Source organism: Collimonas sp. PA-H2 (genome assembly GCF_002564105.1).
Classification (GTDB): Bacteria; Pseudomonadota; Gammaproteobacteria; order Burkholderiales; family Burkholderiaceae_D; genus Collimonas.
In genome coordinates this window covers 5,331,422-5,560,265 of the sequence record NZ_PDBX01000001.1, presented here as the reverse complement: position 1 = coordinate 5,560,265, position 228,844 = coordinate 5,331,422, and the positions used below count along the sequence as shown (strand labels likewise).

The 228,844-nt window shown below is 59.6% G+C and carries 207 protein-coding genes, 1 tRNA gene and 3 pseudogenes (2 of these 211 cut by a window edge); 146 read left to right on the top strand and 65 right to left on the bottom strand.

Features of this window, described 5'->3' with window-relative positions; translation table 11 throughout:
* From BCF11_RS25545 to BCF11_RS28100, 5 genes are all read right to left on the bottom strand, one after another.
* Positions 1–987 carry the 5' portion of a GGDEF domain-containing protein gene (locus BCF11_RS25545; protein WP_098497246.1) on the bottom strand. It extends 579 nt beyond the left edge of the window, so the window shows 987 of its 1,566 coding nt (coding positions 1–987); it begins with the start codon at positions 985–987; its stop codon lies beyond the left edge, outside the window.
* Positions 988–1,016: 29 nt separating this feature from the next.
* On the bottom strand, positions 1,017–2,039 hold the full coding sequence (locus BCF11_RS25540; protein WP_098497245.1) for a GlxA family transcriptional regulator: 1,023 nt from the start codon (positions 2,037–2,039) through the stop codon (positions 1,017–1,019).
* Between the two features lie 319 nt (positions 2,040–2,358).
* Positions 2,359–2,652, bottom strand: coding sequence for a transposase (locus BCF11_RS25535; protein ID WP_158229284.1), 294 nt, complete (start codon positions 2,650–2,652; stop codon positions 2,359–2,361).
* Between the two features lie 20 nt (positions 2,653–2,672).
* The gene (locus BCF11_RS25530; RefSeq protein WP_098497243.1) at positions 2,673–3,521 is read right to left on the bottom strand and encodes a hypothetical protein; all 849 of its coding nucleotides are present in this window, start codon (positions 3,519–3,521) and stop codon (positions 2,673–2,675) included.
* 99 nt (positions 3,522–3,620) lie between these two features.
* Positions 3,621–4,256, bottom strand: a complete 636-nt coding sequence (locus tag BCF11_RS28100; protein WP_158229283.1) for a hypothetical protein — start codon at positions 4,254–4,256, stop codon at positions 3,621–3,623.
* A gap of 768 nt (positions 4,257–5,024) precedes the next feature.
* Here BCF11_RS28100 and BCF11_RS25515 point away from each other — a divergent pair.
* The 17 genes from BCF11_RS25515 (at position 5,025) to BCF11_RS25435 (ending at position 24,824) form a co-directional block, all read left to right on the top strand.
* Entirely contained in the window at positions 5,025–5,909 is an 885-nt protein-coding gene (locus BCF11_RS25515; RefSeq protein ID WP_098497240.1) for a DMT family transporter, read from the top strand.
* A 177-nt stretch (positions 5,910–6,086) separates the two neighbouring features.
* A complete protein-coding gene (leuC, locus tag BCF11_RS25510) occupies positions 6,087–7,487 on the top strand; it encodes a 3-isopropylmalate dehydratase large subunit (protein WP_098497239.1) in 1,401 nt (466 codons plus the stop codon).
* Between the two features lie 17 nt (positions 7,488–7,504).
* Complete coding sequence (locus BCF11_RS25505; protein ID WP_335340341.1) at positions 7,505–7,630, top strand: entericidin A/B family lipoprotein; 126 nt, start codon at positions 7,505–7,507, stop codon at positions 7,628–7,630.
* Between the two features lie 56 nt (positions 7,631–7,686).
* Complete coding sequence (gene leuD, locus BCF11_RS25500; RefSeq protein WP_098497238.1) at positions 7,687–8,334, top strand: 3-isopropylmalate dehydratase small subunit; 648 nt, start codon at positions 7,687–7,689, stop codon at positions 8,332–8,334.
* Between the two features lie 128 nt (positions 8,335–8,462).
* Positions 8,463–9,533 (top strand): 3-isopropylmalate dehydrogenase, encoded by a 1,071-nt coding sequence (gene leuB, locus BCF11_RS25495; protein WP_098497237.1) that lies wholly within the window; start codon positions 8,463–8,465, stop codon positions 9,531–9,533.
* Positions 9,534–9,604: 71 nt separating this feature from the next.
* Positions 9,605–10,738, top strand: coding sequence for an aspartate-semialdehyde dehydrogenase (gene asd, locus BCF11_RS25490; RefSeq protein WP_098497692.1), 1,134 nt, complete (start codon positions 9,605–9,607; stop codon positions 10,736–10,738).
* Between the two features lie 251 nt (positions 10,739–10,989).
* Entirely contained in the window at positions 10,990–13,965 is a 2,976-nt protein-coding gene (locus tag BCF11_RS25485; RefSeq protein ID WP_098497236.1) for a FimV/HubP family polar landmark protein, read from the top strand.
* A 119-nt stretch (positions 13,966–14,084) separates the two neighbouring features.
* Positions 14,085–14,894 carry a tRNA pseudouridine(38-40) synthase TruA gene (truA, locus tag BCF11_RS25480; RefSeq protein ID WP_098497235.1) on the top strand — a complete coding sequence of 270 codons (810 nt, stop codon included), beginning with the start codon at positions 14,085–14,087 and terminating at the stop codon, positions 14,892–14,894.
* Between the two features lie 80 nt (positions 14,895–14,974).
* Positions 14,975–15,649, top strand: coding sequence for a phosphoribosylanthranilate isomerase (locus BCF11_RS25475; RefSeq protein ID WP_098497234.1), 675 nt, complete (start codon positions 14,975–14,977; stop codon positions 15,647–15,649).
* Between the two features lie 69 nt (positions 15,650–15,718).
* A complete protein-coding gene (gene trpB, locus BCF11_RS25470; RefSeq protein WP_098497233.1) occupies positions 15,719–16,984 on the top strand; it encodes a tryptophan synthase subunit beta in 1,266 nt (421 codons plus the stop codon).
* A gap of 95 nt (positions 16,985–17,079) precedes the next feature.
* Positions 17,080–17,877 carry a tryptophan synthase subunit alpha gene (gene trpA / locus BCF11_RS25465; protein ID WP_098497232.1) on the top strand — a complete coding sequence of 266 codons (798 nt, stop codon included), beginning with the start codon at positions 17,080–17,082 and terminating at the stop codon, positions 17,875–17,877.
* Positions 17,878–17,992: 115 nt separating this feature from the next.
* A complete protein-coding gene (gene accD / locus BCF11_RS25460; RefSeq protein WP_092415597.1) occupies positions 17,993–18,865 on the top strand; it encodes an acetyl-CoA carboxylase, carboxyltransferase subunit beta in 873 nt (290 codons plus the stop codon).
* Positions 18,866–18,932: 67 nt separating this feature from the next.
* A complete protein-coding gene (folC, locus tag BCF11_RS25455; RefSeq protein ID WP_098497231.1) occupies positions 18,933–20,243 on the top strand; it encodes a bifunctional tetrahydrofolate synthase/dihydrofolate synthase in 1,311 nt (436 codons plus the stop codon).
* A gap of 55 nt (positions 20,244–20,298) precedes the next feature.
* Positions 20,299–21,255, top strand: coding sequence for an SPOR domain-containing protein (locus BCF11_RS25450; protein WP_098497230.1), 957 nt, complete (start codon positions 20,299–20,301; stop codon positions 21,253–21,255).
* Positions 21,256–21,336: 81 nt separating this feature from the next.
* Positions 21,337–21,825 (top strand): CvpA family protein, encoded by a 489-nt coding sequence (locus tag BCF11_RS25445; protein ID WP_098497229.1) that lies wholly within the window; start codon positions 21,337–21,339, stop codon positions 21,823–21,825.
* A gap of 88 nt (positions 21,826–21,913) precedes the next feature.
* The gene (gene purF / locus BCF11_RS25440) at positions 21,914–23,431 is read left to right on the top strand and encodes an amidophosphoribosyltransferase (protein ID WP_098497228.1); all 1,518 of its coding nucleotides are present in this window, start codon (positions 21,914–21,916) and stop codon (positions 23,429–23,431) included.
* A gap of 157 nt (positions 23,432–23,588) precedes the next feature.
* A complete protein-coding gene (locus BCF11_RS25435; protein WP_098497227.1) occupies positions 23,589–24,824 on the top strand; it encodes a cystathionine gamma-synthase family protein in 1,236 nt (411 codons plus the stop codon).
* Positions 24,825–24,885: 61 nt separating this feature from the next.
* Here BCF11_RS25435 and BCF11_RS25430 read toward each other — a convergent pair whose 3' ends face one another.
* Together BCF11_RS25430 and BCF11_RS25425 are read right to left on the bottom strand one after the other, a co-directional pair.
* A complete protein-coding gene (locus tag BCF11_RS25430; RefSeq protein ID WP_098497226.1) occupies positions 24,886–25,467 on the bottom strand; it encodes a TIGR00730 family Rossman fold protein in 582 nt (193 codons plus the stop codon).
* 35 nt (positions 25,468–25,502) lie between these two features.
* Positions 25,503–26,168: a TetR/AcrR family transcriptional regulator gene (locus BCF11_RS25425; RefSeq protein WP_098497225.1), complete on the bottom strand. Its 666-nt coding sequence runs from the start codon at positions 26,166–26,168 to the stop codon at positions 25,503–25,505.
* A gap of 272 nt (positions 26,169–26,440) precedes the next feature.
* Between BCF11_RS25425 and BCF11_RS25420 the strand changes: the two genes are divergently transcribed.
* The 26 genes and pseudogenes from BCF11_RS25420 (at position 26,441) to BCF11_RS25290 (ending at position 51,717) form a co-directional block, all read left to right on the top strand.
* Positions 26,441–26,632, top strand: coding sequence for a DUF1289 domain-containing protein (locus tag BCF11_RS25420; RefSeq protein WP_098497224.1), 192 nt, complete (start codon positions 26,441–26,443; stop codon positions 26,630–26,632).
* A gap of 425 nt (positions 26,633–27,057) precedes the next feature.
* Complete coding sequence (locus BCF11_RS25415) at positions 27,058–27,879, top strand: beta-ketoacyl synthase chain length factor (RefSeq protein ID WP_098497223.1); 822 nt, start codon at positions 27,058–27,060, stop codon at positions 27,877–27,879.
* Positions 27,872–28,651, top strand: a complete 780-nt coding sequence (locus BCF11_RS25410; protein WP_098497222.1) for a 1-acyl-sn-glycerol-3-phosphate acyltransferase — start codon at positions 27,872–27,874, stop codon at positions 28,649–28,651. Before BCF11_RS25415 ends, BCF11_RS25410 begins: the two co-directional genes overlap by 8 nt.
* Positions 28,638–28,898 carry a phosphopantetheine-binding protein gene (locus BCF11_RS25405; RefSeq protein ID WP_098497221.1) on the top strand — a complete coding sequence of 87 codons (261 nt, stop codon included), beginning with the start codon at positions 28,638–28,640 and terminating at the stop codon, positions 28,896–28,898. The genes BCF11_RS25410 and BCF11_RS25405 overlap by 14 nt, the downstream gene beginning before the upstream one ends.
* Positions 28,899–28,923: 25 nt before the next feature.
* The gene (locus tag BCF11_RS25400; RefSeq protein ID WP_098497691.1) at positions 28,924–29,178 is read left to right on the top strand and encodes an acyl carrier protein; all 255 of its coding nucleotides are present in this window, start codon (positions 28,924–28,926) and stop codon (positions 29,176–29,178) included.
* Positions 29,179–29,353: 175 nt separating this feature from the next.
* Positions 29,354–29,959 (top strand): hypothetical protein, encoded by a 606-nt coding sequence (locus BCF11_RS25395; RefSeq protein ID WP_233212627.1) that lies wholly within the window; start codon positions 29,354–29,356, stop codon positions 29,957–29,959.
* The gene (locus tag BCF11_RS25390; RefSeq protein ID WP_098497220.1) at positions 29,952–31,718 is read left to right on the top strand and encodes an AMP-binding protein; all 1,767 of its coding nucleotides are present in this window, start codon (positions 29,952–29,954) and stop codon (positions 31,716–31,718) included. The genes BCF11_RS25395 and BCF11_RS25390 overlap by 8 nt, the downstream gene beginning before the upstream one ends.
* Complete coding sequence (locus BCF11_RS25385; RefSeq protein WP_098497219.1) at positions 31,705–32,511, top strand: glycosyltransferase family 2 protein; 807 nt, start codon at positions 31,705–31,707, stop codon at positions 32,509–32,511. The genes BCF11_RS25390 and BCF11_RS25385 overlap by 14 nt, the downstream gene beginning before the upstream one ends.
* Positions 32,508–33,476, top strand: a complete 969-nt coding sequence (locus BCF11_RS25380) for an acyltransferase (RefSeq protein WP_098497218.1) — start codon at positions 32,508–32,510, stop codon at positions 33,474–33,476. Before BCF11_RS25385 ends, BCF11_RS25380 begins: the two co-directional genes overlap by 4 nt.
* Positions 33,463–35,043: a histidine ammonia-lyase gene (gene hutH, locus BCF11_RS25375; protein ID WP_098497217.1), complete on the top strand. Its 1,581-nt coding sequence runs from the start codon at positions 33,463–33,465 to the stop codon at positions 35,041–35,043. Before BCF11_RS25380 ends, hutH begins: the two co-directional genes overlap by 14 nt.
* A 4-nt stretch (positions 35,044–35,047) precedes the next feature.
* On the top strand, positions 35,048–35,488 hold the full coding sequence (locus BCF11_RS25370; protein WP_098497216.1) for a thioesterase family protein: 441 nt from the start codon (positions 35,048–35,050) through the stop codon (positions 35,486–35,488).
* 44 nt (positions 35,489–35,532) lie between these two features.
* The gene (locus BCF11_RS25365) at positions 35,533–36,123 is read left to right on the top strand and encodes an outer membrane lipoprotein carrier protein LolA (RefSeq protein ID WP_199111046.1); all 591 of its coding nucleotides are present in this window, start codon (positions 35,533–35,535) and stop codon (positions 36,121–36,123) included.
* 52 nt (positions 36,124–36,175) lie between these two features.
* On the top strand, positions 36,176–38,536 hold the full coding sequence (locus BCF11_RS25360) for an MMPL family transporter (RefSeq protein WP_098497214.1): 2,361 nt from the start codon (positions 36,176–36,178) through the stop codon (positions 38,534–38,536).
* Between the two features lie 2 nt (positions 38,537–38,538).
* A complete protein-coding gene (locus BCF11_RS25355; protein ID WP_098497213.1) occupies positions 38,539–39,771 on the top strand; it encodes an NAD(P)/FAD-dependent oxidoreductase in 1,233 nt (410 codons plus the stop codon).
* Positions 39,762–40,397 carry a DUF3261 domain-containing protein gene (locus BCF11_RS25350; protein WP_098497212.1) on the top strand — a complete coding sequence of 212 codons (636 nt, stop codon included), beginning with the start codon at positions 39,762–39,764 and terminating at the stop codon, positions 40,395–40,397. The genes BCF11_RS25355 and BCF11_RS25350 overlap by 10 nt, the downstream gene beginning before the upstream one ends.
* Positions 40,398–40,399: 2 nt before the next feature.
* Complete coding sequence (locus tag BCF11_RS25345) at positions 40,400–41,587, top strand: beta-ketoacyl-ACP synthase (protein WP_098497211.1); 1,188 nt, start codon at positions 40,400–40,402, stop codon at positions 41,585–41,587.
* The gene (locus tag BCF11_RS25340; RefSeq protein ID WP_098497210.1) at positions 41,584–42,063 is read left to right on the top strand and encodes a hotdog family protein; all 480 of its coding nucleotides are present in this window, start codon (positions 41,584–41,586) and stop codon (positions 42,061–42,063) included. Before BCF11_RS25345 ends, BCF11_RS25340 begins: the two co-directional genes overlap by 4 nt.
* Positions 42,060–42,839: a 3-oxoacyl-ACP reductase FabG gene (fabG, locus tag BCF11_RS25335; RefSeq protein ID WP_098497209.1), complete on the top strand. Its 780-nt coding sequence runs from the start codon at positions 42,060–42,062 to the stop codon at positions 42,837–42,839. Before BCF11_RS25340 ends, fabG begins: the two co-directional genes overlap by 4 nt.
* Positions 42,836–44,089 carry a beta-ketoacyl-ACP synthase gene (locus BCF11_RS25330; RefSeq protein WP_199111044.1) on the top strand — a complete coding sequence of 418 codons (1,254 nt, stop codon included), beginning with the start codon at positions 42,836–42,838 and terminating at the stop codon, positions 44,087–44,089. The genes fabG and BCF11_RS25330 overlap by 4 nt, the downstream gene beginning before the upstream one ends.
* 8 nt (positions 44,090–44,097) lie before the next feature.
* Positions 44,098–44,799: a 4'-phosphopantetheinyl transferase superfamily protein gene (locus BCF11_RS25325; protein ID WP_158229282.1), complete on the top strand. Its 702-nt coding sequence runs from the start codon at positions 44,098–44,100 to the stop codon at positions 44,797–44,799.
* 222 nt (positions 44,800–45,021) lie between these two features.
* Positions 45,022–47,483, top strand: a pseudogene (locus BCF11_RS25320) (type VI secretion system Vgr family protein).
* A gap of 313 nt (positions 47,484–47,796) precedes the next feature.
* Complete coding sequence (locus tag BCF11_RS25310; protein ID WP_098497205.1) at positions 47,797–49,668, top strand: hypothetical protein; 1,872 nt, start codon at positions 47,797–47,799, stop codon at positions 49,666–49,668.
* Positions 49,665–50,375, top strand: a complete 711-nt coding sequence (locus BCF11_RS25305) for a hypothetical protein (RefSeq protein WP_098497204.1) — start codon at positions 49,665–49,667, stop codon at positions 50,373–50,375. Before BCF11_RS25310 ends, BCF11_RS25305 begins: the two co-directional genes overlap by 4 nt.
* Positions 50,376–50,465: 90 nt before the next feature.
* Positions 50,466–50,666, top strand: coding sequence for a hypothetical protein (locus BCF11_RS25300; RefSeq protein ID WP_098497203.1), 201 nt, complete (start codon positions 50,466–50,468; stop codon positions 50,664–50,666).
* Positions 50,633–51,010, top strand: coding sequence for a hypothetical protein (locus tag BCF11_RS25295; protein WP_143751472.1), 378 nt, complete (start codon positions 50,633–50,635; stop codon positions 51,008–51,010). Before BCF11_RS25300 ends, BCF11_RS25295 begins: the two co-directional genes overlap by 34 nt.
* A gap of 260 nt (positions 51,011–51,270) precedes the next feature.
* Complete coding sequence (locus tag BCF11_RS25290; protein WP_098497201.1) at positions 51,271–51,717, top strand: hypothetical protein; 447 nt, start codon at positions 51,271–51,273, stop codon at positions 51,715–51,717.
* Between the two features lie 108 nt (positions 51,718–51,825).
* Here the strand turns inward: BCF11_RS25290 and BCF11_RS25285 are convergent, their stop codons facing one another.
* The gene (locus BCF11_RS25285) at positions 51,826–52,350 is read right to left on the bottom strand and encodes a polyhydroxyalkanoate granule-associated phasin (protein ID WP_098497200.1); all 525 of its coding nucleotides are present in this window, start codon (positions 52,348–52,350) and stop codon (positions 51,826–51,828) included.
* Positions 52,351–52,601: 251 nt separating this feature from the next.
* Here BCF11_RS25285 and surE point away from each other — a divergent pair, with 251 nt between their 5' ends.
* From surE to rlmD, 5 genes are all read left to right on the top strand, one after another.
* Entirely contained in the window at positions 52,602–53,339 is a 738-nt protein-coding gene (gene surE / locus BCF11_RS25280) for a 5'/3'-nucleotidase SurE (RefSeq protein WP_098497199.1), read from the top strand.
* On the top strand, positions 53,336–54,229 hold the full coding sequence (locus tag BCF11_RS25275; RefSeq protein WP_098497198.1) for a protein-L-isoaspartate(D-aspartate) O-methyltransferase: 894 nt from the start codon (positions 53,336–53,338) through the stop codon (positions 54,227–54,229). The genes surE and BCF11_RS25275 overlap by 4 nt, the downstream gene beginning before the upstream one ends.
* A gap of 95 nt (positions 54,230–54,324) precedes the next feature.
* The gene (locus BCF11_RS25270) at positions 54,325–55,293 is read left to right on the top strand and encodes a peptidoglycan DD-metalloendopeptidase family protein (RefSeq protein ID WP_098497197.1); all 969 of its coding nucleotides are present in this window, start codon (positions 54,325–54,327) and stop codon (positions 55,291–55,293) included.
* 11 nt (positions 55,294–55,304) lie between these two features.
* Positions 55,305–56,336 (top strand): RNA polymerase sigma factor RpoS, encoded by a 1,032-nt coding sequence (rpoS, locus tag BCF11_RS25265; protein ID WP_098497196.1) that lies wholly within the window; start codon positions 55,305–55,307, stop codon positions 56,334–56,336.
* Positions 56,337–56,455: 119 nt separating this feature from the next.
* Positions 56,456–57,805, top strand: a complete 1,350-nt coding sequence (gene rlmD / locus BCF11_RS25260) for a 23S rRNA (uracil(1939)-C(5))-methyltransferase RlmD (protein WP_098497195.1) — start codon at positions 56,456–56,458, stop codon at positions 57,803–57,805.
* Between the two features lie 298 nt (positions 57,806–58,103).
* Here the strand turns inward: rlmD and BCF11_RS25255 are convergent, their stop codons facing one another.
* On the bottom strand, positions 58,104–58,799 hold the full coding sequence (locus BCF11_RS25255; RefSeq protein ID WP_098497194.1) for a Bax inhibitor-1/YccA family protein: 696 nt from the start codon (positions 58,797–58,799) through the stop codon (positions 58,104–58,106).
* 293 nt (positions 58,800–59,092) lie between these two features.
* On the opposite strand from BCF11_RS25255, the gene ndk reads away from it, so the two are divergent.
* From ndk to BCF11_RS25160, 19 genes are all read left to right on the top strand, one after another.
* The gene (gene ndk, locus BCF11_RS25250; RefSeq protein ID WP_098497193.1) at positions 59,093–59,503 is read left to right on the top strand and encodes a nucleoside-diphosphate kinase; all 411 of its coding nucleotides are present in this window, start codon (positions 59,093–59,095) and stop codon (positions 59,501–59,503) included.
* Between the two features lie 93 nt (positions 59,504–59,596).
* A complete protein-coding gene (gene rlmN / locus BCF11_RS25245; protein ID WP_098497192.1) occupies positions 59,597–60,772 on the top strand; it encodes a 23S rRNA (adenine(2503)-C(2))-methyltransferase RlmN in 1,176 nt (391 codons plus the stop codon).
* Complete coding sequence (gene pilW, locus BCF11_RS25240; protein ID WP_098497191.1) at positions 60,769–61,611, top strand: type IV pilus biogenesis/stability protein PilW; 843 nt, start codon at positions 60,769–60,771, stop codon at positions 61,609–61,611. The genes rlmN and pilW overlap by 4 nt, the downstream gene beginning before the upstream one ends.
* Entirely contained in the window at positions 61,604–62,605 is a 1,002-nt protein-coding gene (locus tag BCF11_RS25235) for a helix-turn-helix domain-containing protein (RefSeq protein ID WP_098497190.1), read from the top strand. The genes pilW and BCF11_RS25235 overlap by 8 nt, the downstream gene beginning before the upstream one ends.
* A gap of 19 nt (positions 62,606–62,624) precedes the next feature.
* A complete protein-coding gene (ispG, locus tag BCF11_RS25230) occupies positions 62,625–63,881 on the top strand; it encodes a flavodoxin-dependent (E)-4-hydroxy-3-methylbut-2-enyl-diphosphate synthase (protein WP_098497189.1) in 1,257 nt (418 codons plus the stop codon).
* Positions 63,882–63,956: 75 nt separating this feature from the next.
* Positions 63,957–65,354 (top strand): histidine--tRNA ligase, encoded by a 1,398-nt coding sequence (gene hisS, locus BCF11_RS25225; RefSeq protein ID WP_098497188.1) that lies wholly within the window; start codon positions 63,957–63,959, stop codon positions 65,352–65,354.
* 20 nt (positions 65,355–65,374) lie between these two features.
* Positions 65,375–66,025, top strand: a complete 651-nt coding sequence (locus BCF11_RS25220) for a tetratricopeptide repeat protein (RefSeq protein ID WP_098497187.1) — start codon at positions 65,375–65,377, stop codon at positions 66,023–66,025.
* Between the two features lie 19 nt (positions 66,026–66,044).
* Complete coding sequence (gene bamB, locus BCF11_RS25215) at positions 66,045–67,187, top strand: outer membrane protein assembly factor BamB (protein WP_098497186.1); 1,143 nt, start codon at positions 66,045–66,047, stop codon at positions 67,185–67,187.
* A gap of 7 nt (positions 67,188–67,194) precedes the next feature.
* Positions 67,195–68,541 (top strand): ribosome biogenesis GTPase Der, encoded by a 1,347-nt coding sequence (der, locus tag BCF11_RS25210; protein ID WP_061940299.1) that lies wholly within the window; start codon positions 67,195–67,197, stop codon positions 68,539–68,541.
* Between the two features lie 145 nt (positions 68,542–68,686).
* Entirely contained in the window at positions 68,687–68,923 is a 237-nt protein-coding gene (hfq, locus tag BCF11_RS25205; protein WP_019141241.1) for an RNA chaperone Hfq, read from the top strand.
* A 51-nt stretch (positions 68,924–68,974) separates the two neighbouring features.
* On the top strand, positions 68,975–70,105 hold the full coding sequence (hflX, locus tag BCF11_RS25200; RefSeq protein ID WP_098497185.1) for a GTPase HflX: 1,131 nt from the start codon (positions 68,975–68,977) through the stop codon (positions 70,103–70,105).
* Positions 70,106–70,238: 133 nt separating this feature from the next.
* Complete coding sequence (gene hflK, locus BCF11_RS25195) at positions 70,239–71,543, top strand: FtsH protease activity modulator HflK (protein WP_098497184.1); 1,305 nt, start codon at positions 70,239–70,241, stop codon at positions 71,541–71,543.
* Positions 71,543–72,439 carry a protease modulator HflC gene (gene hflC / locus BCF11_RS25190; protein WP_098497183.1) on the top strand — a complete coding sequence of 299 codons (897 nt, stop codon included), beginning with the start codon at positions 71,543–71,545 and terminating at the stop codon, positions 72,437–72,439. Before hflK ends, hflC begins: the two co-directional genes overlap by 1 nt.
* A gap of 207 nt (positions 72,440–72,646) precedes the next feature.
* On the top strand, positions 72,647–73,795 hold the full coding sequence (locus tag BCF11_RS25185) for an ATP phosphoribosyltransferase regulatory subunit (protein ID WP_098497182.1): 1,149 nt from the start codon (positions 72,647–72,649) through the stop codon (positions 73,793–73,795).
* A gap of 3 nt (positions 73,796–73,798) precedes the next feature.
* Complete coding sequence (locus tag BCF11_RS25180; protein WP_098497181.1) at positions 73,799–75,112, top strand: adenylosuccinate synthase; 1,314 nt, start codon at positions 73,799–73,801, stop codon at positions 75,110–75,112.
* 7 nt (positions 75,113–75,119) lie between these two features.
* Positions 75,120–75,656 (top strand): phosphoribosyltransferase, encoded by a 537-nt coding sequence (locus BCF11_RS25175; RefSeq protein WP_098497180.1) that lies wholly within the window; start codon positions 75,120–75,122, stop codon positions 75,654–75,656.
* 283 nt (positions 75,657–75,939) lie between these two features.
* Positions 75,940–77,229, top strand: a complete 1,290-nt coding sequence (locus BCF11_RS25170) for an MFS transporter (RefSeq protein WP_098497179.1) — start codon at positions 75,940–75,942, stop codon at positions 77,227–77,229.
* A 204-nt stretch (positions 77,230–77,433) separates the two neighbouring features.
* Complete coding sequence (gene iolG / locus BCF11_RS25165; protein WP_098497178.1) at positions 77,434–78,426, top strand: inositol 2-dehydrogenase; 993 nt, start codon at positions 77,434–77,436, stop codon at positions 78,424–78,426.
* Complete coding sequence (locus BCF11_RS25160) at positions 78,423–79,460, top strand: Gfo/Idh/MocA family oxidoreductase (RefSeq protein WP_098497177.1); 1,038 nt, start codon at positions 78,423–78,425, stop codon at positions 79,458–79,460. Before iolG ends, BCF11_RS25160 begins: the two co-directional genes overlap by 4 nt.
* Before the next feature lie 89 nt (positions 79,461–79,549).
* Here BCF11_RS25160 and BCF11_RS25155 read toward each other — a convergent pair whose 3' ends face one another.
* Positions 79,550–79,888 (bottom strand): hypothetical protein, encoded by a 339-nt coding sequence (locus BCF11_RS25155; RefSeq protein ID WP_098497176.1) that lies wholly within the window; start codon positions 79,886–79,888, stop codon positions 79,550–79,552.
* Positions 79,889–79,959: 71 nt separating this feature from the next.
* Positions 79,960–80,826 (bottom strand): MurR/RpiR family transcriptional regulator, encoded by an 867-nt coding sequence (locus BCF11_RS25150; protein ID WP_098497175.1) that lies wholly within the window; start codon positions 80,824–80,826, stop codon positions 79,960–79,962.
* Between the two features lie 207 nt (positions 80,827–81,033).
* Here BCF11_RS25150 and BCF11_RS25145 point away from each other — a divergent pair, with 207 nt between their 5' ends.
* The 9 genes from BCF11_RS25145 to BCF11_RS25105 all read left to right on the top strand — a co-directional run bounded on the left by BCF11_RS25145 (position 81,034) and on the right by BCF11_RS25105 (position 91,799).
* A complete protein-coding gene (locus BCF11_RS25145) occupies positions 81,034–82,077 on the top strand; it encodes a sugar ABC transporter substrate-binding protein (protein WP_098497174.1) in 1,044 nt (347 codons plus the stop codon).
* Positions 82,078–82,287: 210 nt separating this feature from the next.
* Positions 82,288–83,418, top strand: coding sequence for an ABC transporter permease (locus BCF11_RS25140; RefSeq protein WP_098497689.1), 1,131 nt, complete (start codon positions 82,288–82,290; stop codon positions 83,416–83,418).
* A gap of 2 nt (positions 83,419–83,420) precedes the next feature.
* Complete coding sequence (locus tag BCF11_RS25135) at positions 83,421–84,203, top strand: ATP-binding cassette domain-containing protein (RefSeq protein WP_098497173.1); 783 nt, start codon at positions 83,421–83,423, stop codon at positions 84,201–84,203.
* Positions 84,204–84,214: 11 nt separating this feature from the next.
* Entirely contained in the window at positions 84,215–86,182 is a 1,968-nt protein-coding gene (gene iolC, locus BCF11_RS25130; RefSeq protein ID WP_098497172.1) for a 5-dehydro-2-deoxygluconokinase, read from the top strand.
* Positions 86,179–88,050 (top strand): 3D-(3,5/4)-trihydroxycyclohexane-1,2-dione acylhydrolase (decyclizing), encoded by a 1,872-nt coding sequence (gene iolD, locus BCF11_RS25125; protein WP_098497171.1) that lies wholly within the window; start codon positions 86,179–86,181, stop codon positions 88,048–88,050. Before iolC ends, iolD begins: the two co-directional genes overlap by 4 nt.
* A 33-nt stretch (positions 88,051–88,083) precedes the next feature.
* Positions 88,084–89,010: a myo-inosose-2 dehydratase gene (gene iolE / locus BCF11_RS25120; protein WP_098497170.1), complete on the top strand. Its 927-nt coding sequence runs from the start codon at positions 88,084–88,086 to the stop codon at positions 89,008–89,010.
* On the top strand, positions 89,007–89,801 hold the full coding sequence (gene iolB / locus BCF11_RS25115) for a 5-deoxy-glucuronate isomerase (RefSeq protein WP_098497169.1): 795 nt from the start codon (positions 89,007–89,009) through the stop codon (positions 89,799–89,801). The genes iolE and iolB overlap by 4 nt, the downstream gene beginning before the upstream one ends.
* A gap of 168 nt (positions 89,802–89,969) precedes the next feature.
* Positions 89,970–90,054, top strand: a tRNA-Leu gene (locus BCF11_RS25110).
* A gap of 176 nt (positions 90,055–90,230) precedes the next feature.
* Positions 90,231–91,799 (top strand): BCCT family transporter, encoded by a 1,569-nt coding sequence (locus BCF11_RS25105; protein ID WP_098497168.1) that lies wholly within the window; start codon positions 90,231–90,233, stop codon positions 91,797–91,799.
* Here BCF11_RS25105 and BCF11_RS25100 read toward each other — a convergent pair.
* Complete coding sequence (locus BCF11_RS25100) at positions 91,769–92,317, bottom strand: GNAT family N-acetyltransferase (RefSeq protein ID WP_098497167.1); 549 nt, start codon at positions 92,315–92,317, stop codon at positions 91,769–91,771. The genes BCF11_RS25105 and BCF11_RS25100 overlap by 31 nt on opposite strands.
* A 24-nt stretch (positions 92,318–92,341) precedes the next feature.
* Positions 92,342–96,382: a Pls/PosA family non-ribosomal peptide synthetase gene (locus BCF11_RS25095; protein ID WP_098497166.1), complete on the bottom strand. Its 4,041-nt coding sequence runs from the start codon at positions 96,380–96,382 to the stop codon at positions 92,342–92,344.
* 343 nt (positions 96,383–96,725) lie between these two features.
* On the opposite strand from BCF11_RS25095, the gene BCF11_RS25090 reads away from it, so the two are divergent.
* Positions 96,726–99,509 (top strand): EAL domain-containing protein, encoded by a 2,784-nt coding sequence (locus BCF11_RS25090; protein WP_158229281.1) that lies wholly within the window; start codon positions 96,726–96,728, stop codon positions 99,507–99,509.
* A 17-nt stretch (positions 99,510–99,526) separates the two neighbouring features.
* Here BCF11_RS25090 and BCF11_RS25085 read toward each other — a convergent pair whose 3' ends face one another.
* From BCF11_RS25085 to BCF11_RS25070, 4 genes are all read right to left on the bottom strand, one after another.
* A complete protein-coding gene (locus BCF11_RS25085; protein ID WP_098497164.1) occupies positions 99,527–100,747 on the bottom strand; it encodes a winged helix-turn-helix domain-containing protein in 1,221 nt (406 codons plus the stop codon).
* A gap of 13 nt (positions 100,748–100,760) precedes the next feature.
* Positions 100,761–101,648, bottom strand: coding sequence for a Dyp-type peroxidase (locus BCF11_RS25080; RefSeq protein ID WP_098497163.1), 888 nt, complete (start codon positions 101,646–101,648; stop codon positions 100,761–100,763).
* A gap of 91 nt (positions 101,649–101,739) precedes the next feature.
* A complete protein-coding gene (locus BCF11_RS25075) occupies positions 101,740–103,038 on the bottom strand; it encodes a type II toxin-antitoxin system HipA family toxin (RefSeq protein ID WP_098497162.1) in 1,299 nt (432 codons plus the stop codon).
* Complete coding sequence (locus tag BCF11_RS25070; protein ID WP_143751470.1) at positions 103,035–103,322, bottom strand: XRE family transcriptional regulator; 288 nt, start codon at positions 103,320–103,322, stop codon at positions 103,035–103,037. The genes BCF11_RS25075 and BCF11_RS25070 overlap by 4 nt, the downstream gene beginning before the upstream one ends.
* A gap of 322 nt (positions 103,323–103,644) precedes the next feature.
* Here BCF11_RS25070 and tauA point away from each other — a divergent pair, with 322 nt between their 5' ends.
* The 3 genes from tauA to tauC are packed head-to-tail and all read left to right on the top strand — an operon-like array spanning position 103,645 to position 106,346.
* Positions 103,645–104,649, top strand: coding sequence for a taurine ABC transporter substrate-binding protein (gene tauA / locus BCF11_RS25065; protein ID WP_098497160.1), 1,005 nt, complete (start codon positions 103,645–103,647; stop codon positions 104,647–104,649).
* A gap of 9 nt (positions 104,650–104,658) precedes the next feature.
* Positions 104,659–105,450: a taurine ABC transporter ATP-binding protein gene (locus BCF11_RS25060; RefSeq protein ID WP_098497159.1), complete on the top strand. Its 792-nt coding sequence runs from the start codon at positions 104,659–104,661 to the stop codon at positions 105,448–105,450.
* Positions 105,447–106,346 (top strand): taurine ABC transporter permease TauC, encoded by a 900-nt coding sequence (gene tauC / locus BCF11_RS25055; protein ID WP_199111042.1) that lies wholly within the window; start codon positions 105,447–105,449, stop codon positions 106,344–106,346. The genes BCF11_RS25060 and tauC overlap by 4 nt, the downstream gene beginning before the upstream one ends.
* A gap of 39 nt (positions 106,347–106,385) precedes the next feature.
* On the opposite strand, the gene BCF11_RS25050 is transcribed toward tauC, so the two are convergent.
* Positions 106,386–107,120 carry an SDR family oxidoreductase gene (locus tag BCF11_RS25050; RefSeq protein WP_098497158.1) on the bottom strand — a complete coding sequence of 245 codons (735 nt, stop codon included), beginning with the start codon at positions 107,118–107,120 and terminating at the stop codon, positions 106,386–106,388.
* Between the two features lie 195 nt (positions 107,121–107,315).
* Here BCF11_RS25050 and BCF11_RS25045 point away from each other — a divergent pair, with 195 nt between their 5' ends.
* The gene (locus BCF11_RS25045) at positions 107,316–108,260 is read left to right on the top strand and encodes an AraC family transcriptional regulator (protein ID WP_098497157.1); all 945 of its coding nucleotides are present in this window, start codon (positions 107,316–107,318) and stop codon (positions 108,258–108,260) included.
* Positions 108,261–108,279: 19 nt separating this feature from the next.
* Here the strand turns inward: BCF11_RS25045 and BCF11_RS25040 are convergent, their stop codons facing one another.
* The 8 genes from BCF11_RS25040 to BCF11_RS25005 form a co-directional block, all read right to left on the bottom strand.
* On the bottom strand, positions 108,280–109,473 hold the full coding sequence (locus tag BCF11_RS25040) for a low temperature requirement protein A (protein ID WP_098497156.1): 1,194 nt from the start codon (positions 109,471–109,473) through the stop codon (positions 108,280–108,282).
* 45 nt (positions 109,474–109,518) lie between these two features.
* On the bottom strand, positions 109,519–110,244 hold the full coding sequence (locus BCF11_RS25035) for an acyl-homoserine-lactone synthase (RefSeq protein ID WP_098497155.1): 726 nt from the start codon (positions 110,242–110,244) through the stop codon (positions 109,519–109,521).
* A 214-nt stretch (positions 110,245–110,458) separates the two neighbouring features.
* The gene (locus BCF11_RS25030; protein WP_255407836.1) at positions 110,459–111,145 is read right to left on the bottom strand and encodes an autoinducer binding domain-containing protein; all 687 of its coding nucleotides are present in this window, start codon (positions 111,143–111,145) and stop codon (positions 110,459–110,461) included.
* A 376-nt stretch (positions 111,146–111,521) separates the two neighbouring features.
* Complete coding sequence (gene dbpA, locus BCF11_RS25025) at positions 111,522–112,901, bottom strand: ATP-dependent RNA helicase DbpA (RefSeq protein WP_098497153.1); 1,380 nt, start codon at positions 112,899–112,901, stop codon at positions 111,522–111,524.
* Positions 112,902–112,983: 82 nt separating this feature from the next.
* Positions 112,984–113,370, bottom strand: a complete 387-nt coding sequence (locus tag BCF11_RS25020; protein ID WP_098497152.1) for a VOC family protein — start codon at positions 113,368–113,370, stop codon at positions 112,984–112,986.
* Between the two features lie 67 nt (positions 113,371–113,437).
* The gene (locus tag BCF11_RS25015; RefSeq protein ID WP_098497151.1) at positions 113,438–113,968 is read right to left on the bottom strand and encodes a chromate transporter; all 531 of its coding nucleotides are present in this window, start codon (positions 113,966–113,968) and stop codon (positions 113,438–113,440) included.
* Positions 113,965–114,537 (bottom strand): chromate transporter, encoded by a 573-nt coding sequence (locus BCF11_RS25010; protein WP_098497150.1) that lies wholly within the window; start codon positions 114,535–114,537, stop codon positions 113,965–113,967. Before BCF11_RS25010 ends, BCF11_RS25015 begins: the two co-directional genes overlap by 4 nt.
* 18 nt (positions 114,538–114,555) lie before the next feature.
* Positions 114,556–115,335 carry a methyltransferase domain-containing protein gene (locus tag BCF11_RS25005; RefSeq protein WP_098497149.1) on the bottom strand — a complete coding sequence of 260 codons (780 nt, stop codon included), beginning with the start codon at positions 115,333–115,335 and terminating at the stop codon, positions 114,556–114,558.
* Between the two features lie 182 nt (positions 115,336–115,517).
* On the opposite strand from BCF11_RS25005, the gene BCF11_RS25000 reads away from it, so the two are divergent.
* Positions 115,518–116,408: a transcriptional regulator GcvA gene (locus BCF11_RS25000; protein ID WP_098497148.1), complete on the top strand. Its 891-nt coding sequence runs from the start codon at positions 115,518–115,520 to the stop codon at positions 116,406–116,408.
* A 96-nt stretch (positions 116,409–116,504) separates the two neighbouring features.
* The gene (locus tag BCF11_RS24995; protein WP_098497147.1) at positions 116,505–117,785 is read left to right on the top strand and encodes a lipase family protein; all 1,281 of its coding nucleotides are present in this window, start codon (positions 116,505–116,507) and stop codon (positions 117,783–117,785) included.
* Between the two features lie 58 nt (positions 117,786–117,843).
* Here the strand turns inward: BCF11_RS24995 and BCF11_RS24990 are convergent, their stop codons facing one another.
* The 3 genes from BCF11_RS24990 to BCF11_RS24980 are packed head-to-tail and all read right to left on the bottom strand — an operon-like array spanning position 117,844 to position 120,282.
* Complete coding sequence (locus tag BCF11_RS24990) at positions 117,844–118,512, bottom strand: hypothetical protein (RefSeq protein WP_199111040.1); 669 nt, start codon at positions 118,510–118,512, stop codon at positions 117,844–117,846.
* Entirely contained in the window at positions 118,509–119,468 is a 960-nt protein-coding gene (locus BCF11_RS24985; RefSeq protein ID WP_098497145.1) for an MlaD family protein, read from the bottom strand. The genes BCF11_RS24990 and BCF11_RS24985 overlap by 4 nt, the downstream gene beginning before the upstream one ends.
* Positions 119,469–119,478: 10 nt before the next feature.
* Positions 119,479–120,282, bottom strand: coding sequence for an ABC transporter permease (locus tag BCF11_RS24980; protein WP_098497144.1), 804 nt, complete (start codon positions 120,280–120,282; stop codon positions 119,479–119,481).
* A 150-nt stretch (positions 120,283–120,432) separates the two neighbouring features.
* On the opposite strand from BCF11_RS24980, the gene BCF11_RS24975 reads away from it, so the two are divergent.
* From BCF11_RS24975 to BCF11_RS24950, 6 genes are all read left to right on the top strand, one after another.
* Positions 120,433–120,834, top strand: coding sequence for a hypothetical protein (locus tag BCF11_RS24975; RefSeq protein ID WP_098497143.1), 402 nt, complete (start codon positions 120,433–120,435; stop codon positions 120,832–120,834).
* A complete protein-coding gene (locus tag BCF11_RS24970; RefSeq protein WP_098497142.1) occupies positions 120,827–121,279 on the top strand; it encodes a DUF2846 domain-containing protein in 453 nt (150 codons plus the stop codon). The genes BCF11_RS24975 and BCF11_RS24970 overlap by 8 nt, the downstream gene beginning before the upstream one ends.
* A 219-nt stretch (positions 121,280–121,498) precedes the next feature.
* On the top strand, positions 121,499–126,973 hold the full coding sequence (locus BCF11_RS24965) for a DUF11 domain-containing protein (RefSeq protein WP_158229280.1): 5,475 nt from the start codon (positions 121,499–121,501) through the stop codon (positions 126,971–126,973).
* On the top strand, positions 126,963–130,454 hold the full coding sequence (locus BCF11_RS24960) for a hypothetical protein (protein WP_098497140.1): 3,492 nt from the start codon (positions 126,963–126,965) through the stop codon (positions 130,452–130,454). Before BCF11_RS24965 ends, BCF11_RS24960 begins: the two co-directional genes overlap by 11 nt.
* Positions 130,455–130,527: 73 nt before the next feature.
* Positions 130,528–131,544 carry an OmpA family protein gene (locus BCF11_RS24955; protein ID WP_098497139.1) on the top strand — a complete coding sequence of 339 codons (1,017 nt, stop codon included), beginning with the start codon at positions 130,528–130,530 and terminating at the stop codon, positions 131,542–131,544.
* A 196-nt stretch (positions 131,545–131,740) separates the two neighbouring features.
* Entirely contained in the window at positions 131,741–132,217 is a 477-nt protein-coding gene (locus BCF11_RS24950; protein WP_158229279.1) for a DUF4019 domain-containing protein, read from the top strand.
* Between the two features lie 34 nt (positions 132,218–132,251).
* Here the strand turns inward: BCF11_RS24950 and BCF11_RS24945 are convergent, their stop codons facing one another.
* Complete coding sequence (locus BCF11_RS24945; protein ID WP_098497137.1) at positions 132,252–132,935, bottom strand: HAD family hydrolase; 684 nt, start codon at positions 132,933–132,935, stop codon at positions 132,252–132,254.
* Positions 132,936–133,206: 271 nt separating this feature from the next.
* Between BCF11_RS24945 and BCF11_RS24940 the strand changes: the two genes are divergently transcribed.
* Positions 133,207–133,755 (top strand): DUF1003 domain-containing protein, encoded by a 549-nt coding sequence (locus tag BCF11_RS24940; RefSeq protein WP_158229278.1) that lies wholly within the window; start codon positions 133,207–133,209, stop codon positions 133,753–133,755.
* 49 nt (positions 133,756–133,804) lie between these two features.
* On the opposite strand, the gene BCF11_RS24935 is transcribed toward BCF11_RS24940, so the two are convergent.
* The 4 genes from BCF11_RS24935 to BCF11_RS27835 form a co-directional block, all read right to left on the bottom strand.
* Complete coding sequence (locus BCF11_RS24935; RefSeq protein WP_098497135.1) at positions 133,805–134,089, bottom strand: hypothetical protein; 285 nt, start codon at positions 134,087–134,089, stop codon at positions 133,805–133,807.
* A gap of 287 nt (positions 134,090–134,376) precedes the next feature.
* The gene (locus tag BCF11_RS24930; protein ID WP_098497134.1) at positions 134,377–135,543 is read right to left on the bottom strand and encodes a tetratricopeptide repeat protein; all 1,167 of its coding nucleotides are present in this window, start codon (positions 135,541–135,543) and stop codon (positions 134,377–134,379) included.
* Positions 135,544–135,618: 75 nt separating this feature from the next.
* Positions 135,619–136,062 (bottom strand): CBS domain-containing protein, encoded by a 444-nt coding sequence (locus BCF11_RS24925; RefSeq protein ID WP_098497133.1) that lies wholly within the window; start codon positions 136,060–136,062, stop codon positions 135,619–135,621.
* Positions 136,063–136,094: 32 nt separating this feature from the next.
* Positions 136,095–136,367, bottom strand: coding sequence for a hypothetical protein (locus BCF11_RS27835; protein ID WP_143751467.1), 273 nt, complete (start codon positions 136,365–136,367; stop codon positions 136,095–136,097).
* Positions 136,368–136,475: 108 nt separating this feature from the next.
* Here BCF11_RS27835 and BCF11_RS24920 point away from each other — a divergent pair, with 108 nt between their 5' ends.
* Genes BCF11_RS24920 through BCF11_RS24910 form a run of 3 tightly spaced genes read left to right on the top strand, consistent with a single transcriptional unit; the run spans position 136,476 to position 138,262 of the window.
* A complete protein-coding gene (locus BCF11_RS24920) occupies positions 136,476–137,480 on the top strand; it encodes a sensor histidine kinase KdpD (protein WP_098497132.1) in 1,005 nt (334 codons plus the stop codon).
* Positions 137,477–137,842, top strand: coding sequence for a response regulator (locus BCF11_RS24915; protein WP_098497131.1), 366 nt, complete (start codon positions 137,477–137,479; stop codon positions 137,840–137,842). Before BCF11_RS24920 ends, BCF11_RS24915 begins: the two co-directional genes overlap by 4 nt.
* A gap of 18 nt (positions 137,843–137,860) precedes the next feature.
* Positions 137,861–138,262, top strand: a complete 402-nt coding sequence (locus BCF11_RS24910) for an Hpt domain-containing protein (protein ID WP_143751466.1) — start codon at positions 137,861–137,863, stop codon at positions 138,260–138,262.
* 21 nt (positions 138,263–138,283) lie between these two features.
* Here the strand turns inward: BCF11_RS24910 and BCF11_RS24905 are convergent, their stop codons facing one another.
* Positions 138,284–138,904, bottom strand: coding sequence for a phosphatase PAP2 family protein (locus BCF11_RS24905; protein ID WP_098497687.1), 621 nt, complete (start codon positions 138,902–138,904; stop codon positions 138,284–138,286).
* 108 nt (positions 138,905–139,012) lie between these two features.
* Positions 139,013–139,633, bottom strand: a complete 621-nt coding sequence (locus BCF11_RS24900; protein ID WP_098497129.1) for a response regulator — start codon at positions 139,631–139,633, stop codon at positions 139,013–139,015.
* 444 nt (positions 139,634–140,077) lie between these two features.
* Between BCF11_RS24900 and BCF11_RS24895 the strand changes: the two genes are divergently transcribed.
* The 8 genes from BCF11_RS24895 (at position 140,078) to BCF11_RS24860 (ending at position 149,945) form a co-directional block, all read left to right on the top strand.
* Positions 140,078–141,220 (top strand): polysaccharide biosynthesis/export family protein, encoded by a 1,143-nt coding sequence (locus BCF11_RS24895; protein ID WP_233212624.1) that lies wholly within the window; start codon positions 140,078–140,080, stop codon positions 141,218–141,220.
* Positions 141,217–141,699, top strand: a complete 483-nt coding sequence (locus BCF11_RS24890) for a low molecular weight protein-tyrosine-phosphatase (protein ID WP_098497128.1) — start codon at positions 141,217–141,219, stop codon at positions 141,697–141,699. The genes BCF11_RS24895 and BCF11_RS24890 overlap by 4 nt, the downstream gene beginning before the upstream one ends.
* 16 nt (positions 141,700–141,715) lie before the next feature.
* Positions 141,716–143,962 carry a polysaccharide biosynthesis tyrosine autokinase gene (locus BCF11_RS24885; RefSeq protein WP_098497127.1) on the top strand — a complete coding sequence of 749 codons (2,247 nt, stop codon included), beginning with the start codon at positions 141,716–141,718 and terminating at the stop codon, positions 143,960–143,962.
* Positions 143,963–144,051: 89 nt separating this feature from the next.
* Positions 144,052–145,254, top strand: coding sequence for a hypothetical protein (locus BCF11_RS24880; protein WP_098497126.1), 1,203 nt, complete (start codon positions 144,052–144,054; stop codon positions 145,252–145,254).
* Complete coding sequence (locus tag BCF11_RS24875) at positions 145,251–146,474, top strand: polysaccharide pyruvyl transferase family protein (RefSeq protein WP_098497125.1); 1,224 nt, start codon at positions 145,251–145,253, stop codon at positions 146,472–146,474. Before BCF11_RS24880 ends, BCF11_RS24875 begins: the two co-directional genes overlap by 4 nt.
* On the top strand, positions 146,458–147,510 hold the full coding sequence (locus BCF11_RS24870; RefSeq protein WP_143751464.1) for a hypothetical protein: 1,053 nt from the start codon (positions 146,458–146,460) through the stop codon (positions 147,508–147,510). Before BCF11_RS24875 ends, BCF11_RS24870 begins: the two co-directional genes overlap by 17 nt.
* Positions 147,511–148,599, top strand: coding sequence for a glycosyltransferase (locus tag BCF11_RS24865; RefSeq protein WP_098497123.1), 1,089 nt, complete (start codon positions 147,511–147,513; stop codon positions 148,597–148,599).
* Positions 148,600–148,673: 74 nt separating this feature from the next.
* Complete coding sequence (locus BCF11_RS24860; RefSeq protein WP_098497122.1) at positions 148,674–149,945, top strand: hypothetical protein; 1,272 nt, start codon at positions 148,674–148,676, stop codon at positions 149,943–149,945.
* Between the two features lie 15 nt (positions 149,946–149,960).
* Here BCF11_RS24860 and BCF11_RS24855 read toward each other — a convergent pair whose 3' ends face one another.
* On the bottom strand, positions 149,961–151,379 hold the full coding sequence (locus tag BCF11_RS24855; RefSeq protein WP_098497121.1) for an undecaprenyl-phosphate glucose phosphotransferase: 1,419 nt from the start codon (positions 151,377–151,379) through the stop codon (positions 149,961–149,963).
* Between the two features lie 410 nt (positions 151,380–151,789).
* Entirely contained in the window at positions 151,790–152,893 is a 1,104-nt protein-coding gene (psrA, locus tag BCF11_RS24850; protein WP_098497120.1) for an iron-containing alcohol dehydrogenase PsrA, read from the bottom strand.
* 223 nt (positions 152,894–153,116) lie between these two features.
* Between psrA and BCF11_RS24845 the strand changes: the two genes are divergently transcribed.
* The 4 genes from BCF11_RS24845 to BCF11_RS24830 all read left to right on the top strand — a co-directional run bounded on the left by BCF11_RS24845 (position 153,117) and on the right by BCF11_RS24830 (position 159,658).
* Entirely contained in the window at positions 153,117–157,979 is a 4,863-nt protein-coding gene (locus BCF11_RS24845) for an NAD-glutamate dehydrogenase (protein ID WP_098497119.1), read from the top strand.
* A 92-nt stretch (positions 157,980–158,071) separates the two neighbouring features.
* A complete protein-coding gene (locus BCF11_RS24840; RefSeq protein ID WP_098497118.1) occupies positions 158,072–158,848 on the top strand; it encodes a crotonase/enoyl-CoA hydratase family protein in 777 nt (258 codons plus the stop codon).
* Positions 158,849–158,997: 149 nt separating this feature from the next.
* Positions 158,998–159,246 carry a DUF4160 domain-containing protein gene (locus BCF11_RS28730; RefSeq protein WP_098497117.1) on the top strand — a complete coding sequence of 83 codons (249 nt, stop codon included), beginning with the start codon at positions 158,998–159,000 and terminating at the stop codon, positions 159,244–159,246.
* Complete coding sequence (locus BCF11_RS24830; RefSeq protein WP_098497116.1) at positions 159,233–159,658, top strand: DUF2442 domain-containing protein; 426 nt, start codon at positions 159,233–159,235, stop codon at positions 159,656–159,658. Before BCF11_RS28730 ends, BCF11_RS24830 begins: the two co-directional genes overlap by 14 nt.
* Positions 159,659–159,666: 8 nt before the next feature.
* Here BCF11_RS24830 and BCF11_RS24825 read toward each other — a convergent pair whose 3' ends face one another.
* Entirely contained in the window at positions 159,667–160,596 is a 930-nt protein-coding gene (locus BCF11_RS24825) for a LysR family transcriptional regulator (RefSeq protein WP_098497115.1), read from the bottom strand.
* Between the two features lie 154 nt (positions 160,597–160,750).
* Between BCF11_RS24825 and BCF11_RS24820 the strand changes: the two genes are divergently transcribed.
* From BCF11_RS24820 to oxlT, 4 genes are all read left to right on the top strand, one after another.
* Positions 160,751–161,086 carry a hypothetical protein gene (locus BCF11_RS24820; RefSeq protein WP_098497114.1) on the top strand — a complete coding sequence of 112 codons (336 nt, stop codon included), beginning with the start codon at positions 160,751–160,753 and terminating at the stop codon, positions 161,084–161,086.
* A 161-nt stretch (positions 161,087–161,247) separates the two neighbouring features.
* Positions 161,248–162,015: a fumarylacetoacetate hydrolase family protein gene (locus BCF11_RS24815; RefSeq protein WP_098497113.1), complete on the top strand. Its 768-nt coding sequence runs from the start codon at positions 161,248–161,250 to the stop codon at positions 162,013–162,015.
* 54 nt (positions 162,016–162,069) lie between these two features.
* Positions 162,070–163,080 (top strand): 2-dehydropantoate 2-reductase, encoded by a 1,011-nt coding sequence (locus BCF11_RS24810; protein WP_098497112.1) that lies wholly within the window; start codon positions 162,070–162,072, stop codon positions 163,078–163,080.
* Positions 163,081–163,255: 175 nt separating this feature from the next.
* Positions 163,256–164,575, top strand: coding sequence for an oxalate/formate MFS antiporter (gene oxlT, locus BCF11_RS24805; RefSeq protein ID WP_098497111.1), 1,320 nt, complete (start codon positions 163,256–163,258; stop codon positions 164,573–164,575).
* A gap of 258 nt (positions 164,576–164,833) precedes the next feature.
* Here the strand turns inward: oxlT and BCF11_RS28095 are convergent, their stop codons facing one another.
* From BCF11_RS28095 to BCF11_RS24790, 4 genes are all read right to left on the bottom strand, one after another.
* Positions 164,834–165,007, bottom strand: coding sequence for a hypothetical protein (locus BCF11_RS28095; protein WP_158229277.1), 174 nt, complete (start codon positions 165,005–165,007; stop codon positions 164,834–164,836).
* A gap of 267 nt (positions 165,008–165,274) precedes the next feature.
* Positions 165,275–165,862: a C39 family peptidase gene (locus BCF11_RS24800; protein WP_233212623.1), complete on the bottom strand. Its 588-nt coding sequence runs from the start codon at positions 165,860–165,862 to the stop codon at positions 165,275–165,277.
* A 25-nt stretch (positions 165,863–165,887) separates the two neighbouring features.
* The gene (locus tag BCF11_RS24795) at positions 165,888–166,628 is read right to left on the bottom strand and encodes a hypothetical protein (protein ID WP_098497109.1); all 741 of its coding nucleotides are present in this window, start codon (positions 166,626–166,628) and stop codon (positions 165,888–165,890) included.
* Positions 166,629–166,813: 185 nt separating this feature from the next.
* Positions 166,814–167,422, bottom strand: coding sequence for a Crp/Fnr family transcriptional regulator (locus BCF11_RS24790; RefSeq protein WP_098497108.1), 609 nt, complete (start codon positions 167,420–167,422; stop codon positions 166,814–166,816).
* Between the two features lie 145 nt (positions 167,423–167,567).
* Between BCF11_RS24790 and BCF11_RS24785 the strand changes: the two genes are divergently transcribed.
* The 5 genes from BCF11_RS24785 to BCF11_RS24765 all read left to right on the top strand — a co-directional run bounded on the left by BCF11_RS24785 (position 167,568) and on the right by BCF11_RS24765 (position 173,226).
* Positions 167,568–169,331, top strand: coding sequence for a thiamine pyrophosphate-binding protein (locus tag BCF11_RS24785; RefSeq protein WP_369827826.1), 1,764 nt, complete (start codon positions 167,568–167,570; stop codon positions 169,329–169,331).
* A 54-nt stretch (positions 169,332–169,385) separates the two neighbouring features.
* Entirely contained in the window at positions 169,386–170,636 is a 1,251-nt protein-coding gene (gene frc, locus BCF11_RS24780; RefSeq protein WP_098497106.1) for a formyl-CoA transferase, read from the top strand.
* 105 nt (positions 170,637–170,741) lie between these two features.
* The gene (locus tag BCF11_RS24775) at positions 170,742–171,194 is read left to right on the top strand and encodes a PAS domain S-box protein (RefSeq protein ID WP_098497105.1); all 453 of its coding nucleotides are present in this window, start codon (positions 170,742–170,744) and stop codon (positions 171,192–171,194) included.
* A gap of 67 nt (positions 171,195–171,261) precedes the next feature.
* A complete protein-coding gene (frc, locus tag BCF11_RS24770; RefSeq protein ID WP_098497104.1) occupies positions 171,262–172,509 on the top strand; it encodes a formyl-CoA transferase in 1,248 nt (415 codons plus the stop codon).
* Positions 172,510–172,767: 258 nt separating this feature from the next.
* Positions 172,768–173,226, top strand: a complete 459-nt coding sequence (locus tag BCF11_RS24765) for a hypothetical protein (RefSeq protein WP_199111039.1) — start codon at positions 172,768–172,770, stop codon at positions 173,224–173,226.
* Between the two features lie 96 nt (positions 173,227–173,322).
* Here BCF11_RS24765 and BCF11_RS24760 read toward each other — a convergent pair whose 3' ends face one another.
* Positions 173,323–173,898 carry a TetR/AcrR family transcriptional regulator gene (locus BCF11_RS24760; RefSeq protein WP_098497102.1) on the bottom strand — a complete coding sequence of 192 codons (576 nt, stop codon included), beginning with the start codon at positions 173,896–173,898 and terminating at the stop codon, positions 173,323–173,325.
* Between the two features lie 373 nt (positions 173,899–174,271).
* Between BCF11_RS24760 and BCF11_RS24755 the strand changes: the two genes are divergently transcribed.
* Entirely contained in the window at positions 174,272–175,396 is a 1,125-nt protein-coding gene (locus BCF11_RS24755; RefSeq protein ID WP_098497101.1) for an iron-containing redox enzyme family protein, read from the top strand.
* A gap of 103 nt (positions 175,397–175,499) precedes the next feature.
* Here BCF11_RS24755 and BCF11_RS24750 read toward each other — a convergent pair whose 3' ends face one another.
* On the bottom strand, positions 175,500–176,630 hold the full coding sequence (locus BCF11_RS24750; protein WP_098497100.1) for a hypothetical protein: 1,131 nt from the start codon (positions 176,628–176,630) through the stop codon (positions 175,500–175,502).
* A gap of 581 nt (positions 176,631–177,211) precedes the next feature.
* On the opposite strand from BCF11_RS24750, the gene gcvH reads away from it, so the two are divergent.
* From gcvH to gcvT, 3 genes are all read left to right on the top strand, one after another.
* The gene (gene gcvH, locus BCF11_RS24745) at positions 177,212–177,592 is read left to right on the top strand and encodes a glycine cleavage system protein GcvH (RefSeq protein WP_098497099.1); all 381 of its coding nucleotides are present in this window, start codon (positions 177,212–177,214) and stop codon (positions 177,590–177,592) included.
* A 43-nt stretch (positions 177,593–177,635) separates the two neighbouring features.
* The gene (gcvP, locus tag BCF11_RS24740) at positions 177,636–180,500 is read left to right on the top strand and encodes an aminomethyl-transferring glycine dehydrogenase (protein ID WP_098497098.1); all 2,865 of its coding nucleotides are present in this window, start codon (positions 177,636–177,638) and stop codon (positions 180,498–180,500) included.
* Positions 180,501–180,636: 136 nt separating this feature from the next.
* Positions 180,637–181,767, top strand: a complete 1,131-nt coding sequence (gene gcvT / locus BCF11_RS24735) for a glycine cleavage system aminomethyltransferase GcvT (protein WP_098497097.1) — start codon at positions 180,637–180,639, stop codon at positions 181,765–181,767.
* Positions 181,768–181,797: 30 nt separating this feature from the next.
* Here gcvT and BCF11_RS24730 read toward each other — a convergent pair whose 3' ends face one another.
* From BCF11_RS24730 to BCF11_RS24710, 5 genes are all read right to left on the bottom strand, one after another.
* Entirely contained in the window at positions 181,798–183,432 is a 1,635-nt protein-coding gene (locus BCF11_RS24730) for a rhodanese-related sulfurtransferase (protein ID WP_098497096.1), read from the bottom strand.
* Positions 183,429–184,037, bottom strand: a complete 609-nt coding sequence (locus BCF11_RS24725) for a cysteine dioxygenase (RefSeq protein ID WP_098497095.1) — start codon at positions 184,035–184,037, stop codon at positions 183,429–183,431. Before BCF11_RS24725 ends, BCF11_RS24730 begins: the two co-directional genes overlap by 4 nt.
* A gap of 59 nt (positions 184,038–184,096) precedes the next feature.
* Entirely contained in the window at positions 184,097–185,026 is a 930-nt protein-coding gene (locus BCF11_RS24720; RefSeq protein ID WP_158229276.1) for a tetratricopeptide repeat protein, read from the bottom strand.
* 300 nt (positions 185,027–185,326) lie between these two features.
* A complete protein-coding gene (locus BCF11_RS24715; protein WP_098497093.1) occupies positions 185,327–186,223 on the bottom strand; it encodes a TauD/TfdA family dioxygenase in 897 nt (298 codons plus the stop codon).
* A gap of 151 nt (positions 186,224–186,374) precedes the next feature.
* The gene (locus BCF11_RS24710; RefSeq protein ID WP_098497092.1) at positions 186,375–187,148 is read right to left on the bottom strand and encodes a VOC family protein; all 774 of its coding nucleotides are present in this window, start codon (positions 187,146–187,148) and stop codon (positions 186,375–186,377) included.
* Between the two features lie 165 nt (positions 187,149–187,313).
* Here BCF11_RS24710 and BCF11_RS24705 point away from each other — a divergent pair, with 165 nt between their 5' ends.
* From BCF11_RS24705 to BCF11_RS24695, 3 genes are read left to right on the top strand one after another with little or no spacing between them, the layout of a single operon-like run.
* A complete protein-coding gene (locus BCF11_RS24705) occupies positions 187,314–187,763 on the top strand; it encodes a MarR family winged helix-turn-helix transcriptional regulator (protein ID WP_098497091.1) in 450 nt (149 codons plus the stop codon).
* Between the two features lie 38 nt (positions 187,764–187,801).
* Positions 187,802–188,365 (top strand): isochorismatase family protein, encoded by a 564-nt coding sequence (locus BCF11_RS24700; RefSeq protein WP_098497090.1) that lies wholly within the window; start codon positions 187,802–187,804, stop codon positions 188,363–188,365.
* A 40-nt stretch (positions 188,366–188,405) separates the two neighbouring features.
* Positions 188,406–189,716 carry an MFS transporter gene (locus BCF11_RS24695; RefSeq protein ID WP_098497685.1) on the top strand — a complete coding sequence of 437 codons (1,311 nt, stop codon included), beginning with the start codon at positions 188,406–188,408 and terminating at the stop codon, positions 189,714–189,716.
* Positions 189,717–189,753: 37 nt separating this feature from the next.
* Here BCF11_RS24695 and BCF11_RS24690 read toward each other — a convergent pair whose 3' ends face one another.
* Both BCF11_RS24690 and BCF11_RS24685 read right to left on the bottom strand, forming a co-directional pair.
* Positions 189,754–190,086, bottom strand: coding sequence for a TfoX/Sxy family protein (locus BCF11_RS24690; RefSeq protein ID WP_098497089.1), 333 nt, complete (start codon positions 190,084–190,086; stop codon positions 189,754–189,756).
* A 178-nt stretch (positions 190,087–190,264) separates the two neighbouring features.
* Positions 190,265–190,663, bottom strand: a complete 399-nt coding sequence (locus BCF11_RS24685) for a carboxymuconolactone decarboxylase family protein (protein WP_369827870.1) — start codon at positions 190,661–190,663, stop codon at positions 190,265–190,267.
* A 232-nt stretch (positions 190,664–190,895) separates the two neighbouring features.
* On the opposite strand from BCF11_RS24685, the gene BCF11_RS24680 reads away from it, so the two are divergent.
* From BCF11_RS24680 to BCF11_RS24670, 3 genes are all read left to right on the top strand, one after another.
* Positions 190,896–192,329, top strand: coding sequence for a PLP-dependent aminotransferase family protein (locus BCF11_RS24680; RefSeq protein ID WP_098497087.1), 1,434 nt, complete (start codon positions 190,896–190,898; stop codon positions 192,327–192,329).
* A 117-nt stretch (positions 192,330–192,446) separates the two neighbouring features.
* Entirely contained in the window at positions 192,447–194,129 is a 1,683-nt protein-coding gene (locus tag BCF11_RS24675) for a peptidase S10 (RefSeq protein WP_098497086.1), read from the top strand.
* Between the two features lie 41 nt (positions 194,130–194,170).
* A complete protein-coding gene (locus BCF11_RS24670) occupies positions 194,171–194,518 on the top strand; it encodes an EF-hand domain-containing protein (RefSeq protein ID WP_143751462.1) in 348 nt (115 codons plus the stop codon).
* A gap of 7 nt (positions 194,519–194,525) precedes the next feature.
* On the opposite strand, the gene BCF11_RS24665 is transcribed toward BCF11_RS24670, so the two are convergent.
* Positions 194,526–195,413, bottom strand: a complete 888-nt coding sequence (locus tag BCF11_RS24665) for a sterol desaturase family protein (protein WP_233212622.1) — start codon at positions 195,411–195,413, stop codon at positions 194,526–194,528.
* Between the two features lie 99 nt (positions 195,414–195,512).
* On the opposite strand from BCF11_RS24665, the gene BCF11_RS24660 reads away from it, so the two are divergent.
* Together BCF11_RS24660 and BCF11_RS24655 are read left to right on the top strand one after the other, a co-directional pair.
* Entirely contained in the window at positions 195,513–196,547 is a 1,035-nt protein-coding gene (locus BCF11_RS24660) for an AraC family transcriptional regulator (protein ID WP_098497083.1), read from the top strand.
* Between the two features lie 215 nt (positions 196,548–196,762).
* Complete coding sequence (locus BCF11_RS24655) at positions 196,763–199,231, top strand: phosphocholine-specific phospholipase C (RefSeq protein WP_098497684.1); 2,469 nt, start codon at positions 196,763–196,765, stop codon at positions 199,229–199,231.
* A 28-nt stretch (positions 199,232–199,259) separates the two neighbouring features.
* Here BCF11_RS24655 and BCF11_RS24650 read toward each other — a convergent pair whose 3' ends face one another.
* Positions 199,260–199,667, bottom strand: coding sequence for a VOC family protein (locus BCF11_RS24650; protein WP_098497082.1), 408 nt, complete (start codon positions 199,665–199,667; stop codon positions 199,260–199,262).
* Positions 199,668–199,818: 151 nt separating this feature from the next.
* Here BCF11_RS24650 and BCF11_RS24645 point away from each other — a divergent pair, with 151 nt between their 5' ends.
* The 7 genes from BCF11_RS24645 (at position 199,819) to BCF11_RS24615 (ending at position 204,403) form a co-directional block, all read left to right on the top strand.
* Positions 199,819–200,412 (top strand): TetR/AcrR family transcriptional regulator, encoded by a 594-nt coding sequence (locus BCF11_RS24645; RefSeq protein WP_098497081.1) that lies wholly within the window; start codon positions 199,819–199,821, stop codon positions 200,410–200,412.
* Positions 200,413–200,572: 160 nt separating this feature from the next.
* A complete protein-coding gene (locus tag BCF11_RS24640; protein ID WP_098497080.1) occupies positions 200,573–200,953 on the top strand; it encodes a DUF427 domain-containing protein in 381 nt (126 codons plus the stop codon).
* 215 nt (positions 200,954–201,168) lie between these two features.
* Positions 201,169–202,377, top strand: a complete 1,209-nt coding sequence (locus BCF11_RS24635) for an MFS transporter (RefSeq protein ID WP_098497079.1) — start codon at positions 201,169–201,171, stop codon at positions 202,375–202,377.
* A gap of 128 nt (positions 202,378–202,505) precedes the next feature.
* Positions 202,506–202,955 carry a nuclear transport factor 2 family protein gene (locus BCF11_RS24630; RefSeq protein WP_098497078.1) on the top strand — a complete coding sequence of 150 codons (450 nt, stop codon included), beginning with the start codon at positions 202,506–202,508 and terminating at the stop codon, positions 202,953–202,955.
* The gene (locus tag BCF11_RS24625) at positions 202,882–203,670 is read left to right on the top strand and encodes a GNAT family N-acetyltransferase (RefSeq protein WP_158229275.1); all 789 of its coding nucleotides are present in this window, start codon (positions 202,882–202,884) and stop codon (positions 203,668–203,670) included. The genes BCF11_RS24630 and BCF11_RS24625 overlap by 74 nt, the downstream gene beginning before the upstream one ends.
* Positions 203,671–203,766: 96 nt before the next feature.
* Positions 203,767–203,979 (top strand): DUF6434 domain-containing protein, encoded by a 213-nt coding sequence (locus tag BCF11_RS24620; protein ID WP_098497076.1) that lies wholly within the window; start codon positions 203,767–203,769, stop codon positions 203,977–203,979.
* Between the two features lie 91 nt (positions 203,980–204,070).
* The gene (locus tag BCF11_RS24615; protein ID WP_098497075.1) at positions 204,071–204,403 is read left to right on the top strand and encodes a DUF5076 domain-containing protein; all 333 of its coding nucleotides are present in this window, start codon (positions 204,071–204,073) and stop codon (positions 204,401–204,403) included.
* Positions 204,404–204,957: 554 nt separating this feature from the next.
* On the opposite strand, the gene BCF11_RS24610 is transcribed toward BCF11_RS24615, so the two are convergent.
* From BCF11_RS24610 to BCF11_RS24595, 4 genes are read right to left on the bottom strand one after another with little or no spacing between them, the layout of a single operon-like run.
* Positions 204,958–205,377, bottom strand: a complete 420-nt coding sequence (locus BCF11_RS24610) for a DUF1801 domain-containing protein (protein WP_098497074.1) — start codon at positions 205,375–205,377, stop codon at positions 204,958–204,960.
* A 56-nt stretch (positions 205,378–205,433) separates the two neighbouring features.
* Positions 205,434–205,988 (bottom strand): cytochrome b, encoded by a 555-nt coding sequence (locus BCF11_RS24605; RefSeq protein ID WP_158229274.1) that lies wholly within the window; start codon positions 205,986–205,988, stop codon positions 205,434–205,436.
* Positions 205,985–206,392, bottom strand: a complete 408-nt coding sequence (locus BCF11_RS24600; protein ID WP_098497072.1) for an SRPBCC domain-containing protein — start codon at positions 206,390–206,392, stop codon at positions 205,985–205,987. Before BCF11_RS24600 ends, BCF11_RS24605 begins: the two co-directional genes overlap by 4 nt.
* Entirely contained in the window at positions 206,389–206,712 is a 324-nt protein-coding gene (locus BCF11_RS24595; RefSeq protein ID WP_098497071.1) for a helix-turn-helix transcriptional regulator, read from the bottom strand. Before BCF11_RS24595 ends, BCF11_RS24600 begins: the two co-directional genes overlap by 4 nt.
* A 227-nt stretch (positions 206,713–206,939) precedes the next feature.
* Here BCF11_RS24595 and BCF11_RS24590 point away from each other — a divergent pair, with 227 nt between their 5' ends.
* Positions 206,940–207,209: an acylphosphatase gene (locus BCF11_RS24590; RefSeq protein ID WP_098497070.1), complete on the top strand. Its 270-nt coding sequence runs from the start codon at positions 206,940–206,942 to the stop codon at positions 207,207–207,209.
* 45 nt (positions 207,210–207,254) lie between these two features.
* Here BCF11_RS24590 and BCF11_RS24585 read toward each other — a convergent pair whose 3' ends face one another.
* Positions 207,255–208,136 carry a DNA-binding protein gene (locus BCF11_RS24585; RefSeq protein WP_098497069.1) on the bottom strand — a complete coding sequence of 294 codons (882 nt, stop codon included), beginning with the start codon at positions 208,134–208,136 and terminating at the stop codon, positions 207,255–207,257.
* A 223-nt stretch (positions 208,137–208,359) separates the two neighbouring features.
* Between BCF11_RS24585 and BCF11_RS24580 the strand changes: the two genes are divergently transcribed.
* Positions 208,360–209,514 (top strand): tyrosine-type recombinase/integrase, encoded by a 1,155-nt coding sequence (locus BCF11_RS24580; RefSeq protein WP_098497068.1) that lies wholly within the window; start codon positions 208,360–208,362, stop codon positions 209,512–209,514.
* Positions 209,515–209,732: 218 nt separating this feature from the next.
* Positions 209,733–210,986 carry an alpha-1,2-mannosidase gene (locus BCF11_RS24575; RefSeq protein ID WP_098497067.1) on the top strand — a complete coding sequence of 418 codons (1,254 nt, stop codon included), beginning with the start codon at positions 209,733–209,735 and terminating at the stop codon, positions 210,984–210,986.
* A gap of 115 nt (positions 210,987–211,101) precedes the next feature.
* Here BCF11_RS24575 and BCF11_RS24570 read toward each other — a convergent pair whose 3' ends face one another.
* The 4 genes and pseudogenes from BCF11_RS24570 to BCF11_RS24555 form a co-directional block, all read right to left on the bottom strand.
* The gene (locus BCF11_RS24570) at positions 211,102–211,482 is read right to left on the bottom strand and encodes a tautomerase family protein (protein ID WP_098497066.1); all 381 of its coding nucleotides are present in this window, start codon (positions 211,480–211,482) and stop codon (positions 211,102–211,104) included.
* A gap of 65 nt (positions 211,483–211,547) precedes the next feature.
* Complete coding sequence (locus tag BCF11_RS24565) at positions 211,548–213,368, bottom strand: phospholipase D-like domain-containing protein (RefSeq protein ID WP_098497065.1); 1,821 nt, start codon at positions 213,366–213,368, stop codon at positions 211,548–211,550.
* Positions 213,369–213,675: 307 nt separating this feature from the next.
* Positions 213,676–213,870 (bottom strand): hypothetical protein, encoded by a 195-nt coding sequence (locus BCF11_RS24560; protein WP_098497064.1) that lies wholly within the window; start codon positions 213,868–213,870, stop codon positions 213,676–213,678.
* A 220-nt stretch (positions 213,871–214,090) separates the two neighbouring features.
* Positions 214,091–215,021 (bottom strand): annotated as a pseudogene (locus BCF11_RS24555) (alpha/beta fold hydrolase).
* A 739-nt stretch (positions 215,022–215,760) separates the two neighbouring features.
* On the opposite strand from BCF11_RS24555, the gene BCF11_RS24550 reads away from it, so the two are divergent.
* Genes BCF11_RS24550 through BCF11_RS24540 form a run of 3 tightly spaced genes read left to right on the top strand, consistent with a single transcriptional unit; the run spans position 215,761 to position 218,606 of the window.
* Positions 215,761–216,735: a TRAP transporter substrate-binding protein gene (locus tag BCF11_RS24550; protein ID WP_098497063.1), complete on the top strand. Its 975-nt coding sequence runs from the start codon at positions 215,761–215,763 to the stop codon at positions 216,733–216,735.
* Between the two features lie 39 nt (positions 216,736–216,774).
* Positions 216,775–217,335, top strand: a complete 561-nt coding sequence (locus BCF11_RS24545) for a TRAP transporter small permease (protein WP_098497062.1) — start codon at positions 216,775–216,777, stop codon at positions 217,333–217,335.
* Complete coding sequence (locus BCF11_RS24540; protein WP_098497061.1) at positions 217,326–218,606, top strand: TRAP transporter large permease; 1,281 nt, start codon at positions 217,326–217,328, stop codon at positions 218,604–218,606. The genes BCF11_RS24545 and BCF11_RS24540 overlap by 10 nt, the downstream gene beginning before the upstream one ends.
* Positions 218,607–218,639: 33 nt before the next feature.
* Here the strand turns inward: BCF11_RS24540 and BCF11_RS24535 are convergent, their stop codons facing one another.
* Complete coding sequence (locus BCF11_RS24535) at positions 218,640–219,530, bottom strand: LysR family transcriptional regulator (RefSeq protein ID WP_098497060.1); 891 nt, start codon at positions 219,528–219,530, stop codon at positions 218,640–218,642.
* Between the two features lie 123 nt (positions 219,531–219,653).
* On the opposite strand from BCF11_RS24535, the gene BCF11_RS24530 reads away from it, so the two are divergent.
* From BCF11_RS24530 to BCF11_RS24515, 4 genes are all read left to right on the top strand, one after another.
* Positions 219,654–220,676, top strand: coding sequence for an aldo/keto reductase (locus BCF11_RS24530; protein ID WP_098497059.1), 1,023 nt, complete (start codon positions 219,654–219,656; stop codon positions 220,674–220,676).
* 4 nt (positions 220,677–220,680) lie between these two features.
* Positions 220,681–221,103 carry an SRPBCC family protein gene (locus tag BCF11_RS24525; protein ID WP_098497058.1) on the top strand — a complete coding sequence of 141 codons (423 nt, stop codon included), beginning with the start codon at positions 220,681–220,683 and terminating at the stop codon, positions 221,101–221,103.
* 185 nt (positions 221,104–221,288) lie between these two features.
* A complete protein-coding gene (locus tag BCF11_RS24520; RefSeq protein WP_098497057.1) occupies positions 221,289–222,734 on the top strand; it encodes an aldehyde dehydrogenase family protein in 1,446 nt (481 codons plus the stop codon).
* The gene (locus tag BCF11_RS24515; protein ID WP_098497056.1) at positions 222,718–223,662 is read left to right on the top strand and encodes an AraC family transcriptional regulator; all 945 of its coding nucleotides are present in this window, start codon (positions 222,718–222,720) and stop codon (positions 223,660–223,662) included. The genes BCF11_RS24520 and BCF11_RS24515 overlap by 17 nt, the downstream gene beginning before the upstream one ends.
* A gap of 41 nt (positions 223,663–223,703) precedes the next feature.
* On the opposite strand, the gene BCF11_RS24510 is transcribed toward BCF11_RS24515, so the two are convergent.
* Positions 223,704–225,188 (bottom strand): PLP-dependent aminotransferase family protein, encoded by a 1,485-nt coding sequence (locus tag BCF11_RS24510; RefSeq protein WP_098497055.1) that lies wholly within the window; start codon positions 225,186–225,188, stop codon positions 223,704–223,706.
* Between the two features lie 138 nt (positions 225,189–225,326).
* Here BCF11_RS24510 and BCF11_RS24505 point away from each other — a divergent pair.
* The 3 genes and pseudogenes from BCF11_RS24505 to BCF11_RS24495 form a co-directional block, all read left to right on the top strand.
* Positions 225,327–226,046 (top strand): annotated as a pseudogene (locus BCF11_RS24505) (GNAT family N-acetyltransferase); the annotation flags it as partial.
* A gap of 123 nt (positions 226,047–226,169) precedes the next feature.
* Positions 226,170–227,897 (top strand): gamma-glutamyltransferase, encoded by a 1,728-nt coding sequence (gene ggt, locus BCF11_RS24500; protein ID WP_098497053.1) that lies wholly within the window; start codon positions 226,170–226,172, stop codon positions 227,895–227,897.
* 89 nt (positions 227,898–227,986) lie between these two features.
* A protein-coding gene (locus BCF11_RS24495; protein WP_098497052.1) for an aminotransferase class I/II-fold pyridoxal phosphate-dependent enzyme crosses the window boundary here: on the top strand, positions 227,987–228,844 show its 5' portion. It continues 369 nt past the right edge of the window; the window shows 858 of its 1,227 coding nt (coding positions 1–858); it begins with the start codon at positions 227,987–227,989; its stop codon lies beyond the right edge, outside the window.

Genomic DNA, 228,844 nt, shown 5'->3' with positions numbered 1-228,844 from the left:
CGCCAGGCGCAGCTGGATCTGATGGATCAGGCGCCAGCCGAGCAGTCCCAGCGCCAGTGTCAGCAGCGCTGCGCCCAGCACATGCAGGTAGGTGTCGGCGCGCCAGTCAGCCAATACTTCGTCCTTGGAGCGGGCGACAGTGATAAACAGTGGGTAGCGATCCAGATGGCGGTAGGCGATCAGCCGCTCCACGCCATCCTGGCCCGAGCGCATGATGGCGGTGCCACCCGCATTCTTGGAAGCGTAGTCGCGGTAGATCGGATAGTTGGCCAGGTTCTTGCCGATCGCGTTGTCCTGCATGGGACTCCTGACCAGCATCGTGCCGTCATTCAGACTGAGGAAGATCGAACCGGCGCGGCCGATATCGAAGCTGTCGTAAAAATTCTTGAAATAGCTGATGTTGATGGTGGCCAGGGCGACGCCGGCAAAACTGCCGTCGGCGTGGTTGACGCGGCGCGAGACGGTCACTATCCACGCGCCCGTGGAACGGCTGCGCACTGGCGGCCCGATATAGGGGCCGCGCTCGAGATCGTCGTGATGATGGCGGAAATACTGGCGGTCGGAATTGTTGACGACCGGGATCGGACCGCTGCGGGCGTTGACCAGCCAGAGTCCGGTTTCATCGTAGATCGAGAGGTCGTTCAGCTGCGGCAGTTCGGCAATATGCTGGATCAGGAGTTTATGCAGGCGCTCCAGCGATGCACTGCTGCTGCCGTCCAGTTCAAGGCGTTCAACCACGCCCACCAGTACGGTATCGGCCTGCTTGATCGTGTCGTCAGCCTGTTCCGACAGCGCGCGCGCCAGGTTGCGCGTGGCAATTTCCGTTTCCTGCAATTCGACGATGCGCTCATGCCAGCTGCGCCATGCCTCCACCGTCAGCAGCGACACGCATACCAGCACCACGAACAGTGTCGCCAGGAAGGTGATAGGTAAAGGCTTGAGATTGAAGCGCACTTGGCGGGCCGCTATCGCGATGGTAGTGTTCATCGGTGCTCCAGGCAATAGTGCCTACGGTCTCAGTTTGGCCTTATGCCCTTGCGGTATTCCGTGGGAGATGTCCACATATGCTTGCGGAACAATTTGGCGACGTGCTCGCCGCTGAACAGGCCGCAGCGCCTGGCTATCTTGTCCACCGGCAGGTCGGTCTCGGTCAATTGCTGGCGCACTGCTTCTAGCCGCAGGTTGAGCAGGAAATCATGCGGCGTCTGTCCGGTTTCGCGCTTGAACTGGCGCACAAAATTGCGTTCGCTCATGGATACGAAGTTGGCGGCGTCGACCACGCTGATGGATTCCGCCAGATGTTCCACAAACCATAACGAGGCGCGCTGGATCTTGCTGGTCTTGACCGGGAAACTGGCAGGCGACGCCTGGTTGGCAGGCGGCGTGTCGCGGCGGCGCTGGCAGACTACCAGGCTTTGCGCGACCCGCCGCGCAACTGCGGGACCCAGATCGTTTTCCAGCAAGCGTAATGCCAGGTCTGTGGCCATGCCTACATCGCAAGACGTAAAGATGCCGTCGTCTTCACTGATCTGCGCTTCGCGCTCGATTTTAATCAGCGGGAATTCGCGCGCCAGCTTGTCCAGCAGGGCCCAATGGGTGGTGGCGCGGCGGTTGTTGAGGAAACCGGCGGCGCCGATCACGAAGACGCCGGTGCAGATCGCGGCGATGCGACGCACGTTGCCGCGCATTTGCTGCAGCCAGGTAATCAGGACGGGATCCCGGTAGGCGTCGAAATTGCCTGTGCCGCTGGCAATCAGCAGGGTGTCGAAATGATGTTTGTCGAAGGACGCCAGTGCCGAAGTCATGATCTGCACCGAGGCGGATGACATGATCATGCCGCCCGCAATCGACAGGACGGACACGGCATAGCGTGTGGTGCCGGGAAAGACCGTGGAAATCAGCTTGTCGCCGACGCCGAAAACATCCGCCGCGCCCACCACGTCAGCCAGCACAACGCCTTCAAAAACGATGATACCTATATGCCTGGTTGAGCTGCCGCCGTCTATCACTTCAAGTGTCTTTGCGCACTCGATATCCATGAGACTCTCCCTGCCGCCAATTTACCGTTTTGCATTGCCGGAACGCAATTTTTTATTGGTAAATTACTATTCCCCATTCTGCTACAAAACTGGATATTGTCCAGTAAATGATTGTTAAATTTAGTTGATTCCGTGGCGCGTTAACACATGATTTTCTATGGCAACAAAATAAATCCGCCGAAATTTTCCGCGTGCACCATTGTTAATTTCTTTCGAGTATTTATTTGACATTTGAAGCCGTTGTGTTCACATTTTAGTAAAAATAATATTACGATTTATATCGTTTATCCAAAGCTATCTATTTCTTGCCAAGCGGCATTCAACTGGGAGAGCTGTAATGCTCGTGTTTACTTCGCTTGTCTTCCAGTACATCTTGCAAGCGAGCGTTTTCCAGTGTCAGTTCAGCCACAATCTGTTTCAGCTTGGCGTTCTCTTCCTGCAGGCATTTCAAGTCTTGCGGATAGTCAGGCAGGCCCCCGTATTGCCGCTTCCAGTTAAGGAAGGTGCGTTCCGTGATTCCTGCTTGCTTGATCACATCAGCCAACGGCATGCCCAGTTCCTCCTGCTTCAGGGCCGCAGCGATCTGGTCGCTGGAGAATGGCGAACGCTTCATGGCATTGCCTCGCATTCTTTTTAGCGGTCTTTTAAGGCAGACAAATCCGGCATTTTGCTATCCAGGCCAAGACGGGCTCGAATCAACGGGTCTTTATATTGATCGCCGATGTTCATCAGGTTTTGGCTGACGGCATTGTTTTCTGCGGAAGGCGCGGCCGGGGCAGCAGGTGCGGCGGCTCTTTCCATGCCTGGGCAGGAACGTCCGGTCGATTCAACCGCTTTGCGATTGGCTTCGCTTTGGCAGAGCAGGGCAAGCGCCACATCGTTCAGGCCCATGGCGCGGAATTCCCTGGAATCAAGGCGCCGTACGCATGCCTGGTCGACCATGGTGGTGCCGCCGGTGGCGCCGAAACCTGTGAACGACAAGCCGAACGATGCCGAACCCATGCAGGTGTCGGACAAGGTGGTCGTCAGCGATGGCGCAACAATATTCGGCACGGTCTTGATGGAATAAGTGCCGCCGTAGTCGACCGTGGTCTTGGTGTTGTTAGCGCTGCTGCCTGGCTCGCCTGCGGCGCTGCTGGTTCCTGCTCCTGCTGATGTTCCAGTGCCGGATGCTCCTGAACCAGATGTTCCCGTTCCCGATGTGGTCGGCAGGGAAACGGATACGCTCACGCTTGAGTTGCCGCCGGTGCCTGAGCCGCCGGTTGCGCTGCCGCCATTGGTGGCAGATGCGCCATATGTTCCCGAAATCGTATTGGACGCGGTGCCGCCTGCTGCCGCGCCGCCTGCTGCCGAGCCGCCGACGCCGCCCGCGCCGCCGACCGCGGTTGCGGTGGATGTGGATGTGGTGGTAGGTGTCGTCTGCGCTAGCGCCGGCACTGTGAAGGTCGAGGCTACCAGTATGCCTATAAGTATGCGTTTCATGGCTTCTCCATCGTAATGGTTGGTTTTACAAACGAGAGGGAAAAATTTCTTTTCCCTCTCGCAACTCATAGCTAACCGAGCCGTTCCCTGCCGTTGTTATTATTGATTGCCGGCTTTTGCCGATGAGAATGCATTGCCGCCAAAGCCGCCGTTGCCAGCAGTGGCATTGCCAGATTGAGCGCCGCCAGCGAACACAAAGTTTCCTGCCGAGCCGCCGGTATTGGTAGCACCATTAATCGATGCATCTGCGTTACCGGTCCATGTGCCGCTTATGCCTCCACTGGAACTGGCATTGCCGTTATAGGCTTGTGTGCTGCCGGTGGCGCTGGATGCGCCGCCAGCACCGCCTGTGGTGCTGCCAAGCTTGCCGGCATCGCCGCTACTGCCGCCATTGGCAGTGCCGCTGCTGGTTCCGCCGGCTGTAGTTGCGCCGCCGGTTGCCGTGCTGCCGCCGGCGCCGGTCCAGTTGCCGCCGGTATTGGCCATGCCGCCGGTAATGGTTTGGCTTGCATTGCCGCCCGTTGCTGTGCCGCCAGTGGCCGAGCCGCCGGTTGCGCCGCCTGAACTTGCCGAGCCGCCGGCGCCGCCTACGCCACCGACCGACACTGCAGTTGCGACGCTAGTGATGGTGGCGGTGGTGGTGGTGGTGCTTGTGCTTGAGCCGGAAGATTGATGAGCGAATGCAGAGACGGCGAACAGTGAAACTATGGATGCGGCAAGAATTTGCTTTTTCATTTCTGTTTCTCCTTGGAGTGGGGCATCATTCACCAGATTGTCTTGCCCATGCGCCCCTGGCCATCGGCAAGTGTTGCCACAAATAAAGATCGTCTCGTCAGCGTGTTGCGCATAAGAAGTGCGCCGGATGAAAGCGAACTTCTTATGCGGCAACAAGCTTTGCGAATGTCTCGCCGAGCTAAACGAAAATGTCTCTTTTCAGCAGGACAAAGCGTGATCGAAGGGCGTTGTTTTGGACGCGATCAGCGCAGGGCTCGTCGAGCGAGTGCATTTACGTTGATCTGATAATAGGATTGCAAAACCTAGTGTTTACGACAAAACCCTGTCAGCTTCGGACAGATAAGTTGGCCGGTTTGGCTAGTGTTTTTCCATGCTGCATCTTGGGAGCGCTAACAAAAAAAATATAAAAATGCCATTTCATTCTTGGTGCCTGAAATGGCGTCGCTGCGAATAATGACGCACGGGAAAACTGTCGAGAGCATGTGATGTCCGTTTTTGACAAGGCGTAAAACAACGTGTGCAGATTCCGCACTGTTTCGCTGAAACTGCATGTGGAGGGCTGCTTTCCGCTGTGATGCGTGGGCGGGATTTTCTGCGGAGCGGGGTGCGCATCGATATGTTGCGCGGATATTTTTTTTGACGCCGGCATAGGCGTCGATAACGTGATTTTTTTACGCGGTCGCGATTATCGGATATATTGCCGCATGTTAATTTGTGTCCCGCTGCCGGGTGCTGCCGGGACACTTAATCCAAATCGAAAAGCCAGCCATGAATATTGCGGAACTGTTTTCTCTCGCGGCCATCTGGGGCGCATCGTTTCTTTTCATGCGCATCGGTACGCCGGAATTCGGTCCGGTGCCCTTGATCGCCTTGCGCGTCGGCATCGCCGCGCTGGTGCTGCTGCCAGTATTGCGTTCGGCCGTCGCGCGCGGTCATTTGCGCAGCAAGTTATGGCCGATGCTGGTGGTCGGCGTCACCAATTCAGCCTTTCCGTTCTCGCTGTTTGCCTACTCGACCTTGTATGTGAACGCCGGTTTCGATGCTGTCTTGAACGCCACCGTGCCGTTGTGGACTGGCCTGATCGCGTTCGTCTGGCTGAAAGCGCCGATGAGCCGGCCGCAGGTGATCGGCATGCTGGTCGGCATGGCGGGTGTGATTGTGCTGGTGTGGGACAAGATCGGCGAGGGACAGCCCGGAGTCTGGCTGGCGACCGGCGCGGTGCTGCTGGCCACGCTGTCCTATGGTTTTGCGATCAACTATTCGAAAACCCGCCTGGCCGGCGTGCCGCCTTTTGTCGTGGCCTGCGGCAGCCAGCTGGCGGCGACCCTGGTGCTGCTGCCGCTGGCATTGCTGTATTGGCCGGCGGCGCCGGTATCCAGCCTCGCCTGGTATTCAGTGCTGGCGCTGGGCGTGCTGTGCACCGGCGTGGCCTATGCGATCTTCTATCGCCTGCTGGACCGCGTCGGCTCCGCCTATGCGGCTTCCGTGACCTTCCTGATTCCGATCTTCGGCGTGATCTGGGGCGCCATTTTCCTGAAGGAGCAGGTGACGCCCGGCATGGTCCTCGGCTGCCTGATCATCTTGCTGGGAACCGCGCTGGCGACCGGCAAGCTCGATCTGTCCGCCTATCTGCGCGGCAAAGCGGCTAAATAAGAGCTAAACAATTTCCAGCTTTGGCGTTCCCGGGGCCAGGCAATACGTGAATATATGCAACATGCCAGGGCAGGGAATGTCATTTTCACGACGTTCTAGAGTATTGGCGGGCTGCTTCTATGGCATAATCAAGAGCTAAATTCACTGTTTTGCGCGGTCTCGAAGCCGCCCTGGATCATGCTTAAAACGCTCTATGACAAACTCTGGGATGCCCATGTCGTCCATACCGAACAGGACGGCACGGCGATTCTGTATATCGATCGACATCTTTTGCACGAGGTCACCAGCCCTCAGGCCTTCGAAGGACTGAAGCTGGCCGGGCGCAAGCCATGGCGCCTGCCGGCCAACCTGATGGTGGCCGACCATAACGTGCCGACTACCGGCCGCGCCAATGGCATTGCCGATCCGATATCGCGCCTGCAGGTTGAAACGCTGGATGCCAATGCCAAGAGCTATGGCCTGACCTATTTCGGTATGAATGACCACCGCCAGGGCATCGTCCACGTGATCGGGCCGGAGCAGGGCGCAACCCTGCCGGGCATGACCGTGGTCTGCGGCGATTCGCATACCTCCACCCACGGCGCCTTCGGCTGCCTGGCGCACGGCATCGGCACCTCGGAAGTCGAGCACGTGCTGGCCACGCAAACCTTGCTGACCAAGAAATCCAAATCGATGCTGGTGCAGGTCGACGGCGCGATTCCCAACGGCGTCACCGCCAAGGATATCGTGCTGGCCGTGATCGGCCGCATCGGCACCGCCGGCGGCACCGGCTACGCGATTGAATTCGCCGGCACGGCGATTCGCGCCTTGTCGATGGAAGGCCGCATGACGGTGTGCAATATGGCGATTGAAGCCGGCGCCCGCGCCGGCATGATTGCCGTCGACGACACCACGCTGAGCTACGTCAAGGGCCGGCCGTTTTCGCCGGCCGGACCGCACTGGGAGCGCGCCGTGACTTACTGGCGCACCTTGCATTCCGATCCAGGCTCCAAATTTGACATGGTGGTGACCCTCAACGCAGCCGAGATCAAGCCGCAAGTGACCTGGGGCACCTCGCCCGAAATGGTGGTGGCAGTGGACGGCCGCATCCCCGATCCGGACAAGGAAAAAGACGCCACCAAGCGCGACGGCATGGAAAAAGCGCTGGCCTACATGGCGCTGAAGCCGAACACCGCGATTGAAGATATCCGCATCGACAAGGTCTTCATCGGCTCCTGCACCAACTCGCGGATTGAAGATCTGCGCGCCGCGGCGGCAGTGGTGCGCGGCAAGTTCCGCGCTTCCAACGTCAAGCTGGCGATGGTGGTGCCGGGCTCCGGCCTGGTCAAGGAACAGGCCGAGCGCGAAGGCCTGGACAAGATTTTCAAGGATGCCGGCTTCGAATGGCGCGAGCCGGGCTGCTCGATGTGCCTGGCAATGAACGCCGACCGGCTGGAGCCGGGCGAGCGCTGTGCTTCCACCTCGAACCGCAACTTCGAAGGCCGCCAGGGCGCCGGCGGCCGCACCCATCTGGTCAGCCCGGCAATGGCCGCGGCGGCTGGGATCGCCGGCCATTTCGTGGATATTCGCTCGCTATAAGATTGAAGGATGGAACAATGATGAAGAAAATAATCACCCTGTGCGTGTTGCTGACTAGTGTTTATGCGCTGACTGCTTGCAATACCTTTCACGGCTTTGGCAAAGATGTAGAACACGTCGGCGAAAAGATTCAAGGCAAGTGATCACCCCGCGCTAGCGGAACGGCGTCAAGAAAAGGCGCATCAAGATTGGATATGTGATGAATAAATTTACTGTACTGGATGGCTTGGTGGCGCCGCTGGACCGCGCTAACGTCGATACCGACGCGATTATCCCCAAGCAGTTCCTGAAGTCGATCCAGCGCACCGGTTTCGGCCCCAACCTGTTCGATGAATGGCGTTACCTAGATCATGGCGAGCCGGGCATGGATAATGGACGGCGGCCGCTGAATCCGGATTTCGTCCTCAACCAGCAGCGTTACCAGGGCGCATCGATTTTGCTGACGCGCAAGAATTTCGGCTGCGGTTCCTCGCGCGAGCACGCGCCGTGGGCGCTGGACCAGTACGGCTTCCGCGCTGTCATCGCGCCAAGCTTCGCCGATATCTTCTTCAATAACTGCTTCAAGAACGGTTTGCTGCCGATCATGCTGCCTGAGGCGCAGATCGACCGCCTGTTCGATGAGGTCAAGGCTTTCCCTGGTTACAAGCTGGTGATCGACCTGGAAAAGCAACTGGTCAGCACGGCCAACGGCAATCTGGCTTTCCCGTTTGAAGTCGGCGAGTTCCGCAAATATTGCTTGCTGAACGGCCTTGACGATATCGGCCTGACCTTGCGCCAGGCTGACAAGATCCGCGAATTTGAAGAGCGTCATTTGTTTGCTCAGCCTTGGCTGAGCAATACAATCTAGCTTATTGGGGACAGAGCTGCACGGGAAGTGTTTAAGAGTCGCCGCCGTGCGACGAATTACACTATCCGTGCGACTTTGTCCTCAACTGATCAGACAGAATATTTTTGAATTATTCAATCCAGGAAAAAATGAAAATAGCAATTTTGCCAGGTGATGGCATCGGTCCTGAAATCGTCGAGCAAGCGGTCAATGTGTTGAACGTGCTGGGCGAAAAATTTGAACTGGAAAGCGCGCCGGTCGGCGGCGCCGGCTATGCCGCGCACGGCCATCCGCTGCCGGAAGGCACCCTGAAACTGGCAAAGGAAGCTGATGCCATCCTGTTCGGCGCGGTGGGCGATTGGCAGTACGATACCCTGGAGCGTTCGCTGCGCCCGGAGCAGGCGATCCTCGGCCTGCGCAAGCACCTCGGCCTGTTCGCCAACCTGCGTCCGGCGATCCTGTATCCGGAACTGGCCAACGCCTCGACGCTGAAGCCAGAAGTGGTGTCCGGACTGGATATCCTGATCATCCGTGAGCTCACCGGCGACATCTATTTCGGCCAGCCGCGCGGCGTCCGTACCGCGCCGGACGGCGCTTTCAAGGGCGAGCGCGAAGGTTTCGACACCATGCGCTACGCTGAATCGGAAATCCGCCGCATCGCGCACGTTGCCTTCCAGGCGGCGCAAAAGCGCGGCAAGCGCCTGACCAGCGTCGACAAGGCTAACGTGCTGGAGACTTTCCAGTTCTGGAAAGACATCGTCACTGATGTGCATAAGGAATATCCTGACGTCGCGCTGGACCACATGTATGTCGACAACGCCGCGATGCAACTGGTGCGCGCGCCGAAGAAATTCGACGTCATCGTCACTGGCAACATGTTCGGCGATATCCTGTCGGACCAGGCCGCCATGCTGACCGGTTCGATCGGCATGCTGCCGTCGGCTTCGCTGGACGCCAACAACAAGGGCCTGTACGAGCCGTCGCACGGTTCGGCGCCGGACATCGCCGGCAAGGGCATCGCCAATCCGCTGGCGACGATCCTGTCGGCGGCGATGATGCTGCGCTTCTCGCTGAACAAGGCGGAGCAGGCCGATCGCATCGACAACGCGGTCAAGAAGGTGCTGGCGCAAGGCTTGCGCACCGCCGACATTTATGAAGCGGGCACCACCAAGGTCGGCACCAGCGAAATGGGTGCGGCAGTAGTCAAAGCGCTCGGTTAAAAGAAAAGAATTTGGCAGGTGGGTCTGCCGTGGAGTGCGGGGATTTTCCCCGATTTTGTTAGGGAATCATGATGAAACTGGTTGGTTTGGTCGGTTGGCGTGGCATGGTGGGTTCGGTCTTGTTGCAGCGTATGCAGGAAGAGGGCGATTTCGCCCATATCGAACCGGTATTTTTCTCAACTTCAAATGCCGGCGGCAAAGCTCCGGCACTGGCGAAAAACGAAACAACGTTGAAAGACGCCACCGATATTGAAGCCCTGAAAAAATGCGACATCATTATTACCTGCCAGGGCGGCGACTACACCAGCGAGATTTTCCCTAAGCTGCGTGCGGCCGGCTGGAACGGCTACTGGATCGATGCAGCATCGACCCTGCGCATGAAGGACGACGCGATCATCGTGCTGGATCCGGTCAACCTGAATGTCATCAAGGACAGCCTGCAGCGCGGCGTCAAGAACTACATCGGCGGCAATTGCACCGTATCCTGCATGATGATGGGCCTGGGCGGCCTGTTCGAGCATGACATGATCGAGTGGATGACTTCCATGACCTACCAGGCGGCTTCCGGCGGCGGCGCTCAGCACATGCGCGAGTTGCTGACCCAGTTCGGTTCGATCAACGCCGAAGTCAAGGCCTTGCTGGACGATCCGAAATCGGCGATTCTGGAAATCGACCGCAAGGTGCTCGGCAAGCAGCATTCCATGCCGGCCGATGAAACCAAGCAGTTTGGCGTGCCGCTGGGCGGTAATCTGATCCCCTGGATCGACAAGGACCTGGGTGAGGGCCTGTCGAAAGAAGAATGGAAAGCCGGCGCCGAAACCAACAAGATCCTCGGCCGCGGCGAAGGCTTCAGCAACGGCGGCAAAGTAATCCCGGTGGATGGGCTGTGCATCCGCATCGGCGCCATGCGCTGCCATTCGCAGGCATTGACCATCAAGCTGAAAAAAGATGTGCCGCTGGATGAAATCAATGACATCATCGCCAGTAATAACCAGTGGGTGAAGGTGGTGCCTAATGACAAAGAGTCATCAATGCACGACCTTACGCCCGCAGCGGTCACCGGCAGCCTGACAATTCCTGTCGGTCGTCTGCGTAAATTGCAGATGGGTGGCGATTATTTGTCAGCATTTACCGTCGGTGACCAGCTGCTGTGGGGCGCGGCAGAACCGTTGCGCCGCATGCTGCGCATAGTTCTGGATAACTGAGCCGCTGACTTGTCGCACTAGTTGTGATATTGTTGCCGACTTGCAATAAAGCCCGCTAAGACTTTTCCTGAGAATGGCTTAGCGGGTTTGATGTATCTAGCGGTATTGATTGGCATTTATTATTATTTGGCAGTGTTTATCGCATATTGATACGCATGCATGTCAATCTGCATATTGATTTTTAAAAAAACTGGGTACAGTATTTGCTTTCAGCAAGATTTGTTTCCTTATACGCCAACGGATAGTCCTTCATGCCACACAACATGCACCCGAATTCTTCGAATAAATTTATTTCCACCGGTTTAAAGACCCTCACTGCAGCCGTGGTTTCGACCCTGCTGATGGTGTCTAACGTTGAGGCTGCCGGGCTGGGTAAATTAACCGTGCTGTCCTCGCTGGGGCAACCGTTACGTGCAGAAATTGAGCTTACCTCGGTAAGCCAGGATGAGGCGGGCGGCCTGGTGGCCAAGCTGGCCAGTCCGGAAACCTACCAGAAGGCCAATATCGATTTCAATCCGGCCTTGCTGTCTTTGCAATTTGCTATCGACCAGCGCGGCGACCGCCGTTTCGTGCGGGTGACTTCAAGCCAGCCGATCAATGAGCCCTTCGTCGACATGCTGATGGAACTGGGCGGCACCAAGTCGCACCTGGTGCGCGAATACACCTTGCTGCTGGATCCGGCCGGCCAGCGCCAGGCTCAGCCCGCCCAGATGGCGGCCCCGGCGCGTAACGCCGCTGCTGCCGCACCGGTTGCCCGCGTGGCGCCAAGCCAGGCAGCACCGTCGTCGCAGATTAGCGGCGGCTCCACCATTTCCGATGCCACACGCGCCGCGGCAGCCAGAGCTGTCGCCGGTGGCGGCAATAGCAATAGTCCTGCAGCCGGCAAGGCGGCAGGTTCGGGCAGCCCGGCCAAGGCGGCCCAGGCAGCACCGGCGGCGGAATCCTCGGGCGGCGATTATCACGTCAAGAAGGGCGATACACTGGCCCGCATCGCCAGCGAAAACCTGCCTGCCGGCGTTTCGCTCGACCAGATGCTGGTGGCTTTGTACCGCAGCAATGAAGGTGCGTTTGTCGGCAAGAACATGAATCGTCTGCGTTCCGGCCAGATCCTGTCGATTCCTGATGCCGCCAGCGCTGGCAGCGTCAGCAAGTCGGAAGCACGCAACGTGATAGTGGCGCAGTCGAAAGACTTCAAGAGCTATCGCAATACGCTGGCTGGACTGGTTGAGTCGGCCGCTCCGGCGGCAACCGCGGAACCGCGTCAAAGCAGCGGCGGCAAGATCACATCCAAGGTGGAAGAACAAGCCACGCCTGCCAGCGAATCCAAAGACAAGCTGAAACTGTCGCGCGGCGCGGCTGCGGCCGGCGCTGCTGATGCCAAGGCGGCAGCAACTGCGGCGACGGAAGAAAAGATCGCCCGTGAAAAAGCGGCTGCTGAAGCCCAGGCGCGCGTCAAGGAACTGGAAAAGAATGTCAGCGATCTGCAAAAGACGCTGGAACTGAAGAACAAGAACTTGGCTGACCTGCAGAATCAGGCCGCCAGCGTGAAGCCTGCCGCACCTGCGGCGGCGCCTGCTCCGGCTCCTGTCGTGGCGGCAGCCCCGGCCCCAGCCCCTGTTGCAGCAGTTCCGGCAGCTCCGGCGCCAGCGGCCGCAGCTCCAGCCAAGGCTGATTCAGCGGATGCACCGGCAGCAGCAGCCGGTGCGGCTATCGTCGCCACCGGAGCAGCAGCCCCTGTGGCTTCCGCAACGGCGGCCGCTGATGCCAGCGCCGCGGCTCCGGCTGCAGCCCCGGTAGCGGCTGCGCCTAAGCCTGTGGCCAAGCCGGCAGCGCCTGCGCCAGAGCCGGGCATGTTTGCCAGCCTGACCGAAAATCCTTATTTGTTGCCGGTTGGCGGCGTGCTGGTGGCGTTGCTGGCCGGCCTCGGCCTGTTCCGCTACCGCCGCAACCGGGCGCGCCAGCAAGCGTTCCTGGACAGCAGCGGCGCACCAATGACGAATTCGGGCCTGAAGGGCAATTCCCTGTTCGGTTCGACTGGCGGTCAGAGCGTCGACACCAAGAACAGCATTTTCAATTCGAATTTCGTGCCATCGGTCAGCCATCTCGACACCAATGTCGATCCGGTCGCCGAGGCTGACGTCTACATCGCTTACGGACGCGATGCCCAAGCCGAAGAAATCCTGAAAGAAGCCCTGCGTAACCAGCCAGCCCGCAATGCAATCCGCGTCAAGCTGCTGGAAATCTATGCCAACCGCAAGGATCCGCGCTCGTTTGAAATCCTGGCCAGCGAGTTGTACAGCCTGACCCGCGGCGAGGGCGAGGACTGGCAGCAGGCGGCTGCACTGGGCCTGAATGTCGATCCGGCCAATCCGCTGTACGGCGGCGGCAAGCTGCAAGACCAGGTGATTGCCAAGGCCGATGCGATTACCGCACCGACCCAGCCTATGGATGGTCTCGATTTCAACTCGCTGACAGCACCGACCGAGCCGCAGGCTGCGCCGGCGCCGATTCCTGAGCTGGTGCATGCCGCCCCTGCGGCAGAACTGCTGGCGCCATTGAGCCAGAATGATCTGGGCAAGCAAGGCAACGCTGCTCCCAAGGCAGAGATCAGCGACATGGATTTCGATCTGGAAGAGCTCGGCAGCGCCGCGTCCGCCAATCAGAACACCGTGCTGTTGTCGCCTGTGCACGAAGCCGGCAAGTCGATGCTCGACTCGCTCGATTTCGAACTGGACCATAAGGCAGCTGCTGCGGCGCCTGCTGCAGTTAAAGCGGTAGAGAAGGCTGCGCCGGCAGTGGCAGCGTTCGGCGCGCTGGATTTTCCGGCCGGCGGCCAGCCATCCAACTACGAGCCTGCCCACGCTCACATCGACCTGCCATTTGAGACCAAGCCGGAAGTCAAAGCGCCGGTGACGCCTTCGTATGCGCAACACGCAGAGCCGATGGTGGCGCCGCTGGAATTCAATCTGTCCGGCATGAACCTGGACCTGGACAGCGTAGTCCATGCGCATGCTCCGGCAGCTGCCAGCGCTCCTGTGGCAGCCGTCGCTGAAGTGGCGTCGGCGGTAGCCAGCGCCAATCCTGAAATGGCGACCAAGCTCGACCTGGCTGTCGCTTACAAGGAAATCGGCGACAAGGAAGGCGCGCGCGAGTTGCTGGAAGAAGTATTGAAGGGCGGCAGTGCAGAGCAGGTAGATGCAGCGAAGCTGTTGATCGCTAAACTGTAATCAGTGCCTTGCCTCCCGACTGAGGAGGCAACTCACTGTTAAAATCACCTTGGCATTTTGCCAAAGGACGGGCGCGGCGTTATGCTAGCGCCCGTTTGCTTTTATAAAACAGGAATTGGATGAAACGTATCGTTCTCGGCGTGCAGTACGACGGCACGCCTTGGCAAGGATGGCAGACCCAGCCCAGCGGCAAGACCGTGCAGGACCGGCTCGAGCTCGCCTTGCAAAAATTCACCCAGGGCCCGGTCGCCACTACCTGCGCCGGCCGTACTGACTCGGGCGTGCATGCGCTGGAGCAGGTGGTGCATTTCGATACCCACCTGTCGCGCGAGATATTTTCCTGGGTGCGCGGCCTGAATGCCTTTTTGCCGCCGTCCATCGCCGTGCGCTGGGCGCATGAACTGCCTATCGTCGCTGGCGGCGAGGAGCAAGACAATTTCCATGCGCGTTTCAGCGCCAGCGCCAGGACTTATCATTATCTCTTGTATAACAATCCGGTGCGCTCGCCGCTGCTGGAGGGCAAGGCAGGGTGGGTATTCCGGCCGCTGGAGCTCGAGCTGATGCGTCAGGCGGCGGCGCACCTGATCGGCACTCACGACTTTTCCGCATTCCGCGCCATCGAATGCCAGGCCAAGTCGCCGGTGCGCAGCATGGACCAGATCGGCATAGAGCGGCGCGGCGATCTGATCGTCTTCACCTTACGCGCCAACGCCTTCCTGCATCACATGGTGCGCAATATCGTCGGGTCCCTGATCTACACCGGCCATGGCGGCAAACCACCGCACTGGATCGCCGAACTGCTGCAGCAGCGCGATCGCAGCCGGGCGGCGCCGACCTTCATGCCGGATGGCTTGTACCTTGCGCAAGTGGCTTACGACCAGAAGTGGCAGCTACCGCAGCAGCCGGCGGGGTTGTTGCCCTGGCTGTAAAAGCGCTTGTAGCTGTCAATTTGTCATGCCGGCAGGATGATATAGTGTGTTTGTTGATGTTTCGTTGAATAGACCAGCCCATGAGCCACCGTACCAGAATCAAGATCTGCGGCCTGACCCGCGAACAGGACGTGCGCGCGGCCGTGGAAGCGGGCGCCGATGCGCTCGGTTTCGTGTTCTATCCCAAGAGCCCGCGCTACGTCACGCCCAGCCAAGCCGCGGCCCTGATCGCCACGGTACCGCCGTTCATCACCACCGTCGGCTTGTTTGTCAATGCCGAGGCGGCGCAGCTGCGGGACATCGTGGCCGAGGCGCCGGTATCGCTGCTGCAATTCCATGGCGATGAAACGGTAGAGCACAGCGCGGCGCTGGCGGCGGCAGTCAACCGGCCATTTATCCGCGCCATGCGCATTGGAAATACAACCTTGGCCGCAGATTTGATAGAATATGCCCAGGCCTACGAAGCCGGCAGCCGTCTGTTTAGAGGATTGCTGCTGGATACCCTGGTAGAAGCTTACGGTGGCAGTGGAAAGGTATTTGATTGGTCTCTCATCCCAAAAGAGCTCGCGCCTCAGGTCGTTTTAAGTGGTGGCTTGAGCGTGCACAATGCGACTGACGCGGTAAGGCGCGTACGTCCCTTTGCGGTCGACATCAGCAGTGGCGTCGAACAAGAAAAGGGCATCAAGGACGCCTCCAAGATTCGCGCATTCATTGCCGCGATACGGCAGGCGGATGCAGATCCGAGCGAGATATAGCTGCAGCGGCAAAGATAGCTGCAGCATTGCCTGGATCGGCAAACCGGCACACCTTTATAGAGACAGATCATGAAAGAGTTCACCCCACTCGAGCAATACGCCGAGCGCCAGCCGCTCGCCGCCAGCACCTTGCGCCAGAGCGCGCAATACAATTTGCCGGATGCCAAAGGCCACTTCGGCATGTACGGCGGCAGCTTCGTCTCGGAAACCTTGACCCTGGCCCTGAGCGAATTGCAGCAGGCTTACGCCAAATACCAGAACGAGCCGCAATTCCTGGCCGAATTCCACAGCGAGCTGAAACACTTCGTCGGCCGCCCCAGTCCGATTTACCACGCCAAGCGCTGGTCCGAGCAGATGGGCGGCGCGCAGATCTATTTCAAGCGCGAGGATTTGAATCACACCGGCGCCCACAAGATCAATAACGTGATCGGCCAGGCCTTGCTGGCCCGGCGCATGGGCAAGCCGCGCGTGATCGCGGAAACCGGCGCCGGCCAGCACGGCGTCGCCACCGCCACCATCTGCGCCCGCTTCGGCCTTGAATGCGTGGTCTATATGGGCAGCGAAGACGTCAAGCGGCAGATGCAGAACGTCTACCGCATGAATCTGCTGGGCGCCAAGGTGGTGCCGGTGGAATCCGGCTCCAAGACCCTGAAAGACGCGCTCAACGAAGCCATGCGCGACTGGGTCACCAATGTCGAAGACACTTTCTACATCATCGGCACGGTGGCAGGCCCGCATCCTTATCCGATGATGGTGCGCGATTTCCAGTCGGTGATCGGCAACGAGTGCCTGACGCAGATGCCGGAAATGGCCGGGCGCCAGCCTGACCATGTGGTCGCCTGCGTTGGCGGCGGTTCGAATGCGATGGGGATTTTCTATCCGTATATCGATCACCACGATGTCGCGCTGGTCGGGGTGGAAGCCGCGGGCGAGGGACTGGCCAGCGGCAAGCACTCCGCTTCGCTGACGCTGGGTTCGCCGGGCGTGCTGCACGGCAACCGCACCTATCTGCTGCAAGATGAAAACGGCCAGATCATCGAGACCCATTCGGTTTCCGCCGGGCTGGATTATCCGGGCGTGGGTCCCGAGCATGCCTGGCTCAAGGATTCCGGCCGCGCAACTTACGAAACCGTGACCGACGACGAAGCGCTGGCGGCCTTCCATACCTGCTGCCGTATCGAAGGGATCATCCCGGCGCTAGAATCCAGCCATGCGCTGGCGTATGCGGCGCGGCTGGCGGCGACCTTGCCGAAGGATAAGATCATCCTGGCCAATTTGTCCGGCCGCGGCGACAAGGACATGCACACTGTTGCCGAACGCTTGAAACTGGCCTGATCCGTGACCAGGTCCGGGCCGGCAGCGCCGCGGCCCGGCACAAGCGCGCAAGCTCCCCACAACGCAATCCATTTCGATAAATTTCGATAAATCCTATGTCCCGAATCCAGACTACCTTGGCCGCACTCGCGGCCGCCAATAAAAAAGGCTTGATCCCATTCATCACCGCCGGCGATCCGGCGCCGGAACTGACCGTGCCGCTGATGCACGCGCTGGTCAGGGGCGGCGCCGACATCCTGGAACTGGGTGTGCCGTTTTCCGATCCAATGGCGGAAGGGCCAGTGATTCAGCGCGCTTGCGAGCGAGCGCTCAAGTTTGGCGTCAGCCTGCATGACGTCTTGGGCTACGTACGCGAGTTCCGCCAGACCAACAGCAGCACGCCGGTAGTATTGATGGGCTATGCCAATCCGCTGGAGCGGATGGGCGTCGATGCTTTCATTGCCGCTGCGAAAGAAGCTGGCGTCGACGGCAGTATCGTGGTCGACTATCCGCCGGAAGAGTGCGAAGAATTCGCTGAGAAAATGCAGGCCAACGGCATGGATCCGATTTTCCTGCTGGCGCCGACCTCGACCGAAGAGCGGATTAAGCAGGTTGCCAAGGTCGGCGGCGGATTCACGTATTATGTGTCATTGAAGGGTGTAACCGGCGCCGCCAATATCGACACGGCAGAGGTGGCGGCGCGCGTAGCAGCCATCCGCAAGCATGTCAAACTGCCAATCGGCGTCGGTTTCGGCATCCGCGACGCCGCCACTGCCAAGGCCGTGGCGCAGGTATCGGACGCCATTGTCATCGGCAGCCGTATCATCCAGGAACTGGAGAATACGCCGCCTGCACAGGCTGTCGCAGCAGTGGAAAGTTTCTTGTCAGGAATCAGAAAAGCGCTGGATGAGTGATTTTTGACATCTTTTGGTGCATTAATGACATGTAATCTATCTTTGATTAGCTATTTCGCTGATGCAGGGATAAAGGTAAAATTCGGCAAGAAAAAAATCTGAAGGAGGTCGCTCCATGAGCTGGCTAGAAAAATTACTACCCCCGCGCATTCAGCGCAGTGACTCGGCTACCCGCAAGTCCATCCCTGAAGGCCTGTGGGTCAAGTGCCCATCCTGCGAAGCGGTGCTGTATCGCACCGACCTGGAATCGAACATCCATGTCTGCCCGAAGTGCGATCACCACATGCGGATACGCGCGCGTGAACGCCTGGACGCGCTGCTGGATGCAGGCGGCCGCTATGAAATCGGCCAGGAAACGCTGCCGATCGACACGCTCAAATTCAAAGACAGCAAAAAATACCCTGACCGCCTCAAGGCAGCGATGGACGCCACCGGCGAAACCGATGCCCTGATCGTGCTCGGCGGTTCGATCATGACCCTGCCGGTAGTGGTGGCAGCGTTTGAATTCGAATTCATGGGCGGCTCCATGGGCTCGGTTGTCGGCGAACGTTTTGTGCGCGGCGCCCAGGTTGCGCTGGAGCAGAAAGTACCGTTCATCTGCATTACCGCCACCGGCGGCGCGCGCATGCAGGAAGGCTTGCTGTCGCTGATGCAGATGGCCAAGACCACTTCCATGCTGACCAAGCTGTCGGAAAAGAAGCTGCCGTTCATCAGCGTCCTGACCGACCCGACCATGGGCGGCGTCTCCGCTTCGTTCGCCTTCATGGGCGATGTCGTGATCGCCGAGCCGAAAGCGCTGATCGGTTTTGCCGGTCCGCGCGTGATCGAGAACACCGTGCGTGAAAAGCTGCCTGAGGGCTTCCAGCGCGCCGAATTCCTGGTCACCAAGGGCGCCGTCGACATGATTGTCGACCGCCGCAAAATGCGTGAAGAAATCGCCCGCTTGTTGGCGTTGTTGCAAGATCAGCCGGCCGAATCCATCGCCTGATGTAAAGCCTGTTCCAAGGCCTGAACTGTCGCCGGTTCAGGCCTTTTGTTTTTAGCTGGATGTCAAAATGTCAAATATTTCCGCCAAGCCTGTGACGCTTGCCGACTGGCTCGCGCTGCTGGAGTCGCGCCATTTCAAAACCGTAGACATGGGCCTGGACCGGGTAGTGCAGGTGAAGGAAAGACTGCAGCTGCAATTTGCCTGCCCGGTGATCATGGTGGCCGGCACCAACGGCAAGGGCTCGACCTGCGCCATGCTGGAATCGATACTGCTGCGCGCCGGCTACAAGGTCGGTCTGTACATCAAGCCGCATTTCCTCGACTTCAACGAGCGCGCCCGCATCGGCGGCGAATCGGCCTCGGACGCCGCCCTGATCGCCAGCTTTGAAGCGGTGGAAGCGCAGCGCGGCGAGATTTCCCTGACTTACTTTGAATTCACCACCCTGGCCATCATGCACCTGCTGGCAGAGGCCAAACTTGATGTGGTGATCCTGGAAGTCGGCCTCGGCGGCCGTCTCGACGCCGTCAATATTGTCGATGCCGACGTTTCCATCGTCACCAGCGTGGATATCGACCACACCGAATACCTGGGCGATACGCGCGAGAAAATCGGCTTTGAAAAGGCCGGCATTTTCCGTCCGGGCAAAGCTGCCATCTGCAGCGATCCGGTGCCGCCGCAATCTCTGATCGACCACGCCAACGCGATCGGCGCCGATCTCTGGCTGCTGGGGCGCGATTTCAACTATACCGGCGACAAGCAACAGTGGAACTACGGCGGCCGCGGCCAGCGCCGCAATGCGCTGGGCTATCCCAGCCTGCGCGGCGCCAATCAGCTGCTGAACGCTTCGGCGGCGCTGGCGGCTTTAGAGGCGCTGCGGCAGCAATTGCCGGTCAGCGCACAGGAGGTGCGCAGCGGCTTCGTCATGATGGATCTGCCGGGCCGTTTCCAGGTGTTGCCTGGCCAGCCGCTGGTGATCCTGGATGTGGCGCATAACCCGCACGCGGCTGCAACGCTGGCGCAAAATCTCGACAATATGGGCTTTCACCCTTACACCTATGCGGTGTTCGGCGCCATGCTGGACAAGGATATCGAAGGCATCGTCGGGCAACTGAAGACCCGCATCGACCATTGGTGCCTGACCGCCTTGCCGCTGCCGCGCGCCGCCAGCGGCGAGCAATTGCAAGAACGTTTGCTGGAAGCGGGTGTCCATCCCGAGGCCGGACCGGATGCGCAATCCAGCATCAGCAGTTTCGATTCTCCCGCGGAAGCCTATGCAAATGCCTTAGGCAGGGCAGGTGAGAATGATAGAATTGTGGTTTTCGGATCGTTCCTGACTGTAGCTGGCGTAATGGCGGCGAGAAAGTCCGGATTTCACTGACGATTTATCGGCGGCCATGGTTTCTGGCCGCTGACTAGCTAGCAAAATATATCGCATGGGTTTGTTCTCTTTTCTTCGCAAAAACAAGCAGCAAACCGACCCCGACCAGGGTGTTTATCGTTCCAAGGCCGATACTGGAGTCGGTCCCGATGCCGAACAGGCGGAATTGCCCCTACGCGCGCGCAAAGCCAGGACTGGTAAGGCGGCCAATCAGCAGAACGAAGCGGTGGATCCGGTCCTGCCGGAAAAGAAGCGCGCCCGTCGCCGTCTGGTGGGTGCAATAGCATTGGTGCTGGCGGTCGTAATCGTACTGCCGATGATCCTCGATTCCGAACCGAAGCCGCTGGTGGATGATATTGCGATCCAGATTCCTTCGCGCGACACGCAAGCGGCTAGCGCTTCTGCCAGTGCGGCAGCCTCCGTCAATAGCAGCGGTCTCGATAAGCAGGAAGAAATAGTCGATCCTGCCAGCAGTACTCCCCCTGTGGTGGCCGTCAAACCGCCGGCAGCTGCAACTCCGGCTGCAACGGCGCCGGCAACTGCCGCCGTCAAGCCTGCGGCGCCCGACAGTCTTGCCGTTGTGACACCGCCAATGCCGGCGCCGAAGCCAGTAGCGCCTGCGGCCACAGCTAAACCTGAAGCGAAGCCGAAGCCGGAAGCCAAGCCGAAAGTGGAAGCGAAGCCGAAGCCGGAGCCGGCGGCCGACAAGAATGATGATTCCGCGCGTGCGCTGGCGATCCTGGATGGCCGCAGCGACGCCGCGCCGGCGCCCGAGAAAAAGCCGGGCAAGTTCGTGCTGCAGGTCGCCGCGCTGGCGTCGCAGGACAAGGTCAATGAACTGCAGGGCAAGCTGAAAGACGCCGGCATCCATTCTTATACGCAAAAAGTCCCGACCGCGGCCGGCGAGCGCATCCGCATCCGGGTCGGTCCGTTCAGCAGCAAGGAAGAGGCAGAGAAGGCACGCGCCAAGCTGGCCAAGCTGGGTCTTAACGGCAGTTTGATTCCGGGCTAAATAGATATAGCTTGATACAGGCAGCTTGATTTCCGCGTCATTTGCGCCATATAGACTACTGATCAGAAACCCTCGAGCCGCGTGACAATTTTCGATTATCTGGTGTTGTTCGTGCTGATCTGCTCGGTGGTGATCAGCACCTTGCGCGGTCTGGTGAAGGAAATCCTGTCCCTGGCAAGCTGGGTGATCGCCTTGATTGTTGCCAACGCGTACGGCCAAAATCTGGCAGAATTGCTCCCCGACGCGATTCCAGGGAATGTAACGCGGTTAATCGTAGCTTTCCTGGCGCTGTTTATTGGCGTAAGGTTATTAATGATGTTGTTGAGCATGGCGCTCGACGCCTTGATCAAGGCCAGTGGCCTGGGGCTGGTGGATCATGGGCTGGGTGTGGTGTTCGGACTGGCGCGCGGCCTGGTGATCGTGCTGGCGGCGGTCCTGGTGTGTGGTGCTACGGCAATTCCGCAACAGCCTTTCTGGCGCGATGCGATGCTGAGCCCACTGGCGGAAACCGCCGCGCGAACTGCCATCCCCTATTTGCCGGGGGAGTTTGCGAGCCATTTGAAGTTTTGAATTTGCTGTACTGGACTTGCCTGCGCCCATGGCTTGCGCGCAAGTGCCATTGAGCCGTATCGGATTGTTTATTGTTTAGGAGTCCACCATGTGTGGCATAGTCGGCATCGCTTCCCACAACCCCGCCAATCAACTCATTTATGACGCCTTGTTGCTTTTGCAACATCGCGGCCAGGATGCAGCGGGCATTGCAACCAACCATGGCAACGGATTTTTCATGCACAAGGCCAACGGCCTGGTGCGCGACGTCTTCCGTACCCGCAACATGCGTTCGCTGCCGGGCAATTTCGGCATCGGCCAGGTGCGCTACCCGACCGCAGGCACCGCCAGCGCAGAAGAAGCGCAACCGTTCTACGTCAATGCCCCGTTCGGCATCATCCTGGCGCATAACGGCAACCTGACCAACGCCGAGCAGCTGAAGATCGAGATGTTCAAGAACGATCGCAGGCACATCAATACCGATTCCGATACCGAAGTGCTGCTGAACGTCCTGGCGCATGAAATCCAGCAAGCCACGATTGGCTATTCGCTCGATCCGGGCGTGCTGTTCAAGGCGGTCGCCAATGTCCACAAGCGGGTGCGCGGTTCCTACGCCGTGGTGGCGCAGATCGCCGGCCACGGTTTGCTGGCTTTCCGCGATCCTTACGGCATCCGTCCGCTGTGCATCGGCGCCAACGAAACCGACAAGGGTACTGAATACGTCATCGCCAGCGAGTCGGTCGCATTGGAAGGCCTGGGCTTCCGCTTCCTGCGCGACGTCATGCCGGGCGAAGCGATTTTCATTGATATCGATGGCCAGATGTATAACCAGCAATGCGCTGACAATCCGACCCTGAATCCATGCGCGTTCGAGTTCGTCTACCTGGCCCGTCCGGATTCGATCATCGACGGCGCTTCGGTGTACGCCACCCGCCTGAAAATGGGCGAGTACCTGGCCGACAAGATCAAGCGCGAATTCTCCAGCGGCGACATCGACGTGGTCATGCCGATTCCCGACTCGTCGCGTCCGGCCGCCATCCAGTTGGCGCTCAAGCTGAACATCGAATACCGCGAAGGCTTCATCAAGAACCGCTACATCGGCCGCACCTTCCTGATGCCGGGGCAGGCGATCCGCAAGAAGTCGGTACGCCAGAAATTGAACGCCATCGGCTCCGAATTCAAGGGCAAGACCGTGCTGCTGGTCGACGATTCGATCGTGCGCGGCACCACCAGCCGTGAAATCGTGCAGATGGCGCGCGACTCCGGCGCCAAGCGCGTGATCTTCGCTTCGGCGGCGCCGCCGGTCAAGTTCCCGAACGTCTACGGCATCGACATGCCGACCCGCGGCGAGCTGATCGCCTACGGCCGCAGCGATGAAGAAGTGTGCCGCGAGATCACCGCCGACGCGCTGGTGTACCAGGATATCGACGCCCTCAAGCGTTCGATTTCCGATGTCAATCCATTGCTGAGGAATTTCGAGGCATCCTGCTTTGACGGCAACTACATCACCGGCGATATTTCGCGCGACTACCTCGACCGCATCGAGTTTGCCCGCAACAATCCGAAGCCGGAAAGCGAAGATGCGGTGCGTTCGCAGCTGAATTTGAGCTTGGCGCAAGTCGACTGATCTTGTTTTCTGAACGTATGCAATATTCAGCTTAAAAACCTGATCTGTAAAAAGTACGAAAGGCACGAATATACCCGTTAATGATTTCCCTCATTCGGCTGGTTTTCGTGCCTTTCGCGTTTTTCGCGGACAAAGGCATGACAGGTAAAAATCCAATATGACGCAAAAATACGGCTTCACCACCACCATCCTGCACAGCGACCGTCAGAAGACCATTGAGCATGGCGCCCCGCACAAGCCGATCCACACCTCGGTCACCTGGGGCTATAGCGATGCGCGCCAGCTGGCCGAGGTATTCCAGGGCAAGCAGTCGGGCTATCGCTACGGCCGCCAGGGCAATCCTACGGTTGCAGCGCTGGAAGACAAGGTCACTAAAATGGAAGGCGGCCTTGCCACCATCTGTTTCGCTTCCGGCATGGCGGCCATCGGCGCGCTGATCCAGGCCTTGTTGCGCGAGGGCGATCACGTGGTGTCGTCGGTGTTCTTGTTCGGAAATACCGCCAGCATGTGGCAAACTTTCGGCGGCCAGGGCGGCAAGGTGAGTATGGTCGACGCCACCGATGTGGCGCAGGTGGAAGCGGCGCTGACGCCGGCGACCCGCATGGTGTTCGTCGAAACCATCGCCAATCCGCGCACCCAGGTTGCGGACCTCAAGCGCATCGGCGAGCTGTGCCGCGCGCGCGGGATCCTGTTCGTGGTCGACAACACCATGACTTCGCCTTATCTGTTCCAGCCGAAAGCGGTCGGCGCCGGCCTGGTGGTCAACTCGCTGACCAAGTCGATCGGCGGCCATGGCAATGCCCTGGGCGGCGCGCTGACCGATACTGGTTTGTTTGACTGGACTCGTTTCCCTAATATCTACGATGCCTATAAGCGCAATCCGGAAGCGCAGTGGGCCTTGGCGCAGATCCGCGCCAAGAGCCTGCGCGATTTCGGCGCGTCGCTCGGCCCCGAGGCGGCGCATCACATTGCTGTCGGCGCAGAGACCATCGCCTTGCGCATGGAGCGCAGCAGCGCCAGCGCGCTGGCCGTGGCTAAAATGCTGGAAGCCGACCCGCGCGTCGCCGCCGTGCATTACCCCGGCCTGGAGTCGCACCCGCAGCATGCCTTGGCGGCTAAGCTGTTCCGCAGCAACAGCTATCTGTTCAGCTTTGAATTGAAGCCGGAAATCGATTGCTTCGACTATCTGAACCGTTTGAAGCTGGCGATTTCCGGCACCCACCTGGGCGACAACCGGACGCTGGTGATTGCCGTGGCGCACACCATTTTCTACGAGATGGGAGCAGAGCGGCGCGCTGCCATGGGCATCAGCGAATCGCTGATCCGGGTCTCGATCGGGATCGAAGACACGGCCGACCTGGTGGCGGATTTCAAGCAGGCGCTGCAGGCCTGAGCCGGCTGCGGTTGGGAAGATTAGAGCGGGGCGGTTGCCAGGCAGCCGCCCCGTTTGCATTTCAGATGGTGGTGCGGTCCAGCCACTTCGGCACGTGCAGCGGCACGAACGACCTGAAGCGTTGCAGCAGCGCTTCAGGTTGCGCTTCCGCCATCAGCAGCCCAGCCTGTTCGCCCTTGAGGAAGCGCTGCGACACCATGTGCTGGATGAATTGCAGCAGACCGTCATAAAAGCCATCGACGTTCAGCAGGCCGATCGGCTTCTGGTGAAAGCCCAGCTGCGCCCAGGTAAATACCTCGAATAATTCTTCCAGCGTGCCGATCCCGCCAGGCATGGCGATAAAGCCGTCCGACAGCTCCGCCATCATCGCCTTGCGCTCATGCATGTCCTTGACGATATGCAGTTGCGTCAAGCCCTTGTGGCCCAGTTCCTTGTTCAGCAGCGCCTCGGGAATGACGCCGGTGGCCTTGCCGCCCAAGCGCATCACTTCGTCGGCAATGACGCCCATCAGACCGACATTGCCGCCGCCGTAGACCAGCGCGATTTCCTGCTTGACCATGGTTTGCGCCAGGCTGCGCGCCGCCTGCGCGTAGACCGGCGTGGCGCCGGGAGAAGAGCCGCAATAGATGCAGAGAGATTTCATGGTGGTATTCAGGCCGGTATTTGTTGAGCCGCCGATCAGGCGTTGCTTTGCAGGTATTTGGTTTTCAATTCTTCGAAATGGGTCAGCGTTTCGCCGCGCAGATAGGGTTGCATCAGCGCCAGCACCTGATAGCAGCCGCTGGCCAGCGCATGGTCCACCACCGGCTGTTCAGTGTACTGGCGCGGATTCAGGACATACTGGTAAGACAGCCAGTAACTGGCCACCACCACCATGTTGGACGACAGCGCATCGATCTCGGCTGGGCTGGCATCCAGCGCCTGGTCTTCGTGCAAGCCCTGGCACAGTTCGCGGACGACGGCGATCTTGTGGCCGAAGATTTCCTTGAAGTGCAGCTCCAGGGTGCGGTTGCGCGACAGCAGATCGTTCAGGTCGCGGTAAAAGAAGCGGTAGCGCCAGATCAGCTGGAACATATGATGCAGATAGTGCCAGACGTCATGCATGGTGGGGCGCTGCCCCTGCGTCATGGCCAGCATGCGGCTGATTTCTTCCTCGAAGGTGACGAAAATCGAATTGACGATATCGTCCTTGTTGCGGAAATGGTAATACAGATTGCCCGGCGAGATTTTCATCTCGTCGGCGATGATGGTGGTGGTGATGTTGGGTTCGCCGAACTCATTGAAGAGCCGCAACGACAGATCCATGATTTTTTCGCGGGTGCGACGTGGCGCCTTTTGCTCCATGACTTGTTTTCTTTCTGATGTTCTGTCCGCAATGCCGTTTTACCAGATTGATAAATTGGCTCAGCAAAGATTGTATATTGCTTCGTGCCTATCGTCGTAGATGCATTGCTGAAATGATAGTAATAGCATTTATTTTATCCGCTCCGAACTTCCTGCCGCGGCTGCCATCGAACCTGAAATAGGGGTCGCGCGGACAGGCGCTGTTATAAAATGAGGGGCAGGGCGGCGCTTGATGGCAAGCGTTCCCGCGTTTTATTTTTATAAAGGTCAGCATGTCAGATTCTCCCCCGCAACGTCCCGACACCCCTTGTGTAGCGGTCTGTTCGACCACCTTCGACGATGTCTGTCGCGGTTGTGGCCGCACCGTGAATGAGGTGGCGCACTGGGTTTTCATGACCGAGGAAGAAAAAAACAAGGTCTGGCAGCGGATTACCGCCGAGGGTTATCCGCGCCGCCAGGGCTGATGCGCTAACCAGGGCGCTTACGGCTACCCTGCGGCTTGAATGCATCTTTTGTCGCCGCCCGTCTTGTGCCAGGCCCGGTGTTTGTGTTGTTTGTCATGCCACAGAAAATCATAGTGTTGTTTTTGGTCGTCACAATGATGACTATTTATCCGTCTTGCTCAGTTTTGTTCAATTTCTTGCGTATTGTGACGCTCAAGTTAAGCGTATAACCAACTGTAACTTACTGTATATTTTGCCGCAAAAACAGGCAGAGTCATGAATAATTGCAAACAATGGTTAAAGTTTGTGATATTGGGCAATTAGTAATATTTCTCTGTGGCATATAGATTATAATGCCGCGCAAAATAGATAAATTGCCGTCGGTTCGGCTCCCTGGGCTGCCGGCAAAAAATAAAATCGATTCAATGGTTGTCGGGGAGTGGTAGATGGAACTCGGGGGAGTTAGATTTTCAATCGCGTCGCATGCTGCATGGGCGCCGGGGCTAGACACGGCCGCTGCCTGGGCGGCATGGGCTGAGCAGCCGTATGTCATTGCAGGCGAGCGCGAAGCCGCGGTCGCGGCGATGCCTGCCATGCTGCGCCGGCGCGCTGGCTTCACCGGCAGAATGGCGCTGGAAACCGCTTATCGCTGCCTCGATGGCCGGGTTGGTGTGCCGACCGTGTTTTGTTCGCGCCATGGCGAGTGCATACGTTCGGTCGAGCTGCTTGCCGATCTCGCGGATGGCCAGCCTTTGTCTCCCGCTTCTTTCAGCCTGTCCGTCCACAACGCCGCTGCCGGCCTGTTTTCGATCGCGCGCCAGGACCAGGCCAGCCATGCTGCCCTGGCAGCCGGGCATGCAGGCGTCGAACACGCGGTGATCGAAGCCTGCGGCTTGCTGGCGGACGGCGCTTCCGAGGTGCTGCTGGTGATCTACGACGGTGTGTTGCCAGCGTTGTTTCACGAATTTCAAGATTGCCAAGAGCAGCCCTTTGCCTGGGCCTGGCTGGTGCAGGCGGTGACCACGGAATCCAGCGATGTGATCGCGCTGTCCTGGGGGAACCGGGACGAGGATGATGCAAACGCCATGCAACAAGAGTCAAGCAAAGAGTCAAACACGGCCGGGTCAGGCAGCGAAGATGCTGAGGGCGCGCGCCAACCAGCCGGCCTGGAGTTGCTGGCATTTTATCTGCGCCGGCAAGCCGAACTGCTGCGTACTGTGGATAAGCAACGCTGGCGCTGGCAGCGGCTGCGGGGACAGCATGCTTAAGCGCCTCAACCGCTATTGGCGGGTGCTGGCCACCGGCGCCAGTTTCGTGGTGTTCGCCATCGGCGGCCTGATCTTGCGCGCTTTGGTGTTTCCACTGCTGAATCTGATCATCTGGGAACACCAGTTGCGCCGGCTGATCGCGCGCCGGGTGATTCGCTGGGTGTTCCGCGGCTTTGTCGGCCTCATGCGCTGGCTCGGCGTGCTGAATTACGATATCAGCGGCCTGGAACGCCTGGAGCGGCAAGGTTTGCTGATCCTGGCCAATCATCCGACCTTGATCGATACGGTATTCCTGATGGCCTTCGTCAAGCGCGCCGACTGCATCGTCAAGGGACGGCTGTGGGACAACCCGTTCACGCGCGGACCGGTGAACGCCGCCGGCTACATCAGCAACGACGACGGCAATGGCCTGGTGGAAAGCTGCATCACTTCCTTGCGGCGCGGCAGCAACCTGATCATCTTTCCGGAAGGCACGCGCACTGCCGGCGACGGCCAGATCAATCTGAAGCGCGGCGCTGCCAACATCGCGGTGCGCAGCCTGTCGAACGTGACGCCGGTGGTGATCCGGTGCTTGCCGCCGACCTTGGGCAAGGGCGCCAAATGGTGGCAGGTGCCTCCGGTCGCCGCGCATTTCAGCATTGAAGTAAAAGACGATATCGACGTTCACGAGTTTCTTGCCAGATCCGGCAGCGAAGTATTGGCTGCCAGGCATTTGACCGCGTATTTGCAGGATTATTTTAGGAAAGAAAGCCAAGTCCATGCAGCAGCTTGAAGAAGAAGTAAAGCAGGTCATCATCGATGTCCTGCAGTTGGAAGATATCACTCCGGCCGACATCGTTAACGATGCGCCGTTGTTCGTCGACGGCCTCGGCCTCGACTCGATCGATGCGCTGGAACTCGGCGTGGCGATCCAAAAGCGATACGGCATCTCGTTGTCGGCGGATTCGACCGAGACCCGTAATCATTTTGCTTCAGTGCGCACGCTGGCCACGATGATCGCCAGCAATAGAAAGAAATGACGGTGTGACGATGTTGACCAATTCGATGAGCAAGGAAGAGATCTACCTGTGGCTGGTGAATGTGCTGCATGAAATGTTCGAGATCGACAAGGACAAGGTAACGCCGCAAGCCAATCTGTATACCGATCTGGATATCGATAGCATCGATGCCGTGGATCTGGTGGTCAAGCTCAAGCAGCTGACCGGCAAGCGCTTGCAGCCGGATGTGTTCAAGGCGGTGCGCACGGTGCAAGACGTGGTCGATGCATTGGCTGCCTTGCTGGCAGAGGATGCCGGCTAAGGCGCCAGTGGACTCTAACAGCCAAATCAAGAGCGCCTGCCACGTATCCGACGCGCATGGCAGCGTTGCACATGCTCGCAATAGTCCTGCTATTGCTCCGCTGTGCGCCTTGCCCTGCGCGCCGGATACGCGTCCTTCACTCTCGATTCGGCTGTTACAGCCCACTAGGAATATCGTGCAGAATTTCTGGCGCCTTGTGCCGACCGCCGTCAGCGTGCTGGTCACCTTGCTCTATCCGCTCGCGATCTGGCTGGGACACGGCCATGTCGAGCCGCGCCTGCTGGCCCTGCTGCTGGTGCTGGCGGCGGCAACACGCTTGCCGACGCTGAAGATCAACCGCGCCAGCCGTTGGTGGCTGGCCGGCGCCTTGCTGCTGGCAGCGGTGGCGATCTGGAACAATGCCTTGCTGCCCTTGAAGCTGTATCCGGTGCTGGTCAATCTTGGCATGCTGGCCTTGTTCAGCTATAGCCTGTACGTGCCGCCATCGATCATCGAACGCATGGCGCGCCTGAGCGATCCCGCTTTACCTGCTTATGCGGTTGCCTATACGCGCCGCGTGACCCAGGTATGGTGCGGCTTTTTTGTCCTCAATGGCGGACTGGCGCTGGCCACCGCGCTGTGGGCTTCGGCCGCACTCTGGTCTTTGTACAACGGCGTAGTGGCCTACGTGCTGATGGGCTGCCTGTTCGCCGGCGAATACCTGGTGCGCATGCTGGTCAAGCGCCGCCATTCCCGGCTTGAAGCGCAAGCCAGCCTGCGGCAGGACGGCCAGCATGTCTGATCCGCGCAATCTGCTGACACTGCTGAGCGCGCCCTCTGGCTGCGCTGATGAACGGCCGTTCGCCTGGCGCGACGGCCGCGCGCTGAGCTGGGATTATTTTCTGGCGCAGGCTGCCGCCTGGCGCGATATGCTGGCGCGCCAGCCTGGCAGCCGCTTCGCCCTGTACTCCAGCGACAGCGCGCATTTTGCGAGCATCCTGTTTGGCGCCTGGCAGGCCGGCAAGACGGTTTATCTGCCGGGCGACGTGCTGCCCGCCACCTGCGCCAATCTGGACGCGCTGGTGGACGGTTACCTCGGCGAATTCCCGCCGCAATATGCGCCATTGACAATCGCCGCCACAAGCGAGCAGCCCATAAAGCATGGCTTCAAGGCGCTGCAGCCGGATTTTCCAGGATTGATGATCTTCACCTCCGGCAGTACCGGCGAACCGCAAGCGGTGCCGAAATTCCTGTCGCAGCTGGCTACGGAAGTGGCTACCCTCGAACAACTGTTCGGCGAACGCATCGGCGACGCCGGCATCTTCGCCACCGTCTCGCACCAGCATATCTACGGCTTGCTGTTCAAGGTGCTATGGCCCGTGAGTCAGCGGCGCGCGATACATGCGCAGCAGATCAATTACCTGGAAGAGCTGCAGGCGGCTGGCCGTTCGTTTGTCCTGATTTCCAGCCCGGCCCATCTGAAACGGCTGCCGGCCGAGCTGGCTTCCACGCAGAACGCTTCATCACTGGCTGCCATGCGCGCCATCTTTTCCTCCGGCGGCCCGCTGCCGCCGGAAGTGGCGGCCGAAGCAGGGCGCTTGCTGGGATCGGTCCCGATTGAAGTGTATGGCAGTTCGGAAACCGGCGGCGTCGCCTGGCGCCAGCGCAGCAGCGACGATGACAGCTGGCAGGTGATGCCGGCGATTGCATGGCGCGTAGCGGCCGGCCAGGAACTGCTGGAAATCCGTTCGCCGCATCTGCCGGATATGGAATGGTATGCAATGGCCGACCAAGTGCAAGCGCTCGACCAGCGGCGCTTCCGTCTGCAGGGAAGAGTGGACCGGATTGTCAAAGTCGAAGAGAAGCGTATTTCCCTGGATGCCCTGGAACGCCAGCTCAAGGCGCAGGCCGCGGTGGCCGATGCCAAAGTCCTGCTGCTGGATCAATCGGCATCCCAGCCGCGCCAGCGGATTGCCGCTTTCGTGGTGCTGTCCGCGCTTGGCAGCCAGATTCTGGCGGCGCAAGGCAAGCTGGCCTTGAACCGTCAGCTGCGCGACGGCATGGCGCACGCGGTCGAGCCGGTGGCGCTGCCGCGCAGCTGGCGTTATCTGGAAGCCTTGCCGTTCAATTCGCAGGGCAAGACCACCCGCGCCGATTTGCTGGCGCTGCTGGAATCGCCGGAAGCGCCTGTGGCAATCAAGCGGCCCATCTTGCCGGCTACACGCCTGCTGGAGCAGGAGCCGCTCAGGGTATTGCTGGAGCTGGCAGTGCCGGCCGATCTCTTGTACTTCGACGGCCATTTCGCCGAGGCGCCGATCCTGCCTGGCGTGGTGCAGGTCGACTGGGCTGTCAGCTACGGCCGCGAATATTTTGCACTGGCGCCGCAATTCCTGGGCATGCAGGCGCTGAAGTTCCAGCGCGTGATTACGCCTGGCATGGTGGTGCAGCTGGAGCTGCAGCACGACCTGCAAAAAAGCAGCTTGTCATTCCGCATGTTCTCTGCCGCCGGCCAGCATGCCGGCGGCCGTATCGCTTTTGGAGGCGCCCATGTCTCGGGCTGAATATCTTGCTGAACCCGGTATCGGGGCCGATCCGGGGCAATTCACGCCTTGCGCCGTGATCCCGGTGTACAACCACGAACATGCTATCGGCGCGGTAGTGGCCGCGGTGCTGGCCCACGACTTGCCGTGCGTGCTGGTGGACGATGCCAGTTCGGCTTCATGCGCCGCGGTGCTCGATGCGCTGGCCGGCGCCGATCCGCAGCGCATCACCTTGCTGCGCCATGCCGTCAACCGCGGCAAGGGCGGGGCGGTATTGACCGGCGTCCAGCATGCCGCCGCTGCCGGCTTCAGCCATGCGCTGCAAATCGATGCCGACGGCCAGCATTGCACCGACGACATCCCGCGTTTCCTGCAGCATGCCGCCGCCGCGCCAAACAGCCTGATCGCCGGTTGTCCGCAATACGACGACAGCGTGCCCACCCTACGCTTGTATGCCCGCTATCTGACCCATGTATGGGTCTGGATCAACACCTTGTCGCTGGATATCAAGGATTCGATGTGCGGCTTCCGTGTCTATCCCTTGCCGTCCCTGATCCGCCTGGCGCAGCGCAGGCAACTGGGTGAACGCATGAATTTCGATATCGAAGTGCTGGTGCGCTTGTACTGGGACGGCGTCGCCATCGTCAATCTGCCGACCCGGGTTGCCTATCCGCTGGACGGCGTCTCGCATTTCCGCGCCGGCCTCGACAATCTCCTGATCTCGCGCCTGCATGCGACGCTGTTCTTCGGCATGCTGTGGCGCGCACCGCGTTTGCTGGCGCGCCGCCTGTTGCCCAGGCGAGGTGCGGCATGAGCACGCAGCAAGCGCAGCAGCATTGGGCGCAGATCAATGAAGCCAGCTTTGTCGGCGGCATGCGGCTGCTGTTCTGGGTTTACCGCATTGCCGGCCGCTGGCCTTTCCGCATCGCCTTGTATCCGGTGCTGGGCTGGTATTTGCTGAGCAAGCCGGCGGCTCGGCGTGCCTCCATGACTTATTTACAGCGCTTGTGCACCTTCGATCCGGCGGTCGGCCGGATCAACCGGATCCGGCCAGGCCTGCGCGGCGTGTTCCAGCATTTCGCTTCCTTTGCTGAAAACATCCTCGACAAGATGCTGCTCTGGGGCGGCCTGTTCAAGACTGCCGAGGTCGTTTCATTCGGCCGCGAACAGATGCTGGAGAACATACAGGCGCAGCGCGGTGGTCTGCTGATCTGCGCACACCTGGGCAACCTGGAATTGTGCCGGGTGCTGTCCCGGCAGCGGCAGGCGCTGCGGATCACCGTGCTGGTGCACACCAAGCACGCGCAAGCCTTCAACCGCTTGCTGGCCAAACTCGATCCGGACAGCCAGCTTAACTTGATGCAGGTCAGCGAGATGACGCCGGCTACCGCCATGATCCTGGCGGAAAAGGTCGGGCGCGGCGAATTCGTCGCCATTGCCGGCGACCGCATTCCGGTATCAGCTGCGCCGCGGGTGGCGCGCGCCTCCTTCCTCGGTAAAACCGCAGCCTTTCCGGTCGGCCCCTATGTGCTCGCCAGCTTGCTGCAATGCCCGGTCTATCTGCTGTTTTCGATGACCAAAAACGGCCACTCCGAATGCCATTTCGAACTGTTCCGGGAAACCATCCGGCTGCCGCGCAAGGAGCGCGACCTGATCCTCAATGAACTGGCGGCCGCCTACGCGGCAAGGCTGGAGCACTTTTGCCTGAGAGCTCCGCTGCAATGGTTCAATTTCTACGACTTCTGGCAATTATCTGGATATAAAGATGCATCTCGCTGAACTGAAAGATCTCCCTCTGCCGGCCGCTGCAGACGGACGCCGCGCCATCTGTTTCGACCAGGGACGCCTGACGATTGAAGATATCGTAGCCATCGCCGCAGGCGAGGCGCGGGTGACTCTGTCCGAGGCGCCGGCGTTCCGTGCCGCGATTACCCGCGGCGCCGATTTCCTGGACCGCTTGCTGCGCGAGGACGGCACCATCTACGGCGTCACCACCGGTTATGGCGACTCCTGCACCGTCAACGTGCCGGCCGAACTGATCCCCGAGCTGCCGCATCACCTGTACACCTATCACGGCTGCGGCCTGGGCGAGCTGTTCAACCCGCCGCAGACGCGCGCCATCATGGCCGCGCGGCTGGCATCGCTCAGCAAAGGTTATTCCGGCGTCAGCGTTGGTTTGCTGGAGCAGATCACGCATCTGCTGCAAGAAGACTTGCTGCCGCTGATCCCGTCCGAAGGCTCGGTCGGCGCCAGCGGCGACCTGACGCCCTTGTCCTACCTGGCCGCCGTGCTGTGCGGCGAGCGCGAAGTCTGGCGCGATGGCGCCAAGGTGCCTGCCGCCGAAGCCCTGGCCACGGCCGGCATCACGCCGCTGCGCCTGCGGCCGAAAGAAGGGCTGGCGATCATGAACGGCACCGCGGTGATGACAGCCCTGGCTTGCCTGGCCTATGACCGCGCCGCATACCTGGTGCGCATCGCCACCCGCATCACCGCCATGGCCAGCTTTGCCCTCGACGGCAACGCCCATCACTTTGACGAAACCCTGTTTGCCGTCAAGCCGCATGCCGGCCAGCAGCAGGTGGCGGCCTGGCTGCGCCAGGATCTGCCGACCAGCGATGCCCCGCGCAATCAGAAGCGTCTGCAGGACCGCTATTCGATCCGCTGCGCACCGCATGTGATCGGCGTGCTGGCGGACGCTTTGCCGTGGATGCGCGAATCGATTGAAAACGAACTCAACAGCGCCAACGACAATCCCATCATCGATGGCGAAAACGAACGCGTGCTGCACGGCGGCCATTTCTACGGCGGCCACATCGCCTTCGCCATGGACAGCATGAAGAATGCGGTGGCCAATGTCGCCGACCTGCTGGACCGGCAGATGGCCTTGCTGGTCGACAGCCGCTACAACCACGGCTTGCCGGCTAACCTGTCCGGCGCGGAAGGGTCGCGCGCCAGCATCAACCACGGTTTGAAAGCCTTGCAGATCAGCGCTTCCGCCTGGACTGCGGAAGCGCTCAAGCAAACCATGCCGGCTTCGGTGTTTTCCCGTTCCACCGAATGCCATAACCAGGACAAGGTCAGCATGGGCACCATCGCCGCCCGCGATTGCCTGCGCGTGCTGCAATTGACCGAGCAGGTGGTGGCGGCCTTGCTGATCAGCGTGCGCCAGGGCGTCTGGCTGCGCAGCCGCCAGGAGGGCGCGGCCCAGCCGCAACAGAAGTTGCAGCAGATGATGGAGTTGCTGGCTGTGGATATCGACGTCATCCGCGAAGACCGCATGCTGGAACCCGATCTGCGCCGCTTGCTGGAACGCCTGCGCCTGCAGCACTGGCAGCTGTACGAGTAAGAACATGACGATACGCAACGACAAACCGCGCAGCCGCTGGTCGGCCGAAGTGGAATTGCAGGTGCAGTTCTACGATCTCGATCCGATGGAAATCGTCTGGCACGGCAACTACGTCAAGTATCTGGAGGTGGCCCGTTGCGCGCTGCTCGATACGATCGCTTACAACTATCCGCAAATGCTGGCGTCCGGCTACAGCTGGCCTATCATCGACCTGCATCTGCGCTATGTCCACCCGGCGACCTTCGGCCAGCGCATCAAGGTCAGCGCCGCCATCATCGAATGGGAAAACCGTTTGCGGATCGAGTACCTGATCAGCGACAGCGCCAGCGGCCAGCGCCTCAGCCGCGGCACCACTACCCAGGTGGCGGTGGATATGGCGACGCGTGAAATGTGCTTTGCCTCGCCGCCGGTGTTATTTCAAAAATTAGGAATCGAACCAGCATGAACGTAAACAGCGCAAACAACGTAAACAGCGCACGCAACATTCTCATGGCCGTCCTGTTGGCGGCTTCGGCGTGCTCTGCATATGCCGCCGCTCCGGTCGACAAAATCCAGGCGATGCTGGCGCGGCCGCCGGTCCTGTGCGGCCGTTTCGATCAAAGCAAGCAGCTGGTCGGTATCAAGAAGCCGCTGCTGTCCAACGGCCGTTTCTGCGTGGTGAACGGCAAGGGCGTGTTGTGGCGTACCTTGCAGCCGTTTCCTAATACGCTGCGACTGAAGCGCGACGAAATCGTGCAGATGCAGGGCGACCGCGTCGCCATGCGCATGGACGCCAAGCAGGAACCTGTGGTGAAGATGATCAACGGCGTGCTGTTTTCCTTGCTGGCCGGCGACTTGAGCCAGCTGGAAACCCTGTTTGAGCTGGATGGCAGCGTCACCGGCAATAGCTGGAACGTGGCCTTGAAAGCACGCCAGCCGGCGCTGGCTAAGGCGATCGGCACGCTGGTGCTGACCGGCGGCGCTTATGTGAAGACGGTCACCATCAACGAAGCCAGCGGCGACCGCACTGAAATCAGCTTTTCCGGCCTGCAAAGCGGCAGTAGCGCCATGACAGCGGAAGAAGGGGCGGCGCTTGAGTAATCCCGGCACAGGGGCGAAGCCGGCATACAGCTGGTCCAGACGCTTGGCGTTGATGTGGGCGCTGGCGGTGGCTTTGCTGCTGGCGCATAACGCCTATCTGTGGCTGGGCAAGGGCGTGGTGCCGGATACCGATATCATGGCGCTGTTGCCGGTGCAGCAGCGCGATCCGGTCTTGCAGCAAGCTTTCACGCATATGGTCGACGCTGCCCAGCAGCGCGTCATCGTGCTGGTCGGCGCCGACGACTGGGTACATGCCCGTACAGCTGCCGATGCCTATAATGCAGTGCTGGCCAAGCATTCAGCTTTGCTGCAAACCGGCATGCAACTATCGGAGCAAAGCCAGCAGGACTGGCTGGCGCCGTCGCAGCAGATGCGGCTCAGCCTGCTGACGCCGGCGCAGCAGGCCGCGCTGCGCCAGCAGCCCGCCAAGTATTGGGCCGACACCGCATTGCAGCAGTTGTACAGCCCGTTTTCCGGCCCCAAGCTGGGTGCCTGGCAAGACGATCCCTTTGGATTGTTCAGCGGCTGGGTGCAGGCGCGCGCGCAGGAAACCCCGGTGCGTCCGCGCGATGGCTACCTGTTCGTGGAAGATAAGGGCCGTCCCTATATTGTGCTGTTGATGACCTTGCGGCAGCCTGCGTTTTCGATGGCCACCCAGCGCGCCGTCTTGCCCTTGCTGGAGCAGGCCGGCGTCGCCGCGCGCCAGGCGGTGCCGTCAGTGGAACTGGTCAGCGCCGGCGTGGTGCTGCATGCGGGCGCCGGCAGCGCCCAGGCCAGCCGTGAAATGTCGACTATCGGCATCGGCTCGCTGCTGGGAATTGTCTTGCTGATGTGGCTGACTTTCCGCTCGCTGCGGCCGATAGTCCTGATCATGCTGTCGATCGCGGGCGGCTGCCTGGCCGCGTTCTCGCTGTGCTGGCTGATCTTCGGGCAAGTGCACTTGCTGACGCTGGTGTTCGGCGCCAGCCTGATCGGCGTGGCGCAGGACTATGGCATCTACTTTTTATGCAGCAGAACGGCGGCCGATTGCAAGCTCGATTCCTGGCAGCTGCTGCGGCGTCTGATGCCGGGTCTGCTGCTGACGCTGGCGGCTGCCGTGATCGGCTATGTCGGCCTGGCGCTGACGCCGTTTCCCGGCTTGCGGCAGATGGCGCTGTTTTCCGTGATCGGCCTGCTGTTCGCCTGGCTCACCGTGGTTTTCTGGTTTCCGGCGCTGGTGAGCGCCTCGACGCTGAACGGTTCCAGTTTCGCCGCCTGGTTCGGCCAGACCCGCCGCCATTGGCCCTTGCTGCAGTGGAACCGGGCGACCTTGCTGGCGGCTCTGTTATTCGCTGCATTTGCATTCAGCGGCATTGCGCGCCTGAAAGTGAACGACGATATACGCTCATTGCAGACCCCGCCCAAGGCGCTGCTGGCGGACCAGATCAAGCTTGGCAAGCTGCTCGATGCGCCCACCCCGGTACAGTTCTACCTGGTGCGCGGCGCCAGTGCGGAGCAGGTATTGCAGCGCGAGGAAGTCCTCAAGCAGAAACTCGAACCGCTGGTCGCCAGCCACATCATCAGTGGTTATCAGGCCATGTCTAACTGGACGCCTTCGATGCAGGCGCAGCAAGCCAACCGCAGCCTGGTGACGCAAGCGCTGCTGGCGCCGGACGGTCCCTTGAAGGCGCTGGCGGCACAGCTGGGCGAGGACGACAGCTGGATCAAGCAGATGCGCGAACGCGCGCTGAGCGGCGCCGCCAGCGCCAACGGCGGTCAGGCGCTGACTCCTGAAGCGTTCCTGAAAACAGCGGCCAGCGAGCCCTCGCGCCATCTCTGGCTGGGCCAGGTGGACAGCCAGCAGGGCAGCGTATACGCCAGCATCGTCGCTTTGCGCGGGCTTAACAACTACGCCAATCTGCCAGTGCTGAAGCAGGCTGGCGAGCAGCTCGACGGCGTACAGTGGGTCGACAAGGTCAGTGAAATATCCTCGGTGCTGGGGCACTATCGGCAATACATGGGCTGGGTCCTGCTCGGCGCCTACGCCGCGATCTTCCTGCTGCTGTTTTCGCGCTACCGCTTGGCCGCCTGGCGCGTGCTGGCGCCGCCGGCCGTGGCCAGCATTGCCATCCTGGCCTTGCTAGGTGTGATCGGCCAGCCCTTGCAGCTGTTCCATGTGCTGGCGCTTATGCTGATTCTCGGCCTGGGCGTCGACTACGGCATTTTTCTGCAGGAACAAAGCATGCAGCGCGATCGCTTCGCCTGGCTGACGGTGGGCCTGTCGGCTGCCAGCGCCTTGCTCTCGTTCGGCCTGCTGGCGCTGTCGGGAACGCCGCCGCTGCATGCTTTCGGATTTACGATGTTGATCGGAATTGCGGTTGTCTGGATGACCGCACCGTGTTTTAGCCAAGATTCACCAAGGGAAGAAAAATAATAATGCATACAAGAGTTGAGCAATGTGATGTTCTGGTCATCGGCGCCGGTCCGGCCGGAGCGGTGGCGGCAGCCTTGCTGTTGAAGCAAGGGCGCCAGGTCCTGGTGCTGGAGCGCGAACAATTCCCGCGTTTCAGCATCGGCGAAAGCCTGCTGCCGCAAAGCATGGAATACCTGGAACAAGCCGGCATGCTGAAGGCAGTGGTGGAGGCCGGTTTCCAGTACAAGAACGGCGCCGCCTTTGTGCGCGGCGAACGCTATACCGATTTCGATTTCCGCGACAAGCATTCAGCCGGCTGGGGCACCACCTTCCAGGTGCAGCGCGCTCATTTCGACCAGGTATTGGCGAATGAAGCCGAACGCCAGGGCGCCGAAGTGCGTTACCAGCACACGGTCACGGCATTCGATCAAGAAGGAGCGAAGCCGCGCGTCACCGTACGTCACGTCGACGGCAGCGAATACATCGTGGAAGCCGGCTTTGTGCTGGACGCCAGCGGTTTTGGCCGTGTTCTGCCGAAACTGCTGCAACTGGAAACGCCGTCCAATTTTCCAGTGCGCGGCGCGATTTTCACGCATATCGAGGATGGCGTCGCCGCCGGCGGATTCGACCGCAACAAGATCCGCATCACGGTCCATCCGGAGCATTGCAACGTCTGGTACTGGCTGATTCCATTTGCCGGCGGCCGCTGTTCTATCGGCGTGGTGGCGGAAACCAAGTTCCTGGAGCAGTTCAAGGGCAGTGAAACCGAGCGCCTGCAGGAACTGGTGATGCAGGACCCGGCCTCGCGCGAGTTGCTGAAAAATGCTCGCTGGGATACGCCGGCGCGCCAGATCGTCGGCTATTCAGCCAATGTCAAGTCCCTGTGGGGCAAAGGCTATGCCTTGCTGGGCAATGCCGGCGAGTTCCTCGATCCGGTGTTTTCTTCCGGCGTGACGATCGCCGTCAAGTCGGCCAGCCTGGCCGCCGCTGCCTTGCAGCGCCAGTCTGCCGGCGAAGCCGTCGATTGGGAGAAGGAATATGCAATACCATTGAAAAAGGGCGTGGACGCTTTCCGCACTTTTGTCGAATCCTGGTATGCCGGCGGCTTCCAGAAAGTGATCTTTTATGAAGGTCAGCAGCCGGAGGTGCGCCGCATGATCGCCGCCATCCTGGCCGGCTATGCCTGGGACGAGAGCAATCCGTATGTCAAGGAGAGCAAGCGTCGCCTCAATACACTGGAGGAAATATGCAGCTAGGCTGCTTTCAGCTTGCCGGCTGGCGCTGGCTCGGCTTGCCGCTGAGCGCGCTGCTGCTGGCTGCCTGTACGACGCAGCCGGCCAGCCAGGCGCCGGCCCGGCTTGGACTGAAGCTGGCGCCGGCGACGCTGGGCGCCAATATCAGCCTGCAGCAGCATCTGACGGTGGAGCGCAATGGCCGTACCGACCAGCTGGATGCCGCGCTGGAGATCGACCAGCAGCAATTCAATATGGTCGGACTGGCTTTCGGCCAGCGCGTCCTGACCTTGCATTATGATGGCGAAACCTTGCAATCCTGGCGTCATCCGATGCTGCCGTCCCAGGTACGGGCGGAGGACGTGCTGGAAGACAGCCAACTGACCTTGTGGCCGCTGGCGGCAATCCGTGCGGCGCTGCCGGCCGGCTGGGACATCCAGCAGCAAGGTTTGACGCGCACCCTGTCGCTGCAGGGTGAGCCGGTGATGGTCATCAACTATAGTTCGGACAGCAAGACGGCGCCCTGGAGCGGCAAGATGGAATTGAACAATCTGCGTTATCACTATCGCCTGACGATCGATTCGGTCAGCGACGCGGCCGACGATGCACCGGCCAGTCCGGCAACTAACGCAGCTCCCGCGGCGCCATAGACATGGTTTATCTCAATCAACTCGGCATGATCTGCGCGCTCGGCGATACCCACGCCGGGATCAGCGGCCGCCTGTTCGCCGGCGATAGCGGCGTCGCCATGACGCGCCGCCATTCGCCGCAGCGGGAGCTGGCGCTGGGTTGTGTGGACGCGATTTTGCCAGGTATCTTGCCTGATATCGAGAGCCTGCCTCTGCATCACCGCAGCCGCAATAACCAGCTGGCGTTGGCCGCGCTGGCGCAGATACGGCCGCAGGTCGACGCCGCCATCCAGCGCTTCGGCGCGCACCGGGTGGCGATCGTGCTCGGCACCAGCACTTCCGGCATCGCCCAGACCGAGGCGGCTTTCCACTATCGCCGGGCAAACGGCGGCTTTCCTGTGGATTTCAGCTATGCGCAGCAGGAAATGGCGTCGCCGGCGGCCATGCTGGCCGCCGAACTGGGCGTCAGCGGCCCGGCATATGTGCATTCCAGCGCCTGTGCATCGAGCAGCAAGGCAATGGCGAGCGCAGCCCGCCTGCTGAACATGGGCATCTGCGACGCCGTGCTGAGCGGCGGCGTCGATTCGCTGTGCGCGTTCACCGTGGCCGGCTTTGCCGCGCTGGAATCGGTCAGCGTCGCCCGCTGCAATCCCTTCAGCGCTAATCGTAACGGCATCAATATCGGCGAGGGCGCCGCACTGTTCTTGATGACCAAGGCAGAGGCGACGGTCAGCCTGCGCGGCTGGGGCGAGTCTTCCGACGGCTATCATATTTCGGCACCCGATCCGTCCGGCAACGGCGCCAGGAGCGCCATCGAACAGGCGCTGGCGCGCGCCGGCCTGGCGCCGGCGCAATGCGACTACATCAACTTGCATGGCACGGCGACGGTGCAGAACGACGCCATGGAAGGCCGCGTGATCGCCGCCTTGTTCGGCGACCGGGTAGCGCTCAGTTCGACCAAGCCATTCACCGGCCATGCCTTGGGCGCCGCCGGCGCGGTGGAGGCGGGCTTGTGCTGGCTGGCGATGCAAGACAGTAATCCGCAGGGCTGCCTGCCGCCGCATTTATGGGACGGCATGGCCGATGCGCAACTACCGCAGCTCAATCTGCAGCCGCTGGGGGCCAGGCTAGGCCGGCCCATGCGCTGGGCACTGAGCAACTCCTTTGCCTTTGGCGGCGCCAATGCCAGCCTGCTGTTGGGACGTGAATGATGGATCAACTGACGGCGTTTGAAAACCTGGATATCCGCACCTTGCTGCCGCATTCCGGCACCATGGTGTTGCTGGATCGCCTGCTGCACGCCGGCGCCGAAGAGCTGCTGGCTGAGGTGACAATCCGCGCCGACAGCCTGTTTTGCCGGCAGCACGGCGTGCCGGCCTGGGTCGGCGTCGAGTATATGGCGCAGGCGATCGCTGCCTATGCCGGCTATACAGCCCAGCAGCGCGGCGAGGAAGTCAAGATCGGCTTCCTGCTGGGCACCCGGCGCTACGAAGCCGCCTGCGCCGAGTTTGCCATAGGCAGCGTATTGCAGGTGCAGGTGCACAGGCTGCTGCAGGCGGACAATGGCATCGGCTCGTTCGAATGCCATATCCGCGCCAGTACCAGTACGCAGCAACTGGCGAGCGCCACGATTACCGTATTCCAGCCGGTCGATGCGGCTGTTTTTCTAGAAGGAAGTACTGAATGACGTCGGATTTGAAAATTGCCGCAGGTCCGGCTGTGGCCCCGCTTGCCGGCTTGAATAAAACCGTGCTGGTGACCGGTTCAAGCCGCGGCATCGGCAAGGCCATCGCCTTGCGGCTGGCGCGCGACGGCTACGATATCGTCCTGCACTGCCATCAGCAGCGCGCCGCCGCCGATGCGGTGGCGCAGACGGTGCGCGAGCTGGGCGTGCAGGCGCGCGTATTGCAGTTCGACATAGGCGAGCGCCAGGCCACGGCGGATATCCTGCTGGCCGACATTGAGCAGCACGGTTGTTATTACGGCGTGGTGTGCAATGCCGGTGTCGCGCGCGACAATGCGTTCCCGGCGATGCCGGGCGAGGACTGGGACCTGGTGCTGAAGACCAACCTGGACGGTTTCTACAACGTGCTCAACCCGCTGGTGATGCCGCTGGTGCAGCGCCGCGCGGCTGGCCGCGTCGTGACGCTGGCTTCGGTGTCCGGACTGATCGGCAACCGTGGCCAGGTTAACTACAGCGCCGCCAAAGCCGGCATTATCGGCGCCACCAAGGCGCTGGCGATCGAGCTGGCCAAGCGCAACATCACGGTCAACTGCGTGGCGCCGGGGCTGATAGAAACCGACATGATCGATGACGTGCCGCTGGACGAAGCGCTCAAGATGATTCCTGCGCGCCGGGTCGGCAAGCCGGAGGAAGTGGCGGCGACCGTGGCTTTCCTGCTGCATCCGGATGCAGCCTATATCACGCGCCAGGTGATCTCGGTGAATGGGGGCATGGCATGAATGACATTATGCATGCTTCAACAGCGCGTCGGGTGGTGGTGACCGGCATGGCCGGCATCAGCCCGATCGGCAACGACTGGAATGCCATCCGCGCCCATCTAGGCAGCTATCGCAACGCCGTCGTGCGCATGCATGAGTGGGCCGACTACGACGGCTTGAACACCCAGCTGGGTGCGCCTGCCGCCGAGTTTTCCCTGTCGGAACGCTATAACCGCAAGACTACCCGCAGCATGGGCCGGGTGGCGCTGATGGCTACCCGCGCCAGCGAGCTGGCCTTGATCGATGCCGGCCTGATCGACGATCCGCTACTGAAAAGCGGCGCTTGCGGGGTCGCCTACGGTTCTTCCGCCGGCACCCCGGCGGCGATCGGCGATTTCGGCCGCATGATGGAAGAGCGCAGCACCCGCGGCATCAACGCCACTACCTATATCAAGATGATGGCGCATACGGCGCCGGTCAATATCGGCGTGTTTTTCGGCATCACCGGCCGCGTTATCACCACTTCCAGCGCCTGCACCTCCGGCAGCCAGGGCATAGGCTATGCCTACGAAGCGATACGCGGCGGCCGCCAGCAAGTGATGGTGGCCGGCGGCGCCGAGGAATTGTGCGCCACCGAAGCCGCGGTGTTCGATACCTTGTTTGCCACCAGCATCCGCAACGATACGCCGGCCATGACGCCGAGCCCGTTCGACCGCAGCCGCGATGGCCTGGTGATCGGCGAGGGCGCGGGGACGCTGATCCTGGAAGACTTCGAACATGCGCGCGCCAGAGGCGCCAGGATGTATGCCGAAATCGTCGGCTTCGGCACCAATAGCGACGGCTGCCACGTCACCCATCCGAACGCCGACACCATGCAGATTGCGATGACGCTGGCGCTGGCGGATGCCGGCTTGCCGGCCTCGGCCATCGGCTACATCAACGCCCATGGCACCGGCACCGAGCAGGGCGACATCGCCGAATCGCACGCCACCGCCGCCGTGTTCGCGGGCAACACCGCCATCAGTTCGCTGAAGAGCTACACCGGCCACACGCTGGGCGCCTGCGGCGCGCTGGAAGCCTGGGTCAGCATCGAGATGATGCGCAGCGGCTGGTTCGCGCCGACCATCAACCTGCAGCAGCTCGACCCGCTATGCGCCGAGCTGGACTACATTGTCGACCAGGGCCGCGAGCTGCAATGCGAGTATGTGATGTCGAACAATTTTGCGTTTGGCGGCATCAACACTTCGCTGATTTTCAAACGCCTGGATTGAGGTCGGCCGTGCGATCCGCCGTCATCTGGCTGCTCGATGCGAATGCATTGGCCGATGCCGACTGCGACCGCTTTCTGGCCTGCCTGAGCGAGCCCGAACTGCTGCGCTACCGGCGCTTTTTGCGGCCGCTGCGCCAGCGCGAATTCCTGCTGGGGCGGATCCTGCTGCGCTTTGCGGTCGCACAGCTGGCCGGCATCGCATTCGAGGCGGTCGAGCTCATCGAACGCCAGGGCAGGGCGCCGCAGCTGCGCTTGCCGGTCGCTTGCCCGGTGATGCCACAGTTCAGTCTGTCGCACAGCCGCGGCTGGGTCGCCTGTGCGACCAGCGCCGATACGCCTGTCGGCATCGATATAGAAGCGCTGGATAGCGGGCGCGACGTCGAGGCGCTTGCCCGCAGCGCTTTTTCCTCTGCGGAGAGCAACTGGTTATCCGGGCGTCCTGATGCCGAAAGGGTAGAGACGTTTTATGCCCTGTGGAGCGCTAAGGAAGCGCTGTATAAGCTGATGTCAAATCAGGGCGCAGATGTCGTATCGCCTGAGCTTGTGGTTGGCGGCCTGCGCTTGCAGTCAGGACCTGGCTGGCATGCGCGGAACTGGTCGCAGCAAGGTTTCGCGATTTCCCTTTGCAGTCGCGAGGAACTGACCTCGGTCGAGCAGGTTCATCTGCACGGCGCTACGCCTTGCGCATGGCGTCAGCAATTGATCGCTTAAAGATCAGCAAATCACATAGAAGACCTGTTCCGAGCTGTTGCTTCGCCAGTAAAATGATGACAGTATTATTGCTTAAATGATATTGTTGTCATTGGTGCCAGGGGTAGGTGCTATTGCATTGTGTCTAGCGATGAAACATAGCAATCCCTAGTTCGCAGAAGTTTGTTAAAATCACATTGTTTATTTCCCTTGTGAAATATTGTGCTGCCATAGGAATACCGCATGAGCAATAATGTCATCCAGACTTTGCAAAGCCTTATCAACGGCCGCCAGAACAAGCGCATCCTTCGGTTGTCCTTCCCCCACGACGACGGCCCGCACGCGCAACTGCTGGTGAACAAGCTCAACGCCGTCGAAAGCCTGTCGCGCGATTTTGAGTACACCGTGGAATTATTGTCCGATGACGCTGAACTGGCCCTGAAGGATCTGCAAGGCAAGCTGTTCTGCGTAGAATTAGTTAGAGCGGACGGCAGCCTGCGCCATTTCACAGGATATTGCTTCGAGTTTCGCCTCTCGCGCACCGACGGCAATATCACCTTCTACCAGGCCAAGCTAGGCCCTTGGACCCAGTACCTGCGTCTGCGCAAGGATAACTACATCTTCCACGGCAAGACCCTGCGCGAACAGATCGACAGCATCTGCGCCGACTACGGCACATTACCCGACTGGGACTATCGCGTCAGCGGTACCGATCCTGTCATGACGGACGCCATCCAGTTCGACGAAAGCGACCATAACTATGTCCATCGCCGGCTGGAAGCCGCCGGCTTGCTGTACTACTACGAGCACACGGACAAGGGCCACAAGCTGGTCATCACCGATGACTCCACCCAGGCCGCAGCGATCGACGGCGGCGAAGAGATCCGCTTCCAGCGCCATGGCGGCGCCTTCGAAGAAGATGGTATTGGCGAGTTCTCCCCGGTGCGCCAGATCGTCCCCGGTTCGGTGTCGCTGTCCGGTTTCAACTTCAAGAGCCCGGTGCCGATCAATGCCGGCGTGCCGACCCTGAACAAGCAGGGCAATGTGCTCGATGTCGAATCCTATGAATATGCCGGCGCTTACGGCGTCAAAGGTGCTCAGGATGCAGATAAACTGTCGCGCCTGCACATGGAAGAGATCGAAGCCGCGGGTAAACACTTTGAAGCGGCGGGTAATAACCGCTATGTGCTGCCTGGTCGCTGGTACCGCCTGACCGGCCATTTCTCTTCCAGCCCGTTTGCCAGCCATGAAGAAGCCGGCAAGAATGAATTCCTGATCATCTCGGTCCACCACATCGCCAGCAACAACTATCTGCAGCAGGCAGATCAAAAGGCCGAGTACCGCAACGAGCTGACCTGCCTGCGCAAGACGATCCCCTGGCGTCCGGGTCGTAATTTCCATAGCGTCAACACCAAGATCCTGTCGCCGCAAACCGTCACGGTAGTCGGTCCTTCCGGTCAGGGCAGCGTCCATACGACGAATACGGCCGCATCCGTGTCCAGTTCCACTGGGACCGCATCGGCAACAACGATGAACGCAGCTCCGCCTGGGTGCGGGTTGCGAGTGCCTGGGCTGGCGGCGAACTGGGCGCTAAATCTATCCCGCGCGTCGGCTCAGAATGCCTGGTGCAATGGCTCGATGGCAATCCCGACCGCCCCATCGTCACCGGCAGCGTCTACAACCAGCGCAACATGCCGCCCTGGAAGCTGGCGACCCAGCAGTCGCTGATGGGTTTTAGAAGCCGTGAGCTGACGCCCAACGGCGGTAATCAGCCAGGAGGGAGAAGCAACCACCTGGTGCTGGACGACACCAACGGCAAAATCCAGGCCCAGCTGAAAAGCGATCACCAGCATAGCCAGCTGAGTCTGGGCAGCATCAGCCGCATCGAAGACAATGCGGGGCGCAAGGATGCGCGGGGCGACGGCTGGGAACTGAGGACAGACGGTCATGGCGTGGCGCGTGCGGCCAAGGGGATGTTGATCACTACCGAGGCCAGAAACAACGCTGCTGCGCACATCAAGGACATGGGCGAGACAGTCAGAAGGCTGACCGCTGCGCGCGACCAGCACGAGTCGCTGGCCGATGCGGCGCAGCAGGCTGGGGCGCAGGAGAAACAGGGACAGCAGGCCGATGTCGCGCAAACCTTGAAAGCGCAGAACGATGCGATCAAGGGGCAGGGCGGAGGTGCAGAGGGTAGTTTCCCGGAGCTGTCACAACCGCACCTTGTTCTGGCCAGTCCTGCCGGTATCGAAACCACCACCAGCGGCAGCACCCATATCGCAAGCGACCAGCACACGGCCATTACGACCGGCAAGAGCTTGTCCATTGCCAGCGGCGATAGCTGGTTCGCCAGCATCAGGAATACCTTCCGTTTGTTTGTGCAAAAGACGGGCATCAAGATGGTGGCGGCCGCCGGCGACATCGACGTCCAGGCGCTTACAGACAGCATCAATATTCTGGCGAAGCTCAACATCACTCAGACCGCTGACCGCATCACCATTACCGCCAAGGAGGAACTGGTGATCAATGGCGGCGGCAGTTACACCAAGTTCAATGCAGGCGGAATCGAGAAGGGCACTAACGGCGCTTATGTGGCGCATGCGGCTTCGCATAGTCTGCCGGGGCCGAAGAACTTGGATCGCAAGGTATTGCTCCCAACCCAAGGCGGGCACGACCCCGACGGATCGTTTATCTTTTCCGCCTAACTAGACCATTCTGACCAACGATGATCATCACCTACCCCATTCAGCTACCTTACAGCCTTGGCAAAGAGCAGTGCGTTGTGCCTGACCCGGTTTACAACAACAGTGAAATTCTAAGCGGTTCCTTCCCAATGGGGAAGAACCGGTTCTGGCATGGTGGAGTGCAATCCATCCTGCTGACAGAAACGCGCCGATACGCGCCATCGCTGATGGAGAGCTGGTTGCCTATCGCTATGATGAAGCAGATGCCAAAGACGAATATTTTGACAAAGTTCCTTATTCACGCAGTTTCGTATTGCTCAAACATGAGACTGAATTGGGGCAAACGACGTTAGGTACAAGTAAACTAATTTTCTATTCTTTGTATATGCACTTGCAGGCGTGGAATGACGTTAAAGATAAAAAGGACGTTGATGCCGTAAATTTCTTAAAGAAATTTGTCGCCAAGCATGCATTGACTGATAAAGATGGGAAGCCTGTACTTGATCAGAAAAAGCATCCCAAGATGGTGGGGGATCACGTCGAAATTTTGGCTCCTGTCACCAGTGGTGCGTGTGTCCTCGGGACGGGTTATGAACGGGTGCAACGTGGTGACATTCTTGGGTACTGTGGCAGTATTCCAGACAACATGGCGACCCCCTCTCGCGGTGTTCATTTCGAAATTCTCTTCGAAGATGTCCAGTTTCTAAATAACTCTGAGAAATTGGTTTGGGGGGAATGCCAGTTGGCAGAATCTTTACTAGTACAAGACGAATTGTTGAGCAAACAAATTGTAAAGGTCGATCCTAAGAAGCCGCTCACCTTGGATAAGGAACAGGGCACTAATGGCTATAAAAAGATTCACATTGAAAAGCAGAAATTATGGGTAAGTGATGATCAGATTGCGACCGAAGAAATAGAAATTCCTGACCCCAAGCACAAAGGAAAAAAAATTGCACATACGCAGCACCAAGCACTTAATAAAGAGCTTCACGCCTATGTCAAAGATCCCGTAAAGAATGTAAGCACTCTAGCTAAGGATAAGCCAGTCATACCGTGGATGGATCCATGGCTAGCGTCCGGTGAATTTCAAGAAGAAATCAATGAAGGGAAAACCTGGGTCCAGGTTTTCGCTCCCGATACGAATAAATTGTATTGGGCAGAAAAAAACACGATCAAATTTAGTAGTGATGCAGATTGGCCGGATTTCCAGAAAATTGAAGAGCATGGACAGTTCAGCGACGATGGTTTTATTGATGATGATGGCCTGCAAAAACTTTTAGATGGTTATGACAAGGATCGTGCAGAAAAAAACAAAGGAAAATTGGCGCAGGATGAGGATAAATTGCGTCATTTGGTCACGAAGCATCCTACCGAATGGAGCAAGCTAGATATTGCTAAACGTTTTGGGCGCGTTACCAACGAAGCTTTCGGCCCATCAAAATTGACACCAGAACAGTTTGCTAAATTAACTAAGCACATCGAGCGCTTGGCATTTTGGGAGGACATACCAGGCTTGCCAAATGCAAAGAGCGTTTGGCATGTACATCCAGTAAGATTTGTTGAGCAATTGGCAAAGTGTATGTGGCTGTCAAAAAATGAGTTGGCTCAAATTTATCCTGCGAAAGCATCGTCTAAGGACGAGACCATAAGTCACGGTACAACGGACGAAGTTAGAGAAAAATATCGCTTGGATATTAACAAATGCTGTTTTAGATACGCAGTTAATAACCGAATACGCTGTGCTCATTTTTTTGGCCAAGGTGCCGTTGAAAGCGGTAGCTTAAATTCTATGCTAGAACTGGCGTCAGGCACACACTACGAAGGTAGCCGTATGCTTGGAAATACTCAACCAGGTGATGGGCCAAAATTTAAAGGGCGCGGATTCAAGCAATTGACTGGTCGATATAATTACGGGGAATATTGGGCGTTCAAAGGATGGCTGAAAAAGGGAGTGGATTTTGACACCGGTTGGGAAAATGATGCCCACAAGCGCTTTCCTCCAGTGGCAGATCCTGATCGCATCCTAGCAACAAGCTTTACTTGTATAGACGCTGGTTGCTGGTACATCACACTTCTTAGAAAGGGTACGTTGGCGGCTATGGATAAGGATGACGTCAAAGCAGTGACGCACGCTATCAACGGCGGCGAGAATGGCTTGCCAGAGCGTATAAATTTCACTACTCGTATCAAAAAGGTTTTGCTATGAAGATGTTCAAATTTGTGTGTGGAGCTTCTTTCTTGACTTTGCAGATGTTGCCGTCTTGTTTCGCAAGCGATGCGAGTTCAACTGTTAAATATACGGTGACTAATTTTAAGAAAACAGAGAAGAAAAATGCGGTGGCGACGATTTTGATAGAAAAGGTTAACGTCGATTGGCTGAAGGACGATGCGAATTCACAAAAAAAGAATATAAATAAGAACCTAGAAGCTGCTGCGAAAAAATTCGAGACCGATGCCAGGAAGTGTGGATCTTGGGCCCAGGGGCATCCTTGGGGGTATGAGCTAAAGTTCGAAAAAATATACGAGACAAAAGACTACCTTAGCGTTGTCTTTGCTCGCTCCACGGTATGTGCTGGTAGTCCGGATATAGAAAAAGAGGTCAAAAATTTTTCAAAAAACACAGGACAAGAAGTGTCGTCAGTGAAATTAGTGAGTGATTTGGCTCCGTCTATCAAAGATGGTGTATCTGTGGGTGTAACGGGGTTGATCAAGCTAAATGATGAAGCCTCCGATAGGTTGATCGAAGACAGCCAAGAAGTAATGAAGAATAATTTTGATAAAAAATGCTCATTTTTCCTGAAAACCACATCCTATCGGGTCTGGGCAAAAGATGGAGATTTAGTGTTTTTTCCAGAATTTGTCCAACCCGATTCTTATTGCCAAAAGGAATATTTCGTTACATTTGATAAGTGAAGGTAGCCAATTGGCTGAAACTATTTTCGTATCAAAAATACGAATGGACGAAAAATACTGAATGAAGATTTATTCCAAAAGAATTAAAAAATGGAAAAGCTGATTATTGTCTTATTATTTTTAATGCTTGCTTCTCAAGCTATTTTTGCGGCGGAGAACGAGCTGGTCGCAGAGCCAATAAAGGTCATTCCCCACGAGGTAATTTCTTTGCTTAAGTTAGAAAAAGAGAGAAATGCAATCGCTAAAGCCAGTGTGAAATGGTCGTTGAATGGCCAAGAGCATTTTTTATAACGACACAGTATGGTAAGGACGATGGATGTAAATTTTTTGACGTTGATTTAACAAATCAGTCGGTTAAGGACATTGAGTCATACGGGATGTGTAAAGTTCGTGGGCAAATTAAATTTGCCGATCTTAATCAGGATGGTTACAAGGATTTTGCCATTCCATTGAAAATTTACGCCGAAGTGCCAGCCAGCATGTGGATGAATGTATATGTTGGCGCCATTTTTAATAAAGATAAGAGGCGATACTGTACAAGTCTTAGTGCCGGCGAGACTATGCAAGCTCTACTAGAAAATAATATTCAGCCCAAAAAAGGCGAGATTTATGACTTGAGATGTTCGGAAGAATAAACAGTGATGGCAAAAAATGTGAGTCGGCCTTTTATGGGCTTCCCCTGAAATTTCGTCTTCCACGAGCGACGTAAAATTGACTTAACTCTGGTCAAGCTCTGCTGGAGAATAATATCCAGCAAAAAAAAAGTAATTTATGATTTGATGTGTCGTAAAGAATTAAATCATGATGAAATTTTAAGGCATACGCATGAGAGCTTAATTGCTCTAAGCAGTAATTCCGTAACTTCACCCAAAAGAAAAGCAGCGGTAGAACTTTCATGCGAACAGCATTTTTAAAACTTCTTCGCACGATAGCGTTGATACTCGGATCGCTTGGAGTTTATGCTTTGATTCACAAGGGGCGCGGTGATAACTGGACTTTGCTGTTGCTAGTCGTACTTATGATATTGAGTATTTGCTTGCTTTTCAATTTCAGGGATCTTGTAAAAATCATTTTTTCGATTGATACCCTGGAAGGCGAGCACAAAATACTGATGCATACGTGTGCGGTCATCCTTGCGGTTATTTTCTATTTTGCCGTAATGCCGTCAGATGACGCGCCCGCCAGGATTTCCCCGTGGATTGCTGCAATTTTGGGGCTATCGATGGTCTATCTTTTCAATTTTCTTTGGTGGCTAATCTTGGAACTGCCTTTCTCTAATTCCGAAGACGACCGTAAGCGTCAACGAGATAAGCTGCGCCGCCAGTCGCATAAGAGAAAATGAAATGGGATTTCTAGCGGTGGGTTTGTTGACGCTAGGGGAGGCGAGCAACAGTACGGATGCGAAGCGGAAAGCGGCAATGTTCCCGAGCAGCTTCGCAATCAAATCCGTTTAGAGCTTCTTCAACCGCTTCGCATTCGCAGTAGCCCGCGCATGAATCGGCTGTAATCCCGTCTGCGCAATATCCGCCAACGAAGTATTGAACTGCGACACCGCCTCAGCCGAGTTGAGCATGGTGTCATGCGCCAGCTTGCTTTGCCGATGTCCCGACTGGTGCAGGCTGCTGCTGCTTGCGACCGACATCAGGTTGGCGGCGCCGCTCAGCATTTGCTGGATGGCCAGGCGGGCGGCTTCCTGGTGCATGCTCATGAAGCGGATCGCCATGGCGTGCGCGGATTCTGTGATGGCTTCGATTTTTTCCTGGCTCATCAGGTTGAATTCATTGCGGTCGTGCTGGCTGGGCGCCGGTCCAGCCATGGCCATGCGGGCGGTGCGGTGGCCGATCACCTGGGCCGAGGCGCTCATCATTTCTCCGGTTTGAAGCATCAGGTCGGTCCATGCGTTGATGGAGGCGGCGGGGTTGCTGAGAATGTCAGGGCTGCTGGCGATAGGATTGCGGACGCGGTACGATTTCATTGTGACTCCTTGGTGGTCTGACGACGGCAGGCGGCGGTGTGCTCATCCGAGTAGTCTTGATAGCGCTAACAATACCTGCTTTTATTCCCGAGTTGGGGCTTTTTTGTGGCGCTGCAACATAATTTTGCAATTGCCCTGTTTTCGTGCTGTAAAAGCAACTAATCCGTGACTGAAAGTGTCTCATAAAGGTAGTTCGTTAAATTTCCCAAATCTTCATAAATCAGTAACATTGCTTCAGGTAAAATCCCAGTATGAAAATTTTGATCAGTAACGACGATGGTTACTTGGCGCCGGGCATCATCGCCTTGGCGAACGCGCTGGCGCCGATTGCGGAAATCGTGGTGGTAGCCCCGGACAGCAATCGTTCCGGCTCGTCCAATTCCTTGACCCTGGATCGTCCTTTGTCTGTCCAGCGCGCCGAAAACGGTTTCTATTTCATTAACGGCACGCCATCCGACTGCGTGCACGTGGCCTTGACCGGCTTGCTGAATTTCCGTCCCGACCTGATCGTTTCCGGCATCAACCAGGGCCAGAACATGGGTGACGATACACTGTATTCGGGTACCGTGGCGGCCGCCACCGAGGGTTTCCTCTTCGGTATTCCGGCGATCGCTTTTTCGCAGTTGCACAAAGGCTGGGACGAGCTTGAGGCGGCGGCCATGGTGGCGCGCGATATCGTCGAGCGGCGCTTTGACAATCTGCCGCAGTCTTATCTGCTGAATGTCAATATTCCCAACCTGCCTTACGATCAGCTCAAGCCGGCCCTGGCGACGCGGCTCGGCAAGCGGCATGAGTCGGAAGCGGTGATCAAGGCGCAGGATCCGCATGGCCGCGACATTTACTGGATAGGACCGCCGGGCGGCGCGCGCGATGCCGGCGAGGGCACCGACTTCCACGCTACCGCCAACGGCCATGTCTCGATCACGCCTTTGCAGATAGATTTGACGCATGCGACCCAGTTGGCCGCGCTGAGGAAAGACCTGTCATGACCGACAAGGCGAAGCGTTTTCCGTTGCAGCTGTCATCGGTAGTCGACAAGAAGCCCAGCGCTGACCGCAGCAACCGCAGCGTTGCGACGCCGCAGACTGCAACCAAGAACGCCGCCTGGGAAAACTCCCGCAACACGCCGCGTAACGGCGCCGTACCGTCAGCGCAGCCGCCGAAACCTGCGCCTGCTGCCAGCAAGCCGATGGCGCGTCTGGGCGAGAGCGCCAGCCATGTCGAGCGCTCGAATTCGATGATGTCCGATGGCGTGCGCAAAGCCATGGTGGCGCGCGTCGCCAAACAGGGCGTGACGGATGCCAGGGTGCTGGCGGCAATGGAAAGCGTACCGCGCCATATGTTCATGGAACCCGGCTTGTCGAGCCAGGCGTATATCGACGCCTCCCTGCCGATTGGCCATCATCAGACCATTTCGCAGCCGTATATCGTGGCGCGGATGATCGAGATCATGCGCGATAACCAGCAGGGCGGCGTCCTCAACCGAGTGCTGGAAATCGGCACCGGCTGCGGCTACCAGGCGGCGGTGCTGTCGCTGGTGGCGAAGGAAGTGTATTCGATCGAGCGCATCAAGCCTTTGCATGAACTGGCGCGCAGCAACTTGCGTCCGCTGCGGATCGCCAACATCCGTTTGCATTACGGAGATGGTATGCTTGGGCTGCCGCAGGTGGCGCCTTTCGACGGTATCATCCTGGCTGCGGCGGGACTCGAAGTGCCGCAGGCGCTATTGGATCAAATGACGATCGGCGGCCGCCTGGTGGCTCCGGTCGGTTCCCGTCATCAGGTACTGCAGCTCATCCAGCGAACCAGTAAATTTGATTGGACCAGCACCACACTGGAGGACTGTCATTTTGTGCCTCTGCGCGCCGGCACGGTTTGAGGATAGCTTGTGCCGTAGCCGGCGAAACATATTGACGAATAAATCGACGAACAATCAGCGACTGAGTCGCACATACTAATATTAATGTAATGAGAATGAAGAAAACTCGCTTTATCGCTTTGGGAGTAATGATCGCTACGCTGGCAGCGTGTACCACTCCGCGTACCCCCGCTCCGGTAGTCGAGCGCCGCACAGGCGGCAGCGTCGCCACCACCGGCACGGCCGCAACCGATGCGCCGCGCGCGGTTGAAGGGCGCGGCTCTTACACCGTCAAGCAAGGCGATACCTTGTACCGGATCGCGCTGGAGTTCGGCCAGAGCTATCGTGACATCGTAGCCTGGAACAAGCTGGAAAACGCCAATGACATCAAGGTCGGCCAGGTATTGCGCGTGCAGCCGGATGGCAGTTCGGGCGGCGCCCAGGCTGCTAGCGTAGGGACCGGCTCCGGGGTCGAAGTGCGCTCGCTGGGGTCGGCGCCATCGGCGGCCGCAAGCAACGGCAGCGCTACTAACAAGAACGGACCGCGTGGCGACAAGCGGCCGTATTCGGAGGCGGCGCTGGCAGAATTGCAAAAACCGGACGCGGCGTCTTCCAGCGATGCGCCGAAGGCGGTGGCGCCGGCAGTTGTGGCGTCTGCTGCCGCCGTCGCGGCCAGCACGCCGGCCGCTTCTGTGCCAGCGGCGGCCTCTGGCGATGAAGACAAGGTGGACTGGATGTGGCCGGCCGAAGGCAAGCAGATAGGCGCCTTCGACCAGGGCAAGAAAGGCATCGATATTGCCGGAAAATCAGGGCAATCTGTGGTGGCGGCAGCCGGCGGTAAGGTGATGTACGCGGGTAGCGGTATCCGCGGCTACGGTAATTTGGTTATCATCAAACATACTAGCAACTTGTTGTCCGCTTACGCGCATAATAAGACCATTCTGGTCAAGGAAGGCCAGACCGTAAGCAAGGGCCAGAAAATTGCCGAAATGGGGAATTCGGACAGCGACGTGGTCAAGTTGCACTTCGAAGTTCGTCAGCAAGGCAAACCTGTGGATCCATCGAAATTCCTACCGAACCGCTAAATGAGCGCTAAATGAGCAAACGCCCGGCAGATCATCAAGACGAAGAGCATGAGGTCTCATCGGAGCGGCTGGCCGATGATGGGCGCGATGACGACGATGTTGATGCTATCGCCGGCGAGCAGGATGCCGACGACGAGGTAGTGGTCGACGGCGTGGTGGTGGTGGTCGACGGCGTCGAGGAGCTGAAGAAGGTCCTGGCGGCGGAACTGTCGACCGACACCACCCAGCACTACCTGAACCAGATCGGCACCCGGCCGCTGCTGACGGTAACCGAGGAAGTGCATTTCGCCACCCTCGCCAAGCAGGGCAATTTCGACGCCCGGCAAAAAATGATCGAGCACAACCTGCGGCTGGTGGTGTCGATCGCCAAGCACTATATCAACCGCGGCGTCGCCTTGCTCGACCTGATCGAAGAAGGCAATCTCGGCCTGATGCGGGCGATCGACAAGTTCGAGCCGGAACGCGGTTTCCGTTTCTCTACCTACGCCACCTGGTGGATACGCCAAAGCATCGAGCGCGCCATCATGAACCAGGCGCGCACCGTGCGTTTGCCGGTGCACATGGTGCGCGAGCTGAATCAGATCCTGCGCGCCAAATATCACCTGGAAGCCCAGCACCACGACGGTAAGGACGCCAGCGCCGAAGATATCGCCCATCTGGTGGACCGGCCGGTGGAGGATGTGCAAGACGTGCTGGCGCTGTCCGAACATGCAGCTTCGCTGGATGCGCCGCTGGACCAGGATCCGCTGGCCAGCCTGATGGACTTGCTGCCCAGCGCCACCGAAGAAAATCCCGATTCCCGCGCTGAGCAGCAGGAAACCTCGATCCTGGTGCGGGTCTGGCTGGAAAAACTGACCGACAAGCAGCGCAATGTGATCATGCGCAGGTTCGGTCTCGATAATGACGATCCGTCCACCCTGGAAGAGCTGGCTGCCGAAATCGGCGTCACGCGCGAGCGGGTGCGGCAAATCCAGCAGGAGGCCTTGCTCAAGCTGAAGCGCTTGCTAGGCGCCAAGGGTGTTGGCAAGGATTCATTCCTCTAGGGCCTGGTCTGCCGGCATTGCGCTAAGCTGACCTCAGCCGGCCCGCATGGCGCTATAATCATGGGCTGACTTCACTCCATTTCGACGCTGTCGTATCCGACGGCAAGTTACTGCTTCCTATGCAACAAGACATTATCGATATCAAATCCCTCGACATGGATGCGCGCGGGATCGGCCATTTGCAAAATGAAGATGGTACCCAGGGCAAGGTGATCTTTGTCGAAGGCGCCTTGCCAGGCGAGCGCGTCAGCTTCTTGTCGTATCGCAAGAAGGCCAAATGGGAAGCTGCCAGCATGACCGCCTTGCATAAGGAATCGGTGCTGCGGGTCAAGCCGCATTGCGCCGTGTTCGGCATTTGCGGCGGCTGCGCCATGCAGCATCTGGAGCCGTCGGCGCAGGTGGCGATCAAGCAGCGCGTGCTGGAGGATAATCTGTGGCATATCGGCAAGGTCAAGGCGGAATCCATGCTGCGGCCGATTTACGGGCCGACCTGGGGCTACCGCTACCGCGCCCGCATATCGGTGCGCAATGTGCCTAAAAAGGGCGGGGTGCTGGTCGGCTTCCATGAGCGCAAGTCATCTTTCATCACGGACATGAAGCAGTGCGACATATTGCCGGCGAATGTATCGGCGATGCTGGTCCCTTTGCGCCATCTGATCGCTTCGCTCAGCCTGATCGACCATATTCCGCAGATCGAACTGGCGGTCGGCGAAGGCCCGCAAGGCAAGGTGACGGCGCTGGTGTTGCGCATCATGGCGGCCTTGAGCGGCGATGACGAGATCAAGCTGAAGGCCTTTGCGGATGAATACCAGGTCAACTGGTGGCTGCAGACCGCAGGGCCAGACAGCGCCTATCCGTTTTATCCGGCGCAAGGCGACTTGTATTACACCTTGCCAGAATTCGGCGTGCGGATGCCGTTCAAGCCTACCGATTTCACCCAGGTCAACCACCAGATCAACCGGGTGCTGGTGGCGCGCGCCTTGCGCCTGCTGGACCTGCAACCGCAGGACCGCGTGGCCGACCTGTTTTGCGGCCTGGGGAATTTCACCTTGCCGCTGGCGACTCAGGTGCGCGAAGTAGTCGGCATCGAAGGCAGCCAGGCCCTGATCAACCGCGCCGGCGAAAATGCCGCGGTCAATCAACTGGCGGAGAAGACAACGTTTTACTGCCGCAACCTGTTTGAAGCGACCGCGCAGGATTTCATCGCCCTGGGCAAGTTTGAGCGCATGCTGATCGACCCGCCGCGCGATGGCGCCGCGGCTGTATGCGAAGCGATCGTCGGGCTGGCGGCCATCGACAAGAGTTTCATGCCGCAGCGGATTGTCTATGTCTCTTGCAATCCGTCGACGCTGGCGCGCGATGCCGGCTTGCTGACCGCCGGCGGCTATCGCCTGAGTCAGGCCGGGGTGGTGAACATGTTCCCGCACACCGCTCACGTGGAATCGATTGCAGTGTTTGATCTCGCTTAGTTCGCTTGCTTGATCCGCTGGCTTGATACAGTTGGATAGCCCATGAAAAAACCGGCCCTGAAGCCTAATGCCGTTCAGTTAAGACTGAACGGCATTTTTATTTGCGGAACTCGTAGGGTGGGCACTCCGTGCCCACGCGCACGGGCCGGGGCGCATAGCCGGGGCACGAATGTCGGGGACACGAATATCCATGATACTGGGTGGGCACGGAGTGCCCACCCTACGCCATGTCGTTCTGCCCTAACTGAACAGCATTAGGCTCTGAAGCCGGTTTTTTGTATCTGAAACGAGATTTTGCTTAGTTTCGGTTGCCGCCGAAGATACCCAGCAAGGACAGCAGGTTGACAAAGATGTTGTAGACATCCAGATACAGGCTCAATGTTGCGGAAATGTAATTTGTTTCGCCGCCATTGATGATGCGCTGCACGTCATACAGGATGTAGGCCGAGAAAATGGCAATCGCGATCACTGATACCGCCAGGTAAAGCGCTGGAATCTGCAGGAAAACATTGGCCAGCGAGGCCAGCAGCAGCACTACGACGCCGGCGAACAGCCATTTTCCCATGTTGGAGAAGTCGCGCTTGCTGACGGTGGCAATACTTGCCATGACGACAAATACGCTGGCGGTGCCGCCGAAAGCCATCATGATCAGAGTGGCGCCGTTGGAGAAGCCGACCAGCGTGTGGCCGATCAGGCGCGACAGCATCAGGCCCATGAAGAAGGTGAAGCCAAGCAGCAACAGTACGCCCCAGCCGCTGTTCTTGGTCTTTTCAATTGCATAGAAGAAACCAAAGGCGACCGCCATGAAGGCCATGAAGCCTATCAGCGGACTGTTCCTGAAGAAGCTGAAATCCATCTGGACCCCAAGCCAGGCGCCGGCAATCGTCGGCAGCATGGACAGCGCCAGCAGCCAGTACGTATTGCGCAGCACGCGATGCTGAACGCTGAGCGCGGTGCTGCCTGGTGAGTAGGTTGATTGCAGGTTTGGGTTCATTAAGGACTCCTTTGAAAATTGCAAAAGTATTAAACTGTTGCGATCATAGCACTTGCTGACAACATCTTTACATCAGACAGTAAAGCGGCAAAGTGGTTCTCGGCGGGTTCCAGAGCGCTTCCTGGCGCTTTTTACCGGTTTTGCGAGGTAATCACCTTGCGTTTTGGCTAGTTTTGACGATTCTATACGGGTGTTTCGTGTTAAAATCAAAGGTTGATTGAACTATTGGCCAGTCACTCATTTAATCCTTTCATAAAACACTTTAACCCTTTCTTTCTATTGGAGTTTTTCAGATGGCAATTGAACGCACCCTGTCGATTATCAAACCAGACGCAGTCGCAAAAAACGTAATCGGTCAAATCTACACCCGTTTCGAAAACGCTGGCTTGAAAATCGTTGCTGCCCGCATGACGCACCTGACACGCGCTGAAGCCGAAGGCTTCTACGCTGTGCACAGCGAGCGTCCTTTCTTCAAGGACCTGGTTGATTTCATGATCTCCGGTCCGGTAATGATCCAGGCTCTGGAAGGCGAAAACGCAGTTTTGAAGCACCGCGACCTGATGGGTGCAACCGATCCTAAGAAGGCAGAAAAAGGCACGATCCGTGCTGATTTCGCTGACTCGATCGACGCTAACGCAGTGCACGGTTCGGACGCAGTTGAAGCTGGCAAGGTTGAAATCGCTTACTTCTTCCCAGCGGTCTAAGCTGAACTAAAGTTGTTTTGTTGTAGCAGGGCGGACGCGGCAGGCAGGACCATGCCGCTGCCACCCTGAGTAATATAGAAAATTGGAAATGCCATGACTGCTCTCACCAACCTGCTGGATCTGGATCCCGCACAACTGACCGCGTATTGCGGCGAGTTGGGGGAGAAGCCATTCCGCGCCAAACAGTTATTGCGCTGGATTCATCAATTCGGCGCGCACGATTTCGATGCAATGACCGACCTCGCCAAGTCATTGCGTGACAAGCTGGCAACCCGGGCGATCATCGCCGCTCCCGCCGTGATCAGCGATCACACCTCGACCGACGGCACCCGCAAGTGGCTGCTCGATGTCGGCCAGGGCAATGCGGTCGAGACGGTCTTCATCCCCGAGGAAAACCGCGGCACCCTGTGCATTTCGACCCAGGCCGGCTGCGCCGTGAACTGCCGCTTTTGCTCCACCGGCAAGCAGGGTTTCAGCCGCAACCTGACGGTCGGCGAAATCATCGGCCAGCTGTGGATGGCGGAATTCGAATTGCGCAAGTCCAAGGGTGTCGAGCCGGGCCACAAAGGCGAGCGCCAGATCACCAACGTGGTGATGATGGGCATGGGCGAGCCTTTGCTGAATTATGAACCGACGGTGACCGCGCTGAAGCTGATGCTGGACGATAACGCCTACGGCCTGTCGCGCCGCCGCGTGACGCTGTCCACCAGCGGCGTGGTGCCGATGATCGACAAGCTGTCGCAGGACTGCGCGGTGGCGATGGCGGTGTCGCTGCACGCCTCCAACGACACCTTGCGCGATGGCCTGGTGCCGCTCAACAAGAAGTACCCCCTGCGTGAGCTGATGGCGGCCTGCAAGCGCTATCTGGAATTCGCGCCGCGCGATTTCATTACCTTTGAATACTGCATGCTGGATGACGTCAACGATACCGACGCCCACGCCCGCGAGCTGATCGCCCTGGTGCAGGGTCATGGCGGCGGTCCGGTGGTGCCATGCAAATTCAACCTGATTCCGTTTAATCCTTTCCCTGAGTCGGGCCTGAAGCGCTCCAACAATCCGCGCATCAAGGCCTTCGCCCAGATCCTGATGGACGCCGGCATCGTCACCACTGTGCGCAAGACGCGCGGCGACGATATCGATGCCGCCTGCGGCCAGCTGGCGGGGGAAGTGCAAGACCGTACGCGCGTGCAGGAACGCATGCAGAAAATGACCGAATATCAGCAGAAATTCGGGAAGAACTTTGGCCGCATCATCGAGGTGTCTGAGTGACAGATCAAGTGAGCAGCAAACTGGGTAGCTGGAGTGGCCGTATCGTGTTTGCCGCGACGGCCTTGTCATTACTGGCAGGCCTGAGCGGCTGCGCCAATCCGCCGCTGAGCAGCGATCAGCAGAGCGGATCCACCCGCGAGCTGGCGACCAGCTCCGACCAGACCGAGGCGCAACGCCGTGCCGGCATCCGTTTGCAGCTGGCAGTCGGCTATTACGAGCAGCGCCAGCTGGAAGTCGCTCTGGACGAGATCAAGCAGGCGCTGGCCGCCGATCCTGAGATGGCCGATGCCTACAGCGTGCGCGGCCTGGTTTATATGGACATGGGGGAGAACCGGCTGGCCGACGAAAATTTCCAGCGTGCCTTGCGGCTGGCGCCGAACAATCCGGATTTTGCCAATAATTATGGCTGGTTCCTGTGCCAGAATGGCCGCGTCAAGGAATCGATAACTCATTTCGAGACTGCCTTGAAGAGCCGCACCTACCAGTCGCCGGCCAAGGCCCTGACCAATGCCGGCGTATGCAGCCTCAAGCTGAACGATACGGCGGCGGCAGAGCGCTATCTGCTGCAAGCCTTCCAGTTTGACGCCAGCAATCCGCTGACCAATGCCAAGCTGGCGCAACTGGCATATGACCGCAACGACTATGAACGGGCCCGGTTTTATATCGGACTCGTATTGAAAACAGATGTGCAAAATGCGGAAGCATTATGGACAGCAATCAAAGTGGAGCGCAAGTTGGGTGACACAGCTGCAGAAGCAAGTTTGGTGACGCAATTACGCCGTCGTTTTGCCGGCTCCCCGGAATTCGCAGCTTACCAGCGCGGGGCGTTTAATGAGTGAGCCAGAACAGTTGAGGCAGGCTGCTGCCGACGAAGTCCTGCACCTGGACAATCTGGCTGAGCAAGCGCAGAGCGCCACGCTCGGCAGCCAGCTGGCCGGCAGGCGCGAGCAGCTTGGCTGGTCGGTGACGGAAGTCGCCAGCCATCTGAAGCTGGCGCCGCGCCAGATCGAAGCAATGGAAGCGGATAATTACGCCGCCTTGCCGACCATGGTCATGACGCGCGGTTTTATCCGCTCCTATGCCAAATTGCTGGACCTCGACGTGAGCGACGCATTGGCCGCCATTTCACCCGCAGCCGCGGTGCAACCCGTGCGCGCTACCGCGCATGGCCAGTTGTCGACGCCTTTTTCGGAATCCCGTTTCAGCTTGATGGGACGCAGCAAATTTGCCTATAAATGGCTGGTCGTGCTGGCGGTGGCGCTGTTGCTGCTGGCGGTGGCGATACGGCTCGACGTGCTGCCGGTGGTGCAGAATACCTTGCAGTCGTTGAGCGAGAAAGCTGCCGCCTCGGCGACTGCTTCAACTACTGCTTCAGCTACTGAGTCAGCTAGCGAAGAGGCTGCTGCCGCGTCGTCTGCGAGCACGGATACCCAGGCCGCCGATAAGGAAGCGAATGCGGCCTTGACGGCTGCTCCTGCCGCTCCTGCGACGGACGGGGCAACGGTAGCTGGCACCGGCGTCAATGCCGTAGCGGCCAGCCCGGCAGCGGCCAATGGCGGAGCAACTGCAACTGTAACTACTGCCAGGCCGGCGGCCGGCGGCGAACTAAGCCTGAACTTCCGCCAGGATTCGTGGGTCGATATCAAGCGCGCTGACAACACCGTGCTGATTTCGCGCCTGGTGAAAGCCGGCAGCACGGAAACGGTAGACATGTCGCAGCCGGTCAGCGTCATCATCGGCAATATCGCCGGGGTTGACGCTACCTTGCGCGGCGCGCCGCTGGACCTGAAGGCCGGGTCCAAGACCAATGTCGCCCGGCTGACCTTGAAATAAGCTTGAAAGAGAGACGTTCATGAATCTTCCGATCGGCTCAGGCCCTACTGCACGACGTCTCAGCCGCGGCGCGGTGATCAGCTACGGTGAGCGCAAGATCATGGTCGGCGGCGGCGCACCGGTGGTGGTGCAGTCGATGACCAATACCGATACCGCCGACGCCATCGGCACCGCGATCCAGGTCAAGGACCTGGCGCGTGCCGGTTCCGAACTGGTGCGGATTACCGTGAATAATCCGGAAGCAGCCGCGGCTGTGCCGGCGATCCGCGAACAGTTGGACAAGATGGGCATCGATGTGCCGCTGGTGGGCGATTTCCACTACAACGGCCATACCTTGCTGAACGACTATCCTGAGTGTGCCCAGGCCTTGTCGAAGTATCGGATCAATCCGGGCAATGTGGGCAAGGGCGCCAAGCGCGACACCCAATATGCGCAAATGATTGAAGCCGCTTGCAAGTACGACAAACCGGTGCGCATCGGCGTCAACTGGGGCAGTCTCGACCAGGCGCTGCTGGCGCGCATCATGGATGAGAACGCCGCCCGCAGCCAGCCATGGCCGGCGCAGGCCGTGATGTACGAAGCGCTGGTGACCTCGGCCATCGAAAACGCGCAAAGAGCGGAAGAGCTCGGTCTGGCTGCCGACCGTATCATCCTGTCGTGCAAGGTCTCCGGCGTGCAGGATCTGATCGCCGTGTACCGGGAACTGGCGCGCCGCTGCGACTACCCGCTGCACCTGGGGTTGACCGAAGCGGGCATGGGCAGCAAGGGCATCGTCGCTTCGACCGCGGCCTTGTCGGTGCTGCTGCAAGAGGGTATAGGCGACACCATCCGGATTTCGCTGACGCCGGAACCGGGCGGCGACCGCACCCGCGAAGTGATTGTTGGCCAGGAAATCCTGCAGACCATGGGCTTGCGCAAATTCGCACCGATGGTAATTGCTTGCCCTGGCTGCGGCCGCACTACGTCGACCGTGTTCCAGGACCTGGCTGACAAGATCCAGACCTATCTGCGCGATCAGATGCCGGTCTGGAAAAAAGCTTACCCAGGCGTTGAAGGCATGAATGTGGCGGTCATGGGCTGCATCGTGAATGGCCCTGGCGAATCCAAGCATGCGAATATCGGCATCAGCTTGCCGGGCACCGGCGAATCGCCTGCGGCGCCGGTATTCATCGATGGCGAGAAGAAATTGACGCTGCGCGGCGAGCGGATTGCCGAAGAATTCCAGGCAGTCGTGCTGGATTATGTGAAGAGCCATTACGGCCAGCCAGCAGTCTGATCCGAATAAAGAATAAAACAATAGTCACGAAAAACTGATCAATACTATTGATTACTACGGGTAAATTGAAAAAGAATGTCAGAAAATAAGAAAGCCGAAAAAATCGTCGGCGTAAAAGGAATGAACGATATCCTGCCGGCCGATGCGGCCTTGTGGGAATTGTTTGAAAACACCGTCGAGTCGGTGCTGAAGAGCTATGGCTTCCAGAAGATCCGCACGCCTATCGTCGAACCGACGGCCTTGTTTGCGCGCGGCCTCGGCGCGGTCACCGATATCGTCGAAAAGGAAATGTATTCCTTCACCGATTCGATGAACGGCGACAACCTGACCCTGCGTCCGGAAAGCACTGCCGGCGTGGTGCGCGCCGCCATCGAACATAACCTGACCTACGACGGCCCTAAGCGGCTCTGGTATAACGGCCCGATGTTCCGACACGAGCGGCCGCAGCGTGGACGCTATCGGCAGTTCCATCAGGTCGGCGCCGAAGCGCTGGGCTTTACCGGCCCGGATATCGACGCCGAACTGATCATGATGTGCCAGCGGCTGTGGGACGATCTCGGCTTGCAAGACGTCAAGCTGCAACTGAATTCGATCGGCGACGCTGAAGAACGCAATCGTCACCGCACTGACCTGATCGCTTACTTTGAACAGCATCAGGAACTGCTGGACGCCGATGCCCAGCGCCGCTTGCACACCAATCCGCTGCGCATCCTGGACACCAAGAATCCCGCGATGCAGGAAATGGTCAACGCCGCGCCGCAGCTGCTGTCCTACCTGGGCGCGGAATCGCTGGCGCATTTCGAAGGCGTGCAGAAGATCCTGAATCACAACAATATTCCGTTCACCATCAACCCGCGCCTGGTGCGCGGCATGGACTACTACAACCGCACCGTGTTCGAATGGATCACCGACCAGCTCGGTTCGCAGGGTACGGTATGTGGCGGCGGCCGCTACGATCCGCTGGTGGAAATGTTCGGCGGCAAGCCGACCCCAGCCTGCGGCTTTGCCATGGGCGTGGAGCGCTTGCTGGAACTGATGCGGGCGAACGGCGAACAGGCTCAACGCAACGAGTGCGACGTCTACCTGGTGCATCAGGGCGAGGCGGCGCAGCTACAATCGTTCGTGCTGGCGGAACGTCTGCGCAATGCTGGGCTGGATGTTGTGCTACATTGCGCTTCGTCCAATGCCGGCGGCAGTTTCAAGTCGCAGATGAAACGGGCCGACGCCAGCGGTGCGGCATACGCCATCATCATCGGCGACGATGAAGTCGCCAACCATACCGCGACCGTCAAGACCTTGCGTGCCGACAGCCACGCGGGGCATGATCACGCGGCCGATGGCGAAAAAGCTAGTGGCGGCAATCAAAGTGTCGTACCTTTCGATGCGGTAAGCGATTATCTGGTTGATCAGATCGTCGGAGCAGGTGACGACCATGGTCACGACCATGGCGATCACGTTCATTATCATCACTAAAATCAACAACTAAAAATCATATGGCATTCGATCTCGACGAACAGGAACAACTGGCAACGCTCAAGAACTGGTGGGACAAGTACGGCAATCTGACCACCTGGGTGCTGATCATCGCGCTGGCGGCATATGCCGGCTGGTCCGGCTGGAACTACTATCAGCGCAGCCAGGCCTTGCAGGCTTCGCAGCTCTACGACGAGCAACAAAAGGCCGTGACGGCGAAAGACAACGCCAAGGTGCAGCGCGCCGCCGCTGACATCCAGCAGAAGTTCGGCAGCACCGCCTATGCCGGCATGGCCGCCATGTCTGCCGCCAAGACGGCGTTCGACGCCAACGACCTGAACGCCGCCAAGGACCAGTTGCAATGGGTGGTCGACCACGGTCACGATGCCGATTACAAAGCCTTGGCCAGAATCCGCCTGGCGGGCATCTTGCTGGACCAGAAGGCCTATGACGATGGCTTGAAAGTGCTGGCGGCCGACTTGCCCGCACCTTTCGTCAGCGCCGCCGCTGACCGCAAGGGCGACATCCTGGTCGCGCAGAACAAGCTTGACGAAGCGCGCGCCGCTTACCAGCTGGCGCTGGACAAGATGGATAGCAAGAATCCCGGCAAACAATTGATTCAATTGAAACTGGATGCGATTGGCGGAGCTCCAGCCAAAGCGGCAGCCTGATAATTCGAAAAGGAAGAATATGCGTGTTATGACTATGCGAGCGGTTGCCTGTGCGGGTGCTCTGCTGATATTGGGCGGCTGTTCCTTGTTCAGCGGCAAGGCGCCAAGTAATCCGCCGGCACCTTTGGTCGAGTTTACGCAAAGCCTGAAAGTGCATCCAGCCTGGACGCAATCGATAGGCAGCGCTTCCATCTTTACATTCTCGCCGGCGGTTGCCGGCAGCAGCGTGTACGCAGCCGCGACTGACGGCACCGTGGTCCGCATCGACGCCGTTACCGGTGCGGTGGCCTGGAAGATCAGCGCCGGCAGCAAGCTGACCGGCGGTGTCGGTACTGACGGCACGACTGTCGCGGTGGCTGGCGACAAGGGCATGCTGCTGGCGTTTGACGCCGCAGGCAAGAAGCGTTGGCAGGCACAGGCAAGCAGCGAGATCCTGTCTGCGCCGGCGGTAGGCCAGGGACTGGTGGTCGTCCGTAGCCAGGACAATCGCATTTCCGCATTCGATGCCGAAACCGGCGAACGCCGCTGGACCGTGCTGCGCACCTTGCCGACGCTGACACTGCGTTCGGCGCCTGGTATCCTGGTTGTGCCACAGGCAACATTCCTGTCCTTGCCGGGTGGCCGCTTGTCGGCCTTGAATCTGACTAACGGCGGCCCATGGTGGGAAATGGCGATCGGCGATCCGCGCGGCACTACCGAGCTGGAACGGGTTGCAGACGCTTCCGGCATGCCGGTGATCGTCGGCCGTGACGTTTGCGCCGTCGCCTACCAAGGCCGGGTCGGCTGTTTCGATGCCGGCAGCGGCAACGCGCACTGGGTCAAGCCGTTCTCCAGCGACGTTGGCGTCGGCAGCGATGGCCACAACATCTATGCGGTTGACGAACGCGGCGCAATCTCCGCGTTCACTCTGGACAGCGGTGCGGTAGTATGGCAAAACAAGCAGTTGGCCAATCGTGTCCTGACTACTCCGGTAGTATTGGGCAATACAGTGGTTGTCGGCGATTATGAAGGGTATATTCACTTCTTGTCGCGTGAAGACGGCGCACTGAAAGCACGGATCCGTGCAGATAGCAGCGCAGTACTGCCGAACCCGGTAGTGGCTGGCTCTAATGTGATTTTTCAAACCAAAGCAGGAACATTGATCGCTATTGCGACAGAGTAAGATTTTAATGAAGCCAGTAATAGCACTTGTAGGACGTCCCAATGTCGGCAAATCGACGTTATTTAATCGCCTGACGCGTTCCCGTGACGCGTTGGTCGCCGATTTGCCCGGCCTGACTCGCGATCGCCACTATGGCGAAGGGCGGGTCGGCGAGCGGCCATTCCTGGTGATTGATACTGGTGGTTTCGAGCCGGTGGCCAAAGAAGGCATCATGCACGAAATGGCCAAGCAGACCAAGCAGGCCGTGGCTGAGGCTGACGTCGTGATCTTTATCGTCGACGGCCGCCAGGGCCTGACGCCGCATGACAAGACCATCACCGACTTCCTGCGCAAATCGGGCCGCTCGGTGATGCTGGTGGTGAACAAGTCAGAAGGGATGAAGTACACCTCGGTCACCGCCGAATTCTACGAACTCGGCATGGGCGATCCGTATGTCATTTCGGCTGCGCACGGCGACGGCGTCACCGACCTGGTGGAAGAGTCGCTGGACCTGGCGTTCGCGCAGCGTCCGCCGGAAGTGGAAGAGCCGGAAGGCAAGGAAGATCGCGGCATCAAGATCGCCATCGTCGGCCGGCCGAATGTCGGCAAGTCGACTCTGGTCAACACCTTGCTGGGCGAAGAGCGCGTGATCGCGTTCGACATGCCGGGCACGACCCGCGATTCGATCGAGATTCCGTTCGAGCGCGACGGCAAGAAATACACCTTGATCGACACTGCCGGCATCCGTCGCCGCGGCAAGGTATTTGAAGCCATCGAGAAATTTTCGGTGGTCAAGACCTTGCAGTCGATTTCGGAAGCCAATGTGGTCCTGCTGCTGCTGGATGCGCAGCAGGATATTTCGGAGCAGGACGCCCATATTGCCGGCTTCGTGCTGGAAACCGGCCGTGCGCTGGTGGTCGGCGTCAACAAATGGGATGGCCTGACCAGTGACCGTCGCGATGAAATCAAGATGGACATGGACCGCAAGCTGAATTTCCTGTCGTTTGCGAAATTCCACTTCATTTCCGCATTGAAGTCGACCGGCATCACGCCGTTGATGAAGTCTATCGATTCCGCCTATGCGGCAGCCATGTCCAACCTGACCACGCCAAAACTGACGCGCGCCCTGATCGAAGCGGTGGAGCACCAGCAACCGCGGCGCAAGGGTTCGATCCGTCCGAAACTGCGTTATGCCCACCAGGGCGGCATGAACCCGCCTATCGTCGTCATCCACGGCAATGCCTTGGAATCGATCGAGGATAACTATAAACGTTATCTGGAAAAACATTTCCGCGAAACTTTTTCGCTGGTTGGGACTCCATTACGTATCGAATTCAGATCTAGCCGGAATCCATACGCGCGCCAGGAAAAATAATTTTTTAAAAATACTTTTTTCTAAGCAGTAAATCTGAAAATCGTTTACATTCGTAAAACACCCACCGAGTCATTCACTTAGAATCATATTGGTTCTATATGCATTTGCATTTGACTTCTAATCACAACAACACAGTGGAGTAGCCATGAGTAATAAAGGGCAATTGTTACAAGACCCGTTTTTGAATGCCTTGCGCAAAGAACATGTTCCGGTTTCGATCTATCTGGTCAACGGCATCAAACTGCAAGGCCATATCGAATCCTTCGACCAATACGTCGTTTTACTGCGTAATACCGTTACTCAAATGGTATACAAACACGCCATCTCAACCGTAGTTCCTGCACGCGCTGTCAATCTGAATCTTGAATCTGAAGCAGAATAACCATTTGCCGGCCGCTTTATCACAAAGCAGGGCGGCTACTCGATTGTTCCTATGCGCGCAGCGCTAGTCGGAGTGGACTTCGGCAAAGGTGACTTTGCCGCCAGTCTTGAAGAGCTTTCCTTGCTGGCCAAGTCTGCCGGCGCGCTGCCGTTTGTCACCATCACCGGCAAGCGCAGCAGCCCGGACGCCGCCTTGTTTGTCGGCTCCGGCAAGGCACAGGAAATCGCCGACGCCGTGTTTGATGATGAACTTGAAATCGTCATTTTCAACCACGCCCTGTCGCCAGCCCAGCAGCGCAATCTTGAGCGTGTACTCAAAGTCAGAGTCCTGGACCGCACCAGCCTGATTCTCGACATCTTTGCCCAAAGAGCCAAAAGCCATGAAGGTAAGGTGCAGGTTGAACTTGCGCAATTGCAACATCTGGCGACGCGCCTGATCCGCGGCTGGACCCACTTGGAACGGCAAAAAGGCGGTATCGGCCTGCGCGGCCCGGGTGAAACCCAGCTCGAAACCGACCGCCGCTTGCTGGGCGACCGGGTCAAGGCTTTGCGCGCGCGGCTGGACAAGCTGCACAAGCAGCATGCAACGCAAAGGCGGGCGCGCGGCCGTAGCGCTACGGTTTCGATTTCGCTGGTGGGTTATACCAACGCCGGCAAGTCAACCCTGTTCAATGCACTGGCCAAGGCCGGCGTATATGCCGCGGACCAGCTGTTTGCAACGCTGGACACCACTTCCAGGCGGGTTTACCTGGGCGAGGCGGGCAGTGTGGTGATTTCCGATACGGTTGGTTTCATTCGTGAATTGCCGCATCAGCTGGTGGCGGCATTCCGCGCCACCTTGGAAGAAACCATTCATGCCGATCTGCTGTTGCATGTGGTCGATGCGGCAAGTCCGGCGCGCATGGAGCAGATCGAGCAGGTAAACCTGGTGTTGAAGGAAATCGGCGCCGATCATATTCCGCAGATTCTGGTGTGGAATAAGATCGATGCAGCGGAACTGGAGCCTTCGGTCGAGCGTGATGAGTATGATAAAATTCAGCGAGTTTTTATCAGCGCGCAAAAAGGCATAGGCCTGGACTTATTGCGCCAGGCCATTACAGAATTTGTTACCAGGGTACCAATAGCAACGGCCTATCCGGCGCCGGCTGCGGGTCTTGAGGATAACCACATTAAACAGGTGTGAAGCGGTTTTAAACAAATTCTTACAAGTTCTTATAAGGTAACTGTAAAGGTAATTGTAAGTAAGCAACGTTAATCAAGCGCCTCTCACGAGCATTCCAACCTATTTGTTTTATTTACTTAAAGATAACGATCGAATGCTTGGTACCCTATTCAAAAAACTTGGTTTGAAATTTTCGCTGAACGACCCGCAATGGGGTCGCAATTCGCAAAATGACAACAAGCAAAACAACGATGGCAAAAAGCCAAACAACGGCCCTCCGGATCTGGACAAGCTGTGGCAAGACTTCAACCAGCGTTTGACCCGCCTGCTTGGCAGTAAAAGCGGCGGTGGAGGCGGTGATTCCAGCGGCGGCGGCTTCAATCCAGGCATGAAGGGCGCCGGCGTCGGCGTCGGTGCGATTGCCGTGGTAGTGGCCTTGCTGTGGCTGGCCAGCGGTTTCTTTACCGTGCAAGAAGGCCAGACCGGCGTTGTGATGACATTCGGCAAGTACAACCATGCGACCACGCCAGGTTTCAACTGGCGCTGGCCTTATCCGATCCAAAGCCATGAAATCGTCAATGTTTCCCAGGTGCGCACGGTGGAAGTGGGTTATCGCGCCAACGCCAAGAACAAGCAGCCGAAAGAAGCCCTGATGCTGACCGATGATGAAAACATCATCGACATCCAGTTTGCCGTGCAGTACACGCTGAAGAGCGCATCGGACTGGATTTTCAATGTGCGCGATCCGGAAGAGACCGTACGCCAGGTGGCGGAAACTTCGATTCGTGAAGTCGTCGGCAAGAGCAAGATGGATTTCGTGCTGTATGAGGGCCGCGAAAAAGTGGCGCTCGATACCAGCCAGCTGATGCAGCAGATTCTGGATCGCTATAAGGTTGGCGTGCAGATAACCAATGTCACCATGCAAGGCGTGCAACCGCCGGAGCAGGTGCAGGCTGCGTTCGATGATGCGGTCAAGGCCAGTCAGGATCGTGAGCGTCAAAAGAATGAAGGCCAGGCCTACGCCAACGACGTGATTCCAAAGGCGCGCGGCGCGGCATCGCGCTTGCTGCAGGAAGCGGAAGCTTACAGTGCGCGGGTTACCGCCAATGCCGAAGGCGATGCCTCACGCTTCAAGCAGGTGCTGGCCGAATACCAGAAAGCGCCGGCAGTGACGCGGGACCGGATGTATCTGGACACGATGCAACAGATTTTTGCGAATACGACAAAAGTAATGGTTGATGCTAAAAGCGGGAGTAATTTATTGTATTTGCCATTGGATAAACTGATTTCGCAGTCAGTGTCTGGCGCCACCGCACCTGCCGCCGGCGCCGGCAGCACAAGCACCGGCACGATCCCGTCGACGTCGATGAAAGACGGCGCCAGCACGGTAGAACAGCGACCGCAGTCGGATGAGCGGTCGCGTGATAGCCGCGACTCCCGCGATCGGGAGGGCAGATAATGAATCGCCTTATCTCATTGCTGATATGCATTTTCCTGGCGCTATGGCTGCTGTTTTCGACGATCTTCGTGGTCGATCAGCGCCAGTATGCGATCCTGTTCGCTTTCGGTGAAGTCAAGCAGGTGATCAACCAGCCTGGCCTGCATTTCAAGCTGCCGCCGCCGTTCCAGAACGTGCTGTTCCTGGACAAGCGCATCCTGACCATCGATCCGCCGGATACCGACCGTTTCATCACTGCGGAAAAAATGAACATCCTGATCGACGCCTTTGTAAAATGGCGGATTACCGATCCGAAACTGTATTTCGTCAGTTTCGGCGGCGATGAAAAGCGCGCGCAAGACCGCATGTCGCAAATCGTCAAGGCAGCTTTGAACGATGAAATTACCAAGCGCACCGTGCGCGAAGTGATTTCCGGCCAGCGCGGCAAGGTCATGGATTCGATTCGCACCAAGGTGGCGGAAGAAGCCAAGCAGATCGGCGTCGATATCATCGATGTCCGCCTCAAGCGTGTGGACTATGTCGACCAGATCAATGCTTCCGTCTATGACCGGATGAAATCCGAGCGTTTGCGGGTCGCCAATGAATTGCGTTCCACCGGTTCAGCCGATTCTGAAAAGATTCGTGCCGATGCCGACAAGCAGCGCACGGTGATTCTGGCGGAGGCTTATCGCGATGCTGAAAAGATGCGCGGCGAGGGCGACGCCAAGGCTTCGCAGATCTATGCCCAGGCATTCGGCCAGAATCCGGAGTTTTACAAGTTCTATCGCAGCCTTGAAGCTTATCGTGCCAGCTTCAAGACCCGCCAGGACTTGATGGTGATTGATCCGAACTCGGAATTCTTTAAATATTTCCGCAGTCCGGCCGGTGGCGGGGCGGCAGCGCCAGCCAAAAAATAAGCCAGCCGCTGCAAGGATGAAGTAGTCTGGGAATGGCGCCCTCGATAGAGGCGCCATTCCTTATTTTCGGCGACGGCATACTTGCAGTGATTCGTAGCAACGGTTCTTGCAAAGATCCAGGCCCATTAAAGTTAATGATGTTGTTTTGCTGGCAAGCGGATGTCCGCTGTCCAGTGAAAAGTAACCTTCCTTAGATTCATTTTTCCTATGCCAAATTGGCTTCTCCCTGAAAATATCGCCGACGTCCTGCCGTCCGAGGCGCGCAAGATAGAAGATCTGCGCCGCCTGATCCTGGACAACTTCCGTCTGTACGGCTACGAGTTGGTCATGCCGCCGATGCTGGAATACCTGGAATCGCTGCTGGCCGGCGCCGGCCAGGATACCGATCTGCGCACCTTCAAGCTGGTCGACCAGCTGTCCGGCCGCACACTCGGCATCCGCGCCGACATGACCACCCAGGTGGCGCGCATCGACGCGCATTTGCTGAACCGCGAGTCGGTGACCCGCCTGTGTTACGTCGGCAGCGTGCTGCATACGCGTCAGATCGGCTTGCATGCCACCCGCGAGCCTTTGCAGATCGGCGCTGAAATTTACGGCCACCTCGGCCTCGAAGCCGATGCCGAGATCCAGGAACTGGCGCTGGCGACCCTGGCCCTGGCCGGGATTACCCAGGTGCGCCTGGATTTGTGCCATGTTGGCATCTTGCGCACCATCATTGGCGGCGATCATGCAGCCAAGGTGGATGAAAGCGCGTTGGTAGCGTTGCTGGAAGCCAAGGATTTACCCGGTTTGCGCACCATCAGCGTCGACTACAAGCCTGCCACCCGCGCCGCCTTGCTGGCTTTGCCTGGCTTATACGGCGACGCCAGCGTGCTGCAGCAGGCGCGGCAGGTGCTGCCTGCCTTGCCGGCCATCGCCAAAGCGCTTGACGAACTGGAAACCCTGGCGGAAGCTGCCGGGAAAGATTGCGTAACCGTCGATTTAGCCGATTTACGCGGGTATCATTACGAAAGTGGTTTGATTTTCGCCGCCTATGTACCCGGTTTGCCGAACGCGATACTGCGCGGCGGTCGCTACGACGTTGGCGCTGCATTCGGCCGTTCGCGGCCGGCGACCGGCTTCTCGATGGATTTGCGAGAGCTGGCAAGACTGATTCCGGTAGCAATCCGCAAACGCGCGATCCATGCGCCTTGGGGAATTGAAGCAGGTTTGAAAGAAAAGATCGTTGAATTGCGCAAGGCTGGGGAAGTTGTGATCCAGAGTCTGCCCGGCCATGAAAACGATCAAGACGAGTTCGATTGCGACCGCGCGGTCGTACTCGAAAATGGAAACTGGATTATCAAAAATTTGGACTAAGTGATGTTACAGAAAAGCACCGCAAAAAACGTCGTTGTGATTGGCACCCAATGGGGCGACGAAGGAAAAGGCAAGATCGTTGACTGGCTGACGGATCACGCACAAGCAGTTGTGCGTTTTCAGGGCGGCCATAACGCTGGCCATACATTGGTCATCGGCGGTCACAAGACAGCACTGCAGCTGATCCCGTCCGGCATCATGCGCCCAGGCGTCGCCTGTTACATCGGCAATGGCGTGGTGCTGTCGGTGCCTGACCTGCTGCGCGAGATCGACAAACTGCAAGCCGCCGGCGTCGAAGTGGCGTCGCGCCTGAAGATCTCCGAGGCCTGCCCGATCATCCTGCCTTACCACACCGCACTCGATGCGGCGCGCGAAGCGGCGCGCGGCGATGCCAAGATCGGCACCACCGGCAAGGGCATCGGCCCGGCCTATGAAGACAAGGTTGCACGCCGCGCGATCCGCGTGGCCGACCTGCTCAACGAAGAGCGTTTTGCAGAAAAGCTGAAAGCCAATCTGGAATACCATAATTTCGTTCTCACCAATTACCTGAAGGCGCCGGCTGTCGACTATCAAAAGACACTGGACGACGCCCTGGCAACGGTAGAGCGCCTGCGGCCGATGGTGGCTGACGTGTCGAGCGACCTGTACGCGGCCCACAACAACGGCGCCAGCCTGCTGTTCGAAGGCGCGCAAGGCAGCCTGCTGGACGTCGACCACGGCACCTATCCGTTCGTCACATCGAGCAACTGCGTGGCAGGCAATGCCGCTGCCGGCAGCGGCGTCGGCCCGAACATGCTGCACTACATCCTGGGCATCACCAAGGCTTACACCACGCGCGTCGGTTCCGGCCCGTTCCCGTCCGAACTGCCGACCGACCAGGGCGTCGGCAAGCACCTGGCCAGCGTCGGCCACGAGTTTGGCACCGTCACCGGCCGCGCCCGTCGTTGCGGCTGGTTCGATGCCGCCTTGCTGAAGCGTTCGGTGCAGATCAATGGCGTTTCCGGCATGTGCCTGACCAAGCTGGATGTGCTGGATGGCCTGGAGACACTGAAGCTGTGTACCGGCTACACGCTCAACGGCAAGACCGTGGATATTTTCCCGGTCGGCGCTGAAGAAGCGGCGCTGTGCCAGCCTATCTACGAAGAAATGCCAGGCTGGAGCGAGTCGACGGTCGGCGCCAAATCGATGGATGCCTTGCCGGCCACGGCCCGTGCCTACATCAAACGTATCGAAGAATTGGTAGGCGTGCCTATCGATATGGTTTCAACCGGTCCCGACCGTGAGGAAACCATCGTTTTGCGCCACCCATTTAAATAAAAACAACATGAATAAATCTGATGACAAGCACCTGTGGGTGTCGTGGGATGAATATCACCGCATCATTGAAAAACTGGTCCTGAACGTCCATGCCTCCGGTTGGCAGTTTGACCAGGTGCTGTGCCTGGCGCGCGGCGGCCTGCGTCCGGGGGACGTGTTCTCGCGCATTTTCGACGTGCCGCTGGCGATTCTGTCGACCAGCTCCTACCGCGAAGATGCCGGCACGGTGCGCAGCGAGCTGGATATCGGCAAGCACATCACCATGAGCCGCGGCGCCTTGGCGGGCCGCGTGCTGGTGGTGGACGACCTGGTTGATTCCGGCGTCACGCTAGACAAGGTATTGCATCACCTGAAAGAAAACTATGCGCCGGTGACCGAGGTGAAATCGGCCGTGATCTGGTGGAAGGCATGTTCTTCGCTGAAACCGGATTACTACGTCGACTACCTGCCGACCAATCCGTGGATACACCAGCCGTTCGAAGAGTACGACAGCCTGCGTCCGCATCAGCTGGAAGCCTGGAGTAGAAAAGGCATTTCCAGATAAGATATTTGAGATGACGGATGGATTATTCCGCATTAATCCGACCAGCATTTTTACGTGCCGTGCGTAAGTCAAAATAGCCTCGTTGATAATACAACGGGGCTTTTTTACGTTTACCCCTGTAATAAAAAATGGCTGCGGATGGGAGTTCGAGGGTAAGGTTGTCCTGGAAAGTCAAAAATGGAAGCGCCGTAAAACGGCGTCGGATGTTGTTTTACATCGCAGTTCGAATTTGTCTGTGATGGCCGGGGTTAATTTTTCTCAAACAATATAAAAGGATATATCTATGGACGGCACGGGGAGCAGTGGCAACACCGAAACATCATTCAAGCAGCATCCGCAAACCTGGCGTGCGGTCATTTCATCCTCCATCGGCAATGCCCTGGAATGGTTCGATGTCCTGATCTACAGCGCCATGGCGGTCACCATCGCCAAGCTGTTTTTTCCGGCCGAGAACCAGACGGTTTCCTTGCTGATTACCTTTGCCACTTTCGGCGTCTCGTTTTTCATGCGCCCACTCGGCGCAGTTGTCATCGGCGCCTATTCCGACCGGGTCGGCCGCAAAGCTGCGTTGACGCTCTCCATCCTGCTGATGATGATCGGCACCTTGCTGATCGCCATCATGCCGACTTACGCACAAATTGGCTTGTGGGCGCCGGCCGGCATCGTCGTGGCGCGCCTGCTGCAGGGCTTTTCCGCTGGTGGCGAATTCGGCAGTTCGACCGCGTTCCTGGTAGAACATGCACCGCACCGGCGTGGATTTTTTTCCAGCTGGCAGGTTGCCAGCCAGGGCATGAGCATAGTGCTGGCGGCCTTGTTCGGCGCTATCCTGTCATCGCAGTTGTCGACCGCGCAGCTGGAATCCTGGGGCTGGCGCTTGCCGTTCTTTTTCGGCCTGCTGATCGGCCCGGCCGGCTACTACATCCGCCGCAACCTGGAAGAGTCGCCCGAGTTTGCCCAGGCCGACGCCACGCGCACGCCGCTACGCGACATCATGGCAGAGCAGAAGCTGCGCCTGCTGATCGGCGCCGGCAGCGTCATCATGGCCACAGTCTCGGTTTACCTGGTGGTCTACATGCCGACTTATGCGGTCAAGCAGCTGGGCATGTCGTCTACCGCGGCGTTCAGCGCCACCATCCTGGCCGGCCTGATCATGCTGCTGTTCTCGCCGCTGGTGGGGCAGTGGTCCGATAAATACGGCCGCACGCCGTTCATGCTGGTCAGCAGCATCCTGTTCGTCTTGCTGAGCTATCCGCTGTTTTCCTGGCTGTCGTTCAATCCAGGCTTTGTCAACCTGCTGCTGGTGCAAGGCGTCATCGGCTTGCTGATGACCATGTATTTTGCCTCGATGCCGGCGCTATTGTCCGATATCTTCCCGGTGCAGACGCGTGGCACCGGCATGTCTCTCAGCTACAACATTGCCGTGATGATTTTCGGCGGTTTCGCCGGCATGACGATCACCTGGCTGATAGCTGTTACCGACAACAAGCTGGCGGTGACTTTTTATGTGATCGGCGGCGCCATGCTGAGCGTGCTGGCGACGCTGGCTGCGCGTTACAAGCTGCGCCTGCGCTAATCCGCCGTATTAAGCCTGTCTGGCCCATCCGTCGCGGGCAAGCGGCTCGGCCGGTGCTCATGCATGACAGGCAAGGCTGCTTGTCTGTCATGCAAAAAATATTCGATTAAAAAAATAAACGGAAAAATGTTTCTAAATTATCCGATTCATGTCTACAATAAGGAAAGAGAAAAGTAGCAGCATCTACATAAACGGAGATAAGACATGATTAATGTAGCGGTATTCGGCGCCGGCCGTATCGGCAAGATCCATGCTGGCAATCTGGTGCTGCAGCCCGGCGCCAAGCTGAAATATGTGAGCGACGTGAATGCACAGGCGGCACAGGAGCTGGCGGCGCAGCACGGAGCGCAGATATGCGACATCGACAGTGCGCTGGCGGATCCGAGCATCGGCGCGGTGCTGATTGCCTCCAGCACGGACACCCATGCAGAACTGATCCTGCGCGCCGCCGCTGCCGGCAAGGCGATTTTTTGCGAGAAGCCGGTCGACCTGACGCTGGAGCGGGCCAAGGCTTGCGCCAGCGCGGTTGCCGCTGCGAAGGTCACTTGCATGATCGGTTTCCAGCGCCGTTTCGATCCTACCTTCGATGCACTGAAGACGCGTCTGGCAGCAGGCGAAATCGGCGATCCGGAAATGCTGATCGTCACTAGCCGCGATCCTGGCGCACCGCCAGTCTCCTATATCAAAAGTTCGGGCGGCATTTTCAAGGACATGCTGATCCACGATTTCGATATTTTCCGCTGGATACTGGACGACGAAGCGGTCAGCATTTCCGCTACCGGCAGTTGCCTGACCGATCCTGCGATCGCCGAAGCCGGTGATATCGATTGCGCTGCCGTCACCATCCGCAGCCGCCGTGGCCGTTTGTGCCAGATCAACACCAGCCGCCGCGCCGCCTATGGCTACGATCAGCGCTTTGAAGTGCTGGGTAGCAAAGGCATGCTGCAGGCTGGCAATCACAAGCCGACCGAGGTGATCGCCTCCAGCGGCCATCACGTGAGCCAGGACAAGCCGGAGCACTTCTTCCTGGAACGCTATCGCGCAGCCTATGCCCGCGAGATTGCGCATTTCTTCGATGCTGTGGTCAACAAGGTTGCGGTTCGCACCACCATCGAAGACGGCGTCAAGGCGCTGGAACTGGCGGAGGCGGCGACGCTGTCCTGGCGTGAAAACCGTACCATCGAGCTGAGCAAATGAGTCCATCACCGCACTATGCGCCAATACTGAAGGTCGGCATCGTCGGCCTCGGCAGGCTAGGGCGCCGCCATGCCGAAAACCTCATGTCGCGCGTCGCCGGCGCTACCCTGGTTGCGGCCTGCAGCCCGCTGCAAAGCGAGCTGGAATGGGCCCGTGATACCTTGCAAGTGCCTCACCTGTATGAAGACTATGCAGCGTTGCTGGCGCATGACGGTCTGGATGCCGTGTTCCTGGTAACGCCGACATCCCTGCATCCGCAGCAGATCATCCAGGCTCTGCAGGCCGGCAAGCATGTATTTTGTGAAAAGCCGCTGTCGCTCGACCTGGAGGACTGCCGCCGCGTCAGCGCTGAAGCGGCGCGGCATCCGCAGCTGCAGGTCATGATCGGCTTTGTGCGGCGCTTCGACGCCAGCTATCAGGATGCTTACAAGAAAATCCAGCAAGGAGTCATCGGCTCGCCGTTCATGGTGTATTCGCAAACCTGCGACCAGCATGATCCGGATGGTTTCTTCGTCAAGTTCGCGGCGACCAGCGGCGGCATATTCCTCGACTGCAGCGTGCACGATATCGACCTGGCGCGCTGGCTACTCGGCAATCCGCAGCCGGTCCGGGTATACGCCAGCGGCACCCGCGCCATCCATCACGATCTGCAACAGTTCCAGGATGTCGACAATGGCGTCGCCATCTGCGAATTCGACAACGGCAAGCTGGCCACCTTCTATGCGTCGCGCACCATGGCGCACGGGCATGACACCATGACCGAAATCACCGGCACGGCAGGGCGCTTGACCGTGGGTAGCAATCCACGCAGGAACCGCCTGGAAATCGCCGATGCGCATGGCGTCCGCAATGAATGCCTGCCCAGCTTCTTTGAGCGCTTTGAAGATGCGTTCCTGACCGAGATCACCAGCTTCGTGGAGACGATACGGCAGCAGCGCAAGCTCGGCCTGACATTGGCCGACGCCACCGAGGCGACCCGGATCGGCATTGCCTTGCGCGAATCACTGCTGTCAAAGCAGCCGGTGCTGTTGTGATTGCCGCTGCCGGCAATGCTGGCAGCGGTATCCGACCAGGCAAGACGGCTGTCTGGCGGGGGAGTTGAAAAAAAGTGAGGCAGGCGGGATCAGGGTTTTACTTGCGTGGCGATGAAGTAGACGATGGACACCAATACGCTGGCCGCGCCAATCAGTTTCCAGGTCAGTCCATGCAACTCCTGATGCATGGAGGCGAATTCCTTGTGCATTGTCGCTTCAAGGTTCTTCAGGTCGGATTTGGTGGCGCAGGCATCCAGCCTTGTCTCTATGCGAGAAAGGCGTTCGCGCGTGTCGATCGCAAATTCTTCAAGTTTGTTGACTCTTGCTTCCATGGCATCATCATAGCCGCCGCGTCCACCCGAGGCAAGCCCGGATTTCTCGTTCCGTCGCGTACTGCTCTTGCTTTCGATATGCTTAAGTTCCGCCATGTTTTCCCCAATCCGTGCTGCCGGCTTACGGCGACTGCAGATGGGAAATTGTACTGTAATTATCTTGTCATTTACTCATCGTAACCTTCGATTGCGCCAGTTTCCTCTACATTAAGCTCGAGCCTATAAGCCAGTGCAATAAACAGGGCCTGGCACAGGCACATGGCGTTGGTTAGCGAGCGGAAAGCAAATGCGCTGCCTTCCTTGACTGTCAGCAATACCGAAGCATGGCGGGCCAGCGGGCTCAGCTGGCTGTCGGTAATCACCAGCGACTTGGCCTGGTGATGGTGGGCCAGCCGCACGCAAGCCTGGGTTTCCTTGCCATAGGGCGTAAAGCTGATAGCAATCACCACGTCATTCTTGCCGATGCTGCGGATCTGTTCGCGGATCATGCCGCCCAGTCCGGACAGCAGGTGGACGCGCTTGTTAGTGTGCTGCAAGGCGTACACGATGTAGCTGGCGATCGGGAACGAGCGCCGCACCCCGATCACATAGATGTTTTCCGCCTTCTGCAGCAGTTTTACCGCAGCATCGAACTGCGTGTCGTCCATGCCGTTCAGCAGTTCGTCCAGTCCGCTGCGGCTGGCGGCGATGAATTCGCGCGCCATCGAGCCGCTGGTGAGCGGTGTCGGCTTGGCGTCGATCAGCTTGCGTATGCGCTGCTGATAGTTCTGCGATGGAATCGCCTGCGCCGTGTAGGCATCGCGGAAAACCGCCTGCATCTCGCTGAAGCCGCTGAAGCCGAACTGCTTGGCAAAGCGTACGATGGCAGAGGGTTGCACCTGGCAATGCTCGGCAATGTCGCTGATCCGTTCCAGCATCAGGCTGCTGCGATGCTGCTCTACGTAGGTGGCGATGATCTTCAACTGGCGCGAAAGCGTCGCATATTGTTCTGCGATCTGCAACATCAACTGGTCGACAGTCGGGGTGTCTGCCATGGCTTACTTTCTGTATATGTATTGTGTGGCAATTATAAAGTTATTTCATGTAGCGAAGCCAAAACATGAAAATAAAATTCTAAATTAAATTTAATTGAAAAAAATGTTGCATGTTGAATCCGCTTGTTCTATTGTTTATTGCCGACGTCAGAGATCGGCCGGAATCACCTTAGATTCACCGTAGATAAAACAACAATGGAGATAACTATGCAACGACTAGGATGCAAGGGCCTGTCCAAGGTCCTGATGGTGGCGGCGCTGGCGATGGGCTTTGGCGCGATGAGCAGCAGTTATGCAGCGAATGAAAAATTTGTCCTGATCAGCCATGCGCCGGACTCCGATTCCTGGTGGAACACCATCAAGAATGCCATCAAGCAGGCCGGTGAGGATTTCAACGTTACGGTCGACTACCGCAATCCACCTAACGGCGACCTGGCTGACATGTCGCGCCTGATCGAGCAGGCTGCCGCCCGCCATTACGATGGCGTGGTTGCCAGCATCGCCGATTTCAGCGTGCTGAAAAAGGCCATGGAAAACGTCACGGCCAAGAAAATCCCGTTGGTGACCATCAATTCCGGCACCCAGAAGCAGAGCGAAGAGCTGGGCGCCATCATGCATGTCGGCCAGCCGGAATACGATGCGGGCCATGGCGCCGGAGAAAAAGCCAAGGCGGCGGGCATTAAATCTTTCCTGTGCGTCAATCACTACGCGACTAACCCGTCTTCCTTCGAACGCTGCCGCGGCTTTGCCGACGCCATCGGCGTCGACTACAAGAAAGCCACGCTGGATGCCGGCCAGGATCCGACCGGCATCGAAAGCAAGGTCAGCGCTTATCTGCGCAACAACCCTGGCACCCAGGCGGTGCTGGCGCTGGGACCTGATTCCGCCTCGCCAAGCTTGCGCGCGCTGCAAAAAATGGGTCTGAAAGGCAAGATGTGGTTCGCCACCTTCGACCTCTCCGAAGAAATCTCCAAGGGCATCAAGGATGGCTCGGTGCAGTTCGCCATCGACCAGCAACCCTACCTGCAAGGCTATATCCCGGTCGCGGTGCTGGCCATCATGACGCAAGACAAGATCACCGATGTCGCTGCGATCCAGGCCAAGCTGAAAGCCAATCCGAAATTCCAGGCGCGCCTGGCTGAATATGGCCTGGCGCCGATCTACGGTCCGCGCCACATCAGTTCCGGCCCCGGCTACATCACCAAGGACAATCTAGATAAAGTATTGAAATACGCAGGCCAATATCGTTAATCAATCTCGCTAGCCAAGCCAATCTATCGCGTTTCCTGTCTGGCTGCCCCAGGGCGGCCAGGCAGTAATCCTGGGGCGGCCGGCCCCGGGCGCAACTGCGCCCGCAGAATCTCGCAACACCCCACAAAAGCCGCCAGTCTGAGGTTTCACTACTGGCCAAAACAAGCAGGAGATATAGTCATGAATTCAAGCAGTGCGCACGCTGACAAGCTGCATGGCGAAGGCCATGGTCCAGCGCAGCAGAATATCGCCCCGCAAGACGAGCGGGTCCGCAAGGAAGGTTCCTTGAAGCGCTTCCTGGGGCGGCCTGAATTTGCCTCGCTGGCCGGCGCCATCCTGGTGTTCATCGTTTTCGGTTTTGCCGCCGGCGATTCCGGCATGTTCAACCTCGACGGCGTGATCAACTGGATGCAGGTGGCGGCCTACCTCGGCCTGATCTCGATCGGCGCCTGCGTGCTGATGATCGCTGGCGAGTTCGATCTGTCGATCGGCTCGATGATCGGCTTCGCCGGCATGATGGTGGCGATTCCTACCGTGTATTTCCACTGGCCGTTCTGGCTGGCGGTGATGTTCGCCTTTGCCGGTTCGATGGCGCTGGGCTGGCTGAATGGTTACCTGGTGGTCAAGACCCGGCTGCCGTCTTTCATCGTGACGCTGGCCTTCATGTTCATTCTGCGCGGCCTGACGCTGGCGCTGTCGATCATGTTCGCCAACCGCACCATCGTCAGCGGCGTCGGCGACCTGGCAGCGCAGGACTGGCTGGGCAGCTGGCTGTTCACCGGCAACCTCGGCAGCGGCCTGTTCCACTGGATGGCCGGCCATGGCTGGATTGCCACGGCCGCCAACGGCCAGCCGCTGGTCGGCGGCATTCCCAAGGTGATCGTCTGGTGGCTGGTGCTGGCGCTAGGGGCAAGCTTCGTGCTGGCGCGCACCCGCTTCGGCAACTGGATCTTCGCTGTCGGCGGCGACGCCAATGCCGCCAAGAACGTCGGCGTGCCGGTCAAACGCGTCAAGACCTCGTTGTTCGTATTTACCGCCTTCTGCGCCTGCCTGTTTGCGGTGCTGCAGGTGGCCGATGTCGGCTCCGCTGCGGCTGACCGCGGCCTGCAAAAGGAATTCGAAGCCATCATCGCCGCAGTCATCGGCGGCGCCTTGCTGACCGGCGGCTACGGTTCGGTGATCGGCGCCTGCTTCGGCGCGCTGATCTTCGGCGTGGTGCAGATCGGCATTACCTACACCAATCTCAATTCCGACTGGTTCCGCGTCTTCCTCGGCGTCATGCTGCTGGTGGCCGTGCTGTTCAATAATTATGTCCGTCGCCGCGTGACGGAAGCGAGGTAATCATGGATGACACTATTCTGGCGCTGGAAAATGTCAGCAAGTATTTCGGCTCGGTGATCGCTTTGCAGAATGTCACCTTGCGGCTCAGGAAAGGCGAGGTGCATTGCCTGCTGGGCGACAACGGCGCCGGCAAATCGACCCTGATCAAGACCCTGGCCGGAGTCCACAAGCCGTCCGAAGGCCAGTATCTGGTCGACGGCCAGCCGGTCTCCTTCAATTCGCCGAAGGAGGCGCTGGATGTCGGCGTCGCTACGGTCTACCAGGACCTGGCTCTGGTGCCCCTGCTGTCGGTGGCGCGCAATTTCTTCATGGGCCGCGAGCCGACCAAGAAAGTGTTCGGCATCACCGTCATGGATATCAGCTACGCGGCGGAGACGGCGCGCGCCAAGCTGGCGGAAATGGGCATCATGGTGCGCGACCCGCATCACGCCATCGGCACCATGTCCGGCGGCGAAAAGCAATGCCTGGCGATCGCCCGCGCCATCCATTTCGGCGCCCGTGTGCTGATTCTCGATGAGCCGACCGCGGCGCTCGGGGTCAAGCAATCCTTCAACGTGCTAAAGCTGATCCACAAGGCGCGCGAACGCGGCATTTCGGTGATTTTCATCACCCACAATGTGCATCACGCCTATCCGATCGGCGATTCTTTCACCTTACTGAATCGCGGCAAATCGATGGGGACCTTCACCAAGGACAATGTCAGCAAGGACGAAGTGCTGGACATGATGGCCGGCGGCGCAGAAATGCAGACGCTGATGAATCAGTTAGAAGGCATCCAGGTTTAAAGGAATACCACATGCAACATACCAACAACAAATTTGCCGCAGACCGCAAGCTCGACGTCATCTGCATCGGCCGCCTGGCGGTCGACCTGTATGCGCAGCAGATCGGCGCGCCGCTGGCTGACGTCACCAGTTTTGCCAAGTACCTGGGCGGCTCGTCCGCCAACATCGCCTTCGGCTGCGCCCGGCTGGGCTTGAAATCGGCGATGCTGGCGCGGGTCGGCAATGAACACAACGGCCAGTTCCTGACGGCGGCGCTGGCGGCGGAAGGTTGCGATGTCAGCCATGTCACGGTCGATCCGGAACGGCTGACGGCGCTGGTGATGCTGGGCCTGAAGGACAAAGACACCTTCCCCTTGATTTTCTATCGTGATAACTGCGCCGACATGGCGCTGGCGGAAGAAGACATCGACGAGGCATTTATCGCTTCCAGCAAGGCGCTGCTGATTACCGGCACCCATTTCTCCACCGGGCAGGTGCACCGCAGCGCCAGCCTGGCGCTCGAGTACGCCCGCCGCCACAACGTCCGTACCGTGTTGGATATCGACTATCGCCCGGTGCTGTGGGGGCTGACGCAAAAGGGCGACGGCGAAACCCGCTTTATCGCCAACGGCGGCGTCACTGCGCATTTGCAAGGCATCTTGCCGAAATTCGACCTGGTGGTCGGCACCGAGGAAGAGTTCATGATCGCCGGCGGCGGCCAGGACATCGTCGCCTCGCTGCTGGCGGTGCGTGCGCTCAGCCAGGCGACGCTGGTGGTCAAGCGCGGGCCGCTCGGCTGCGCCGTGATCCATGGCGCGATCCCGCCGTCGCTAGACCAGGCATTTAATTACAAGGGCGTGCAGGTCGAAGTGCTGAACGTGCTGGGCGCCGGCGACGCTTTCCTTTCCGGCTTTTTGAAAGGCTGGCTGAATAACGAAGATGACGAAAGCTGCTGCCGCTATGCCAACGCTTGCGGTGCGCTGGTGGTGTCGCGCCATGCCTGTGCGCCGGCGATGCCGACGCCGGTCGAGCTGGCCTATTTCCTGGAACACGCCGAGCGCATGCAGCGGCCGGACCAGGATGCGCATCTGCAGCGCTTACACCGGGTGACCGTGCCGCGCAAGGTCTGGAACGAGGTCAACGTATTCGCCTTCGATCATCGCAATCAATTCTTCGAGCTGGCGCGCGAATCTGGCGCCAGCGAAGCGCGTCTGCCGCAGCTGAAGCAGTTATTGGTGCAAGCGGTGGCAGCCACCGAGCAAGCGCTGGGCTTGCAGGGGAAAATAGGCATATTGGCGGACGACCGCTATGGCCAGGACGCCTTGAATGCCGCCAGCGGACGCGGCTGGTGGGTCGGCCATGCGGTCGAGCTGCCGCTTTCCAATCCGCTCGAATTCGATTACGGCCGGTCGATAGGTTCGCATCTGCTGAGCTGGCCCAAGGAACATGTAGTTAAATGTCTGGTGCAGTTCCATCCGGACGATGTGGTTGAAAAGCGCCTGGAACAGGAAGCGCAAATCCGCGCACTGTACAACGCGGTGCAGGTCAGCGGCCATGAGCTGTTGCTGGAAATTATCCCACCCAAGGATTTGCCGAAAGCGGATGACACAGTGCTGCGCGCCATCAAGCGCTTGTATAACCTGGGCATTTATCCGGAGTGGTGGAAACTGGAATCGATGTCGGAAGGGCAATGGGATGCGATCGACCGCCTGATCGCGGAGCGCGATCCGTATTGCCGCGGCGTGGTGCTGCTCGGACTAGCGGCGCCGGTTGAAGAGCTGGCTGGCGGTTTCCGCGCTTCGCGGCACAGCAAGACTTGCCGCGGCTTCATGGTCGGCCGGACGATTTTCCATGAGCCGTCTAAACTCTGGTTGCAGGGACAGATCGACGACGCCACCCTGACTCAGCAGGTGAGGACCACATTCGAGCGGTTGATCGGCGTCTGGCGCGAAAGCCGCAGTGATAGTAGCAACAACAGCGAACAGGAGCGGGCCGCATGAGTACTTCCGGTAAAACCATCCGCCTTACCATGGCGCAAGCGCTGGTCCGTTACCTGGCCGCCTTGCGCGTCGACAGCGCCGACGGCGAAGCAGCGCTGTTCGGTGGCGTCTTCTCGATTTTCGGCCATGGCAATGTGGCGGGCCTGGGCGAAGCCTTGTATCAGTATCGTGAACAATTGCCGACCTATCGGGCGCACAACGAACAGGCCATGGCGCATGCCGCCATCGCCTACGCCAAGGCGCATATGCGGCGGCGCATGATGGCGGTCACCAGCTCGATCGGGCCGGGCGCCACCAACCTGCTGACCGCGGCGGCGCTGGCGCACGTCAACCGCTTGCCGGTGTTGCTGCTGCCGGGCGATATCTTTGTCTCGCGGCGCCCGGATCCGGTGCTGCAGCAGATTGAAAATTTCCAGGATGGCGGCATTTCCGCCAACGACGCCTTCAAGCCGCTGTCGCGTTATTTCGACCGCATCTATTATCCGGAGCAGTTGTTGAGCGCATTACCGCGCGCGATCCAGGTGCTGACCGATGCCGCCCAGTGCGGACCGGTGACATTGGCTTTGCCGCAGGACGTCCAGACCATGGCTTACGATTATCCGGTGGAATTCTTTGCGCCGCAGACCGTCAAGTTTCGTGCCCAGGCGCCGGCGGCGGACGAGCTGCAGGCCGCGCTGGCGTTGTTGAAGAACGCCCGCCAGCCGCTGATCGTCGCCGGCGGCGGCGTGCTGTACGGCGAAGCAACGGAAGCCTTGCGCAGCTTTGCGGAAAAACATGCGGTGCCGGTGGCGGAAACCCAGGCCGGCAAGGGCGCCCTGGCTTGGCGTCATCCCTTGCAGCTGGGCGCGCTTGGCGTTACCGGCTCACCCGCGGCCAATCTGCTGGCCGGCAAGGCCGATGTGGTGATTGCAATAGGCACGCGGCTGCAGGATTTCACCACCGGCTCGCACTCGCTGTTCGGCCAGGCCAAGCTGCTCAGCATTAACGTCAACGCGGTGGACGCCATCAAGTGGCAAGGCACGCCGATGCTGTCGGATGCGCGTCTGGGTCTGGCGGCCTTGTCGCAAGGTTTGCAGGACTGGCGCGCCAGCACCGCCTGGCATGCGCTGGCGCTGGAACAGGCCAACAGCTGGCGCAGCACGGTCGACTGGATCACTAGCCAGCGCGAAGTCAGCGCGCCTGCGCTGCCCTACGATGGCGAGGTGATCGGCGCAGTGCAGCGTTCCAGCATCGATTCCACCGTGCATGACATCGTGGTGTGCGCCGCCGGCACCTTGCCGGCCGAGCTGCACAAGCTGTGGCGCACCTCGACGCCGGGCGGCTATCACGTCGAGTACGGCTATTCCTGCATGGGTTATGAAATTGCCGGCGGCCTCGGTGTCAAGCTGGCGCAGCCGGACCGCGATGTGATCGTGATGGTGGGCGACGGCAGCTACCTGATGATGAATTCGGAAATAGCCACTTCGGTCATGCTGGACCGCAAGCTGATCATCGTGGTGCTGGACAACCGCGGCTACGGCTGCATCAACCGCCTGCAGCAAGCCTGCGGCGGCGCGCCGTTCAACAATATGCTGGAAGATTGCCTGCAAGGCCCGCTCGGTGCGCCGGTCATCGATTTCGCCGCGCACGCCCGTTCGCTCGGGGCGCAGGCTGAAAACGTCAAGACCATCGCCCAGCTGGAGGCCGCCATGCAAAGGGCGCGCGCCGCCGATCGCACCTATCTGGTGTGCATCGATACCGATCCCACGCGTACCACCGAAGAGGGCGGCTGCTGGTGGGAAGTGGCGGTGCCGGAAGTGTCGCAACGCCAGCAGGTGCAGGCGGCACGGGCGGAGTACGAGCAGGCCCGGCAGCGGCAAAAAGTGTAGCAGTAAAAGTGTAGCGATCAGCGAAAGAAGACGATGACAAAACCATTTAACGTAAAGATCGGCATCAACCCGATTTCCTGGATGAACGACGATTTGCCGTCGCTGGGCGGCGAGACGCTGCTGGAAACGGCTTTATCCGAAGGCGCGCAGATCGGCTATCGCGGCTTCGAGCTGGGCAACAAGTTTCCCAAGGAGCCGGCGGCGCTGGCGGCGGTACTGGGAAAATATAATCTGGACTGCGTCTCGGGCTGGTATTCAGGCCGCCTGGCGACCGGCACCGTGGAAGATGAAATCGCCGCGGTCGGGCCGCATTTGCGTCTGCTGGCGGAAAACGGTTCCAAGGTGATGGTGTATGGCGAAGTCGCCAACGCCATCCAGGGGCGGCCGGATCCGCTGTACAAGCGCCCGCGCTTCCTGAGCGAGCTGGAGTGGCAGCAATATGCCGACAAGCTGACGGCGTTTGCGCGCTTTACCTTGTCGCATGGGGTGCGCCTGTCTTACCACCATCACATGGGCGCCTACGTCGAGACGCCTGCCGATGTCGACCGTTTGATGGCGCTGACCGGTCCTGAGGTTGGCTTGTTGTTCGACAGCGGCCACATCACCTTTGCCGGCGGCGACCCGCTGGCGGTCCTGGAAAAACATATACAGCGCGTGTCGCATGTACATTGCAAGGACGTGCGGCCGGCAGTAGTGAAGATGGCGCGCAACGGTAACTGGAGCTTTTTGCAAGCCGTGATCAACGGCGCCTTCACGGTGCCGGGCGATGGCGCCATCGATTTCCGCGGCCTGCTGCGTATACTGCATCAGCATGATTATCAAGGCTGGCTGGTGGTGGAGGCAGAGCAGGATCCAGCGGTAGCGCCAAGCTATCAATACGCCGACATGGGCTATCGCCATCTGGCCGCACTGGTGCGCGAGATCGAAGCTGGCGCTGGACGGCAGCAGGAGGCCGCATGAGATTGCTGGTCAAGGGACAAGCGCAAGGGCGGGAAATCGTCAGCGTCACGCCGCAATCGGCGAACTGGAAATTCGTCGGCTTCGCTGCCTACCGGCTGGCGCCGGAAGAGCGGATCCGTTTCGATACCGCTGAGCGTGAGGTATGCATCGTGGTTTTGCGTGGCGTAGTCAGCGTGCAGGCCGGCGACCATGTCTGGAAGGAGATCGGCGAACGCGATAGCGTGTTCGACCAGGTTTCTCCTTATTCGGTGTACGTGCCGCACCATCATGCGGTGACTGTCAGCGCGCATAAGGATGCTGAAATCGCCGTCTGCAGCGCGCCGGGAAACAGCGACCTGAATGCGCGCCTGATCGAGCCGGGTATGACTGGGCGTTCGGTACGCGGGCGCGGCAGCAACACGCGCTATGTCTGCGATATCCTGCCGCAAACGGAAGTAGCAGATCATCTGCTGGTGGTGGAGGTGGTGACGCCGGCCGGGCATTCCTCCAGCTATCCGCCGCACAAGCACGATACCGATAACCTGCCGCAGGAAAGCTTCCTCGAAGAGACTTACTACCATCGCCTTAATCCATCGCAAGGATTCGCCTTCCAGCGGGTATATACCGACGACCGCTCGCTGGACGAAGCGATGGCGGTCGAGAACCACGATGTGGTCATGGTGCCGCGCGGTTACCATCCGGTCGTCGCGCCGCATGGTTACGACAGTTATTACCTTAACGTGATGGCGGGTCCCAAGCGCGAATGGCATTTCAAAAACGATCCGGCGCATGAGTGGATGCTGGCCAAATGAGGAAAGGGAAAGGATTGCGAGGAAGGGGAGGAGCTAATTCGACTCTGACCCCAATTATTTTGTTGCTGTGATCAAATAATTTTGCAAACTTTGATTGACCAAGGCTATCAGTTGTCTTATGATTCTGTCTTCGCGATTGCAGCAAGTCTTACGGGGCTTCGCAGTTAAGCCCACGTGGCGGAATTGGTAGACGCGCATGGTTCAGGTCCATGTGCCGCAAGGTGTGGGGGTTCGAGTCCCTCCGTGGGCACCAGGTAACTGGTGTGAGAAGTGTAGAGAAACCGCATAAACAGTCATGTTTATGCGGTTTTTTTGTTTTCCGACGTGCTTTTGTGCCTCATTCGCGATGCAAATTTGGCGCATTTTATGAAGCTGTGCTGGAGAGCTTTGTCGTAATATGTAAAAACCACAACAAATTCGGGACTGCCCATGGTTTTTATCGCGTCGCTCGCGCTGCTTTCTCTGTTTGTGCTGTGGGGCGCGCTGTCGCCGCTGGGCCTGGCCGCCGTGATGCAATCGGCGCTGGGCAGCACGATCGTCAATTTCGGCTGGTTCTATCTGCTTTCGATGTTCAGCTTCCTGGTGTTTGCGCTGTATCTGGCGTTTGGCCGTTTTGGTGCGATCCGGCTGGGCGGAGAGGATGCCGAACCTGATTTCAGCAGGCATAGCTGGTTTGCCATGCTGTTTGCCGCAGGCATGGGCATCGGGCTGGTGTTCTGGGGCGTGGCGGAACCGGTTTCGCATTTCGCGACGCCGCCCAGCGGTCCGGCCGGCGGTCCCGAGGCGGCCCGCATCGGCTTGCGCTATGCATTTTTCCATTGGGGCCTGCATCCGTGGGCGGCCTACTGCGTGGTGGCGCTGGCCCTGGCGTTTTTCCAGTTCAACCGCAATCGCCCGATGCTGATGAGCACCACCTTCGAACCGCTGATCGGCAAATACGCCCAGGGTCCGCTCGGCCAGGCCATCGATATCCTGGCGGTCATCGCCACCGCCATCGGCGTCGCTACCTCGCTTGGTTTCGGCACGCTGCAGATCAGCAGTGGCTTGCATAAAGTGTTCGGCCTCGACAACGGCATCGGCCTGCAGCTGTCGGTGATTGCAGTAGCGGCGGTGCTCTACCTGGCGTCGTCGCTGAGCGGCCTCGACCGCGGCGTCAAGATCCTCAGCAACCTGAACATGGTGCTGGCGCTGCTGCTCATGCTGTTCGTCCTGATATTGGGGCCGACCCTGTTCATCATGGATTCGCTGACCACCACGCTTGGCGACTACCTGGACAACCTGATCAGCATGAGCATGCGCATGACGCCGTTTTCCAAAGGCACCTGGATTGCAGACTGGACCTTGTTCTACTGGGCCTGGTGGGTCACCTGGGCGCCGTTCGTCGGCACCTTCATTGCGCGCATTTCGCGCGGCCGCACCATCCGCGAGTTCGTCACCGGCGTGCTGCTGGTGCCGTCGCTGATCAGTTTCATCTGGTTTGCCACCTTCGGCGGCGCAGCGCTGCACGGCATCATGTTCGAGCATCTGCCGCTGGTGGATGTCGTCAAGCAGGATAGTTCGCTGGCCCTGTTCGCCTTGCTCGATCATCTGCCATGGACTACCTTGACTTCACTGATCGCGATTGTGCTGGTGTCGGTGTTTTTCATCACCTCGGCCGACTCGGCTACCTTCGTGCTCGGCATGATGAGCAGCCATGGCAGCCCGACGCCGCCGGCCAGGATCAAGCTGGTATGGGGCGTGCTGACTGCCTTGATTGCGGGGGTGCTGTTGATGGCGGGCGGGTTGAAGGGCTTGCAGACAACCTCGATCGTGATTGCCTTGCCGTTCATGATCATCATGCTGCTGATGTGCGTGAGCCTGTTCCGGGCTTTAGGCGATGAAGCCGATACGCTGGAGCGCCGTCGTCACGCCCGCGATCGCCTGCTGGAACGCTTGCTGCGCGAGCGCGAGCAAGCGCCGTCCCGAGATCAGGCTGCGGTAGAAAATACCACCAGCTGATAGCGTTGCTGCTGGCAGCTGAAGGGCGCCAGGGCGGTCATTTTCAAGCCCTGGACGTGCGCTGCCAGAGAATGCGGATTGCGCTCGTCGATGAATGCGGCGCCCAGTTCGTAGCGGCCGCGGACATGGTCTTTCACGGCAGCCAACAATTTTTGCAAAATACCCTGGCCGCGCCACTGCCTGCCGATGCATACCGGGCCATATACAAACACTCGCTGCTGCTGTAAGGGCTGGCCGTTGAACTGTTGCTGGCCGAAGCTGGCGAGCATGGCTTCCACCACTGGATGACGCGGTTGCGTCTGGCTCGGCGCCATGCAGACGAAACCTGCCAGTTGCTCGCCATCCACCGCCACGACAATGCCGAGAGCCTGGTTGATGGCGGCCAGCTGCTGCTCGTCCATGCTGGAAACCACGAAGCCTTGCTGCCGCTCGGTTTCGGTGAGCCGGTCCGGGGTGTTTTGCAGTTGCAACCTGACTATTTCCGGGTAATCCTCGCTACGGGCCAAGCGTATTTCCATGCTCGTCATCCTTATCGGCAGGTTTCAGGCGCGGGCCGGGGCCGCCGGGCAGCCGCGCCAGTTGGAGCCGGCTGGAATCGATTCGCCCTTCATCACCAGGGTCAGCGCCCCCAGCTTGGCATTGTCGCCCACCGTGGCGCCATACAGCACGAAGCTGCGCGGTCCCATGTAGACGCGGCTGCCGATAGTGACGTGGTCGACTTTCATGACCCGGTCTTCGAACAGGTGGGTCTGCGGACAAGCCTGGGCATTCAGTTCGCTGTAATCGCCGATGCTGACGCAATCGAACTCGGTAATGTCAGTGGTGTTCATATACACACCGCGGCCGATGCGGCAGCCCAGCAGGTTGAACGCCAGCGGCAGCCATGGCGTGCCGCGCAGATAGTTCATGAAATTTGGAATGGCAATCCCTTCATACAGATTGGTCACGCCTTCCGACAGCCAGACGAACGGCGTCCACATCGGCACGCTGCGTTTCTTGTAACGTCCCAGCAGCAGCCATTTGAGGGCGGCGATGAAGATGAACGTGCCGATGCCGTACAGCAGCCCGGCGCTGGTCAGCAATGAAATCACTTCGCCCCACTGGCCGGCGCCGGCCAGCGGCATCAGGTTCAGCACCACGGTATAGCCGACCGCGATCACGATTGCATGCGGCGAAACAATGCGGAAGCCCTCGACCAGCGCGCGTCCCAAGCGCCGCCGGCGCGACGGCCGGAAAGTCAGGTGCTCGGGGAAGCCGCTGGTTTCCTCGCGCGCCGGCAGGTTGATCGGCGGCGAGCCGAGCCAGGTGTCGCCCGGCTGCATGCGGTTGTTGTCAGGCACCCGCGAGTGCACGCCGATCAAGACGTTTTCAGGCAGGATGGTGCCATCCGGCACGTAAGCGCCGTTGCCGACGAAGCTGCGGCGCGAGATCACGGTGGGCTTCATGGTGATCCAGCCGCCGTCGATCTGTTCGTCGCCCAGCAAGACGGCGTCGGCGATGAAAGTATCGTCGCCCAGAGTCAGCATGTCAGGCACTACGCCGAGCGCGGTCGAGATTTCGGCATGGCGGCCGATTTTCGCGCCCAGCAGGCGGTACCAGAGCGGCGCATACACCGTCGCATACACGCCATGCAATACGCTCAGGCTGGATTCCTGGATCTGGTTGACCAGCCATTTACTGCAATACACATTGCTGCGCACCGGCCAACTGCCGGCCCGCATGCGCGGCAGCAGGCTCCAGCGGATGCCGGCCGAGAGCAGGGCGGTGCAGACGATCAGGATGGCGGTCGCCGGGAAAGCCAGCACAAAGTATTTGGCCAGCTGGAAGGCGACATTGTTGCTTTGCAGCCAGGGGAACATCTCGGTATCGTCCAGCCAGTCGATCAGGATGAAGCTGGGGAATACCGGCATAAAAAATAGGGTAGTGATCAGCAGGGCGCCGAACAGGAAGAAGGCTGACTCACCCATCTGACGCAGGCGCGTGACCGGCGGCCGCGGCTGTTTGCTGTCCGGATCGAAGGCGCCGGCATCGCGCGCCGGCGAGCCGGTCCAGATGCGCCTGGCGGGAACCGACTGGCCTTCGCTCAGGGCGGTCTGGCCTTCCAGGTGGCCGAAAGCGCCGACCCGGGTATCGCCTTCCAGCACCACATACGAGCCGACGCAGCTTTCCCGCTCCAGGGTGATGCTGCCGAGCAGCAGCTCGCCATGTTCGACCCGGGCGTTTTCAAAATTGACGGCATTGCCGACGCTGACGCCGTCTTCGATCACCAGCAGGTCGTGCGCGCGCAAGGTCATGGATCCGATGATTACTTCCGAACCGATCTTCGCGCCCAGTGCGCGCAGCCACCAGCTGTACAGCGTCGAGCCGCTCAGCAGGTAGGCCGGCGCGGCTTCGATCAGGCGGTCCGCCAGCCACCAGCGGTAGTAGGTCATGCCCCAGAGCGGATAGCGGCCGGGTTTCAGGCGGCCGGCGATCAGCCATTTGGCGGCGATCGCAATGCCGAATTCGAACAAGGTCGCCAGCAGGAACACCAGCACCGACACCGCAATCGCACGCGCGATCGAATCGCCCGGATCGCCGGTGAAGAAGTGGTAGGTAAAGAATGGCGCCAGCCATTGCATCATGCGCATCGCCACCAGCCAGGGCATGGCGGCGGCTTGCGCCGCGCCGCATATCCAGCGCTTGAAATCGGAGGGTGCGGTCCAGCTGGTGTCGACGCCGATGCCGGCCAGCGGCGGCTCCGCCAGTACCTGGGCGATGCGGCCGATGGTGCGGTTCATGTAGATGTCGCGCACCGTCACATGGGCGAAGGCCGGATCGGCGCGCAGGGCGGAGGCGAGCTTGGCCGCGAACAGCGAGTGGCCGCCAAGATCGTTGAAAAAATCGGCGGCGTGCAGGATAGGCTGGCCGGGGAATAGTTTGTTCAATGCCGCGAACAGGGCGATTTCGGCCGGCGTTTCGGGAACATCGGCGTCGCCGCCCGCTGCCAGAGGGGCGGCCAGCGGCCTTGCCTTGAGCGCCTTGCGATCGATCTTGCCGGAGGTCAGGCGCGGCATTTCCGTCATCGCTTCAAAGAAGCCCGGCACCATATAGGGCGGCAGGCGTTCGCCGAGGGCAGCGCGCAAGGCTGCCGGCGCCACGTCAGCGCCGCTTTCCGGCACGATGAATGCGATCAGCTGGTCGATGTCGTCTTCCTGGCGCAGCACCACGGCGACGGTGCCGACGCCGGGCTGGCGCGCCAGCACTTCCTCGATTTCACCCAGTTCGACGCGGAAGCCACGGATCTTGACCTGATCGTCGGTGCGCCCCAGGCATTGGACGCGGCCGTCGGCTTCGATCCGCGCCAGGTCGCCGGTACGGTACAGGCGGCGGTCATGCTCGCTGGCGGACCATGGATTGGCCAGGAATTTTTCGGCGCTCAGTTCCGGGCGACCGAGATAGCCTTCGGCGACGCCGGGGCCGGTAATGCACAACTCGCCGACTTCGCCGCGCGGCAGCAAGGTCAAGCCGTGCTCGACGGCCGGGTTGATCACCAGCAGGCCGTAGTTGGGCAAAGGCCGGCCGATGGTGACGGGCTCGCCGGCGCGCAATTCCGCCAGGCTGGCCGATACCGTGGCTTCGGTCGGGCCGTAGGTGTTGAATATATGGCGGCCGGCTTCCGGTTTGGCCCAGCGGCTGACCAGCGATTCCGGGCACATTTCGCCGCCCAGGTTGATGATGCGCAAGCTCGGCACATCCTGGTTGAACAAGGCTAGCAGTGTCGGCACCGCATGCAGTACGGTGACGCCGTTGGCGGCCAGCGCCAGCGGCAAGGCTTCCGGATCGGAGGCGATTTCCTTCGGCGCGATCCACAGCGTTGCGCCCACCAGATAGCTGATCCAGATTTCTTCGAACGACATGTCGAAGGCGACTGAAAATCCCTGGTAGACGCGATCGCGCTCGCTTACGCCCAGCACCGAATTCTCGCTGCGCAGGAAATGACAGATGGCGCCCTGGGTGATGGCAATGCCCTTCGGCTTGCCGGTCGAGCCCGAGGTATAGATCACATAGGCCGGATCGCTGCGCTGAACTCCCTGGCGGCGCAGCAGCGGCGTGGCGGATGGCGCCAGCAGCTGCTCCGCGGTCCATACCTTGCATGCAAGATTGACCAGGCGCGGCGCGAATTGCGCGCAGCTGACGATGCCCGGCGAATTGGCGTCTTCCAGGCAAACGGCGATGCGTTCGACCGGCGTATCGGCGTCCAGCGGCAGCCAGGCGGCGCCAGCCTTGGCGATGCCGGCCTGCATGACCAGCAGATCGATGCCGCGCGGCAGCCAGAGTCCGACGATCTGGCCGGGAACCACCCCGGCGCTGACCAGGCCGGAAGCGACCTGGTCGGCGCGCTGGTTAAGTTCTTGATAAGACAGCTGGTGCTCGCCGAATATCAGGGCGGCCTGACGCGGCAGGCGCGCAGCTGTAGCTTCCAGCAAATCGGCCAGTACTTCATTGCGTATCAGTTCGGCTTGTGCGGCTCCGTGCAGAATGTCGGGATGAGTAGAAAAACTGCTGGCGGCCACACTATCGACGAGCAAAGACTGGGTCATGGAGGAATCTGGGTGAAAGATGGCAAACCGTCGATCTTAGCACGGAGCATATAGGTAACGTTCAGACAATTTTAGGGAAGTGAAAAGGTTGTTGCGAGCCGTTTTATTTTAGCGACGTTTTACCGTGTTTACAGTTGAACATAAGACGCATTTCATGACCCCTCACGATCGACTTGCTAATGAGAAACTATTGGCCGTATGATGGGGTATTCGTACCAAGATAAGCAAGTAGTTTCTTTTTTTGCATGGTCTCTCATTCGGCTCAAGCTTTCTAACGGTTTAACTGTTACAGCGAGGTCTTGCGATGCAGCGATTGAAGAAATTTTTGACGTTGGATAGCGGCATGCGCTGGATCAAGGTGATCCTGCCGTTCCTGGCGATTGTCGCCTTGATGGTGGGGCTGCTGGCGTTCAGCATGAATATCCTGTCTTCGGTACGGGCTTTTGTCGGCGGCGAGAGCCTCTGGTCGAAAGCGCAGAAGGAGGCGGTATTCCACCTGAACCAGTACGCGGTGACCCAGGCCGACGCCGACTATCAGAAAGTATTGAAGGCGCTGGCGGTGCCGATGGGCGATCAGCGCGCACGCAATGAACTGGACAAGCCTAGGCCGGACATGCAGCTGGTGCGCCAGGGTTTTCTCGATGGCGGCAATCATCCGGACGATATCGACGGCATCGTCAGCCTGTATCGTAACTTCAAGAATTTCAGCCTGCTGAGCGAGCCTCTGGCTAACTGGAAGACCGGCGACGGCCTGATCCAGCAACTCAATCTAGAAGCCCAGCGCTTGCACGCCGCGATCGCGGCAGGCAATCCCGATCCGGTGGCGATGATCGCCAGCATCGCCCGCATCCGTGAGATCGACGCCCGCCTGACGCCGCTGGAACTACGCTTTTCCGCCAGCCTGGGTGAATCCTCGCGCCGGGTGCAGAGCCTGTTGCTGTATGCAACGCTGGCGATCGCCATCGGGCTGATGATTTTCGGCAGCTGGATTTCGCGCTTTATCCTGATCAAGAGCGACCAGTTCAAGGAGGCGCTGAAGATCAGCGAGGAACGGCTGCAGCTGGCCATGCTGGGCAGCAACGATGGTTTGTGGGACTGGGACATCCAGGCTGACAACATCTACTATTCGCCGCGCCTGAAGGAGTTGCTGGGCTATACGCTGGAAGACGACGAGCCGACGCCGCTGCAATTCCTGAACTGCATCTATCCTTCGGACCTGGATGCGGTGCGCGCCAAGCTTACTTCGCATCTGCACGACAATTCGCCGTGCGACATCGAGTTCCGCGTGGTGACCAAGTCGGGCGAATTGCGCTGGGTGCGCTCCTGTGCGCAGTCGACCAGCAATTCCGCCGGCAAGCCGGTGCGCATGGCTGGTTCGTTTACCGACATTACCGCCCGCAAACGCGCCGAAGAGCAGTTGTACGCTGCCAAGGAACGGGCCCAGGTCACGCTGGAATCGATAGGCGAGGCGGTGATCACGCTCAGCACCGACGGCCTGGTCGAATACCTTAATCCGACCGCTGAAATCCTCACCAGGTGGACTTTGGCGTCGGCGCGCGGCCTGCCGCTGGAAAAAATCCTGAACGTGGTGGGCGAAACCTCCGGCAACCGGGTGCCAGACCTGATCCACCAGATCCTCGACAACAGCATGCCGATCGAAAACGCCTCCAACCTGCTGCTGGTGTGCGACGACGGCAGCGAAGTCGCGGTCAACCTGTCGGCCGAACCGATCCGCAACCTGAGCGGCGAGACCATCGGCACCGTGCTGGTGCTGCATGACGTCAGCAAGGACCGCGAATATGCGGCGCAGCTGTCCTACCAGGCCAGCCATGACGAACTGACCGGCCTCATCAATCGCCGCGAGTTCGAGCGGCGCCTGACGGTGGCGATGATCACCTCGCGCGACCAGCAGCGCCAGCATGCCGTGCTGTACCTCGACCTGGACCAGTTCAAGGTGGTCAACGATACCTGCGGGCATGCCGCCGGCGACGAACTGATCCGCCAGGTCAGCGTGTTGCTGAAGCAGCGTTTGCGCGATACCGACACCATCGCGCGCCTGGGCGGCGACGAGTTCGGCGTCTTGCTGGAAAACTGCCCAGTCGAACATTCCCTGCGGATTGCCGAAGGCTTGCGGCAGACCGTCGCCGATTTCCAGTTTGTCTGGTCCAACAAGCCGTTCAGCATCGGCGTCAGCATCGGCCTGATCAACCTGGCCGGTGAAATGCATACGCTGGGGCAGATCATGAGCGCGGTCGATGCCGCCTGCTACCTGGCCAAGGAAAAGGGTCGCAACCGGGTGCACGAATACCGCCTGGACGACAGCGAGCTGTCGATACGGCATGGCGAGATGGAATGGATCACCCGCATCAACGAAGCCCTCACGCACGAAAGATTCTGCCTGTTCTCGCAGGAAATCGTAGCCTTGGGCCAGAAGCCAAGCCACGGCGTGCATTTCGAGATCCTGTTGCGGATGCTGGACAAGGACGACAATCTGGTGCTGCCGATGGTCTTCATTCCGGCCGCGGAACGCTACAACCTGATGCCGGCCATCGACCGCTGGGTGGTCGCTACCGTCTACGCGACGCTGGCGCGGATGAAAAAACAAGGGCAGGGCCTGAATATACAGACTTGCGCCATCAACCTGTCCGGCACCAGCGTGGGCGACAGCAATTTCCTGCATTTCGTGCAGGAGCAGCATGTGAAATTCGGGATTGCGCCGGAAATCATCTGCTTTGAAATTACCGAGACCAGCGCCATCGCCAATTTTGCCAAGGCCGCCCACTTCATCCAGGAACTGAGAAGCGTCGGCTACCGTTTTGCTCTGGATGACTTCGGCGCCGGCATGTCTTCGTTCGCTTATCTGAAAAACCTGCCGGTCGACTTCATCAAGATCGATGGCGGTTTTGTGAAAGACATGTTGAACAGCCCGACCGACTATGCCATGGTCGAGGCGATCAACAAGATTGGTCATCTGATGGGCAAGCAGACGATTGCGGAATTTGCCATCAATGAGCGGATCATCGGCACGCTGACTGAGATCGGAGTGGATTTTGCCCAGGGCTACGGCATCGGCCGGCCCCAGGCCTTCGGCATAGACACCGACAGGAATCTGCTGAAAGCCAGCTAGAGGCTGGCAATGAAAGCTTAGTCCAGCGCAGCTTTCAGCATGCTGCGGAACGCGCGCGGAGTGCATTTGCCGATCGCCACCTGCGGCGTGCCGTGCCAGGCAGCGAAGCGCTGCAAGGTCGTTGCCAGCTCGCTGGCCAGCCGCTGGGTTTGCCGCGTGTCGGCTTCCAGGTACAGCGCCTTGACTTCGAATATGCCCTGGCTGCGGTGCGCTTTGGCGTCGAGCCGGCCCACCAGCGCACCGCGATGCAGGATCGGCAGCGTGAAGTAACCGTAGCTGCGCTTGGTCTCGGGCGTATAGCATTCCAGCCGGTAATCGAAATCGAACAGTTCCAGCGCCCGTTTGCGGTCCCATACCAGCGGATCGAACGGCGACAGCAGGCTGGTGGCGGTCGGTTTCAGCAAGCCGGCGGCGGCGTCCAATGCGAGCTGGCGATGGGCCGGATGGATGTAGACAGGCTGCTGCCAGCCTTCCACGCTGGCTTTCAGCAGGCTGCCGTCTGCCACCAGTGTTTCCGGATCCGGATCAGGGCGGCTCTTGGCGGTGCGAAAATAATCGCCTATCCAGCTGGCTTTGGCCACGCCCAGCGCCTGCACCGCTTTCAGCTGCAGCGTGCGCAGGGTGTCGGCGTTGGATGGCATGCGGGCATCGTCCCAGTCCGGCAGGATGCGCTCGGCGAGGTCGTAGATCCGATGAAAATTGTGGCGCTTGGCGATCATCAGCCGGCCGGCGGTAAACAGCACTTCGAGCGAACGTTTTTCCGGCTTCCATTCCCACCAGCCGCCGCCCTTGCCGTCGGTGCGCTTGAAATCGGCGGAGCGCACCGGGCCGTTCTCGCGGATGTGCTGCAGCAGCTTTTCAATGGTGGCGCGATGCTCGTCCATCCACTTGGCCGAATATTTCCAGCCCATCGAACCGGGGTCGATCATGCGGTGCCGGAACAGGCCGTAATCCTCGATCGGCAAGAAGCTGGCTTCGTGCGCCCAGTATTCGAACAGCTGGCGCTCTTCCAGCAATTCTTCCAGCCAGTTCTGCGGGTAACTGCCGAGGCGGCTCCACAGCACCAGGTAGGGACTGCGCGCCACCACGTGGATAGTATCGATCTGCAATACGCCCATCTGACGGATGGCGGCCAGCACGTCCTGCTTGACGGCTTTCCTGCGCGGCGGATTCAGCAATCCTTGAGCCGCCAGCTGCAGGGCGCGCGCTGCCGGCAGCGAGAGCTGGATGGTGTCCATGCCGGCGCTGTTCCTAGAGCGCCAGCGCTTGCAGGTCGAGGCGCTGGCCCAGACGCGGCGGACACCAGTAGTAGCCGCCGGTAACCGGCTGCGAAAAGCTGAACAGGGCGTCGACGATATTGTCTTCATGGCCGAGCATACGGCGCAGGACGTTTTCATAGCGATCGCTGGATTCGCCGAAAGCGATGAATTCGGTGCCTTGCTGCATGCCGTTGTCCCAAGGCATGGAGTGCCTCACCATATAAGCCTCAGGGGTAAAGCTCTCCTGCGCGCTGCGCTTGACATGGGCCGATTCCGGCGCGTCTTCGATTTCTTCATTGTCTTTGATGCGGCGGCCGATGGTGGCGTCGCGCTGCGCTGCCGGAAATCCGCGGAAACGCGACAGATCATGGATCCAGCGCTGTACCGCGACAAAACTGGCGCCCTGGCGGCCGGCGCCTTCCGCCACCAAGGCCGCGTCTACTGCGGCGTTGTCTTGCGGATTTTCGGTGCCGTCTTCATAGCCGGTCAGGTCGCGGCTGTCGCGATAGCGGAAGGTGTCCTGGCTATTGTCCAGCACCAGCGCCTCGGCCAGCAGGGCGACCAACTGGGCGCTGCGTTCGAACAGCGTGCTGCGGTCGTCGCCGCGCAGCAGGATCCACAGCGCTTGCTGGGTCGACGGCGCGCTGCAGCCGACGCCGTCAAGCGCGGGGAAGGCCCGCAAGCCTGCGACATGCTGGTCCAAGGCCTGGATCAGCGGCAAACCCAGGCCGACGATGCCCCAGTCAGCCTCGAAGGTGTCGCGCAAGCGCAGCAACGCAGCGCGCGGATCGGGGCCGACCAAGCGAAATGTGAGCGAACGGCCGAGTGGCGGAAGCGGCTGTAGGATTCCGGGTTGGGCGAGATCTGCAGTTACGGGCATTGCTTTTCCTTGAGCGAGGGAAGGGAGGAGGGGATTGATATTAGCGGATTCTGGCAATCATTTGCGAACAGGGCGGCAAAAATCCTGCTCTTTATTGTGCTTTTGCCGCCAGCCTTGCCTGTCGCTTGCGCAAGCCGGCGATAATGTCGCGGCCCATGAAATAGTCGTTCAGGCGCTGCTTTTGATGCGGCAGCAGCTGGCTGGCGGCGATCAGGCCGGGCCATGCTTGCATGGCTTTTTTGCAGACATCGGCGATCACCTGGCGCAGCGGCGGCTCCAGCATGCCGCTGCGGTTGGCGAAGGCGCGCAGGGTTTGCGGCGACAGGAAGGAGCGCTTGGCCTGGCCCTCGGCAAACTTGAGCGCATGGCCGCTGCCGTTCAGGTACACGCTATACGCTACGACATCGTAGGCGGGCGAGAATTCGATGCGGCCGTCGGCCAGGTAGCGGATGCCGAAATTTTTCAGGTGCGCGTCATAATTGCCGATCAGCTCATTGACTGTAATGCGCCGCAGCAGCTCATGGCAGGCTGCCGTGCCGAGCTCGGGCACGGCTTGCATCACCAGCGCCATGTCGGCATAGGTGGCGCCGGTATATTTTTTGTCCGGATCGACTCCGAGGATCTGGCAAAAGTCCTCTACATGCAGTCGCCCCGGCTGGTCGCGGTCGAAGCGCTGTACCGCCAGAAACCGCTGATTTTCATCCGCCGCATGTTCGGCCATGATCGCTGCCAGCGGTTGCAGGCTGGCCTCGCATACGGTCACGCCGGCGGCGCGCGCCAGTTGCAGCGACAGGTGTTCTACTTCCGGCAAGTGATCATATTGTGCGGTTGGCAGTTTGCCGATGATGTGGGCGTCTTTGTGGCGGGTGCGGCTGACATAGCGGCCGCCTTCCAGGATCAGGGCCAGCTTAGGCTGCATGCCGGAAATCGAGACGCCGTCGACCAGCGGCGCTGCCATCACGCTTTCTTCGATAGCTTCCTTGTCCTGGGTCACCAGGCGCGTCATCAGCGCCCGTGTCAGCCTGGCTGGGATGGCGCGCACCGCGCCCGGCAAATCGCGGCCGCAGGCGGCCAGCAGCTCGAAATGATCGTCCTCCGCGCACTGGCGCTCCAGGGCGATCTGCTTGCGCAGCACGCCTTCCGGCAACAGGTTCTGGAAGAAGGCCGGCAGCCGCATCTTGCCTGGCGAGTTGAAGATTGCCGCCAGCGGATTGAGCAGCAGCGCCATGTCTTGTTGCGGCGTGGCGGCGCGCATCGAGAGCGACAGCGTGGGGCGCTGCGGGTCTTGCGCATAGGCGGGATCGACCTGGAAGCGCAGCATGTCGCCATACTGGAACAGGATGCCGGCCTGGCGCTCGCCAATGAAAATATCCAGTGCGCTCAGGTTCATTTAGCACTCCCTGGCCACGCCAGCGCGGCAGCGACCAGGCTTTGCACCTCGTCTTCAGCGGGAGCTTGCGCGGCAATCGAAGATGCCATGGTTTTCGGCAGCAGCATCAGTTCCAGCCCTAACTGGTCGGCAATCGTCATCAAGGTGCTGAGGCGGGGATCGTTTTTGCCCGAAAGCACGCCGCGTATCGTGACGGCGGTCAGTCCGCTGTCACGGCTCATGGCGACTACCGGCAGCGCCAGCCTGGCCTTGGCATGGCGGAGGATGGAAGAAAGTTCGCTCAAGGTTTTCATGGTGGATAATAAGCTATCTATTGATTAGTTAAGGATAGTATAGTATCTCTTTTATGAAAAAGATAGATTAGTATCTTTATATATAAAAAGGATAGTTTAATATCTATTTATTGGCTGCCACAGGTGGAAAGCACTCGCTATTCTTGTGCCGCATCGCTTGCCGGCCGACATGATGCTGCCCCGCAGAAACCAACTAAGCATCTCCGAAAACCTTCGTTTTGCAAATCGCTTGAATCGATTAACGTGGATAACAGAGCGGTAACAGTCCTGACAGCACTGTAAGCGCCTGATCATTCAATCACCGAGGGAAAGCATGCTTACAAATATTCTGAAACGCTTGCCGGTTCTGGCCGCAGCTACCGCAATTGTCGCCGCTGCCGGTTCGGCATCGGGTGCAGGCCAGGAAGTCAACATCGCCTATCAAACGGTGGTAGAACCCGCCAAAATTGCACAGGCCGACGGCGCCTATGAAAAAGCCAGCGGCTGGAAAATCAACTGGAAAAAATTCGACAGCGGCGCGGATGTGATAACCGCTGTGGCATCCGGCGATATCCAGGTCGGCTATGTCGGCAGCAGCCCCTTGGCAGCCGCGGCGACGCGCGAACTGCCGATAGAAACTATCTTGGTCGCAGCGCAGATCGGCCAGGCGGAGGCCCTGGTGGTGCGCAATGGCAGCGGCATCGCCAGTGCGCAAGACTTGATCGGCAAAAAGATCGCCGTGCCTTTCGTCTCGACCACGCATTACAGCCTGCTGGCCGCGCTCAAGCATTGGGGCATTCCGGCTGCCAAGGTGCAGATCCTGAACCTGAGGCCGCAGGAAATCACGGCGGCATGGCAGCGCGGCGATATCGATGCCGCCTATGTCTGGGACCCGGCGCTCGGCAAGGTCAAGGAAAGCGGCAAAGTCCTGACCAACTCGGCCGAAGTCGCCAAGTGGGGCGCACCGACCTTCGACGCCTGGATCGTGCGCAAGGATTTCGCGCAGAAGCATCCTGATTTCGTTACCGCTTTTGTCAAAGTCACCGGCCAGGCCTACGCCGACTATCGCGCCCACGGCGCGGAATGGAAAGCCGGTTCAGCGCAGTTCGAGAAAATTGCCCGCCTGACGGCTGCCAAGCAGACCGATATCGCGGAACTGCTGGCCGGCAGCGGTTTTCCGACGCTGAGCGAACAGCAGTTGCTGCTCAGCGGTCCCACCGTGCAGGCGCTGGCGGCCACCTCCGGCTTCCTGCAAGAGCAGAAAAAGGTCGAGCGCGTGCTGCCTGACTACCAGCCGTATGTGAATCCGGCATTCGCCAGGCAGGCCGCGGCGCAATAAGGAGCTGACATGATCCGTTTGCAAGCAGCCAGCGTGAGCTATCCGTCGGCGCCGTGGCCGGTCTTGCGCGACCTTTCGCTGGATTTGCACGATGGCCGCTTTACCGTGGTGATCGGCGCCTCCGGCTGCGGCAAAACCACTCTGCTCAACCTGATCGCCGGCTTTCTGCTGCCGACCGCGGGCAGCGTCAGCATCGACGGCCAGCCGATCAGCGGTCCCGGCGCCGAACGCGGCGTGGTGTTCCAGAGCGACACCTTGTTGCCATGGCAAAGCGTGCAGGAAAACGTCGCCTTCGGCCTGCGCCTGGCCGGGCAGTCGCCGCAACAGCGCCAGGCCAAGGCGCGCGAGTACCTGGCGCTTACCGGCCTGCTGGATTATGCTGATGCCGCCATCTGGGAACTCTCGGGCGGCATGCGCCAGCGCGTCAGCCTGGCGCGGGCCCTGGCGGTCGATCCGCGCTTCCTGCTGCTGGACGAGCCGCTGGGGGCGCTGGACGCCCTGACTAGGGAACAGATGCAAGAGCACTTGCTGCAGGTATGGAAAACCACCGGCAAAGGCATTTTCATGATTACCCATAGCGTCGAGGAAGCCCTGTTCCTGGCGACCGACCTGGTGTTGCTGCGGGCGCGGCCGGGGCGGGTCGAGAGCGTGCGCCGGCTGCATTTCGGCGAGCGCTTTGCTGCCGGCGAAGCGGCCCGCAGCATCAAGTCCGATCCGCGTTTTGTCAGCTTGCGCGAAGAAATCCTGGAGCAGCTTTTGCATCCGCGGGCGGACGGCGTCTCAGAGGAGGCATATGCATGAGCGAATTGTCCGTTACCCTGGCGCCGCTTGAGCTGCCGCACGATCCGGTAGCGCAGATGCTGGCGCCGTATCCGGCCGCCTGGCAAACCAGCCGCCGTGAGCCAGCGATGGCCAGGTCCAAAGCAGGGTTTGTCGTTTCCGATGGCAGCATCACGCTGCTGACCGTGCTGGGTTTGCTTGGTCTCTGGTGGCTGGTGAGCGCGCTGGCGCTGGTGCCGCCGCTGTTCCTGCCGTCGCCGCTGGCGGTGCTGCAAAAATTCAAGACGGTGGCGCTCGAAGGCTTTGTCGACGCCACCTTATGGCAGCATGCGGCAACCAGCGTCGCCCGCGTGTTTGCGGCGCTGCTGCTGGCGATTGTCAGTGCGGTTCCGGTCGGCATCCTGATCGGACTGAGCCGGCGCGCCAGGGCGGTGTTCGATCCCCTGATCGAGTTCTACCGGCCGATTCCGCCGCTGGCTTACCTGCCGCTGATCGTGATCTGGTTCGGCATCGGCGAGCTGTCGAAAGTGCTGCTGATCTACCTGGCGATCTTTGCGCCGCTGGCGATCGCCACCTTGCACGGCGTGCGCCGGGTCGAGCAGAACCGCTTGCGGGCGGCGCAGACGCTCGGCGCCACCCGCTGGCAGCTGGTGCGCTTCGTGATCCTGCCGTCGGCCGTGCCCGATATCTTGACCGGCGTCCGCATCGGCCTGGGCGTGGGCTGGTCGACCCTGGTTGCGGCAGAACTGATCGCCGCCACCCGCGGGCTAGGTTTCATGATCCAGTCGGCGGCACAGTTCCTGGTGACCGACGTCGTCATCATGGGCATCCTGGTGATTGCCCTGATTGCCTCGACATTCGAATATGGCTTGCGCCGGCTGCAGCGCAAATACGTGCCGTGGGAGGGACGGGCATAGGCGCAGGCTGGTCCTGGCTGGCCTGCGGTTTTCCCTGTCTTAGTGCGGGCTGGCGGTAGGGCGCACCAGGATCTCGTTGATGTCAACGTCGGCCGGCTGTTCGATGGCAAACAGCACTGTCCGCGCGACCGCCTCGGCCGAGATCGAAATCTTGCGGAATGCTTCCATTCTCAGCCTGGCGTCCGGATCGCTGATGCTGTCGGCCAGCTCCGATTCGGTAACGCCGGGCGAAATGATGGTGACCCGGATGTTGTCGACTTCCTGGCGCAAGCCTTCCGAAATCGCCCGTACCGCAAACTTGGTGGCGCAATACACCGCCGCGCTGGGCGAGACCCTATGGCCGCCGGTGGACGCCAGGTTGATGATCTGGCCGCTGCCCTGGGCTTGCATGACTGGCAAGACGGCAGCAATGCCGTACAGCACGCCCTTGATATTGACATCCACCATGCGCTCCCATTCGTCTACCTTCAACTGATCCAGCATCGACAGCGGCATGACGCCGGCATTGTTGACGATGACGTCGACCCGGCCGAAACGGCTTTTGGCGAGCGCCACGATATCCTCAAGCTGGCTGCGTTTGGTGACATCGAGGGCTTGATATTCTGCTATGCCGCCAGCCGTGCGGATCAATGCCGCCAGGGTTTCCAGGCGCTCGGTGCGGCGCGCGCCCAGCACTACCCGTGCGCCATGTACCGCCAGTATGCGGGCGGTGGCTTCGCCAATGCCGCTGCTGGCGCCGGTGATGACAACAACCTTATCTTTGATTCCAGACATGTATCTCTCCTTGTGAACCCGGGGCGGGAGGCGCCGGGCATGCCTGCACTGTAGGGCGCGGCGGCCAGGCGCAGATAGCCGGATCCCCGCAACTTCTTGCACGATCCTCCAAATGTGGGGGTGGGCAGCGGCGCCGCAGATCGAAAAATAGTAGACTCGGGCTAAGCTTGCAAACGGCAGGAAATGAGGCAGAAAATGACAGATCCAGAAGCAATTTCGGCAGAACGCGCGGTGTCGCTGCAACAAATCGAGCTGGCGCGCCTGATTGCGCAATACGCCGCCACCGACGGCGTACACCAGACGGCGATCGCGCCGCTCAACGTGGTGCGCATGTCGCAGCCGTCGGTCCCGGTGCACGCCTTGCACAAGCCGGCCTTGTGCATCATCGCCCAGGGCCAGAAGCGGGCGATACTGGCCGACGAAGTGTATGTCTATAACTCCGCGAGCTACCTGGTGGTGTCGGTCGATTTGCCGGTCACCGGGCAGGTCACGCAAGCCTCGCCGGAACTGCCGTATCTGTGCCTGCGGCTGGATCTTGACCCGAAAGAAATCGGCGACCTGATGATGGCCACTGAACTGCGGGCAAAGAAGGGCGATGCGCCGGCGCGCGGCATGTTTGTCAGCAAAGCCACGACCAGTTTGCTGGATGCTGTGCTGCGCCTGATGCAATTGCTGGCTGCGCCGCAGGATATCCCGGTGCTGGCGCCGCTGGCGATGCGCGAAATCCTGTACCGCCTGCTGCAGGAAGAGCAGGGCAGCATGCTGCAGCAGATCGCCATGTCCGACAGCCAGGCGCAGCACGTGGTCAAGGCCATCGAGCTGATCAAGCGCGATTACCGGCTGCCGCTGCGCATTGAAAGCCTGGCGCGCGAAGCCAATATGAGTTCTTCCTCGCTGCATCAGCATTTCAAGGCGGTCACCGCCATGACGCCGCTGCAATTCCAGAAGCAGCTGCGGCTGCAGGAGGCGCGCCGGCTGTTGTTCACCGAGGTCGGCGACGCCGCGACTGCGGGTCATCTGGTCGGTTACGAAAGTCCCTCGCAGTTCAGCCGCGAGTACAACCGCATGTTCGGCGCGCCACCCGCGCGCGACGCCGCCCGCTTGCGTAGCGCCGGCCAAGCCGGGGTCAGTCCAGCCTAGGGCAGGCTGGGCCGCCGCCTTATTCGGCGTGCCTGGCCGCGTGCTGCCTGACGCCGCTGCGGCGTGAAACGGCTTCCTGTATTGCCGCCACGATCAGTATCACGGTGGTCAGGCCGGCAATCATCAGCTGGTCGGTGAGGTAGGCGAACGGGATCAGGATCGCCAGCAATGCCAGCCCGATCATGTGGGAGAACGGGAAGCGGCGGTACACCACGGTCTTGTAGATACCGTTGCCGAGCAGGTAAGTCATGGGGCCGCCGATCAGCACTGCCAACGATTTGGTGTCGATATGGCCGGCCGGATGCGCAATCGCCAGTTCGTTGCCGACCGCGGTAATGATCACGCCGGCGACGATGATCACGTGGGTGTAGTGAAAATAAGCGCCGATGCGCCCCGGATCGTTGGAGGTGACGATAGCTTCGGTGCCGGCCTGGCTGCTAGTGTCGAAGTAGATCCACCACATCGCCAGGCTGCCCAGGAAAGCGACCAGGAAGGCAATCAGGGTCGGCATTTCCCAGCTGGCCATGTGGCCGATGGTGGCGCCGGTCACCAGGATCGATTCGCCCAGCGCCACGATCACGAACAGCTGGCAGCGCTCGGCCAGGTGGCCGCCCTCGATGGTCCACTCTTGCGTCTGGGAGCGGCCCATGCCGGGCAGCCACAGGCCGATCATCGGCGAAAAGTATTCGCAAGCCACTGCTGCCATCCAGAACAGCAGCCGGTATTCGGCGCTGGACAAACCGCCAGCGATCCACAGCGCCCCCGAGATGCACAGCCAGCCAAGCATGCGCTGGAAATTCTTGCTGAGGGCGTGGTTGTTCCCCAGATGCAGCACCACGAACAGCGTACGGCCGATCTGCATGGCGGCGTAGCACACCGCAAAAATCATCCCGCGTTCGCCAAATGCAGCCGGCAATACCGCCGACATTACCAGGCCGACCAGCATGACGGTGAACAGCATCAGGCGGATCGGCAGGGTGTCGGGATCGAACCAGTTGGTCACCCAGCAGGTATATTGCCAGACCAGCCAGACCGCGAACCACAGCACCAGCGTTTGCAGGGCTCCTAGCGGGGTGAGGTTTTCCAGCAAGTGATGGGACAGTTGGGTGACGGCAAAGACATAGACCAGGTCGAAGAACAGTTCGACCGACAACACCTTGGCTTCGTGGCCGTCGCGCGCCCGCAGCAGGTTGGCTTCACCCCAGATATTCATCGCTATTTCCTTTTATTGTCAGGCGCCGGCTACTGCACTCGCCTTTCACAATAAAGGATGCTTCGGCCGCGTGTCAATTACCGCGGACCATTCCCGATCAAGCCTCCGACAAGGCCGATTGTGCACTCTGCACGGTGTGCCAGCGCGGCTGCTCCAGCTTGCGGACGACCGGCTGGCTATTGATAAACGGTTGCTCGCCGACCAGGATGGGGGGCTTTTCTGCACTTCGATCAGGCAGGCAAACAAGGCGTGGCCATCCACCTTCATCGGCGGCGCCAGCCGTTGGATCGTAAAGCCGCCGCGCCGCAGCCAGCGTTCCATGCCTATCGGCGAGACCGTCACCAGGCGCTTGGCGCCGAGGCGGGCGGCGCAGGCAATCGAACCCTGCAGCAGCTTGACGGCGATCGACGACGACACCTGGTCCAGCGCGGTGTCGCTCTTCTTGTTGAAATCCATGGCGGCAAAGCGCGACAATTCCCAGATCTCAGGATGACATGGCGGCGCCGCGCCTTTCAACAGTTGGGGGAACACTTCGCTCAGCAGATACGGCTGGCGGGTCGGTAGCAGGCGGCCGCAGCCGATCACTTCGCCGTCCTGGTCCTGTGCTACTACGTAGATGGTGCCGGCATGATCAAACTGGTCCAGTTCGACGCCTTCTTTGGTATCCAGTTCCCAGCCCAGGGTTTCGACGAAGACCTTGTGGCGGTAGCGGCATATTTTGGAAAAAAGTTCATTTGACAGCTCATCGGCGGCCCCGGAAATGATTTTCATCGCTGATGTCTTTCATAAGAGTGCGTATTTGTTAATTTTGGGATGTCATAGGGGCTCGGCGTAACTGTAAAGGTTTACAGTTGCGCGGACAGGCAATACGGGTGCAGGCATGCTTGCCTGCCTTGTACAAGAGGCAAGCTGCCGACACAGTAGCCAGACGAAAAAAATCCGGCCGGGGCCGGATTGTGTGGTGATGCGCTTGCCCGGCTCGTGACTACAAGATGCCGAGCATGGCGGCCTTGATCGCCGCCGCCGTCTTGTTGGTGGCGTTGAGTTTTTTCAAGGTGTTCGAGATATGGAAATTGACCGTGCGGTCGGAAATATTCATGATCTCGCTAACCTCGCCCGAAGTCTTGCCGTCGGCCGTCCAGCGCAGCACCTCGATTTCCCGCGCGGTCAATTGGCTGGCGGCTTCCGGCATGTGCTTCTCGATCAGCAGCAGCGACAGCCCCTCGTGCGCCACATCCACCAGCCAGGACAGCTGGTGAGAAATTTCACGCAATTCCTTTTGAGACACATGGTCGTTCGAGCGCGACAGATTGAGCAAGCCGCATATCCCTTTGGCGTCGTGGCGGGATTGCGCCCATCCGGCGTGCAAGCCATGCGAGCGGGCATCTTCCCAGAACGGCCGGTTGCTGGCGACGTTCTGGTCGGACCAGATCATCGGCAAGGAGGAATTCCTGCCATGGCTGACAGTGGGGTCTATCCTTTCATAGTGCTCCTGGTTGTAGCGCTGTTGCCAGCCCGGAGAATAGTTATTCAAACTAATCACCTTCGGCTGGGCCACAGGCCACGGCAGGCGCATATCGTAAGCGCAGTAATCGAAACCCAGTCGCTTGACGATTTCTGATAGTGAATCAAATAGAATGGGCGCGGATTTCGCGCTCAACAGTGACTGCATTTGTTGTTCTTGCCAATCAACCATACCTGCACTCCCGTAAAAAATGTGTGTTTTTCATGGAAGGAAAGTCTTTTCTCATGCCGCAGCGCCGGCAGCAGTCCCGATCGGATAAGGTTTAATGCTTATATCGATCGCGGGCTGGAAAACGGCGCAGCAACATCACTTCAGCTAGCATTTGGATGCCTTTTTTTGGCGTCAGTTGCGGTACACGGGCCTCGGATTTCCGCGTCCGCAAAAAAGTTTCCATTTAGAAATTTAACACACTTTTACTATGACGGACATAGACAAATAATCGAGTGCACATTCGAATAATATTGTTGATATGTCCACATCAGCCCTGAATGGGCCGGATCGCCGCTGTCGCCGGCGCCTGAAATCAGATAAAACGCATCTTGAAAGTCTTGCCTTTGATATTGCCGTTGCTGAGCTTGCCGAACGCTTGTTTTGCGATGCGGCGGTCCAGCGCGACATAGGTGACGAATTCAAAGACGCTGATCTTGCCGACCTGTTCCTTGCTCAGGCCGACATCGCCGGTCAGGGCACCCAGCAAATCGCCAGGACGCAGCTTGTCCTTCTTGCCGCCCATGATGCACAAGGTCAGCATCGGCGCGGTCAGCGGCTCGCCATAGCCCGGTTCCAGCTCCGCCAGGTCGAACCAGCTGACCGGTCCCCGCTGGTAGTCCTCGATCAGCTTGACCCATTTCTTTTCATTCGGCGCGCACAAGCTCAGCGCCAGTCCGCGCTCCTGGCCGCGGCCGGTACGGCCGATGCGATGGATATGGACTTCGGTGTCCTTGGAAACGTCGACGTTGATTACCGCACCGAGGGTCTGGATATCCAGGCCGCGGGCGGCGACGTCGGTCGCCACCAGCACCGAGCAGCTCTGGTTGGCGAAGCGCACCAGGATTTCGTCGCGCTCGCGCTGCTCCAGCTCGCCATACAGCGCCAGCGCGCTGAAGCCCTGGGCGCGCAATTCGTCGGCCAGTTCGCGGCAATGGATCTTGGTGTTGCAAAAGGCGATGGTCGAGACTGGCTTGTAATGGTTCAGCAGCTGCGCCACGGCGGCGTTGCGGCCTTCGTAGCTAACTTCGTAGAAGCGCTGCTCGATGCGGCCTTCGTCATGCTGCGCCTCGACCTTGACTTGCGCCGGATCGCGCAGGAATTCAGCGCTGGCCTTGCGGATATCGTCCGGATAGGTGGCGGAAAACAGCAGGGTCTGGCGGCGTGCAGGGCAGGCGCTGACGATGCCCGCGATTTCTTCGTAGAAGCCCATGTCGACCATGCGGTCGGCTTCGTCCAGCACCAGCGTCTGCACCGTGCCGAGATTGATGCTGCCGCGGCCGATATGGTCGCGGATGCGGCCCGGGGTGCCGACGATGATATGCGCGCCATGCTCCAGCGAACCGATCTGCGGCCCCATCGGCGTGCCGCCGCACAGGGTCAGGATCTTGACGTTGTCGGCGAAGCGCGCCAGCCGGCGCAGTTCTTTCGCCACCTGGTCGGCCAGCTCGCGCGTCGGGCACAGCACCAGCGCCTGGATCGCGAAATAACTGGGATTGAGCTTGTGCAGGATACCGATGCCGAAGGCGGCGGTCTTGCCGCTGCCGGTCTTGGCCTGGGCGATCAGGTCGCGCCGCTCCAGGATCACCGGCAGGCTCTGCGCCTGGATCGTGGTCATCTCGTGATAGCCGAGGCTATCGAGGTTGCTGAGTAGCGCCGGCGCCAGCGGAAGATTGGAGAATGAGGTGGTTTTCATGAAGGTCGCCTGCTTAAAAGGGAGGCAAGTCTAACAGCTGGGCCGGCATAGGGCCAGCGCCGCAGCGCTACTTGTTAAATAACTACTGCTCGTACAGCTCAAGCGGCAAGCCGTCAGGGTCGGCGAAAAACGTAAAACGCTTGCCTGTGAGCTCGTCGATACGGATGGCTTCTACGACGATCTCCTTGTCGCGCAATTCCTGTGCGGCGGCCTCGACATCCGGCACTCGGAACGCCAGGTGGCGCAAGCCGCAGGCTTCCGGCCGGCTTGGACGCGGCGGCGGCGCGGGAAATGAAAACAGCTCGAGCTGGACGCCGTCCGGCGTGCGCAGGTCGAGTTTATAGGAGTCGCGCTCGGCACGGTAAGTTTCGGCGACGATCGCCAGGCCCAGCAGCTCGGTATAAAAACGCTTGGAGCGCTGGTAATCCGAGGCGATGATGGCGACGTGATGGATGCCGGAGATGTGCATGTGGGGTCAAGATTTAGTTAGCCGTGGTGGCGTAACTATACCTTGAGACCATCCCGGCGGCATGCGCTCAATACTGCCCGATGCCGCTCAGGCCCAGCAACGCGCCGGCCGCCAGCACCCACAACGGATGGACCTTGCTCCTGAAGGTGATCAGCGCACAGCCGCCGGCGATCGCGGCCAGGCCCCAGGTGCGCGCCGAGGCTTCGGTGATCAATGCGGCGCTGGCCGCCACCAGGCCGACTGTCATCGGCACCAGCCCGGCCTGGACGATGGCGCGCCAGGGCTTGTCCTTGAAACGTTGCCACAGATGCAGCACGATGGCGGTCAGGATCGAAGATGGACCGAACTTGGCCAGCGTCGTCACCAGCACCCCAGGCCAGCCGGCTACATGCCAGCCCACCAGTGTCACCACCATCATGTTCGGCCCCGGCGCCGCCTGCGCCAGGGCGAACATGGCGCTGAAGTCCTGGGCCGACATCCAATGATGGATATCGACCACCTGCCTTTGCATTTCCGGCAGGATGGTGTTGCCGCCGCCGAACGCCAATAGCGACAGCTGGCTGAAAATCGCCGCCAGGGAAATCAAGGTGGCGCTCATGACGGCAGCTTCCAGGTTAGCAGCACACTGAGCGGGGCCAGCACCAGCATGGTCGGCAGCAAGGGTAGCCGCAGCAGCGCAATGGCAAGGAAAAACAGGGCGGCGATGAGCAGCGGCACCGGCTTCTTCAAGAGCGGCAGCAGCATCTTCAAGGCCATCGAGATCAGCAGGCCGGAAGCGGCTGCCGCCAGGCTGGCAAACAGATGCTGGATCTGGGCGTCGTGCTGGAAGTGCTGGTAGACCACGCCGAGGCCGATCACGATCGCCGAAGGCGCGGCTATCAGGCCCAGCAGCGAGGCAAGGGCCCCGGACAGGCCGCGGAACTGCATGCCGATCGCTACCGCCAGGTTGATGATGTTGCCGCCGGGGAGGAACTGGCAGAGACCGAGCATTTCAGTGAATTGTCCGGCATCCAGCCAGCGCCGTTGCTCCACAATCATGCGCCTCGCCAGCGGCAGCACGCCGCCGAAGCCGATCAGGCTGAGCGAGAGAAAGCCGGCGAATAATTCGCGCGTGGTGGGCGTTGCGCTGAGGGCGTCTTTGTCGCTGAGGATTGTTTCTGTAGTCATTGTCGGCGTCAGGATAGCTTATACGTGGGCGACGATAAACAGGCGCTTGAAAGGCAGCAGAGTGATGCCGTTTTCACGTTGCGGATAGGCTTCGCGCATCGCCACCGCATATGCGGCGCGGAAGTTCTCGCGCTGTTCTTCGGGCAAGGCGTCCAGATATGGCCGCAAGCTGGTGCCGGCAGCCCAGTTGGCGACCGCATCTTCGCCGCTTAAGGTGTGCAGATAAGTGGTTTCCCAGATATCCAGCGTGGCGCTGTGCGGGCGCAGCAGGTCGTAGTAGCTTTCCGCACTGAGGATGCCCGGCTGCGGCTTTAACTTGCCCATGTAGGGCGCAAACGTCGGCGAGCCGGCCAGTTCCGCTTGCACCTGGCGCAGTGGCGTATCCTGCATGGCCGGCATCTGCAGCGCCAGCCAGCCGCCAGGCCGTAGGAATGACAGCAGGCGCGGAATCAGGGTGGAGTGGTCGGGCAGCCATTGCAGGGTGGCGTTCGAATAGATCACGTCCAGCAAGCCGTCGGCCTGCCACTGGCTGAGGTCGGCGCGCAGGAAGCGGCACTCTGGCACCGCTGCCTCAGCGGCTTCCAGCATATTGGCGGAGCTGTCGACGCCCAGCACGTCAGCCGCCGGCCAGCGCGCTTTCAACAGCGCCGAGACATTGCCGGTGCCGCAGCCAAGGTCGACTACCTGCCGGGGCTCCTGTTCTGGCACGTAGGCCAGCAGATCGAGTGCAGGGCGCAGCCGCTCATTGCCGAAGAGCATATATTGTTTTGCATCCCAAATATCGTTGGCGATTTTCATGTTTTCTCCTAGGATTTATCACAAGCTTGGTTGTCAGGGTCTATCTTGTCCGATCTCGGGCGGAATCGCCGTTTATGCCTGAAGCGCCGGTAAATACTGATTCGATAGACGCATGTTACAGACAATCCAGACTTCTACAAATCGACTTTTTTGCCGTTGACTTGTGACTTATAATCACAAGCATGTCTAGAAAACTTCCCCCCTTGCAAGCGTTGCGCGCGTTTGAAGCCGCTGCCCGCTTTGAAAATCTCTCGGCCGCTGCCGAAGAGCTGCATGTGACGCATGGCGCGGTCAGCCGCCAGGTGGCAGCGCTGGAAGCATGGCTGGGCATGCCGGTATTCCATCGCATCGGCAAGCGCGTGCAGCTGACCGACGACGGCCGCCGCTACCTGCTCACGGTGCAAGCGGCCTTCGATAATATCGCCGCCGCCACCAGGCTGCTGCGCGAATCCGGCACGGTGCGCGTGCTGCACATTAATGCCTTGTCGACGTTTGCGATGCGTTGGCTGCTGCCGCGCCTGAGCGGCTTCCAGCGCCTGTATCCGGGAGTGGAGCTGAAGTTGTCTACTTCCACCTCACAGCAGCCGCTGGGCGAGGCGGGAGAGCGTTTCGACGTCGCGATCCGCCGTGGTCCCGGCCACTGGCCGAACTGCGAATACGGAGAATTCCTGGAAGAGAGCGAACTGCCGGTGTGCAGCCCGGCATTGCTGGCGCGGGCGCCGATCCGGGTCGCCAGCGATCTCGCCGCGCATACACTATTGCATTCGGATACGCGGCCGGACGCCTGGCCGAACTGGCTGACAGCCGCCGACGTGGCGCCGGCCCAGTGCAGGAAAAAACAATCCTTCGACCATTTTTACCTGGCTTTGCAGGCCGCCATCGACGGTCTCGGGGTAGCGCTCGGGCCGTTGCCGCTGATTACCGACGAGCTGGCCAGCGGCCGCCTGGTGACGCCGCTGGCCGAACCGGTGATCCGCACCAGAAGCTACTGGTGGATCGTGGCGCGGCATCAGGCTGAATCGCCGCTGATCAGGCATTTCTGCGATTGGCTGCAGCAGGAAGCGCGGCGCTGATCCGTTTGTAACTAGCCGTGCAGATAGTGATGCATAATGGTTGCGGCCGTTTTGGACTCAGATCAGATTAAAAAATAAATCAATGAGGAGACACCCATGCGCGTTACCGGACTCAAGCAGCCTTCGCAATTCCTTGCCGCCACCTTGCTGTGCTTCCTGCTTGCCGCCTGCGGCGGCGGCAGCGGCGATGGACTGACGCCGCAATCGAAGACCTTCACAGCCGACGGCGGCGTCTCTGCCTTTTACCGATGGGATGGAATAATTCCGGCGACACCTGGCGTATTGCTGCAGCAGGAAGCAATGCCTGCCGCACTGGTGCTGCCCAATGCTGCGCAAGGGATCCGCATTCTCTACAGTTCCACCGATGGCGACGACGGCAAGACCGCCAACTATGTTTCCGGCGATCTGCAGCTGCCCAAGGGGACGCCGCCGGCCGGCGGCTGGCCGGTGATCGCCTGGGCACACGGCACTGTCGGCGTAGCCGATATTTGCGCGCCGTCCTGGACCACGCGCGACCCGCGCGATGTCGACTATCTGGATGCCTGGCTGGCGCAAGGCTATGCCGTGGTGTCATCCGACTACCAGGGGCTCGGCACGCCCAGCCTGCATCCGTATCTGCACTCGCGGGCGGAAGCCTACAGCGTGCTGGACGGTGTCCGCGCCGCCATCAAGAATTTCCCGCAGCTTTCCAGTTCGGTAGTGATCGTCGGCCAGTCGCAGGGCGCGCAGGGAGCCATCGCCACGGCCGGCTATGCGCCGACTTATGCGCCGGAACTGAAATTGCTGGGGACTGTCGCCACCGGCGTGCCTTATCAGCTGCAAAGCGTGCTGGCCTACCTGAATGCGCTGACGGCGCAGGTGCCGACCACCGGCTTCACCGCGGTGCTGGGGACGCTCGAATCCTACGCCTGGCTTGGTTACGGCACTGCGGAAAGGGTGATTCCGAATTTCCTGCTGTCGGATCACTTGACCGCCAAGGGCAAGGCGTTTTATTCAGTGGTGGCGACCCAGTGCCTGGGGCCGATCGTGGACTACATCAACCAGAACAAGCTGGTCACCTCGGATGTATTCAGCGCTGACGTCACCGCCTGGGCAACCCAGGTGCTGCAATATTCAAATTATCCGACGGTCAAGTTCGCCGGCCCGATGTTCGTCGGCACCGGCACCCTGGATACGGATATCCCGACGGTTGTCCAATACTTGTTCGCCAAGGATGCCTGCGCCGCCGGCAGCACGGTCGAGCAGCATTATTACGCCGGCCAGGACCATGACGGCACGGTGCTGGCTTCGCTGGTGGATTCCAAGCCCTTCGTGCAGAAACTGTTTGCCGGCCAGCCGATCACCTCGAATTGCGCCGCGCTGACGCCGCCGCCCTGAGCTTGCGCAGGATCGGCGGCATGGGTTCATGCAGGCTTGATCCATGCCGCAAACTTAGCTAATTGTTTGGCTTAGACAGCGGCTTGGCCACCAGATCCATGCGCCGTTGCAGGCGCGCCTGTGCATCGGCGTCGCCGGCGGCTTTGGCGCGCTGCGACTGTACTCCCAGCCAGGCCAGCAAGGGCCGGCGCCAGCCTTGGGCAGAGGCGGTCTCGGTCGCGGTCGCGATATCGGCTGGCGTCAAGCGCCCGCTTTTTAACAGTGCGCCGGCGGCCACCAGCCGCGCCAGCGGGTCCTGGATCTCGCCCAGCTGGCCGCTGCTGACAACACTCCGGTGCTGGGCCGGCAGCAAGCTGCTGTCCAGCCCCTGCCATTGACCGTTCAGATAGGCCGCATAGCTGCGTTCTGCTGCATCGGCATCCGGCGCCAGCGGCTGGAAGCCGGCGCAGTTGTCGAATTCAAGGCTGGCGACGCGCGCGGCGCAACGCATCAGCTCGGCGCGCGCCACCAGGTCTGGACGGCCGGTGCTGGCGACCGCGTCGCGGGCGCGGGCAAACTCGACCTCGGCAACCCGTGTGTCGCCGCTCAGGTAGGCCGAAGAAAAACTCTGCAGGGAACTGTAGGCATTGCCTTGCCAGTCAGGTTGCGGCGGCTTGCTGCTGCAGGCGGCCAGCGTCACGGTGAGCAGGCCGAGCAGGGCGGACCGGCAAGGGGATGGTTTTTTCATGGCAGTTTGAGTTCCGTATCGCGGGCGAAGGGCCATTTGCGGTTGATTTCATCCACCAGCTGCGTCACTTTGCGCAAGCTCGCATCCACTTCGGCGCGCAGGGCGCCCAGGTCATTGCTGGCGATGCGGACATTGCTGCCGACCGCCTGTGCTTCCGCCAGCACGGCGTCGACTTTCTTCAGGCTGTTGCGGGCGTCGCTCAAGACGCCGTTGAGCTGGATAATCGCCGCTTGCGCGTCGTCCATCACGCCAGGCTTGCCGCCGGGCTGGCCAAACACGCGCTGGTCAGCCTTGGCCAGCAGGGCGTTGACGCGGTCCAGGGTGGCGATGATTTTCTTGGCGTTTTCATCGCCGCCCAGTGCGCCGCCCAGCACGCCGTACTGGCCGTTGAGGCGTCCGGTCACGGCTTGCACGTTGGCCAGGCTGGTGCTCAGGCTGGAATCGGCGGCGGTGATGGTTTGCAGGTTTTCCAGTAATTCACGGGCAGTCGCCACCAGTCGCGGAATTTCCGCGGCGGTGTCGCCGCGCAGTACTGCGCGCTCCGAATCCGGCGGCAGCAGCGGATCGTCCAGCACGCCGGTGAAGGCGCGGATGCGGGTGTCGCCGACCAGGCCGCGCTCCAGCGTGAACACGCTGGAAGTGCGCAGCCAGTTGGCGTCTTTGCGCGGCACGTCGATCAAGATGCGGGCCTTGCCATCCTTGCCAAGGTCGATGCGCTGCACGCGGCCGATCGGAAAACCGGAGAAGGTCAGGTCCATGCCTACCAGCACGCCCTCGGAGTCATCCGAAATCAGCACCAGCCGCTGGGTACTTTCGAAGACGCCGCGCGCATACATCACATACAAGACAAAGCCGGCGACCAGGGCGCCCATCAGGATCAGCAGCAGCAGCGCCTTGAACTCGACGTGGGCCGGCGGCGGTGGGGCGGGAGCAGGGGATTCAGGGGCAGGTGTCATGGTTTTTCAGTTAAATGTATTTCACTGCCAGCGCCCCGACCTCGATCAGGACCAGCACGAACAGCAAGCGGGTTGCGCCTGGCTGCAAAGTGGAAGAGAGATTGACTTTCCGGCGCGCGGCTTCGAGGATGGCGGCCACCGGGATCACGGCCACCGCCAGCCCGAACAGCAGGGTTTTCAGCGCAAAGCCGATGGTGACCACCGGGTCGAAGACGCGGCCGACAGTGCGGGTGTAGTCGAGCAGGCCCCAGGGACTCAGGCCATATACGTTCACATACGCCAGCAGCAGCACGATCACGCCGCTGACCGTGGCCAGGGTCGCTACCGAGAAGGCGCTGGCAATCACGCGAGGGACCAGGTCCAGCTGCAGTTGCGCGATTTCGAATTGCGCCGAGTTTTGCGCGGCCATCGCGGCGCTCAGCGGCGAGCCCGCGGAATTGAAGGCCAGCCCGGCGCGCAGCGCCACGAACAGCGCGGCAGACAGCGGAATCAGTTCCAGCACCAGCACCCGCACCACCATTTCCAGCGCATAGCGCGACAGGCCGTAGCTGAGGGCGGTGATGATCACGATGCGGATCAGCACCAGGCTCAGCAAAGTCGAGAGCAGGGTGAACCAGGGCAGGATTTGCCAGGTGCTGGCGTAGATGTATCTATAGGTGGTGCTGCGGTTGGCGCGATGGTAGGTGGATGGCGAAAACCCCATGGCCAGCGCGATGCCGGCCAGGTACAGCATGGACCACCAGCTGCTCACGGCGCGCATGGCGGTCACCGCCCATTGCTCGGGTTTCAGGTAGCGGGATGAAATTGGGTACATGGTTCAATGATAACGCAGCAACTCTGGCAGCGGTTCTTCATATGACCAGGGATTTGTTTGCTCAATTGCACTATTTTCAGTATTATTTGTTTGATACATTTAGATACAAGTTGAAAACCTGATAATCCAATGGCTCATTGAAAGGCGTACATGATAAGAAAATTTTCAGTTGCATTAATTGCAGCCAGTAGCCTTGCGCTAACAGCTTGCGCGCCGATGGTGGCGACCGCGCCGGCGAAAATTGCATTGACGGCGCAAACCCAGCCAGCCAGGCAGATCCGCATATTGAAGATGGCGCACGTCACCCTCGACACCGGCTATCAGCGGGACATTCCGCTCGATTCGATCTGGCGCTACGCCGGCGATGTGCCGCAAGGACAGGTTTTCCGTCCTGTCAAAAGCGTATTCACGATTGAAGGCAGACAAGTGCATGAAGCCTACCTGGTGATCTCCGATGCCGCGCTGGTGGGATTCTATCTGCCGGGAGAGTCAAATTATTCTGCTTTATCCAACCGTGTACTTTTAACTATAGGAAACGTCTCAAATGATTAAATTGTCTCGCCCCTTGTTCGCAGCTGTCGCACTGGCAGCGGTATTGAGCGGTTGCGCCAGCGGTGCAAAGTATTCGGAAATGGCCAGTTCCATTCCGACCTTGAAGGCAGACGAAGGCCGCATTTACTTCTTCCGTTCGTCGTCCATGATGGGCGCCGCGATTCAACCGGAAATCCGTCTGAATGATAAGGTTGTCGGCAAGTCGCAACCGGGCGGATTCTTCTATGTTGACCGGCCAGCCGGCCAATACAGCGCCGCCAGCTCCACTGAAACTGAAAAGACCTTGAGCTTTTCACTGGACGCGGGTGAAACCAAGTACGTGCGGACAGCCGTTTCGTTCGGTGTGCTTGCCGGCCGCATCAATCCAACTTTGGAAACGCCGGAACTGGCCAGCAAGGAATTGCCTTCGCTCAGTTTTACCGGCGAAGCGACTGCAGCTAAATAAGCTGTCTGCTTGTTGTCTTGTAAATCAAAGCGGCTCATTGCGAGCCGCTTTTTTCATTTTTGCCACAATGAATGTTAATTATTGTTGCACCAAGTCGGTAAATTAAATAGCATTGCTTACGGGAAAGTTTATGTATGCATAAGATGAGTCGCTGCGTACGGACTCAATTTAAATACACTGAGGACAACAATGATTGCACTGCAAAGCAGATGTGGTTCTTTGTTCATTTCGATTCTGGTCGCGCTCAGCAGTGTTTTATGGAGTGCGGCAGCATTTGGCCAAGTCAGCGGCGTCAACAAGTCTTTCAACCCGGTGCAGATACAAGACCGCGCGCCATTTAACATTAGCCACCTGAACATCGTCATTGCCAACCAGACCCCCGGCAAGACGCTCACCAATTTCAACCTTACCGACAACCTGCCCAGCGGCGTGACGGTGGCGGCCAATCCGAATATCGTCAATGCGTGCGGCGCCACGCTTTCAGCCACGCCTGGCGCCACCCTGGTGACCGTGGGCGGCGGCTCGGCCCAGTTCGGCGATATCTGCACTTTCCAGGTTGACGTGGTATCGACTACTGCCGCCATCTATACCAACACGATCCCGGCTGGCGGTCCCCTGGCCGATGGCGAGATCATTCCGCAAGCCGCCAGCGCGTCGCTCACAGTCATCCGGCGCGACACGGCGCAGCCGCAAGTCAGCGCCAAGACCTTCGTGCCTAACAATATCGTCTCCGGCCAGATCTCGCAGATGACGATCACGCTGAATAATACGAATATCCTGCCGCTGACCAATACCAATCTGAACGACATCTTCCCGGCCGGCATGACCGTCGCCAACGCCGGCGCCAGCACTACCTGTAATGGCACATTGAACGCGGCGCCCGGCGCCAGCCAGTTCTCGCTGAGCGGCGCCACCATTCCGGCCAGCGGCACCTGTACCGTGACCATGCAAGTGGTTGGCAATTCTACTTCTGCCGGCACCATCAACTTGTCGAACACCATCAGGGCTGGCGACCTGACCTCGCTTAACGGCCAGGTCACGCCGCCGCTGGCGAATACCGGAGCCACCACCGGCACCCTGGCGGTGTCGCCGCAACCGACCGACCGCCTGACCAAATCCTTTTCACTCGTCAATGCCTTTGTCGGCCAGGCATTTTCGATGACATGGACGCTTTTCAACGACACCGGCGCAGCCTGGACCGGACTCGGCGTGAGCGATGTGCTGCCGGGGAATATGACAGTGTATGCAACCGCGCCGGGATTCTCCACCACCTGCAGCGGCGGCGCGGTGAGTTCCCCCGCCGCTAATACGGTGCGGCTGGCGAACGCCACCCTGGCCGCCGGCCAAAGCTGCACGGTCACCGCCAAAGTGATCGTTCCGGCCGCCGCCAACGGCCAGCCGTTTACCAACACCATTCCGGCCAATTCGATGGTCGCGAATGGCGTGCCGGTAGTGCATAACGCCGCCAGCGCCACCGTCATCCTGCAAAATCCCGGTCCCGGCCAGGTGCCGACCCTGATCAGCGTTGCCAAAAACTATGTGCAGCTGGTGACTGAAGCGGCGCTGACGCAAGCATCGCCATTGCCGCCGGGGCACCCGCCAGGCACGGTGACTGGCGGCTTGATCGACATGACGATACAGCTGAATAAAATAGTCCCCAGCGGCGGCGTCGACACTGACCTGAAGCCCTTGTTCTTTGCCGACGACTGGTCGGCAACCGCGCCGAACCTGCGCGTTTTCGCGCTGCAGAGCAATTCCTGCGGCGGCACTGTGACCGCTGTTGCGGGTGCGCAGACCATGACGCTCAACAATGGCTTGATCGCCCAGGGCGGGGCCAGCAACTGCGTCATCAAAGTGCGCCTGAAAGCCGACAATAACTTTGTGCCGCCGGCGCTCGGCACGCCGCAGAGCAATACCGTGGTCGCCTGTACCGGCGCCGGGCCATGCACGGCCGGCAGCCAGACCGCAACCGCCAATGCGCTGGTGGTCGGTTCGCCGCCGCTGTTCCCGGCCAAGTCCTTCAATCCGACCTCGCTGCCGCTGAACGGCGTCACCAAGGCCAGCATCACGATCCAGAATCCGGCGGCAACCACGCGCTTCAATGTGCAGGCGGTGGATACCTTGCCGGGCGGGCTGATGTTCAGCACGCCCCTGAATGCGGCGGTATCGTGCGCCAACAATCCCGGCGGCACGCCGAGTTTCCTGGTCAGCGGCAAGACCCTCACGTTCAAGGCGACGCAGCTGGTCGGCTTCAACAGTACGACCACGGCGCCGCAATGCACGATCACCTTCGATGTGGTGGCCGATCTATCCAGTCCGCTGGCGGTGGCCGGCGCCACCGCCACCAACACTATCCCGGCCAATGCTGTCACCGCCACCGACGCCGGCGGCAATCCGGACGCCAGCGCCACTAATGTGCGTCCGGTCGACGCCAATCTGACTTTCAAGGCCAATGTATCGCAGCCGCAGGTATCCAAGGGATTCAACCCTATCGTGGTGTTCCAGGAAAACGGCAACGGCAGGATAGACAGCAATATCCAAGGCACCGGCGTCGGCGAGCTGTCGACCCTTACCCTGCAGATCATCAATCCCAACTCCAGTAGCGCAGGCAACTTCACCGGCCTTAGCCTGAGCGACGCCTTGCCGGCCGGAGTGGTGGTGGCGTTCGTGCCGAATGTAACCAGGCTCAATTGCGGTTCGCCGACAGTCACCGCGGCTGCCGGCGCGCAAACCATCAACATCAGCAACGCCACCGTTGCCTTCGGTAACAGCTGCGTGGTGACGGTCGACGTGATCGGCACGGCCAAGGGCAACCAGATCAATACGATTCCCGCCAATGCGATCCAGACCACGCAAGGGGTGAGCAACGCCCAGCCGGCTAGCGCCACCCTCACGGTGCTGGGCATCACGCCGATTTCGGCGCTCAACAAGGACGTCGCGAAAACCGGCAGCACGGCCTCCCTGCAAGGGCAGGCGGTCGCTGCCGGGGATAACCTGACATATAGCATCAAGCTGTCCAATCCCGGCTACCTGCCGCTGGTGCTGGCGACCGACGTCAAGCAAGTAAGCGATGCGCTGCCTGCCGGCGCCACCTTTGTTTCCACTACGGGCAGCGATGTGCCGGGCGTCTTGAGCGGCAACAAGGTAATCTGGGACCTGACCACGTCGGCCCGCACCCTGAAGCGTTCGGAATTCATCACGCTGATATTGAACGTCAAGGTCAACAATCCGGCCACGGAAAGCCTGGTGAATGTAGCTACCACGCCGACCACGTCCAGCTGCAGCCCGTCGAACAGCGTGGCGTGCAACTTCAGTCCGCCTAACGCCAACTGCCGGCTGCCGGTAGACCCGCTCAAGGAAACCCCGGCCGAGCTGCTCGATCCTAACGTCTGCAATCCGGTGGTCAATCCGATCGCCGCACCCAGCCTGAAGATCACAAAAACCCATAGCGGTAATTTCACCGTCGGCGGCAGCGGAAGCTACAGCCTGGCCATCAGCAACGACGGCCTGGCTCCCAGCACCGGCGTGATCCACATCAGCGACCTGCTGCCGGCCGGAATCAGCTTGCAGGCTAATTCGATCAGCAGCAGCAACGGCGCCGTCAGCAATATCGTGCTGAGCGGCCAGCTGTTGACTTTCGACTTTACGCCCGCGGTACCGATTCCGTCCACCGGCAATGTTAGCCTAACCTATGGCGTGAACGTGGCGGCCGGCGCCGCCGGTTCGCTCACCAACTACGTCAGCATGAACGGCGGCGACGGTTTCAGCAGCCGCCTGCCGCCGGGAGCCGGCTGCGGCGACAGCATGCATTGCAGCAGCGACACCACCGTCATTACCGACGCGCCGGCGCTCAAGCTGGTCAAGAGCCACACCGGCAATATCGTGGCCGGCGCCAACGGCAATTACACGCTCACCATCAGCAACAGCGGCGACGTCGCCACCAGCGGCGTGATCCACCTTGGTGACCTGCTGCCGGCTGGTTTCAGCCTGCTGCCTAATTCCATCGCCAGCAGCGCCGGCGCGATCAGCAATATCGCCAGCAGCGGCCAGAGCGTGAACTTCGACCTGACCCCGGCCACGCCGATTCCGGCCAAAGGCTCGGTCGCCGTGACATACGGCGTCAGCGTCGCCGCCAGTGCCGGCGGCAGCCTGACCAACTACGCCAGCGTTTCCGGCGGCGGCGATCCGACGGCGCCGCAGACGCCGGGAGCCGCTTGCAGCGACGCCAGCCGCTGCAGCAGCGACGCCGCTGCGATTGCAGCGCCGGCGTCATCGCTGAAACTGGTCAAGAGCCATCTCGGCAGTTTTTCCGCCGGCGCCAGCGGCACGTATACCGTCACCATCAGCAACCAGAAGGGCGGTCCCAGCAGCGGCGCCATCCATGTGCAGGATCTGCTTCCGGCCGGCATGAGCCTGCTTCCCGCTTCGGTCGCCAGCACCGGCGGCAGCGTCAGCAACGTCACTGCCAGCGGCCAGAGTGTGAACTTCGACTTTACGCCGTCGGCGCCGCTGGCAGTCGGCGCCAGCGTCAGCCTGACTTACGCTGTGAATGTGGCAGCCACCGCGAACGGTACGCTGACCAATTACGCCAGCGTCTCCGGTGGCGGCGATCCGTTCGTGCCGCTGACGCCGGGAACATCGTGCAACGACAGCGATCACTGCAGCAGCGACGCCACTAGCATCGTCAGCGCAACGGTGCTGGTGGTGGTCGAGACCGCCAACAAGAAGGAAGCCGAACTGGGAGACCTGGTCACCTACACCACCAATGTGACCAATACCGGCGACGCCGCGGTGCCCAAGCCGAATATCGTGCTCGACTTGCCGAATGGCTTCCGTGCCATCGACAAAAGCACCCATGTCACCGGCGCTACCCTGGTCAAGCAGGATGGCGGTCCCGGTCCGGCGCTGACCACGGTGGTGGATGTCATCAATCCCCACGCCAGCGTGACTGTCACCACCCGTGTGCGGCTGGGAGTGGGCGCCATGAACGGCGACGGCATCAGTCGCGCTACCGCGACCTGTCCGGGCAATAGCAAGGTCAACTGCGCCAACCAGTCTCAGTTCAAAGTGAGAGTCACTGGCGGCGTCTTCACCAACGATGCTTGCGTGGTAGGGATGATCTTCGTCGATTGCAACGGTAACCAGATCAAGGACAAGGAAGAGCTTGGGATTCCCGGCGTACGCCTGTATGTCGAGGACGGCACTTTCCTGGTTAGCGACGTCGAAGGCAAATACAGCTTCTGCGGCTTGTCGCCGCGTACCCACGTGCTGAAAGTGGACCAGACCACCTTGCCGCGCGGCAGCCGCCTGGTGGTCAGCAGCAACCGCAATGCCGGCGACGCCAACAGTCTGTTCCTGGACTTGAAGAACGGTGAATTGCAGCGTGCCGACTTTATCGAAGGTTCATGCTCGAATCCGGTCATGGAACAAGTCAAGGCACGCCGCAGCCAGGGCGAAATCGATGCCCCGCAGAGCGAGAAAAAGCGCGGCGCCGTGCTCAAGTTCGAAGGCAGAGCCCCGGACTATCCGCAGCAAGGAACTGACAGCGCTAACCAGAGCATCGTCAAGCCGCGCGCCAGCGGTGTTGGCGATCCGCCGCCGGTGCCGGACACCCGCAGTGAACGCGACACGCCTTTGCAGCAGCTGGAAATGCAGCAACAAGAGAGCAGCCAGGGAGGCCGTCATGGGCAATAAGCACGCTATTGCCGGCCAGCGCCGGACAGCCATGCACATGCGCCGCACCAGATTGAGCGTGCTGACCCTGGCGTTGATGCATGCCTGGCCGCTCTGGGCACAGGATGCGGACGGCGCGCGCAAGGATTTCGGCCCGCCGGCAAGCCAGTTCAATACCGATAGCCATTTCTATCAGAACGGCCTGAACCTGCCGGCGCTAAACGGCGGCAACAGCAACCTGACTAGCGGCCCGCAAGTCTACCCGGACCGGATTGAGGGCGCTAACTATGGCGCCAACCGCAAGGTCGGCCTGATCCGGGTCGAAGTCGACCAGGACAGCTTGCCGGCCGACGGCCAGACACCTGCGCATCTGAGCATCAGCGTGCTGGATTACAAGGGGCAGCTGATCACTGGCGAGACCACCATTACGGTGGAAGCGTCCGGCGGCCGTATCCAGCTGCCCGGGGCCAGCACCGACGAGTTCGGCCCGGGCCGCACCGACCGCGACCGCATCACCCCCGGCACCCAGGTCAAGGTAACGGACGGCAAGGCCGAAGTGCTGTTGCTGGCGCCGTACCAGCCGCAGGACGTCACGGTGCGCATCAGCGCCGGCCGCGCCCAGGCGCAGGGCGTGATCAGCTTCGTGCCGGAATTGCGTGAAATGCTCGGGGTCGGCCTGATCGAAGGCATCATTCACTTTGACAGCAAGTCGCCGCTGCAGCTTTCCGGCAGCCAGCGCGGCGACGGTTTCGAACAAGAGATAAACAGCTGGGCCCGCAGCAGCGGCGACGGCAAGCGCTATGGCGCCTTGCGCACGGCCTTTTTCCTGAAAGGGAAAATCAAGGGCGATGCGTTGCTGACCATGGCCTACGATTCCGACAAGGACACCAGCGCCAGGCTGTTCAGGGATATCCGGCCGGATGCCTATTATCCGGTATATGGCGACGCTTCAATCAAGGGCTTCGATGCACAGTCGGTTTCCAAGCTGTATGTGCGGATAGATAAAGATAAATCGTATTTGCTGTACGGCGATTTCAACACCGGCGACGGTTTCAGCCAGCAAACCGGCGGCGGCAGCGTCGCCAATCTGCGCAAGCGCGACCTGGGCAATTACAGCCGCAGCATCAACGGCGCCCGCGGCCATTACGATAAGGACGGCATTCTGGCTAACGCCTTTGTCACCAAGGACACGCTGGTGCAACTGGTGCAGGAGTTCGCGGCGCAGGGCACCTCCGGACCGTTTTCGGTGGCCAAGGCGAACGCCGTGGTGGGCTCGGAAAAGGTCGAGATCGTCACCCGTGACCGCTATCAGCCGGCCGTGATCCTGATGGTGCAGCCTTTGCAGCGTTATGCCGACTATACTTTCGAACCGTTCTCAGGGCGTATCCTGCTGAACCAGCCGGTGCCCTCGGTGGATGCCAACGGCAATCCTAATTCGCTGCGCATCACTTATGAAGTCGATGCCGGCGGCGAGACTTTCTGGGTGTATGGCCTGGATGGCCAGTTCAAGCTGGGCAAGATGCTGGAAGTCGGCGGCAGCTACGTTAAAGACAAGAATCCCTACACCCCGTATACCCTGATGAGCGGGAATGCCACCGTCAAGCTGGGCGAAAACACCGCGATCGTGGCTGAGTATGCACGCAGCAAAAGCGTGCTGGGCAGCGATGTCGGTTCCAGCCTGCTGGGCAATCCCTTCAGCCTGCAGCCGGCCGCGGGCCAGTCCGGTGCCGCCGCCGGCGGCTTGCTGCGAGACGTTACCGGCAATGCCTGGCGGGTCGAAGCCTTGCACCAGACCGATGACTTGCAGGCGCGTGCCTACTTCGGCCGCAGCGATCCTTATTTCAACAATCCTGCGGCGTCGCTGGCGCAAGGGCGGGAAGAGGGTGCGCTCAAGGTCACCAAGAAAATCGACGAGCGCTGGAGCGCTTATGTCGAAGGTACCCATAGCAAGGACCGGGTGGCGGAAGCGCAGCGCGATGCCGGCGCCGCCGGCGTCAGCTATGCGGTGACGCCCAAGCTGGACGTCGATCTCGGCTTGACTCATACGCGCGAGGATGCCGGCAGCTACGTCAACACGCCGCTCGGTATCGGCAGCGGCTTGCTGGTCAGCCCGCAATCGACTTTCGGTTCCGGTTACAGCGTGCTCAATCCGCAGACCGGCTACGGCCTCAACGGCGGCAATTTCGGCCTGGCCGGGGTCAGCTACCAGAGCACCGGCTTGCGCCTGCGCAGCACCTACAAGATGACGGAGAAAGTCGATCTGACCGGCGAATACGAAAACGGCATCGGCGGCAACAACTATCATCGCGCCGCGCTTGGCACCGCCTATCATTTCTCCGAATCGGGCCGCCTGTATGCGAAGTACGAATGGCTGACCGGGCTGTCGTCGCCGCAAGCCACCAACGGCGTCTATAACAGCAACGCCTTTGTATTCGGCATCGATAACGAATACATGAAAAACCAGAGCGTGTTTTCCGAATACCGCATGCGCGATGCGATCGACGGCAACCAGCTGCAGTGGGCCAACGGCTTGCGCAATGCCTGGGACATAAGCGACACGCTCAAGCTCACCACCTCGGCCGAATACCTGAACGCCATGCGCGGCCAGACTCAGAGCGCGTATGCCTTGACCGGCGGCGTCGAATGGCGGCCCAGCGAGCTGTGGCTGCTGGGCGGCAGGCTGGAATGGCGGCGCACGCAAGACCTGACCTACACCGTGGTCAATACCGCCAATACGCAGGTGGCGCCGGCCACCTCTTTCCTGGCCGGCAACGATACCTATCTGTCGACCCTGACGGCGGCGCGCAAGATCAGCCGCGACTGGACTTTCCTGGGCCGCAATTATTTCCTCTACACCGACAATCGCGGCCACACCGGCAATCTATGGGAAAACCGCCTGCAGACCGGCATCGCCTTCCGCGACACCGACACCAATCGCCTGAATGTACTGGCGCGTTACGAATACTGGCTGCAGCGCGACAAGAGCGGCTTGAACCAGTACGTGCCACCCAGTACTACAGACAGCCTGGGCGGCATCGGCGGCAGCGACGAGAACGCCAGCCAGGGCTTCGACAAGCACATCATTTCGATGCACGCGGATTATCATCCGAGCCGCCCATGGTGGCTGGATGGCCGTGCCGCGGCGGAGTGGCGGCGCGATTATTTCGACGGCACCAACAACACTTACCAAGCCTATCTGCTGAGCGGGCGCGTCACTTACGACATTTCCAAGCGCTGGGACATTAGCGCCCTGAGCTCGGTGCTGTACAGTCCGCAAGGCAGCAGCAAGCAATATGCGCAAGGCTTCGAGGCAGGCTACCAGCTACAGGACAATCTATGGCTGTCGGCCGGATTCAACTGGCGCGGCTTCAGCGCCAGCGACCTGAGCGGCTCGGACTACACCAATCGCGGCATTTATCTGCGGGTGCGCTTCAAGTTTGACGAAGATCTGTTCGGCAGCAAGAACGCCGCCGTCAATCCGGCGCTGGCGCGCGACAAATGATGCCTCGGTTTGCAGATCCGGATACGAGCTTGAACATGCGCTTAAACACGAGCTCAACACAGAAAGGAACACCATGAAGTTGACGCCCATTCCAAGCCGTTCCGCAGCCGCTGCCCTGATCGCGTTGACGCTGGCCGCATGCGTCCATATGGCGCCGAATCCGCCCGCGCCAGGCGCCCTGGCGTCCCAGCAAGACCGCATCAGCGACGGCGTCATCGATCGCGACTACGGTGTATATAGCGCGACGCAGCAACGCATCAAGACGCTCAACGACGGCGGCCGCAGAGTGGCGGACTATCAGTTGTCCAAGGCGCAGTGCTGGCTGGACGTCTCCTTCCACGAATACAGCCGCAACGATCGCGGCGGCTTTCCGCAAGCTGCCCTGAGCGAAAGCCAGCGTATCATCGGCGCCCTGGAAGCCGGGCAAGATGCCGGCTGGGCTACGCCGCTGGTCAATCATGCGGAAAAATTGCGGCCCGATCTGTGGACCAGGTACGACGCGCTGAAGCAGTCGGCCGGATTCTCCTGCGCGGGCCAGCAGACCGCTTGCGGCGAGGTAGAACTGGTCCACGCCGGCAATGAAATTCATGACGCCGGCTGGCGCCACGCCAAGCCTTATGTACAGATTGCGGAAGACCTGGCCGGCGGTGCGGAAAAATCGGCGGCAAATTGCGGTGCGCCGGTCAAGCTGGTGACGCCGCCGGTGCAACCGGAGAAAATCACGCTGTCGGCAGATGCCTTGTTCCAGTTCGATAAATCAGACAGCAAGGACCTGCTGCCGAAAGGCCGCGCCGAACTGGACGATCTGGCGCTGAAACTGGCGACGCGCAAGGTAACCATTACCGCCATCAAGGTCACCGGCTATACCGACCGCCTGGGCAGTGCTGCATACAACCAGCGTTTGAGCCTGGCGCGCGCCAATACCGTGAAGCGCTATCTGCAGGACCATGGCGTGACGGCGCCGATCGGCGTGGAAGGACGCGGCCTGCAGGATCAGCTGGTGGCGTGCGCCGGCGTCAAGCCGCGGCCTGCCTTGCTGGCGTGCCTGCAGCCTAACCGCAGGGTGGAAGTGGCGATTACCGCCGAATGATCGCCGATTTAGCAAGCATCAGAAACGGCCCTGTTGGGCCGTTTTTTCCGTCCGCGGGAGTACGCTCTGGCGAGGCTAGGCCCGGATAACCCTGCCTGCAACAGCACTTGGCGAGATTGGATAAGGAATAATTTCGTTTATGATAAGGACGCATGCCCGTTTCCGAATCTGTATTTTGCCTATTGGAAAGAGAAAAATGACTGCATTGCTATCGCTAAAAAAAATCTCCGGCGCCGCTGGATTTGCCGTGGCTGGCTTGCTGGCCGCCAATCCGGCATTGGCCCAGTCAACCGCATCGATCGACAGCGCGGTTGCCACGGCTTCACAATGGGTTGCGCTGGCCGACAGCAATCAGGCCGACCGCATGTGGTCCTTGAGCAGCCCCACCATGCAAAAAAGCACCAGCAAGGAAGACTGGCAGAAATACCTGGCCGCAGTGAAGACGGAACTGGGAGCGCTGACCAGCCGCCGCTGGGAGCAGATCGCCCATGCCACCAACCCGCCTGATCTGCCGCCCGGCGAGTACCTGAATATCGCTTTTGTCTCGCGTTTCGCCAATGCGCCGACGGTAGAAAAGGTGTCGCTGGTGCAGGCCGGCGATAAATGGATACCAGTCGGCTATATCATCACGAAATTCGTGCCGCCGGCGCCGGCAGCAGCCGCGCCGAAGTAAACATGAAACTGTACCTGGCCGTATCCGCGCCGCATCACCCGGCACTTGATCTGGCCAGCGCGGAAAAATCCTGTTTCAGCAGGTCGCTAAAATGTTCCACTGTGACGTCGGCTGGCGGATAGGCGGCGATATTTCCCGGATCCAGCGCATAGTGGCCCTGGCGGGGAAACACCGTGGTGAGTTGCGTTCCCCAGGCATTCTTCATGGCGCTCAGGATACTCAGCTTGTCGTCCACCATGACGTAATGGCGGGCCGGATACAGCCGCGCTACATCGTTCAGCATCTGTTCCTTGTGGACATAGATCAGCACCTGGCCGTCGACCAACTGCCACAGGCCGGAGCGCTGGATCTTGCGCGGCTGGAAGACGACGTCGCCGTCGGACAGGATCACAGTGCGGCCCCATTGTCTGAGATGGGCGACGGCCGCCGCCACGCCCGGATAGATCAGGTCGGCAAACGGATAATCGATCAGGAATGCCGACATCAGCAGCGTTTTCGTATCGTGCATATTGGCCAGCCGGAAGCGCTGCATGGCGCCGAGATAATCGACATAACCGAGTTCCGCGCGCAGCTGCTCCAGGATAGCCTGGTAGCTGTCGCGTCTGGCGGAGCCGAACCCTTGCGCCAGATGCCGCATCAGGTCGGCGATCAGGCGATCGTTGTCGAACATAGTGTTGTCTACGTCCAGCAGAAACACTACTTTATCCATTGCTGCCATGGCGGTCCTTGGGCGTGCGGGTTGTGCCGGTGGCCATCCTTGCTTACCGATTGCGGAGGATGGCATGGCCGGTGATTTTCAACTATGCGCCGAAGCGGCGGGATTTCGCTATTCTGTCACATGTCGACATGAGTATCTTGTCAGCCAGAATGACGTTACAGGCAAGTGCGGTTTGCCTGTGAAATTGCAAGGGCAACGCCAGGCGAGTAGGGTATAAGATAAGAGGCGGTGCATGGAACGGACCGCATGCCTCGGAACAATGGAGTTTGCCATGGATAACCAGGACCAGGCCGAACCGGCGGCTCAGATCGGCCAGAATATCGAAAGTATTCTGGCGTTCTATCAGCAGGAAGAGCAAAAGCTCAGCCATTCGCAACGTCTGCTTGAATATGTCAGCAGTTTCGTCGGACGGCCTTATTTTTTAAGTGTGATATTGCTGTTTGTCGCGCTGTGGATATTGCTCAGCCTGGTCGGGCGGGCCGCTGGCTGGCACCACTTCGATCCGCCGCCTTTTTTCTGGCTGCAGGGCATAGTCAGCCTGTGCGCCCTGTTGATTACGACGGTGGTCCTGATCAAGCAAAACCGTCTCGCCAGATTTGAGGAGCAACGCCAGCACCTGGAACTGCAGGTGAATTTGCTGACCGAGCAAAAGACCACCAAGCTGATCAATCTGATCGAGGAATTGCGGCGTGATCTGCCGATGGTAAAAGATCGCCACGACCCGGAAGCCGAAGCAATGCAACAGCCCACCGATCCGCACCAGGTATTGACGGCGCTAGACCAGCGGCGCGATGTTCACGCCAGTCGCGAGCGTAAATAGCGGCTGTGCGCAATCATCGGCAGCGCTGCGGTCTATCTTTTAACAGGCCTCAGGCTGCCCCGCGATAAGAGCTGAGCTCCGGGGTAAGTCTTTGCGGTCCCTGCAGCTGGATAGATGGTTTTTGTCTTTGCGTGTCGGCCACTTTTTCGACGCCGTCGGCGGCGATGGCCTCGAGGAAAGACAAGACGTTGCGATAGTAATCCACCCGCATTTCTGCTTCGAGCAACTGTCGCTCCGCTTGATATAAGGCCAGGCGGGTGTCGCGCAGTTCGTTTTCAGCCAGCTTTTCCGGCGTCAGGATATATTTCGTCGCCAATCTGTTCAGCCATCCCATGTCGGCACCTCTTTCGTATGGAGACGATTTGATCTTAAATCGTTCTCTACAATTAAAGCGAATATTTGACATCATTTAACTATATTGTTGCGCGATTTCCACGCGTATATTTACATAGAACAACAATGTCTCAATAGCGAAGAACGTCTTCGTAAAACGCAAGCTACCTACCGCACACAAGCATGCGATTGATGCGCGGATGCGCGAATTCCCGGCCCGGATTTACGGCGGCGTTGCCTTCGTAAATTTTATTGAAAATGGCGTTGATCCAGCCAGCGCCGTGCTGGTCAGTGCACCAGCAGCGGCGCGCGGTAAGATTTCACGCGGTCAAGCTTGGCGGCGTACAGGTCATGATCGCTGCGGGTAGTGCTGCTCTCCAAGGCGATGCTCAGGTGCTGTACTGCCTGATCGATTTCTCCCAGCCGCAGGCAGGCGATGCCGAGCCAGTACTGGAATTCGTGATAGTAAGGATCGCGTGCGATTTCTTTGGTGAATTGCAGCTTGGCAGTCTTGTAATCTCCCGCCCGCATTGCCGCCATGCCCTGGTTGAATGCCTGGAACGGCGCTACCGGCTGCAATTGCGCGAGCCTGGCGCCCAATGCCGTGGCACGCACCGTCTGGCCAAGTTCGTTGAGAACGTCGATCAGATTGAATATGACGACGGTGTTGTCGGGCTCGCTCTCAAGCACTTGCGTGAATGCACGTTCGGCTTGCTGCGGATTGCCGTGACGCCGGTAGATCACGCCCAGCGTATTGTACGAAGCCAGGAATCCGGGATCTTGCCTGATGGCTTCGCGCACCCACCAATAGGCGTCGTCCTGCTGATGCGCGGCCAGCGCTTCCGCGGCCTGGTTGTTCATGTACATGGCGACGACCGTATTTTCGCGGATATCCAGGCGACTCTGCCCACTGATCTCTTCCGGCGGCAGGAAGTCGATGGTCAGCAGGCTGGCCTGGTCGAACCGGGTGCGGACGTCGCTCAGTTTTTTACCGAGTGTGATGTTGACGTGTCCGCTGGCAAAATAGATGTCGTCGTTGCGGGTCCAGGACTGATCGATCAATACTGTCTGGTATTCGATCGGTAGTCCCAGCTGCTTGGCGAAAGCGGCAGTCATGATCACCAGAGACAGGCAGTTTCCGGAACGAGCGGCAAAGGTTTGCGCGGCATTGCGGGTATGTTCTGAGTTGTAGTCCAGTTTCAGCTGTTTCTTGTTGTACAAGGCATCGAACAAGCCTTGTTGCATGCCTTTGGCATGCATCTGATAGGCGATTTCCTCACTGTGCAGGTATTGCTGCATGGGTGGGCTGAGCGCAAATACGTCATCGGCGCTGATGCGTTGCGAGGGCGGCGCGAACAATTGATCGTTGAACAGATTATCCGCCCGCGGCGCCTGCGGTGCAGAGACGCAGGCGGCGAGCATGATGCAGAAAGGCAGGACTACCCAGTTTTTCATCTGCGGCCACCATGTCGAAAAATGCCGTTTCGAGACGACGTACTGCCGTATTCACCTAATATATACCCGATTTGCTCAAGCCGGGGGGCGGCCCATGATGTAGTGCTCGAGCTGCTGGATGATGAACTGCTGCTCGGAAATGATATCTTTCACCAGGTCGCCGATGGAAATGATGCCGATCAGCTTGCCGTTATCCAGGATCGGCAGGTGGCGCAGGCGATTCTCGGTCATCAGCGCCATGCACTGCTCATTGGTGTCTTCCGGACGCACGTACATGACGGAGGAGGTCATGATGTCGCGCACGGAGGTGTCTGTCGACGAGCGGCCCTTGAGTATCATTTTCCGGGCATAGTCGCGCTCTGTGACGATGCCGACAATGACGTCTCCCTCCGTCACCAGCAAGGCGCCGACGCTTTGATCGGACATCATCTTTATGGCGTCGAATACCTTGGCCGCCGGCGAAATGGTGTAGACGGCCTGGTTTTGCTTGGTCTTAAGAATTTGTGCGACGCTTTTCATCTGCGGTCCTTTCAGACAAGCCTGTGGTTGCATCAATATTTCCAGCCGTACTTTAGTAAGAAAGTAGCGCGTTCGTATTCGAATTGCAAGCCTCTTCGTCGGCGGCGCGGATCGCGACTGGCGACTGGCAAATCTGACAGTACAAAAAGACGGATTACTGCACTAATATTGCATTGCGGAAATTTAATTTTCTCAAGCATAGCATTTAATAGCGGATCCTGAACTTGATCAGCCGCCGGGCGGCGACCTCCGAGGGCAGAGCATGCCAGCGCAGTGACGCCATCGTTTGGAAGCGCAAGCTTCATTCCTTATGAAAATGAATTTCAGTGGCCGTTTTTAGTTTTACAACCGTACTGAAAAAAATAACCAGGTCATCTGATGCAATTGTTGCGCCGCGCAAGTCGGGCATCCGCATGGCGATCTTTCTTTTTGCCGGCGCCTTGATCGCCTGCATATGGGTGGTGACTCTCTATGACGGAGCTGAGCGAGAGAGCGGGCAACGGGCTTTTATTCTGGACGCGCAAGCCGATCTGCTCTACGCGGACCAGATTACGATGCTCGATGCGCCGCTTGGCGCCGGCCATGCGCAGATGCATAAGCGGCGGGCCTATGCGCTGGCGATGTTTGCGACGGTGGTGGTGCTGATGCTTGCCATGTTCATTTTGTTCCTGGCTAACGGCTTGATAAAAACGCGGCGTGCGGCAGCATTCTCCAATCAGGCGAAATCGCAGTTTCTGGCCAATGTGTCGCATGAACTGAGAACGCCTTTGAATGGCATCCTGGGTTACGCCGAACTGTTGCGGGAGGACCTGGCCGGCACCGACGCCTGGCATTTTGCCCAAGCGATCCATGATAGCGGCACGCATCTGCTGCTGCTGGTCAATTCAGTGCTGGACCTGGAGCGCATCGCTGCTGGAAAAATGGAAGTGTTCCTGGCCGTGGAAAATCTGCGTGACCTGATGCAGCAGATTGTCGCGGGACATGCATCGACGGCAATGCGCAAGAAGATCGGCCTGCGCCTGGCGTTGAACCCTGGATTGCCGGTCGAAATTGCCTGTGACCGCAGCAAGCTGGTGAGGGTGCTGAATAATTTGATTCATAACGCAGTGAAATATACTAATCAGGGCGCGGTAACCGTACGGATTTTTCATGGCAACGGCAGTTTGATATTCAAGGTGATCGATACCGGCGAAGGCATTCCTGCCAGTTTTCGGGACGCCATTTTTGAAAAATTCACGCAGGTGGACGGATCAGACCTGCGCGCGCAGGCGGGTAGCGGCATGGGGCTGGCGTTGGCTAAGGAGCTGGTGAAATGCATGGGCGGCGCGATAGGCGTTCAGTCGCGGCTTGAGCGCGGCTCCATATTCACTTTTACGCTGCCGGTCTCCAAGGCGGGCACGGATAAGAAGGTGCGATGAAGCTCATACTGGTAGTGGATGACAATCCTCTGAACAGCAACCTTGCCAAGGTCATCCTGACCCGGGCGGGGTATTCGGTGCAGGTTCTCACTTGCGCTTCCGATGCTTTGCACTACCTGAACAAGAACCCGGTCGATGTCATACTGACTGACATCGGCATGCGGGATATCAACGGCAAAGAGTTCTGCCACATCGTCAAGAGCCGTCTGAATACATTCGCGCCGCGCGTAGTGGCGTATACCGCGTACGCGATGGAGGGGGAGCTGGCTTCGTTCAGGGCCGCCGGTTTCGATGCCATCGTGGTCAAGCCGGCCTCGCGCCGGCAGATTCTGGCGGCGGTGGATCCCGATGGATCATATTAGTGATATTCCGCAGACTACATGAAAAGGTCAATCAATCCGGACATGCAACTCCAGACCTGCGATCACTTCAGCCCTCAGACATTTTTGAGGCATGCCTATCAAGACAAGGCCGTCTGTGCCGAATTGTGTGCGCTGTTTCTGCTGGTCGCCGGCGAGCAGTTCGGCAGGCTGGAGGCTGCCGTCCGGGCGCAGAATGTAGTTGTGGCGAGACACGAATGCCACGCCCTGAAAGGCTCTTTGCTGATCGCCGGAGCGCATGCTGCGGTAAGGATGCTGGATCAGATCGACGCAGAGTTCAAACGGCAAAAATTGCCGTGGGGGGGCGACAGTTTTTCAAAGCTGCAAGTCGAAATTGAGCTGACGATGCAAGAAGTACGGCGCTTTCTTGCGGATAGCGAAGAGTCGGCTGTTCGGTGCTGAAGGTGGCCTTGGCGCCGGTTTTCAGTTGATCTGCAAAACGCTGGTATCGCTTTGAAGCCGATGTTCGGCGATTGCCGCAGGGTGGCCGGAAAGCCAGAGCGCCGTGCCTTCGATCAGCTTCTGGGTCGGGACGGGTTTAGCGAACGAGGCAACCAGCAGCGCCACAAAACTGGCAACCACCAATGAGCGGTTCAAGCTCGGCTTCGGCGAATTTTCCGCATGCCAGATAAAGCACAGGCCGACCGCCAGGCCAAGCAGGAAGCCGCTCAGCGCTTCCGACACCGAATGGAAATGCAGCTGCACCCGCGACAGGCTGATCAGCGCCGCCAGGCCGGCTCCTGACATCGCGGCCGACCAGCGCAGCGCAAATACCTGCTGCCGGAAAATGAGATAGAAGAACGTCGGGAGAATCGCGGCGGAACGCATGGCGTGGCCGCTGAAGCCGGTGAAATCAATCGCCTCTATGCCGATGCCCCAGCCGACGAAAGCAATCTTCGACGCCGCGACCAGCATGAGTCCGCCGGCAAACAGCAGGCACCAAGACAAGAACAGGCGGCGCGCCGCTCCGGCTGTCAGCCAGATTGCAATGGCGACGGCGGCCGGAAGCATGACGTTGCTGCTGCCGATTTTACTGATTTGCATCCATGAAAGCATAGGAACCGGTACCTGAAATGTGGTGGTAAACGCCTGCCCCTGACGACAAGAATCCGGCCGGCGTGCACCGCACCCGCCATATTATGCAGTGCCGATTCAAGCGCCTGCACTGAGCCGGGCCTGGCGCGCCTTGCGGGCGGCACAGCCGCGCAAGAAGCCGCGCAATTCCTCGAACACGATAGGTTTTTGAAAATACAGCACCTCGTCAGGCAAGCCGCCACGGGCTTCCAGCGCATCTTTGCCAAGCGTGGTCAGGATGGCGATGTCGATATGCCTGAGTTCCGGCTTGGCGAGCACCGTCTTGACGATCTCATAGCCGTCAATGCCTTCCATCACGATATCGAGCAGTAGGATGTCGTACTTGCGCTGGGCGATTTCCATCAGCGCCTGATAGCCGTTTTCGCAAAAGCTGATGTCCAGCGGGATATTCCAGGATGAGATCTGTTTCTCATACACCTTGCGCTGCAGAGCGTTGTCTTCAACGATCAGGGCGCTTAATGTCGACGACAAAGAGCCTTTTTCCTCCAGCAGATCGCTGCGTTCCGCTTTCAGCGCCTCAACCGCCTCGCGCGGAATGCGCCGGTGCCCGCCCTGGGTTTTCCAGGCAACCAGGATCCCGCGTTCTACAAGCTGCTGGACCGACGTGACGGAAATCCCCAGCAGGCGGGCAGCTTCTTGGGTAGTGACATCGCTTTGATTGAGTTTCACTGCTGGCATCGGGTAATTGGTTCAGTTAAGTATTTTATCAAACTATGAAATGCAGATCATTCATAGCGCCAACGGCTTTGAAGCGGCTGCAACCAAGATTGTTCCTGCGCCGATACCTGATTTCATCCCCCGCCTGCGCATAGTAAGTCTTCCGCAGCCACGGCAACAGCCTTATTGGCGCCCTCAAGAGACGGCGCACGAGCGTCCATGCACATTTTAAAGGTGCTTTGCTGCAGCGCAATCAAAAATCTCTATTAAAATCAATTTTAATTTGTTATATTTAACAATGTAATGAATTTACTGTTTTTATTGATTTCATATTTTCTCAACTGAACTGCCAGCCGGTTTGGCCAGGGGCCGGCAATCCAAGGGGCATGCACTGCGAGGGCGCGGTTTTAACTGGGCCTGCATTTTTTCCAGCCATGGCTGGATGATTTTTACGTGTGAGTTAACTTGAAAAAAACAATCGTGCTGTTAATCCTGTCTCTGGCGCTGGGCGGCTGCGCGCTTGCGCCGGGGATGAGATTCGATCCGCAGGGGACGGTCGATGCCAGCGATCCCGCATCCAGGCCGGTGGTCAAGCCGATCACCCTCAAGCTGGTGCAGCAAGAGCGAGCCGAACGCCTGCAGCAAGCACAGGCCAGCATGTCGTATTACCAGGAATTGCTGACACAGCCCGAGCCTTACCGGATCGGCGTGGCGGACGTATTGTCGATCATCGTCTGGGATCACCCGGAACTGGTGGTGCCGAACCTGACCTATACCATCGGCGCCAGCGGCGCTGAAATATCCAACGTCGGCCTGGCCGCGCAGACGCTGCCGGGATACGCCGTCGGCAGCGACGGCAATGTGCAGTTTCCCTATGTCGGCAGGTTCAAGGCGGGCGGCCTGACGGAGCTCGATGCGCAGCAGCAGCTGGTGACGCTGCTGAAGAAATATATCCGCGATCCGCAGATTACCTTGCGCGTGATCGGCTATCGCAGCCGCAAGGTTTACGTGGATGGCGAGGTGCGCAGCGCCGGCGTCAAGCCAATGACCGACGTGCCGATGTCGCTGGCAGAGGCGCTGAACCAGGCCGGCGGCATCAGTCCGTCCGGCGATCCCAGCCGCATCACGTTGACGCGCGGCGCCCGCAACTACCGGATCAGCATTCCCGAACTGGCGGAACACGGCATCAGTCCGTCCAAAGTGATCTTGCAGAGCGAAGACCAGCTGCGGATTACGCCGCTTGCCGACAATCAGATCGTGGTGGCTGGCGAAGTGCGGGACCCGCGCGGCGTGCCTCTGCGCAGCAACGGCCGACTCACCTTGAGCGATGCGCTGAGCCAGGTGGGCGGCGTGCTGGCGGAAACCAGCGATCCGAGCGCGATCTATGTGGTGCGCGCGGCGCCTGAGGGCACCATGCCGGAAATTTTTCATCTGGACAGCAAGTCGCCGCTCGGCCTGGCGCTGGCGGAAAACTTCGAGCTGAAGGCCAAGGATGTTGTCTATGTCGATGCTCCGGGGCTGGTGCGCTTCAGCCGCATCATGGCGCTCTTCTTAGGCAGTTCGACCAATGCGGTCAATTACCGCAATGCCGTGGACAAGAAGAATTGATCAAATCCATCTTAATCGTTTGCATAGGCAATATTTGCCGCTGTCCCATGGCGTTGGGGCTGTTCGCCCGGAAGCTGCCAGGGGTGCAGCTGAACTCGGCCGGGATCGATGCCGTGGTCGGGGCGCCGGCCGATCCTTTGGCGATAGAGCTGATGCGCCTGCGCAATATAGATATCAGCGCTCATCGAGGACAGCAGTTGCGTGCCTGGCAATGTGCATCCGCCGATCTGATCCTGGTCATGGATCTGCCGCAGAAGCAGTTTATCGAAAAACATTATCCGACCACGCGCGGCAAATTGTTCCGTCTCGGAGAATATGGCCGCTTCGATATTTTCGACCCTCACCAAAGGGGGCGCAGCGATTTTGAGCGCTGCCTGGCGCTGATCGAACAGGGTGTCGACGATTGGACGGCGCGCATAGCGGCGAGCGGATCGCCGCCGCCCAAAGCAACACATGAGCTGGTCCAGATAACGCAATGAAGGCGCCGATCCTAGGATGACAAAACTTACGCAGCCGCTGCATATGTCGGCAGGCAGGGATGAAGAGCTGAATCTGACAGCCTTGCTCGATGTACTTATGGGCAACCGCAAGATGATAGGCATGGTCACGATTGCCTGCTTTGTGCTGGGAACGCTATATGCATTTCTGGGAACGCCGGTGTACCAGGCCGACATCCTGGTCCAGGTCGAGGACAACTCCGCCAGCGCCGCCGCCAGCAACATGCTGGCCGACATGTCATCCATGTTTGATGTGAAATCAACCGCCGCAGCCGAAATTGAAATACTCGGGTCGCGGCTGGTGGTTTCGCGTTCAGTCGACGCCTTGCACCTGTATATCGAGCAAAATCCAAAATATTTCCCTTTGATCGGCGGCTGGATTGCGCGCCACAATAAAAAATTGTCTGCGCCGGGATTGCTTGGCTATGGCGGCTATGCCTGGGGCAATGAAAGCATGGACGCGGATATTTTCAACGTGCCGCAGGAGCTCGAAGAAAAGAAATTCAGACTGCTGCTGCTGGAGCACGGGCGCTATCGCCTCAGCAGCGGAGAATTCGATGAAGTGTTCGAAGGCAGCGTCGGCAAACTAAAAAAATTTGCGGTGGCGGACGGCAATCTTGAACTGAGATTGACCAAGGTCGACGCCAGGCCCGGGACCGTCTTCACATTGATCCGCAATTCCAGATTGAAAACCATCCTCGATCTGCAAGACCAGCTGGTGATCGTCGAGAAGGGTAAGCAGTCGGGGGTGATCGGCGCTACCTGGCAAAGCCCGGATGCACGGATTGTGAGCGAGACCTTGAATCAGATCGGCCAGCAATACGTGCGGCAGAACATTGAGCGCAAGTCCGCCGAGGCCGCCAAATCGCTGGATTTCCTGAATGATCAGATACCGCAGCTGAAGAGCGAGCTGGAGCAGGCGGAAAATCTCCTCAATGCCTTACGCAACAAGCTCGGCAGCATCAGCATGAGCGACGAAGGCGCAATGGTGCTGCAAAAAGCGGTGGATACGCAGACCCAGTTGCTGGAACTGAAGCAGAAGCGCAAGGACCTGGCGATGCGCTTTTCGGACTCGCACCCGTCGCTGAAAGCGGTCGATGAGCAAATCCGCGCCTTGTATGGCGAGCAGGGGAAAGTCAACGGCCTGATCAAGCGCTTCCCGAATAACGAGCAGGATTTGCTGCGGCTGACTCGCGATGTCACCGTCAACACCGCCTTGTATACCGGGCTGTTGACCAATATAGAACAATTGAAGCTGGTGAAAGCCGGCAAGATCGGTAATGTGCGGCTGGTGGATGTCGCCGCCTTGCCGGAAATTCCGGTCAAGCCGAAAAAACTGATCGTGCTGCCGGTCTCGCTGCTGCTGGGCTTGTTCTTCAGCGTCACGGCAGCCTTTGTCCGCAACATGCTGTTCAGCGGGGTTACCGACGCCGGCGAAATCGAGCAGCACACCGGCTTGAGCGTCTATTCGACCATCCCGCGCAGCGATGCCCAGCTGGCGCTCAGCAGGCAGGTAAGGACCAAAGCGCACGAAGTCTCGCTGCTGGCCGTGACGCAATCGAACGACCTTGCGATCGAGAGCATGCGCAGCCTGCGCACCGCGCTGCAGTTCGCCATGCTGGAGGCGAAGAATAATATCGTGTTGCTGACCGGGCCGTCGCCCGCCGTCGGGAAATCCTTTATCGCGGCCAATCTGGCGGCGGTGGTGGCGTCGTCGGGCAAACGCGTGCTGCTGATTGACGCCGACTTGCGCAAGGGTCATCTCAACGAGTATTTCGGTTTCGGGCGTGACGGCGGCCTGTCTGAGCTGGTATCCGGTTCGCTGAAAGCGGCTGCCGCGATCCACCGGGAGGTGGTCCCGGGCCTGGATTTCATGGCGACCGGCAAATTGCCGCCGAACCCGGCCGAGCTGCTGATGGCGCGCAGCGTTGGCGAAGTGCTGAAAACCGTGGCGGAGCAGTACGACATCGTGATTGTCGATTCGCCGCCGGTACTGGCCGTGGCGGATCCTGCCATCCTGGCGGAATTTTCCGGCACCACCTTCCTGGTAGCCCGCTCCGGCCTCACGAAAATCGGCGAAATCATCGAATCGGCAAGGCGTCTGGCGCACAACGGCGCGCATCCGAAAGGCGTGCTGTTCAATGGCCTCGATCCCAATGTGAGCAGATATGGCTACGGCTCCAAGTACGGCGGCTATCGCTACACCGCCTATTCCTATGAGAAAAACAAACGCTTAACGACCTGAACACGACCTGAGATGCGCGAGGGCAGGTCGCCATTTGCGATTCTTGCTTCCTGGTCTTTACCGGTGGGTACCCAATGAAGCTCCGAGCCATGAAAAAATTCAGCGCTTTATCTCAAGTCATCGTTGAACAGGCGATCTTTACCTTGTCGTTTTTTTCCACGCAAGCCTTGCTGGCCAGGTATTTGAGCGTGGCAGGTTTCGCGTCATTTTCGGCGGTGTACTCGGCGGTGATTCTGTTAAACATCATCCATGGCTGCACCGTGATGGAACCGCTGCTGGTATTTTCCAAATCAGATCATGGCATCAGCAAGCCTTTGCTGATGCAGTTGCACGCGCCGCTGGCCCTGGCGAGTATCCCCGTGACCATCTACCTGGTGGCGCATATTCCCAACGCGCCGCCGTACTTCGTCCTGGCGCTGGTGTTTGCACTGGCCGGTTTCATCGTCTACTGGACGGTGCGTTCCATTGCCATTCTTGAAAACAAGAGCCTGAAGTCGGCGCTCCCTGCCTTGTCGCAGTTTGCCGGGGTCTGCCTGGCGATTACCCTGATCCCGAAGGATAGTCCGTATCAGCTGAATGAAGTACTGATTTTCATCGGATTGCCGCTGCTGCTTACCAGCGCCCTGATCTCCAGGGGCGCGCCGCCCAAGGCAGGGGAGGTCAGCGGCACGCCTCTGGAACGCCCTCCCTGGCTGAGCTTCGGCTTGAACAATACGTTCAGCCAGATCCTGGTGTGGGCCATGACCCATGGTCTGGTGATTTTCTACATGTCGCGCCAGCAGGCCGACCTGGCGGCCAATTTCCGTGTCGTGATGACGCTGGTCTTGCCGGCGCAATACCTGAATATCGCCATTTCCAATTATCAGCTGCCCAAGCTTGCGCGTCTGGCGGAGGAGCGCTCGACGCAATTTTCGGCGATGGCGCGCACCTTCATCCTGGTCACGCTGGGACTCAGTCTTTTATACAGCCTGCTGCTGTGGATGGCAGGAGGGTCGCTGGTCGGCATGCTGTTCGGCGCCAAATACGCCGGCCTGAACATGCGCGACTACATCCTGTTTCCATTTGTCTTCGCCGCCATCCAGGGCGGCCGGACAGTCTTGAAGGCGCTCAGGCTTACCCACTATGCAAGCTGGGCGGTCACCGTCGGCTTTCTGTTTTTCCTGCTCGCATTTTCCCTCAACGGCCACGGTTCCATCAACAGCGTATTGATACCCACGGTATTCGGCCTGGGAGCGGCGGCCGTCATCATGTTTTACCAGATCAAGAAAAGTCTAAAGGCTATTTATCTATGAAAATTGTGATTTGCGCTGTTCCGTATAGCCCGAACCTGGGCGACGGCGTCATCTATGAAAATCTCAGGCAGCTGCTGACAGAGCTCGCGCCGGCCGCGCAGATAAGCGCACTCGACATCGCCGGCCGCGATGGCTATGACGCTTCCAGCGTTTCCAGGAAGCCTTTGATAAACCGGGTGCCGGGACGGCTGCGGCCATCGGTTGTGTGCGCCTATTTCTGTCTGCAGTACTGGTGGCGCTGGCGTCATAAATGGGCGGAACAGCTGGCAGACGCCGATCTCATCGTGATCGGCGGCGGGCAGCTTTTCATGGACGCCCATCTAAATTTTCCCATCAAGCTGTTTTTGCTTTCCAGGACCATCAAAGCGATCGGCAAGTCCGGCAAGGTTGCCATTTTTTCCGTGGGCGCGTCAAAACTGATGTCCGGCGTCGGCGCCAATCTGTTCCGGCGCGCCTTAAAGAATATGGCGCCGGTGCGTATCAGTGCGCGCGACATGCTGTCGGCGCAGCACATGAAAAAATACCTGGCGATCGAGGGCGATGTCTGCATCACTCCTGACCCGGCGATTTATTCGCAACAGACTTATGCGCAGGATACTCCCGCTGCGCACGGCGGAAATGTGCTCGGCATCTGCATCTCCTGTCCGCTTGAAGTCAACCACGGCGTCACAAGCGGGCCGGCCTACGAATCGAAAATTTCCGAATTTTTCGAGAACCTGGCGCTGCAGGCGATAGCAGTGGGGTATGTCGTCAAGTTCTTTACCAACGGCGCCCCGGAAGACGAGGTATTTAAAGATGCGCTGGCAGCGAGGCTGAACAGCCATTGCATAGTCAATGTGCCAAGGGCCGCTGCGCCCGCGCAGCTGGTGGAAAACATCCGCGCTTGCGACTACATCATTGCCCATCGGCTGCATGCCAGCATCGTTGCCTACGCCCTGGATATACCTGCCATCGGGCTCAACTGGGATGTCAAGGTCAAGTCGTTCTTTGAACTGATAGGCCGCAGCCGGTTTTTCATTCCATCGCCGATACCGGACGTGGAACACACGCTTGATCTGCTTAATCACGCGCGGGCATCGTGCGGGACGGAAAAATCGCGCCTGACGCTGAGGCTGAAAAAAGAAGTGTCGGCGCTGCTGGAATCATCCGTTCAGCAGGGCTCTACCGCGGGAACGCGGCGCTGGATAGGCGGCAACGTCGATTATGAAAACATTGTATAGGACCCGCATCAACCCCGAAATGCGGGTTGTCAGCGCGATATTCATGCTGTTGCTGAGCGGTTTGATCTATTTCTATCAGCGGGTCTTTCTTCCGGATTATTTTTTCATCGATGAAAAGACGATTACCGACCTGATCAGATACACCGACCTCGATATTTCGCTGCAGGATTCATTTACCAACACCGCGATGGTATATGCCCTGATCGGACCGGAATGGTCGCAGATCCTGCTGCTGCTGGCAACGGCGGCGGTGATCGTCTACGTCTGCAAAAAATCCTACCGGCTGATCGACCTGCTGTTTGCCTTTCTCCTGATGCTGTCGTTTGCGCTGTTCAACCTCAAATTATCAAAAGAAGTGATCGTCATCATATTGAATCTGATCGCTTGCGCGGTGTGCGCCACGCAGCTGTCGAATCGCAAGAAAATCGCGATCGTGACCGTTCTTTATCTACTGTATGCGTGGAAATTTCGCGTGTACTACGCCGTCATCGCGGCCCTGATGCTGGCCTTGTATGTGATCGCCGGCAGCCGCGGCAAGTTGCGCCTCTGGCTTGTGGCCGGCATGTTGCTGCTGTGCTGCGCGATACCGGGCGACTTCTGGGATCAGCTGCAGCAGGCACGCGATGTCGCCAACGCCAACCGCGAGGGCTTGTCCGATTCCAAAACCATGTTCACGAATCTGCTGGCGCCCAGCGGCGTGCTTACCGTTGTCCCGAACGCGCTGTTTGCCGCCGTCCGTTTTTATTTTGCACCCTTGTTCTCCTTGCGGGTGCAGGAACTGTTCCTTTCCTCAACGCTGTGGTTTCTCACCCTGGTCTTGTTCAAAAGACGCAACTATGGCGATCCTTTGTTTTTGCTGCTGGCTGCAAATTTTGTTGTCCAGACTTTCTTTGAACCCGATCTGGGTTCGTTCTTCCGCCATTTGAGCGCTTACGCCTTTTGCGTATTCGGGATCCGCTACATCGTCCCGGACGAAGAGGGGGAGCCGCAGGAATTGATGACAGCCGGATTAAACCGCCTTGACGAGGAGATCTGAATGAATCGCGCGCGACCGTTGCACATCCTGAACGTGGCGGAGACTATCAAGGGCGGGATAGCGACCTATCTCGATACGCTGGAGCATTACAGCCGCGATTTCAACTGCCATTTCGAATATCTGATCCCGGCCGCGCAAATAGATCAGATCGCTTCCAGGCAAATCGAGCCGCATGCCTACTCGCGGAAAGGCATAGGTCCGTTGCGGCTGGCGGCGGCCATCGTGCGACTGGCGCGGCAGAGCAAGCCGGATGTGGTGTACGCGCACAGCACGTTTGCCGGCGTCGCCCTGTGCCTGGCCAAACCGTGGTTATGCCGAGGCACCAAAACCATGTATTGCGCGCACGGCTGGGCCAGCTTCCGCGATCGCAGCAAGCTGGTGATACTGCTGAGCCGGATTATAGAAAGAGGCATGTCCTATATACCCGATGCGGTGGTGAATATTTCCCGCCATGAGCATGAAATCAACCGCATACACGGTTTTTCAAAGAGAAACGTACTGATCCAGAGCACCGTGCTTGATCGCGATAGCCGGCTGAAGGCGCAGCGCCAGGACGATCAACGGCTGCACATCCTCTTTGCGGCCCGCCTGGATTGGGAAAAGGGCTATGACATCCTGGTCGAAGCGATCCATATCCTGCAAAAGAGCAGGCCGGATTTTGTCTACCATATCGTCGGCGATGCGGTGCTCGGCAATCTCAAGATCGAGAAAATCGTTGCCGACAACGTGCATTACTACGGCTGGATCGATCATGCTGAGATCGATCGTTTTTATGATCGTGCCGATGTGTTCATCGTACCTTCACGCAATGAAGGATTCGGTTTGACCGTGCTGGAGGCGTTCCGCAGTTCGGTGCCGGTGATCGCCAGCGACCGCGGCGCCTTGCCCGAGCTGGTCGAGCATGCGGTCAATGGCCTGGTCTTCAATTGCACGGCTGCCGACCTTGCCGAGAAATTGCATGGCATGGACCTTGATATCTTGCGCAGTTACGGCCGCGCCGGGCGCCGTTCTTACCTGGAGAAGTTCTCGCCGGCGCAATTCGTTGTCAGTTACCAGAAGCTGTTCGGACAGTTGCGCGGCTCTATCTGACTTGTTGCGCGCTGCATGCCGCACGGTTGCCACGCAGTTGCTACTCAGTTGCCATTTTATAATCAGGAGCTTGCATGAAAATGCGTATTGGCGTTTCCCTGCCGTTGCTTGTGTTCTGCACGCTGGGTGGTTCCCAGGCGAAAGCGCTGGAACAAGATGGCATCCCCTCGATTTATCCTACCGCTGCGAGCATCCAGATCGATCCCGTCAAGATTTCGGAAAAGGATCTGCGGCTGATAAAGAAGGCCGGTTTTGAATACGTGCGCTTTGGCGTGCGTCCGGAAATTGCCGCCGTGGCCGGGAAAAAAGCGGATTACGCGGGATTGCTGACGCAACTGCGCGCCCTGCAGTTAAAGCCGGTCCTGACATTGTTCGGCGGGCCAGACGTATGGGGCGAGAGGAAGGCGAATGTCACCAGCCGCCAGATGGCAAGCCAGTCTGCCAGCGATTTTGCCAATTTTGCGCTCGGCTTCATGGATCAGCATCGCGACCCCGACATTTTATGGGAGCTGTGGAACGAGCCGGAAATCCCGACTTTCTTGAAACCGGAACTGTTGCGTCCGGGCCTGGTGCCGTCGGTACAGAAAATCTGCAGCGCTCTGCAAAGCCAGTCCGGCTCTAAAACGTACAAGGTGTTCGGTTTCGGTTTTTCCAAAATGCCGCGCGCTTTCTCCAGTTCGCCCTACGACGAGTTGCTCGACGTTTCTCTAAAAACCTGCCTCAGCGGCATCTCTGTACATCCCTATCGCGAGAAGCCGGAAACGCTGATCAGCGATTTCGCCGAAGTCCGCCAGGTAATGAGTAAATACGAGAAGAGCAGCGCACCTGTGATTGCTTCAGAGTGGGGATATTCAAGCTTTTCTCCGACTCGCGACCTGGACGGCCAGGCGCTGCTGGTTGTGCGGGAGTATCTGTCCAGCGTGTTTGTGCGGCTGTCCTTGCTGAATATCTATGCATGGAAGGATACCGGCGGCGATCCCGCTGCAATCGAGGAAAATTATGGTCTGGTTGATATGAACGGTCAGCCGAAGCCAGCATTGCTGGCCTTGCAGCATTTATTTTCCAGGCTTAGCCAGACACAGCTTGTATCGGCCAAGGCAAGTGCCAGCGACTATCAGTTGACCCTGGGCAGCCAGGCGGCGGCCAAGGATAAACGCACGGTTTATGTAGTCTGGAGCAGCGCCGCCGGTTCCGGGGCGACTTATCAATTTTCCAGGAACGGCGCCAAGGCTTGCGCTATCAGCCGCTTTCTTCCTGTGCAGACCGATACAGCGTGTCCCGGTAGCGGCGGCACGGTGGAGCTGAGGGCCGGTCAGGCGCCGCTGGCTGTCACGCTTTACTATTAAACTGCGGCGGCCGCCCTAATAGGCGGCGCTGCCGGTCCAGCCCTTGAAGGCTGTCCATACCAGGATGCGGAAATCCATCAGGAACGACCAGTGCTGGATGTAGTACAGGTCGAACTGTACGCGTTTCTCCATTTTATCCACGGTATCGGTTTCACCCCGGTGGCCGTGGATTTGCGCCCAGCCGGTGATGCCGGGCTTGACCCGGTGCCGCACCATATACATCTCCAGCAGCTTTTCGTAGAGCTCGTTATGTTCCAGCGCATGCGGCCTGGGGCCGATCACGGACATGTCGCCGATCAGCACATTGAGGAACTGCGGCAGTTCATCCAGGCTGGTGCGCCGCAGGAATTGCCCGACCCGGGTGATGCGCGGATCATGTTGCGTGGCCTGGGTCAGTTTCTTGTGTTCCTGGTGCAGTTTCATGGTGCGGAATTTGTAGACCATGAATTTCTTGCCGTTGAGCCCCAGCCTGGCCTGCTTGAAGAACACCGGGCCGGGCGACGAGTATTTGATGCAGACGGCGATCACCGCAAACAAGGGTGCCAGCAGCGTCAGCGCCGCCAGGGCGAACAGCTTGTCCAGCAGGTGCTTGACGATGGCGTGGATGCCGCTGGGGGCGGGGCGGTTCAGTTCTACCGCCGGGATGCCGAGAAAATTGACGGCCAGGTTGCTCAACATCTGTATGCCTGAAGTATCTGGCACCCAGCGGATGTCGACCAGGGTATTGCGCAGGCAATGCTGCAGCTGTTTCAGCTGTGGCGCGGCGCTCATCGGCAGGGTGATCCAGATTTCATGGATCTCGTGCTGCACCACGTAGTGATGGATATCATCGTAGCTACCGATGTGATCGATGGCAGGATCTTGCAGTTTGTGCGCCTGTTCGCCGACGACGGCCACGGCGCGTACGTCATAGACCGCGGCGGCATTGTGCAGCGCGCGCTTGTGCATTTCCTGCCCGGTGGGGCCATAGCCGACAATCACAATGCGCCGGGTGTTGATGCCGCGCTTGCGCAAGTGACAGGCCGAGGCATAGATGAGAAAGCGGTACAGGGCCAGAAAGACCAGGCTGATCAGATACCAGTACACCAGCCAGCGGCGCGACAAAGCGCCGACCCCATGCACCATGACGCTGAGAGCATACCCCGCCAGCAATATGGCGCCCCAGGCGCAGGCGAGCCGGGTGAAGATCGCCGGCATCGGCCATTCTTGCCAGGATGTATATAAGTTCAGTTTGGAAAATGTCAGCACGCCAAACGCACAACAGAAATACAAGAGCAGCGAATGAATCGGCGCGGTGGTGGTCATGGCCGAATTGAAATGGAAGTGGCCGGCCAGCTGGGCGGTAGCGCACAGGATCAGTGCATCTACCAGCCATTGCGGCAATTCGAAGGTGAGCACTCGTTCGAAAAGTATCAGGGATTTTGAGCTTGCCATGGTTTTTAGGGAAAGCGTCCAAAAGAAGGCATTTGATTGCATTGGCGATCATGCATGCCGCATGCGCCGCTAACGCCCGGCAAGGGCGACCGGTGGCCGTCCGGGCGCGGCATCGGCCGGGGATTCCGGTGATCTCGATGGATTGGCGGCGCGCGCGGTGGAAAATAATTTTCGGCAACGTATGAGTCATCATAAGTCGACTAGCCATTAAATTCAATGATTAAAACGAATTTAATGAATTTGATGTTCTGAAATATATTCCGAAAAATATAGCGCCGCCGCCGGCGAGAGCTGCGGGCTTTGTCCCCTAGGGATCTAAATGTATGAATGTGCGGGAGTAATTCGGCGAGGCGGATAGCTGCCGGGTGCTTTATCCCAGGGGGGAGGCCTTGACGCCTCAGGGTGGGTGCTCAGGTAAAGGAGAAGACCTTATCCTTGCCGATAAAATTTTTACCGCGCGCGCCTTGCATCGCCTGGCTCACCATCTGCCGGGCGTCCTGGAGGGAAACGCCATAATCGGAAAAATCGGTCTTGACGTCCAGCCGATGCAGGAAATCGCGCAAACGCTGTTCCGCCTCTTCGCGGCCGGCGCCGAACACGCGCTGCAGCGTGGCGTCGCGTTCCGCCTGCGCGCCCCAGGCCATGCGCAGCACCATCGGCAGCGTGAAGGAGCAGGCGATGCCGTGCGGCAGTCCGTGGCTCAGCGTCATTTCGTAGGAGATCGAGTGCGCCAGCGCAGTCTTGGTGTTGGAAAACGCCAGCCCGGCTTTCAGGGCCGCCAGCGCCATCGCCGAGCGCAGCGCAGGGTTGCCCAGATCGTCGGCCAGCGCCGGCAGACAAGCCAGGATGTCCTGGATTGCAGAGGCTGCGTAAGTGTCCGAGATAGGGTTGGCGTTGACGTTCCAGATCGATTCCAGCGCGTGCGACAGCGCGTCCAGGCCAGTGGAAATAGTCACCTGGCGCGGCAGGCTCAGCATCAGCGCGGGGTCTACCAGCGCCGCGATAGGCCAGGTGCAATCCAGATGCAGGGAATATTTCTTCTTGCTGGCGGCATCCCAGATGGTTGCCCAGGGCGTGACCTCGCTGCCGGTGCCGGCCGTGGTCGGTATAGCGATCAGGTTTTTCGTCCGCGGCGGCGTGAACGGCTTGCCGTCGGCCAGCAATGCCAGCAATTCCGCGAAACTGCCGCTGGCGGTGCCCACCAGCAAAGCCTTGGCGGTATCGATGACGCTGCCGCCGCCCAGTGCGACCAAGGTGTCGCAGGTCTGCTCCCGCCGCCAGAATTGTTCATACATGGCACGCAAGGCGGCGACATCTGGATTTGGCTGGATATCGTCGATGACATACGAGATACGGTCGCCCAGCAGTTGTTCCATCCGGCTCACCAGGCCGAGCGCCCGCGCTTCCGGAAATGTCACCAGGACCACCTTGCCGGCGCCAAGCAGCTGCGGCAGGTCTTGCAGGCAGCCGTTGCCGAAATGGATTGCGACCGGATTATGAAATCGTTGCGACATTGCTTTTCCTCGTTGCGGATGATGCGCCGTCCGGCTGATGGCTGGCGGTGTTTTGGTTTCTTCAAGGCGGGCAAGTTATCACAAACGTTTTACCGCAGAATGACAGGAGTCCGGCGTCAGGTTGTTTTTTTAAAAAGCCTGTGGTTTTGCGCCCGCGATAGGTAGAATCTAAGCAGAGTAGAGTTCGGAAGAAGTTAACCATTTAGCTATTCGAAGGAAAATCATGCATAACGCCGCAATAGCAGGAAAACAGCAGAAGCTGGCAGAGATGGTCGAATTTGCGCGTGATCGTTTGCCACCGGATGTGTTTGCAACCATGCAACCATTCCTGGCCGAATATTACTCACAGGTGGGGGAAGAACAGATTCTGAGCCGCGACAGCGCCGATCTGTATGGCGCCGCGATGGCGCACTGGCAATTTGGCCGCCATTTCATCTCGGGCACGCCGCGCGTGCGGATCTATAATCCGCGCATCGACGAGCATGGCTGGCAATCCGGCCACAGCGTGATCGAGATCGTCAATGACGACATGCCGTTCCTGGTGGATTCGGTCAGCACCGAAATCAACCGCCTCGGCCTGACCTTGCATGCGGTGATTCATCCGGTGTTCCGCGTCTGGCGCGATGCCGGCGGCCAGGTTGAAAAAATCCAACGCGCCAGCGAAGCGGCCGGCAAGGATGGCGAACAGGCCCGGCTGGAATCCAATATCCACATCGAAATCGACCGCTGCACCGAAGCCGCGCGGATGGAGGAAATCCAGGCCGGCGTGCTCAAGGTGCTGGGCGACGTGCGTGCCGCGGTGGAAGACTGGCGGCAGATGATGGCAGCGGCCAGCGGCGCCATCGATGACCTGAAAAAGCAGGATGGCGCGGACACCGCATTGAAGAGCGAGGTGGCTGAAGCGCGCGCCTTCCTGGAATGGATGGTGGACGACCATTTCACCTTCCTCGGCTATCGCGATTACGAACTGATCGTCAACGCCGGCGAAAATTATCTGCAAGGCGTGCCCGGTTCCGGCCTGGGCATTTTGCGCGATTCCCTGCGCACCTCGGACAGCGCCGACATGACCAAGCTGCCGATCAGCGCGCAAGGCATCATCGACGCGCAGTCGCCGATTTTCATTACCAAGGCCAATTCGCGCGCCACCGTGCATCGCACCGGCTATCTCGATTATGTCGGCGTCAAGCGCTACGACAGCACCGGCAAGGTGATCGGCGAGCGCCGTATCGTCGGCTTGTATACATCCACGGCGTATATGGTGCCGACCAATGAAATCCCGCTGGTGCGGCGCAAAGTAGCCAAGGTGCTGGAGCGCGCCGGCTTCGTTCCGAAAGGGCATTTGTCCAAGACCCTGGCCACCATCCTGGAGCAGTTCCCGCGCGATGAACTGTTTCAGATCGACGAAGATGAACTGTTCGATACCGCCAGCGGCATCCTGCGTCTGGAAGAACGCCAGCGCACGCGCCTGTTCGTGCGTCGCGACGCTTTCGGCCGCTATGTTTCCTGCCTGGTGTTCGTGCCGCGCGACCGCTTCAATACCGAGTTGCGCGAACGCATCCAGGTCTTGCTGCTGGAGGCCTTCAAGGGTACCGGCATCGAATTCACTCCCTTGCTGTCGGAATCGATGCTGGCGCGCATCCAGTTCACTGTCCGCACCGAGCCTGGCACCGTCAGCGAGATCGACGTCGAGCAACTGGAAGCGCGCATAGTCCAGGCTACCCGGCGCTGGCAGGACGACATGGCGGAGGCCTTGCTGGAGCAGCGCGGCGAAGAGCAGGGCACACGGCTGCTGCGGCGTTATGCCGGTTCTTTCCCGGCCGGTTTCCGCGAGGACTACGCCGCGCGCGCCGCGGTGCACGACATCGCCTTGCTGGAAGATGCGCAAAAAAATGCCGGCCTGGCGATGAGCTTGTACCGTCCGATCGAAGCCGCGCCGGCGTCGCTGCGGCTGAAGATATACCGCGCCGGTAAGCCGATGGCGCTGTCGCAAAGCCTGCCCATGCTGGAGCACATGGGCGTGAAAGTGAACGAGGAGCGGCCTTACCGCATCGAACTGCAAGACGGCGAACCGGCCTGGATCCACGATTTCGGCATGCAGACCGCGGACGACAGCGAAGTCGAGATTGACCGCATCAAAGGCGTGTTCGAAGATGCCTTCGCCCGCGTCTGGAGCGGCGAAGCGGACAACGACGATCTCAACCGCCTGGTGCTGCGCGCACGCCTGACCTGGCGCGAAGTGACTATTCTGCGCGCTTATGCGCGCTATCTGCGGCAAGTGGGCTCGACCTTCAGCAACGCCTACATCGAGCAGGCCCTGACTGCCAACCCGGCGATTGCACGCAAGCTGGTTGAGCTGTTCCTGGCACGTTTCGACCCGGCGCATGCCAAAGACCCTGGCGCGGATGCCAGGACCAAGGCCCTGCTGGCGCAGACCGAAGAGGCCATGGACCAGGTGCCGAACCTGGATGAAGACCGCATCCTGCGCCAGTTCCTCGGCGTCATCAGCGCCACTTTGCGCAGCAATTATTTCCAGCGCGGCGCCGACGGCCAGCCGAAGCCTTACCTGTCGTTCAAGTTCGATCCGTCCAAGGTGCCGGGATTGCCAGCGCCCAAGCCGATGTTTGAAATCTGGGTGTATTCGCCGCGCTTCGAGGGCGTTCACCTACGCGGCGGCAAGGTGGCGCGCGGCGGCTTGCGCTGGTCGGACCGGCGGGAAGATTTTCGCACCGAGGTGCTGGGGCTGGTGAAAGCGCAAATGGTCAAGAATGCGGTGATCGTGCCGGTCGGCTCCAAGGGCGGCTTCGTACTGAAAAGCGCACCGCCGGCCAGCGAGCGCGATGCCTACCTGCGCGAGGGCGTGGCCTGCTACCAGAATTTCCTGCGCGGCCTGCTCGACCTGACCGACAACCTGGTCGATGGCAAGGTGGTGCCGCCCGCAGACGTGGTGCGCTACGATGCGGACGATCCTTACCTGGTGGTGGCGGCCGATAAAGGCACCGCCAGTTTTTCCGATTACGCCAACGCGGTGTCGGCTGAGTACGGTTTCTGGCTGGGCGACGCCTTTGCTTCCGGCGGTTCGGTCGGCTATGACCACAAGAAGATGGGGATTACCGCCCGCGGCGCCTGGGAAGCGGTCAAGCGCCATTTCCGCGAAACCGGCCTGAATACCCAGGAGCAGGATTTCACGGTGGTAGGCATCGGCGACATGTCGGGCGACGTGTTCGGCAACGGCATGCTGCTGTCGCGCCATATCAAGCTGCTGGCAGGCTTTGATCATCGCCACATTTTCCTTGATCCGGCGCCCGATCCGGCCGCCAGCTTTGCCGAACGCGAACGTCTGTTCGCCTTGCCGCGCTCCAGCTGGGCGGACTACAACAGCGACCTGATTTCCAGCGGCGGCGGAGTCTATGCGCGCAGCCTCAAGACCATCCCCCTGACGCCGCAGGTGCAAGCCATGCTGGGCGTTACCGCCAGCGAGCTGGCGCCGACCGAACTGATACGGGCGATCCTGCTGGCGCCGGTCGACCTGCTCTATAACGGCGGCATCGGCACCTATATCAAGGCCACCCGCGAAACCCATGCCCAGGTCGGCGACCGCGCCAACGACGCGATCCGCGTCAACGGCGCCGAACTCAACTGCAAGGTGGTGGCAGAGGGCGGCAATCTCGGCGCCACCCAGTTCGGCCGCATCGAGTTTGCGCAAAAGGGCGGCCGGATTTGTACCGATGCGATCGATAATTCAGCCGGCGTCGACTGCTCCGATCATGAAGTGAATATCAAGATCATGCTCGGTCTGATTGTCGGCGATGGCGAGATGACCGAGAAACAGCGCAACAAACTGTTGGCGGAAATGACGGAAGAAGTTGGCTTGCAGGTGCTGACCGACAACTACTACCAGACGCAGTCGCTGTCGGTGGCGGGACGCCGCGCCGCCAGCCTGCTGGAGCCGGAAGCGCGCCTGATCCGCAGCCTGGAGCGGGCCGGCCGGCTTGACCGTGCGGTTGAGTTCCTGCCGTCCGAAGAGGAGTGCGCCGAGCGCAAGACCGCCAAGCAAGGCCTGGCTGCGCCGGAGCGTGCCGTGCTGATGGCTTACAACAAGATGTGGCTGTATGAGGAATTGCTGGCTTCGGATCTGCTGGCGGATCCCTTCATTGCCGCTTCGCTGCCGGCTTACTTCCCGCAGCCGTTGCGCGAGCGTTATCCGGACGCCATGCGGCGCCATCCGCTGGCGCGCGAAATCATCGCCACCTATCTGGTCAATACCTTGACCAACCGGGTCGGCGCTACTTTCGTCTATCAGCTGGCGGATGAAAGCGGCGCCAGTCCGGCCGATGTCGTCCGTGCCACCGTGATAGCGCGCGAAGTCTTCGGTTTCGAGGAAATCTGGCAAGACATCGATGCTCTCGACAACCTGGTGCCGGATGCCCTTCAGGCGCAGATGTTCGTTGATGTCGGCGGTTTGATCGAACACGCCAGTTTCTGGTTCCTGCATCGCCATGTGCAGGAAGCCTCGATCGAAGCTACGGTGGCGCGTTTCCGCCAGGCGGCCGACCAGCTCGGGCCGCAACTGGTTTCGCTACTGGCTGCTACCGACGCCGAAGCGCTCAAGGCCAAACGCGATGCTCTGATCCAGGCCGGCGTCTCCGAACAGCTGGCGCGGCGGGTCGCCAGCGCCGAGCTGATCGGTGCGGTGCTGGATATCGCCGAGGTGGCGGCATCCACCGGCCGCAGCCTGGAGCTGGTGGCGGCGGTATATTTTGCGCTCGACCTGAATCTGAATTTCGGCTGGATGCGCGAGCGGACCAGCGCCTTACCGGTGGATTCGCATTGGCAGACGCTGGCGCGGACCGCCTTGCAGAGCGACCTGACCGGCCTGCAGCGCGCCTTGACAGCCAAGGTGATCCAGCTGTCGCCGGCGCTGGACAAGTCGCAGGAAATGATCGACGTCTGGCAGACTGCCAGCCGGACGCCGCTGGAGCGCTATCGCCGCCTGCTGACCGATTTCCAGATGGGCGGCAACGTGGATCTCGCCATGCTGTCGGTGGCGGCGCGGGAAATGCGGGCGATCGACGCCGCGACTAACTGAAACACCTGGGAGGCGTGGGAGCCGCGCAGCTTATCTTGCTGTGCCGCTCCTTGCGCCGCCCAGTGCCGACTGGCAAATAGAAAGGCGGCGCCATGCCCTCCATTTTGTTCGAGACCGACGGCAGTATCTGCACCATCACGATGAACCGGCCGCACAAACGCAATGCGGTCGACCGCTTGATGGCCGATGAGCTGCATCTGGCGTTTGAACGGTTCGAAAGCGATGCCTCGCTGCGGGTGGCGGTGCTGACCGGCGCCGGGGACAACTTCTGCGCCGGCGCCGACCTCACCGCCATCGGCGATCCTGCCTTGCGCAATGAGCTCGACGCCGAAGGCGGCGGCAGCGGCCCGATGGGCCCGACCCGCATGGCGCTGTCCAAGCCGCTGGTGGCAGCCATCAATGGCTGTGCCGTTGCCGGCGGACTGGAACTGGCGTTGCTGGCAGATCTGCGGGTGGCCGACGAGGATGCCGTGTTCGGCGTGTTTTGCCGGCGCTGGGGCGTGCCCTTGATCGATGGCGGCACGGTCAGGCTGCCGCGCCTGATCGGCATGGGTCGGGCGCTGGACTTGATCCTGACGGGACGCCCGGTTGCCGCCGCCGAAGCGTTGGCGATGGGCTTGATCAACCGCAGCACGCCGCCCGGCGGCGCCTTGCTGGTGGCGCAGGATCTGGCGCGGCAGATCGCCGGCTTTCCCCAGCAATGCATGCTGACCGATCGCAGCTCCGCTTATGAACAATGGGATTTGCCATTGGCCGAGGCGTTGCGGCGCGAAGGCGCGCATGGAGTGCCGATCGTGTTTGGCGAAGGCGAGGACGGCGCGTCCAGGTTCACGCTTGGAGCGGGGCGCCATGGCCGTTTTGATGCCTGATATTGCTTGTTGTTGGTGGTAACTGCCGTAAATACGGACTTGCTGCGTTGCGATCCGGCGGTTTTAGGGATTTTGCTTATATCGGCTTAGGGTAAGGTTCAACCTTGTCTTGACTGTGAATAACCCAACTTGCTTGGGTTTGTGCTATAATGCCGACTATACTTGCAATTTTCGGACTACGCGTAGTGGTTTACCCGAATGACCATCGTCCAGCGCATGTCCATGTCATAGGTAACGGTTGTGAAGCAGTGTTCAACTTGCATTGCCCCCATGGCCCGTCAGAATTGCGAGAGAATTTCGGATTTTCTCGGAAAGAAGTTGCCAGGATAGCGAACAGGCTTGATGCCAGCCTGGCCCTTCTTTGCCACGAATGGAGGCAACTGCATGGACATTACTGACAGCCAATTTGAAGCAGCCAATCAGCGGGCCGCGGACAAAAAAACCATATTCCCGAGCGTGGTGTCGGTCCGCTATGACCGCCGCGTAGCCCGTGTCGTTATCGTGCTGGCCTCCGGGCTGGAGCTGGCATTTTCTCCCAAGCACGCGCAGGGACTGGAGCACGCGCATCCTGCCGAACTGGCTGACGCTGAAATTTCGCCCTCAGGCCTTGGCATCCACTTCCCGCATCTGGATGCCGATCTCTACTTGCCGGCATTGCTGGAAGGTTTCCTGGGTTCGAAGCGCTGGATGGCGTCCGAGATCGGCAAAATCGGCGGCAAGGCATCCAGCGAGGCGAAAACTAAGGCGGCACGTGAAAACGGCAAGCTGGGCGGCCGTCCCAGAAAGAATAAGGAGCTGAGCGCGGCCTGAACGCTTCCTCAAGTCTGCAGCTTGTAGCGGGTGAATTTTTCGATCAAGGCGGCGCCGTCGCTCAGCAGGAAATTCTCGAAGGCGATCGCTACCGGCGGCAGCTGCTTGTTCTGACGGTGCACCACGTACCAGTTCAGCATCGCCGGAAATCCCTCCACATCCAGCACCACCAGATTGCCGACCTGCAGTTCCAGGCTGATGGTATGGACTGACAAGAAACTGATTCCCATGCCGGCGATCACTGCCTGCTTGATAGTTTCAAAACTCTTGATTTCCATGGCTACGTTGATCTGCGCCACTTGTTCGCCAAAACTTTCCTGCATCGACAGCCAGGTGTCGGAACCGCGTTCCCGCACAATGAATGGTTCGCGCAGCAAACGTGTCCTGGAAATATTTTTCTTGCGCGCTAGCGGATGCTGGGGCGACGCTACGATGACATAAGGGTGGGGCGCGAACGCCTGGCGTATCATGCCAGCGTCTTCCGGCGGCCGCACCATGATCGCCAGGTCGGTCAGGTTATCGTGCAGGCTGCGCAGCAATTCTTCGCGGTTGTGGACGGTCAGCTTGAGGCTGACATTGTCATGGCTGCGTTGGAACTCCGCCAGCAGGCGTGGGAAAAAATAATCGCCTGCGCTGATCACCGCGACATTCAGCCTGCCGCCGGCAACACCCTGCAATTGCGCCATGGCGTCTTCGGTTTCGCGGAACTGCTGGATGATCATGCGGCCATGGCGCAGCATTTCTATGCCTGCGGCAGTCAGGTAGATTTTCTTGCCAAGCTGTTCGAACAGCGGCAACCCGGCGTGCTCCTCCAGCTGCTTGACCTGCAGCGAAACCGCCGGCTGGGTCAGGTGCAGCTCTTCCGCGGCACGCGAATAACTCAGATGGCGCGCTACCGCTTCAAAGGTTTTCAACTGGCGCAAGGTGGCATTTTTCATTTTGCTGCCCGGTTATGCATAAGCGATTGCTAATCGTCTTTCGTAAAAACTTTAACTGTTTCTAATCATTAGCTTTCCCTACCATGGATTCAACTCTGCACAACGATGCAGATGAATCCAGGCGCTGACGCGCCTCACTTGGAGGAAATGCATCATGGCTAGCATCACGATCGATCCGGCATTCATCAACCCATCCGAAGAAACCTCGCTGTTTGCCTATAACTCTGCCTTCCACGAACTCGGTCTGAGCTGGCACTGGGATCTCGATACCTATCATTCCTTGCTGGCGCGCTGCGCCGGAAAACACCTGGTCTGCTCTTATGTCGAGCTGCATCAACCGCATTTGCTGAATGCCTACGATGCGGATTTCCTGATCGGCGCGATTGAAAGCGCGAGGGCTCGCTGCCTGGAAAATCTCGTGGCCTGCGGCTCGCGGCCAGGCCTCAACGTCAACTGGGCGGAAGTACAGCGCGCCGAAATCGGTATCTGAATAGTAGCCCCTATTTGCTTGGGCCCAGCAGCCTGCAGCGACTAAAAAACCGGCAATCTTGACCGCCGTCAAGGCTGCCGGCAACAAGTCCTCGCACAATCGGACCAGCCCGGCAGGCCATCGCCATAGCTGATCGTCGACGCTTTCCATGAAAGAAAAAAATGATACGACATTGGCTGCGCTTCATGCATCAAGACAGTCTCCGCTTCGGCACGCTTGAAGGCCGGCGTGTCCGGCTGTGGGACGGCGCCATGTTTGGCAAGGCGCAGCCCAGCAGCACATATCTGGACCCGGATCAAGTCGATTTATTGACGCCGACCGCGCCGAGCAAGATTCTGGCGCTGTGGAACAACTTCGGCGCGCTGGGCGCCAAGCTGAATCTTGCGCCGCCGCTGGAGCCCCTGTACCTGATCAAGGCGCCTAACTCCTACCTGAAGCCGCACGGGATTATCCGTTCGCCGGCGGCCGGCGGCAAAGTGGTGTTCGAAGGGGAGCTGGGCATCGTGATCGGCAAGACTGCCAGCCAGGTATCTGAACAAGATGCCGGCAACCATATATTCGGCTACACCTGCGCCAACGATGTCACCGCGGCGGAGATCCTGAGCCGCGATCCGACGTTTGCGCAATGGGTGCGCGCCAAGGGCTTCGATACTTTCTGTCCTTTCGGTCCGGTCGTGGCAACCGGGCTCGATCCGCGCGGGTTGAGAGTCAAGACCTGGCTGAACGGCGAGCTGCGGCAAGACTATCCCGTCAGCGACATGCTGTTTTCACCGGCCCGGCTGGTCAGCCTGATTTCCCAGGACATGAGTTTGTATCCCGGTGATCTCATCTTGTGCGGCACCTCGGTCGGCGTCGGCTCGATGAAGCCCGGCAGTACGGTGGAAATCGAGATCGAGGGCATCGGCAAACTGAGCAACCGCTTCGAATAGAGCTGCGGCGTTTCCCGGCCTTCTGAATTTCTTACTTTTAAATACGGAGCAAGCATGAAAATCGCAATTGTGGGGGCGGGGGCCATAGGCGGCTATGTCGGCGCCAAACTGGCGCTGGCCGGAGAGGATGTAAGTTTCATGGTGCGCGGCGCCAACCTTGAAGCGATCCGGCGCAACGGCATGCGGCTGATCATGGAGGACGGCACGGAACATGTGGCCGGCCAAGTCAGGGCTAGCGACGATTACCGGCAAACCGGACCGCAAGACCTGGTGATACTGGCGCTCAAGGCGCACCAGCTGGAAGCCGTGGGACATGAGCTGCATCATTTGCTGGGGCCGGACACCAGCATTGTCACCATGCAGAATGGCATTCCTTATTGGTATTTTTATAAAACCGGTGGCGTCCTGGAAGGCAGCTGCCTGAAGATGGTGGATCCGAGCGGCAAGCTGGGGGAGCAGATTCCGCCGGCGCGGGTCATCGGTTGCGTGGTCTATCCGGCATCGGAGCTGGTCGCGCCTGGCGTGGTGCGGCATTTCGAAGGCGAACGCTTTCCGCTGGGCGAACTCGACGGCACTCACAGCGAACGCGTGCAGCGCATCTCGGCATCCTTCACGGGGGCTGGTTTCAAGGCGCCGGTGCTAGACGACATCCGTGCTGAAATCTGGCTCAAGCTGTGGGGCAACCTGAGTTTCAATCCGATCAGCGCCTTGACCCATTCAACCCTGGTCGACATCTGCCAGTTCCCATTGACGCGCGAGCTGGCTGCCGCATTGATGACAGAAGCGCAAACAATCGCGCACAAACTGGGCATCAGTTTCCGCGTGCCGCTGGACAAGCGCATCGCCGGCGCCGAAAAAATCGGCAAGCACAAGACTTCGATGCTGAAAGACGTGGAGGCCGGACGGGCGCTGGAGATCGATGCGCTGGTGGGATCGGTGATCGAACTGGGCCGCTTGACCGCCACGCCGACGCCGCAACTGGATACGGTGTATGCGCTGGTGAAACTGCTGGCCAAGACCTTTGAAGAAGAACGCGGGCAGTTGCAGCTGCGAAGGGTGGCCTGACTGCCGGTACAAAACTAAATTTGCCAGCGGTGCACAATCTTGACCGGCGTCAAGGAACGGCCAGGAAAACCGCCCCAGAATCAGGCATCGCACCCATTGTGCGCATCGCCGCAATCCGTCAGCTGTCGCAACAGATAAAAATATAAGCAGCCTAAAATATCAGGAGACAAGACGCATGGAAACCAGCAATTCCAAGGGCGCCCCTAATCGGTGGATACAACTGATTATCGGTATCATCTGCATGGGCTTAGTCGCCAATCTGCAATATGCATGGACCCTGTTCGTGACACCTATGGATGCCAAGCACCATTGGGGACAGGCGGCGATTCAATTATCGTTTTCAATTTTCATCGTGACCGAAACCTGGCTGGTGCCGGTCGAGGGCTGGCTGGTCGACAAGTTCGGGCCGCGTCCGGTGATTGCCGTAGGCGCCATTTTCGCGGCGGCCGGATGGGTGATCAACTCGATGGCGACCAGCCTGTTCGAGCTGTATGCGGCGGCGATCATCGCCGGCGTAGGGGCCGGCTGCGTCTACGGCACCTGCGTCGGCAACGCCTTGAAATGGTTTCCCGACAAGCGCGGCCTGGCGGCCGGCATGACGGCGGCAGGCTTTGGCGCCGGCGCCGCGGTGACGGTGATCCCGATTGCGAACATGATCCAGAGCTCCGGCTACGAACGCGCCTTCCTGTTCTTCGGCATCCTGCAGGGCGCTTGCATTTTCCTGCTGGCGATGCTGATGGTGCGGCCGGTGCCGCCGAAAGGGATTGTGGTGTCGAAGAAGCTGACCATGACCAAGATCGATTACAAGGCCGGGCAGATGATCAGGACCCCGGTGTTCTGGGTGATGTATGCGATGTTCGTGGCGGTCGCGGCCGGAGGTCTGATGGCAACCGCACAACTGGCGCCGATCGCCAAGGATTTCGGCATCGCCAAGCTGCCGATCAGCTTGCTCGGCGTGACCTTGCCGCTGCTCACCATGACGCTCTCCATCGATAATCTGTGCAATGGCTTCACCCGGCCTCTATGTGGCTTCATTTCCGACAAGATCGGCCGCGAAAACACCATGTTCATCGTCTTTATCGGCGAAGGCGTGGCCTTGCTGGGGCTGATGCAGTACGGCCACAATCCTTATGCATTCATGGCGTTTGCCGCTTTGATATTCCTGTTCTGGGGCGAGATATTTTCCATTTTCCCAGCGATCTGCGCCGATACCTTCGGCAGCAAGTTCGCCTCGGGGAACGCCGGTACGCTGTACACGGCGAAAGGAACCGCCGCCTTGCTGGTGCCGCTCACTTCGGTGCTGTCGGCCGGCGGCGCCTGGAACCGGGTCTTCATTGCAGCCGCAGCGATCACCATCGCTGCCGGCCTTGCCGCCAAGTTCGTGCTGGCCCCTATGCGCAAGCGCTGGGTGGAAAGACCAGCGCCGCCTGTAGCCGCGCAAGCTGCCGAGTCGCATGGCGGCGGCGCGTCGGCGGCGATTGAACACTCGGTATAAGCAAGCCAGGGAGTGGCGGTCCGCGCCACTCCAGATCGACTCCAAACCCACTCCCATATCTTCACAGCGTTTTCCCGCCTTTCTCAATTGATATAAGAAATTGGCATAACTAAATTATGCTGCGGCACGGCAGTTGCGGCCCCAAAAGGGCTCTTGGGAAGTGCATCAAATCCTCCAGCACAAATAAAGACAGCCAATCGAAGATTGGCTGTCTTGCACTGCGTTTTACCGGCGCCACCTTGGCGGCGCTGGTTGGAATTACATGCCCCAGGTGTAGGCGGCGTCAGCCTTGTCGCTGCTGCTTTCCACATCAAGCGATTCGCGCAGGTTGATGCCGAATACGGTAGCAGCCACGGCATACGCAACGCCTGCCACTTTTGCGGAAAAACCTGTGCTGTTCGCCGGGGTGAAGCTATTGGTTGCTGTAGTCATGGTGATGCTCCTGTCAAAGTAGAAATCTTCTTTTGCTGCTTTGCATTATAGAGATTGAATATTGCTTCTTCTAATGACATTATCCGATAACAGGTATGTCACTTGTCAATATCTTGCGCTGCAATATAGACGGACAGGCCCGGAATACAACAACATTTCTGTCTTTTGACGGTGTCTCATCGAAACAACAGCATGGCTGCTTTTGAATAATTCCATATCGGCAATTTAATCGGCCGGGGATGCGGCCGATGCGCCCCAGCCGGCAGCCTATCCGCTGATGTTCATGCGTTGCGTATGGGTCCATTGGTGGTCGTAGTCAGACACGGTTGAATCGTAGCTGCCATAAGTCATGCCTTCGCCGGGCCAGGGATTCATGATGTACAGGTAATTCACGCCGTTCACGGTTTCATATCCGCGCCCGACCATGATATGGCCGCCGCCGTTGGTCCAGCCGTAACGCACGACAAACGGCCGGTTGGCGTTGATGTCGCTGACCACATGCGCCCAGGACAGGTAGTTGTTGACGGCGGTATTCGGCACACCCCAGTAGCCCAGGATGTCTTGCACGCTGCCGTTGCCGCCATACATGCCGTTGGGCTGGTTGGCCTGGCTGTTCCAGTTAAAGCTGCTGTTGCCGCAGGCGTAGTTGATGCCAAACGCCCAGTTGACTATCCCGCACTGGCTCGGCGCCTTCTTGTAGAAATTCAATACCGCCTTGCTGGAACCTGCCCAGCACCATTCGCTGTGCTCCTGCGTGACCAGCGGCACATTCAAGGTTTTCGAAGCGGCCAATGCCATCGGCGTCATCAGCACAAGGCTGGCGCCCGCAATCATGCGGCGTAGTGTCTTATTCACGTTCACTCCTGGAGTAGGTTGAAGATCAGCGGAAGTTGGCGATATTCGCCTTGACGGCGGCGCGCAAGGATTCAGCGAACTGGCTGGCATCCATCAGGCCGTTGGCGGCGTTATCGGCGGCGCTGCCGGTTTTCTTTGCGCGCTGCTGCAGCAACAGCGATTCGCGCGCCGATTGCAGCGGTGCGAAACGGGGCGCGGCGCCGTTGGCCGAAGCGACTTCCAGAAAATCGGACTGGGCCTGGAAGACGCGGATAAAGCGCAGGTTGGAATGGTCGGCATTGCCATGGAATTGCATCAGGGCATCGACATCCTTGGACAAGCCGGCGCCGCCATAGGCAATGGTTTGCCATGTGCCGTTGAGTTTTTCCACGGTCGCCAGTCCGATCGGACGGTTATCGCGGCTGATCAGGAAACGCCAGACACCGGTCGGTTTCGCCATAGCGCTGAAGTCGCCGCGGCCCGCCACGATGTCTTTCGGATCGACCGTATATACCGGGAAACCGTAGGCGATGCGGGCATCCTTCAGGTCCTGGACGTCAGCCACATCGAGCGGGAAGCCATCGGGCAGCGTGCCGGCATGGGCCTGCATCTGGCTTTGTACAAACTCGGTGAAACCGCGGGCGGCGGCGGCGCTGGCATCGTTGCCTTCGCTTTGCTGGAGTAGCTGCGGGGTTCGCGCAGCGTTTGATTGCGCGTGCAGCGGAGCGCTCATGGCCAGCACGGCGGCGCTGAATAAGAGAGCCTGGACGATTGGTTTAGCATGCATCTTTGATTTCCCCTTAGATCGTGATCGAGAAGTTTCGCGGAAAGGCGCTGCCCGGCTCAGGCACCCCGACGGGATGCAAGTGATGTGCAAGATGGCAGTGCTCGTACCAATCTAGGACGATGGGGAAGGTAAAAACAGCTGTCAGAGTTGACAGCGTGATAGCACGGGAAGCAAGGCGGCGATGCCTAGATTTTTCCCTGATGCTTCAAACGGCTCAAGGTTTCCGCGGAAATGTTCAGATAGGTCGCCAGTTCCTTTTTAGGAATGCGGTCGTACAGCTCGGCGTGCTTGCGCAGGAACCTGTGCACGCGCCCTGGCGCATCCAGCAGATGCAGGGTGATGGTGTGCGCCATGATCTCGCTCATCAGTCGCATCACTTCATATTCAAAGGTTTGCTTCAGCTGCGGGTGGCGCTCCATGAAGGCCGCCCATTGCTGCAATGGCAATTTGGCAACCCGCGCCTTGGAAACGCAAACGATGCTGTATGGCGCCGGCGTTTTCAGGCGCCAGGCGGCATAGCTGGTCTCCATGTCGCGCTCGTCGGCGAAGCGCAAGATCATTTCCTTGGCTTGCTGGTTGGTGACCACGCGCTTGAGGATGCCGTCCAGGATGAAATATTGCTCCATTTCATGCACGCCCTGGTGCAGCAGGATTTCACCCTTGCCGCCGTCCACCACCACCAGGTGGGATTCCAGCTCGAGCATGTCACTTTCGCTCAAACCCTTTAAAACATTATTTTGACGCAGTTGGACGCGAATGATGTTTTTCTCTGGATGGTTTTCTATGAGGCTCATGTAAGCGATTTAGTAATAGTCGACAGCGCCCGAAGATGATGCGGCAAAACTTGACCGAGGTCAATGAAGAGCCAGGGTAGCCCTAGCTAATATGGCATCAAGCAAGGCAACAAGAAAACCCTAGAGACAACCGACAACAGGAGGAATGATGGCAGCAGTGATATCCGAGCCGAAAGTGGCAACTAGTACAACCGCTGACGATACGCTCAAGCGCAAGAGCCGGGAAGCCGGCGTGGTCTCGGGCGGCCATCTGGTGGCGCGGGCGTTGAAGAATGAAGGCGTGGATACCATCTTCACTCTGTGCGGCGGCCATATCATCGATATCTACGATGGCTGCATCGACGAGGGCATCCGTATCATCGACGTCCGCCACGAGCAGGTCGCCGCCCACGCGGCAGACGGCTATGCGCGCCAGACCGGCAAACTGGGTGTGGTGGTCACTACCGCCGGCCCGGGCTGCACCAACGCCGTCACCGGCATCGCCACCGCCTTCCGCTCGGAAAGTCCGGTACTGCATATCGGTGGCCAAGGCGGCATTACCCAGCACATGATGGGTTCGCTGCAAGACTTGCCGCATACCGAAATGATGCGGCCGATCACCAAGTTTTCCGAAGGCGTGCGTTCCACCGAACGCGTGGCCGACATGGTGTCGATGGCGATCCGCGCCTGCTTCGCCGGCGCTCCCGGCCCGGCTTACCTGGAAATCCCGCGCGACGTGCTGGACCGCGAAATCGAGATCAGCAAGGCCGTGATCCCGGCCGCCGGGCAGTATCGCGCTTCAGTGAAATCATTGGGCGATGTTGCCGACATCGAAAAGCTGGCCGACATCCTGGTGCAGGCGGAACGACCGGTAGTGCTGTACGGCGGCCAGGTCTGGTCCTCGCGCGGGCACAAGGAAGCGATCGATCTGGTGCGCGGCCTGGATATTCCGGCTTACTTCAACGGCGCGTCGCGCGGCCTGCTGCCGCCGGGCGATCCGCATCATTTCGACCGTACCCGCCGCGAAGGCTTCGACAAGGCCGACGTCATCCTGATCGTCGGCACGCCGTTCGACTTCCGCATGGGCTACGGCAAGCGCCTCGGCCTCAACGCCAAGGTGATCCAGATCGACCAGGATTACCGCACCGTCGGCAAGAACCGCGACATCACGCTCGGCCTGGTGGGCGATCCTGGCACTATCCTGGGCGCCGTGCTGCAAGCCGCCAGCGGCCGCATCAACAAGGGCGCCCATGAAAAGCGGCGCGTCTGGATGAAGCAGTTGCAGCTGCAGGAAGCCATCGCCACGGAAAAGCTGATGCCTTTGTTTAAATCGAACAGCTCGCCTATCCATCCCTATCGCGTCGCTTATGAAATCAACGAGTTCCTGAACGACGACACCATCTACATCGGCGACGGCGGCGACGTCGTCACCATCTCGGCGCAGGCAGTGCGTCCGCGCAATCCGGGCCAGTGGATGGATCCGGGCGCGCTCGGCAGCTTGGGTGTCGGCACCGGTTTTGCGATCGCCGCCGGCCTGGCCAATCCGGAAAAGGAAGTGATGTGCTACTACGGCGACGGCGCTTTCAGCATGACTTCCTTTGACATGGAGACCGCCAATCGTTTCGGCGTGCCGTATATCGCCGTGATTGGTAATAACTCTGCGATGAACCAGATCCGCTACGGCCAGCTGGCCAAGTACGGCGAAGAACGCGGCAATGTCGGCAATCTGCTGAGCGATATCCCTTACGGAAAATTCGCCGAGATGCTAGGCGGCTATGGCGAAGAAGTGCGCGATCCGGCGCAGATTGCCGGCGCCTTGCAAAGGGCACGCGAAGCAGTGCGCAAGACGCGTCGCTGCGCGGTGGTGAACATCTGGGTCGATCCTGCCGTGTATGCACCGGGAACCATGGCGCAAACCATGTACAAATAAGCCGGACTGCTGCAGGCGAGCACACGCATTAGACCAATTGAACAGGAGTTTGAAATGAGCAAACCACTAGACGGCATTCGTATCATCGACTTCACCCATGTCCAGGCCGGCCCGGCGTGCACGCAATTGCTGGCATGGTTCGGCGCCGATGTGATCAAGGTTGAGCGCCCAGGCTCGGGCGACGTCACCCGTTCCCAGCTGCGCGACATCCCGGATGTCGACGCCTTGTACTTCACCATGTTGAACAGCAACAAGCGCTCGCTGACGCTGGACACCAAGAAACCCGAAGGTAAGCTGGTGCTGGAAAAGCTGATCAAGGAATCCGATGTGCTGGTGGAGAATTTCGGCCCCGGCGCGCTGGACCGCATGGGTTTTTCCTGGGAGCGCATCAATGAGCTCAATCCGAAGATGATCGTGGCGTCGGTCAAGGGTTTCAGCGACGGCCATCACTACGACGACCTGAAGGTCTACGAAAACGTCGCCCAGTGCGCCGGCGGCGCCGCCTCCACCACAGGCTTCTGGGACGGCCCGCCGACGGTCAGCGCCGCCGCCCTGGGCGACAGCAATACCGGCATGCACCTGGCGATCGGCATCCTGACGGCGCTGATCGGCCGCGACAAGACTGGCAAGGGACAGCGAGTCGCAGTGTCGATGCAGGATAGCGTGCTCAACCTGTGCCGGGTCAAGCTGCGCGATCAGCAACGGCTCGACCGCCTCGGCTTCCTGGAAGAATATCCGCAGTACCCGCACGGCACTTTCAGCGACGTGGTGCCGCGCGGCGGCAACGCCGGCGGCGGCGGCCAGCCGGGCTGGGTGCTCAAGTGCAAGGGCTGGCAGGAAGATCCCAATGCGTATATCTACTTCACCATCCAGGGCCATGCCTGGGCGCCGATCTGCAAGGCGATCGGCAAGGACGAATGGATCGACGATCCGGCCTACAACACGCCGAAGGCGCGCCAGCCGCACATCACCGAGATCTTCGATACGATCGAAGTGTGGCTGCAGGACAAGACCAAGTTCGAGGCCGTCGATATCCTGCGCAAGTTCGATATTCCTTGCGCGCCGGTGCTGACCATGAAGGAGCTGGCGAACGACCCCTCGCTGCGCGCCAGCGGCACCATCGCCGAAGTCGATCACAAGGAGCGCGGCAAATACCTCACGGTCGGCAGCCCGATCAAGTTCTCCGACCTGACGCCGGAAATCACCGGTTCGCCTTTGCTGGGTGAGCATACCGACGAGGTGCTGGCCAGCCTCGGTTATAGCGCCGGGCAGATTGCGGAATTGCACAGTGCGCAAGCAGTTTGAGCATGCGGCAATGACAGCTGGATAGTCGGCACAGCAGCGGCGCCCACCTGGGGCGCCGTATTTACTTGGATACGACGGCTTTAATAAACGAACAGGAGCAACGCCATGTCTAGCGCAACCGATCTGGATCAGCTGATACGGGCAATCGGCGACGCCATCGTGATTTCCGACGCCCGCGGCGCCATCACCTTATGGAATCCGGCGGCGGAGCGCATGTTTGGCTTCAGCCAGGATGAAGCGCTGGGAAAATCGCTCGACCTGATCATTCCGGAACGCCAGCGCCAGCGCCACTGGGACGGTTATCAAAAGACCGTGACGAGCGGCATTACGCGCTATGGCAACGAGGTGCTGCGGGTGCCGGCAGTACACAAGGACGGCCATGCCTTGTCGATTGCATTCACCGTGGCCCTGTTGCATACCCAGGCGAACGAGGTGGCGGCGATTGTTGCCGTGATCCGCGACGAAAGCAGCCGCTTTGTCGAGGATCGCGCCTTGCGCAAGCGCCTGGTAGAGCTGGAGGCCAAACTGGCGGCGACGCAGGCGGCTGAATCCAGCTAAGATCACAGCAGCACCAGCGACATGGTGACGACGATAAATATAAACAGGATAGAAACAGGAGATTTTCATGAGCAAAGCACTGGATGGCGTGCGCATTCTCGATTTCACCCATGTCCAGTCCGGACCGACCTGCACCCAGCTGCTCGCCTGGTTCGGCGCCGACGTCATCAAGGTCGAGCGGGCCGGCGAGGGCGACGCGACGCGCGGCCAGCTGCGCGACATTCCCGGGGTCGACAGCTTATACTTCACCATGCTTAACCATAACAAGCGTTCCATCACGCTCGACACCAAGAATCCGAAGGGCAAGGAAGTGCTGGAAACCCTGATCAAGGATTGCGATGTGCTGGTGGAGAATTTTGCGCCGGGCGCGTTGGACCGCATGGGCTTCAGCTGGGAACGCATCCAGGAACTCAATCCGCGCATGGTGGTTGCTTCCGTCAAGGGCTTCGGTCCCGGCAAGTACGAAGATTGCAAGGTCTATGAAAACGTCGCCCAGTGCGCCGGCGGCGCCGCCTCGACTACCGGCTTCGACGACGGCCCGCCGATGGTGACCGGTGCCCAGATCGGCGACAGCGGCACCGGCCTGCACCTGGCGCTCGGCATCGTCAGTGCGCTGTATCAGCGCCACAGCAGCGGGCGCGGCCAGAAAGTGCTGGCGCCGATGCAAGACGCGGTGCTCAATCTGTGCCGAGTCAAGCTGCGCGACCAGCAGCGGCTGGAACGGACCGGCACCATGCATGAGTATCCGCAATACCCGGACAGCAAGTTCGGCGAGGCGGTGCCGCGCGCTGGCAACGCTTCCGGCGGCGGCCAGCCGGGCTCCATCCTGAAATGCAAGGGTTGGGAAAGCGATCCCAATGCCTACATCTATTTCATCACCCAGGGCGCGGTCTGGCCGGCGGTCTGCAAGGTGATCGGCGAGGAGGGCTGGATCACGGACGAAGCGTACGCCACGCCGGCGGCGCGGTTGCTGCATCTGAAGCCGATTTTTGCCCGCATCGAGCAATGGACCATGAGCAAGACCAAGTTCGAGGCGATGGATATCCTCAACCAGTACGATATTCCCTGCGGTCCGATCCTGTCGATGAAGGAAATCGCCGAGGAGCCCTCACTGCGCGAGAGCGGCACCATAGTCGAAGTCGACCATCCGACTCGCGGCAAGTACCTGACGGTAGGCAATCCGATCAAGATGTCCGACAGTCCGACCGAGGTGACCCGCTCGCCGCTGCTGGGTGAGCATACCGAAGAAGTGTTGGCGCAACTCGGTTATGGCAAGGACTACATCGCCATGCTGCGCGAGGAAAAGGTGATTTGAGTTCAGCGGCTGCCTAAACAGGCCCCGGAACCGGCCGCCTTTCGGTTCCGGGAGCGCCTGTCTGTGCTCATTGTTTGTGCTTGTGCCAGGAACCAGTTGCCGGCCGCCGCGGTCTTTGATTGCTGTTTTTGGCCCGGGCCGGGTGGCAATAGCATCCCTTACGGTTAAATTTTTGCCCAATCCCAATATTGTTTCTGGATATACTTCCCTCGGTCTCATTTGACCTGACATCTCATAACAATCAAACCGGGGGATTAAATGTTGTTGAAATCAATTGTAAAAACTGCACTTTTTTCTGCATTACAACTGGGGCTGCTAATGCAGGCATCGGCCCAGGAGGCTGCTCAAACGATGGCGCCAGCCGCCGTGAGTGACAGCGCCGTTGGTCCTAGCGCGGCGGATTTTCCGGCGGCGGGCAAGGCGGTGGAAGTGGTATTTGGCGACGCCATCATCGACCTGAATTTCAGGGATCTTAATACCTTGTCAATTTACTGCCGCTCCGGCATCTTCAAGGGCATTACCGAAACAGTGCAGTACACGGCGGTCAAGATTCGTCCGCAGGTCTACATGGTGTACTGGCATGAACCGGACTCCAAGCTGAACGTGGTGCACGTGGAGGATTTCGAGCATGGTACGGTGCATACCAACGTAGCCTATCCCGACGGCAAGTTTGTGCACTTCAAGGGCAGCATTAAAATTGTTGGAAATGCAAAATAGCTTTCTTGCGGCGATGGCAAGGCTATGTATTTAAGGTGGAGCTAAACAGAGAGCCGGCCAGATGATTTCGGATCGGCTCTCTGTGAACGGGGTCAGCTAGGCAGTCTGCAGTTTCGAGTGTTCCAGCAGGACAATTTCCTGGGCAACGCTCCAGGCATCGTTGGCGGCATTCTTGCGACCGGCGACATGGGCGGCGAGGGTGGCGCCGTCTAGCAGCATGACCACTTGCCGCGCCAGTTTGGTGGCAACGCTTTTTCCTACCAAGGGTTCCAGTATATTCTTGACAAGGTCGGTCAGGCCTTTCTTCTGGCTGGCGGCCGTACGCAGGATGGCGTTATCGGTGCCGTGGAATTCCGCCGCTGCCGCTGCAAACATGCAGCCGGTGAAATTCACCTCGCGGAACCACTTGTCGTGCCACATGAAGACGCCATGCAGCTTGTCTATCGGCGTCTCGAATTTTTCGAGAAACAGGGAGAGCGAATTTGCACACATCGCCATGCGTTCTTCCAGTACTTCCACCACCAGCTCTTTTTTCGATGGAAAATATTTATACAGTGTCATCTTGGCGACACCCGCTTCCGCCAGAATGCGGTCTATGCCTACCGCATGGTAACCGTCCTGGGAAAAGAGCCGCGTTGCCGTATCGATAAGTATCTGTCGTTTTTCTTTCATACGCGTCATTGATTAGGTGTAAGTTACATAGTTAAACATGCGATAGGCCGGTAGCGCAAACATGGCAAAGCGACTGCCGGACATGATCTGCTGAAATCGGTACTGTGTACAGCACGGTATATTATCTCAATATTTGTTGTCGCCGATACAAGTTAGTGATCGGCAGCGAAAACTGGCTGGAAAGCGTTGTAAAACGGCGTTGTACAGCTGTCATCAGACTCGCGCCTGACTCTAATATTTCAATATTATGACAGACCTGTCTGTTTAAATTTAGGATATTATAAAAAATTTACAGGGGGCAATTCTGCCGCTTGCATAAAAATTAAGGGTGGCAATGGCAGTCACGGTTTAAACACTATTTTGAGGAAGTTACATGAGTTATTCGACCGTAGCGAATTCGCAAGTCACAGAATTGTTTCATGCAGTGGATCTTCACCCGGACGTCTACGAAAGTCTGCGAGAGCCATATTCCGAGTTTCCCCTTGATACCATCGTGTCCATGCTGGTCGCCGATCCAGAGCTGGAAAGCCGTTTCGACAGTGACCGCGAGCTGTTCGAGCTGTTGATGAACAAGGTTCGCTCGACGCTGGCCAAGGCCCTGGCGACAGATGACGATGAAGCGTTGTGCCTGGTGCACCGGACACTTTTCATCCTGCTGGATATGCATGTGGCGTCGGCGACCAGTTTCGCCGCAGCTAATCAATCCAATCATTACCTGCAGCAGATGCGTAATGAAATCGAAAGAGCCTGGCTGGCGTCCGGCGACTCCTCGCCGCTGGCGCGCATCAGCGCCGACATGCCGCTCACCGATGCCTTGCGCCTTCTCTGGAGCGAGCATAGCGTCTCCAACCATCCTTTGTTCGACTACCTGGAAACCACGGCCACGCACGGTCAGTTCATTGAATTTTTCCGCAGCGACGCGGCGCTGAACATCCGTTTCTTCGACCTGATCGCATTGATACTGGTCGGCTCGGACGAAATCACCCGCAAGGAACTGGTGCAGAATCTGTGGGATGAATCGGGCAACGGTAACTCCGCTCGAAGCCACGTCAATCTGTTCCGCCAGCTGCTGGACATGGTCGGCGCTGATAATGCCGAAGACAATCATGCCTCGTCGCTCGGCTGGCAAGGTCTGGCAGGACACAATCTGTTCATGCTGACCTGTCTGCAGCGCAAGCATTACTTCAAGGCGATCGGCATCATGGCGATCACTGAGCTGCTGGACCCGCGCCAATATGAAAAGCTGGTGCATGGCTGCCACCGTATCGGCCTGGGCAAGGAAGGCGAAGTCGATTACTACAAGGAGCATATCAGTATCGATGTCGTTCATGCCCAGGGCTGGCTGGAAAACGTAATCGTGCCGCTTGACGCAAAATATCCCGAAGCGCGCGGAGAAATCCTGCAGGGCGCCATGTTGCGCCTGAATACTTGCCAGGATTATTACGATGCATTGCTTGGCATGCTGCAAACGCATGCATCGGCAGCAGACAAGGCCTGACCGGCGAAGCCAGGATCTGCAGCAGGCAAGGCCGTCAATCCAGTTTCTGGTTGACGGCCTTGTGCGTTATCCGCCTCTGGCACGCCACAAACCCGGCGGATTTTCATCTCGCAACTCCACTGGCAAATCCTGGTAGAAAACCGGCCTTGCTAACGCGCATGCTTGCGCGCAATTCGTGGTAACAACGGTATGAGCTGCCTTCCATTTTCGTGAATGCCAAAAGATCGCGCTGATCGGAAAATCCCCTGACTGCGCCGCGGCTGACCAAGTGCAGCAGTAATTCATTGGCAGCAAATTTCAGCGCCAGCACGCGGTGCACGTCTTTGCTGTCGTAGCGGCCGGACTGGGTCTCGGCGCGCGCGGCGGCGGCAATGAAGTCCCGTGCGGCACATTCTTCCATGGTCAGTTCGACGCGGCCCTGGGTCGCCAGCCATTCGACATGTGCCATCAGCGCGCGCACCAGGAGCGGGCGAACCGTGGTCAAATATTTGTTGAGCACCGCGGGGCCGCCGGCTTGCAGGCGGTCGCCTTGCGCCACTTGGACCGTGCCCTTGACGTTGCCCAACTGGACCACGTCATCCAGAAAGGGGACGCCGCAGGCAGACCGCTTGAGGGTTGCGTATTGCTCCGGCCAGACCAGGTAGGCGGAAGGGAAGAAGGCGCCGAGAGTACGGGCCACCACGATTGCCATGCCGTCCAGGTTGGCATGCGTGCCCCATACCTTGTCGATATGCAGCTTGAAGCCGTCGCCTTCCGGCTGCGCCACGGTGCGCCAGCTGCTCAAGGTCGGCTCGCCGCCATCGCTCATCAGGAAGTGCAGGTTGTTGCCGCTGTCGATGCAGGCGCCGGCGCGGTCGTACTGGCCGGGCGTCAGGAACAGCGAAAACAGGATGCGGGCAAAAGTCTGCATGAAGGATTTGTAGTGCGGCGCGAGGCCTTCTTGGCGGATCAGTTCCAGCATGCTTTCGGCCATCGCATGTTCCTGATGCGCCAGGACCACTGAAGGCCTGCGGATATCTTCGCTGCGCTCGTAACTGTGCGGCGTCTGCGAAATCAGCATATCCGAATCCTGCAGCCGCACCGAAGCGCGCGAGATGATCTGGATCAGCTGCCGCGGCAGCGCGCCGTAGGAGGCTAAGCGATGAAGGACGGGTTGAGCAGTGACCAGCAACAGCGAATTCAGTGAAAAAGAACGCGCCGGATTTACATCAACTTCCTGAGCCAAGGTTTGCATGTTCCGATGATCCAATTCCAGATTGATAAAATACAGGGCCTTAGACTTCCACTATCTAGCGTCGACCATTGATTCCAGTTCCATCAATTTCCGATCTCCTGCAAGTCAGATAACTTTGCACGCGAATTGCTTCAGTCGGAGCGCAAAAAATGAATGCACGGATAAAAACAGACAGGTCTGTATATTTGGTTTAAATCGATCATATGGCAGATATTTCTTAATGTAAACAAGATTGAGGTGGTTTTTTTGTAAGTTAACTCGACGTAGGTGCCGGCGAAGAATGAGAAAGAAGCTTGAATTAAGATTGCATTTCAATCTGCAAAAAGCATGGCTGAGCGTTTGTTTTCTTGCGGAAAATGAAAGATTAAAAGCCATGGAGGGCCATGGAAAGGTCAAAATCCTGATTAAAATCATAAGCTTGTAAAAAGCGGGCGGAGGCGTGGGAAAATACGCTGTTGCAGTGGTCGAACTTATGGTCGAATAGCGGGCTGTAGAGGCGTTTTCTACCCGAATTTTCCGGCGCCGGATGGCTGCCGGTTTGTGTAGATTTTAATAATTTTTTGTAGTTAACAGGAGATAGCATGAGTCAGGTGAAATATACGGTTGAGCATGAATGGCTGCGCGTTGAGGCCGATGGCGTGGTGACGGTCGGCATTACCGACTTCGCCCAAGGTCACCTGGGCGACCTGGTATTCGTGCAATTGCCTGAAGTCGGCGCCGCGCTCGCCAAGGGCGACGAAGCGGCAGTGATCGAATCGGTCAAGGCCGCCAGTGAAATCATGATGCCGGTCGCCGGCACGGTCACCGAGATCAATGAAACGCTGGCCGATGCGCCGGAACAGATCAATGAAGATCCGCTGGGCGCTGGCTGGTTCTTCAAGATGAAAGTCAGCGATGCAACTGAGTTGAACAGTCTGATGGATGAAGCGGCTTATGCTGCCATGATCAAGGGCCAGGCTTAAGCGTCGCGCAATTTTACTGTTCACACATGAAGGAAAAGCATCCATGACACAATCACGGCCTGCTCTTGAAGATCTGGCGCAACACGCCGATTTTATTGAACGCCACATCGGCCCGGATCAAACCCAACAAAAGGCCATGCTGACGGTACTCGGTTTCGATTCTATCGAAGCATTGATACACAAGGTAGTCCCCAGCGCCATCCTGGAAAAACAGGCACTTGCTCTTGGCTCCCCTCGCAGCGAAGCCGAAACACTGGCGGCATTGCGCCAGATCGCCGGCAAGAACCAGATGTTCAAGTCGCATATCGGCATGGGTTATTACAACTGCCATACGCCGACCGTCATCCTGCGCAACCTGCTGGAAAACCCAGCCTGGTATACCGCTTACACGCCGTACCAGCCTGAGATATCGCAGGGGCGGCTGGAAGCGCTGCTGAACTTCCAGACCATGATTACCGACCTCACCGGCATGGAAATCGCCAATGCGTCCCTGCTGGACGAGGCGACCGCGGCGGCCGAGGCGATGACCTTCTGCCAGCGCCTGTCCAAGAGCAAGAGCAACATCTTCTTCGTTTCGCAAGACTGCTATCCGCAAACCATCGACGTGCTGCGCACCCGCGCCGCGCCGATCGGCGTCGAGGTGGTGGTCGGCGATCACCACAAGGACCTGGAGCGGCTCGACTGCTTCGGCGTGCTGCTGCAATATCCAACCCTGAGCGGCGAGATCCACGACTATGCCGAAACCGTGCGTGTAGCGCATGGCAAGCAAGCGCTGGTAGTGGTCGCAGCCGACCTGCTGGCGCTGACCCTGCTGACGCCGCCGGGAGAGTTCGGCGCCGATGTCGTCATCGGCAGCGCCCAGCGCTTTGGCGTCCCGCTCGGTTACGGCGGCCCGCACGCAGCGTATTTCGCCACCCTCGACGCGCACAAGCGAGTGATGCCTGGACGGCTGGTCGGCGTTTCCATCGATAGCCGCGGCGAACCCGCTTACCGCCTGGCGATGCAAACCCGCGAACAGCATATCCGCCGCGAAAAAGCCACCAGCAATGTCTGCACCGCGCAAGTACTGCTGGCCAATATCGCCAGCATGTATGCGGTGTATCACGGCCCGCAAGGCCTGAAGACGATTGCCCAGCGCGTGCACCGCCTGACCGCGATCCTGGCAGAAGGCCTGCGCCAGCTGCATCATGCTGTGCCGACCGCCAGCTTCTTCGATACCGTTACCGTGCATACCGGCGGCCACACCCAGGACATCCATGCGGCAGCCCGCAGCCAAATGATCAACCTGCGGCCGATCGACGACGGCAGCATCGGCATCGCGCTCGACGAAACCAGCACGCGCGCCGATGTCGAGGCGCTGTGGGGCATTTTTGCCGTCGGCAAGGCGCTGCCGGCGTTTGACCAGCTGGAAGCCGAAGCGGCAGAGCGGATCCCGGCCTCGCTGGCGCGCAGCAGCGCCTATCTGACGCATCCGGTATTCAACAGCCATCACTCCGAAACCCAAATGCTGCGCTACCTGCGTGCACTGGCGGACAAGGACCTGGCGCTGGACCGCAGCATGATTCCGCTCGGCTCCTGCACCATGAAGCTCAACGCCACCACTGAAATGATCCCGGTGACCTGGCCCGAATTCGGCTCGCTGCATCCGTTTGCGCCGCTTAACCAAGCCCAGGGCTACCAGCAGCTGGTGACTGACCTGGAGCAGATGCTGTGCGTCTGCACCGGCTACGATGCCGTGTCGCTGCAGCCGAATGCCGGTTCGCAAGGCGAGTACGCCGGCTTGCTGGCGATCCGCGCCTACCATCAGAGCCGCGGCGAAGGCCAGCGCAATATCTGCCTGATCCCGAGCTCGGCCCACGGCACCAATCCTGCCACCGCCCACATGGCCGGCATGCAGGTGGTGGTGGTGCAATGCGACGAGCAAGGCAACGTCAATGTCGGCGACCTGCGCGCCAAGGCTGACGAGCACGCCGGCGACCTGGCGGCGCTGATGATTACCTATCCGTCGACCCATGGCGTGTTCGAGGAAGCGATCGGCGAAATCTGCGAAATCGTCCATGCCCACGGCGGCCAGGTGTACATCGATGGCGCCAACATGAACGCCATGGTGGGGCTGTGTGCACCGGGCAAGTTCGGCGGCGACGTTTCGCACTTGAACCTGCACAAGACCTTCTGCATTCCGCATGGCGGCGGCGGTCCGGGCGTCGGTCCGATCGGCGTCAAGAGCCACCTGGCGCCGTTCCTGCCAGGCCATCGCATGCTGGAAAACGGCATCGCGCCGGTCTCCGCCGCGCCTTGGGGCAGCGCCAGCATCCTGCCTATCACCTGGGCTTACATCACCCTGATGGGCGCCAAGGGCTTGCAGCAGGCCAGCGAGATCGCCATCCTCAACGCCAACTACATCGTGCACCGGCTGGCGCCGCATTACCCGATCCTGTACACCGGCAGCAACGGCCTGGTGGCGCATGAAGGCATCATCGACCTGCGGCCGCTGAAGGACAAGATCGGCATCACGGTGGAAGATGTCGCCAAGCGCCTGATCGACTACGGCTTCCATGCCCCGACCATGTCGTTCCCGGTGGCCGGCACCTTGATGATCGAGCCGACCGAAAGCGAATCCAAGGAAGAACTGGACCGCTTCTGCGACGCCATGATCGCCATCCGGGAAGAGATCCGGGCGGTCGAGAACGGCGACATCCAGGCCGAACAGACAGCCTTGCGCCATGCGCCGCATACCGCGCAGGACCTGACGGACGAGTGGACGAGGGCCTATACGCGCGAGCAGGCGGTGTATCCGCTGAAATCGCTGCGCAAGGACAAGTACTGGCCGCCGGTCGGCCGTATCGACAACGTTTATGGCGACCGCAACCTGGTCTGTTCCTGCCCGCCGATGTCGGATTACGAGTAAGAGGCCAGGTTCGAGATAGCGCAGTGCAACCAGCGGAGCCGCTCAGGCGGACCCGCTGGCCGTTTGCACTGGGCTATCGATCTGCCCTCTATCTTTCGCGCATCATGCGCATGTATAAATGAAAAGGACACATCCCATGTCTGATACCAGTAGCGCTACCGCTTCAGCGCGCACCGCACTCTACGACCTGCATATCGAACTCGGCGCCAAGATGGTGCCGTTCGCCGGCTACGACATGCCGCTGCAATATCCGAGCGGCATCCTCAAGGAACATAAGCACACCCGCGCCCAGGCCGGCCTGTTCGACGTTTCGCACATGGGCCAGCTGCGCCTGAGCGGCCCGGACGCCGCGGCTGCGCTGGAATCGCTGGTGCCGGTCGATATCATCGACCTGCCGGCCAACCGCCAGCGCTACGCCGTGTTTACCAATCCGCAAGGCGGCATCCTGGACGACCTGATGGTCAGCAATGGCGGCGACCACTTGTTCCTGGTGGTGAACGCTGCCTGCAAGCAGCAGGATACCGCGCACCTGCGCCAGCATCTTGCCGGCCGTTGCCAGATCGAAGAACTGAGCGACCGCTCCCTGCTGGCCTTGCAGGGGCCTGCGGCCGCTGCGGTGCTGGCGCGCCTGGCGCCGGAAACGGCGCAGATGGTTTTCATGCAGACCGGCAAAGTCACGCTGACCGGCGCCGAATGCTTCATCAGCCGTTCCGGCTATACCGGCGAAGACGGTTTTGAAATCTCCGTGCCGAATGCGCAAGCGGAAGCGCTGGCGCGCCTGTTGCTGGCGCAAGAAGAAGTGGCGCCGATCGGCCTCGGCGCCCGCGATTCGCTGCGGCTGGAAGCTGGCCTGTGCCTGTATGGGCACGATATGGACGGCTCCACCACGCCGGTCGAGGCCAGCCTGACCTGGGCGCTGTCCAAGGTACGGCGTCCCGGCGGCGCCCGTGCCGGCGCTTATCCTGGCGCTACGCAGATCGAGCAGCACCTGGAACAAGGCGTCAGCCGCAAGCGGGTAGGGCTGCTGCCGCTGGAACGCATGCCGGTGCGCGAAGGCGCCGAACTGGTCGATGCCGACGGCAAGGTGATCGGCAAGGTCACCAGCGGCGGTTTCGGGCCGACGCTGGATAAGCCGGTAGCGATGGCTTATGTCGAGATTGCATTCGCCAAGACCGGCACCCAGCTGCATGCGATGGTGCGCGGCAAGGCAGTGCCGGTGGAAGTGGCTGCCATGCCGTTTACGCCGGCGCGCTATTTCCGTGGCTGATCAAGGCTGATCAAGGCTGATCAAGGCTGATCAAATCACGAAAAAACCGTGCGTGCCGTCCGCCGCCAGCTGCGCTACCAGGCCGTATTCCCAGTCCAGGTAGGCCTGCATGGCGGCGGCCGGATTGTCGGTGCCTTCATATGGGCGGCGATAACGGTCGATGCGGGGCGAGGCCAGCGCGGTCTCGCCTGATTGCGCGGGCAACCCGGCGGCGATCCATGCGGCCGTGCCGCCGGCCAGCACAAATACAGGGCGCTCCGTCAGCTGCTGCAGATCGCCTGCGGCATAACTCGCCAACAGGCTGTCGCCGCTGGCGAGGACATAGCGTGCCGCGCCTGGCGTTTGCTGTAATACCGCTGCCAGTTGCGAGCGCAAGGCGAAACGGGCGCCGGGAATGTGCTGCCTGACATAGCTGGCGCTGCTGCTGAAATCGAGCAGCACGGTTGCCGGATTGCTGGAATCCTCCAGCCATTGGGCAAGCTCTGCGGCAGATACCGATGCGAAAGGAGGCAAGGGCGGCAGCGTCAGTTGCGGCTGGCCGGCCTCGCTGAAATCGGCTTTCTGCAATCCGTCCAGCACATGGACATCCCATCCCATCTGCGCCAGCCACGAGGCCGTCATGTTGGCGCGCACGCCGTCGTCGTCCGCGAGCACGATGCGGGCGCCGCGCACCGGCGCAACATGATCGGTTTCCTGCACCAGCTGGCCGCCCGGCGCGCAGCTGAAGCCGGGCAGATGACCGGCAATATATTCTTCCGGCGTGCGCACATCCAGGCGGTAAGTGGTGCGACCGTTTTCCTGTTGCCAGCCTTGCAGCAGCGCCAGGCTGACGCGGCCGACTCTGGCGCGGTCCGCAACGTTCCGGCTGGCAGCCTTCGCCTGTTCGTGCTGTCCGGCTGTGTTCAACGCATCGGCATGGTCCGAGAATCTCTGCTTTTTTCCGTGTTCCAGCTGCAGGCCAGCCAGGGTCCAGCCGATCGTGCCGTTGCGCAGGGCGCTGACCGGATTCGGAATGCCGGCGTTGATCAGCGACTGGCTGCCGATGATGCTGCGGGTGCGGCCGGCGCAGTTGACGATGACCCGGGTTTCGGCGCGCGGCGCCAGCGCCCGCACGCGCAGCACCAGTTCGGCGCCCGGCACGCTGATGCCGCCGGGGATGCTCATGGTGTGGTATTCGTCGAAACGGCGGGCATCGAGCACGACCACGTCGGCCTTGGCATCCAGCAGGGCTTTCACTTCCGGTGCCGACAAGGATGGCGTATGGCGTTGCGATTCGACCAGTTCGCCGAAGGCCTTGCTGGCGGAATTGACGTCGCGGAAAATCTCGCCTCCGGCGGCGCGCCAGCCTTGCAAGCCGCCCTCCAGCAAATGCACCGCGCTATAGCCTAGCTGCAGCAGGCGCCGCGCCGCCGGCAAAGCCAGTCCTTCGCAGTCGTCATAGACAACGATGGTGGTGTCGCGGCGCGGAATGCGGGCATAGGATTCCAGCTCGATGCGGCCCAGCGGCAGGTTGGCGGCGAACAGGGGATGCGCTTCGGCGAACGGCGCTTCTTCGCGCACGTCCAGCAAGGCCAGTTCTTGCCGCGCCAGCAGTGCGGCACGGATTTGCTGGAACGAGAGAGTGGGGATGGCTGTTGTGGGATGGCTGGCAATATCGGCTGTCATGTATTCTTGAGTTCGCTGGAAAGATCCCAGATATTCGGCAGCTGGGAGTTGGAATAGCCGGAAATGAAAGGTTTGCTGCTGCCGTCCTCTGCATACACAGAGCGTCTGACCGCGCCGATGTTGGCGCCGTACACGTGGATGCTGACCGAAGCCTGGTCCGGGAAAGCATTGCAGACCTTGTGGATGTCGCCGACGCTAGGCGATACCGCCTCGACCATGCCTGGCAGCAGCTTGACCGCCGCGCCGTCCGGCCGCAGGCAGCCATCGGCTCCAGCCTTGTATGCCTGCGAGTATTCAGCGCCGCGCAGCATGCCGACCAGGCCCCATACCGTATGGTCATGGATGGGCGTTGCCTGCCCCGGACCCCAGACGAAGCTGACGATTGAAAAGCGTTCGGCGGAATCGGCATGCAGCAAGTATTGCTGGTAGCGTTCCGGCCTGGCCAGCGCGTAAGTGTCTGGCAGCCAATCGTCAACCGCGACGAGCTGCTGCAGCAGGGCGCCGCCGTCGCACAGGACTTTCGCTTCTGGCGGATTGCCTTCGAGTAGCTCAGCGAACGCGGTAACGAAACCGCGGAGCCGGCCAATATTCAATTCGATAGTCATGTTCCCTTTGCGGCCTTGGCATCGAGGCTCCGCGGATGCGGAAAAAATCTAGAAAAAAGTTAATCGCTGGGCACAGGGTCGCCTATGTGCCAATTGGTCGCAATTACATTCGCCTTCGACAGTTCGTCCTTGGACAGAAGCTTAGCCATGCCATCGCGATCTGCGCTTAATATGGTCCGGGCTTGATCTGTTTCGGCAAAGGATTGTGCGATAGAGATATAGGCAAACGCAAGCGTCAGATTTTTTTCTATATCTCGATTACTGGAATACATGACGGCAAGGTTTGCAAAAGCCGGCGCATCGCCTTGTTGTGCTGCCTTTTTGAGAAGCGACAATGCCAATGTGCTGCTTTGCGCTACGCCGTGCCCGGTCATGTAGAGATAGCCGAGGTTGGATTGCGCTTCCGGCAACCCTTTCTCAGCCGCTCTGTGGTACAAGGCAATTGCCTGGCTTTCGGATTTCTCAAGTCCTTTGCCGACAAATAACAAGCGAGCCAAGCGTTCTTGCCCGCATGGTGTTCCTTGTTCCGCTGATTTTCTATATAAGGCTATCGCTTCAGCCAGATCGACAGCTTGTCCGTCCCCGGATTCATAACCTATGCCGACATAACACTGCGCGATTCCCAAACCCTGATCGGCCGCCTTGCGATACCATGCCCTTGCCGCAACGGGATCTCGCGGGCCTCCTACCCCAACCCGCAAAGCGTCTGCAAGATTGAATTGCGATTTAGCGTGGCCTTGCTCGGCTGCCTTGGCAAACCATGCGCGCGCCTCGACTGGGTCAGCCGCTACTCCCTTTCCGCTTAAATATAGAGTCCCGACATCAAATTGCGCGATCACTTCTCCTTGTTGCGCAGAGTCCAGCCATTCTTTGTAGGCTAATGTGTAATCGCCCTTTGAATAGGCTGTTGCGCCACGTGTAATGTCAGCGTAGCTGGCTGTACAGGTAAGGCAGGAGAGTGCCAGCACGAATCCGTAGAGTTTTCTCATCGCCTGATTGCCGCTTTCTTCATGTGCTGAATATATTGTAATGCCGTCTCGGTTCAATGATTGTCGCAGCAGCGGACAAGGCTTACGGCTAAATAACCAACAGCTCGTACTCATTATAGCTACGAATAATGTGGTCGAAATCAGTCTCTTTCGGAAAATCGACACACAATGCGCACCAGACACACATGCTGTGCGGAGTGCTTGAAGTCGATCATGACGACTTACATGGAGCAACGCATCTTCGCATACGCGAATCACTCGTTGCAAATGCCTAGCCCTGCATGGCAGGAGCCGTCAATCTCAGACCGGCACGTCGCCTTCAACCGTAGTCCGGTACAGGGTGCGCCGCAGATGCTGCGGCGTGATGGCGGCATAGTGCACGGTGCTGCGGTTATCCCAGAACACCATGTCATGGGCGCGCCATTGATGGCGATAGACGTTCTCGGCGCGTATCGTGTGTTCATGCAGGAAACGCAGCAGCGCCGCGCTTTCGTCCGGCGGCAGGCCGACGATGTGCGAGGTGAATCCTTCGCTGACGAAGAGCGCCTTGCGGCCGCTTTCCGGATGGACGCGGATCACCGGATGTTCGACTTCCGGCACCTCATCGATCTGCTTTTGCGTCAGGTCGGCGCGCCAGGGCGACAGCTTTTGCAGGCGCCGGTAGCGGTACACATAGGAATGCACCGCGCGCAGGCCTTCCAGCGTCTGCCTGACATCGGCCGGCAGGGTGTCGTAGGCATTGAACATGTTGGCGAACAAGGTGTCGCCTTGTTCCGCCGGCAATTCCTGCGCGTGCAGCAGCGAGCCCAAGCTGGGCCTGGGCATGTACGACAAATCGGAATGCCAGTCGGCGCCGGCATCCACCAAGCCGATCGGCTTGCCGTTTTCGATGACATTGGAAACGATCAGGATTTCCGGGTGGCCGGGCAGGTGGAAGCGATTCAGCACATGGATTTGCAGCGGGCCGAAGCGGCGGCTGAAAGCCACCTGCTGCTCGGGAGTGATGCGCTGCTCGCGGAACACCAGCAGGCCATGCTTGACCAGGGCCGTGCGTAAGCGCGCCAGATCCGGCCCGGACAGCGGCAGCTTGAGGTCGAGGCCGGTGATTTCCGCACCCAGCGGGCCGCTGATCGGCGTGATCTGGAATGCCTGGGAGGAAATGCCCGGCGGAACGGCTGTATCGATGGCAATAGACATAAGATGGCTTTGGTAACGGAGCGGGTGCATGGTTTTCGCAGGCGGCGCCTGTCAAAAACAACATTACACCCGCTTAAGCCTGGCTGCCGCAAATAATGGATTCTCATATCCATATGTGTTGCGCGCCGGCGGCCTGGCCCGGGACTTGTTGTTAGCGTTTTGGTGCCACCAGGCAGAACAGCGCGCCTTGCGGGTCAAAGCCCTGCAGTATCCAGCTGCCGCCCGGGACCTGGTGCGGCCCCATGACGATCTTGCCGCCACCGGCGTTCACGCGCTCAACCGCGGCGTCGATGGCTTCTACATTGATGTAGTACAGCCAGCAAGGCACTGGCATGTCGGCGGTCTTGGTCATCATGCCGCCGAGCGGCGCGCCGCCGGTGGCGAAGGTCTGGTAGACGCCCATCGGCCCCATGTCGATGGCTTCGGCCTTGGTCCAGCCGAACAGGCCGGCATAGAAGGCAAAGGCGCTGTCGAGATCGCCGGCATGCAGTTCATGCCAGCCGAAGTGGCCGGGCGTGCCGGGAGTTGGCGGCGCCGGCTGGGCCTCGCTATTGCCTTTGAACAGGATGAAGCCTGCGCCATGCGGATCGGCCGCCACGGCAAAACGGCCGACGCCGGGAATGTCGGCCGGCGCGCGCCGGATCGAGCCGCCTGCGGCTGTTACCCGCGCGGCGTAGCCGTCAACATCGCTGACCGCGATATAACCCATCCAGCAAGGCTTGGCGCCCATGGCGCGCGCCTCCTCCGGAATCGCCATCAGGCCGCCCACCATGATGTCGCCCGCTGACAGGATAGTGTAGGCGGGTCCGCCCATGCCGGCATCCTGCATCTTCCAGCCGACCACGCTGCTGTAGAAAGCCTCGGCGGCCTTGGTGTCGCTGGTCATGACGTCGTACCACACGAATTTTGGCTGGTTAGCTGACATTTGACTGTTCCTTTAGATGGGGTGGGTGGAGTTGCAATTATAGCTACAGTTGCAATTGCAGAGGCATGTATCAATTTAGGCGATCAGGCGGCAAGCGAAAAGGTCTGAAACACTATATGAAGGAAAACTTTGTAGTTTATCTTCGTATGTACTAAACTATAGAACATGAGTGAACAAAACGATCCCGATATCGCCCACGCATCGGCCATGGCAGGAGAGCTGCGAGTCGTGCTCGGCCGCCTCAGCCGGCGGCTGCGCGAACAGGCCCATGCGGGGGATTTCACCGGTTCGCAAAAATCGGTGCTGATCCGGCTGGAGCGCGACGGCCCGGCGACAGTCACCGGCCTGGCCAAGGCGGAAGGGGTGCGGCCGCAATCGATGGGCGCCACCATTGCGGTGCTGGAGGCCGCCGGGCTGGTGGCCGGTGCGGCGGATCCGGCCGATGGCCGGCAAACCATATTGTCGCTGACAGACGCCTGCCGGGAAATGATACGGGCCAGCCGGGCGGCAAGAGAAGACTGGCTGCTGCGCGCAATCCGGACCGAGTTCGCGGCGCACGAGCTGGACCAGCTGGCGGCCAGCGTTCAACTGCTGAAACGGCTGGCCGATGCCTGAACCATCCTGCGCCTAACCTGAATAACAGAAAGCATTCCATGACTGTAAGCACGCTGGATCCGAACACCGCACTAGTCGTCATCGATCTGCAACAAGGCATCGTCGCCTATCCCACCGTACACCCGGCCGGCCAGGTGGTGAAGCACGCTGCAACGCTGGCTGAAGCCTTCCGCCGGCATGGTTTGCCGGTGGTGCTGGTCAACGTCACCGGCGGAGCGCCGGGGCGGGCGGAACAGGGGCGCAAGCTCGATGCGCTGCCGGCCGGCTGGGCCGACCTGGTGCCGGAACTGAAGCAGCAGCCGCAAGATCACCTGGTCAGCAAGCGGACCTGGGGCGCATTCACCGGCACCGGGCTCGATGCGCAGCTGAAAAAACTGGGCGTCACGCAGCTGGTGCTGGCCGGCGTCTCCACCAGCATCGGCGTCGAGTCGACGGCACGCCAGGCGCACGAGCTCGGATTCAATGTCACACTGGCGCTGGATGCCATGACCGACACCAGCGCCGAAGCGCACGACAACAGCGCCACCCGGATCTTCCCACGCCTGGGCGAGAGCGGCAGCAGCCAGCAGATCATCGCTCTGCTGGATAGCCGCTTTCCATGAACCTGCCGGCCATGCAGATGGCAAGCGGGAGCACGCTGTGCTGACGGCTACATTCCGCTCGCTGAACAATTTCAACTACCGGCTATGGGCCGGCGGCGCGCTGGTTTCGAATGTCGGCACCTGGATGCAGCGCACCGCCCAGGACTGGATCGTGCTGACCCAGCTGACCCACAATAACGCGACTGCCGTCGGCATAGTGATGGCGCTGCAGTTCGGGCCGCAGGCGCTGCTACTGCCGCTGACCGGCTATGCCGCCGATCATTTCGACCGCCGCAAGCTGCTGATCGTCACCCAGGCTGCGATGGGAGTGCTGGCGCTAGGGCTGGGGATCCTTACCGTAGCTGGCGTAGTGCAGCTGTGGCACGTCTATCTGTTCGCCTTGCTGCTTGGCTGTGTCACCGCATTCGATGCGCCGGCGCGCCAGACTTTCGTTTCGGAACTGGTGGAGGAACACGAGCTTTCGAATGCGGTGGCATTGAATTCGACCTCCTTCAATGCCGCGCGCATGATCGGACCCGCCATCGCCGGCGTCCTCATCGCGGTGATCGGCGCCGGCTGGGTGTTCCTGCTCAACGCCGTTTCGTTCGCCGCGGTGCTGGCCTCGCTCAGCCTGCTGCGGCTTGACGAGCTGCATCTGCGCGCCCGCGCTGCCCCTGTACGCGGCAGCCTGGTGGCGGGTTTTCGCTATATATGGGGGCGGCCCGACCTGAAAGCCATCCTGCTGATGTTTTTCCTGATCGGCACCTTCGGGCTGAATTTTCCCATCTTCATTTCAACCATGTCGGTCAGCGTCTTCCACGCCGGCGCGCACCAATATGGCTTCCTGTCGTCGATTATGGCGCTCGGATCGGTGACCGGCGCGCTGCTTGCTGCGCGCCGCGAGAAGCCGCGCATGACCTGGCTGCTGAGCGGCGCCGGCGTCTTCGGCGGCGGCCTGGCGCTGGCGGCGCTGATGCCGGGCTACTGGCTGTTTGCGATTGCGCTGGTGCTGATCGGCGTCGCTGCCCAGACATTCACCACCACGGCGAACAGCATGGTGCAGCTCTCGACCGAGCCCGCCATGCGCGGCCGGGTGATGGCGATCCTGCTGGCGCTGGCCTTGGGCGGCACACCGCTTGGCGCGCCGGTGGTCGGCTGGGTCGCCGATACCTTCGGCCCGCGCTGGGCAATGGGCGTCGGCGCCGCTTCCGGCTTTGCGGCAGCGTGGGTCGGCATCCACTACCTGATAAAGTATCGTCAGCTGCGCGTGCGCATGGCCGGCGGCCGCTTGCGTTTTAGTCTGAGCCCTGGTATCCCGGTGGCCGGCATGGCGTCATCCAAGGGAGCGGCGATCAGGCCGGAGGCCAAGTGATCCGGTGCGGCTGCATCGATCTGCAGGCGGCTCAGACTCAGGAGAGGGCGCCGCGGCGCAGGCGGTCCACCCAGTCCAGCAGTGCGTCAGGGTCGTCCTCCATCGCGGCCGGCACCTGATAGTAGCTGGCGACCGTCACCGTCTTGGCCTTGGTAGCGTAGCGAAACGGCTCGCAACCCAGCGCTTCGAAGACCGGCCGGCTCTTGTCGTCTACCCGCAGGTAGAGCGTACCCTTGATGACGAATCCGAACTGCAGCTGGTTGATGCTGAGCCCGGCGCCGCCAAAAAAGCGCGATACGGTAATCTGCCCGAGAGGGGCCAGGTAATCCGCCAGTTCCAGGGCCCTGGCGCGTGCTGTGTCTGTGCTCATGGATATTTTCAGGCGATGGTCGTGTGTAAACTGTCATTGCTGCGAAACAGTAACAGAGACCAGGAGTATTCTCTAGTCTCTTTTTTGACGAGAGCGGCTGCGAGCAGGGTTCAGCGGATTGGGGGTGTTGCGGCAGCTTCATCCGCCGTACCCCCGGCGCGGGACGCCAGCCGGATATTTACGCAGCCGGCATCTTGCGGAAGCCGACCGCCAGCCGGTTCCAGCTGTTGATCGTGTTGATGGCCAGGGTCAGGTTGACCATTTCGGCGTCGTTGAACTGGGCGCGCAGCAGCGCGTAGTCGGCGTCCGGCGCGTGGGTCTGGGCGATCAGCGTCACGGCTTCGGTCCAGGCCAGGGCGGCGCGTTCGCGATCGCTGAAGAAGGGCGCTTCGCGCCAGGCAGTGACGGCATACAGACGGCGCTCGGTTTCGCCGGCCTTGCGGGCATCGGCGGTGTGCATGTCGATGCAAAAGGCGCAGCCGTTGAGCTGCGATGCGCGCAGCTTGACCAGCTCCAGCAGCGATGGTTCGAGGCCCAGCTTGTTGACGGCGCCTTCCAGCGCAATCATGGCTTTCATTACTTCCGGCGAGGCAGTGTAGAAATCGATACGTGCTTCCAAGATATTCTCCTGTGAGTGGGTAAGAGACTGCATGATAGGGGAGCCAAAGACATCCGCGGATAACCAATTCCGCTAAAAAACAGGAGGCCACTGGGCGCGTTTGCACTGGCTGCAGGGACATGCTAAAACGCTGGGTTGCATCAAGCACAACAGGTTCTTGCCTGTTTTATCTATCGTATGTGGAGTGCTTATGGAGTTGCATGTGGTCATCGACGGCGAAAAGGACCTGGCGGGACAGGTCTATCGACAGATCAGGGAAGCGATCCAGTCCGGGCGCCTGGCGGCCGGCGAACAGGTGCCGCCTTCGCGCCTGCTGGCGCAGCAGCTGCGGGTGTCGCGCAAGACCGTGTCGGAAGCCTACGCCCGCCTGACCATCGACCAACTTCTGGTGGGGAAGGTCGGCAGCGGCACTTTTGTCAATGCGACAACGCAGCCGCGTCCGCGCCAGTTTGCTGGCAAGGACCTGGCCGGCGGCGCTACCCTTAAAACCTGGCTGGGGCGCTCGATTCCCTTGCCGGCGCCCGGACCGGACCGCCGCTCAGGCTATGACTTTGTCGGCGGTGGCGGCACCAAGAGCCATTTTCCTATCAGTGAATGGCGCCAGTGCGTGCTGCACGGCTTGCGCAAGAGCCAGGCCGACCGCGGCTTCTACTCCTATCCGGAAGGCTTGCCGGTATTGCGCGAGGCCATCGCCCGCCATACCTCGTTTGCGCGCGGCGTACGCTGCGTGGCGGCGGATGTGCTGGTCACCAACGGCGCCCAGCAGGCCATCGACCTGATCGCCCGCGTTCTGCTTGAACCGGGCTGCACCGTGGCTGTCGAGGATCCGGGCTATCCGTCGGCACGTATCGCATTCGCCAGCCAGGGCGCCCATATTGCCTGCATTCCGGTGGATGCCGAAGGCATGATGGTGGAACAGATCCCTGAGCAGACGCGCCTGATCTATGTCACGCCCGCGCACCAGTTCCCGCTTGGCATGCCGATGAGCCTGGCGCGCCGCAAGGCGCTGCTGAAGCGTGCCGGCGAATTGGGCGCGATCATCATCGAAGACGATTACGACAGTGAATTCCGCTACCAAGGGCGGCCCACAGATTCCTTGCAAAGCATGGATACGGAAGGGCTGGTCGCCTTTGTCGGCACTTTTTCCAAGGTCATGCAGCCGGAGCTGCGCATCGGCTACCTGATTGCGCCGCCCGCCATCCGCGCGGCGGTGGCCATCGCCAAGCATCTGTCCGACTGGCATGCGCCCACCATGATGCAATGGGCGCTGGCCAAGTTCATCGACGACGGCTATCTGCAAAAGCACATCCGGCGCTGCCATGCGATCTACGGCAGCCGCCGCGAGCAGATGCTGGCGCGCTTTGCCACCGACCTGGCGCCCTGGCTGCAGCCGATCGCCGCTACCGCCGGCTTCCACATGACTGCGCTGACCAAGCGCGAGATCGATATTCCCTTGCTGCTCAAGCTGGCGCGACGGGTCGACGTCGGCCTGTATCCGATCGACGTCTTTTATCATGCGCAGCCGCCGCTGCAGGGCCTGTTCTTCGGCTATGGCGCGATAGAAACCCTGGATATCGCGCCGGCGCTGGACCGCGTCAAGGCGATTTTGAGCGAGATCGCCTGACACGGCGATGGCCCTTTTTTCGGTTTCGGCGGGCATATCCTGTGAGAGCTATACAATTACCCGCGCAGGTTGGTCATACGGGTCAATATCCACGACGGAAATATCTGGGAGAAATTCATGGGTAGTCTTCATCGGCGATTGAAACTGGCGGTCGTAAGCATATGCGCGGTAGCGCTGCTGGCCGGCTGTGGCGGCGGCAGTGATTCCGGCGGCGGTAATGCCGCAGCCAATGCGGCAGTGGATCAGCCATATACCGATCCGGTCGCTTATTCAGTCAATCCGAAAGATTCCTTGCCGAGCGCCAGCGAAAATGCCGCCGTTACGCACCACACCCTTGCCCTGGCGGGCAGTAATATTGCCTATACGACCACGACCGGGCATCTGACCGCCAGCGACGCCAAGGGCAACCCGGAAGCCTCGTTTTTCTATGTCGCCTACACTGCGGACGGCCAGGACGCCAAGACCCGGCCTGTGACATTTTTCTATAACGGCGGACCAGGCAGCCCGGCGATCTATCTGCGGCTGGGCTCGTTCGCCCCGACCCGCGTCGATACCGCCGATCCGCAAGGGACCGGCTATCCGAATTTTCCGCTGGTCGACAACCAGGAGAGCCTGATCGACACCACCGACCTGGTGTTTATCGATCCGCCCGGCACCGGCTATTCCGAAGCGATCGCGCCCAACACCAATGCCTCGTTCTGGGGCGTGGACCAGGATGCCGGCGTGATGCGCGACTTTATCCAGCGCTATATCACGGCCAACCAGCGTTCGGCGTCGCCTATCTATCTGTATGGCGAGTCGTACGGCACGCCGCGCACGGCGGTGCTGTCGCATCTGCTGGAAAGCGCCGGCGTGCATCTGAGCGGGATCGTCCTCAATTCTTCTATCCTTGATTACAACGACATGGGCCGCAACGGCGACCAGTACGCCTCATCCTTGCCGACTTTCGGCGCAGTGGCGGCGTATTACAACAAGGTGGCGCCGGCGCCAGCCAGCACGCCCGGCTACATGGCGACCATGCGCGGCGTGGTGCTGCAGCAGTACGCCTCCTTCACCGACGATGCCAATTACACCTACGGCGACCCGCCCAGCGCCAGCCAGGCGCAATCGTTCGCGACCCTGGCCAGCCTGTCGGGCCTGGCTAATGAGGCGCTCAAGCTGTATTTCGGCACTGCTGTCGCCACCAACAGCAACAGCTACGGCGACCAGCTCAAGCCCGGTTTCCTGATCGGATCCTATGATGGCCGTGTCGCCGCCGCCAACGGCAGCGCCATGGCGCAGGGCGGCGATCCGTCCAGTTCGCTGGTGAGCAGTTTCTTCAATATCCAGAGCCAGCAGGTGCTGCCCAATTACCTCAAGTACAGCGCGCCCAACACCAGCTATTCCTCAGGCCGGTCGCCCGGCTGGACCTGGGATTTCAGCCACGGCGGCAAGGCTTATCCGGATACCATCCCCGACCTCGCCCAAGAGATTGCACTGAACCCGAAAATCAAGATATTTTCGATCAACGGCTATCATGATTTTGTGACGCCTTTCTTTGCCACCGAAAAGGACCTGGGGCGCCTGAAAACCCTCGCCAGCCTGCAGCAAAATCCGCCCAATATCCAGCTGACCCACTACAACGGCGGCCATATGACTTATCTGGACAACGATTCGCGGCCGCTGATCAAGGCCGATCTGGCAAGTTTTTACAAAGGGACGCCGATTGCCGGCGCCATGGGCTTTGCCGACCTGCCGGATCCGTGGCCGGACAACACCACGCCGGCCGCTAGCAGCCTGAAAGCCATAACGCTGCGCTAAAAGCGTCTATGATGAACTATGCGGATGAAAAGGAAGCGAGCATGAAAAAATCTTGGCATTCAATCAGCGCGGTGCTGTGCGCCGCCGGCCTCAGCAGCGCCATGAGCATCGCCCAGGCAGGCACGGAAGGACCGCTGCTGCCGCCGGGAGCGCCGTTGCCGGCGCCAACGCCGATCAGCAAAGGCGCCGATCTGCAGCAGCAAGTGGATCAGGGCCTGAAAGCGGATTTCGACGCCGCCGATGTCGACAAGAAGGGTGTCTTGACCAAGGAGCAGGCGCAGAAAGCCGGCCTGGGTTTTGTCAGCAACAACTTCAGCAAGATCGATACCGCCAAGCGCGGCAAGGTGAGCTTCGACGACGTCAAGCGTTACATCCAGATGCAGAAATAGGCGCCGCTCAAGGCAAGGGCGCGCGCTCGTATTCGGGCGGCGCCCACAGATGCTTCAGGCGCTGCGGCAGGTTGCCCGGCTGTGCGACGTCGCGCCACATCGCGATGAATTCGTGGAAGTTGAGGATCAGCGCATTGTGGCTGTAGACCTGGCGCTTGATGCCGTAATCCACGGCTTCCTGCTCTTCCACATAAGTACCGAACAGGCGGTCGAAAATGATCAGCACGCCGCCGTAGTTCCGGTCGATATAGCAGTCGTTGCGGCCGTGATGGGCGCGGTGGTTGCTGGGGGTGTCGAACAGGTACTCCAGCACAGGGTGCAGCTTGCCGACGCTTTCGGTGTGGATGAAGAACTGGTACACCAGGTCGCAGGCGTACAGGATGAACACCACCGCCGGATGCACGCCCAGCAGCACCAGCGGCATGAAGAACAGCCACCAGCCAGTGATCGGGTAGAGCATCGACTGCCGCATGGCGGTCGTCATGTTCATGTGCTCGCCGCTATGGTGCACCACGTGGGCGGTCCAGAACCAGCGCACGCGGTGGCTGCTGCGATGGAACCAGTAGTAGCAGAATTCGACGCCGAGGAAGATCGGCAGCAGGGTCCAGCCGTTGATCGGGATCGTCAACAAGTGATGGTGCCAGAACCAGAATATGGCGGCGCCGACGAATAGCACGTGCACCGCCAGTTCGAACAGCTGGTAGCTGCTGCCGAGGGTGAGGTTGGTGAGGATGTCTTTCCAATAGAACTGCTGGCGCGCGCCGCGCTTGCGCATGACCTGCCATTCGATGGCAAAGCCGACCAGGAACAAGGGTGTCATGCCGATCAGCACCACCTGTTTCCACTCTATATGAGAACCGAAAGTGGCCTCCATCCAGGCAATCAGATCCATCATGATGTACTGCTCCATGCGCTTAGTCGATGCGTTGGATTTTAGCCCCGGGCCTGATATAAAGGCTTGACCGCTACAGACAATTATTTGACAATTCTCGCCATGCACCAGACCATAGTGGAACAGCCGCCCCGGGGCGTGGTCCCCAGCACCTATGTGCGGCTGCTGTATGAGTATCTTGAAAAGCGGGGTGTGGCTGCGGCCGCCTTGCTGGGTGTCGCCGCGCCGGAAGCAGCCGACCGCGGCTCGCTGCGTTATCCGGTGGCTGCCTGGCGTGCCTTGCTGCAGCGCGCCGCCGAACACCTGCATGACCCCTTGCTCGGCCTGCACCTGGGCCAGACCATTACGCCGGCGCATTTCGGCGTGATGGGCTATGTGCTGCTGGCTTGTCCTAACCTCGGTGCGGCGCTGGCCCGCACCTTGCAATACCAGCGTCTGCTGTACGACGTCAATCCCATGCGCAGCAGCGTGGAGGGCAGCGAGCTGCTGCTGGAATGGGGCGTCGACCAGGGCCGTCCCGGAGCGCTGGTGGACGAATGCGCCATCACCGCGCTGCTACAGCTGACCCACAACGCCACCGGCCGCCGCATCGTGGCCACCGAAATCCGCTTCGTCAATCCGGCGCCGGCCGACATCCAGCCATATCGTGACTGGTTCGGCTGCCCGGTATTGTTCGACCAGCCGGAAACCTCGATCCGCTTTCCGCAAGCGCTGCTGGCATTGCCGCTGCGGCAGCCGGATACGGTCTTGCTGAATGTGCTGGAACGACAGGCCGATGACTTGCTGGCGCAATTGCCGCCCAGCGACGATTTCGAACAGGCGGTGCGGCGCTGCATCGCCCGCCTGGTGCGCGAAGGCCAGCCCGAGCTGGAGCTGGTCGCCAACGAGCTGCACGTTTCGGCGCGCACCTTGCATCGCCGGCTGGCCGCCGCCGGCATCAACTTCCGGGAATTGCGCGAGAGTATCCGCCAGCGCCTGGCCGAAGACTACCTGGCCGACCCGCGCCTGCAGCTGGCTGAAATCGCCCAGTTGCTGGGCTATTCCGAGCAGAGCGCGTTTACCCGCGCATTCCGGCGCTGGAGCGGGCAGGCGCCGTATGCTTACCGGCTGAGTTTGCTCAATCCCACCGCCGGATAAGATTCCCAACCAGATCGGCAAAGTGCGCGCCGCAGACGCAATGCGGCTGATCCCTGTCGCCTCATCACAAGTTTCCCCTCCGTCCGAATGCTAGCTTGGCAAGCATGTCGTACGCCAGCGCCGCTGCATGCCGCAGCGTCATGAGGGCGTCATATAAGCGCTATAGCCTGTCGGTCGCATTCAACCATCACCATGTATTTTCCGGAGATAAGCACATGACACAAAAGAGCAGGCGTGATTTCCTGGCCCTGACGGCAAAAACCGCAGCCGCGGCTGCCGCCGCAGGCGTCTTTCCCGACACCATCCGGCAAGCGCTGGCCGTCCCCGCCAACTGCAAGACCGGCACCATTGCAGACGTCGAGCACGTCGTGATTTTCATGCAGGAAAACCGCTCTTTCGATCATTACTTCGGCAAGCTGGCCGGCGTGCGCGGCTTCGGCGATCCGCGCGCCATCTCGCTGCCCAGCGGGCAGTCAGTGTGGTACCAGCCGAACGGCGGCTCCTATGTGCTGCCATATCATTTCGATGCGAAAGGCAGCAACGCCACGCGCGTCGGCTTGAACCACAGCTGGAAAGGCTCTGAAGATACCTGGAAAAACTGGGACGCCTGGGTACCCAAGAAGACGGCCTATACCATGGGCTATTTCGACCGCGGCGACCTGCCGTTCTACTACGCGGTGGCAGACGCATTCACCATCTGCGACGCCTATCACTGCTCGATTTTCGGCCCGACCGATCCCAACCGCTTCTATGCCTTGTCCGGCAGCGCCGGCGAGAATATCACCGGGCTCAACGACGGCAACCTGTACAACGCCAACCCTATCTATAACGGCGACCTCAACAACGACGACATCAGCGCCGCCACCACGGCCGCGGCGCCAAACTGGAAGACCTACGCCGAAGTCTTGGAAGCCAATAGTGTCAGCTGGAAGGCTTACCAGGAGTTCGACAACTATGGCGACAACTACCTGGCCTATTTCAGGAACTTCCGGGTTGAAAGCGACGGCAGCCGTCTCAAGACCAGCTCGCCTTTGTATTTAAAGGGCAGGGCGCTGGCAGACGGTTCCACTAAAGACAATGCCGCCGGCACCAAGGGCGATTTGCTGATCAAGGCCTTCAAGCGCGATATCGACGGCGTCGACGGCAAGACCGCCTTGCCGCAGGTTTCATGGATTTTTGCGCCTTACGAATATTGCGAGCATCCGGAAGCATCGCCCAACGCCGGCGAAGACATTGCATCCAGGCTGCTGGGTGCGCTGGCCAGCAATCCGGAGGTCTGGTCGAAAACCGTGTTCCTGATCAACTATGATGAAAACGACGGTTTTTTCGATCACATGCCGTCCAATGTGCCGCCACTGAGCGTCGACAAGGGAATGACCACCCTGGCCGACCCGAGCATTGGCGAGGTTTACCAGCAGCAGCCGAAGGGTCTGGGGCCGCGTGTGCCGATGCTGGTGATTTCGCCGTGGAGCCGCGGCGGCCGGGTCTGTTCCCAGTTGTTCGACCATACTTCGGTGTTGCGCTTCCTGGAGGAATGGCTGTCGACAGGCAAGGGCCTGGATCGCGACAAGGTCACTTGCAAGAATATCTCGCCATGGCGCCGCGCGGTATGCGGCGACCTCACGTCCGCCTTCGATTTCAAGACTCCCAACAAAGCCTGGCCGCAGATCACGCCGGCGCCGCCTTACCAAAAGGTCGATTCGCCGGTCAGCGCCACACCGCCGGCGCAGCAGGTTTTTCCGCTGCAAGAGTCGAACCGTGAACCGCGCCCGGCTTGTCACTTGCCGTACCAATTCCATGTCGACGCCCGCGCCGCCGCCCAGTCCGGCCATCGCGAACTGACGCTGAGCCTAGGCAATACCGGCAAGGCCGGCGCTGCTTTCATCGCCTATTCGAATTTGCGCCAGGACGGGCCATGGCATTACGCGGTGGAAGCAGGGAAAGCGCTGCGCGACGTCAAGCTGGGCAACTGGAGCAGCGATCAATATGAATTGCGGGTGCATGGCCCGAACGGTTTTCTCAGGGAAATCAAAGGCAGCTTTGCGGCCGCCGCCAGCGCCGCCGCGGCACGGCCGGAAATCCTGGTGCGCGACGACTATGAGCGCCACGCCATCGTCCTGATCTTGTTCAACGAGGCGGGCGCCAAGGCTTGCACCTTCACGGTGAACGCCAATGCCGGTCCGTCGCGCGGCTTTGTGGCGCCGTATCGGGTCGAGGCCGGCAGGTCTCTGCGCCTGATGGTGCCGCTGGCCGCGGCCAAGGGCTGGTACGACTTCAGCGTGACGGCGGATTCCGATGCCGGCTTCCTGCGCCGCATCGCCGGCCATGTCGAGAGCGCCGCCCGCAGCTGGACGGATCCGCAGATCGGCGTCATTGCGCCTTCAACCTTGTCGACGCCGACGCCAAGCATACGCCAGGGCAGCACGATTGCATTCAACTACAGCAGCGCGCTGCAAAAGCAGAATCCGCGCAACTGGATCGGCGTGTTCCCGATCTCCAGCAATGTCCCCGACCAGGCCGGCTACAAGACTTATAGCGTGTATGAATACGCGTCAATGCTTAGCGGCCAGGTGACGCTGAAGACCCAAGGGCTGGCGGCCGGGTCCTACAAGGCCTGGTTCCTCGCCAACGACGGCTATGCCGAGCAACTGGCAGGGCCGGTCGTGTTTACCGTCACTGCCTGAGGTTGCCTGATATTGAGCGGCGGACCGGTCAGAGCGCTGTCCGGTCCGTGCAGTTGAACATCCATTGCACTCCGAAGCGGTCGGTCAGCTTGCCGTAGAAATCGCCCCAGGGCTGGACCGCGAGCGGGGTGCTCACCTTGCCGCCTTGGCCCATCAGCGCAAACAAGGTCTCGGTCTGCCCGCGCTCATCCAGCATGAGGATGTGCGCCGAGCCGCGCATGGGCTCGGCGTCGTGGTTGTCGGAGGCGTAGAACAACACGCCCGGGCCTTCGAAGCGGGCGTGCATGACCTTGCCATGCATCTCTGCGTTTGGCGGCGCAATGCCGTTCAAGCCGTAGCGTGAAACTTCCGTCATTTCTCCCAGCCCGCATTGCGTATAAAAGTCGAGCGCCTGTTCACAGGTCGTGGTGAAGAAAAGATAGTTGGATAACTGCATGGCTGACCTCCTTTAGCTCCGTTATCTGCAAGGCCGGCTTTGCTGAATAAAACACCGGGATTACTCGGCTTCGCAGCCGCTGCCTGGAGATTATGTTACGATCGTAATGCTGTCAATAATTATATTTCGATCGTCATATAAAGGAGCCGTCATGGCGCGCTACGCCCCCGGGCATAAAGAAGAGAGCAGGGCTCGGATTGTCGATGCCGCCGGTCGCGGCTTCCGCAAGCAGGGCTACGGCGGTATAGGCGTGGATGGCCTGGCGCGCGAAGCGGGGGTGACGCATGGCGCTTTTTACGGCCACTTCAGTTCCAAGTCGGATGCATTCGAGGCTGCCATTGTCGCCGGGCTGGAGCAGCTACGTGGCGGCATTGAAATACTGCGGGCGGAGCACGGAGCAGGCTGGCTGCCGGCATTCGTGGCGTTCTATCTGGGTTACAAGCGGACCTGCGAACTGGGCGACGCCTGCACGCTACCCAGCCTGTCGCCCGAGGTCGAGCGAGCAGGGGCGTCTGCCCGTTCCGCCTATCAAGTAGCCTTACTAGGGGTGGTCGAGGCGCTTGCCGCAGGTCTCGCGGGCGGCACGGATGCCGAGCGTCACGCCCGCGCCTGGGCTTTGCTGGCCATGCTGGCCGGCGGCGTGACCATGGCGCGCGCGATTCCGGAGCCTGCGGTCGCGGAGAAAATTGCGGCAACCATCCAGGCTGCCGCGATACGCATTGCGAACGGCGATGATTCTGCTTGAATGCGTTTCGCCTGTGTATTCACGGCTTGATTGGTCTGCGTTGCGGCGCCGGCGCGTTTATTGGATTCCTAGTATTCTCTTAATCACGCAGGGCGCCGACTACGGTAGTGAGATCGGTGATGGCGCAAGGTTTCGATTCCGTAACGTAAAAGGAAAAATCATGATGTCCAAGGCTGTCAAAATTCCTGGCCCCGATCATCCCATCTCGATTACGCCCAACGCGGCGCGCGTCGTCGTCACCCTCGGCGGCCGCGTCATTGCCGATACGCGCAAGGCCTTGACGCTGCAAGAGGCGGCTTACCCCGCTGTCCAGTACATTCCGCGCGAGGATGTCGACATGACGCTGCTGGAACGGACAGAGCACGCTACCTACTGTCCGTACAAGGGCGACTGCGCTTACTACAGCATCCCATCCGGCGGCGAGCGCTCGGTCAATGCGGTTTGGTCTTACGAGGCTCCCTATGCGGCAGTCAAGGGCATCAAGAATTACCTGGCTTTTTATCCCGGGCGGGTTGATGCGATAGAAGAGCGCCAGGGCTGATGCTACGATTGCTTTATGTGCATGGGCTCAGACTCGACCGTACATGCGGTGCCAGATATTATCTGAGACCGAAGCGCGTTTGAAGGGCGGCAATCGGCTAGAAGCAGCGATTGAAATCACATAAATAGATTAGCTCCAGGTTATGGTCACATTTTGCTGACGGCCGGCATGCAATAGCAAGCTGGCCGCATCTAGATTTCCCGCCACCAAGAACAATGAACGATCTGAAAACCGCAGCGACTTTCCTTGATTCAATCCCCACCGATACGTCCGTCCGCCGCCGTTCCCTGATAGCCGCTTGCAGCGCGCACGCAATACATGACGGCCTGACCGACCTCATCTATGTGTTATTGCCGATCTGGCAGACGCAATTTTCCATCAGCTACGCCTTGGTGGGACTGTTGCGCGGATCCTATTCAGGCATGATGGCCGGCTTCCAGCTGCTCGCGAGCAGGCTGGCAAAGCGCTGGGGGCGAGAACGCATGCTGGTGGGAGGAACGGCGCTGGCTGGCGTCGCATACCTGATCGCCGGCCAGGCCGGAGGCTTGACCGTACTGCTGATTGCGCTTTTGCTGGGCGGGTTGGGAGCCAGTACCCAGCACCCGCTGGCGTCCTCGATCGTCACCGATACGCACGAGGCAGGCGGCGGAGTCAAAGAAGCGCTGGCGCAATACAATTTTGCCGGTGACGTTGGCAAGACGCTGATACCGGGATTGGTGGGCTTGTCGCTCGTTGTCGTCAGCTGGCAGACCAGTGTTACGTTGATGGGGCTGCTAGGCCTGGCCGCGGCCGGCCTGCTGTGGTGGCTTATGCCGGCACGGCTCGAGTCGGCATCCGAGAACAGCAAAGCCGCCAAGGCAAGCACTGGAACCGGCTCGGCCAGCGGGCTACGCGCGCTGCTGCTGACCGGTACTTTGGACAGCGCAGTCCGGATGGGATTTCTCACCTTCCTGCCATTCCTGTTGAAAAACAAAGGCGCTGGCACGGCTGGCATCGGTTTGGCGCTGTCGCTATTGTTTGTTGGCGGCGCGTTCGGCAAGCTGCTTTGCGGCTATCTGGGGGCGCGCATCGGCATGATGAAAACGGTGTGGCTCACAGAGTCCGCCACATCGCTGCTGATCCTGCTGGCGGTGTGGCTGCCGCTTGCCGGAATGATGGCAATGCTGCCGCTGCTGGGACTCGCCTTGAACGGGACGTCTTCGGTACTGTATGGCGTGGTGCCGGAATTGGCCGGCGCCGGTAAGCGCGAGCAGACTTTCGCGCTGTTCTATACCGGCACCATAGGCGGCGGGGCGCTATCACCAGTGTTGTTTGGCCGGCTGGGCGATGTCGCTGGAGTCCCCGTTGCCGTGATAACGTTGGCGGCGATCCTGCTGTTCACGTTGCCATTGTCGTGGCAGGTGCAGAAAGGCTTGGACAGCTGATTGCTCCGTATTCGCATCAAAGTTGCCAGTCGCAGGATATCATTGCGGCTTTGATTGACCGTTATCGGCCAAGTGGTGACGACAGAGCCCACGGTTGATGCTCAACTTACCCCGAGAAGGAATCTGGCATGAAAAATATATTCAAATCGCTCATCTACGCCCCATTGACTTTTCGCGCTTTAACGATGTCTCAGTCTGCATCAGCTATCGAGATGAACTCTGCCGAGGAAATCGTCCAGAAACAACTCGCTGCCTACAATGCGCGCGACATGGATGCTTTCCTTGCCACGTATGCGGACGAGGTCGAGCTTTTCGGATTTCCGAACACACCGTCGGCGAAGGGCAAGGACGAAATGCGCAAGCGCTATACGGTACGCTTCAGCGATACGCTTTTGCATTGCGTCATCGTAAAGCGCATCGTCATGGGAGATACCGTCATCGACCATGAGCGCATTCGCGTCACCCTGCCCGAAGGCCCGGGTGTCATGGAGGCGATTGCGATTTATGAAGTTGAAGATGGAAAAATCGCCAAAGTCACATTTATTTCCGGGAAAAAAACGCCAGGCGCAAAGTTGTAAGCTGATGAATGGCCGACGCATCGCGGCCAAATGTGGTCGATCGTCTTTTTGCAAATGGAGAACAACATTGGAAAATGGTCAGTGCGCGTTTAACCAGATGGCCACTGCAGAAGCATGGGCGCGTGGATGGACCCTTACGAGGGGGAAACCTCGTCCCGTAAATCAAACGTATGGATGCAAAATTGACTTAGGCGCGCCCGACCACCTCGAGCGCCATGTAGTAAGCAATTTCGATGCGCAAGCTTTGCGCGAGCTATCCAGCAGCTTAACGGTTCCAGGGACATGGCTTAAAGTCTGCGCCAGCCCAGAAATGGTAACGCCTTTTCTTCGTGATATCTGGACGGTTCAGCCGCTTGAGTATTTGATGGCTGCGACATTGCGCAAAGACGCCATCATTGCACGCGATGACTACCAGCTATCAATTCGCACAAGTAGTGCGGTCACCGATGCTGAGCTCAGGAGCAAAGACGGACAATTAGCCGCGAGGGGACGTGTAGCTCAAAGCAATGGCTTTGCAATCTTTGACCAAATAGTGACCGAGCCTGAACATCAAAGAAAGGGACTGGGGCGGATTGTCATGGGAGCACTGAGCAATGTTTCGATTGCCGGCGGATCAAAAATAGGCGTACTTGTCGCCACTGAAGATGGTCGTGCGCTGTATAAGACGATTGGCTGGACGATTGTTTCCCTGGTCACTGCAGCGGTCATCGGGTAGGTTTTGCCGGCTATGCGCCGCTCGGGCGCCGCTTACAGAGGAGCTGGAACCGGCCAGGAGTCGCCGTTCGCGTTTTGATACCCATGGAGTGTAAAGATGAAATTTGATTGGCATGGTGGGATGATATCGCCCACAACTGAAATCGATTCCGACTACAAGAACACGCAAAACGTTCGACGCTTTCTCTCCAGTCAGTGTGGGACGGATTTCAAATTTGACCGCGAACTGATGGCCTATATACGTGACGGACTTGCGAAGAATATGGGTGATGTAGTGGACGAATGGAAGCGCCGCCGTGGACGTCGGTAATCGGCCACAAGCAGCCAATCGTGCATCCTTGGCATCGACGTAAAGAGGTCGCTCCAAATAAATGGGATGACAGTGGAATTACAGGGCCAAAATGAAAAGCGAAGAAAAGATTTTTAAGCAACTTCCTATCCCTGAACCCGCAATACGCGACGAAGATGCGGTGGAGATGCTGCGAGTATGGATTGCTGAGCGCAAGCTACATTGCTCAATGAAGATTGGTATGCATCAAGAATCAATGAACATTCCGGAAGAGAAAGCATGGGGAACAATTCTTGCAGATGCTGCACGACACTTAGCCAACGCGATGGAGTCTCGCTATTTGACGGATGCGGCGGAGTCATTGATAAAGATTCGCGACGTATTTATTGATGAATTGGAGGATCCGAGTTCCGACGCGGAAGGGGATTTTGTAAAGAAACATTGATGGTAGCCATGGGCTGTGAGGTTCCGCCTTGAGGCAAACCGAATGAATCCAAGGGCTACAGTCGAATCTTGTGGGCATCCCTAGCTATGAGTGAATTTTTTAAAGAAATTATGATTTGGAAGCGCCTTGACAAGGTGTCGGCTGTCCGATATTCGTGCCTAAATGATTTGCAAAATGGTAAATTTTCCGTTCAAAGCGCGGATTTCTATCGATTGCCATTGGATGGGTATTCGGCGAATGAATTCGCAAGGCAATTCGCTGTGCTTTTTATTGAGGTTCCGCCACGAGAACGTTGTTCATGGTTTGATTCACTTGATGAGGCAATAATTTATCATGAACGCGAATTCTCATAGTGCCGGGAATCGCGGCTATTCGTTGCATGTCCGCTTCCAGGTAGTACGAAGGGCCGCTGTGGGAATTCGGTCTTTCTCGAATGCTTGAATCCCGCCAGAAGCGGACGGCCGAGAACCTGGACGCAATCTCCTGCCCGGGTTCGCTCCGGCGAAACATGCCTCTGCGACTCCAATGTCAGGCCTGTTCAATGGCGGAACTTCCTAAGACTTCGCTTTTTTCGAAGGTTTCGACTTGCCGGAACTGTTGAGAGCAATCGCCTGGTGGACTAGCGCCTTGAAGGCTGATTCGTCGACTTCTTCTCCTTCATGAATGTCGATCGCGCGGCGTGCGTTTCCGTCGAGACTCGAGTTGAAAAGAGGAGCCGGATCCTTCAGCGACGCGCCTTTGATGAAGGTGAGTTTCACCTTATCCTTGTAGGATTCACCAGTGCAGATGATGCCGTCGCGCGACCACACCGGGGTGTCCCCCCATTTCATTTCCTCGATGACATCCGGGTCCGCTTCCTTGATGAGTTTGCGCATTCTGCCAAGGGTTTCGCCGCGCCAGTCACCGAGTCCGGCTATTTTTTTTGAGATGAGGTCCGATGCCGGCAAGTCTTGGCTTGTATCCGATGTTTTCATGTTCTCGTCCTGGAAGTTGGAGATATATTTCGTTGCAAGATAGCGACCATTTCCTTCTATTTTTCTGCCGGAACGATGGTGCGTCGCCCAAACCACATGCGGCGGAAAAGACCGTCTTTCAATACGAACTGATGGAACAGTGCGGCCGCGATATGGGCGGCGATCAGAGTCGCCAGCATGGTTGCAAGGACCGCATGGACCTGGAACGTGGGGAAGGTGGTGAAATTGTTGGGTAGCAGTTCGCCGGGATGCTGGAACACGCCACGGATGAACCAGCCGGTGGCCCAGCCACTGGCGATTATCAGGAACACGATCAAATAAAAGCTGTAGTGCGCCATGGAGGCCAGCCGGTCCAGCAGGGGCGAACCGCTGGTTGCGGTTGCCGGACGGGCGCTCCTTATGCGGATGAGGAGGCGCAGGATCATCAATGCGAGCACACATATGCCACCCGTCATGTGCCACACGAGGATCTCGAGTTTCTTCGGATTGGTATTCGGCATATCCGCAAGGACGAAGAAGCCGAGGCATAGGAGACCGATGATCAGCAGCGCGAGCAGCCAGTGCAGCGCGACCAGCACGGGCTGGTAGCGCGAGGCGAGGCCGCGGCTCACGCCAGGCCTCCCGCCACGCGTTCGAGGCTTGCGAAGAATTTCTGCCAGCCGTACTTGGCGCCGGCGTAGGCTTGCTGCTGATCCGGCCGGAAGCCCGACTGCTCCATGCGCAGGTGGGTTCCTGTGCTGGTCGGGGTGAGAGTCCAGGAGACGACACTCTTGAGACCCAGAGCTTCCCACGTGTAAGACAGCGCCTTGTTCGGCTCAATCGCAAGAACCTGACACTCAACCACGCCCCAGTCGGCACGAAGATCGAAACGGTGACCGACGACAGGTTTGAAATCGTTCTGCATCAGCCATTCTTCAATGAGCGGACTCTGCGTCAGCGCGCGCCAGACTTTTTCCAGGGAATGCGGCATTTCCCTCTCTACGATCAGCGTTTTGGTGTCGTCGGTCTGCATCATTGATCCATCCTCTTCAGTAGGGTTTCCAAGCGGTCAAATCGGCTGTTCCAGAAGGTCGAATAAAATTCAATCCAGTCAATCAGCGGCGCCAGCGCTTTCGGTTCGGCGCTGTAATACGTCTCGCGTCCGTCGCGCCGCCCTCGCACCAGGCCGGCCAGTTTGAGCGCGCCGAGGTGCTTCGAAATGGCGGGTTGCGATACCCCGGACGGATCGGTCAAGGCATGCACCGTCATTTCACCGTCTCTGCTCAAGCGCTCGAAAATCGCGCGCCGGGTTGGATCCGACAAGGTTTTTAGGACAGCCGTCGGTTCTGTGTGCATTGTGAATCCTTGCTTATGCGAACTTCGTTTTGATTTCTGTGAAGTGTTGCTTCACTGAGTTAATCATAACCAATTGGTTATGTATGTCAAGGGGCGCATCTTGAGCCAGCATCGCCCGCCATTTGGCTGGCTTGGCGTGCGGCGGGACTGTCTGGCGGCACGCTGACGGAGCAAGGCGATGCGTGTCAAAATGAGTGTAATGACAATTCGACAAAGCGAGACTGGCGATGGCTAAGCGGCTGATGATCGAAGGGCGGGTGCAGGGCGTCGGCTATCGTGTTTCCTTTGCCGACCAGGCGCTTGCCCTTGGCCTTTCCGGCTGGGTGCGCAATCGCCGCGATGGCTCCGTGGAAGCCTGTGTTCATGGCGAGGCGGTGGCGCTTGAGGCTATCATCCTTTGGGCAAGGCGAGGTCCACCCGCCGCCCTGGTGCGCAATGTGACCATCGAGGATGTCGAAGAGCCGGAGCCTTTGGATGGGACATTTAAGATTTGCTGACGCAGCGAGTCTTTTAAAATCAGGAGCCGGGCTGCGTATTTAAAATCAGCGTCGCCGGACCAGTCTGCCGGCGCCAGGCTTCTTGCTGCCGCCGAGGCCTTGCCTGCTTACGCCGCTTGCCAGTTTTGCGGCAGACAACTCTGCCTCCACGATTTCCACGCGCTTGTTTGCCGTCGCCAGCGATTCCTCGATAGCGCCCAGTCGGCCCTTTGCCCCCGACAATTCGCTCTCGAGCATCGATATTTTTTCGCGATAGGCATGCGCGGCGGATTTGCTTTCGGCCTCGATGCGCGTGAATTCGGCTTTCCATTGTCTGGATTCGGCGCGTGCCCTGTCGATTTCCAGCAAGCTGTGCTTGCGCAGCCCATCCAGTTCGGCCAGTCCGCCTGCATGCTCCTCAGCCTTGCGGCCCAGTTCGGCGGCCAGGCCGCCGATGCGCTCGTCTTTTGCCTGCAGCGTAGCGCGCTGTTCCGCCAGCGCCTGCTCCAGGCGCTTGATCTGCTGGTCGCGGCCTAGCAGGTCGGCATGGGCGATGGTCAGCTTTCCCTTCAACTCATTGGCGATGTCGATGGCGGCCAGGGTGTCTTCCTGCGCCAGGTCGATCAGCTTTTCCGCTTCCGCTTTTTCACCGGCAAGTACGGTGCGTTCGGCGGCGAGTGTATCGTTGGCCGACTCCACGGCGTAACGCCATAGCTCGCGGGTGAGGGTGGCCACGGCGTCGGGAAGTCCGGCGACGCCCTTGTCCCGTTTGAGCTTGAGCAGATCGGCGTACCACTCGTTGATGTCCTTTTGCACATCGCCGTCGGATCCTTTCTTGGCGCCGGTGCTTGCAATCGTCCATTCTCGCACCAGGCCGATGGAGGGCTTTTTGCCTTGGGCGGCGAGCGTATCGCAGGCGGTCCAGCTGAGATTCTGGCGTTCGGACATGATTTTTCCTTGAAACGGATCTTAATACTGGAATTTTACTGAAAAATCGCAATAAAGTAATAATAATTACGTAAATTAAAAGTAATTATAATTACGTATTCTTATATTTAATCGAGATTACGTCAATAATCTCGATTAAATAAAATATCGTGATATTCTGCTCAATCTCCCGAGAAGGTTCCCGTTTTCATCCTTTATTGAGCTTCGCAACAGTTAGCAGTTTATGGATCACTTAGCGGTAATAGACCTGGAACGGCCGGACAGGACCGTCAAAGCCCCGGCGTTGACCCTGGATCTGTTTGCCGGCGGCGGCGAGGCCGAACCGCTGGTGGCGGCGCGTTCGGACTCCGAACTGGCGCGCGCCTTCCTTTACAGCAGTGAACTCTCCGAAAATTCGATCAAGAGCACGAAGAAGGACCTGGGGCGCTTTCTGCTGTGGTGCCAGCATCACGGCAAAATGCTGTACCAACTGCATATCGAAGACTTGATCGCCTACAAGGCTTTCCTGAAAGACCCGCAACCGGAGGAGACCTGGATCTCGGCCACCAAGTGGCCGCGCGAGGATGCGCGCTGGCGGCCGTTTTCCGGGCCGCTTTCCGAGCCCAGCATGCGGCAGGCTTTCCGCGTGGTGAAAGCCTTGCTGGAATTTGCCAAGAACGCCGGGTATCTGCGGCGCAATGCCGGCGCCCTGGTCAAGAACGTCAAGACGGCGCGCGATGCGAGAGTGACGCGCTACCTGAGCATGCAGGCCATAGCCTATATATACGCCGCGATGGATGAGCTGCCCGCAACATCCCCCGTCAAGAGAAAAGCCAGGGCGCGCGACCGCTTTTTGCTGCTCGGCTATGTCACCACCGGCGCCAGGCTGTCTGAGCTGACCGGGGCAAGAATGGGCGCGATGTATACCGAGGGAGATGGGCGCTGGTGGCTGGATGTCGTCGGCAAAGGCGCAAAGCCGCGTAGGCTGCCGGTGGCGCCGGACATGCTGGCGGCGTTTCGTGAATATCGCATGGCGTTTGGACTGCCGGCCCATGCGGCGCGCGACGATGCCACGCCGCTGGCGCTGTCCAGCCGTGGACCGGCGCCGGCCTCGATCACCGGCGAGGCCGCTGCCAATGCCATGAAATCCTTGTTTTCCGCTGCCGCAGTCCTGGCCGAAGCGGCCGCCGAACCGGATAGCGCATCGGCCTTGCGCCAGGCATCCGCGCACTGGCTGCGGCATACCATGCTGACCATGCACGCCAACAACGATGTTTCGCTGAAGGCGCTGCAGGATACGGCGGGCCACGCCAATATTTCGACCACCGCGATTTACCTGCATAAGAGCGATAGGGAGCGGCACGACGAATTGATAGGTTCGCTCGCCCGTAAGCGCTAAGTGGCAAGGGCAAGGGGCAAGGGGCATCGCAGCTCCTGCCATCAACTCCTTAAAAATTCCGTTAAGCAATATTTATATTGCTATAATATTTCATTATGGAAATATTTGTTGGATCCGTCCCAATGCGGCCGGCCCAACCTGAATCCAGTCCGGCAACGACAACCGGCCCCTTGGCCGGCGTCGCGTTGATCCGGGCTGACTATCGGAGAAAACAATCGATGCTGAAAAACATGCTGTCCGGCCTGCTTGCATGCGCCGCGATTTTCCCTGTAGCAGGTAATACCGCAAATCCCGCCGCGAGCGCCGGCATGGTGGTCGACAGCTTCAGCGGTCCGGTCACCGGCAAGGAGATCAGTTCTTTCAAATCGTATATCCAAACCCTGGTTCCGGCGGCCGACAACATCGGCAACCAGTGGGCCCAGGGCGCCAGCGGTGAACAGACCAAGGCGATGGGACTGGTCTACGAAATCAACGGCGACCGTGCCATCCTCGACAAGATGCTGGTGTTTTGCGACAACGTGCTGTCCGAGCGCAACGACTTGGCGCCGGCGCCGGTCGGCCAGCACAAGATCTGGACCGGCAGGATAGACCCGGTCTGGCCCAACGATGTGACAACGGCGCCGATCGGCACCGGCGGCGAGCAGGGCGACCCGGTCGGGCATCTGGGCTATTGCGCCAGGCTGATCCTGGCCACGCCGTCGATCTGGCACCTGAAGGTCGGCAGCGGCGATCCGAAAAACTACGGCGCCGACTACTACAGCCGGGCAAAAAAATATGTGACGGAAGCGGACTACAGCCTGGACCGCCACACTTTCAAATCCCTCCTCAACCTGAGCCACAACAACCTGTATTATTTTTCCGACGCCTCGCCGTACAAGTCGGGGCTGCCTGTGCCATGGAACCAGCAGATGATGTTCAACTACGCCTTGCAGAACCTGGCGGCCTGCCACGAGATCCTCGGCGACGATCCATCCCGCGCCACCAAATACAACGCCATTGTCAGCGCCAGCGTTGTCTCCTTTTTTGCTACAGGCGTGACTTCGTACAAGAGCAAGAAGGGCAGCGATGTCTATGACTGGGGCTATACCTTGCCCGACAAAAGCGGCGAAGACAATAACCACGGCAGTCTCGACATAGCCGGTTTCTACCGTGCCTATGCCACCGGCCGCTACGCAATCACCAGCGCCGAGATGACCAGGTTCGCCAATACCTTTGTCGATGTGGTGACGCGCGGGCCGCAGGACTATGCGGGAAGAATCAATGGCAGCGATGGCGCCGGCAACAGCGCCCCGACCACCACCGTGAGGAGCGGCTACCTGTTCTTGGCCGAGTTTTTGCCGCAGCAGTATCAGAACATGGTTGCCGCGGATTTCACCGTCGGCAAGGCGACTGGCCGGATCGACCAGTTTTCGCGCTTCCTGTGGGTGAAAAACCGGCGCTATGTCAAACCCGCGCAAGCTAGCGGCGACTGACCAGGTGCACTGAGCAGGCCGGCTACGCTCGCGGTTTTGTCCGGTCGGGCTAAGCGCTGGGCATTCCGGCGAGCAGCCTGCCCGCGGGTCTGTTGGACCTGCCGGGGGCTGCCAGTTACACGTGAATCAGGCGGCCGCCGCCAAACGACCAGTTTTCCCAGGTGGTTTCCTTGAAACACACCATCACTTCTTCGGTATTCAGGCCTTGGCCGGACAGGGTGGCCATCAGTTCTTCCAGCAGCTTGCGCTTGATTTTGACGCTGCGGCCGACCGACCAGAGGATTTCGATCAGGACGAAATTATCGCTACGCGCCGATTTCAGGTCCGGATAGCCGGGATCGTAGCGGAAGTCCTCGGCGTCGAGTTCGATGACGCGCTGGAATTTATCGGTCGCCGGTACCCCGCTTGAAACCAGCGCGGCGTGTACCGCATCGAGAATGCCGGCCTTGAATTCAGCGGATTTCGGTTTGCGGACAGTGATTGTGACGAGCGGCATGCAGACTCCTTGAAAGGTTTATGTATCCTGGCCACGCCGCTACAGCCGCCGTCCCCGTGGTTTGCTCAAGCAAACAGCAAGCGGTCGGTGTAGTGAAAATCGCCGGGATTGAAATAGGGCTTGGCCCAGTTATCCGTGGTAGACAAGAACCAGCCTGCGGCGACCGCAGCCTGTTGCTTGGATACAGGCATTTTAGCTGCAGTCGGTGGTGATACGCTTGCCATCCGGTCCAGGAACTGGAAATGATCCACCAGTCCCGCCGCTTCAATTGCGAATACCGTGGCGACGTCGCCATCGTAGATCGCCAGCAGGTTGTCGCCATTGGCCTGCTCGCCGCCCAGAGCGAGGTTGGACGAGCCGCAGTAAACCACAGGATCGCTGCCGTTGAAGTCGCATACCACGAACTTGTGGTGGATCTGATGGCCGATGCCGCCGATGCTGCGCACCTGGTCGAACGGCGGCGGCAGAATCGCCTTCCCGGGCTTGCCGGTCACCAGCACGCCGGTCTTCTTGCCTGGCGCATACAGCGAAATGCCGCTGCTGCTGTCTGAAATGCCATAGCTGAAGATGTGTTCATCGGCGTGCAGGTTTTTCAGAGCGGTGTAGACCGGGCTGGTGCCGTTGTCGATTTCCATGACGGCAAACAGCACGCTAGCCTGTTTTGCCGATTTCGATCCTTCCTGCTGGATGCGGGTGGCGATCTCGCCCAGATTCTTGGTGACAAACTCGGCCGTGTGCGGGGCGAAAGTGATGTCGGCCTCGGGCGATGCGCCTTGGGGCACCGAGAAGGTGGCCGAAGAAAACGGCGATTGCAGGTAGGGCGTGAGCTTGACGCCGCCTTGCCATACCGTTTCGAACAGCTGCCCGTATTCGGCGGCGACGACGGGGTCGTCGAATACCAGCACATGGTTGGAATTGACGTACAGGCCGGTGACCGAGAAATTGGTCGAGCCGGTCAGTACCTTCAGTGCGCTATCCTTGTTGAAGCTGACGAATACCTTGTCGTGGGCGTAGCGCTTGAAATGACCGCGCAGGATGTCGGCAGGGCTTTTGGCGACCGCTCGGAACTGCGTCTCGAATTCGTCTTCGGGCGTCGGCTTCGCCACCGAATGGTGAAGCGCCGCATTGTCCAGGATGATGCGCACGCGGCCTTGCCTGGCCAGCTCCAGCAGGATCTTGCAGATGTCCGGTTCGTTGAGGTCGTAGGCGAACACATCGAGATATTGCGACGGATCCTGCAGCACCTCGTTGAGCAGCGCAAAAATCTGCGTGCGCGCCGTCAGGCCCAGCCAGGCGTATTCATCGGCAAAGGTGTACTGCGCACCGGAGGGATCGCTGCCGGACACCTGCGCGGTATCGAACAGCAGTTCATCGCTCTTGGGGCGGATCAGGGCGTTGACGCCGAAATGGCGGGTAAACGCCTGCGACTGCGTGTAGCCGCGAGTAAAGCCGAGACTGAACTTGTTCTTTACAAACGGCCCTACGTAGACCTTGAGCGCGACTCCTTGCGCGGGATCGAGAGCGGTCAGCGACTGCTTGTCGTCAAAATAGCGCGGGGTAACGGTATAGGTGTACTCGCCGAAGAACGGATCCGTGCGCTGATGATTGGAGCCCGGCACATGCAGCCAGCGAAACTTGTGCACCGGCGCGTTCACGCTTGAATTCGGCGGTTCCTGCGGATCCTGGGCATGGCTGGCGGGGGTCTCGAACTGCAGGGTGTTGTACAGGTAATAGGGTGGCAGACCCTTGGGCTGGCATTGGATGGTGAAACCCGCCAGCTTGACGGCGCTTTGCGCATCGAAAAGATTGAATGCCAGCAGGGTCTTGCAATCCCCGATGTAGGCGGTAACGGACAGCAGCTTCGATTGCTCTGTGACAGACGCCATTGCGACTCTCCTGGTTCAGTTGAGCACCTGATGAGCAGGCGCCGCAAGCACCCTATTTGATGACGGATGAGTTTCTGCGAGTTGCTTTCCACTCAATTCAAAAAGAATTGAAAAATATTAACGGGAAATTGTTACAGTGCAATGACTTGTCGAACTGGGAATAAATGTCGTGTGGAAATATTTCCTGCTTTAGCCCGGCATGCGCGGGATGACAGGAGTTGCAAGCTGGCGTTCCGGCGCCACGTTGCCGGAATCGCGTTGCAAGATGGGCGCCCGCGCCGTGAGCGCAGGCTTGCTGGCTGACAGCTCACCTCAGAAGGTGATGCGGATCGGTGTCATTGGTCGAATCGACAAAATGCTTGAGCGCGGCGTCCATCTCAAACCGCAATTTGCTGACCACGGCGGGATCTCGCTGCTCGCTGGAGAGTTCCGCAATATATTTGCTTTTTGCCAGGTCGTGCAAGCGGCGCGCTTCGTTGATTTTCTGATCTGCAGTATTCATGCATCTCTCCAAGCCGGACTAGCGAGGAACATATCCTAGCATCATCGATCGGGCGATTCAAATCGATGGCAAGTCGTTGCCAAGTCGATGCACCCCCCCCCGGCATCAGTCCGTTGAAGAAATCCTTGAATACCCGCAATACAGGGAGCCGAGCCGACGATAAGTCGCCTGAGCCTGCATTCATAAAACGTCCGCAATCATATTGGCAGGCTGCCGGCATCTAGCGCCCGCTGCCAAGGAAATTCACTATAAGCGCGATGGTCGCATCGGGACTTTCTTCCATCAGCCAGTGACCGGCCTTGGGTACTACCGCTTCCTGCACGTTGCTGGCGGCGTTGCGCATGACAACGGCCATGGTGGCGCCGAACGATTTTTCACCACCGATGGCGAGCACAGGCATGGCGAGTTTTGTCTGCGAGGCGATCCGATTGTCAGCAACGTCCTTGGCGGCGATCGAATTGAATTGCGCAAAGGCGGCGCGCATGGCGCCGGGCTGGGCATACAGCCTGGCGTAATAGGCCCGCGTTGCTTCATCCACTTTGGATGGGGTCGCCCGCGAACTCGTTTCAGAAACGGTCGAGATAGATGCGCTCGCGGCCGGCCACCAGGCGCTCGGCATCCGGGCCGCCGAAATTGAAATGCCACAGCTGCGGGCTGAGAATGATCTGGTCCCAGGGCGCGACGCCGGGAACAGGGGCGTCCATCACAACCAGCTTGTCTACTTTGTCCGGGTATCTTGCCGCATAGGCATACGCAACCATGGTGCCGATATCGTGGCCGACTACCGCGGCATGATCCTGGCCGAGTTTCACGACCACCGCCCGAATGTCGACGGCCTGCGTCATCTTGTCGTAGCCGCCGGCAGGTCTGGAAGACATCCCCATTCCGCGCAGATCGGGGACGATCACGGTATGGGTCTTGGCCAGCTCCTTCGCCAGCGGCCCCCACATGTCGCCGGTGTCGCCAAAGCCGTGTATCAGCACTACCGCCGGGCCGGCGCCGCCGGAGCGGACAAAGATGTTCACGCCATCCGGCGTGGCGACGGTACGCGCCTGGAATCCCGCCGGCATTGCCGGCTCTGCGGCCAGCGAGACATTGCTGAATAGGGCGCCGCTGAAGATTGCGGCAAGGATGATGGCGCGTCTTTTCATGATTGAACCTTTCAATCGAAATGATGAAAAATTACCGCGCCCATTGTTTTGTGTCGTTCTTCGGGCGTGTTGAGCGTAAAGATCTATATCAGGCTATTCACTGCAGCTGGATGTTATGGGAGTGCACAAGGCATTGCATTTGTAGTTTGTGACGGAAGCTGGCGCCTCGGCCGAGGCTAACTCGAAGTATCTGTCCGGCGGCGCGTTTGTCAAGAATTTTGTGCTCGCAGGCGCCGCGGCGCAGGCGGGGGAGTTGTCCTGTCTGGCCGAACCCCGGGCAGGGCAGCAGTGGACTTCTATTTATATTAAAGTAAATTATTAAAAATAAAATATAACTACATGATTATATTCATTTATATATCGATAATGATATTTTACTTTTAATATTTCACTTGAAGATTAGTTGCTGCCCCCAACAGCCGTTCGTGTGCATGGCCGGCGACGAGAAAAACACCCGGTCCATAGTGAAAATAATGGACGCCGCGCCTTTCCGCGATACAAAACAACCAATGCCAGTGTTATGTGACGTCATACAAGTTGTTTAACGATCTTGCTTCTTGAGGCATTTCCCGCCAAATAACTCTAAACCTGTCGCGATAGAAATATATGTAATTGGCGACGCCACTATTTAAGTGATTGCACAGCTGAAATTAACGTTGTACGATAACGTATCACTAAATCGCTTTTGCCACGAGTCAGCTAGCGGTTGTGAATACATAAAAAACCAGGAGACAAACCAATGAAGCAAGCTATTTCCGCGCTGTGCGCCGCCTGCGTGGCGTCGCTGGCGCTGAGCGCCGTGCCCGGCCATGCCAGGGAGTTCCGCGACGCCGATGTCCAGCCGGCTGATTATCCGACCGTCGCCGCCGTCAACTACATGTCTGACCTGATGAAGCAGCGCAGCCAGGGCAAATACAGCATCAAGGTGTATCCGAACAGCCAATTGGGCAGCGAGCCGGACACTGTCGAGCAGGTCAAGCTGGGGGCGATTGAATTTACCCGTACCCATGCCAGCGTGCTCAACGCCATCTGCCCGGAAACGATGCTGCCTTCCTTGCCGTTCGTGTTCCGCAGCAAAGAGCATATGCGGCATGTGCTGGACGGCCCGATCGGCGACGAAATCCTGCGTTCCTGCGAGGCCCACGGCCTGGTCGGCCTGGCGTTCTACGACTCCGGCGCGCGCTTTTTCTATACCAAGAAGCTGGTCAAGAACCTGGCTGACCTGAAAGGCATGAAGATCCGCGTGCCGCAGTCGGAACTGTCGGTGGCCATGCTGCAGGCCCTGCACGCCAATGCGACGCCGATGGCGACTTCCGAGGTCTACACCGGCATCAAGAGCGGCATCGTCGACGGCGCCGAAAACAACTGGCCGACTTACCAGACCGCCCATCACTTCGAAATCGCCCCTTACGTGCTGCTGGACGAGCATGACATGACGCCGGAAATACTGCTGGTGTCGAAAGTGATCTTCGACAAGCTGTCGCCCGACGACCAGAAAATGATACGCCAGAGCGCCAAGGCATCCGTGCCTTACATGCGCAAACTGTGGGACGCGCAGGAAATTTCTTCGCGCGCCATTGCTGAAAAGGCCGGAGTGCATATCGCCGCCGCCAACAAGGCTGAATTCCAGGCCAGCATGGCTCCGGTGTATGCCAAGTTCGTCACCACGCCAAACATGAAAGACTTGCTCAAGCGCATGCAGGACACGCAATAAGCGCCGCCAACCGCCCTCCGAACCATCCAGGAACCGCTTATGACCAATGCCAATATCCCGGCGGATGCAATTGACGGCAAGGTGGCGACCGCCTTGCTGCCGCCTTTTACCTTTCTCACCCGCTGCAACGCCTGGCTTTCGCTGATGTGCATGAGGCTGGCGGTAGCCGGCCTGATCCTGATTGCGCTGGCCGTGTTCGGCCAGATCTTCGGCCGCTACGTCCTCAACAGCAGTCCCTCATGGACTGAGGCTTTCGCTCTGCTGATGGTGCTGTACGTGACCAATATCGGCGTCGCCGTCTGCGTGCGCGACGACCGCCACATGGGCGTCGAACTGCTGACCGGCGCCTTGCCGCCGAAGGCGAGGGTGGTGCTGAAGATAGGAATCCATCTGCTGGTCATCGTGTTCGCGCTGCTGATGATCTGGAACGGCTGGATCCTGGGCCGCCAGATCATGGACTACATGATCCCCAACCTCGGGCTTTCCCAAGGCTTGACCTACTGGCCGCTGATACTGTCCGGCTGCCTGATCGTCCTGTTTTCGGTTGAGCACATCATCGCCTTGCTGCAACATACAAAGGTTGTCCCATCATGGCATTGACCCTGCTCTCCGTTAGTTTCCTGGTATTGCTGCTGCTGGGCGTACCCATCTCGTTTTCCATCGGACTGTCGGCGATTGCCGCCATCTTCTATGAAGGCTTGCCGATAGCCGTGATTTTCCAGCGCATGATCGCCGGCATGAGCGTATTTTCCTTCCTCACCATTCCTTTCTTCATCTTTGCCGGCGAACTGATGCTGTACGGCGGCATCGCCGACCGCATCATCCAGTGCGCGCGCGGCGTGGTCGGCCATATCCGCGGCGGCCTGGGCATGACCAATGTGCTGGCCTGCACCTTGTTCGGCGGGGTTTCCGGCTCGCCGGTGGCGGATATCTCGGCCATGGGAGCGGTGATGATTCCGATGATGAAGCGGGAGAACTACGACACCGACTATGCGGTCAACGTCACCACCCATTCCTCGCTGGTGGGGGTGCTGATGCCGACTTCGCACAACATCATCATCTACGCGCTGGTGGCGGGCGGCGGGGTTTCCATCACCACCCTGATCCTGGCCGGGCTGCTGCCGGCCGCCATCCTGACCCTGGCCAACCTCGCCGTCGCCTACCTGGTGGCCGTGCATCGCGGCTATCCCGCCGGTACTTTCCTCGGCTGGCGGGTGGCCTTGCACAGCGTCCTGCGCGCGGTGCCGGGGCTGATGGTGGTGGTGATCATCATCGCCGGCATCACTTCCGGCATCTTTACGGCCACGGAATCCGCCGCCATCGCCGTGTTTTATGCGCTGCTGCTGACCACCCTGGTGTACCGCAGCCTGAGCTGGGAAGATTTTTTGAAGGCGGCAGTCAAATCGGTCAAGACCACCGGCGTGATCCTGATGCTGATCAGCATTTCCTCCGCCTTCGGCTACCTGATCAGCCTGTACAGCGTGGCCGATACGGTCGGCGCGGCGCTGATGGCGGTGAGCAGCAATCCGATCGTGATTTTCCTGCTGATCAACCTGGCCTTGCTGCTGTTCGGCACTTTCCTCGACATGGCCGCGCACATCCTGATCTGCACGCCGATTTTCTTGCCGATCTGCGAGCATTTCGGCATGGGGCCGGTGCAGTTCGGCATGATGTTGCTGATTAACTGTTCGCTGGGATTGAATGCCCCGCCTATCGGCGCGGCGCAGATCATCGGCTGTACTATCGGCGGCATCCGCATGGGGCAGATCATGCGCACCATCTGGCCGTTTTACCTGGCGCTGTTGTTTACCTTGCTGCTGGTGACCTTTGTGCCCGGGTTTTCGCTGTGGATTCCCGCTTTGCTGAACTAGCGCTGTGCCTGACCTTGGCAACGCCGAGGCGCATTAAACGCCTTGCAGCAAGGTCTCGCGAAAAGTCGCCACCAGCGGCCGCAGGTTGATGCGGTGCCAGGCAGCCCATAGCGGCGTGCGGTAGCTGAACCAGGGCAGTTCGCGCAGCACCACGCCGGCAGGCGCGTGGTGGCGCAAGCTGTGCTGGATCATGGCCATGCCGAGGCCGGCGGCAACCAGTCCGAGCGCGGTCAAGGGCTCGGTCGCTTCCATTTTGATGTCCGGGGTAAAACCGCCGCGGGCGCAGGCGGCGACGAAATTGTCGTGCTTCAGCACGCTCTCCTTGTGCAGCACGGCGATCCATTCCTGGCCTTCCAGGTCAGCCGGCGTCAGTTCGGCGCGCGCGGCCAGCGCGTGTTGCCTGGGCAGCGCCAGCAGCATGGCATCGCTCAGCACCTGGGCGCAATCAAGGTCGGGATCGTCCTTGAGCGGCGGTTCGCACACCAGGGCGACATCGAGACTGCGCTGGCGCAATCCCTCCAATTGTTCGGCCGAGTGCATGTTATAGAGTGCGATATGCACTGCCGAACGGCCGTCGCGCAACCTGCGCAGGGCGTCCGGCAGCACACCGGAATGCATGGCGTTTTCGATATAGCCCAGGCAAAGACCGCCTTCCTCGCCGCGTCCCAACCGTTTCGCCAGCGATTCCAGGCGGTTGCCATGGGTCAGGAAGGCGCGCACTTCAGCCAGGAAGGTACGACCATCGCGCGTCAGGCGGATGCGCTGCTGGCTGCGCTCGAACAAGGTCAAGCCGAGCCGCTCCTCCAGCTGGGCGATCTGGCGGCTCAGCGGCGATTGTGAAATATGCAGGCGTTCGGCGGCGCGGCCGACGTTCTCTTCCTCGGCAACAGCGACGAAATAATGCAATTGACGGATGTCCAACATATCAGACCTTTTGGGACTTAAAATTGTCTTATTATGTCTTGGACTGCATTAACTGTGCAACCTATACTTCCTCTCGCTGCTTGAGAAAGCATCTTTCCACCCATTCACCAGCAAGGATAAAACATGAGTATCAAAGATAAACTGCCGGGCAGGCTTGGCTTCGGTACCGCGCCGTTGGGCAATATGTTCCGCAACATTCCTGAGGAAGAAGCCTTGGCGACGGTCGACGCCGCCTGGGAGCATGGCGTACGCTATTTCGACACTGCGCCGTTCTATGGCGCCGGCCTGGCTGAAATACGGCTGGGCAATGCACTGGGCAAGCGCCGCCGCGACGACTATGTCTTGAGCACCAAAGTCGGCCGCGTCATCCTCGATGAGCTGGAAGACCCGGCGACGCGGGACTTGGGCGAGAAGGGCGGCCTGTTCGAGTTCGGCCGTCCCAACAAGATGATCAACGACTACAGCGCCGATGCCACGCTGCGTTCGATCGAGGACAGCTTGAAGCGCTTGAACACGGACCGCCTGGACATCGTCTGGGTGCACGACATCGCCCAGGATTTCTATGGCGACGAGTGGCTGGCCCAGTTCGAAATTGCCCGCACCGGCGCCTTCCGCGTGCTGAGCCGCTTGCGCGACGAAGGCGTCATCAAGGCCTGGGGCTTGGGCGTCAACCGGGTCGAGCCATGCGAACTGACGCTCGACCTGAGCGAAGCCCAGCCCGACGGCTTCCTGCTGGCCGGTCGCTATACGCTGCTCGACCATGAACGGGCGCTGCAGCGGCTGATGCCGGCGGCGGCCAAAGCCGGTGTCGACATTGTCGTCGGCGGCCCATACAGCTCGGGCATCCTGACCGGCGGCAGCCACTTTGAATATCAGCAGGCGCCGGCCGAGATCATTGCCCGGGTCGAGCGCATCAAGGCTATCGCCAACCGTCACCAGGTCAGCATCAAGGCCGCCGCGCTGCAGTTCTCGCTGGCCAATCCGGCGGTCGCTGCGGTGATTCCCGGCGCCAGCCGTCCTGAACGCATTGCTGAAGATGCACAGGCGCTCAATGCAGCGATCCCGGACGCTTTCTGGCAAGAGATCCGGCAAGAAAAATTGGTGGCGGCTGATGCGCCGCTGCCAGTCACCGGCGCAAAGGAGTAAGAGCATGGCCAGCACAAGCGCAAGCATGGAAATAGCCGCAACGGCGGAACGGGTATGGCAGCTGATCGGCGGCTTCAATTCGCTGCCGGACTGGCTGCCCTATATTCTCGACAGCGAGCTGAGCGAAGGAGGGCGGGTGCGCAGCCTGAAAACGCCCGAGGGCGAGATCATCATCGAGCGCCTGGAAAGCTTCAGCCAAGAAGACCGTTCCTATAGTTACTCGATCCTGCAGGCGCCTTTTCCTGCCACGCACTACCTGTCCACTCTCCAGGTGCGAGAAATAGCGGGTCGACAGGCTTGCCTGGTGGTGTGGTCCGGCAGCTTCGTGCCGGCCGGCGTCAGCGACGAAGAAATCAGCAGCTTGTTTCACGGGATCTACCGGGATGGATTGCAGGCGCTGAAACAGCGGATGCTTGCAACAGGCTGACTTGCGGTGCAAAGGATGGCTGCCCTTGACCTAGATACATATTGCCTTTCAGGCAATGACTTTCAGAGCCCGGGGATTTTTCAATTTCGGCAGAATCAGGCAATCCTCGCACAGCATTGATCTACCCCGTTTTCCGACCTCCCGCCTAAGATGAAGTCAAGCTTTCACTCATCAGCGGAGATTCCATGAAAACGGTAGACCACATTTATATCAACGGCAGCTTCATTAAACCTCACGGCAAGGAAGTGCTCGAACTCGTCAATCCCTCGACCCGGGCGGTCATCGCCCGGGTTACGCTGGCGGACGAGCAGGATGCGCAAGCAGCGATTGCCGCGGCAAAAGCCGCCTACAATAGCTTTGCGCATACCAGCAGAGAACAGCGCATGGCATATCTGCAGCGCCTGCACGACGCCGTGGCGGCGCGCTCGGATGAACTCCTGGACGTCATGATTGAAGAATACGGCGGTCCGCTGCGGATCAGCAAGGCGAGCACGCAGCGCGCGGCCGACAGCTTTCTGCTGGCGAGAGAACTGCTGAAGACTTTCGAGTTCGTCCAGCATGTCGGCATCTCGAAAGTCGTGCTGGAACCGTTGGGCGTGGTCGGCCTGATTACGCCCTGGAACGCCAACTACAGCTTCATCTGCAGCAAACTGGCGATGGCGGTTGCTGCCGGCAGCACTGCAGTCATCAAGCCCAGCGAGCTGAGCGCTCTCCAGACCCAGCTGCTGACCGAGTGCCTGCACGCGGCAGGATTGCCGCCCGGTGTGATCAATATCGTGACCGGGCGCGGGGCGACGGTAGGCGCAGAGATGACCCGTCATCCCGATATTGCCAAGATTTCATTCACAGGATCCACGGAAGTCGGGAAAACCATAGCCCGCGGCGCGGTGGACACAATGAAACGGGTCACGCTGGAGCTCGGCGGCAAATCACCGAACCTGATCCTGGACGATGCCGATCTCGAAAAAGCCATTCTGCTCGCCGTAGCTGCGGCCACGGTCAATAGCGGCCAGGCCTGCATGGCCGGAACGCGCCTGATCGTGCCGGAAAGCCGTCTCGACGAAGTGAAAAGCCTGATGAAAAAAGCGATGCAGGCTCTGCAGGTAGGTAATCCGCACGATAGCGCCACGGCGATCGGGCCGATGGTGACGCAAACGCAGTATGATCGGGTGCAGCGCTATATCCACCTGGGGATAGAAGAAGGCGCGGAACTGCTGACCGGCGGCGCCGGCCATCCGGCCGGTCTCGAGCACGGTTATTTTGTGCAACCTACCGTGTTCGCCAGCGTCACCATGGATATGCGGATTGCGAGAGAAGAAATTTTCGGACCGGTGCTGGTTATCCTGAGCTATAAAACCGAGGCCGAAGCCATAGAGATGGCAAACGACACGATTTATGGCTTGCATGCCTTCGTCAGTTCGTCCGACCTGGAACGGGCGAACCGGGTGGCTGCCCAGATCGTCGCCGGCCGCGTGTTCATCAACGGCATGTACGATGAACCGCGCGCGCCGTTCGGCGGATTCAAGCAGTCTGGCATTGGCCGCGAGTATGGCCGCTATGGACTGGAGGCCTATCTGGAACCTAAAGCCGTCATGGGACACGGTGAAACGAGCAATGAAACTACACAATAACGGCGGCAAACCAGGATCCCCGTTCGACCCGCTGGATCTCCTGCGCGACGAGGTGCTCAGTCATTTCGAAGGTGTTCCAGAGACACAGCGCGATGTGCGCACCGCGCTGCCGTATCTCTCGTTCATCCGATTTACCCGTCCGACCGAACTCACCAGGGGCATGCTGGAGCCCTCCATGTGCCTGGTGCTGCAAGGGAGGAAAAAGGTCCTCATCGGCAGCGAGATCTCGCACTACGGGCGCGGCAGCTATGTGCTTTCCGCCATCGATATGCCGGTCTCCGGTCAGGTCTCGGACGCCTCGCTTGCCGAGCCCTATCTGGGGGTAAGGATTGCGTTGGATGCCCACGAAATTGCAGCGCAGATCATTGAACACAAGCTTGCGCCTCCCAAAAACTCCCAGCCGCGAGCCGCCGCTTATGTGGAAGCCGCGGATGCCGAGTTGCAGGATGCCTTCCTGCGGCTGGCAAGGCTGCTGAAGAAGCCCCGCGACCTGGCCGTCCTGGCGCCCCTGGTCAAGCAAGAAATCTTGTATCGCCTCATCAGCGCCAGGGATGGCGGCCTGCTGGGCCAGACGGTGCTGGCTCATCATCAGGAAAAAGGCGTCAACCAGGCAATTCACTGGATCAAGACCAACTACGCCGAACCGATGCACGTCGAGCAACTGGCCAAGGCTGTCAGCATGAGCGTGTCCAATCTGCATCACCGCTTCAAGGCCATCACTGTGATGAGTCCCTTGCAATATCAAAAGCAGGTACGCTTGCTGGAAGCGCGCAAGCTGCTCCTGGGCGGCAACATCGAAGCTGCCACCGTCGCTTTCAAGGTGGGCTATGAAAGCCCGTCGCAGTTTAGCCGGGAATATCGCAGGTTGTTCGGCGCCTCACCGTTGCAAGACATGGAGTACCTGAAGCATCATGAGTTGGACCAATAGCGCCGGCACGGTCGAATCTGCAAGCGGCGCTGTGTAGCCAGCTAGGAAATTTCTGCCGCGCGGATCAGCAGCGACAAACGCTTGACCAAGGGCTCAAACAGTTCCGCCGCCGTATTACCGTATCCCAGCACCAAGCCGTTATCCTCGGGCATGGGTTGCAAGGCAAAACCGGATAGCGGGCTGGGCGCGATGCCGTAGCACCGGGCCGCCTCTGCGATCTTGCGATCCGGATAGCATGCCGGCAATCGTACCGTGAGGTGCAGGCCGCAATAGCCACCTTCGATGGCGTGCGGCACGCGCAGCTGCCGGCCCAAGGCGTCCCGCAGCGCCTGCTGGCGATCGCGGTAGAGGCGCCGCATGCGTCCCAGGTGGCGGCTGAACTGGCCGCTCTCGATGAATTCCGCCAGCGCCAGCTGTTCATAGCGGTGGCCGCCGCGCAGCATTTCTTCCAGCGGCGTCTGCAATCCGGCCAGCAGCTGGGCCGGCAGCACCAGGAAGCCCAGCCGCAAGGACGGGAACATGGTCTTGCTGAAAGTGCCGACGTACAGCACCGGCGCCTGCTCCACCAGCCCCTGCATGGCACCTATGGATTCGCCGGCATGGCGGAATTCGCTGTCGTAGTCGTCTTCGATGATCCAGGCGTGGTGGCGGCGCGCTTGCGCGATCAGGTCCAGGCGGCGCGCCACGGTCAACACGGCGCCGGCCGGATATTGGTGCGAGGGCGTGGTGTAGATCAGGCGCGGCGGCCGCGATGTCCAATCCTCTGCCGTTGCGGCCAGGCCTTCCGCATCGACCCGCATGGGGACTATGCGCAGGTCGCCCGCATGCATGGCGGCCTTGGCGCCGCGATAGCCAGGATCCTCGATCCAGCCGGTATCGCCCGGATTGCTCAACAAGCGTGCGCACAGCAGCAGCGCTTCTTGCGCGCCCTCGGTGATGATCACCTGGGCCGGCTCGCAACGCACGCCGCGCGCCATGCCCAGGTGGCGGGCGATGGCGGTGCGCAGGGCCGGCTCGCCCAAGGGATCGCCATAGCCCAGGGCTGCTGAGCCGCCGCGCTGGATCGCATGGTCAAGCGCGCGGCGCCAGGCAGCCAGCGGAAAATGTGACAGGGCCGGCGTTCCCGGGCGTAAGATGGCGCAGGCATCGTTGCGCGGCGCACTCGGCTGGATGCGCGTCAGGCGCTGCGCGATGAGCGGCGCAGACGGGGCGTCAGGTGCTTTGCGCGGAGAAGGCGATCGCGGCGGCCGCGACAAGGCCGCGACCCGGGTGCCCTGGCGGTCGGGTTGCACATACCCCTCAGCGGCAAGCAGCTCGTAGGCGGCGGTTACCGTGTTGCGTGAAATCGACAGCGCCTCGGCCAAGGCGCGCGAACCCGGCAGGCGGCTTCCAGCCATCAGGCCGCCGTCCAGGATGGCTTCCTTGATGCGCCGGTATAACTGCCGTTGCATGGGCGCAGCATCGTGCTCTTTGTTCAGCGGAGCTTCGAGCAAGACTTGCGGCACCAGAACTGGAGAGGTCGTCATGGAAAAGGCGGGAGGGTTTGAACGAAATCGCGTGGCACCATGAAATATGCCTGATGTGGCACTTTTATTGGGGCCACGAAACGCGTACTTTAGCACATGCCCGGCACACGTCAGGCATGATCAGCCATGGAACCGCATATGACCAGCATCTTGAATCCGTACCAGCAACCGATAGGCGCAGCCGTACCCGGCTGGACGCCGCGCGCGCGGCCGCCGCGCCAGCCGATAGAAGGGCGCTACTGCCGCCTCGAAGCGCTGGATCCGCAGCGCCATGCGGCAGAGCTGTACCAGGCCTACAGCCAGGCGGCGGATGAGCGCGACTGGACCTATCTGTCGACCGGCCCGTTCGCCGATGCCGCCGGCTATATCGAGTATGCCGAGCGCGCCGCCGCCAGCAGCGACCCCTTGCACTACGTCGTCATCGAGCGCAAGAGCGGGAAGGCGGTCGGCACCCTGGCGCTGATGCGGATCGACCCGGCCAATGGCGTCATCGAAGTCGGGTTTGTCACGTTCTCGCCGCTCTTGAAGCGCACGCCGGTTTCCAGCGAAGCCCAGTACCTGCTGATGAAGCACGTGTTCGATGAGCTGGGCTACCGCCGCTACGAATGGAAGTGCGACAGCCTGAACGCGCCTTCGCGCCAGGCGGCGGCGCGGCTCGGTTTCCAGTTCGAGGGCATATTCCGCCAGGCCGTGGTCTACAAGGGACGCAGCCGCGATACCGCCTGGTTCGCCATCATCGACTGCGAATGGCCGGCGCTGCGCGCTGCTTTTGAAAAATGGCTAGCGCCGGAAAACTTCGACGCGCTGGGGCAACAGCGGCTATCCTTGACGGCGATACGCGCCGCGCAGCCGGCAGCCGGTTAATTGCGGCCGCTGGCCATTTATCCGCTATAAAATGTTGTGTGCGGTCCTGGCGGCAAAGCGCGGGATGCCAGGCCGCGGTCAGCAACGTCCCTTTCATCAGCATTGGAGACCTACCTCATGAAATTCGATCCCTTGGCCAAATCGCTTCTTGCAACGGTATTCGTCCTCAGCTATGCCTGCGCGCAAGCTGCTTCGCAAGCCCCGGCCGCGGCTGAAAACGGCATGGTGGTCACGGCCCAGCATCTCGCTACCCATGTCGGCGTCGACGTTTTGAAGGATGGCGGCAATGCGGTCGATGCCGCCGTGGCGGTGGGTTACGCGCTGGCGGTTGTCTATCCGGCGGCCGGCAATATCGGTGGCGGCGGCTTCATGACCATCCAGCTTGCCGACGGCCGCAAGACCTTCCTCGATTTCCGCGAAAAAGCGCCGCTGGCGGCCACCGCCAATATGTATCTCGACAAGAATGGCAATGTGGTCCCCAACCTGAGCACCAAGGGCCACCTGGCGGTCGGCGTGCCGGGCACGGTGTCCGGCATGGAGCTGGCGCTGAGCAAATACGGCACGATGAAGCGCGCCACGGTGATCGCGCCGGCCATCAAGTATGCCGAAGAGGGCTTCGTGCTGGACCAGGGCGACGTCGACATGCTGGAAACCGCGACCGAGGTGTTCAAGAAGGATGCGGCCGACTCGGGCGCGATCTTCCTGAACCATGGCGAACCCTACCGCGTCGGCCAGAAGCTGGTGCAAAAGGAGCTGGCCAAGACCTTGCGCGAAATCGGCGCCAAGGGCAGCGACGGCTTCTACAAGGGCTGGGTGGCGCAAGCCATCGTCAATTCGAGCCAGGCCGGCAAGGGCATCATCACCCAGTCTGATCTCGATCAGTACAAAACCCGTGAGCTGGCGCCGGTGGAATGCGACTATCGCGGCTACCACGTAGTTTCGGCGCCGCCGCCGAGTTCGGGCGGGGTGGTCATCTGCGAGATCATGAACATCCTCGAAGGTTATCCGATGCAAAACCTCGGCTTCCGCTCGGCGCAGGCCATGCATTACCAGATCGAGGCCATGCGCCATTCCTATGTCGACCGCAACAGCTATCTGGGCGATCCAGACTATGTGAAGAACCCGCTGGTGCGTCTGCTCGACAAGGATTATGCAGCCAAGATCCGCGCCGTCATCGATCCGCACAAGGCCGGCGTTTCGCAAGACATCAAGCCGGGCGTGGCGCCGCACGAGGGCAGCAACACCACCCATTACTCTATCGTCGACAAATGGGGTAATGCAGTGTCGGTGACCTATACCCTGAACGACTGGTTCGGCGCCGGCGTCATGGCCAGCAAGACCGGCATCATGCTCAACGACGAAATGGACGATTTCACCGCCAAGATCGGCGTGCCCAATATGTACGGCCTGGTGCAGGGCGAAGCCAACGCCATCGCTCCGGGAAAACGTCCGCTGTCTTCGATGAGCCCGACCATCGTCACCAAGGACGGCAAGACCGTGATGGTGGTTGGCACGCCGGGCGGCAGCCGCATCATCACGGCGACCTTGCTGACCATGCTGAACGTGATCGATTACGGCATGAACATCCAGGAAGCGGTCGACGCGCCGCGCTTCCACCAGCAATGGCTGCCGGAGGCGACCAATATCGAAGCCTTTACCTTGAGCCCCGACACGCAAAAGATCCTCGAAGGCTGGGGCCAGAAGTTCGCCGTGCCGCAGCCGTTCAACCATGTGGCGGCGATACTGGTCGGCGCGCCATCGCTGGGCGGCAAGCCGGTCGGCAAGAACCGCTTCTACGGCGCCAACGATCCGCGCCGCAACTCTGGGCTGGCGCTGGGCTACTAAATTAAATAGTATGCAAGCCGGTCCGGCGCGGTGGGTGCGCCGCCCGGACCAAAGATAGTTCTGTTATTCGCATTCAATCGGGAAAACCAATGACTTCACAAGATATTCCAGCGCAGTTCGAAGCGTTCCAGCAGCTAGCCCTCAAACTTGACATGTCGCGCGGCAAGCCGGCACCGGAACAGCTGGATCTTTCCAACGTGCTGCTGCAGCAGCTGGACGGATTCCTGGCGGCAGACGGCACAGACACGCGCAACTACGGCATTGCCAGCGGCCTGCCGGAGGCGCGCGCCTTGTTTGCCGACTTGCTGGAGATACCTGCCGCCCAGATCGTGGTGGACGGCAGCGCCAGCCTGGCCCTGATGCACGACACCATCGTGTTCTGCATGCTATATGGCATCGCCGGCCAGGCGCCATGGAGCCGGCAGCAGCCGGTCAGCTTCCTGTGCCCGGTGCCTGGCTACGACCGCCATTTCTCGATCTGCGAAGCGCTCGGGATCAAGATGATCAACCTGCCCTTGAACGACGATGGCCCGGACATGGAACTGGTGGAAAAACTGGTGGCGAGCGACCCCGCCATCAAAGGCATGTGGTGCGTGCCAAAATACAGCAATCCCTCCGGCGCCGTCTATTCGGAACAAGTCGTGCAGCGCCTGGCGGCCATGAAGACAGCGGCGCCGGATTTCGTGCTGATGTGGGACGACGCCTACCGGATGCACCACTTAGGCGAGCAGAAGACTGCAAGCATCGACGTGCTGGCAGCCTGCCGGCAAGCCGGCAACCCGGAGCGCGCCATCGTGTTTGCCTCGACTTCCAAGATCACCATGGCGGGTTCCGGCCTGGCTGCGCTGGCCTCATCCGCGGCAAACATCGCCTGGTGGCAGCGCAATACATCGGTGCGCAGCATAGGTCCGGACAAGATCAACCAGTTGCGCCACGTACGCTTCCTG

What these genes read in the sequence shown, in the direction of transcription:
- BCF11_RS25540 (WP_098497245.1), bottom strand. Translation starts at nt 2,039, where the DNA reads ATGGATATCGAGTGCGCAAAGACACTTGAAGTGATAGACGGCGGCAGC.
- BCF11_RS25535 (WP_158229284.1), bottom strand. Translation starts at nt 2,652, where the DNA reads ATGAAGCGTTCGCCATTCTCCAGCGACCAGATCGCTGCGGCCCTGAAG.
- BCF11_RS25530 (WP_098497243.1), bottom strand. Translation starts at nt 3,521, where the DNA reads ATGAAACGCATACTTATAGGCATACTGGTAGCCTCGACCTTCACAGTG.
- BCF11_RS28100 (WP_158229283.1), bottom strand. Translation starts at nt 4,256, where the DNA reads ATGAAAAAGCAAATTCTTGCCGCATCCATAGTTTCACTGTTCGCCGTC.
- BCF11_RS25515 (WP_098497240.1), top strand. Translation starts at nt 5,025, where the DNA reads ATGAATATTGCGGAACTGTTTTCTCTCGCGGCCATCTGGGGCGCATCG.
- leuC (WP_098497239.1), top strand. Translation starts at nt 6,087, where the DNA reads ATGCTTAAAACGCTCTATGACAAACTCTGGGATGCCCATGTCGTCCAT.
- BCF11_RS25505 (WP_335340341.1), top strand. Translation starts at nt 7,505, where the DNA reads ATGATGAAGAAAATAATCACCCTGTGCGTGTTGCTGACTAGTGTTTAT.
- leuD (WP_098497238.1), top strand. Translation starts at nt 7,687, where the DNA reads ATGAATAAATTTACTGTACTGGATGGCTTGGTGGCGCCGCTGGACCGC.
- leuB (WP_098497237.1), top strand. Translation starts at nt 8,463, where the DNA reads ATGAAAATAGCAATTTTGCCAGGTGATGGCATCGGTCCTGAAATCGTC.
- asd (WP_098497692.1), top strand. Translation starts at nt 9,605, where the DNA reads ATGAAACTGGTTGGTTTGGTCGGTTGGCGTGGCATGGTGGGTTCGGTC.
- BCF11_RS25485 (WP_098497236.1), top strand. Translation starts at nt 10,990, where the DNA reads ATGCCACACAACATGCACCCGAATTCTTCGAATAAATTTATTTCCACC.
- truA (WP_098497235.1), top strand. Translation starts at nt 14,085, where the DNA reads ATGAAACGTATCGTTCTCGGCGTGCAGTACGACGGCACGCCTTGGCAA.
- BCF11_RS25475 (WP_098497234.1), top strand. Translation starts at nt 14,975, where the DNA reads ATGAGCCACCGTACCAGAATCAAGATCTGCGGCCTGACCCGCGAACAG.
- trpB (WP_098497233.1), top strand. Translation starts at nt 15,719, where the DNA reads ATGAAAGAGTTCACCCCACTCGAGCAATACGCCGAGCGCCAGCCGCTC.
- trpA (WP_098497232.1), top strand. Translation starts at nt 17,080, where the DNA reads ATGTCCCGAATCCAGACTACCTTGGCCGCACTCGCGGCCGCCAATAAA.
- accD (WP_092415597.1), top strand. Translation starts at nt 17,993, where the DNA reads ATGAGCTGGCTAGAAAAATTACTACCCCCGCGCATTCAGCGCAGTGAC.
- folC (WP_098497231.1), top strand. Translation starts at nt 18,933, where the DNA reads ATGTCAAATATTTCCGCCAAGCCTGTGACGCTTGCCGACTGGCTCGCG.
- BCF11_RS25450 (WP_098497230.1), top strand. Translation starts at nt 20,299, where the DNA reads ATGGGTTTGTTCTCTTTTCTTCGCAAAAACAAGCAGCAAACCGACCCC.
- purF (WP_098497228.1), top strand. Translation starts at nt 21,914, where the DNA reads ATGTGTGGCATAGTCGGCATCGCTTCCCACAACCCCGCCAATCAACTC.
- BCF11_RS25435 (WP_098497227.1), top strand. Translation starts at nt 23,589, where the DNA reads ATGACGCAAAAATACGGCTTCACCACCACCATCCTGCACAGCGACCGT.
- BCF11_RS25430 (WP_098497226.1), bottom strand. Translation starts at nt 25,467, where the DNA reads ATGAAATCTCTCTGCATCTATTGCGGCTCTTCTCCCGGCGCCACGCCG.
- BCF11_RS25425 (WP_098497225.1), bottom strand. Translation starts at nt 26,168, where the DNA reads ATGGAGCAAAAGGCGCCACGTCGCACCCGCGAAAAAATCATGGATCTG.
- BCF11_RS25420 (WP_098497224.1), top strand. Translation starts at nt 26,441, where the DNA reads ATGTCAGATTCTCCCCCGCAACGTCCCGACACCCCTTGTGTAGCGGTC.
- BCF11_RS25415 (WP_098497223.1), top strand. Translation starts at nt 27,058, where the DNA reads ATGGAACTCGGGGGAGTTAGATTTTCAATCGCGTCGCATGCTGCATGG.
- BCF11_RS25410 (WP_098497222.1), top strand. Translation starts at nt 27,872, where the DNA reads ATGCTTAAGCGCCTCAACCGCTATTGGCGGGTGCTGGCCACCGGCGCC.
- BCF11_RS25405 (WP_098497221.1), top strand. Translation starts at nt 28,638, where the DNA reads ATGCAGCAGCTTGAAGAAGAAGTAAAGCAGGTCATCATCGATGTCCTG.
- BCF11_RS25400 (WP_098497691.1), top strand. Translation starts at nt 28,924, where the DNA reads ATGAGCAAGGAAGAGATCTACCTGTGGCTGGTGAATGTGCTGCATGAA.
- BCF11_RS25390 (WP_098497220.1), top strand. Translation starts at nt 29,952, where the DNA reads ATGTCTGATCCGCGCAATCTGCTGACACTGCTGAGCGCGCCCTCTGGC.
- BCF11_RS25385 (WP_098497219.1), top strand. Translation starts at nt 31,705, where the DNA reads ATGTCTCGGGCTGAATATCTTGCTGAACCCGGTATCGGGGCCGATCCG.
- BCF11_RS25380 (WP_098497218.1), top strand. Translation starts at nt 32,508, where the DNA reads ATGAGCACGCAGCAAGCGCAGCAGCATTGGGCGCAGATCAATGAAGCC.
- hutH (WP_098497217.1), top strand. Translation starts at nt 33,463, where the DNA reads ATGCATCTCGCTGAACTGAAAGATCTCCCTCTGCCGGCCGCTGCAGAC.
- BCF11_RS25370 (WP_098497216.1), top strand. Translation starts at nt 35,048, where the DNA reads ATGACGATACGCAACGACAAACCGCGCAGCCGCTGGTCGGCCGAAGTG.
- BCF11_RS25365 (WP_199111046.1), top strand. Translation starts at nt 35,533, where the DNA reads ATGGCCGTCCTGTTGGCGGCTTCGGCGTGCTCTGCATATGCCGCCGCT.
- BCF11_RS25360 (WP_098497214.1), top strand. Translation starts at nt 36,176, where the DNA reads ATGTGGGCGCTGGCGGTGGCTTTGCTGCTGGCGCATAACGCCTATCTG.
- BCF11_RS25355 (WP_098497213.1), top strand. Translation starts at nt 38,539, where the DNA reads ATGCATACAAGAGTTGAGCAATGTGATGTTCTGGTCATCGGCGCCGGT.
- BCF11_RS25350 (WP_098497212.1), top strand. Translation starts at nt 39,762, where the DNA reads ATGCAGCTAGGCTGCTTTCAGCTTGCCGGCTGGCGCTGGCTCGGCTTG.
- BCF11_RS25345 (WP_098497211.1), top strand. Translation starts at nt 40,400, where the DNA reads ATGGTTTATCTCAATCAACTCGGCATGATCTGCGCGCTCGGCGATACC.
- BCF11_RS25340 (WP_098497210.1), top strand. Translation starts at nt 41,584, where the DNA reads ATGATGGATCAACTGACGGCGTTTGAAAACCTGGATATCCGCACCTTG.
- fabG (WP_098497209.1), top strand. Translation starts at nt 42,060, where the DNA reads ATGACGTCGGATTTGAAAATTGCCGCAGGTCCGGCTGTGGCCCCGCTT.
- BCF11_RS25330 (WP_199111044.1), top strand. Translation starts at nt 42,836, where the DNA reads ATGAATGACATTATGCATGCTTCAACAGCGCGTCGGGTGGTGGTGACC.
- BCF11_RS25305 (WP_098497204.1), top strand. Translation starts at nt 49,665, where the DNA reads ATGAAGATGTTCAAATTTGTGTGTGGAGCTTCTTTCTTGACTTTGCAG.
- BCF11_RS25300 (WP_098497203.1), top strand. Translation starts at nt 50,466, where the DNA reads ATGGAAAAGCTGATTATTGTCTTATTATTTTTAATGCTTGCTTCTCAA.
- BCF11_RS25295 (WP_143751472.1), top strand. Translation starts at nt 50,633, where the DNA reads ATGGTCGTTGAATGGCCAAGAGCATTTTTTATAACGACACAGTATGGT.
- BCF11_RS25290 (WP_098497201.1), top strand. Translation starts at nt 51,271, where the DNA reads ATGCGAACAGCATTTTTAAAACTTCTTCGCACGATAGCGTTGATACTC.
- BCF11_RS25285 (WP_098497200.1), bottom strand. Translation starts at nt 52,350, where the DNA reads ATGAAATCGTACCGCGTCCGCAATCCTATCGCCAGCAGCCCTGACATT.
- surE (WP_098497199.1), top strand. Translation starts at nt 52,602, where the DNA reads ATGAAAATTTTGATCAGTAACGACGATGGTTACTTGGCGCCGGGCATC.
- BCF11_RS25275 (WP_098497198.1), top strand. Translation starts at nt 53,336, where the DNA reads ATGACCGACAAGGCGAAGCGTTTTCCGTTGCAGCTGTCATCGGTAGTC.
- BCF11_RS25270 (WP_098497197.1), top strand. Translation starts at nt 54,325, where the DNA reads ATGAAGAAAACTCGCTTTATCGCTTTGGGAGTAATGATCGCTACGCTG.
- rpoS (WP_098497196.1), top strand. Translation starts at nt 55,305, where the DNA reads ATGAGCAAACGCCCGGCAGATCATCAAGACGAAGAGCATGAGGTCTCA.
- rlmD (WP_098497195.1), top strand. Translation starts at nt 56,456, where the DNA reads ATGCAACAAGACATTATCGATATCAAATCCCTCGACATGGATGCGCGC.
- BCF11_RS25255 (WP_098497194.1), bottom strand. Translation starts at nt 58,799, where the DNA reads ATGAACCCAAACCTGCAATCAACCTACTCACCAGGCAGCACCGCGCTC.
- ndk (WP_098497193.1), top strand. Translation starts at nt 59,093, where the DNA reads ATGGCAATTGAACGCACCCTGTCGATTATCAAACCAGACGCAGTCGCA.
- rlmN (WP_098497192.1), top strand. Translation starts at nt 59,597, where the DNA reads ATGACTGCTCTCACCAACCTGCTGGATCTGGATCCCGCACAACTGACC.
- BCF11_RS25235 (WP_098497190.1), top strand. Translation starts at nt 61,604, where the DNA reads ATGAGTGAGCCAGAACAGTTGAGGCAGGCTGCTGCCGACGAAGTCCTG.
- ispG (WP_098497189.1), top strand. Translation starts at nt 62,625, where the DNA reads ATGAATCTTCCGATCGGCTCAGGCCCTACTGCACGACGTCTCAGCCGC.
- hisS (WP_098497188.1), top strand. Translation starts at nt 63,957, where the DNA reads ATGTCAGAAAATAAGAAAGCCGAAAAAATCGTCGGCGTAAAAGGAATG.
- BCF11_RS25220 (WP_098497187.1), top strand. Translation starts at nt 65,375, where the DNA reads ATGGCATTCGATCTCGACGAACAGGAACAACTGGCAACGCTCAAGAAC.
- bamB (WP_098497186.1), top strand. Translation starts at nt 66,045, where the DNA reads ATGCGTGTTATGACTATGCGAGCGGTTGCCTGTGCGGGTGCTCTGCTG.
- der (WP_061940299.1), top strand. Translation starts at nt 67,195, where the DNA reads ATGAAGCCAGTAATAGCACTTGTAGGACGTCCCAATGTCGGCAAATCG.
- hfq (WP_019141241.1), top strand. Translation starts at nt 68,687, where the DNA reads ATGAGTAATAAAGGGCAATTGTTACAAGACCCGTTTTTGAATGCCTTG.
- hflX (WP_098497185.1), top strand. Translation starts at nt 68,975, where the DNA reads ATGCGCGCAGCGCTAGTCGGAGTGGACTTCGGCAAAGGTGACTTTGCC.
- hflK (WP_098497184.1), top strand. Translation starts at nt 70,239, where the DNA reads ATGCTTGGTACCCTATTCAAAAAACTTGGTTTGAAATTTTCGCTGAAC.
- hflC (WP_098497183.1), top strand. Translation starts at nt 71,543, where the DNA reads ATGAATCGCCTTATCTCATTGCTGATATGCATTTTCCTGGCGCTATGG.
- BCF11_RS25185 (WP_098497182.1), top strand. Translation starts at nt 72,647, where the DNA reads ATGCCAAATTGGCTTCTCCCTGAAAATATCGCCGACGTCCTGCCGTCC.
- BCF11_RS25180 (WP_098497181.1), top strand. Translation starts at nt 73,799, where the DNA reads ATGTTACAGAAAAGCACCGCAAAAAACGTCGTTGTGATTGGCACCCAA.
- BCF11_RS25175 (WP_098497180.1), top strand. Translation starts at nt 75,120, where the DNA reads ATGAATAAATCTGATGACAAGCACCTGTGGGTGTCGTGGGATGAATAT.
- BCF11_RS25170 (WP_098497179.1), top strand. Translation starts at nt 75,940, where the DNA reads ATGGACGGCACGGGGAGCAGTGGCAACACCGAAACATCATTCAAGCAG.
- iolG (WP_098497178.1), top strand. Translation starts at nt 77,434, where the DNA reads ATGATTAATGTAGCGGTATTCGGCGCCGGCCGTATCGGCAAGATCCAT.
- BCF11_RS25160 (WP_098497177.1), top strand. Translation starts at nt 78,423, where the DNA reads ATGAGTCCATCACCGCACTATGCGCCAATACTGAAGGTCGGCATCGTC.
- BCF11_RS25155 (WP_098497176.1), bottom strand. Translation starts at nt 79,888, where the DNA reads ATGGCGGAACTTAAGCATATCGAAAGCAAGAGCAGTACGCGACGGAAC.
- BCF11_RS25150 (WP_098497175.1), bottom strand. Translation starts at nt 80,826, where the DNA reads ATGGCAGACACCCCGACTGTCGACCAGTTGATGTTGCAGATCGCAGAA.
- BCF11_RS25145 (WP_098497174.1), top strand. Translation starts at nt 81,034, where the DNA reads ATGCAACGACTAGGATGCAAGGGCCTGTCCAAGGTCCTGATGGTGGCG.
- BCF11_RS25135 (WP_098497173.1), top strand. Translation starts at nt 83,421, where the DNA reads ATGGATGACACTATTCTGGCGCTGGAAAATGTCAGCAAGTATTTCGGC.
- iolC (WP_098497172.1), top strand. Translation starts at nt 84,215, where the DNA reads ATGCAACATACCAACAACAAATTTGCCGCAGACCGCAAGCTCGACGTC.
- iolD (WP_098497171.1), top strand. Translation starts at nt 86,179, where the DNA reads ATGAGTACTTCCGGTAAAACCATCCGCCTTACCATGGCGCAAGCGCTG.
- iolE (WP_098497170.1), top strand. Translation starts at nt 88,084, where the DNA reads ATGACAAAACCATTTAACGTAAAGATCGGCATCAACCCGATTTCCTGG.
- iolB (WP_098497169.1), top strand. Translation starts at nt 89,007, where the DNA reads ATGAGATTGCTGGTCAAGGGACAAGCGCAAGGGCGGGAAATCGTCAGC.
- BCF11_RS25105 (WP_098497168.1), top strand. Translation starts at nt 90,231, where the DNA reads ATGGTTTTTATCGCGTCGCTCGCGCTGCTTTCTCTGTTTGTGCTGTGG.
- BCF11_RS25100 (WP_098497167.1), bottom strand. Translation starts at nt 92,317, where the DNA reads ATGGAAATACGCTTGGCCCGTAGCGAGGATTACCCGGAAATAGTCAGG.
- BCF11_RS25095 (WP_098497166.1), bottom strand. Translation starts at nt 96,382, where the DNA reads ATGACCCAGTCTTTGCTCGTCGATAGTGTGGCCGCCAGCAGTTTTTCT.
- BCF11_RS25090 (WP_158229281.1), top strand. Translation starts at nt 96,726, where the DNA reads ATGCGCTGGATCAAGGTGATCCTGCCGTTCCTGGCGATTGTCGCCTTG.
- BCF11_RS25085 (WP_098497164.1), bottom strand. Translation starts at nt 100,747, where the DNA reads ATGGACACCATCCAGCTCTCGCTGCCGGCAGCGCGCGCCCTGCAGCTG.
- BCF11_RS25080 (WP_098497163.1), bottom strand. Translation starts at nt 101,648, where the DNA reads ATGCCCGTAACTGCAGATCTCGCCCAACCCGGAATCCTACAGCCGCTT.
- BCF11_RS25075 (WP_098497162.1), bottom strand. Translation starts at nt 103,038, where the DNA reads ATGAACCTGAGCGCACTGGATATTTTCATTGGCGAGCGCCAGGCCGGC.
- tauA (WP_098497160.1), top strand. Translation starts at nt 103,645, where the DNA reads ATGCTTACAAATATTCTGAAACGCTTGCCGGTTCTGGCCGCAGCTACC.
- BCF11_RS25060 (WP_098497159.1), top strand. Translation starts at nt 104,659, where the DNA reads ATGATCCGTTTGCAAGCAGCCAGCGTGAGCTATCCGTCGGCGCCGTGG.
- tauC (WP_199111042.1), top strand. Translation starts at nt 105,447, where the DNA reads ATGAGCGAATTGTCCGTTACCCTGGCGCCGCTTGAGCTGCCGCACGAT.
- BCF11_RS25050 (WP_098497158.1), bottom strand. Translation starts at nt 107,120, where the DNA reads ATGTCTGGAATCAAAGATAAGGTTGTTGTCATCACCGGCGCCAGCAGC.
- BCF11_RS25045 (WP_098497157.1), top strand. Translation starts at nt 107,316, where the DNA reads ATGACAGATCCAGAAGCAATTTCGGCAGAACGCGCGGTGTCGCTGCAA.
- BCF11_RS25040 (WP_098497156.1), bottom strand. Translation starts at nt 109,473, where the DNA reads ATGAATATCTGGGGTGAAGCCAACCTGCTGCGGGCGCGCGACGGCCAC.
- BCF11_RS25035 (WP_098497155.1), bottom strand. Translation starts at nt 110,244, where the DNA reads ATGAAAATCATTTCCGGGGCCGCCGATGAGCTGTCAAATGAACTTTTT.
- BCF11_RS25030 (WP_255407836.1), bottom strand. Translation starts at nt 111,145, where the DNA reads ATGCAGTCACTGTTGAGCGCGAAATCCGCGCCCATTCTATTTGATTCA.
- dbpA (WP_098497153.1), bottom strand. Translation starts at nt 112,901, where the DNA reads ATGAAAACCACCTCATTCTCCAATCTTCCGCTGGCGCCGGCGCTACTC.
- BCF11_RS25020 (WP_098497152.1), bottom strand. Translation starts at nt 113,370, where the DNA reads ATGCACATCTCCGGCATCCATCACGTCGCCATCATCGCCTCGGATTAC.
- BCF11_RS25015 (WP_098497151.1), bottom strand. Translation starts at nt 113,968, where the DNA reads ATGAGCGCCACCTTGATTTCCCTGGCGGCGATTTTCAGCCAGCTGTCG.
- BCF11_RS25010 (WP_098497150.1), bottom strand. Translation starts at nt 114,537, where the DNA reads ATGACTACAGAAACAATCCTCAGCGACAAAGACGCCCTCAGCGCAACG.
- BCF11_RS25005 (WP_098497149.1), bottom strand. Translation starts at nt 115,335, where the DNA reads ATGAAAATCGCCAACGATATTTGGGATGCAAAACAATATATGCTCTTC.
- BCF11_RS25000 (WP_098497148.1), top strand. Translation starts at nt 115,518, where the DNA reads ATGTCTAGAAAACTTCCCCCCTTGCAAGCGTTGCGCGCGTTTGAAGCC.
- BCF11_RS24995 (WP_098497147.1), top strand. Translation starts at nt 116,505, where the DNA reads ATGCGCGTTACCGGACTCAAGCAGCCTTCGCAATTCCTTGCCGCCACC.
- BCF11_RS24990 (WP_199111040.1), bottom strand. Translation starts at nt 118,512, where the DNA reads ATGAAAAAACCATCCCCTTGCCGGTCCGCCCTGCTCGGCCTGCTCACC.
- BCF11_RS24985 (WP_098497145.1), bottom strand. Translation starts at nt 119,468, where the DNA reads ATGACACCTGCCCCTGAATCCCCTGCTCCCGCCCCACCGCCGCCGGCC.
- BCF11_RS24980 (WP_098497144.1), bottom strand. Translation starts at nt 120,282, where the DNA reads ATGTACCCAATTTCATCCCGCTACCTGAAACCCGAGCAATGGGCGGTG.
- BCF11_RS24975 (WP_098497143.1), top strand. Translation starts at nt 120,433, where the DNA reads ATGATAAGAAAATTTTCAGTTGCATTAATTGCAGCCAGTAGCCTTGCG.
- BCF11_RS24970 (WP_098497142.1), top strand. Translation starts at nt 120,827, where the DNA reads ATGATTAAATTGTCTCGCCCCTTGTTCGCAGCTGTCGCACTGGCAGCG.
- BCF11_RS24960 (WP_098497140.1), top strand. Translation starts at nt 126,963, where the DNA reads ATGGGCAATAAGCACGCTATTGCCGGCCAGCGCCGGACAGCCATGCAC.
- BCF11_RS24955 (WP_098497139.1), top strand. Translation starts at nt 130,528, where the DNA reads ATGAAGTTGACGCCCATTCCAAGCCGTTCCGCAGCCGCTGCCCTGATC.
- BCF11_RS24950 (WP_158229279.1), top strand. Translation starts at nt 131,741, where the DNA reads ATGACTGCATTGCTATCGCTAAAAAAAATCTCCGGCGCCGCTGGATTT.
- BCF11_RS24945 (WP_098497137.1), bottom strand. Translation starts at nt 132,935, where the DNA reads ATGGCAGCAATGGATAAAGTAGTGTTTCTGCTGGACGTAGACAACACT.
- BCF11_RS24940 (WP_158229278.1), top strand. Translation starts at nt 133,207, where the DNA reads ATGGATAACCAGGACCAGGCCGAACCGGCGGCTCAGATCGGCCAGAAT.
- BCF11_RS24935 (WP_098497135.1), bottom strand. Translation starts at nt 134,089, where the DNA reads ATGGGATGGCTGAACAGATTGGCGACGAAATATATCCTGACGCCGGAA.
- BCF11_RS24930 (WP_098497134.1), bottom strand. Translation starts at nt 135,543, where the DNA reads ATGAAAAACTGGGTAGTCCTGCCTTTCTGCATCATGCTCGCCGCCTGC.
- BCF11_RS24925 (WP_098497133.1), bottom strand. Translation starts at nt 136,062, where the DNA reads ATGAAAAGCGTCGCACAAATTCTTAAGACCAAGCAAAACCAGGCCGTC.
- BCF11_RS27835 (WP_143751467.1), bottom strand. Translation starts at nt 136,367, where the DNA reads ATGAAGCTTGCGCTTCCAAACGATGGCGTCACTGCGCTGGCATGCTCT.
- BCF11_RS24920 (WP_098497132.1), top strand. Translation starts at nt 136,476, where the DNA reads ATGGCGATCTTTCTTTTTGCCGGCGCCTTGATCGCCTGCATATGGGTG.
- BCF11_RS24915 (WP_098497131.1), top strand. Translation starts at nt 137,477, where the DNA reads ATGAAGCTCATACTGGTAGTGGATGACAATCCTCTGAACAGCAACCTT.
- BCF11_RS24910 (WP_143751466.1), top strand. Translation starts at nt 137,861, where the DNA reads ATGAAAAGGTCAATCAATCCGGACATGCAACTCCAGACCTGCGATCAC.
- BCF11_RS24905 (WP_098497687.1), bottom strand. Translation starts at nt 138,904, where the DNA reads ATGCAAATCAGTAAAATCGGCAGCAGCAACGTCATGCTTCCGGCCGCC.
- BCF11_RS24900 (WP_098497129.1), bottom strand. Translation starts at nt 139,633, where the DNA reads ATGCCAGCAGTGAAACTCAATCAAAGCGATGTCACTACCCAAGAAGCT.
- BCF11_RS24885 (WP_098497127.1), top strand. Translation starts at nt 141,716, where the DNA reads ATGACAAAACTTACGCAGCCGCTGCATATGTCGGCAGGCAGGGATGAA.
- BCF11_RS24880 (WP_098497126.1), top strand. Translation starts at nt 144,052, where the DNA reads ATGAAAAAATTCAGCGCTTTATCTCAAGTCATCGTTGAACAGGCGATC.
- BCF11_RS24875 (WP_098497125.1), top strand. Translation starts at nt 145,251, where the DNA reads ATGAAAATTGTGATTTGCGCTGTTCCGTATAGCCCGAACCTGGGCGAC.
- BCF11_RS24870 (WP_143751464.1), top strand. Translation starts at nt 146,458, where the DNA reads ATGAAAACATTGTATAGGACCCGCATCAACCCCGAAATGCGGGTTGTC.
- BCF11_RS24865 (WP_098497123.1), top strand. Translation starts at nt 147,511, where the DNA reads ATGAATCGCGCGCGACCGTTGCACATCCTGAACGTGGCGGAGACTATC.
- BCF11_RS24860 (WP_098497122.1), top strand. Translation starts at nt 148,674, where the DNA reads ATGAAAATGCGTATTGGCGTTTCCCTGCCGTTGCTTGTGTTCTGCACG.
- BCF11_RS24855 (WP_098497121.1), bottom strand. Translation starts at nt 151,379, where the DNA reads ATGGCAAGCTCAAAATCCCTGATACTTTTCGAACGAGTGCTCACCTTC.
- psrA (WP_098497120.1), bottom strand. Translation starts at nt 152,893, where the DNA reads ATGTCGCAACGATTTCATAATCCGGTCGCAATCCATTTCGGCAACGGC.
- BCF11_RS24845 (WP_098497119.1), top strand. Translation starts at nt 153,117, where the DNA reads ATGCATAACGCCGCAATAGCAGGAAAACAGCAGAAGCTGGCAGAGATG.
- BCF11_RS24840 (WP_098497118.1), top strand. Translation starts at nt 158,072, where the DNA reads ATGCCCTCCATTTTGTTCGAGACCGACGGCAGTATCTGCACCATCACG.
- BCF11_RS28730 (WP_098497117.1), top strand. Translation starts at nt 158,998, where the DNA reads ATGCCGACTATACTTGCAATTTTCGGACTACGCGTAGTGGTTTACCCG.
- BCF11_RS24830 (WP_098497116.1), top strand. Translation starts at nt 159,233, where the DNA reads ATGGACATTACTGACAGCCAATTTGAAGCAGCCAATCAGCGGGCCGCG.
- BCF11_RS24825 (WP_098497115.1), bottom strand. Translation starts at nt 160,596, where the DNA reads ATGAAAAATGCCACCTTGCGCCAGTTGAAAACCTTTGAAGCGGTAGCG.
- BCF11_RS24820 (WP_098497114.1), top strand. Translation starts at nt 160,751, where the DNA reads ATGGCTAGCATCACGATCGATCCGGCATTCATCAACCCATCCGAAGAA.
- BCF11_RS24815 (WP_098497113.1), top strand. Translation starts at nt 161,248, where the DNA reads ATGATACGACATTGGCTGCGCTTCATGCATCAAGACAGTCTCCGCTTC.
- BCF11_RS24810 (WP_098497112.1), top strand. Translation starts at nt 162,070, where the DNA reads ATGAAAATCGCAATTGTGGGGGCGGGGGCCATAGGCGGCTATGTCGGC.
- oxlT (WP_098497111.1), top strand. Translation starts at nt 163,256, where the DNA reads ATGGAAACCAGCAATTCCAAGGGCGCCCCTAATCGGTGGATACAACTG.
- BCF11_RS28095 (WP_158229277.1), bottom strand. Translation starts at nt 165,007, where the DNA reads ATGACTACAGCAACCAATAGCTTCACCCCGGCGAACAGCACAGGTTTT.
- BCF11_RS24795 (WP_098497109.1), bottom strand. Translation starts at nt 166,628, where the DNA reads ATGCATGCTAAACCAATCGTCCAGGCTCTCTTATTCAGCGCCGCCGTG.
- BCF11_RS24790 (WP_098497108.1), bottom strand. Translation starts at nt 167,422, where the DNA reads ATGAGCCTCATAGAAAACCATCCAGAGAAAAACATCATTCGCGTCCAA.
- BCF11_RS24785 (WP_369827826.1), top strand. Translation starts at nt 167,568, where the DNA reads ATGATGGCAGCAGTGATATCCGAGCCGAAAGTGGCAACTAGTACAACC.
- frc (WP_098497106.1), top strand. Translation starts at nt 169,386, where the DNA reads ATGAGCAAACCACTAGACGGCATTCGTATCATCGACTTCACCCATGTC.
- BCF11_RS24775 (WP_098497105.1), top strand. Translation starts at nt 170,742, where the DNA reads ATGTCTAGCGCAACCGATCTGGATCAGCTGATACGGGCAATCGGCGAC.
- frc (WP_098497104.1), top strand. Translation starts at nt 171,262, where the DNA reads ATGAGCAAAGCACTGGATGGCGTGCGCATTCTCGATTTCACCCATGTC.
- BCF11_RS24765 (WP_199111039.1), top strand. Translation starts at nt 172,768, where the DNA reads ATGTTGTTGAAATCAATTGTAAAAACTGCACTTTTTTCTGCATTACAA.
- BCF11_RS24760 (WP_098497102.1), bottom strand. Translation starts at nt 173,898, where the DNA reads ATGAAAGAAAAACGACAGATACTTATCGATACGGCAACGCGGCTCTTT.
- BCF11_RS24755 (WP_098497101.1), top strand. Translation starts at nt 174,272, where the DNA reads ATGAGTTATTCGACCGTAGCGAATTCGCAAGTCACAGAATTGTTTCAT.
- BCF11_RS24750 (WP_098497100.1), bottom strand. Translation starts at nt 176,630, where the DNA reads ATGCAAACCTTGGCTCAGGAAGTTGATGTAAATCCGGCGCGTTCTTTT.
- gcvH (WP_098497099.1), top strand. Translation starts at nt 177,212, where the DNA reads ATGAGTCAGGTGAAATATACGGTTGAGCATGAATGGCTGCGCGTTGAG.
- gcvP (WP_098497098.1), top strand. Translation starts at nt 177,636, where the DNA reads ATGACACAATCACGGCCTGCTCTTGAAGATCTGGCGCAACACGCCGAT.
- gcvT (WP_098497097.1), top strand. Translation starts at nt 180,637, where the DNA reads ATGTCTGATACCAGTAGCGCTACCGCTTCAGCGCGCACCGCACTCTAC.
- BCF11_RS24730 (WP_098497096.1), bottom strand. Translation starts at nt 183,432, where the DNA reads ATGACAGCCGATATTGCCAGCCATCCCACAACAGCCATCCCCACTCTC.
- BCF11_RS24725 (WP_098497095.1), bottom strand. Translation starts at nt 184,037, where the DNA reads ATGACTATCGAATTGAATATTGGCCGGCTCCGCGGTTTCGTTACCGCG.
- BCF11_RS24720 (WP_158229276.1), bottom strand. Translation starts at nt 185,026, where the DNA reads ATGAGAAAACTCTACGGATTCGTGCTGGCACTCTCCTGCCTTACCTGT.
- BCF11_RS24715 (WP_098497093.1), bottom strand. Translation starts at nt 186,223, where the DNA reads ATGTCTATTGCCATCGATACAGCCGTTCCGCCGGGCATTTCCTCCCAG.
- BCF11_RS24710 (WP_098497092.1), bottom strand. Translation starts at nt 187,148, where the DNA reads ATGTCAGCTAACCAGCCAAAATTCGTGTGGTACGACGTCATGACCAGC.
- BCF11_RS24705 (WP_098497091.1), top strand. Translation starts at nt 187,314, where the DNA reads ATGAGTGAACAAAACGATCCCGATATCGCCCACGCATCGGCCATGGCA.
- BCF11_RS24700 (WP_098497090.1), top strand. Translation starts at nt 187,802, where the DNA reads ATGACTGTAAGCACGCTGGATCCGAACACCGCACTAGTCGTCATCGAT.
- BCF11_RS24690 (WP_098497089.1), bottom strand. Translation starts at nt 190,086, where the DNA reads ATGAGCACAGACACAGCACGCGCCAGGGCCCTGGAACTGGCGGATTAC.
- BCF11_RS24685 (WP_369827870.1), bottom strand. Translation starts at nt 190,663, where the DNA reads ATGAAAGCCATGATTGCGCTGGAAGGCGCCGTCAACAAGCTGGGCCTC.
- BCF11_RS24680 (WP_098497087.1), top strand. Translation starts at nt 190,896, where the DNA reads ATGGAGTTGCATGTGGTCATCGACGGCGAAAAGGACCTGGCGGGACAG.
- BCF11_RS24675 (WP_098497086.1), top strand. Translation starts at nt 192,447, where the DNA reads ATGGGTAGTCTTCATCGGCGATTGAAACTGGCGGTCGTAAGCATATGC.
- BCF11_RS24670 (WP_143751462.1), top strand. Translation starts at nt 194,171, where the DNA reads ATGAAAAAATCTTGGCATTCAATCAGCGCGGTGCTGTGCGCCGCCGGC.
- BCF11_RS24665 (WP_233212622.1), bottom strand. Translation starts at nt 195,413, where the DNA reads ATGATGGATCTGATTGCCTGGATGGAGGCCACTTTCGGTTCTCATATA.
- BCF11_RS24660 (WP_098497083.1), top strand. Translation starts at nt 195,513, where the DNA reads ATGCACCAGACCATAGTGGAACAGCCGCCCCGGGGCGTGGTCCCCAGC.
- BCF11_RS24655 (WP_098497684.1), top strand. Translation starts at nt 196,763, where the DNA reads ATGACACAAAAGAGCAGGCGTGATTTCCTGGCCCTGACGGCAAAAACC.
- BCF11_RS24650 (WP_098497082.1), bottom strand. Translation starts at nt 199,667, where the DNA reads ATGCAGTTATCCAACTATCTTTTCTTCACCACGACCTGTGAACAGGCG.
- BCF11_RS24645 (WP_098497081.1), top strand. Translation starts at nt 199,819, where the DNA reads ATGGCGCGCTACGCCCCCGGGCATAAAGAAGAGAGCAGGGCTCGGATT.
- BCF11_RS24640 (WP_098497080.1), top strand. Translation starts at nt 200,573, where the DNA reads ATGATGTCCAAGGCTGTCAAAATTCCTGGCCCCGATCATCCCATCTCG.
- BCF11_RS24635 (WP_098497079.1), top strand. Translation starts at nt 201,169, where the DNA reads ATGAACGATCTGAAAACCGCAGCGACTTTCCTTGATTCAATCCCCACC.
- BCF11_RS24630 (WP_098497078.1), top strand. Translation starts at nt 202,506, where the DNA reads ATGAAAAATATATTCAAATCGCTCATCTACGCCCCATTGACTTTTCGC.
- BCF11_RS24625 (WP_158229275.1), top strand. Translation starts at nt 202,882, where the DNA reads ATGAAGTTGAAGATGGAAAAATCGCCAAAGTCACATTTATTTCCGGGA.
- BCF11_RS24620 (WP_098497076.1), top strand. Translation starts at nt 203,767, where the DNA reads ATGAAATTTGATTGGCATGGTGGGATGATATCGCCCACAACTGAAATC.
- BCF11_RS24615 (WP_098497075.1), top strand. Translation starts at nt 204,071, where the DNA reads ATGAAAAGCGAAGAAAAGATTTTTAAGCAACTTCCTATCCCTGAACCC.
- BCF11_RS24610 (WP_098497074.1), bottom strand. Translation starts at nt 205,377, where the DNA reads ATGAAAACATCGGATACAAGCCAAGACTTGCCGGCATCGGACCTCATC.
- BCF11_RS24600 (WP_098497072.1), bottom strand. Translation starts at nt 206,392, where the DNA reads ATGATGCAGACCGACGACACCAAAACGCTGATCGTAGAGAGGGAAATG.
- BCF11_RS24595 (WP_098497071.1), bottom strand. Translation starts at nt 206,712, where the DNA reads ATGCACACAGAACCGACGGCTGTCCTAAAAACCTTGTCGGATCCAACC.
- BCF11_RS24590 (WP_098497070.1), top strand. Translation starts at nt 206,940, where the DNA reads ATGGCTAAGCGGCTGATGATCGAAGGGCGGGTGCAGGGCGTCGGCTAT.
- BCF11_RS24585 (WP_098497069.1), bottom strand. Translation starts at nt 208,136, where the DNA reads ATGTCCGAACGCCAGAATCTCAGCTGGACCGCCTGCGATACGCTCGCC.
- BCF11_RS24580 (WP_098497068.1), top strand. Translation starts at nt 208,360, where the DNA reads ATGGATCACTTAGCGGTAATAGACCTGGAACGGCCGGACAGGACCGTC.
- BCF11_RS24575 (WP_098497067.1), top strand. Translation starts at nt 209,733, where the DNA reads ATGCTGAAAAACATGCTGTCCGGCCTGCTTGCATGCGCCGCGATTTTC.
- BCF11_RS24570 (WP_098497066.1), bottom strand. Translation starts at nt 211,482, where the DNA reads ATGCCGCTCGTCACAATCACTGTCCGCAAACCGAAATCCGCTGAATTC.
- BCF11_RS24565 (WP_098497065.1), bottom strand. Translation starts at nt 213,368, where the DNA reads ATGGCGTCTGTCACAGAGCAATCGAAGCTGCTGTCCGTTACCGCCTAC.
- BCF11_RS24560 (WP_098497064.1), bottom strand. Translation starts at nt 213,870, where the DNA reads ATGAATACTGCAGATCAGAAAATCAACGAAGCGCGCCGCTTGCACGAC.
- BCF11_RS24550 (WP_098497063.1), top strand. Translation starts at nt 215,761, where the DNA reads ATGAAGCAAGCTATTTCCGCGCTGTGCGCCGCCTGCGTGGCGTCGCTG.
- BCF11_RS24545 (WP_098497062.1), top strand. Translation starts at nt 216,775, where the DNA reads ATGACCAATGCCAATATCCCGGCGGATGCAATTGACGGCAAGGTGGCG.
- BCF11_RS24540 (WP_098497061.1), top strand. Translation starts at nt 217,326, where the DNA reads ATGGCATTGACCCTGCTCTCCGTTAGTTTCCTGGTATTGCTGCTGCTG.
- BCF11_RS24535 (WP_098497060.1), bottom strand. Translation starts at nt 219,530, where the DNA reads ATGTTGGACATCCGTCAATTGCATTATTTCGTCGCTGTTGCCGAGGAA.
- BCF11_RS24530 (WP_098497059.1), top strand. Translation starts at nt 219,654, where the DNA reads ATGAGTATCAAAGATAAACTGCCGGGCAGGCTTGGCTTCGGTACCGCG.
- BCF11_RS24525 (WP_098497058.1), top strand. Translation starts at nt 220,681, where the DNA reads ATGGCCAGCACAAGCGCAAGCATGGAAATAGCCGCAACGGCGGAACGG.
- BCF11_RS24520 (WP_098497057.1), top strand. Translation starts at nt 221,289, where the DNA reads ATGAAAACGGTAGACCACATTTATATCAACGGCAGCTTCATTAAACCT.
- BCF11_RS24515 (WP_098497056.1), top strand. Translation starts at nt 222,718, where the DNA reads ATGAAACTACACAATAACGGCGGCAAACCAGGATCCCCGTTCGACCCG.
- BCF11_RS24510 (WP_098497055.1), bottom strand. Translation starts at nt 225,188, where the DNA reads ATGACGACCTCTCCAGTTCTGGTGCCGCAAGTCTTGCTCGAAGCTCCG.
- ggt (WP_098497053.1), top strand. Translation starts at nt 226,170, where the DNA reads ATGAAATTCGATCCCTTGGCCAAATCGCTTCTTGCAACGGTATTCGTC.